Below are 230,686 nucleotides of genomic sequence, written 5' to 3' on the forward strand. Positions count from 1 at the left end.
CAGGCCGCGCAACTGCAGTTGCAGCAGCAGCTGATCTCCGCGGGCGTGCAACTGGGCACCACGGCCATCAACGCGGGCGTCGACATCGGCACGCACATCATCGACAAGATCGCCGAAGTCGGCATCCACAGCATCGACACCGTGGCGGCGGCCGCGGACAAGGCGATCCCGGAACTGATCAACCCGGGTTCCACCACCAACTCCGGCACGAACGGCGACGACTCGAAGAACTCCTCGAAGCTGTTCGACTTCGGCGGATCGCAGGACCACAAGTCCTCGACCGGCCCCGGTTCGGTGGCCCCGCCGGGCAATTCTGCGCCCGCCGGGAGGGCGGACGTGCCGAAGCCGGAGAGCAGGCCCGCGCCCGCGGTGGGGCCGCCCTTCGCCGACTCGACGCCGCCCGCGCCCGCGGGCCGCCCGGAACATCCCGGTCATCCCGGCACGACCGGCGGCATGGTACTGCCGCCCGCCCCGCCGCCGGGTGGCAACGACCACGAGCACAAGCCGCGCGACGGACAGCTCGGCGTGACCATCCCGTCCGCTGTGACAGCGGTCGTACCGGTGCTGGGCGAATTCGACGATGACACCCCCTGACCGGGAGCATCCCAGTCAGGCCGCCGGTCAAGGTAATCCGTTCGACACGGGTCTGCCGATGCTGCGCATTCCCGCGAGCAAGCCCTCGAAGCGCCGCCGTTCGGCCGGTCGCCGCAAGCAGATTCGCCGCCGCGAGCCGCAGCACGAGGCCGCCGAACCCCCGCGAACCCCGCAGCGGCCGAGTCCACGGCCGCGTCTCGGCGAGTGGGAGCAGTGGCTCGATCCGGCGCCTCCGGCCGCGCGCCCGCCGCAACCGGCGGCCGCGCAGCAACGCCGCACGCCCGCCGAGCCCGAGCCGGCCAAGGCCGAGGACAGCCCCGTCAAGGCGCCCGGCATCGTCAATCGGTCCGGAGTCCATCCCGGCACCCCGGTGCGCCATCCGCGTCGCACGGATCAACAGCGCGGCAACCGCACACTGACCGCCCTGATCGTGCTCGCCATCGTGGTCGCCACCGTCTCGATCGGCGTGGCCATGATCTACGGTTCCGAGGCCGATTCGCGCAAAACGGCGGCGACGTCGCAGTCGCGTGCGGCCGGACCCGCGCCGGCCACCTCGGTATCCACCTCCCGGCTCAAGCCACCGTGGGCGATCGCGACGCCGGGGTGCGAGCAAAAACGCACCGCCGACGTCGTTTCCGGTACCGATCCCGGCGGCACGGGCAACGGTCCCGACGCCATCTTCGCTTTCGAGTACGCCTATTACGCCGAACGGTCCGGGTACCGGGCCCGCGCGGTTGTCGCCCCCGACGCGGCGGTGGCCTCCGCCGATCAGATCCAGCGCGGTATCAACCAGGTGCCCGTCGGCACTCGTTACTGCGTGCATATCTCCCGGGCGGGGGACGGTCCCGACGGTCAAGCACGGTGGGAAGTCCGGTTGACCCAGCAGTTTCCCGACGAGGAGCCGTACACTTTCACGCAGTTCATCACGACCCGGACCGGAACGGATCAAACGCTGATCACCGGGATCATGGCGGGCTGACCCGCGCTGCTCCGCGCGATGTCGAGCCGAAACGCTCCCGTAGCGCCCCATACCGCCGCCCGCGCGGAATCTATTTGCGAACACCTCTATTCACAGAGTGCGCGGTGCTCTAGATTCCTCTGTGAGAGTGCGTATTTCGCACGACCGCAGAGCGAAAGGTCCGACCGTTGCGTCGTCCGTTCCGGATAGCCCTCGCCATCGTCGCCGTGACCGCGGGCCTCACCGTGCCCTTCCTGTCCGCGCACCCGGCACAGGCGGCGCCGACGGTGCGCTGGGAGACCCGGGTCAGCGACCGGATCCTCGACATCGGAGCCTCCTCGCCCAACCTCGAGGGTCCGGACTGGTCGGTCAAGGTGGTCCGGCTGCTGCTCCCGCCGGGGTGGTCCAAGGACTCCGCCCGCACCTGGCCGACCGTGTGGGTGCTGCACGGCGGCTTCGACGACCACAAGTCCTGGACCGACAAGGGCAACCTCGAGGCGCTCACAGCGGGCAAAGAGGCGATCTTCGTGCTGCCCGAGACCAGCTGGTGCAGCGCGTATTCCAATTGGTACAACGAGGGGCGCGGCGGTCCCCCAGCCTGGGAGAGTTACCTCTTGGACGACGTGCGCACCCTGCTGGAAACCAGCTATCGAGCCAATACGACGCGTGCCATCGCGGGCAACTCCATGGGCGGTCTCGGCGCCATGAAATTCGCCGCCGCACACCAGGGTTGGTTCAACTCCGCGGCTTCCTTCAGCGGCAACGTCGATCCACTGCACGATTCCGGCGCTCCCGGCGAGCCCGACAAGCCCGGCCGAGGCTGCGGCGCCGAGTGGCAACGGGTCTGGGGCGATTACATCGTCAACCGCGATGTCTGGGTCGCCAACAACCCCTACAGCCAGGCCGACGACCTCACCGGCATCCCACTGTTCGTCTCCTACGGCAAGGCCGACCCCGTGGAATCCGCCGCCTACGAACAGAATTTCCGCTTCGTGGACCGGCTGCAACAACTCGGAGCGCGGGTCGACGAACGCTACGTTCCCGCCCAAGGCCACAACTGGGATGCCTGGAAGATCCAGATGCAAAACGCTTTGCCGATGCTGCTGTCCTCGGTGGGAGCCGCGTAACCCACCGGCCGTCCAGGCCCTGCCGCGCCGTCGGTCCGCCGATCCGTCGTCGAGCGATGTCGTCCGCCGCGGCCGCAGTGGTCGTCGGAACGACGTGCGCCTGTTGCCTCAGTGTGGGGTCAGTTTGACGACCGGGATCACCCGTTCGGTCTTCTCCTGGTACTCGGCGAAGCCGGGCATGATCTCGACCATGGCGGCGTAGAGGCGATCGCGTTCCGGGCCTTCGGTGACGGGAGTCGCCGTGGCCAGGAGGGTTTCGGTGCCGATTTCGAGGGTGACCTCGGGGTTGGCGCGCACGTTGTGAAACCAGTCGGGATTGGTGGGAGCTCCCGCCTTGGACGCGATGACCACGAGGTCGTCGCCGTCGCGGATGAAGGCCAGAGGATTGGTGCGCGGAAGACCGGATTTGGCGCCGATGCTGGTGAGCAGCAGCAGTTCGCGACCGGCGAAGGGGCCGCCGACCTTGCCCTCGTTGGCGCGGAATTCCTCGATGATCTTGGTGTTCCAGTCGCCTGCCATGGCCTGTTCTCCTGGAGGGTCGGGTGCGCCGGGTCGTGGGCGAGCCTACCCAAGTCATCGCAGAGGCCGCTCGCCCGCCGCCGGGCTACGGTGGGTATCGCCGTTCGTCTACCGATCACCTCTGCTGGAGGCGCCTTGCGCACCATCGCTCGCGTACTGCTCGTCCTGACGGCCCTCGTCTGCGCCGCGGTGTCGCTACCGCCCGCGGCCCTCGGTGCGCCGGAAACCGTGCAGCTCGACGACCTCACCACGAGGAAACTCGACGAATTGCTGTCGCTGCGCGCTCAGGCGCCCGCCTCGGCGACCCGGGCGGAGCTGATCGAGTTGCTGTCGCGTCCGTTCCTCGGCACGCCGTACGGCGCGAACATGCTCGTCGGGTCGGCGACCGAGCCCGAACAGCTGGTCATCGACTTCCGCAGGGTGGATTGCTTCACCTACCTCGACTATGTCGAGGCGCTCAGCAGATCCACCGACCGAACCCAGTTCACGACGAACCTGATCGAAACACGCTATGCCGGTGGACGAGTCGATTTCCGGCAGCGCAAACACTTCTTCAGCGATTGGGCGCACACCGCCAAGGTCGCTGCCACCGACGTCACGGCGACATTGAGCGCCGGGGCGGTCACCGTCGCCAAGCAGCTCAACGCGAAAGCCGGCGGCGGCAGTTACCTTCCCGGGTTGCCCGTGGTCGATCGCGCGATCACCTACATCCCCAGCGCTGCCGTCGACCAGGATGTCGTGAGCAGGCTGCGCACCGGCGACTACGTAGGCGCCTACACCGACCAGCCCGGCCTGGACGTCACCCACGTCGGCATCTTCGTGACGACCCCCGCGGGGCTGGTCTTCCGCAACGCGTCCTCGCTGGCGGCCGACAACAAGGTGGTGGACAAGCCTTTCGCCGAGTATGTCCGGTCCACTCCGGGCATCGTCGTACTCCGGGCGCGGTAAGCGCGGGCTCGGTTGTCGAGCCCTCGTTGCGAGTCAGGAAACGGGCGCGGGCTGCCGGACCGCCGATTTCGGCGTCGCGGCGAGTGTCTTGTCCAGGTCCGTGCGCAGGGTGGTGGCCGAGTCGAGCAAGTAGTTCTGCCGCACCTTCCACGGATGACGGTCGCCTTGTCGAGGGAAGTCGCCGATGGAGCGCTGGATGTAGCCGGAGGCCAGATCCAGCAGCGGGTGCTCCCCGAGGTCGCCTCGCGGCGCGGGCACCACGGCGGCGTAGCCCTTGCGATCCATGTGATTGAGCACCTTGCAGACCAGCCGGGAGGTGAGATCGGCGCGCAGCGTCCAGGACGCGTTGGTGTACCCGATGCACACGGCGAAGTTGGGGACGCCGGTGAGCATGGCCCCTTGCCAGACGAACTGCTCGGACAGATCGACCCGCGCACCGTCGACGCTGGGAGCGATACCGCCGAACGCGAGCAGTTGCAGCCCGGTCGCGGTGATCACGACGTCCGCCTCCAGCACTCGGCCGGACTTCAGCCGGATTCCCTCCGGCACGAAGCTGTCGATGTGATCGGTGACGACCTCGGCCTTGCCTTTCTTCATCGCCTTGAAGAAGTCCGCGTCCGGGACGGCGCACAGACGCTGGTCCCAGGGGTTGTAGGTGGGCGTGAAGTGCTCGGCGACGGCCTTGTCGTCCTTCAGGATGCGCGTGGTGAGGCCGGTGAGCAGCTTGCGCGCCGCTTCCGGACGACGCCTGCAGTACTGGTAGAAGCCGATGCCGAACAGGATGTTCTTGGTGCGGATCACGCGATGCGCCAGCCCCGGCGGAAGCAGCTCGCGGACTCTGTCGGCGATTTTGTCCCGGCCCGGCACGGGGCTGATCCAGGTCGGCGACCGCTGCAGCATCGTCACCAGCTGCGCCTGCTCCGCCATGGCCGGAACCAGCGTGACCGCGGTCGCGCCGCTGCCGATCACGACGACGCGCTTGCCGCGGTAGTCGAGGTCCTCGGGCCAGAACTGCGGGTGCACCACGCGGCCGGTGAACGAGGCTACGCCGGGAAACTCAGGCGCGTACGGCTGGTCGTAGTTGTAGTACCCGGCGCAGGCGTAGAGGAAGCCGCAGGTCAGCGTGCGCTTCTCGGCGACGCCCGACTCGTCGCGGTGCTCGAGGGTCAACGTCCAGCGCGCGGCGCCGCTGTCCCAGTCGGCGGCGATCACCTTGGTGCGATAGCGGATGTGCCGGTCGATGCCGTGTTCGGCGGCGGTCTCGGTGATGTAGCGCAGGATCGAGGGACCGTCCGCGATCGACTTGGCGGCGCGCCACGGCTTGAACGGATAGCCGAGGGTGAACATGTCGGAGTCCGAACGAATGCCGGGGTAGCGGAACAGGTCCCAGGTGCCGCCCAGCGTGTCGCGGGCCTCGAGGACGGCGTAGGTCTTGCCGCGGCACTCGGTCTGCAGCCGGTAGGCCGCGCCGATGCCGGACAGTCCGGCGCCGACGATGACGACATCGAGGTGTTCCGGTGCTACGGCGGTCTCGCTCATCCCTCCAGTGTGCGAGCCGAGCGGACCGCATTCTTGACTTCGCGCGACAACTATTTGATTCTGGACGACATGTCGGTGATCCGGTCGGCGGGCTTACGCGGTTTCCGCGCGACCGTGGCCGAACTAGGCGGCGACGCCGAGGCAATGGCCATCGCGTGCGGCCTGCCGGTGGCCGCCCTGGACGCCGACGACTTACTGGTGCCCGACGAGCGGGTCGCGGCCGTGCTGGAACTGGCAGCGCACCGGCTGCGCTGCCCCGACCTGGGCTTGCGGATATCCCACCGGCAGGATTTGGACATGCTCGGTCCGCTCGCGCTGGCCATCCGGAATTCGCCGTCGCTGGCCGACGTGCTCGAATGCTCGGCGCGGTATCTGTTCCTGCACGCGCGGTCGCTCAGTTTGACGCTGGAGCCCGACCCCTATGGGGACCGCGGCGTGATCGCGCTGCGCTACGGCGTGCGGCCGGGACTACCGACACCGGTCCAAGGCACCGATCTGGGGCTGGCCTTCGTGCATCGCACCATCCAGCGCTTGGTGGACGACCGCTACGGACTGCGCTCGGTCGAGCTGCCCTACCGGCCGGAGGCCCCGGTCGCCGATTACGAGGAGTTCTTCGGCGCCCCGGTTCGCGTGGGGCGGCCGTTCGCGGCGCTGCGGGTGCCGAGCAGTCTGGCCAGCCGCCCGCTGACCGGTGGTGACGAGAACCTGCACCGGCTGGCCATGGCGTTCCTCGCCGAGCAGTCCGGCGACGCGGACGCGGCGATCGGCCCGCAGGTGCGCGCCGCCGTCCGGCAACTGCTCGGCACGGCCGCACCCGAGATAGGCGCGGTGGCAAGGCTGCTGACCGTGCACCCGCGCACCCTGCAACGACGTCTCGCCGCCGAGCGCACATCGTTCGCCGAGATCCTCGACGAGGTCCGCAGGGACGCGGCGCGCCGGTATCTGACCACGACGGATATGCCGATGAGTCAGGTCGCCTCGCTGATCGGGCTGTCCGAGCAGGCGACGTTCACCCGGTGCGCCCGAAGATGGTGGGGCACAACGCCTACCACACTGCGACGCACCGGTGCGCAGACAACGGCGCACTCGCACAACACGTTCGGGTGACAGCTCGACAACGGTCCGGTGTCCGATTCGCCCGTTTCGGTAACGGTTGCCTCCGAAAGCTCTGCGCCCATTCCCTCTTCGACGCCGTGTCTTTACCGTCGATGACGGGGTAGGTGTGCAACGGAAGGGGGACTCCATGAACACCGATGCCTGGCTCTCCCGGGTCACGGACACATTGACCAGCCTTCCCGGCTTCACCTCGCAGCAGCGGACTTTCCTCGCCGACGCGCTGGCGGAGCCGGGGCGCTACCTGCTCGTCCACCGGGATCCGGCCCGCACGCCCGCCGGCCGCGCCCATGCGCTGCTGGTCTGCGGCAACGGACTTTTCGCGTTGCGCTTCGCCGAGAGCGTGCCGGGGGAGCTCGACGAGCTGCGCCGCGACGTCGAGGCTCGTTTCGGCAGAGTGCAGTTCGGGCGCGAGAAGGTCGTCGCCCACGATACGCAGATCGTCCTGCTCGTGCCCGCCGGGTTCGGCCCGCGCGTGGACGGCCGGTTCGCCGTCGCCGAGCCGGGCGAGCTCGATCGAGTGGTCCGTGCACGGCACCGGCAGTTGAAGCACAAACGGGTGCGGGCCATCGCGAACACCGTCGCCCACCAATCGGCCCGCGACTACGATCTGCTGGAGATCGAGGAGGCGACGCAAGACCCACCGGATCTCGCCCTGCTCGAACGGGCGCAAGTGCTCGCCCCCCAGCGTGACGCGGCACTGGGCATGCCGTTCCAGCATTGGATGACCTTCCTGGATCCCGAACAAGAATCGCTGGTCTCGCGCACGTACACCGGTCCCGCCCGGCTGGCCGGTCCGGCGGGCACCGGCAAGACCGTCGTGGCCCTGCACCGCATGGCCAGGCAGGCGAAACGATCAACCGGGCGTCAGTTGTACACCACGTTCGTCAAGACGCTCGCCCACTGCCAGGAAACCTACTTCCGGCGCCTGGCACCGGGAACCGAGGGAAGCGTCCAGTTCGCCGGATTGCATTCCTGGGCCCTGGATTTCCTGGGGCAGCGGATCGCGGCACCGAAACTCGATCCGCGCGGAGCCGACGAAGTATTCGGCCGGGTCTGGGAGCAAGCGCGATCCGACTTCGAGGACATCGAGCCGCACGAGAGCTATTGGCGGGAGGAGATCGACCGCGTCATCAAGGGGCGCGAGATCAACGATCTCGACGTCTACCAGCGCACGGAGCGGCACGGACGCCACGGCGTTCGCCTCGGCGACGACCGACGTGCCGACGTGTGGCACAAGCTGTACGTCCCGTACGTGAACGAGATGCGTGAGCGGGGCATCTCCGACTACAGCGACGTGATCGCCGTCGCGCTGGCCGAGATCCGTAACGAACCGCTGGCCGAACCCTATGACGCTGTCGTCGTCGACGAGGTGCAGGACATGACGCCGGCCGGGCTGCGGCTGGCCCACGCCATCGCCGGGGGCAACGGGTCCAGTCCGCTGCTGCTGCTCGGCGACGGCCAGCAGCAGGTGTACGCCGGAGGCTGGCGCATGGCCGACGCGGGCATCGACCTGCGCGGCCGCGGCGAGATCCTGCGGGTGAACTACCGCAATCGCCGCCGCGTCTGGGAGAACGCCGCCGGGATCGACGCGGTGAACGCACTCGGCGATTTCGACGAGGCGGCCGGTGTGCTGTTGCGCGACGCCGACGTCACCCTGCCCGACGGTGTGGTGCACATCTGGCGTGGGCCGGATCAGTACCTGGAGTCCGCGCTCGTGAGCGGCATCCTCGGATGCGGGAAACCGCTGTCGGACATCGCCGTACTCACCCGCACGCGCCAGGAGTCCAGCCGGCTCGCCGGGGCACTGGACGCCGTCGGCATCGCCACGCTGCCCCTGGAGGACTACGACGGGACACTGTGCGCTGCGGTCAAAGTCGGGACGATACATCGCGCTAAGGGGCTCGACTTCGCAGCGGTCTTCCATCCGACCTGGTCCAGCGGCGCGCAACCGCGCACCGGCGCGAGCCGCGAACGAGCCGAACTCGCCGAGCGGCAGAAACTCGTCGCGGTCACCAGGGCGCGCGACTACGCGTGGATCGGCATCCGAGACGATCGTTCGGGGGCCGACCGGGCATAGCGGAACCCGCGGTCGTCAGGCCTTCCGACGCCCCGCGTCGTGCACGGAGTCGGCGGCCCGGCGCGTACCGATTCACCCGAGGACAGGGGCGAAGCCGAAGGCGGTGACCAAGCCGGGGTCGCCGAAGGCGGTGATCCGGATGATGGAGTCCTTCGTCGTGGTCAGCACCGCGATGCCGAAAGCTCGGTAGACGCAGTCGGTTTCCCGGCGATAGGCCACTGCGGCGAGTTGCCCGTTGGCCGTCGCCGGGAACATCAACCACTCGCCGGGAGCGCCGAGGACCTGCTCGGCCAGGTAGGCGACACACGTGCGCTTGCCCTCGAACCAGGTGCCCGAAGGCGGCATTTCGAGCACGGCGTCGCGGTGTAGCAGGCGTTCGATGGCCGCGGGGTCGGCGCGACGGAAGGCGATCATGTACTCCTCGAGCAACGCGCGTTGAGCGGGCTCGCTCGGCGGCACCGCCTGCTCCGCGGCCGCCGAGACCTCCGTGAGCCGTGCCCGGGCGCGCTGCAAGGTGCTCTTCACCGCCGCGATGCTGGTGTCCAGCGAGTCGGCGACGTCGGCCGCGGGCAGGCCGAGGACGTCGCGCAGCAGCAGCACCGCGCGCTGCCTGCCGTTCAGATGTTGCAGGCAGGCGATGAGCGCCAAGCGCAGGCTGTCGCGAGCCACCGCGACACCGGCCGGGTCCGCCGACTCCCGCGTCACCAGGGCATCCGGCAGGGGCTGCAACCATCGGACGTCCGCAGGAGCGAGGACCGGCGGCGCGGTCGGGTCCGTGCCGGGGGCCCCGAGGCCGGACGGCAGCACCCGCCGCCCGTGGTGCCGCAGCGCGGTCAGGCATGCGTTCGTGGCGATCCGGTACAGCCAGGTCCGCACCGAGGAGCGGCCCTCGAAGGTGTCGTAGGAGCGCCAGGCGCGCAGATAGGTCTCCTGCACCAGGTCTTCGGCGTCGTGGATCGAGCCGAGCATGCGGTAGCAGTAGGCGAGCAATTCCCGGCGATACGGCTGGGTGCGGCGGCTGAATTCGGCGCCGGGCAGCGCACTGGTCGAGGTCATCCGCAGGTCCTTTCCCGGTCCACGGAACGTGAGCCGTCGCAGATATGACCGAGCGGGACGCCAAAAAGAATCGCTCGCCCCCCGATTCCTTCGCGTCGCTGGGGTGGTCGGCATTACGGGGATCACCGCGATTCCCGCACCGACCGAGGAGACTTCCGATGCAACTCGACGACACCGTGCGCACCCTGATCGACCGCCCACACGCCGCCGTCCTGGCCACCGCGAACGCGGACGGCCGTCCGCAGTCCTCGGTGATCTTCGTCGACTACGACGGCGACACCCTGCTGTTCAGCACGATCGAAGGACGGCTGAAAACCCGCAACATGAGGCGCGATCCGCGGGTGAGCCTGCTGGTGCTCAGCCGCGCCGACGGCCGGTACGCGGAGGTGCGCGGCCGGGTCGAGATCACCGACGACCCGGACAAGACCCTGCTGACCGCGATGTACGCCAAGTACATGGGTGGCGCGACTCCCCCACCGGAACCCGAGGCGCAGCGGCTGATCGTGCGCATCGTGCCCGAGCGTCTCTACCTCTTCCCGCCCGCTTGAATCGCCACTGGGAAGGCTCGATTCGGCCGCTAGACTCTCCGGGATCGACTGGGAAGGGGGCCGCATGGACGCGGTTATCAAGGAGGTCGCCGAGGAGGGCAAGCGGCTGATCGACCGGGCTTGGCTCGGCGAACTCAGCCGCGACCAAGCGGTGCACATGTTCGTCCAGGTCGGTGACGGTATGGTGCGGTACGAGACGGCGCTGACCATCATCGACGACGGCGTACAACGGCTGGCCGCCAACGCCAGGCGGCTGCGGATCCTGCGCTGGTGCGCGCTGCTGGAGCTTCCCGTGTTCGGCGGGTTCGCAGTTCTGGCGGTGCTGCTCGGGGATTACACCACTGCCGGGCTTTCGGTGCTGTTCCTGATGATTCTGCAGATCATCCACCGCACGATGCTTCCGCATCCACTGGCGGTTCCCCGCCAACCCCACACCTAACCGGGCGTCCCGGAGGCCCTGCGGCGGTTGCCGTCCGCGCGTCGCGGCGGTGATTAGTGTGCGTTGCATGGATCGCACGAACAGCGCCTCCGGCGCCCATCCGCACGAACCGCACGGCAACGGCTTCGCCGCCAAGCTCAACTGGCTGCGGGCGGGTGTGCTCGGCGCGAACGACGGCATCGTGTCGACGGCGGGATTGGTCGTTGGCGTCGCCGCGGCGACGACGGAGACGGCGGCGTTGTTCACCGCGGGCATCGCGGGTCTCTCGGCGGGCGCGATCTCGATGGCGGTGGGCGAATACGTGTCGGTCAGCACCCAGCGTGACTCCGAACGGGCACTACTGGCGAAAGAACGCAGGGAGCTCAGCGAAGAGCCGGACTACGAGCTGGCCGAACTCGAGGGGATCTATCAGGCCAAGGGGCTGACGCCCGAAACGGCGCGCAAGGTAGCCGAAGAACTCACCGCGCACGACGCCTTCACCGCACACGCGGAGGCCGAACTCGGCCTGAACCCCGCCGAGCTGACCAACCCGTGGCAGGCGGCGTTCTCCTCGGCGGTGGCCTTCACCCTCGGGGCGCTGCTGCCATTGCTGGCCATCCTGCTGCCGCCGGTCACCGCGCGCATTCCGGTGACCTTCGCGGCCGTGCTCGCGGCGCTCGCGCTCACCGGGTCGGTCAGCGCCCGGCTGGGTGGAAGCCCGCGTGGCCGGGCCGTGGTCCGGGTCGTGCTCGGCGGTGCGCTGGCCATGGCCGTCACTTACGGAATAGGGCAGGCCGCCGACGTCGCCGGAATCTGAGCCGGAAGCCGTGATTCCGGACGCATCCGTCCCCGGAGCACGCCGGTGCCGGGCGGAGGCCATCGGCCTCCGCCCGGCACCGGGTCGATCGGTCGGGCGGTCAGCGCTTGAACGCGTTGCGCAGTTTGTCCGCGGCGCGCTTGACGTTGCCGCGGGTCTGCTCACCCCGCCCCTCGGCCTCCAACCGGGAATTTCCCGTCGCTCTGCCGAGGAATTTCTTCACGTTGCCCCGAGTCGCTTGTACCTGATGCGCGAGGCGATCTTCGAACTTCATGACGAATTCCTCTAGTAGTACCAGCGGCGGCCACCCACCGGACGGCCGACCGAGCCGGCCACCAGCAGGACGAGCCCGATGATCAGGACGATGATGCCCGCCGTGGTCAACAGTGAAATACCGAGCAGCCAGCCCAGGACCAGGAGGATGAGGCCGAGGATAATCATTGTCGTATTCCTTTTCTCTTGACTATTTCGCGGTCACAGGTTTCGAAGTCGACACCGTCGCGCCGCGATCGGTTCGGGCAGCGCCCGAACGCGGTGTGCGCAGCCACTGGCGCCAGGCCGGCTCGTTGGCAGTCCGGTCGGCCGGAGCAGGGGTGCCCGCCGCCAGATCACGCCGCACCGCCGCCATCTCGCGACGTGACTGCTTGAGTTCCCGACGCGCGGCCGCGCTGCGGCGGCTCACCCGCCAGGCGCCGGAGAGGACCAGTGCCAGTCCGAGCATGCCGACCGCGCCTAGCACGACGCCGTAACCGAACAGCGCTCCGGTGGAACCGTGGAAGTGGTAGTCGAATACCGCGAAATCGCTCGTCAGTTGCTGAGCGGGGCCGGTGTTGCCCACCACGGCGGCAACTCCGAGAATCACGGCCGCGATCAAGGCGACGAGCCCGATGATGATGATCATGGCAATCCTTGTTGCGTCGAGTCGTTTGACAACTCCGCTATTCCCGGCGTACGGGCGGTCAAACGCGACGAAAAGGAAAGTTTGAGCGGGCCGAATCGGTCAATGCGAAATGCATGACCTACACAGTTACTCTGCACAACGTTACGCGTGAGTCCGCGTCGGCGATCGAATCCGCGCTGCGCGGCGTCAACGGCATCGATTCCGTCGACATCGACGTCCCGTCGGAGCGCGCGCTCGTGAACTCGACCGACCTCACCTACGGCGAAGTCCTCGACGCGATCCGCCGGACCGGAGCCTCCGCCTCCTGATCGGATCGTTCCGCCGCCCGGCTACCTGACCGATCTGCGCGGGCACCGGCGGGACCGCCTCCGTCCCGTGGCGGGCAGTCCGCCCGGCATCCAGCGACCTCACTCGCCGAAGGGCTGGCAGTGCCGCTACCCGTAGAGGTTCCGGGGAGAAGTGGCTCGGTCTCGGCCTCCGGTCATGGAACGGCTTCCGAGCTGGTCGGATTCGACGCCGACACCGTCGCGGCACGCGCTCGCGGCACCCTGGCCACCAGGTCGGCAGTCATCGCCGACACCAGTGCGCACGCACGGAGCACCGATACGGCGCTCGGCCGCTGAACGGCCGCGCATGTCGGCCCCGGCCCGCCCGCCGATGGTTCTCGGCCGCACGCTGGGATCGGGGTCGAGCAGAATCGCTGCGTGAGCGACCTTCCGGCGCTTCGATTCCCGGTATCGAGAACCACTCGCCCTGTCGTGTACACCGATGAAATGGGGCGAGCGACGATGATCGCCCCACCTGCTGCCGCTCCAAGCGCCAGGCTTTCATGGTCCCCCGAGCCTTCGGGGCGACCGCATCGGCAACCGCGGGCGGAGCACGACGAGTATGATCTACGCCACATAGCCTGTCAACTACAGGAGACATGCTGATCATGGGGGAGGTTCACGCTACGCACCCGTTCACGCGGGCTCTCAACAAGCTCATCAACGGAATGCACCCGCCCGTGGGCAAAGACGGACGCGCGCAGCAGATCACCCACCGAGCGCTGGCCGCGGACATCCACCGCGCCACCGGAGCGCGCCTGTCCGCCAACTACCTCTGGAAGCTGCGTACCGGGCAGGCGGTGAACCCGTCCTACGAGACGCTGGAGGTGTTCCGCGGCTACTTCGGGCTCGACAGCCTGGATCCGTTCACCGATCCGCAGCTGGCGGCGGCGCGGGGCAGCGAGCTGGCATTGATCAACGCGCTCAGGGGAAATGCCGAGCAAGAGGTGCTCGAGCTGGTGCTGCGCGACGGTTTACGACAGGGCACGGTCCGCGCGGATTCGGTACTGGCGATGCTGGATGTCCTGCGGCGCATCGAGAACGAACAGAGCCAGTGAGCGATGGCGATCGCGGCCGGGCGCACACTCTGACACGAGTTCGGCCACCTGCTCGCCGAACCGCAGGCCGCGGCACGGGAGCGAGACGACTGCTAGCCACTGTTTCGTGACGCGTGCCGCGTTCGCGGGGACACAGGTGGTCCCGTGACCTCGCGAGATCAGTACGGACGGCTCGGCATCCGCACCCGCCGGATCGGCACCACCGTCCACCAGGTGACGCAGCGCCACACCCATTCCAGTGGGCCGTACTCGAACAGCCGCAGCCACAGGGCACTCAGCGCCGCCTGCACCACGATGATCGCGACCGCCGACCCCAGAACCGTCGCGTAGTCGTCGGAGCCGGACAACCCCAGACGCGGTGCGGCGAGCAGGATCACAGCGGTTGCGCCGACGTAATTGCTCAAAGCCATGCGCCCCAGCGGCCGCAACACCTCCGCCAGCACCTGACCCGGCTCGATGCGCAGCAACAGCAGCAGCCCGGTGGAATAGGCCAGCGCGCCCAATAGGCCCGCCACCGCGATGGCCGGGGTGGACCACAATTCGAGATACGGCGTGCGGTACTCCCACCTGCCCGCCAGTATCGCGGCGGGCAAGGCGAGGGCGAAGACCACAGCGATCTGCAGCCCCCGCTCGTCCAGAGTGTCCACAATCCCGGCGCGAGCGGTGGCGAGGCCGAGCAGGAACAACCCGGGCGCCAGGGCCAGCCCACCGCCCAGTGCCAGCGCTACGCCGAAGGTGCCGGCCAGGCCCGCCACCAGCACCACCCAGTTCGGCAGCGCCGACGCGGGCAACAGGACCACCAGCCCGGCCAGCGCGTACGGCAGCAGCGCCTCCCCCGGCTGGAAGTACTGATGGACCAGGCCGATGACCCCGAGCGCGAGCAGGCGCCGGATCAGGACCAATCGCGGGCGCTCGCCGCACTCCGCCGCCTTGTCCAAGAGCAAGGCGAAGCCGATCCCGAACAAGAACGCCAACATCGGGAAGAACCGCCCCTCGAACACCACCGACAGCACATGCCGGATCGGATGCATCACCCCCGACCCATCCGTCGCCGCCATCCCGGTGATCCGCCAGATGTTCACCACCAGGATTCCGCACAGGGCGAAACCACGGACCGCGTCCAATTCCTCGATGCGTAGCGGATCCGCGTCGTTGTGCATGAACTTCACGGTATCGAGCAGCCGCCCCGGAACCGGGTTCTCGCGGCCGAGATGTCGCACACATTGATTAACGCACTAACTGTTCATGCGATAACTTGAATGCGGACCAAGGAGGCTCGATGGAGAGCGAGATCGACGATCCCCTGCGTTTGGATCGGCAGGTTTGCTTCGCGCTGGCGGTGGCGAACCGCGCGGTGCTGGCCGTCTACCGGCCGCTGCTGGAGCCGCTCGGCCTCACCCACCCGCAATATCTGGTGATGCTCGCGCTGTGGGGCGAGGCGCCGATGTCGGTCAAAGCGATCGCCGAGGCCGTCCAGCTGGACTCACCCACCCTGTCGCCGCTGCTCAAACGCCTCGAAGCCGCCGGGCTGATCAGCCGCGAACGAGACAACCGCGACGAGCGCAACCTGGTGGTGAATCTGACCCCGGCCGGGGCCGAACTGCGCGCGCGAGCCGAGCGCATCCCGCCCGCCGTCGTGCGCCGCCTCGGCGTCACCCTGGCCGACCTCGAGGAGTTGCGCGAAGCCCTCACCCGGGTGAACGAGGCGGCCCGCCGGTCGGTGCTCACCGAGCCCGACGCCCTGTCCCCTCACCGAGGAGCCCAGGCATGACCCGAGAGCGGCGACGGCCCGGTCCGATCCAGTGGATCGGCTATGCCCTCGGACGACGTCTGCCCGATTCGATGCGCGAATGGGTACGCGACGACTTGACCGGCAGATTCGCCGCCGCCAGGCACGTTCTGCGCGGGATGGTGCCCTTCACACCGCTGTTCGCGGCATTCCTGCTGTTCCCCGGCGAACTGTGGCTGCGCGGCGCCATGGTCCTGCTCGCGCTGCTGCTGGCCCTGTTCTACACCGTCGCTTTCATGCCGATGAACCGCGCGCACCGGCTCGCGAAGCACGGGTTGCCCGCCGATCTGGAGAATGCGCGGCGAGCCCAGCGCCGAGCCCGGGAGCGCGCGAGGTACGCGGCCCAGCACCCGCGCTGACTGTCGCGCTCCGCAGCGGGTCCGGTGATGGTGGTTTCCACCTAGGGGCTGGCGGCGAGACCCACGAACGCCGCGAACACCGCCAGATGGACGCCGCCTTGCAGCAGTGTCGCCCGCCCCGGAACCACCGTCAGCCCGCCCACCACGACGGTGAGGGCCAGCAGAACCATCTGGGTCGAGCCGAGACCCAGTACCAGAGGGCCCTCCAGCCAGATGCTCGCCACGGCGATCGCCGGGATGGTCAGGCCGATGCTGGCCATGGCCGAACCCAGCGCCAGATTGAGACCGATCTGCACCTGATCGCGGCGCGCTGCCCGTACCGCGGCCAGCGTCTCTGGCAGCAGCACCAGCAGCGCGATCACCACCCCGACCGCCGATTGCGGTAGACCCGCCGATTCGACGGCCGTCTCGACGGCGGGCGAGACCACCTTCGCCAGACCCACCACGCAGATCAAGGCGATCAGCAGCAGAGCGAGAGCGGCCACCGCTGCGCGCACGCTGGGGGACTCGGCGTGCTCGTCACTCTCGGTGACCACGCCGTCCGCCTCGACCGGCAGGAAGTCGTCCGGATGACGCACGGTCTGCACCATCACGAACAACCCGTACAGCGCGAGCGAGGCCACCGCGGCGAAGGCCAGCTGCGCGGGCGAGAACTCCGGACCGGGCTTGCTCGTGGTGAAGGTCGGCAGCACCAGGCTGAGCGTGGCCAGCGTCGCCACGGTGGCCAGCGCCGCTCCGGTGCCTTCGGCGTTGAACACGGCCACTCGCCGCCGCAGGGCTCCCACGAGCAGGCAAAGACCGAAGATGCCGTTGCAGGTGATCATCACCGCGGCGAAGACCGTGTCGCGAGCCAGAGTGGCGGTCTTGTCGCCGCCCTGGCTCATCAGTGTGAGGATGAGCGCGACCTCGATCACTGTCACCGCGACCGCGAGTACCAGGGAGCCGAACGGTTCACCGACCCGGAGCGCGACCACCTCCGCGTGGTGCACCGCGGCGAGCACCGCCCCGATCAACGCCAGCACCACGATCGTCACCGTCACACCGGGCAGACTTCGGCCCCACGTCGCCGCGAGGGCGAGGACTGCGAGGAGTGGTACGAGTACGGTCCAGCGGGCAAGCAACACACGGATCATGCCCACCATCGTCCCAGCAAATTATCCGCATCCTGGTCGGGTGATCAATCTCCGCCACCCGGCCGCGGGCTCAATCGTCCAGATCGATGCGCAAGCTGAGCAGATCGGTGCCGACCAACCGGACGGCCGCGCTGTTGGCGCGCGGCAACGCGACCAGGCGGGCACGCGGATCGTCGTCCGGCAACAGGTGCGCGGTGCCCGTGTGCCAGCGGCCGTGCAGCCGCAGCCGGACCCGATTGTCGGCCTTGATGTTCCGGACGTACTGCGACCGCTCGCCGAACTCCGAGACCAGCCAGAATTCCCGCCCGACCTTTCGTCCGCCGATCGGGGTGATCCGCGGCTGCCCGCTGATCCGGCCGGTGGTTTCCAACAGGGTCTGTCCGGGCAGTGTGCGGAGGATCGGGTTGCCGACCCGGCGCTGCAACGCCGTCACCACCCGATGCTGCATATCGCGCAAGTTCGGCATGCCGCGACGGTAACACCGGCGGCACTGGTGGGTGGGCTTCGCGGCCTGGGCGATTCGGGCGTCGAGCAGGGCACCGGCACGCGCATGTACAGGCGCCGAACACCGGACGCGACGCCCGCGGTATCACGCGGTATCGGCCGTCCGAGCGACCGCGCCGGGCTCGGGAGACCTGCTCGAGCAGATAGGCGAGTTGCCATACACACCAACATCTCTGTGATCTTCGACACTGATATGCAGCGCGGCAATATCTCTCGAGGCTCCGCCTGACTATGCGGCGACCAGCACGATTCCGAGAGCCGGGCCCGAGCGGAGACGTCGCATTCGCGCGTCGGCCCGACCGGTGTGAGGGCGCGAAACCACGGGCGGAACTGCGTTTTACGCGCAGCGGCCGCAAAGACTCGATCCTCCGCGCGGCGTAGTCGATCGCCGCGGGCGCCGAGTCGATGTCGTTATAGAAGAACATCCGGCAAGGAATCGACCCCGTGCCCGTCGATAGGTGAGAATTTGGCGGTGCGCACCCAGTTCACTGCCGAGCTCATCGCGTTGACGAATGATCTGACGCTGATGTGCACGCTCGCCCACGACGCCGTCGAGCGTGTCACCGACGCGCTCGTCGACGCCGACCTCACCGCGACCTACGAGGTCTTCGCACTCGACGAGCAGTTGCAGAAGATGTACGGCGCGTGCGAGGCGCGCACCGTGGTGCTGCTGGCGTTACAGGCGCCGGTGGCGCGCGACCTACGGCACGTGGTAACCGCGATCCAGATCGCCGGTGAACTGTCCCGCATCGGCTGGCTCGTCAGCCGGGTCGCCGACAAGGTGTACCAGAGTCATCCCGGACACGTGGCGCGGCAACCCATCCTGGACATCCTGGCCGCGATGGGCAAGCTGGCGGCCGAGCGCACCGCGTTGGCGGGGCAGGCGGTCGCGGGTCACCAAGCGCTGTCCGAGCAGACGCCCCCCGGACGCCCGATGGAAACCCTGCACGAGCGACTCGATTCCGCGCTGCGCGACCAAGCGTCCCAGCCATCCACCGAAGTGGCGATGGATATCGCGTTGCTGGGGCACCACTTGGAGCGCTGTGTCGACCACACGGCACGCATCGATCGGCTCATCCGCTTCCTCGACACCGGAATCCCCCCGACCGCCCAGCCCGCCGACGAGGAATGAGCCGCAGCCGAACGCGGGTCAGGCCCCGTCGAGCAAGGGGAAGCGTCCGGAACCGAGCAGCCCCGCGATCGCGTCCATCTTCGCCTGCGGTGCGGCGTAATCCGGATGGGCACGCAGCACCGAAGCGGCGTCGTGCAACCGGATCATCTGCTGTTCTGCCTCGGCCGCGGTGCGGCCACCCACGCTGACCGGATGGCGCGCGTACACCGGTGTACGCCGGTCGACGCGCCCGAGAGCGAGTGCTCGGTCCACTCGGCGCGAACAGCGGCAGAACGCCGCCGGGTCGACCAGGCCGCAGGTCGCGTTCAGGAAGTTCCCTAGTCGTTTCTTCGCTCGCTGCAATCGCTTTCGATAGGCGGCGGGGGTGATGCCGAGGATCCAGGCGGCTTCGGTCGAGCTCAGTTCGAACACGTCGCCGAGCACGAAGGCGATCCGTTCGTCGCGGGCCAGGCATTGCAGCATGCCCTGACTACAGGTGAGCCGCACCTCGGCGGTCAGAAGCACCGCTTCCGGTCCGCGATAGTCCGCCTCGGACAATCCGTCCGCCAGCCCGTCCCGGTAGGCGTCCAGGCTCAGTTGCGCGGCCTCCTGCGGGGTCTGCCGCCGCAGATTCAGCAGATAGTTGACGCCGATGCGGTAGGCCCAGGTGAGCAGCCGAGCCTCGGCGCGCCAGGTGTGCAGATGGTCGAGGACGCGCACCATGATGTCCTGCGTCGCGTCCTCGGCCTCCGCGGGCCGCCAGACCATGCGCAGGGCCAGCCGGTAGAGCGGGTCCTGTAGCAGGCGCACCACCTGGGTGACGGCGTCCCGGTCGCCCGCGACCGCGCGGGCGACCATGGCCTTCTCCTCCGCCGCGACCCGGTCGTGCTCAGTGCTCATCCGGCCATCATTCGGCCCGCGTCACGGTCGGCGCAAGCGCCGCCGGGTCACACCGCGGGCGCGGTCACGACCGGGCAGCCGCTGCGATCAGGGCGTGCCGGTCGAGCCACCGCGCGACCGCCCGGCCGATCTCCTCCGGCCGGTCCTCCGGCGCGTGGTGGCCCGCCGGGCCGATCGGCGCGACCTCGGCGCTCGCGAAGGCGTTCGCGGCCCAGTCGATCACTTCCGCCGATCCCAGCCCTACGCCGTTCTCCAGCGCCATCAACAGTTTGGGCACGTCCGGTGTCGCGGCGGCCCACACGCCGTAGTTCCGGACCAGTGCCACCACGTCGGCGGGTTCTCCGTCCAGGGGGAACTCCCGCGGCCATACCAGCAGCGGCTTGCGCGATGCCGGAGTCGGATACGGCGCCCGGTACACGTCGTGGTCCTCGGCCGCCAGGTCGGCGACGCCCTTCGGCAGGTTGAACTCGATGAAAGTGTTCTCCTCCAATATCATTCGCTCTCCTTCGGCGGAGCGGAACTTCCGGAACAGTTCGGCGCCGAGCGAAGGCAACTCCTCCCAGCGCATCGGCCGCAGGAACGTCTCGATCAGCGCGATGCCGCGCACGCGATCCGGATGCCGAGCGGCCCAGTCCATGCCGAGCGCGCCGCCCCAGTCGTGCCCGACCAGCACCACCTGGTCCAAGCCGAGCGCGTCGAACCAGCCGTCCAGATAGGCGGCGTGATCGGTGAATCGGTAGCCGCTGTCCGGCTTACCCGACTCCCCCATCCCGATCAGGTCCGGCGCCAGTGCTCTGGTCCGGTCCGCGACATGCGGAATCACATTGCGCCATAGATAGGACGAGGTCGGATTGCCGTGCAGGAACACCACGGGGGTCTCCCCCACGCCGGTGTCGCGGTAGCTGAGGAACGAGTCGAGTACGTCGACGGTGGGCATGATGCGGTCCTTTCGGGTGGCGGAATTGCTCGCCTGCATCCGTTTCGACACGCGATCTCCGCTGCCTGTGACCGGTCCCCCCGTGAGCATGGTCACATCTTTCGGTCCCGACCGCGCCGTCATCCCACGGAAACATCCGTACTCATGCAGTAGTTGCATGGCCGAAACTGAAGATCGGCTGAGAAATTTTCCGGACCTTGGGAACGAACTTGCCAATCTACACCGCACATATCTACTGTTCTGATACGTAGAACCAAGCGTGATCGAGACTCGTGCCGACGTCCACGGAGAGGTATCTCCCCTGGTCACCGGGACCGGATCCCGATCACCCCTGATCATCACGAGTGAGTCCGGAGCAGGCGCGGCTCGACACCTCGGGACCTCCCCCTCATCAGCCCCGTGGTGTCGTCCCAGTGCGGTTTTCGGAGTGGACAACCATCCGCACAACCGCGCGGCTCCCCAGGCCTCCTCGTGATAAACCGCCCCCGAATCGGCGCCGGCACGGCGATTCGGGGGCGGCCCCACTCTTCTGCCCACCAGCCCTGGCCTGCCGCCGCTATCCCACAGCTGTGCCGAATCTCATACGCGCCGTTCGGTTGTGCGAACCCCGGCACTGGATACGTTGACGCCGGTTACAGTTTCACTGGGGTTCGGCGTTAGGGAGTGCGATGAAGTCCACAGCGCAGCGGTTGGCTCTGATCGGCGTAACGGTCGCGGCTTCCGCCGGACTGCTCTCCTGCTCTTCCATTCGGCCCAGCGAATCGACGGCGGTGGAATGTGGTCCCGGCGGCCGGGCCTGCGCCGACGCGCCCGCCCCGATCCCCGGTCGCGACGCCCTCGCCCTCTTGAACTCCCTGCGCGTCGCCGAGCGCGCGCCCAGAACCGGCTACAGCCGCGACGAATTCGGGCCGCCCTGGTCGGACAATGTGTCGGTGCCCGGGGGCAACAACGGCTGCGACACCCGCAACGACATTCTCCAGCGCGACCTCACCGACGAGACCTTCAAATCGGGCAAGTGCATCGTCTCCACCGGTACGCTCGCCGACCCCTATACCGGTAAGACCATCAACTTCAAGCGCGGCACAAGGTCTTCCGACGACGTGCAGATCGATCACGTCGTCGCGCTCTCGGACGCCTGGCAGAAAGGCGCACAACAACTTTCCGCCGAGCGCCGCCGTGACCTGGCCAACGATCCGCTGAACCTGCAAGCCGTCGACGGGCCCACCAACCAGTCCAAGAGCGACTCCGACGCGGCCGAGTGGCTGCCACCGGTCAAGGGTTACCACTGCGCGTATCTGACGAGGCAAATCCAGGTGAAGGCGGCCTACCAGCTCTGGGTCACCCCGGCGGAGAAAGACGCCATGGTGCGAGTTCTGACCGCCTGCCCCTGAGCCGCACGGAACTCGAACGCCACCTTCCGAACGGATCATGCCGTACGCGCCCGACCGCACGGATTTGCGACGTCACGGCTCCGAACGGTAAGTGACGGCGTTCGTCACGCGACGCCGATGTACTGGTGGTCCCATCGGATCCGGCCGTCGTCGTCGAGCGCGATGACGTCGTAACCACCGCCGACGACGGCGCCGTCGGCATGGGTCACCATGTGCCAGGTGAGCCCGATCAGGTTCACCGACAGCAGCACCGCGGGCTCCTTCGACGCGAACAGGTGCTCGCCGGAGGCGACGAACTCGTCGTACGCGCGGTCGACGCGCTTGGCGAGCGCCTCGTGACCCCGGATCTCCACGGTCGGGATCGGGAAGGACAGCGCGGCCAGCGCCTCACGCATCGCCTCCGGTGGGTCCACCAGTACTTGCGCCCCGTCTTCGGACCACAGCCGCCGGATCCGCTCGCGCCTGGCCGCGGCGTCGGGCTCGTTCCACAACGCGACGTACTGTTCGGCGAAACGCGCGAGTTCCTGCTCATCGAGTTCATTGCTCATGCGGCAGAGTTTCGTCCTCGTCCGAAGCGTGTGCGATTCCCCGCAGGGTATGGCGAGCGACAGCGCAGCGCCCGATACTGCTGCTATGACGACGGCGACCGAGTCCACCGGGTTCGCCCGGCAGCTCGAGCATTGGCGGACGCTGCGCCGGGTCAGCCAGCTCGACCTCGCGATCCGCGCCGACACCACGCAGCGGCATCTGAGCTTCCTGGAGCAGGGCCGCTCACGTCCGGGACGCACCATGGTGGTGCGACTGGCCGAATCACTGGAGTTGTCGCTGCGTGAGCGCAACGGACTACTGCTGGCCGCGGGATTCGCGCCGATCTTTCCCGAAACGGAACTCGACACCCGGGAATTGGCGCCGGTGCTGGAGGCGTTGCGCGCCATCCTGGACGGCCATCAGCCCTACCCGGCGCTGGTCGTACAGCCCTACGGCATCCTGGTCGCCGCCAACGCCGCCTTCGACGTGCTCACCGAGGGGGCCGCCCCCTGGTTGCTGGAGCCGCCGGTCAACGTGCTCCGGCTCGCGCTGCACCCGGACGGCTTGGCCGCCCGCGTGCTCAACCTGCCGGAATGGGGGAAACATATCACCGAGGCGCTGCGCAACCGGATGGCACGCAGCCCCGATCCAGCCTTGGACGAACTCGTCGAAGAGCTGGAAACCTATCTACCGCAGGCCGATCCCGGTCCGGACCACCTCGGTTTCGCGGTGCCGTTGCGCCTGCGCTGCGCTGAAGGCGAATTGCGTTTGATCACCACACTCACTTCGTTCGCGACCGCCGTCGACGTCACGCTCGCGGAGTTGCAGCTCGAGGCGTTCCTGCCCGGTGACGAGCAGACCGCGCGCATCCTGCGCGACCGCGCGGCACGGCGCTGAGCCGGATGGCGCTCACCAGCCCCGCGCCGCCGCGAGCAGCCGGCGATAGACCAGCTCGACGTGCGAGCGGGCGGCGGGACCGGGACGACGCACCAGGAACGCCGTGTTGATCGGCGGGTCGTCCGGTTCCAGCAGCGTGACAAGCGCTCCGGAATCCAGTTCGGCGGCACAGAGATAGCGCGGCAGCACGCTGATCCCCGCGCCCGCCGCGACCGCCGAAGCCACCGCGCGTAGGTCGGAGACGACGACCGCGGCCTCGGCGGCGAGCCGGACACCGAAGACGTGCCGCCAGTACCGCCGCAGGATCGGCAGGTCTGGGGCGTAGCTGACCAGTGGGATACCGGACAGTGCGGCCGGGCCCTTGGCCCGCGACAGCTCGCCGTCGACTCGCGCGGCGATCGGCGGCGCGGCGACGAGCACGAATTCCTCGTCGCACAGTGGTTCGGCGACCACTGTCCGGCCTCGAGGGCGGACGGTCGACACCACCAGGTCGAAGTGTCCCGCGCGCAGGCCGCCGAGCAGATCGTCGGACAGCCCGGCGGCGACCGCCAGCCGCACGCCCCGATCGACCAGCGGCGCGAGCGCCGGGAGCGCGTGGACCGCGAGGAACTCGGCGGGCCCGGCCAGCCGCACGGCGGGCTGGGGCGTGGGCTCGGCACGGTGGTCCGGGCCCGCTACGGTGTCCAGCGCGTCCAGGGGCGCGGCGACGCGCGCCGCCAACTCGGTCGCCGCCGCGGTCGGCGACACGCCGCGCGGCAGTCGCTCGAACAGTCGCGCGCCGAGCCGCTTCTCCAACGCCTGCAATTGCCCGGTTACCGTCGGCTGGGACAGCCCGACCAGCCGCGCTCCCGCGGTGATCGATCCGGCCCGGTGTACGGCCAAGAACGTGCGCAGTTGGTTCAGATCGACATTCCCATCGGAATCCCTATCGCTCACAGCGAAATTCTATTCTTCCGCTGACGCGAGTCGCGCAGGAACGGGCCGTCCAGCCGATCGGCCGGACCGGCGGGCGTTCTCGGTGCTCCTAGGCCGCCGCGAGCTCGCTGTCGGCCGGCGCGTCCCAATCGATGCGGTAGCGCTGCTCGGGTCCCATGGTCTTCTCCGGTTTCATCACGGTCTTGGCCATGAGCGGCATGAGCAGCCGCATTACTCTGCGCGCCACCGGCCCCGGCGTCTTGCTGTGATTGATCTTCGCGGCGCGAGCGGCGATACCCTCCACACGGTCGCGCCGCAAGCGCTCGTAGACGGCGAACGCCTCCGGGGCGGGCAGATCACGCAGGCAGCGGGCCAGCTGCACGGCGCTCTCGATCGCCAGCGACGCGCCTTGGCCGGAACTGTTGGACGGGGCGTGCACCGCGTCGCCCACCAGTACCATCCGTCCGCGATACCAGTGCGGCACCGGCGGCATGATGTGCAGCGCGCCGGTCACTTCCAGCTCTTCCTCGGTGGTACGGCGGGCCAACTCGCCGCCAGGGGTGTCATCGCGGTAGGTCTCGCGCAGGATCTCCAACCAGTGTGCGTTCGGGATCGCCCGCGCCGCGGTGAGCGACAGATACTCCTTGTGCGGCAGGTTCGCTCCCCACGCGACACGGCCGTCGCCGACCGGCCAGTACAGGTAGTACGCCCGCTTGCCGAACGCGAAAGTCATCGTGTCGGGCGCGAGGTCGGCGGCGCACTCGGTGATCGCACCGAAACCCAGCATGCCGGTGTAGGCGGGGCCCGGCGCGTCCGGGTCGATCAACGTGCGCACCGTCGAGCGGATGCCGTCCGCGCCGATCAGCACGTCGGCGGTGGCCGTGCTGCCGTCGGCGAACCGGGCGACGATGCCCGTCTCCCGCTCACCTACATCGACCAGGCGCTTGTCGTACTCGAACGGCACCCCCGCGGCGACCGCGTGCCGGTGCAGCGTTTGGTGCAATTCGCTGCGATCGACCAGTTGGAGGGGAGGCACATCGGCGAGGCCGGGCAATGCGAGCACCTTGTCTCCAACCGCCATGTTCATCTTCGACACCGGTTGCGCGATCGCACGGACGGGGTCGCCCGCTCCGATGATGTCGAGGGCGGCGATGCCGTTGGGCGCGAGGGCGAGCCCGCTGCCTATGCCATAGGAAGGGCCGGGATAAGCCTCGTAGACGCGAGCTTCGATGCCCGCTTTGCGCAGGGCGGTCGCGACCACGGGGCCGGCGATTCCGCCACCGATCACCAGGGCGGTACGTGTTTCGGACATGGGTGTCTCCAGGATTCGTGCGATACGGGGTTTCGGTTCCCGAACCGACGCGCGTCACCCACCCGGTTATCCTGTGGTTGCCAGCCTTGTAGCCGGGTGCGCGTTCGCGGGCGCGGTTCGAGACTGTTTCGATCGGGCCCGGCGGCGGTGTTGCCGCACCTCGCCGGGCCCGATTTCCGGCATTAGTTCTCGGCCATCCCCCTCTCCACCAGTTCGGTGACCTCGGATGGCGGCATGCCGCGGTCGTGCCACGCGCGCCACTGCTCCAGCCCCGGGAAGGTGCCCCCGGTCAGCTCGTCGCGCAGCGAACGCGTCCATGCCGCCTCGGCTTCCAGCATCGTGAGCGCGAACTCGGACTCGACGATGAACAGGCGAGGCAGCGTGCCCGCCAAGCCGTCGAGTTCACCGCGCAGGCGCTCGATCGTCCGTTTCAGCGCTTCGAGGCGCGTGCCGAGCAGGTCGACCACTTCGGCGGGCGGGAGCACCGCGAGAATGGACAGGCCCGCGACGAACCGATGATGTTCCTGCTCGGGAGTCGACAGCAGTTCCCTGGTCCAATCGGCCATCTCGGCGCGGCCCGCGTCGGTGATCCGGTAGATCACCCGCTCCGGCCGCGCACCGGCCCGTTCGCTGCCGACCACTTCGAGGAAACCGACCTTGGCCATGTTCTGCACGACCGTGTAGAGCGAGCCCCACTTGATCGCCATGTCCTGGTCCTTGCCCCGCTCGCGCAAGGTCTGCGCGATCTCGTAGCGGTGCATCGGACGCTCGATGATCACCGACAGCACCGCGAGCGCCAGCAGGTTGTCCACCTTGCGTTTCTTCATAGCGGCGCCTCCCTACTCGTTCACGAATATACGTGTGCGAGTATTCGGGCGCAAGCGCTCAGGCGGGCACCGTTTCCTGCTCGCGCGTGTGGTCTTCCAGCAATTTCGTGGCGATGTTCGTCAGCGCCTGGTCCAGCAGGGCGCGGTCGGCGGGATCGGCTTCGTTCCAATCGTCGAGCCTGCTGTCGAGCCAGCGCCGCCAAGCGGCCTTGATCCGATCGATCTCGGCCGCGCCGGAGTCGGTGAGCCGCAACCGTTCGCCCTCGCGCGTCAGATACCCCTCCGCGCCGACCTGGTCGTAGATCGGTTCGATCACCTCGTCGGGCAACCGGTGCGCCCGCGCTATCTCGGCCAGCGTCGCCGCACCGATCACCCGGTCGCGCAGATACACCTGTCCCAGCGCCCATGCCTCCCCACGCGTCAGGTCGCTGTCGGCCTCGGCGAGGATGCGCGGGCCGATCGGGTGCTCGGCTCCCGCCCCGCGCATGGTGCCCGCGATAGCCCGTTCCAGTTGCACCAACCGATCCGGTGAGTCGGGCACCGAGAACCCTTCGCCCACATCGCCCGCGCCCGCTCGCGCGCTGTCGCGCAGCGGCACTTCGGGCAGCAGCCACGCGATCACGAATCCGGCCAGCGCGACCGGTACGACCCAGAAGAACACGTGAGCGATGGAGTCCGCGTACGCGTCGATGAGGGGAGCCGACTGCTCGGCGGGCAGTGCGCGCAACGCCTGCGGGTCCGCCGCGACCTCCGGCGGCACCACACGCGAGCGAGTCAGGGCATCGGCGAGCGCGGGACCGATCTCGTTGCTGTACAGGGTGCCGAAAACGGCTGTGCCGAAGGCGCTCCCGAGCGTGCGGAAGAAGGTGACCCCGGAGGTGGCGGTGCCCAGCTGGGCGTAGGGCACGGTGTTCTGCACGACGATGGTGAGCACCTGCATGGCCAGGCCGATGCCGAGACCCAGGATCAGCATGTACAGCGACTCCAGCCAAGTGCTGGTGGTCCGGCCCATGGTCGACATCAGGTACAGCCCGAGTGCCATGACCAGCGTGCCCGCGATCGGGAAGTACCGGTAGCGTCCGGTCTTGCCGACCACCTGTCCGGACAGGATCGACGTGGCGAACAGGCCTGCCACCAGCGGCAGGGTGCGCACGCCGGACATGGTGGCCGAAACCCCGTCCACGTATTGCAGATAGGCGGGTAGGTAGGTCAGCGAGCCGAGCATCGCGAAGCCGACGATGAAGCTGAGGATCGAGCACACCGTGAATACCCGGCTGCGGAACAACCCCATCGGCAGCATCGGTTCGGCGGCTCGCGACTCCACCGCCACGAACCCGGCCAGCAGGATCACCGCCCCGGCGAACAGGCCGATGATTGTCGGCGAACCCCACGCGTATTGCTCCCCACCCCATTCCAATCCGAGGATCAAGCAGGAGACGCCCAGCGCCACCAGACCGATGCCCGCGTAGTCGATGATCGGCCTGGCCGCGGCCCGCACCCGGGGGATGGTGCGCGCCGCCAACGCGATCATGACAACGGCGACCGGCACGTTGATGTAGAAGCACCAGCGCCAACTGGCGTGGTCGGTGAACAGGCCGCCCAGCGTCGGACCGATCACCGTGGTCACGCCGAACACCGCCCCGAGTGCGCCCTGGTACTTGCCACGCTGCCGCAGCGGAATGATGTCGGCGATCAGCGCCATCGAGGTGACCATCAGTCCACCGGCGCCGAAGCCCTGGATGCCGCGGGCGGCGACCAGCAACAGCATGCCGTTCGCCAAGCCCGCGATCATCGACCCGACGATGAAGATCACCGCGCTGACCTGGAATACCAGCTTGCGGCCGAACAGATCGCCGAGCTTGCCCGCCAGCGCCGTCGCCACCGCCTCGGCGAGCAGATACGACGTGACCACCCAGGCCATGTGCCCCGCACCGCCGAGATCGGCCACGATGGTGGGCAGCGCGGTGGACACGATGGTCTGGTCCAGCGCCGCCATCAGCATGCCGAGCACGATCGTGCCGAAGACGATGTTGGTCTTGGCCCTGCCCATCGGGGCAACCGGGTCCGCGGCCACAGCTACCGAACCAGCCATCAGCCCAGTATGGGACTCTGCCGCTTGGATGGATATCCAGCGACACAACAGCGAATCAGCCGAGAAGGCCCTCCAGCGCCTCGAGCCGCGCAGGCTGCCGCAGTTTCGCCAGGCCCTTGGCCTCGATTTGCCGAGCACGTTCGCGAGACACGCCGTAGGTCTTGCCGACCTCTTCGAGTGTCTTCGGTTCCGCGCCGGCCAGGCCGTAGCGCGACGCGAGCACTTCGGCCTCCCGTGCCGTCAACGTGCCGAGCGCCCGGTCGAGCTGGGCGCGCAGCGCCGACGCGGCCACCGAATCGGAGGGGTCCGGCGCGGTGTCGGCGATGAGCTCACCGAACTCGGTGGCATCGTCGCCGATCGGGGTGTGCAGCGACAGCGGTTCGCGGGCGAGGTCGAGCAGCTCGCGCACCTTCCCCGCCGGCAGTTCCAGCTCCGCGGCGAGCTCCGCGACCGTCCCCGCGCGCCCCAGCCGCTGAGCCAGCGCCCGCTGCGTGCGGTTCAGCCGGTTGAGCACCTCGACGACGTGCACCGGTATCCGGATCGTGCGACTCTGATCGGCCAGTGCTCGACCGATCGACTGCTTGATCCACCAGGTCGCGTACGTGGAGAACTTCAGCCCGCGCCGGTGGTCGAACTTCTCCACCGCGCGCATCATGCCGAGCGTGCCTTCCTGCACCAAGTCCAGCAGCGACATGCCCGTGGGCGTCGGATACCGCTTGGCGATCGAGACGACCAAGCGCAAGTTGGCCTCGACCATGTGCGCTCTGGCGCGTTCGCCGTCCGCGATCCGGCGACGCAATCGGCCGCGCTCCAGCGCATCGACCTCGGTACCGGCCGCCAAGCGCGCAGCGGCTTGCTCGCCGGCCTCGATCCGCTCGCCGAGCTCGAACTCCTGCGCGGCGGTGAGCAGTGGGGTGCGGCCGATGAGCCGCAGGTAATCCTTGATCGGGTCGGCGCTGACGGCGCCGGGGAAGCGGGTAGGGCGGGTGCACAGTTCGGTCACGGAACGTCCTTCCTGGTGAAGCGGACCGTTCGGCGGCGCGGCGAACACGCCGCCGAACGGGGTTGAGGGGAGGTCAGCCGCGCCCCGGGATGCGCAGCGGGCGTTGCGGCTTGGCGCGATAACCCGTGGTGGACCGAATCGGCTCGGTGTCCCGTCGCCCTCGGCGCACTGCGCTCGGGTAGGGCCGAACGGGCGGGGTGACGCGGGCCGCGGCCACGTCGCGGGCAGCACCGCTCATGTCGTCCCCTTCGGTGCGGAGCAGGCGAATCGCGGTTTCGAGGACGGAATGCGCGGTGGTCTTGTCGGCCATGGTGGCTGATCCCTTTCGGTCGAGGGTGGAGCTGATGCGGGTCGGGGTCGCTTCGACAAGTCCGTGGTTCATGGTGCTGCCGCTCCTTCGTTCCGATGACGAACACAAACTTAGAATGAGCATAAAAATATGTCAAGAGCATTTTTATGTCGGGTTCAGCTATGGTGATGACATGAGCACAGCCGACCTCGGGCTCCGGGCCAAGAAAAAGCAGCAGACCAGGGAGAACATCTCCCATCACGCGACCGCGCTGTTCCTGGAACACGGCTTCGACAAGGTGACGATCGCCGACGTCGCCGCCGCCGCGCAGGTCGCGAAGATGACGGTCACCAACTACTTCCCTCGCAAGGAAGATCTCGCACTGGACCTGCACGAGGTGTTCGTCGACCAGCTCGCCCGCGTCGTGCGCGAGCGCGCGTCCGGCGAGTCGGCGCTCGCCGCGCTACGGCGGGACTACCTGGCCGCCGTGGCCCGGCAAGATCCGGTGGTGGGCTTCTCCGGGCCCGAATTCGCCCGCATGATCACCGACAGCCCCGCGCTGACGGCCCGGCTGCGCGAGTTCCACGACGAGCGTGAACAGGCGCTGGCCACCACCCTCGCGGCGGAAACGAGCGCCGCGGCCACCGACATCACACCTCGCGTCGCGGCCGCGCTGCTCGGCGGCGTGCATCGCGTCCTGTTCGATGAGACCCTGCGCCGCACGCTCGACGGCGAATCCGGCGACCGCATCGCCACCGCCCTCACCGAATACATCGGCAGCGCGTTCGACACGCTGGAGCAAGCGATCGGCGACTACGCCGTCCGCGATTAGCTCTCCCGCGGCCGCTCGATCAACGCCATGGCGATCGGGACGAGCAGATCGACGAGCTCGGCCGCCGTCGGACGCGGATCGGCGAGTACCCACTCGTGCGCCAAGCCGTTGATCGCGCCGATCAAAGCGCTCGCACCCCACCCCGGCGCGCCGCGCACCCTCGAGCCCGGCGCCACGACCGGCACCACATGAGACTCCAGCACCGACGCCCAGCCGTGGCGGCGTTCGCGACGGTGGCGCTCCATCCCGTCGCTCACCCCGACCACTTCGATGAAGGCGACCTTCGCGCGATAGGGATCGGAACCGATCGATTCGAGGTAGGCCGTCACCACGGCGGTCATCGCGGCGGGCAGGTCGAACCGCGGGTCGAGTTCACCGATCCGGGCGAGCACGGCGGCGGCGGCCTCGTCCTGGATCCGGTCGTACGCGGCGACCAGAACGTCTTCCCTGGTCTGGAACTCCTCGTAGAACTGCCGCTTGGACAGGCCCGCGGCCGCGCAGACGTCGGCCAGCGAGCAGTTCGCGTAGCCGCGTTCGGCGAAGATCCGGGTGGCCGCGTCGAGGAACCGCAGGCGCCGCTCGGCCTTCCGCTCCGCGACAGCACGCCCGCCGTACTGTCTACCCGCTGTCGCCGTCACATCTCTCACCGTAGCGAAATCCCGGCGACCACGGACTATTCCCATAGGCGGAGACCGAGCGACTTCGTTCTTGCGGTCTCCACCAGGACCCCGCATACTTATGGCAAATCTGAGACCGACAGGGATCACATATGCGGCTCAGAGCACGATGCGAAGCTCGTGTCGCGGCTGCGTTCCGGGGCGTGAACTCTCGCGTCTGAGACGATCGATGCCGAATGCCGTCGAAACCTTCCCCCGAAACTTACTCCAAAGTAAGGTTGGCCCATGGCGTGGAAACCAAGTGAGATCCCGGATCAGACGGGACGCACCTTTGTCATCACCGGCGCGAACGGCGGCCTGGGCGCCGTCGCCACGAAAGTCCTGGCGTCCAAGGGCGCGACCGTGATCATGGCCTGCCGCAACCCGGTCAAGGCGAAAGAGGTCGCCGGGGCCATCGACGGCGACGTCCGGGTGGCCGAACTGGACCTGGCCGACCTGGCCTCGGTGCGCAAGTTCGCCGACGACAGCGACGAGATCGACGTCCTGATCAACAACGCGGGCCTGATGAACCTCCCGTTCTCGCGGACCAAGGACGGTTTCGAAACCCAATGGGGCGTCAACCACCTCGGACACTTCGCGCTCACCGGACTGCTGCTGGACCGGATGACCGATCGGGTGGTCACGCTCTCCAGCATCGCGCACAAGCAGACCCCGAAGCTGCGGATCGACGACCTCGACTACCAGAACCGCCGCTACCAGCGCAATCTCGCCTACGCCCAGTCCAAGCTGTGCAATCTGATGTTCGCGCGGGAACTACAGCGCCGACTGGCCGAATCCGGCTCGCGCAAGCGCTCCTACGGTGTGCACCCCGGCGTCTCGGCCACCGACCTCTTCGCCCACACCGAGACCCCGCTCGACTACATCTCCAAACCGTTCATCCGGCTGATCGGACACTCACCCGCCAAGGCAGCGCACTCGACGCTGTTCGCCGCGACCATGCCCGATGCCGACCCCGAGGTCTACTGGGGGCCCACCTGGCTGTTCGGAACCCAAGGGCCGGTCAAGGCCGCGCCGTCCACCCGCCTGTCGCAGAACAGGGAGCTCTGGCAGCGACTGTGGGCCGAGTCCGAACGCAAGACCGGCGTCGTCTACTCGTTCTGAGCCGGACGCCGCTCGGGCGCGGTCCGGACTCGACCCCGTCCGGCGCGGCATCCAGGCCGACGGAGGCTGCCGTGCCCGTCAACCGTGTGCCCGTCAACCGTGTGCCCGGCCCGCTGTGCACGCCCGAACTCCTGAGCGTGAGCGCCGCGCGTGGCGCGCTCGACGGCACCGGCTGAAGACCTGCTCCGACGCAGTCCGCTCGCGCGTCGCGATGATCGTGGCCACAGCGCGCGCGAGACGACGTACCTGGTTCTACGGCCCGCGTAGTAGAACGGGTACCGTAGAAGCCGTGTCCGCCTCACCCCGCCGCTCGGCACACAACCGCCCGGCCCTGATCGCGTTGGTGATCGTGGCCGCGCTGGGCTGCCTGGCGCTGGCCTGGTGGCAGTGGGAACGGTACGAGTCCTCCAGCGGCACCGGCCAGAATCTCGGATACGCGCTGCAGTGGCCGCTGTTCGCGGGATTCGCCGTCTTCGCCTACTTCCGGTTCGTCCGGCTCGAGCGTGAAGCGAACGAAACGGAGGACGAGACCCCCCGGCGCACTCCCACCGCAGCCGGGCGCGCCGCGAAACCGATCGCTCCCACAGAACTGCCCGCGGGTCTGCTGCCCGAGCGCCCCAAGGCCGTTCGGGACGAGGACCCGGTGCTCGCCGAGTACAACCGGTACCTCGCCGAACTGCACGCCAACGACATCGATGAGCAGGTCCGTTCGGCAGGCCTGCCCACCCGCGAGAGGAGCGCCGGTTGACCACCAGCGAGAATTCCACCGAGACCAGCCAGACCACCGAGACCCCGGCCGCTGCCGGGAACGCCGCCAAAATCGGTCCGGCGCTCCTGCGCTACCGGGCGCTGGCCTGGATCACCGGACTCTGGCTGCTGCTGCTCACCGGCGAGATGATCGCCAAGTACGGCTTCGACGTGCAGACCCCCAGCTGGATCGCCGTCGTGCACGGCTGGGTGTATTTCGTCTACCTGCTGTTCACCGCCGACCTCGCGGTCAAGGTCCGCTGGCCGGTCCTGCGCACCGTCGGCACTCTGCTCGCGGGCACCATCCCCCTGCTGTCGTTCTTCGTCGAGCACGTCAACGCCAAGCAGGTCAAGCAGGACTTCGGCGTCTGACCCCAGGCCCGCGCTCAGCCGTCGGCCAGCGCAGCCAGCGCGGGCGTCAACTGGGCCAGCGCCCGGCCGCGATGCGACATCGCGTCCTTCTGCGCGGGCGTCAACTGGGCCGCGGTGACATCGCCGCCCTCCGGGACGAACAGTGGGTCGTAGCCGAAACCGCCGTCGCCCACCGGCTTCCGCCCGATCACGCCGGGCCATTCGCCGCGCACCACGGTCTCCACGCCGCCGGGCACCACCAGCGCGCAGGTCGACACGAACCGCCCGCCGCGGCGCTCGTCCGGCACATCGGCCAGTTGTGCCAGCAGCAGCGCGTTGTTGGTCGCGTCGTCGCCGTGCTTGCCGGACCAGCGCGCCGACAGCACGCCGGGCATCCCGTTCAACGCGTCCACCTCGAGACCGGAGTCGTCGGCGACACAGGCCAACCCGGTGGCCGCGGCGCCGTCGCGCGCTTTGGCCAGCGCGTTCTCCTCGAACGTCGCGCCGGTTTCGGGTGCTTCGTCGTACGGGGGAACGTCGTTCAACCCGACGATCTCGATACCGGTGATACCCGCCGAATCGAGAATGCGGCGCAGCTCCTTCAATTTCTTGGCGTTGCGGCTGGCCACCAGCAGACGGCGGGTCATCACTTCTTCTTCGCCTCGGCCGGCTCCGGAAGCACACCGGGATACGGCAGCGCCAGCGCCTCTTTCTGCACGACGAACAGCTGCTCACAGCCCGCGAGCGCGGAATCGAGCAGCTTGTCCAGCGTGGAGCGCGGGAAGGTGGCGCCCTCGCCGGTGCCCTGGATCTCCACCAATGTCCCGGTGTCGGTCGCGACCACGTTCATGTCGACCTCGGCGCGCGAATCCTCCTCGTAGGGCAGGTCCAAGCGCACCCGGCCGTCGACCACGCCCACACTCACCGCGGCGATCGCGCACGAGATCGGCTGCGGGTCGGCCAGCGCGCCTGCCGCGCCGAGATAGGTCACGGCATCCGCCAGCGCCACGTAGGCGCCGGTGATGGCGGCCGTCCTGGTACCACCATCGGCTTGGAGCACATCGCAGTCGATCGCGATGGTGTTCTCACCGATCGCGGCCAGGTCGATGCAGGCGCGCAGCGAACGGCCGACCAGCCGGCTGATCTCCTGGGTCCGTCCGCCGACTCTGCCCTTCACCGATTCACGCCCGCTGCGGGTGTGCGTCGCGGCGGGCAACATCGCGTATTCGGCGGTGAGCCAGCCCAACCCGGAGTCACGCCGCCACGGCGGCACACCCTCGGTGACGCTCGCGGTGCACATCACCCGCGTCTGACCGAACTCCACCAGCACCGAACCGGCTGGATGCGTGGTGAATCCCCGGGTGATCCGGACCTCGCGGAGCTCATCGTCCGCCCTGCCATCGGCTCGTCTCGACACGGGGCACAGCCTACTGTGTCTGATCGGCCGCGCCTTCGCGCGGCGTGTTCGCGGCCCCCCTTGTGGCTCGCGGGCCGCGAACGGCGAATGCTCGGTCTCGCTTCGCTCGGGTGCCACACAAGGGTTCGACGTCTCGAGTCTCGAGTGCGGTGGCGGTTCGCGCCGGTGGTGGCGGATCCGGATGCGATCAGAGATCGAAGGTCTCGCCCGGGGCCACAGCATGTACCGGACCCGCGAACTGGGCTTTGGCCTCGGCGATCACGTCCTCGCGGGAAGTCCACGGGGGGATGTGAGTGAGCAGCAGTTCCTTCACCCCCGCCTCGGCGGCGATCTGGCCTGCCTCGGTACCCGAAAGGTGAATGCCCGGTGGCCTGTTCGCCGGGTCATGCGTCCAGGACGCCTCCGCCATCAGGACGTCGGCGCCCTGCGCGAGCTCGTGGACCTGGGAGCACAACGCGGTATCACCGGTGTAGACGAAGGTGCGTCCGGCGGCGGTGACGATCCGCAGCCCGTAGGACTCCGGCGGATGGTACATGCGGCGTGCGGTCACCGTGTGCCCGGGCCCGAACGAGATCGGCTCGCCTTCGGCCCAGGGCCGCATGTCGATCACGTCGGACCAGTCGTCGCATTCGCCGCCGACCTCGGCGGAGGCGTTGCCGATACGCAACGACGTGTCCGACGGGCCGCGCACGACCGCCTTGCCCTCGGGCGGAGTCGGATGGTAGCGACGCCACACCAGCAAACCGGGCAGGTCCAGACAGTGGTCCGCGTGCAGATGGGTCAGGAAGATGTCGACTTCACCAGGGTCGGCGTGGCGTTGCAACGCGCCGAGCACTCCCGGACCGAAATCGATGACCGTCGGCCGCATGTCCGGGCCGGTCAGCAGATAACCCGACGCAGGAGAGTCCGGGCCGGACACACTGCCCGAGCACCCGAGGACGGTAAGGCGCATTCCCCCATGCTGCCACGCGGAATTCTCACTCAAGAAAGGATCCCCCACATTCTCCCGCGGGCCGCGCGTCACCGCGGCGAAGCGCCGAATCCGGCTCGGTCCCCGCGGCGGTTTCGTCGTGCATCTCCAGAGAGTACCCAGGCGGCCAGCAATCCACTCAACGCGCCGAATAGATGCCCCTGCCAAGAGATTCGGTCCTGTCCCGGCAGCACCCCCCACAGCAGCGATCCGTACAGGGCCAGCACCACGAGGCCGAGCGCGATCTGGCCCACGTTCCTGGCGAACCAGCCACGGGAGATCAGGAAGGTCAACCAGCCGAATACCAGCGAGGACGCACCGAGATGCACGCTGCCGGCCGCTCCGGTGAGCCAGACGCCGAGCCCGGCCAGCAGCCAGATGATCGCGGTCGCGGCCAGCCCCCGGCCGATCCCCGCCAGCAGCACGAGGAAACCGAGCACCAGCACTGGAAGCGTATTGCCGATCAGGTGCCCCCAGCCGCCGTGCAGCAACGGCGCGAACAGGATGCCGGACAGGCCGTCGGCGCGGCGCGGCTCGATGCCTGCGTAGTCGAGCCGTCCGCCGACCACGGAGTCGACCCCTTCGAGCCCGTAGAGCGCCGCGACGAAGCAGGCGATCAGCATCCCCGCGCGCAGCCAGAACTGTTTGACCGCGGCGAAACCCGCGGTGTTGGGCGGCGTGGACGGCCCCGGCGCGCTGACGGGCTTGCCCAGGCGCGCACGGATCGCAGCGATCCGATCAGGGTCGAACGACGACCCGGTTCCCGCGCCGGTCATGGCCACCTCCTCGCCGTTGCGGGGGCGTGGCCCCGCCTCATCGAGGGTACCGGCGCGGCCGGGAATCAGGCCCAGAGCTGGCCGTCGAGCCGCTCTTCCGCCTCTTCGAGGGTGCCGTCGTAGGCCCCGGTGGACAGGTACTTCCATCCGCCGTCGGCGACCACGAACGCGATGTCGGCGCGGGTGCCCGCCTTCACCGCCTTACGGGCGACGCCGAGCGCGGCGTGCAGGATGGCTCCGGTGGAGATCCCGGCGAAGATGCCTTCTTCGAGCACCAGTTCGCGGGTGCGTTTCACCGCGTCGTACGGACCCACCGAGAAACGGGTGGTCAGCACGCTCTCGTCGTACAACTCGGGGATGAATCCCTCATCGATGTTGCGCAGGCCGTAGACCAGTTCGCCGTAGCGCGGCTCGGCGGCGACGATCTCGATGCCGGGCACCTTCTCGCGCAGGAAACGGCCCGTACCCATCAGCGTGCCCGTGGTGCCGAGGCCCGCGACGAAATGCGTGATCTCGGGCAGGTCGGCCAGGATCTCCGGACCGGTCGTCTCGTAGTGCGCCGCCGCGTTCGCCGGATTGCCGTACTGGTAGAGCATCACCCAGTCCGGGTTCTGCGCCGCGATCTGCTTGGCCAGCGCGACGGCCTGATTGGAGCCGCCCGCCGCGGGCGAATCGATGATCCGCGCCCCGAACATGGTGAGCAGCTGCCGACGCTCCACCGAGGTGTTCTCCGGCATCACGCAGATCAGCTGGTACCCCTTCAGCTTCGCGGCCATGGCCAGCGAAATGCCGGTGTTCCCGCTGGTCGGCTCCAGGATGGTGCAGCCGGGTCGCAGCAACCCGTCGGCCTCGGCCTGTTCGATCATCCGCAGGGCGGGCCGATCCTTGATCGAGCCGGTCGGGTTGCGATCCTCCAGCTTGGCCCACAGCCGCACGTGACTGTCACCGTCCCACTGGGGCGACAAGGTGCGCAGACCGACCAGCGGGGTGTTGCCGAGGGTCGCGATCAGCGATTCGTAACGCGCCACGGGACGGGTCAGCCTCCGGCCACGGCGGGCAGGATCGTGACGCTGGCGTCCTGCGGCACCTCGGCCTCGAGCCCGCCAGCGAAACGCACGTCCTCGTCGTCGACGTAGATGTTGACGTAACGGTTCAGCTTGCCGTCCTTCAGCAGGCGCTCGGCGAGCCCGGGGTGGTTGGCTTCCAGATCATCGATCAGCGCCGACAGCGTGGCGCCCTCGGCCTGCACACGCTTCTCACCTCCGGTGAGGCCGCGCATGATGGTCGGGATGGACACGGTTACCGGCATGGGTACTCCTCGGTTTCGCGAACAGGCATCGGTCTAGTTCTCGTAGGCGTCGACGATCCGCACCGGCTCTTCGGTGACCTCGCCGTCGACGATCCGGTAGCTGCGCAGTTCGTGCTGCTCCGGATCCCGGGTGGAGATCAGCACGTAGTGCGCGAACGGCTCGGAGGCGTAGGACACGTCGGTCCGGCTCGGATAGGCCTCGGTGGCGGTGTGCGAGTGGTAGATCACCACCGGCGTCTCGTCGGCATCGTCCATTTCACGCCACACCTTCAACTGCTCACCCGAGTCGAAGCGGTAGAAAGTGGGCGAACGTTCGGCGTTGACCATGGCGATGAAGCGCTCCGGACGATCCGAGCCCTCCGGCCCCGCGATGACACCGCAGGCCTCATCCGGGTGATCGGCGCGCGCGTGCGCCACCATCGCCTTCACGAGGTCGGCCCTGATCACCAGCACGAGTCGCACACCTTTCCACAACGCCGACCCATCGCAGTCGACAACGAGCCAGAATATTCGGCTATTCCCACGACGACACCGCCCGGTCCCCCGGAGCCGGCCCGGAGATCGAGTGGCGGCGACTCGCACACGAGGCACAGCAGGGCCGGAAGTCAAACACCGAAGAGGTCGTGATAGGCCGGGATGCCCGCTACCGCGCGCGCCGAGCGGATCGCATCGACGATGGCGCGCTCGACGCAGACGGCGGCGGCCGTGCAGATCGCGTCCAAGACGAGCAGATCGGCGGGGAAAGCGGGCGGCAGCGGCAGGTCCGCGCCCTCCTCCGCCGTCCCGGTGGCGAGCGCGAAGAGCGTGTCCCCGTCCAGCGGCGAGTGCGCGGGGCGGATCGCACGGGCCAAGCCGTCGTGCGCGGTGGCCGCGACCCGCCGGCATCCCGTCGGATCGAGCGGGGCGTCGGTGGCCACGACGCCGATCGTGGTGTTGAGCACGGTGCCTTTCACCGGCAGCTCGTTCGCCGCCGCCAACTGCGCTTCGGTCGGCGGCCGTAGACCGAAGAATTCGGGTCCGTCGGTGCCGCACCCCCACGGCAAGCCGGTGCGCGGATCGAACACCGAGCCGACGGGATTCGCCACGATCAGGGCGGCGACGGTGATTCCCGCGGCGGCGCCTTCGCCGAGCACGATGCTCGCGGTGCCCACCCCGCCTTTGATCGATCCGGCGCGTGCGCCGACGCCCGCGCCCACCGAACCGCGGGCGAAGTCGACGCCCGCCGCCTCCGCCGCTCGATAGCCGAACTCGGCGGTGGGACGGATGTCCCACGCGCCGACGGGCAGATCGAAGATCACCGCGCCGGGGACGATGGGCACCACCCGGGTCGCGTCGGCCGGGTCCATGACGATGCCCGCGCCGTTCTCCTCCAGCCAGCGCATCACGCCGTCGGCCGCGGCGAGACCGAAAGCGCTGCCGCCGGTGAGCAGGATCGCGTCGATCTGGCGGACGGTGTTCGCCGGATCGAGCAGGTCGGTCTCGCGGGTACCCGGTCCGCCGCCGCGCACGTCGACGGCCGCCACCGCACCGCCCGGCACGCGCACGACCGTGCATCCCGTCGCCGCCCCGGAGCCGAGTGTGGCACCCGGGTCGAGGACGTGGTGATGACCGACCAGCACTCCGGGCACGTCGGTGAGTGAATTACCTTGCCCCGGGGTGGCATTCGCCATCTCTACTCCTCACGACGCGGAACCGCGGGTCGGCTCGCGCCGATCTTCGCATCGCGGCCGGTCAGGGAGCCAGCGCCTGCAGCAGTGAGTCCTGCATCCAGGTCAGCCAGTGGTACACGTCCAGGTGCGGTGCGCGCGGGTCGTCGGGGGCGAGCTGGTCGGGCGTGTCGGCGTCGATGTCGAGCACCGTGCCCAGCGCCAGCCGCACGTCGGTGAGCGCGGTCAGCCACGCGTCGGCCTGCTCGGGCGTGAGGACGATCTTGCCGCCCGCGCTCGGCACGGTGTCCAGCACGACCGAACCCGCCGCCAGCTTGGCGTCGATGATGTCGGGCTCGTGCAGGCCGCGCAGCGCGCTGTTGAGGTCGGCGCGCTCGGCATCCGGCGAGCCGGGCTCGCTGCGGTGGAAGTCCGGAAGGAGTCTGCGCAGCCTCGGGTCGTCCGGGGGCACGGTGTTGCCGGATCGCAAGCCGGTGAGGGCGGCCAAGTCGTCGTCGGGTGCGGACTCGGCGCGCTCGGTGAGCAGCCCGGAAACCGCGCCCACCAGCGACCGAAGCACATCGGCCTCACGTGCGTCCATTTCGGATCGCAGTTTGAGACCGCTCAGCGAGTTCTTCCTGCTCCACTTGCGCACGGCGTCAGGGTAGTCGTCCTGGTCAGTCGTCCCGCTGCATGGTGGCCCACAGGCCAGCGGCATGCAGCCGTTGGACATCGTGTTCCATCTTGTCCCGGGAACCGGACGACACCACCGCCTTGCCTTCGTTGTGGACCTTCAGCATCAGTTCGGTCGCCTTCGCTTTGCTGTAGCCGAACAGCTTCTGGAAGATGTAGGTGACGTAGTGCATGAGGTTGACCGGATCGTCCCAGACCACGGTCACCCAAGGGCGGTCCTCCGCCTCCAGGATCTCGGTGTATTCGACCGCTTCGGGTGTCGCCTGTGCCGCCGACAATGTCGCGTTCGCGGCGTCCATAACGACGTCACCCCGGACGATGTTGCACAAGGCCATAGGGTCAAGGGTACGACTCGACTCCCGATAAACAACACCCACGCAGCCCCGATTCGCGATTCCCCGGTTCACCGGACCGATGCCGGCCGCCGTGGACGAGCCGTCCTGTCTACAGTGACTGCGTGAACCTGCGTGACGGCGTCTCCAGCACGGCGCTGCTGACCGACCAGTACGAACTGACCATGCTCGCCGCGGCGCTGGCCGACGGTTCGGCGCATCGGCAATGCACGTTCGAGGTGTTTGCTAGACGTTTGCCAAATGGTCGTCGTTACGGTGTCGTGGGGGGTACCGGAAGGCTGCTCGACGCGCTGCGGCAGTTCCGGTTCGGCGAGGCGGAACTCGCCGTGGCCGCCTCGTTCTCGGATCGGCGCACGCTCGATTGGCTGCGCGACTACCGATTCACCGGCGATATCGACGGCTACGCCGAAGGCGAGCTGTACTTTCCCGGCTCCCCCATCCTCTCGGTGCGGGGCAGCTTCGCCGAATGCGTCGTCCTGGAGACGCTGATCCTGTCGATCCTCAACCACGACAGCGCGATCGCGGCCGCCGCCGCACGCATGGTCAGCGCCGCGAGTGGGCGGCGGATGATCGAGATGGGTTCCCGGCGCACCCACGAGCTGGCCGCCCCCGACTGCGCCCGCGCCGCGTATCTGGCCGGTTTCGACGCCACCTCGAATCTGGAGGCGGTGCGCCGCTACGGGATCCCGGGCGCGGGTACCAGCGCACACGCGTTCGTCCTGCTGCACAGCGGCCCCGACGGTGCGCACGAAGCCGAAGCGTTCCGCAGCCAGGTGCAGACGCTCGGGGTCGGGACAACACTGCTGGTGGACACCTTCGACATCGCCGCGGGCGTCGCGACCGCCATCGAGGTGGCGGGCACCGAGCTGGGCGGGGTGCGGATCGACTCCGGTGATCTCGGCGTCCTGGCCAGGCAGGTGCGCGACCAGCTCGACGCGCTCGGCGCCATCAAGACCCGCATCGTGGTCTCCGGCGATCTCGACGAGTACGCCATCGCCGCATTGCGCGCCGAGCCGGTCGACGTCTACGGCGTCGGCACCGCACTGGTCACCGGCTCGGGGGCGCCCACGGCGGGCATGGTCTACAAGCTGGTCGAGGTCGACGGGGTGCCGGTCGCCAAACGCAGCAGCCACAAGCAGTCCCGCGGCGGCACCAAGAAGGTGATCCGCTTGGCCCGGGAGACCGGCACCATCGTCGAGGAGATCGTCTATCCGGCGGCCGGGCCGGTGCCGCCCGCCAACGGTTTCCAAGCCCGTGAGCCGCTGGTCCCGCTGCTGCGCCGCGGTGAGCAGGTCGAGGACTTGCCGACCCTCGCCGAGAGCCGCGACCTGGTCGCGCGCGGACTGATCAGCCTGCCTTGGGAGGGTCTCAAGCTGTCGGCAGGTGAGCCGGCCGTGGTGACCACGTTCGTCTGAGGGTGGGGCCTACGCTCATCGACCCGGCAGACCAGCAGCAGTCCGGCGGCGAAAAGCAGCGCGAGAAGGCGGCGAACTCGGCCGGGAAGCGAAGGGGGCACTCGGTAATCACCGTGGGCGGTGTCCGCGTTTACATCGCGGGCGACTGATTTCCCGCGAGTCGGTGAACCGAGTGTCCGACCGGGCGGCAGAATCTGGGGCAGTCATCCAGCCACACCGCGGGAGGTCGCCATGACCCGGGCACTGATCATCGTCGACGTCCAGAACGATTTCTGCGAGGGCGGTTCACTCGCGGTCACCGGCGGCGCCGCCGTGGCGGCCCGGATCAGCGAGCACCTCGTGGCGACGAACTACGGCGCGATCGTCGCGACTCGCGACTATCACATCGATCCCGGTGCGCACTTCTCCGACGAGCCCGACTACATCGACAGCTGGCCGCCACACTGCCGGGTCGGCACGCCGGGCGCCGATTTCCACCCCGCGCTGTCCACCGGACCCATTCAGGCGATCTTCTCCAAGGGGACGTACTCGGCGGCCTACTCCGGGTTCGAGGGCACGACCGACGAGGGAGCCGCGCTGGCCGACTGGCTGCGTGACCGCGGCGTCGACGCCGTCGACGTCGTCGGCATCGCGACCGACCACTGCGTGCGCGCTACCGCGCTGGACGCGCGCATCGAGGGTTTCGACACCCGCGTCCTGCTCGACCTCACCGCCGGTGTCGCGCCCGACACCATCACCGCCGCGCTGGACCGTATGCGCGGAGCGGGCGTCGATCTCGAGGGCAGCATCAGCCGGTAGACCGTCCGGTCTCGGCGACCGTCCTGCCTTGTCGGCGGTGCCGAGTAGGCTGCTCGCGTGCCCGAACTGCCGCCCGTTTCCGACCTTTTGGCCACCGCCGTGCAGGCGCTCGGCGGCAAGGAGCGCGCCGGGCAGGTGACGATGGCCGCGGCGGTGGACCACGCGATCGACACCAAGGAGCACCTCGCGGTGCAGGCCGGGACGGGTACCGGCAAGTCGCTGGCCTATCTGGTGCCCAGCCTGCGTCACGCGGTGCGCACCGGCCGTACGGTCGTGGTCTCCACGGCGACGATCGCGCTGCAGCGTCAGCTGGTCGACCGTGACCTCCCCCGGCTGGCCGAGGCGCTGAGCGCACCGCTGGGGCGCACCCCGAAGTTCGCGATCCTCAAGGGACGCAACAACTATCTGTGCTTGAACAAGATCAACAGCGCCGTTCCGGACGAGCCCGCCGAAGCGGAGCTGTTCGACGCGTTCGCGATCTCCCGCCTCGGGCGCGAAGTGCAACGGCTCAACGACTGGGCCTCCGACACCGAGACCGGCGACCGCGACGAACTCGCCCCCGGGGTGAGCGACCGCGCCTGGCGGCAGGTCAGCGTGTCGTCGCGGGAATGCCTCGGCAAGTCGCGCTGCTCCTTCGGCCAGGACTGCTTCGCCGAGCGCGCCAGGACCGAGTCCGCGCAGGCCGATGTGGTGGTGACCAACCACGCGCTGCTGGCCATCGACGCCATCAGCGGCATCCAGGTGCTGCCCGAACACGACGTGGTGGTCATCGACGAGGCGCACGAGCTGGTCGACCGGGTCACCGGCGTGGCCACCGCCGAACTGGCTTCCGCCGCGATCAGCGCGGCCGCACGGCGCTGCGCCAAGCTGGTCGACGAGCAGGAGCTGGACCGTCTGGAGGGCGCCGCCGAGGCATGGCACGAGGTGCTGGAGGAACTGCCCGCCGCCCGGTGGGACAGACTGCCCGACGGCGTCGCCCCGGTGCTGGCTCTGATCCGCGACGCCGCGTGGAACGCGCGCACCGCGCTGGCGCCACCGGGCAGCACCACCGCGCAGGGCGACCCGGAGAACGCCGCCGCCCGCACCATGGCGTTGGCCGCGATCGATGAGGTGCACGACAGCGCGGTCCGCGCGCTGACGGCCTTCGACGAGCCCGACCCGGCCGCCCGGCGCGACGTCATCTGGCTGGCCGCCGACGAGATCCGCGGTGTCGTGCGCCGATCGCTGCGGATGGCGCCGCTGTCGGTGGGTGGCCTGCTGCGCAGCAGGCTTTTCGGCACCGCCACCGTCGTGCTGACCTCCGCGACGTTGCAGATCGGCGGCTCGTTCGACGGCCTCGCGGTCACCTGGGGCCTGCCCGCGCAGTCGGGCAGTCGCACCGATGCGGCCACCGCGAACGGCGCGGAGGCGCCGTCGGACGCCGACACCGTGCGCTGGAGTTCGCTCGACGTCGGATCACCGTTCGACCACGCCAAGTCCGGCATCCTCTACGTCGCCAAACACCTGCCCCCGCCGGGCCGGGACGGGCTCGCACCGGCCTATCTGGACGAGATCGAACGGCTCATCACGGCGGCGGGTGGGCGCACCCTCGGTTTGTTCTCCTCCATGCGCGCGGCCCGCGCGGCCACCGACGCCCTGCGCGACCGGTTGCGAACGCCCGTGCTGTGCCAGGGTGACGACGCGACGGGCGCGCTGGTCCGCAAGTTCGCCGACGACCCGGAGACTTCCCTGTTCGGCACCTTGTCGCTGTGGCAGGGCGTCGACGTGCCAGGCCCGTCGCTGAGCCTGGTGATTCTCGATCGCATCCCGTTTCCGCGCCCGGACGATCCGCTGCTGGCCGCCAGGCAACGCGCGGTGGAGATGCGGGGCGGAAACGGGTTCATGACCGTCGCCGCCAATCACGCGGCTCTCCTGCTCGCGCAGGGTACCGGGCGCCTGCTGCGCAGCGTCGACGATCGCGGCGTGGTCGCCATCCTCGATTCCCGCCTGGCCACCGCACGCTACGGCGGGTACCTGCGCGCGTCGCTGCCGCCGTACTGGGAGACCGCGGACCCGGAGGTCGTGGTGAAGGCGTTGCACCGACTGGCCGCAGCGGCCACGGTGTGATACCGAACACACCGCTCGGCATCTAATTCCATTCGGAAGTAGATTGTTGGTCGGTACTTCGGTGACCCCCAATTCCCACACCGAATGTATCGGCTCGTCCCCGCGCCAAGCCCTGCACGCGGCGCGGGGACCTCACCGAATTCATCTCCGCACAGCGGCTGCTCAGCCGCGCACGGCCACCGCGTCGACCTCGAACAGCATGCCCGGCAGCGCGAGCGCCGCCACCCCGGTCAGCGTCTGCGCGGGCGGGCGGTCACCCCAGATCTCCGCGATCTTCTTGCCCAGCACCGCCAACTTGTCGAGGTCGTGGTCGACGATGTGCGTCCGCAACTGCGCGACATCGCCGAAGTCCACTCCCGCCGAGCGCAGCGCGATGCCCAGGTTGGCGAACGCATTGTCCACCTGCACGGCGAATTCCGTGCTCGTGGTGTGCCCTTGCCCGTCCGAGTCGTACTGCCCGGCGATGAACACCAGTTCTCCACGCGCCACCGCCACGTGGCTGTAGCCGAACCCGGTCGGATCGTGCAGTGCACCGGGATTGCTGATTTCGACGGCCATGGTTTCCTTACCTTTCTTCTTGGGTGGTCGATCCCGTAGCCAGCGGGTTTCGAACTACCCAGGAGCGGCGGGTTTGGCTTGCATGGTTGTGCCGAGGTTCATGGCCGAAGGAGATTGGCCGCCCGCCGTTCCGCGACGACTCGACCGCTGATTGAGAGACGCGATCCGATCGCTGTGTAAGGACGAGACGGCGTGGTCGTCGGCTACCTGATTCTTCGGTGTGAAACTGATGGAGGTGGTTGTGCCCCAACAACTTTGGGCTGGCATAGACGCCGGTAAAGCGGCGCATCACTGCACGGTGATCGATACCGACGGCAAACGGGTGCTGTCGCGGCGGGTCGACAACGACGAGGCCGAACTGACCGGCCTGATCGATGACGTGCTCGCCGTGGCCGACAGTGCGGAGATGGTCTGGGCGATCGATCTCAACACCGGCGGCGCCGCCCTGCTGATCACGGTGCTGCTGGGCCGTGGTCAGCGGCTGCTCTACATTCCCGGCCGTACTGTCCACCACGCCGCGGCCGGATACCGTGGCGACGGCAAATCCGACGCCAAGGACGCCGCGATCATCGCCGATCAGGCCCGCATGCGCCGCGACCTGCAACCCTTGCGTGCCGGTGACGACATCGCCATCGAGTTGCGCATCCTCACCGCGGCACGCACCGACCTGGTCTGCGACCGCACCCGGGCGATCAACCGACTGCGCGCGAGCCTGCTCGAGTACTTCCCCGCTTTGGAACGTGCCTTCGACTACAGCAAGTCCCGGGCGGCGCTGATTCTGCTCACCGGCCACAACACCCCCGACGGGCTGCGCGCGCTCGGCGCGACCGCGCTCGAAGCTTGGTTGCGAGAACGCAAAGCCCGCAACGCTTCTGCCGTCGCAGCCACGGCCATGACGGCCGCCGAAGCCCAGCACACGATCGTACCCGGCCAGCAGATCGGCGCGGCCATGGTCGCGCGACTGGCGAAGGAGGTGATGCGGCTCGACAACGAGATCAGTGGCACCGAAGCATTGATCGAGCAGCGATTTCGCCGCCATCCTCACGCCGGGATCATCGTGAGCATGCCCGGATTCGGGCCGCTGCTGGGCGCGGAATTCCTCGCCGCCACCGGCGGCGACCTGACCGTGTTCGACCGCGCCGACCGGCTGGCCGGCGTCGCCGGACTGGCGCCGGTACCCAAGGATTCCGGCCGCGTCAGCGGCAACCTCACACGTCCCCGCCGCTACGACCGCCGCCTGCTGCGTGCCAGCTACCTCGCCGCCCTGATCGCCGCCCGCTTCGACCCGGCCTCCAAGGCCTACTACCAGCGCAAAAGAGCCGAAGGCAAACGACACACCCAAGCCGTGCTCGCGCTGGCCCGCCGCCGCCTCAACGTCCTGTGGGCCATGCTCCGCGACCACAAGCCCTACCAAGCAGCCCCCGCCACCTGACAACATCACCAATCCCCGAAATCACTATCTGGGCTTGACAACTTCATTGAGAATCTCCTTGCTCGATCGTCACGCGCTGCAACACCACGACGACGATCCGGAATGCCACACTGTGACATGACGATGCCCACAAACGACCGCGGCGCGGCGGCCGAGGCCACCGCGCCGCGAATCCGGCTGTGTCGCAGAGTCAGAGCACCCACTTCAGGATCAGCGTGAGCACGCCCGCCACGACCGCCACGATCAGCGCACCGACACCCCACACGAAGCCGTGACGCCCCCACGGCCGCCCGGCGTCCAACGAGAACTTGCCGGGTCCGGTGAAGGGAAGCGCCGCGCCGACCACCGCGAACAGCAGGCCCATCTCCCAACCGCCCAACAGTCCACCGGACCAGGTGACGTTGATCGCGTTGATCATCGTGCCCACCACGATCGCCCCGGCCAGCGGCGTCAGCAGACCGAGCAGCAGCAGCAGGCCACCGCCGAGTTCGGTCAGGCCGGCCAGCGTCCCGAACAGCTTGCCCGGGTTGTAGCCCATCTGCTCGAAGCTGTCCGCGTTGGCCTGTAGGCCCGGTCCGCCCCACCAGCCGAACAGTTTCTGCGCGCCGTGTGCCGCGAGCAAGCCGCCGAAGACGACCCGCAGGATCAGCAGGCCGATGTCGGTGGCGATTCCGTCCAGTTCGGTAGAGGCGCCGTTTCGGTCGAGTACGGATTTGATGGTCATGCTGGTCCTCATCCCTGCGCTGTCGTCTTCGGTATGTTCGTTACCTCGGCGAATAACCGGACTACGGTCCGATTCTCGCATGAAGAGCTCAACTGTCCAACCCCTCGGTCCTATTCCACGACCGGCAGGCAAGGAAGGTTCAGCGCGAAGGCGAGCGGGAAGTTACTCCGCGAGGAAGAAGAAGTAGCCGAGGAACACCAGCATCAGCGCCCACATCGCCGGGTGTACGTCCTTGATCCGGCCCTTGGCCGCCATGACGATCGGATACAGCAGCATGCCCATGGCCAGGCCGTTGGCAATGGAGTAAGTCAGCGGCATCATCACGATGGTGACGAACGCGGGCACCGAGTACTCCAGGCGGTTCCAGTCGATCTGCCCGAGCGAGCGGGCCATCAGGATGCCGACCACGATGAGCGCGGCGGCGGTCACCTCGCCGGAGCCCGCGACCACCGCGAAGATCGGATAGCAGAACATCGCGAGCAGGAACCAGCCCGCCGTGGTGACGGCGGTCAGGCCGGTCCGGCCGCCCGCCGAGACGCCCGCGGTCGATTCCACGTAGGCGGTGGTGGTCGAGGTGCCGATGACGGCGCCCGCCATGGTGCCCACCGAGTCCGCCGCCAGCGCGCTCGACGCGCGCGGCAGCTTGCCGTCCTCGTCCAGCAGACCGGCTTGGTTCGCGACGCCGATCAGGGTTCCCGAGGCGTCGAAGAAGTCGACGAACAGCATGGTCAGCACCACCACAGCCATCTGGCCGGTGAAGGCGTCGGGCAGATGGATGATCGCCTGGCCGAAGGTGTGCTCGAGGCCCTTCGGCGCGGCGAACACCCCCTTGGGCAGGTCGACCAAACCGCTGACGATGCCCACGATCGTGGTCAGCACGATGCCGTAGAGCACCGCTCCGTGCCAGCCCCGCACGAGGAACACCACGGTCACCAGCAACCCGAACAGCGCGAGCAACGTGGTGCCCTCGGTGAAGTCGCCCAGCGCGACCAGCGTCGCCTCGCTGTTCACCACGATCCCGGCGTTCTTCAGGCCGAGAAAGGCCACGAACAGTCCGATGCCCGCGCCGACCGCGAGCTTCAACTGCATCGGGATCGCGTCGAGGATGCGTTCCCGGATCTTCGTCACGGCCAGGACGAAGAAGATGACGCCCGACAGCAACGTGCCCGAGAGCGCGACCTGCCATGGAATGCCCATGCCGAGCACCACGGTGTAGGCGAAGAACGCGTTGAGTCCCATACCCGGCGCGAGCGCGATCGGATACCGTGCCCACAGCCCCATGACCAACGTGCCGAACACCGCGGCGACGGCGGTGGCGGTGAACACCGCCTGCATCGGGATGCCCTTGTCACCCAGCGCGCCCTGGTCGCCGAGTATCGCGGGGTTCACCGCGAGGACGTACGACATGGCGAGGAACGTGATCGTTCCCGCCATGAGTTCCCGCCGGACGGTCGAGCCGGTCGACCGGACCCCGAAGTACCCGTCGAGGCGTCCTCGGGTCCGGTTCAGAACGTCGGTGACCATGGGTGACTCCAGTCGGGAAAACAATGCTCGGGCTGCCAGGCACGGTAGCCGACGATTCACCGGCCGGGGCAACTCGCGGCGGCCCCACCGTGACCAGCGCCACCCGGCTAGGCGTTGGGGGCGGAGACCAGGCCCAGCTCGGCGTCGGAGGCCAGCAGGTCGTTGTGCGGCAGCACGCGCACCGTGTAGCCGACCGCTCCGGACAGCGGCACGGGGGTGTCGACGGTGAACAGCTCGGCCCCGCCGTCCGACCCGCTGTGCGTCATCGGGACCGCCGTGGCGTCGGAGAGGTCGTCGGACGCCGACACCCGGCCGAGCACCGCCTGCACCACCACGTCCGACACGCTCAATCCGCCGAGCTCGACCCGCGCGGTGAGCGACAGCCGCGCCCCGATGACCGGCGTATCCGGCAGACCCGCGCTGTCCACCTGGATCACCTTGACCGAGGGCCACGCCGACTCGACCCGGTGACGGTACTCGGCGATGGCGCGCGCCACCGCGAACTCGTCGGCCGTCGCCCGCTGATACGCCGCGGCGGCGGGAGCGTAGTACTCCACCGCGTAGTCGCGGACCATGCGGGAAGCCAGCACCTTCGGCCCCAAGGTCTGGAGGGTGTGGCGGACCATCTCGACCCAGCGCACCGGCATCCCGGACGCGTCGCGTTCGTAGAAGCGGGGCGCCACCGTGCGCTCGAACAGGTCGTAGAGCGCGGTGGCCTCCAGGTCGTCGCGGCGATGCTCGTCCCGGACGCCCTCTGCGGTCGGGATGGCCCACCCGTTCTCGCCGTCGTACATCTCGTCCCACCAGCCGTCCCGGATGGAGAGATTGAGCCCGCCGTTCAGCGCGGATTTCATGCCGGAGGTGCCGCACGCCTCCAACGGTCGCAGCGGGTTGTTCAGCCAGACATCGCAGCCCCAGTACAGGTAGCGGGCCATCGACATGTCGTAGTCGGGCAGGAAGACGATCCGGTGCCGCACCTCGGGATCGTCGGCGAAGCGGACCACCTGCTGGATGAGCGCCTTGCCTCCGTCGTCGGCGGGGTGGCTCTTGCCCGCGACGACCAACTGCATCGGCCGGCGCGGGTCCAGCAGCAGGGCGCGCAGCCGCTGCGGGTCGCGCAGCATGAGGGTGAGGCGCTTGTAGGTCGGCACCCGGCGCGCGAAACCGACGGTCAGCACATTCGGATCGAAAACGCCGTTCACCCAGCCGAGTTCGGCCTCCGCGGCGCCGCGCTGCAACCATGACGCGCGCACCCTGCGGCGCACCTCGTCGACGAGAATGCCGCGCAGGGTGTTGCGCGTCGACCACAGCTCGGTGAGGTCGATCTCACGCAGTCGTTCCCAGCCGCGCCCCTCCTCGACCAGTTCCGCGCCGATGTGCTCGCGCGCCTTGTCCACCCATTCCCGCGCGGCCCAGGTCGTGGCGTGCACACCGTTGGTGACCGAACCGATCGGCACCTCCGCCGGGTCGAAGCCCGGCCACAACGAGGCGAACATGGACCGGCTCACCTCGCCGTGCAGGCGCGAGACGCCGTTGGCGCGCTGCGCCAGGCGCAGCCCCATGTGCGCCATGTTGAATACAGCGGGATCGGCTTCTCGTCCGAGCGCCACGATCCGGTCCACGGGAAGGCCTGGCAGCAGGGCGGATTCGGATTCGCCGTGCGCACCGCCGAAGTAACGGCGCACCATCGGCATCGGGAAACGGTCGATGCCCGCCGGGACCGGTGTGTGTGTGGTGAACACCGTGCCCGCCCGCACAGCGGCGAGCGCGGAATCGAAATCCCGCCCCGCCGCGACGAATTCGCGGATGCGCTCGACACCGAGGAAGCCCGCGTGCCCTTCGTTCATGTGGAACACGTCGGGATCGGGCAGGCCGGCCGACGCCGTATACGCGCGCACCGCGCGCACGCCGCCGATGCCCGCCAGGATCTCCTGGCGGATGCGATGTTCCTGGTCGCCGCCGTAGAGCCGGTCGGTGACCGCGCGCAGCTCCGGGTCGTTCTCGGCGATATCCGAGTCCAGCAGCAACAGCGGAACCCGGCCGACCTGCGCGATCCACACCCGCGCGCGCAGCACCCTGCGGTCGGGCATCGCCACGTGGATGAGCACCGGCGACCCGTCCGAGGTGAGCGCCCGCAGCGGCAAGCCCTGCGGGTCCAGCGCCGGGTAGTGCTCGGCCTGCCAGCCGTCCGCCGTCAGGGACTGCCGGAAGTAGCCCGAGCGGTAGAGCAGGCCCACGCCGATCAGCGGCAGACCCAGGTCGGAAGCGGCCTTGAGGTGGTCGCCGGCCAGGATGCCCAGACCACCCGAATAGTTCGGCAACACCTCGGTGACGCCGAACTCCATCGAGAAGTAGGCGATGCCCCGCACGCCCTCCTCACCTGCCCGGCGCTGGAACCAGCCCGGCGCCGCGAGGTATTCCCGCAGATCCGCCGCCGCGGCGTCGACGCGGGCGACATAGGCGGGGTCGGCGGCCAGCTCGTCCAGCCGCGCCGCGGGTACCTCGCCGAGCATCCGGACCGGATCGTGGCCCATCTCCTGCCACCGCCGCGGATCGAGCGCGGCGAACAGGTCCTGTGTCGGCGGGTGCCACGACCAGCGCAGATTCGTGGCGAGCTCGCCCAGGGCCGCCAGGCGCTCGGGCAGATGGGCACGGACGGTGAAACGACGCAATGCCTTCATTGGGTAGAAACTACACGGAGCCCACCGCTCGCGCCGTGCGCGCCTACGAGCCGGAACAACCTTCCGACCTGCGTCTTTCGTGACGTGGCTCGGTGGCGCGCACCCTGCGCGCGCACTCGCGTAACGCTCTCTACCGTCACAGAACGAACACATCACGCGCACCGAGCCCCCTGGCCCGCTACCCGATCGAGACCCCCGTTTCCTTGTGAACTCCCGAACGCGGGGCAAACCCACAAGCTGTGCGGACCAACCGGCCGCACCAACCGAATCAGTACGGGAGTGATCGAGATGTGGATGAAAGCACACCCAAATCGCGCCCGCGATCGGCGCTGGTCGCGCGCCGGATCGGCGATGACGGGGTTCGTAGCTTGCACGGCGGCTCTCGTTCTCGTCGCACCCGCCGCCGGGGCCGCGGTCACAACGGCGACGGCAACGGCCCAAGGAATGAGTCTCGGGTTCGGAAACTACGGAACCAACTGCCAATACCGGGTGACGGCCACGGTGGACAACGTTCCTTCGTCCGACGCCGTCCAGTTCGTCGACAGCGCGGGCGGAAGCTTCACGCCGAATCCCGCACCGGTGGTCGGCAACCAGGCCACCACCACGTGGGTACCTGACGCGACCGGGCCGCACACCATCTCGGCTACACAGGGCGCCGCCGGTCCCGCTTGGACTTCACCGGTGATGAACGTGGACAACGGGATCAACCTCGGCGTCGGGTGCGTGGTTCTGCCGTAAGCGCCGCGCTCTTCGCACATCCGGAGTGTCAGGTGAGCGCCCGGGCGGCCACTGCCATGGATTCCTGGTCGTGGCCTCCCGGGCACCTCTCGGCCCCCTCGCGGACCGGGAAATCCGTAGCCGGAGCCACGTAGAGGTGACAGCATCGGCGGATGCCGCACTGGGTCGATGTTCTGCCGCAATTCCTGCTCGCCTGCCTGCTCCTCGCCGCGCTACCCGGGCCTGCGACCGCGCTGTTCCTGCAGCGCGCCGTGCGTGACGGCCGCACCGCGGGTTTGGCGGCGGTAGCCGGAAACGAGATCGGCGTGCTCGGCTGGACCTTGGCGGGTGGAGCGGGGCTGTCGGTCCTGCTCGTCGCGAACCGGGCCATGAACACGGCGGTGCACATCGTCGGGGCGCTGGTGCTGATCTGGCTCGGCGTGCAGGCCTGGCGGGGCGCACGGGGTGGCGACGAGTTCGGCAGTGCGATGACGAAGATGCTTCCGGCGGGCCGCTCGCCCGCCGCCGCCTTCCGCGCCTCGCTGCTCTCGATCGCGGCCAACCCCAAGGCGGCCGTCTTCGGGTTGACGATCCTTCCCCAGTTCCTTCCGTCCAGCGGGCCGGTGCTGCCGACCGTGGTGATCCTGGCGCTGATCCAGTTGGTGATCGACACCGCGTGGTGCGTCGGCGTGGTGCTGGCCGCCGACCACGCGGGTGCGTGGCTGCGCCGCAGCGGCATCCGGCAGCGGGTGGAACGGGCGCTCGGCGCGGTGCTGGTCGCGCTGGGCCTCGGCCTCGCCGCCGACGCACGCTGACCGATCAGCCCAGCTCAGCCGCCGCCGCGCCGAGCCGGGACGGCGGAGGAAAACTCCGCCGATCCGGTCCGGACGGCCGGCTACCGGTAGGTTGGTCCCGTGACCGGCCGCATCGCTATCGATGACACTGCACCGTCCATCCCCGGCGGCCGGCCCGCCAAAGCGGTGGTCGGCGAGGTTTTTCCCGTGCGCACCGTGGTGTGGCGGGAGGGGCACGAGGCCGTCGCCGCCACACTTGTCGTCCGCGCCCCGGGTGTGTCGCGACCGACCCGCATCCGCATGACGCCGGATTACGAGCCCGACGTCTTCAACGCGACGTTCACCCCGAACGCGCCGGGAGCGTGGACCTACCGGATCGAAGGCTGGAGCGACCCGATCGCGACCTGGCGCTCGGCGATCGAGGCGAAGCTGGCCGTCGGGCAGAGCGCCGCCGATCTGGCCAACGACCTGGAGCTGGGCGCCCGCCTGTTCGAGCGCGCGGCCCAAGCCGTACCGAAAAAACAGTTCGAGCGCCTGCGCGCGGTCGCGGCGGCGCTGCGCGGCGACGAGCAACTGCCCGCACGGGTGGCCCCGGCCTTCGCCGAGGAGGTCGCCGAGATCCTGCGGGCCGCGCCGTTGCGTGACCTGGTCACCCGCGGCCCGCAGCACACCGTCCAGGTCGAGCGGCAACGCGCCCTCTACGGCTCCTGGTACGAGTTCTTCCCCCGCTCGACCGGCGGTCGCGACGCGACCGGCAAGCCGGTGCACGGCACCTTCGCCACCGCGGCCGAGGAACTGCCGCGCATCGCCGCCATGGGCTTCGACGTGGTCTACCTGCCACCCATCCACCCGATCGGCGAGGTCAACCGCAAAGGCCGCAACAACGCGCTCACCGCGGAGCCGGGCGACGTCGGCTCCCCGTGGGCGATCGGCTCGAAGCACGGCGGGCACGATGCCGTGCACCCGGAGTTGGGCACCGAAGCCGATTTCGCCGAGTTCGTCGCGCAGGCGCGGCGACTCGGCCTGGAGGTGGCGCTCGACCTCGCCTTGCAATGCGCGCCCGATCATCCGTGGGTGTCGGCGCATCCCGAGTGGTTCACCACCCTGCCCGACGGCACCATCGCCTATGCGGAGAACCCGCCGAAGAAGTACCAGGACATCTACCCGGTCAACTTCGACAACGATCCCGACGGTCTCTACGCCGAAGTGCTGCGCGTGGTCCGGCACTGGATCGGGCTGGGCGTCTACATCTTCCGTGTCGACAACCCGCACACCAAGCCCGCCGACTTCTGGGAGTGGCTGATCGCGAACGTGCGGCGCACCGACCCGGACGTCATCTTCCTGTCCGAGGCGTTCACCCGCCCGGCGCGGCTCTACGGGCTCGCCCGGCGCGGATTCAGCCAGTCCTATACGTATTTCACCTGGCGAGTGGCCAAGTGGGAACTCACCGAGTTCGGCAACGAACTGGCCGCGAAGGCCGACGAGGCCCGCCCGAATCTGTTCGTCAACACCCCGGACATCCTGCACGAGAGTCTTCAGCACGGCGGACCGGGAATGTTCGCCATCCGCGCCGTCCTGGCCGCGACCCTCGCGCCGACCTGGGGCGTCTACTCCGGTTTCGAGCTGTTCGAGCACCAGGCGGTGCGACCGGACAGCGAGGAGTACCTCGATTCGGAGAAGTACGAGCTGCGCCCGCGTCCGTTCGCCGAGGCGCTCGCGCGCGGAGAGTCGCTGGAGCCGTGGCTGACCCGGCTCAACGAGATCCGCCGGGCGCACCCGGCGTTGCAACAGTTGCGCTGCCTGCATTTCCATCACGTGGACAACGACGCGTTGCTCGCCTACTCCAAGATCGACCCCGCCAGTGGTGACGCGGTGCTGGTCGTGGTGAATCTCAACCCGTTCGGCGCCGAGTGGGGCATGCTCTCGCTCGACCTGCCCGCGATCGGCCGCGAATGGCACGACCATCCTGTGGTGTACGACGAGGTCAGCGGCGAGGAATACCACTGGGCCCAAACCAACTACGTGCGATTGGACCCCGCACACGCCGTCGCGCACATCATCACCTTGCCCCCGGTGTCACAGCAGGCGCGCACCGAGCTGGCCTACCGCAGGACGCTGCGATGAAACGACGCGACCTCATGCTGCTCGCGGCAGGCACCCACCCCGACCCGCACACCGTGCTCGGCGCGCATCCCCATCCCGACGGCACGGCCGTCCGGGTCCTGCGCCCGCACGCGGAAACCGTGTCGGTGCGGGTCGGCGGCGTCGACCATGCGCTCGAGCCCCTGGGGCACGGCGTCTTCGCCGCGGCGCTGCCGTATCCGGAGATCATGGACTACCGCGTCGTGACGGCCTATCCCGGCGGCCAGACGATCATCGGTGCCGACGGTTACCGCTTCCTGCCCACGCTCGGCGAACTCGATCTGCACCTCATCGGCGAAGGCCGTCACGAGCGCCTGTGGGAGGTGCTCGGCGCCCACCCCCGCCGCTACGCCACCCTCGACGGTGACGTGACGGGCACGTCGTTCGCGGTGTGGGCGCCCAACGCGCGCGGCGTCACCGTGATAGGCGATTTCGACGGTTGGAGCGGCAATACCGCGCCGATGCGCGCGCTGGGGTCGTCCGGGATCTGGGAAGTCTTCGTGCCGGGTGTCGTGCCGGGTACCAAGTACAAATACCGCGTGCACGGCGCCGACGGGCGAACCGTCGATCACGCCGACCCGTTGGCTTTCGCCACCGAGAAACCCCCGGCGACGGCGTCGGTGGTCACCGAGAGCCATCACGTGTGGAATGACCGCGCATGGCTGGACACGCGCGCGGCCACCGACCCGACCCGCGCACCTATGAGCGTCTACGAGGTGCATCTCGGTTCGTGGCGGCCCGGCCTCGGGTACCGCGAAATGGCCGAGCAGCTCACCGAGTACGTGCAGGCGGCCGGATACACCCACATCGAGCTGCTCCCCGTCGCCGAGCATCCGTTCGGCGGCTCGTGGGGGTACCAGGTCACCTCCTATTACGCGCCGACAGCTCGATTCGGTTCCCCGGACGATTTCCGCGCCTTCGTCGACCACATGCACGCGGCGGGCATCGGCGTCCTGCTGGACTGGGTGCCCGCGCACTTCCCGCGCGACGAGTGGGCGCTGGCCCGATTCGACGGCACCCCGCTCTACGAACACCCAGACCCCCGCCGCGGCGAGCAACTCGACTGGGGCACCTACGTGTTCGACTTCGGCAGGCACGAGGTGCGCAACTTCCTCGTCGCCAACGCCCGCTACTGGATCGAGGAATTCCATATCGACGGCCTGCGCGTCGACGCGGTCGCCTCCATGCTCTACCTGGACTATTCCCGCACCGAAGGTTCGTGGGAACCCAACGTGCACGGCGGCCGGGAAAACCTGGAGGCCGTCGACTTCCTGCAGGAGCTCAACGAGACCCTGCACCGGCACCACCCCGACGTCGTGACGATCGCCGAGGAGTCGACCACCTGGCCCGGCGTCACCCGCGGCACCGACGTCGGCGGTCTCGGCTTCACCATGAAGTGGAACATGGGCTGGATGCACGACACCCTGGGGTTCCTGGGCCGCGACCCCGTGCACCGCTCCTGGCACCACAACGAGATCACCTTCTCGCTGGTGTATGCCTGGAGCGAGAATTACGTGCTGCCGATCAGCCACGACGAGGTCGTGCACGGTAAAGGAACGCTCTGGACCAGGATGCCGGGCGACGATTTCGCCAGAGCCGCCGGCGTACGGGCGCTGCTGGCCTACATGTGGGCCCATCCCGGTAAGCAACTGCTGTTCATGGGCCAGGATTTCGGCCAGTACCGGGAGTGGTCGCACGATCGCGGCCTGGACTGGCACGAACGGGACAATCCGCTGCACCAGGGCATCAGCACGCTGGTGCGCGACCTGAACGCGGTCTACCGCGCCCATCCCGCCCTGTGGAGCCAGGACACCACCCCGGGCGGCCACGCCTGGATCGAGGCGAACGACCACACGAACAACGTGCTGGCGTTCCTGCGCTACGGCTCCGACGGCTCCGTGGTGGCCTGCGTCTACAACTTCTCCGGGGCGACGCACGACGCGTACCGAGTCGGCCTGCCGCACGCCGGCCGCTGGCTCGAGATCCTCAACACCGACGCCGTGGACTACGGCGGCTCCGGCCTCGGCAATCTGGGCGAGCTGACGGCGACCGACGAGCCGTGGCACGATCGTCCCGCCTCGGCCACGGTGACCCTGGCCCCGCACGGCGCGGTCTGGCTGCGTCCCGCCTAGCGAACCCGGCCGCTCGAGGCGACCCGACCGCATGGCCCGGGGCGGGCGTCACGCCCCGGTTCGCGGCCGCGCCACGCGGTGCGATCAGTACAGCGCGGCGGCGAGCTTGCGGCGCGCGGCCACGACGAACGGCTCGGCTTGGTCGAACAACTCGAACAGTTCCAGCAAACGGGTGCGCGCTTTGGTGCGCTCGTCACCGGAGGTCCGCTTGACGACGTCGATCAGCCGGTCGAACGCCGCTTCGGGCCGCTGCTGGAACAGTTCGAGGTCGGCGGCATCGATCGCGGCGTCGACATTCGACGGGTCGGCGTCGGCGGTCGCGATGGCCGACTCCGGAAGGTCCTGGGCCCGAGCCAGGAAGCGGAGCTGCCGCAGCGCGCCCTTGGCCTCCTCATTCGTCGGCTCGGCGTCGATGATCGCTTGGTAGGCGGCCTCGGCTCCGGCCAGATCGCCCTGCTCCAGCGCCGCCTCGGCCGCCGCGAAACGCGGGTCCTCGGCAGGCTGCTGCGGCTGCCCGCCGCCCTCGAGCTTGCCCGCCACCGCGTCTACCACCGCGTTCAGCCACTGCCGCACCTGCGGCTCCGGCTGGGCGCCCTCGAAATCGGCCAGCGGCTGCCCGGCCGCGATCGCGATGACCGTCGGGATACCCTGCACCCGCAGCGCCTGCGCGATACGCATATTGGCCTCGGCTTCCACCGTGGCCAGGTCCCAGGCGCCGCCGTCGGCGGCCACCAGACGCTCCAGCGTCCGGACCAATTCGATACTGCCCGGGCTGCGCTGCGAGTACAGCACCACCACCACGGGCACCTGCATCGAACGACGCAGCACCTTGGTCTCGAACTCGGCCTCCGACACCGCATGATCGCCACCGGCCGCACCGCCGGCACTCCCGGCGGGCTGCTTCAGACTGGACAGATCGACCGCCCCGGACATGGCGGCGGCGACAGCGGGCGAAGGACGGCGTGCGGCTGGTCGATTCACGACTTCCAGTTTGTCACGACGTAGCGGATGCGGGCGCCCCGGACTCGGCCGAATCGGCGTTGCTCAGCTCACCCAGCTGCCCCGTGCGCACCGCCCAGATCTCGAACAGCACCGTGCAGAACGGCGGCAGGCTGGACAGCAGCGCGAGACCGGTGGTCTTGGCGTTCCAGCCCAGCTCGCGCGCCGCCACGATCGCGCTGATCACGAACAGCACGAACACGATGCCGTGCGTCATGCCGAACACCTTGACCGGCCACATCACCGGTTCGGGAATCCGCTTGAACACCATGCCGATGATCAGCAGAACCCACGAGATCGCCTCGAGCACCGCGATGAAACGAAACCGCTTGGCCACCGTGCTCAGGTCGAAGACATTGCCCATGCGCCCCATTGTGCCGGATGCACTACAACCTGTCGTAGTGAGCTGTGTCTAATTGCCGCGCCTGCGGCGCGGCGTGCTCGCGCCCCCGTGGTGGCTCGCCGCGAACGGAGCGATGCTCGGTCTCGCTTCGCTCGAACCGGGTGTTGCGCCGAAGTGGTCACGCGAGCTACAACGCCACAGACCGAGAGCACGCGAGATCACCGTCGCGGCCGAACGCCGGTGGCACGGCGGCCACGCCGACGTCGTCGCGTGTTCGTCCGGGCAGGCGCAGGGGGCGTCGGGAACGACCGATGGCCGCCCACTCGAGACGGCCATCGGTCGGTGTTCGGTGCGGGTGTCGCCCGCCTACGGTCAGACTCGGACGATCAGCGCGTCGCCCTGGCCGCCGCCACCGCAGAGCGCGGCAGCGCCCACGCCGCCGCCGCGGCGCTTCAGTTCCAGGGCCAGGTGCAGCAGGATGCGCGCACCGGACATGCCCAGCGGGTGGCCGATGGCGATGGCGCCGCCGTTGACATTCACCTTTTCCGGGTCGATGCCCAACTTGCGGGTGGACGCGACGCCGACCGCGGCGAACGCCTCGTTGATCTCCACCAGGTCCAAGTCGGCGGGCGAGATACCCTCGCGCGCGCAGGCTTTGGCGATCGCGTTGGCGGGCTGGTCCTGCAGTGTGGAGTCCGGACCGGCGACCACACCGGCGGCGCCGATCTCGGCGATCCAGCTCAGACCCAGCGCCTGCGCCTTCGCCTTGCTCATCACCACGACCGCGGCGGCGCCGTCGGAGATCTGCGAGGCGGTGCCCGCGGTGATCGTGCCGTCCTTGCGGAACGCGGGCCGCAGCTTGGCCAGCGACTCCGCCGTGGTGTCGGCGCGAATCCCCTCATCGGTGCTCACCAGCACCGGATCGCCCTTGCGCTGCGGCACCGCGACCGGGACCACTTCGTCGTCGAAGACGCCGTTCTTCCACGCCGCCGCCGCACGCTGGTGCGAAGCCGCCGCGAACGCGTCCTGGTCCTCCCGGCTGACCCGGTCGGTCTCGTTGCGCTGCTCGGTGAGCGCGCCCATCGGCTGATCGGTGAAGATGTCGTGCAGACCGTCGTAGGCCATGTGATCACGCAAGGTCACATCGCCGTACTTGAAGCCTTCCCTGCTCTTCTCGAGCAGGTGCGGCGCCTGGCTCATGGATTCCTGACCGCCCGCGACGACGACCTCGTACTCGCCCGCCCGGATCAGCTGGTCGGCGAGGGCGATCGCGTTGATGCCGGACAGGCAGACCTTGTTCAGCGTCAACGCGGGCACGTCCATCGGGATACCCGCGGCGACCGCCGCCTGACGGGCCGGGATCTGCCCCGCGCCCGCGGTGAGCACCTGGCCCATGATCACGTACTCGACCTGGTCGGGCGCGACACCACCCTTCTCCAGCGCCGCCTTGATGGCGAACCCGCCCAGATCGGAGCCGCTGAAGTCCTTCAGACCTCCGAGCAGCCTGCCGACCGGAATTCGCGCACCGGAAACGATCACGGAAGTGGTCACGACGAGCCTCGCATTCGTAGATCGGACCTGCCCGCGCCGACGCCGAGGGCAGCCAGGGGCAGCGCGAGAGCAGGTGTTCTACTCAACGGTAGCGGGTGCGGCCCGCGCACCCCGTGCCAGGTCGCGCTACTTTCGAATGGTGAGCAATGTTATCGAACAGTCACCTTTCATCCCCGCGGACTACGTGACCGCGGTCGACCATGTCGGCATCGCGGTGCCGGACCTGGACGCGGCGGTGGCCTGGTACGCCGAGAACCTGGGCATGGTCGAGACCCACCGCGAGGTCAACGAGGCCCAAGGCGTGCACGAGGCGATGCTGTCGCTGCCCGGCGCACCGGATCGCGCCACAGCCCTGCAGTTGCTGGCCCCGCTCGACGCGGAGTCGACCATCGCGAAGTTCATCGACCGCAGCGGTCCCGGCTTGCAGCAACTGGCCTACCGGGTGACCGACATCGAGGCCGTCTCCGCGTACCTGCGCGCCAAGGGTCTGCGTTTGCTGTACGAGGCTCCACGGCATGGAACGGCGGATTCCCGCATCAATTTCATCCACCCGAAGGATGCTGGAGGTGTGCTGATCGAGTTGGTCGAACCGAGCGCTCATGTTACGCACTAGTATCGACGTCAAGTCGGGAAAACTCGTTGGAATGACATTCGCAGTCGAGTCACCATCGGCTGTCTTCAGGCTGTAGTTTGTGTGCCATGTCGTCACCCGAGTCCGATCGCAATCGCTTCGTTGCACTGCCCTTCACCGTTGTGCGCAAGGGTTATGCGCAAGACGAGGTGCGTAATTACTTCGACCGCTTCGACGCGGAACTGAGAGTCACCGCCACCGACCGCGATGCCGCTGCGGCACAAGCACGTAACCTCGCCAGTCAGCTGGAAGACGCGCGCGACGAGATCGACGAACTCCGTAAGGAGGTCGACCGACTCTCGGTGCCGCCGACCACCGCGGAAGGCATGTCCGACCGCATTTCCCGCATGCTCCGGCTCGCCTCCGACGAGGCGTCCGAGGTCCGTGCCCTGGCTCAGGCCGAGGCAGCGGAGATGGTGTCGATCGCCGAGCAGCAGGCCACCGAGATGCGTGGCAAGTACGAGTCGCTGCTCGCGGAGACCAAGGAGAAGCGCGAGGCGCTCGAGATCGAATTCGAGCAGACCCTCGCGAACGCACGCACCGAGTCCGCCAAGATCATCGAGGCCGCCCAGGCCGAGGCCGACCGCATCGCGAAGGAAGCCGACGCGAAGCGCAAGGCCACCCAGCAGGACTTCGAGGCCACCATGGCCGAGCGTCGCACCAAGCTCACCCGCGCCATGGAAGAGCTGGAAGCCACCAGCCGCGCCGAAGCCGCCCAGCGGATCAAGGACGCGACCGACGAGGCCAACCGCCTCATCACCTCCGCCACCCAGACCTCCGAGCGCAAGATCGCGCACGCGAAGGAACTGGCCGAGGAGATGCGCGTGCTGCGCGGCCGCGTGCTCGCCCAACTGCTCGGTATCCGCGGTCAGCTCGACTCGGTGCCCGCGATGCTCGCCGCGGTCAACCGGGAAAGCGAATTGCTCGACGGGGTTCCCGATCAGCGCAAGTCGATCGGCGGCAACACCAAGTCCGTCGCCGGTTCGCGCCAGAAGGCGATCCCCGAGGTCGCCACCGATGACGAGGACATCGACTCGGACGAGCGCGAGAGCGCCGACATCAGCAACTGACGTCGGGCCCCACGGCGACTGCGAGCAATACCTGAACCGATTCACCGAAGGCCGCCCCATCAGGGCGGCCTTCCTTAATTCTGGCCCTGAAGACGCCTACTGCGTAGAAGGTCCAACGTAGACGTCCGGCCCCTAGAGGCCTTGCAGGGGCATCCAACTGCGCCCGATGACGCGACCGCGTAGGTCAGGACCACCGACGCGTGATTCTGCGGGTGTGGCGGCCGTTCCAGCATCCGCTGTGCCAGTGCCTGCGGTCGTCCTCTCCTCCGTAAGCGGGCCAGGCGACGATGTGGGGAATCCCGGGCGGGATCTCGTGGTCACAGCCGGGGCAGCGGTAGGTCTTGACCGCGCGGCTGCCCGGGATGGCGCGAACCACATACGTCTCGTCACCATGCGGTCCGGAATCGGTCCGTCCGAAGACGTCCGTGAGCGGGTAGCCACCCGCTCGTGAGCGATCAGCGGGCCGACCCGTACGCGGCTTACGGCGGGGCATTCGACAAGCCTATTACTCGCCCCTGCGCGGCACGCACGGCCCCGATGGTCAGAACAAGCGGAATTCGTTGCTCTCCGTGCCACGCAGGGCGTCGTAATCCAGTGTCAGGCAGCGGATGCCGCGATCCTCGGCGAGCGTACGAGCCTGCGGCTTGATCTGCTGGGCGGCGAACACCCCCGCGACCGGGGCCAGCAGCGGATCCCGGTTCAGCAACTCGAGGTAGCGCGTGAGCTGTTCGACGCCGTCGATCTCGCCGCGCCGCTTGATCTCCACCGCCACCGTCGCTCCCGTGGCGTCCCGGCACAGCAGGTCCACGGGCCCGATCGCGGTCATGTACTCGCGGCGGATGAGTGTGTAGCCCGCGCCGAGCGTGTGCACGTGCTCGGCGAGCAGCTCTTGCAGATGGGCCTCCACTCCGTCTTTCACCAGCCCCGGGTCGACGCCCAACTCGTGAGAGGAGTCGTGCTCGATATCCTCGATGGTGATGCGGAGTTCTTCGCCGGCCTTGTTGGTGACGACCCACAGCGCCTTCGCTCCGTCGGGGAGCTGCGAGTCGCCGTTGCGTTCCTCCAACCAGCACGGCGGGCTCATCCAGTTCAGCGGCTTGTACGAGCCGCCGTCGGAGTGCACGAGCACCGAGCCGTCCGCTTTCATCAGCAGTAGCCTGCGGGCCATCGGGAGATGGGCGGTGAGTCGCCCCACGTAGTCGACCTGACAGCGAGCAATCACTAGGCGCACCCAAGCACTGTAGGCGAGCGCCGCACGACGGATGCGATCAGCCCATCAATTGCGTTTCTTACCTAGAAACGACGAAAGGCCCTCAACAGTGTTGAGGGCCTTTCGTGAAGGATGTTCCGGCGGTGTCCTACTCTCCCACACCCTGTCGAGTGCAGTACCATCGGCGCTGGCAGGCTTAGCTTCCGGGTTCGGAATGGGACCGGGCGTTTCCCTACCGCTATGGCCGCCGTAACTCTATGAAACTATCCACACACCCCCGCGCGCTCCCACCCACCAACCCCACCCCGGTAAAGAAGGGGGGTTCATGGGAAAAAGCCGGGGTATCTGTGTGTTGTTTCAGATACCGCACAGTGGACGCGTAGCAACCTTTGTCAGTAAGTCCTCGGCCGATTAGTACCGGTCACCTCCACACGTTACCATGCTTCCAGTTCCGGCCTATCAACCCCATGGTCTATAGGGGGCCTTAACCACTCGAAGGTGGTGAGAAACCTCATCTTGGAACAGGCTTCCCGCTTAGATGCTTTCAGCGGTTATCCCTTCCGAACGTAGCCAACCAGCAGTGCCCTTGGCAGGACAACTGGCACACCAGAGGTTCGTCCGTCCCGGTCCTCTCGTACTAGGGACAGCCTTCCTCAAGTTTCTGACGCGCGCGGCGGATAGAGACCGAACTGTCTCACGACGTTCTAAACCCAGCTCGCGTGCCGCTTTAATGGGCGAACAGCCCAACCCTTGGGACCTACTCCAGCCCCAGGATGCGACGAGCCGACATCGAGGTGCCAAACCATCCCGTCGATATGGACTCTTGGGGAAGATCAGCCTGTTATCCCCGGGGTACCTTTTATCCGTTGAGCGACACCGCTTCCACATGCCGGTGCCGGATCACTAGTCCCGACTTTCGTCCCTGCTCGACCCGTCAGTCTCACAGTCAAGCTCCCTTGTGCACTTGCACTCGACACCTGATTGCCAACCAGGCTGAGGGAACCTTTGGGCGCCTCCGTTACATTTTGGGAGGCAACCGCCCCAGTTAAACTACCCACCAGGCACTGTCCCTGAACCCGATCAGGGTCCGAGGTTAGAAGTCCAATACGACCAGAGTGGTATTTCAACGACGACTCCACGAACACTGGCGTGCCCGCTTCACAGTCTCCCACCTATCCTACACAAACCGTACCGAACACCAATACCAAGCTATAGTGAAGGTCCCGGGGTCTTTTCGTCCTGCCGCGCGTAACGAGCATCTTTACTCGTAATGCAATTTCGCCGAGTCTGTGGTTGAGACAGCAGAGAAGTCGTTACGCCATTCGTGCAGGTCGGAACTTACCCGACAAGGAATTTCGCTACCTTAGGATGGTTATAGTTACCACCGCCGTTTACCGGGGCTTAAATTCTCAGCTTCGCGTCCGAAAACGCTAACCGGTCCTCTTAACCTTCCGGCACCGGGCAGGCGTCAGTCCGTATACATCGTCTTACGACTTCGCACGGACCTGTGTTTTTAGTAAACAGTCGCTTCTCTCTGGTCTCTGCGACCACACCCAGCTCGGAGAGCAAATCTCGTCACCAGACGTGGTCCCCCTTCTCCCGAAGTTACGGGGGCATTTTGCCGAGTTCCTTAACCACAGTTCTCTCGATCGCCTCGGTATTCTCTACCTGACCACCTGTGTCGGTTTGGGGTACGGGCCGTGTACCAACTCACTAGAGGCTTTTCTCGGCAGCATAGGATCACTGAATTCGCCTCAATCGGCTACGCATCACCTCTCAGGCACATGAATGGCGGATTTGCCTACCACTCGCCCTACAGGCTTACACCAGGTACTCCATCACCTGGCCCAGCTACCTTCCTGCGTCACCCCATCGCTTGACTACTACACCCAGGGTCTCGTGCATCCCCTTCCGGCTTCCCGAAGGAAGTCCATCCAGTTCAGGACGATTAGCACAGATGACTCGCCATTGGGCGCGGATACACGGGTACGGGAATATCAACCCGTTGTCCATCGACTACGCCTGTCGGCCTCGCCTTAGGTCCCGACTCACCCTGGGCGGATTAACCTGGCCCAGGAACCCTTGGTCATTCGGCGGACGAGTTTCTCACTCGTCTTTCGCTACTCATGCCTGCATTCTCACTCGCACAGCCTCCACAACTAGTTCACACTGCTGCTTCCACGGCTGCACGACGCTCCCCTACCCATCCCAGCTCCTGGCTCGAAAGCAAGATAATACTGGAATGCCGCGGCTTCGGCGGTGTACTTGAGCCCCGCTACATTGTCGGCGCAGGATCACTTGACCAGTGAGCTATTACGCACTCTTTCAAGGGTGGCTGCTTCTAAGCCAACCTCCTGGTTGTCTTCGCGACCCCACATCCTTTTCCACTTAGTACACGCTTAGGGGCCTTAGCCGGCGATCTGGGCTGTTTCCCTCTCGACTACGAAGCTTATCCCCCGCAGTCTCACTGCCACGCTCTCACACACCGGCATTCGGAGTTTGGCTGACTTCGGTAAGCTTGTAGGCCCCCTAGGCCATCCAGTAGCTCTACCTCCGGCGTGAAACACGTGACGCTGCACCTAAATGCATTTCGGGGAGAACCAGCTATCACGGAGTTTGATTGGCCTTTCACCCCTACCCACAGCTCATCCCCTCAGTTTTCAACCTAAGTGGGTTCGGGCCTCCACGACGTCTTACCGTCGCTTCACCCTGGCCATGGGTAGATCACTCCGCTTCGGGTCCATGATGTGCGACTCAACCGCCCTATTCGGACTCGCTTTCGCTACGGCTACCCCACACGGGTTAACCTCGCCACACACCGATGACTCGCAGGCTCATTCTTCAAAAGGCACGCCATCACCCCACCCCGAAGGGAAGGCTCTGACGGATTGTAAGCGTCCGGTTTCAGGTACTATTTCACTCCCCTCCCGGGGTACTTTTCACCTTTCCCTCACGGTACTAGTCCGCTATCGGTCACCAGGGAGTATTCAGGCTTACCGGGTGGTCCCGGCAGATTCACAGCAGATTTCACGGGCCCGCTGCTACTCGGGCACCCACTACAACAGAGCACGCATTTTCGCCTACGGGACTCTCACCCTCTACGACAGGCCGTTCCAGACCACTTCGACTAACACGCACTTTTCTGACTGTTGCCCACCACGGCAGTGATAGGAAAATGGGCCCCACTACCCCGTCCAGACAACCCCTGCCGGGTATCACATCTGAACGGTTTAGCCTCATCCGCTTTCGCTCGCCACTACTCACGGAATCACAATTGTTTTCTCTTCCTGTGGGTACTGAGATGTTTCACTTCCCCACGTTCCCTCCACACCGCCTATATATTCAGCGGCAGGTGACACGACATCACTCGTGCCGGGTTTCCCCATTCGGAAATCCTCGGATCTCAGCTCGGTTGACAGCTCCCCGAGGCTTATCGCAGCCTCCTACGTCCTTCATCGGCTCCTGGTGCCAAGGCATCCACCGAACGCTCTTCAACACTTACAAAACAAAGATGCTCGCGTCCACTGTGCAGTTCTCAAACAACACACCCACTCGAACCCGAACCCGACACCAGCCGAAGCAACAAAGCCCCGCGGTATGAACCGGAGATCCGAACGGATCGTATTTTTTGCCTGGAAAGAACGTCTGTTCTTTCAGGACCCAACAGTGTGTCGACTACATCCGACCCTCATCATCACAAAGACTCCGAGAACGATCGGCCCATGTCAGCGTTCCACCCATGAGCTCCGCAGTCCCACATTCGGGGACATAAGCGGCTCTGCCAGAAGCGATCCCGACTCCACGGGACACTCACTGGAGATGCTCCTTAGAAAGGAGGTGATCCAGCCGCACCTTCCGGTACGGCTACCTTGTTACGACTTCGTCCCAATCGCCGATCCCACCTTCGACGGCTCCCTCCCACAAGGGGTTAGGCCACCGGCTTCGGGTGTTACCGACTTTCATGACGTGACGGGCGGTGTGTACAAGGCCCGGGAACGTATTCACCGCAGCGTTGCTGATCTGCGATTACTAGCGACTCCAACTTCACGGGGTCGAGTTGCAGACCCCGATCCGAACTGAGACCGGCTTTAAGGGATTCGCTCCACCTCACGGTATCGCAGCCCTCTGTACCGGCCATTGTAGCATGTGTGAAGCCCTGGACATAAGGGGCATGATGACTTGACGTCGTCCCCACCTTCCTCCGAGTTGACCCCGGCAGTCTCCTGCGAGTCCCCGGCATAATCCGCTGGCAACACAGGACAAGGGTTGCGCTCGTTGCGGGACTTAACCCAACATCTCACGACACGAGCTGACGACAGCCATGCACCACCTGTACACCGACCACAAGGGGGCCTACATCTCTGCAGGTTTCCGGTGTATGTCAAACCCAGGTAAGGTTCTTCGCGTTGCATCGAATTAATCCACATGCTCCGCCGCTTGTGCGGGCCCCCGTCAATTCCTTTGAGTTTTAGCCTTGCGGCCGTACTCCCCAGGCGGGGCGCTTAATGCGTTAGCTACGGCACGGATCCCGTGGAAGGAAACCCACACCTAGCGCCCACCGTTTACGGCGTGGACTACCAGGGTATCTAATCCTGTTCGCTACCCACGCTTTCGCTTCTCAGCGTCAGTTACTGCCCAGAGACCCGCCTTCGCCACCGGTGTTCCTCCTGATATCTGCGCATTTCACCGCTACACCAGGAATTCCAGTCTCCCCTGCAGTACTCAAGTCTGCCCGTATCGCCTGCAAGCTCACAGTTGAGCTGTGAGTTTTCACAGACGACGCGACAAACCGCCTACAAGCTCTTTACGCCCAGTAATTCCGGACAACGCTCGCACCCTACGTATTACCGCGGCTGCTGGCACGTAGTTGGCCGGTGCTTCTTCTACAGGTACCGTCACTTACGCTTCGTCCCTGTCGAAAGAGGTTTACAACCCGAAGGCCGTCATCCCTCACGCGGCGTCGCTGCATCAGGCTTTCGCCCATTGTGCAATATTCCCCACTGCTGCCTCCCGTAGGAGTCTGGGCCGTGTCTCAGTCCCAGTGTGGCCGGTCGCCCTCTCAGGCCGGCTACCCGTCGTCGCCTTGGTAGGCCATTACCCCACCAACAAGCTGATAGGCCGCGGGCCCATCTCGCACCGATAAATCTTTCCACCCCCAGCCATGCGACCAGAAGTCATATCCGGTATTAGACCCAGTTTCCCAGGCTTATCCCGAAGTGCGAGGCAGATCACCCACGTGTTACTCACCCGTTCGCCGCTCGTGTACCCCGAAGGGCCTTACCGCTCGACTTGCATGTGTTAAGCACGCCGCCAGCGTTCGTCCTGAGCCAGGATCAAACTCTCCGTTGAAGACTCACAACCACACCCCCGAAAGGGTGCAATCAGATCAAAAACTAGAGTCCGAAAACCTAGCAAAACAATCGCCAGCAAAAAGCTGACAAAAAATGCCCGACCCTCCACACGGGGAGTGTAAGAGCCGGAACCAAAAAATATTTGGCACTGACATTCATCGACACACTATTGAGTTCTCAAAGAACACACGCACACACCATCGCCCGGTCTGAACCGATTGATCGGTGAAGCAACTTTTCCAGCTTAGCTCAGCCGTGAACCCAGTCGCAAACCGGGGTCGCGTTCAAGCCAGTGTGATCGCCAGGCGCTCCTCGTACTACCTCGTTTCCCTGGCCTCTCGCTCAGCGTTTCCGCTCAGCTCCTGGGCCCCGGGTCGGTGTCCGTGTCGCTCTGACTTGGAATAAGTTACGTGTCTGCGTGAACGATGTCAAATCGCCTGGTCAGTACGCGTTTTCGTGAAACCGTTGCGTAACGTGCCGGCGACGAAGATCGAATCGGCGCTCAATCCCCGGCGCCGACCCGCACTACGTCGCCGCCCAACGCCTGCAGCTGCTCGACGAAGTTCGGATACCCGCGATCGATGTGGAAGACGTCGTGCACTTCGGTGGTCCCGTCGGCGACCAGTCCCGCGAGGACCAAACCCGCGCCGGCCCGAATATCCGACGACCACACCGGAGCGCTCGACAACCGCGGAATCCCGCGCACCACCGCATGGTGCCCGTCGGTACGCGCGTCGGCGCCGAGCCGGATCATTTCTTCCACGAAGCGGAAGCGGGCCTCGAAGATGTTCTCGGTGATCATCGAGGTTCCGTCCGCGATGGACGCGAGCCCGATGGCCATCGGCTGCAAGTCGGTCGGGAAACCGGGGAACGGCAGCGTCGAGAAGTTCACCGCACGCGGACGCTCGGCCTGGATCACGCGGAAGCCGTCCTGCTCGAACGAGATGCGCGCCCCCGCGGACCGCAGCTTGTCCAGTACCAGCGACAGATGCTTGGGGTTCACGCCGGTGACGCGGATGTCCCCGAGGGTCATCGCGGCGGCGATCCCCCACGTCGCGGCCACGATGCGGTCCCCGATGACGCGATGGGTGGTCGGCGACAGGCGCTCGACCCCCTCGATGGTGAGCACCGAGGTGCCGGCGCCGCTGATTCGCGCGCCCATCCGGACGAGCATGTTGCACAGGTCGACGATGTCGGGTTCGCGCGCGGCGTTGTCGATCACCGTCTCCCCTTCGGCGAGCACCGCGGCCATGAGGATGTTCTCGGTCGCGCCGACCGAAGGGAAGTCGAGGCGGATCCGGGCGCCTTGCAGTTCGTCCGCCTTGGCCACCACGCAACCGTGCTCGATCTCGCTGGTCGCGCCGAGCAAGCGCAGACCGGCCTGGTGCATGTCGAGCGGACGGGAGCCGATCGCGTCACCGCCGGGCAGCGCGACGACGGCGCGCTTGCACCGCGCCATCAACGGACCCAGTACACACACCGACGCGCGGAACTGGGTCACCGCGGGGAAGTCCGCGTGATACTTCGGTTCGGCAGGCGTCGTGATGGTGACCACCCCGCCGTCGATGGACACGTCGCAGCCGAGACCGCGCAGCACATCACCCATCAGTGGCACGTCGAGGATGTCCGGGCAGTTCGTGATCGTGGTCGTGCCCTCGGCCAGCAACGCAGCGGCCATCAGTTTGAGGACGCTGTTCTTGGCGCCCCCCACCGTGACCTCACCGACGAGTCTGTTTCCGCCGGTAACCAAAAACCGTTCCATGCCGCCTCTCCGCGTATTCGGCGCACTGTTGGTGCAAGGATAGTTGGGGCGGCGCACTACGGTGCCGCCTCTCCACGACTCCCCTCGCCTCCGAACGTTTTCGCTGTTCGAGCGAGTGCCGCGGGATGGGCGTTCTGCGGCCGACGGGGTGGAGGCCCCGTTGCCTTGCTGGCCATACCCGGTGATCGCTCGGCTAGTCGCCTCCGGTGCTACGCGATCAGTCGCTCGGCCGTTCTCCGCCGGGTTTCCACAGGATATCGCCGCCGGGATTGGCCACCCGACTCAGGATGAACAGCAGGTCGGACAGGCGATTGAGGTACTTGGCCGGCAGGATGTTCGTGTCCTCCGGATGGGCCTCGATCGCGGCCCACGCCGAGCGCTCCGCACGCCGGGCGACCGTACGGGCGGTGTGCAGCAGGGCCGCGAGCGGAGTACCGCCGGGCAGGATGAACGAATTCAGCGCGGGCAGTTCGGCGTTGAACTCGTCGCACCATGCTTCGAGCCGGTCGATGTAGGGCTGTGTGACTCGCAACGGCGGGTACTTCGGCTCCGCGACCACGGGGGTGGAGAGGTCTGCCCCGGCATCGAACAGGTCGTTCTGTACCCGGCGCAGCACCGCGAGCATTGTTCCTTCCGCTCCGCCGAGGGCGATCGCCACACCGATGGCGGCGTTGGTCTCATCGCAGTCGGCGTAGGCGACCAACCGGGGGTCGGTCTTCGCGACCCGGGAGAAGTCGCTCAATCCCGTGGTCCCGTCATCGCCGGTCCGGGTGTAGATCCGCGTCAGATGCACGCTCACAGCACCACCCTAACGGGCGCGGCGGGAAGCAGTCCGCCAAGCGGCCGAGCGCGGGTGTTACAGGCCCGGCATCCGCCGGGTGCGGTCGGACGGGCGGGACTCCACCCAGGAGAGGAAGGCGGTCAGGGAGTCGCGATCCAGCGCCAGCTCGAAATCGCCCGCGCGGTCCGCTACCGCGATCACAGCGATGTCGTCGGTCATGATGTCGAATTCGTCGCCGCGCGGGCCGCGGCGGTCACCGATCTCGATACCCTGACGCCCGATGGTGGAATCCGGGCCGAGTTTCAGGCTGGTGAGTTTGAAGAAGACGAGACGATCCTCGTCGTAACGGATCAGTCCGTGCCGCCACCCTTGCCCCCCACGAGCGGGGAGGACGCGCAGAATCGCGGCGGTTCCGCCGCGGCGCAACATGATCAGGCGGTAAGTCGAGGCGAGCGCGAGGAACACGAGCGTGAGCACCAGAATGATCAGCAGAACCATCCCGGTGTGCAATGCCGTTCGTCCCTTCGCTCGCGCCACCATGTCTTCGACACGGCATTCGATTGGCGGTGATCACAGGCTCTTCGTTGGTACGCAGGCTTCCGCCTCCGACCCTGATGCTCACACCGCGTGCGGTCATTCAACCACGGCCGCGAGTTTACAAATGGCCCGGCCGTGTCCGACTCGCCTGAAAGACGCTGTCGGCGGTGAAGGAACCCTTCACCGCCGACAGCGATTGCTCTCGATGACAGGTTGTTCGCTTACGCGTTCGCGTTCTGTTCGACCGCGCGCACCCGGGCCTGAGCGGCCTTCTGCTGCTCGTCGCTGGCCTCCGAGTCGGCCAGTACCCGGCGGGCCGCCTCGAGGTCCACCTCGTCGGCGAATTCCGCCGACTCGGCGAGTACCCGAACCGAGTTCGCGGTCACCGAGAAGAAGCCCCCGTGGACCGCGGCGACGATGCGCCGACCGTCGGTGTCCACGATCGTCACGGTGCCGCCCTCGACCAGCTGGCCGAGCAACGGCTCGTGCCCGGCCATGATGCCGATCTGGCCCTCGGTGGTCTGCGCGCTGACGAACGACGCCTGGCCGGACCAGAGCAGTCGCTCGACCGCGACGAGATCCACTGACATTTCCGCCATCGGTGACTACTTTCCGAGGATCTTCTTCGCGGCCTTCTCGACATCGTCGAGACCACCGCAGCTGTTGAAGGCCTGCTCCGGGTAGCTGTCGAACTCGCCCTTGCAGACCCGATCGAAGTCATCGATGGTCTGCTCCAGCGGCACGACCGAACCCGGCTGACCGGTGAACTTCTCGGCCACGATGAAGTTCTGGCCGAGGAACTTCTCCAGACGACGGGCACGACCGACGAGGACCTTGTCCTCTTCCGACAGCTCGTCCATACCGAGGATGGCGATGATGTCCTGCAGTTCCTTGTACTTCTGCAGGATCCGCTTGACCTCGTTGGCCACCCGGAAGTGCCGGTCGCCGACGATCGAGGCCTCCAGGATGCGGGAGGTCGAGGTCAGCGGGTCGACGGCCGGGTAGATGCCCTTCTGCGAGATCGGGCGGGAGAGCTCGGTCGTCGCGTCCAGGTGGGCGAAGGTGGTCGCCGGCGCCGGGTCGGTGTAGTCGTCGGCGGGCACGTAGATGGCCTGCAGCGAGGTGATGGACCGACCACGGGTCGAGGTGATGCGCTCTTGCAGCTCACCCATCTCGTCGGCCAGCGTGGGCTGGTAACCGACGGCGGAGGGCATGCGGCCGAGCAGGGTCGACACCTCGGAACCGGCCTGGGTGAACCGGAAGATGTTGTCGATGAACAGCAGCACGTCCTGGTGCTGCACGTCGCGGAAGTACTCGGCCATGGTGAGGGCCGAGAGAGCGACGCGCATACGGGTGCCCGGCGGCTCGTCCATCTGACCGAAGACGAGGGCGGTGTCCTGGAGGACGCCCATCTCCTCCATCTCCAGGTGCAGGTCGGTGCCCTCACGGGTGCGCTCGCCGACGCCGGCGAACACGGAGGTACCGGAGAACTCCCGTGCGATACGGGTGATCATCTCCTGGATCAGAACGGTCTTGCCGACACCGGCGCCACCGAACAGACCGATCTTGCCGCCCTTCACGTACGGGGTGAGCAGGTCGATGACCTTGATGCCCGTCTCGAGCAGCTCGGTCTTGCCCTCGAGCTGGTCGAACGACGGCGGCTTGCGGTGGATGCCCCACTGCTCGCCGTCGCGGCCGAGGCCGGGGGTGTCCAGGCAGTCGCCCAGCGCGTTGAAGACGTGGCCCTTGACCACGTCACCGACCGGCACCGAGATCGGCTTGCCGGTGTCGGTGACGGTGGCGCCGCGGACCAGACCGTCGGTCGGCTGCATCGAGATGGTGCGCACGATGCCGTCGCCGAGGTGCTGGGCGACCTCGAGGGTCAGGGTCTTGGCCACCGAGGTCAGGGCGATCTCGGCGTGCAGAGCGTTGAACAGCTCGGGAATGGCTCCGCGCGGGAACTCCACGTCCACGACGGGGCCGATGACCCGGACGACGCGGCCTGCGGCGCCGCCGGTCCGGCTCGTGTTGTCTTGAGTGACAGCTGCGGTCATTGGTGTTGGTTCTCTCCGTGTCGATGTGCGGCCTTCGGGGGCCTTACTACGTGCCCGTCGCTCAGGCCGCGTATGGCGCTCAGTCGCGGTCCGAGCTCGACGCCAGCGCGTTCACGCCGCCGACGATTTCGCTGATTTCCTGCGTGATCTGGGCCTGACGCACCGAGTTCGCCTCGCGCTGTAGCACGCTCGCGAGTTCGTTGGCGTTGTCGGTGGCGGCCTTCATTGCGGTGCGCCGAGCCGCGGACTCGGATGCCGCTGCCTCGAGCAACGACGCGTAGATACGCGTATTGACGTACTTCGGCAGCAGCGCCGCCAGCAGCACATCGGCGTCGGGCTCGAATTCGTACTGGGCGTGGACGTCGGCGGTCGGCGAATCCGACACCATGTCCTCACCCAGGTCGAAGTTCTCGTCGACGTAGCTCACCTGGATGGGCGCCAGCCGGCGCACCTCCGGGGTCTGCGTCAGCATCGACACGAAGCGCGTGTAAACGACGTGCAGCTCATCGACACCTGCGATGTCACCCGTCCCGTTCGGAGCGGGAACCGCCCCGTCGGAGCCGGCCATGAAGGCGTCCACCAAGTGGTTGCAGGCGGCCGAGGCATCGGTGTACTTCGGCTGCTGCGAGAACCCGGTCCACGCCGACACGTACGGGCGGTCGCGGAAGGCGTAGTACGTCAGGCCTTTGTTGCCCATGACGTAGAGCACCGGCTCCTTGCCTTCGTCGCGCAGGGTGGTCATCAGCTCTTCGGCGCGCTTGAGCACGTTCGAGTTGTAGCCACCGCACATGCCGCTGTCGCTGGTGATGACCAGCACGGCGGCCCGACGCGGGTTGGGGCGCTCGGTCAGCAGCGGGTGCGAGAGGTTCTTCGACGCGCTCGCCAGCTCGCTGAGGACCTTGGTGATCTCCTCCGCGTACGGCTTCGCCGCCGCGACCCTGGCTTGCGCCTTGGAGATTCGCGAGGTCGCGATCAGCTCTTGGGCCTTGGTGATCTTCTTGATCGAATTCACACCACGAATGCGGGAGCGCAATTCACGCAAACTTGCCATCAGCGGTTCACACTCCCTTCATTCCCTGCGTTGGATTGGCGGCATTCGCGGGGCACCAGGTGGTCGCGTACGCGTCCTCCTTCGTGCCCCTCGCTCCTGCCGCGGATCGAATAGCGCATTGCGAGCTCGCGTTACTTCTCGACGTGCTTGCGGGTGACCGACAGCGACTCGACCTCTTCGTGGTCGAGCTGGCCCGCGTCGGCCTCGTTCACCACGGGAGTGCCGTCGGAGGTGAGGAAGGTCCCAAGGAACTTCTTGGTGGCCGCCTCGATCTGCTCGGCAGCCTCGCCGTCGAGCACCTTGCCGCCCTCGATCGCCTTGAACGCGTCGGCGGCGCTGCGGTGCAGCTCCTCGAGCAGTTCGGCGTTGAAGCGGCGGATGTCGCCGACCGGGATCGCGTCGTAGTGGCCACGGTCGACCAGGTAGATCGAGATGATCTGGTCCTCCACCGGCACCGGCGAGTACTGGTCCTGCTTGAGCAGCTCGACCCAGCGGGCGCCGCGCTCGAGCTGAGCCAGCGAGGCCGCGTCGAGGTCGGAGGCGAACGCGGAGAACGCCTCCAGCTCGCGGTACTGCGCCAGCTCCAGGCGCAGCGAGCCCGCCACCTTCTTCATGCCCTTGGTCTGGGCGGCGCCACCGACGCGGGAGACCGAGGTACCGACGTTGATCGCCGGGCGGACGCCCTTGTTGAACAGGTCGGACTCGAGGAAGACCTGACCGTCGGTGATGGAGATGACGTTGGTGGGGATGAAGGCCGAGATGTCGTTGGCCTTGGTCTCGATGATCGGCAGACCGGTCATCGATCCCGCACCCAGCTCGTCGGACAGCTTCGCGCAACGCTCCAGCAGCCGGGAGTGCAGGTAGAAGACGTCACCCGGGTAGGCCTCGCGGCCCGGCGGGCGACGCAGCAGCAGCGAGATGGCGCGGTAGGCCTCGGCCTGCTTGGTCAGGTCGTCGAACACGATGAGCACGTGCTTGCCCTGGTACATCCAGTGCTGGCCGATGGCCGAACCGGTGTAGGGGGCCAGCCACTTGAAGCCGGCGGAGTCGGAGGCCGGGGCGGCGACGATGGTGGTGTACTCCAGCGCGCCGTGCTGCTCCAGCGCGGCCTTCACGCCCGCGATGGTGGAGCCCTTCTGGCCGATGGCGACGTAGATGCAGCGCACCTGCTTCTTGGGGTCGCCGGACTCCCAGTTGGCCTTCTGGTTCAGGATCGCGTCGATGCAGACCGCGGTCTTACCGGTCTTGCGGTCGCCGATGATCAGCTGACGCTGGCCGCGGCCGATGGCGGTCAGCGCGTCGATCGCGGTGATGCCGGTGGCCAGCGGCTCCTCGACCGGCTGGCGCTCCAGCACGGTCGCGGCCTGCAGCTCGAGCACGCGTTGTTCCTCGGACTCGATCTCGCCGAGACCGTCGATCGGCTGGCCGAGCGGGTTCACCACGCGACCGAGGAAGTTGTCGCCGACCGGAACCGAGAGCACGTCACCGGTCCGGCGGACCTCCTGGCCCTCCTCGATCTCGGCGAACTCGCCGAGGATGACCGCACCGATCTCACGGTCCTCGAGGTTCAGCGCGACGCCGAGCACGCCGCCCGGGAACTCGAGCAGCTCGTTGGCCATCGCCGAAGGCAGGCCGCTGACGTGCGCGATGCCGTCACTGGTGTCGGTGACCACACCGACTTCTTCGATGGAGGTCTCGGGGGTGTAGCTCTGGGTGTAGCTCTCGATCGCGCTACGGATCTCGTCGGAGGAGATCGTCAGCTCCGCCATGTTCTTCCTGCTCTCGCTGTCTGGGTCTGGAATGTCGGGGGTGGTGGAAGCGCGCTAGGCGAGTGCCCGGCGCAGCTTCTCCAGTCGGCCGATGGCGCTGCCGTCGATCACGTCGTCACCGACGCGCACCACGACTCCGCTCAGCAAACTCGGGTCGACCTCGATGTGCACCGTGGTCGCCTTGCCGTAGATGCGCCGCAGGGAGGCGGCCAGCCGGTCACGCTGCTGTTCGGTGAGCCCGATGGCGGCGCGCACATGCGCGACGATCTGATCGCGGCGAGCCGCCGCGAGGTCGGCCAGTTCGTCGAAGGCGGCGCCGATACTCGTCCGCTGCCTGGTCACCACCTGCTCCGCCAGGGTCAGGGTGATGGCCTCCGTCTTGCCCGCGAGCAGCCCGTTGAGCAGCTCGCGCTTGGCCGAAGCCTGCTGCGACCGATCCGACAGCGCCTGATCCAACGCCGAGTTGTCGCTGATGATCCGGCCGAGCCGGAACAGCTCGTCCTCGACCGCTTCGAGCCGGCCACGCTGGGCCGCCGACTCCAGCAACGCCTCCTGGCCGAGCAGCACCAGAGTGGCCACCAGGTCGGAGGTGCGCGACCAGTTCTGGGCCACGGCGGTGGTCAGCACTGCCAGCGTGGCAGCGCTGACCTTGCCGCTGAAGACCCGCTCGCAGAGTTCCGCGCGCGCGGAACCCGGCACCGACACGTCCGCGAGCGCCACACGCAGCGAACGCTGGTCGTCCAGCACGGCGACAACGGCGAACAGTTCCGACCCCGTCGTGGCCGCGGCACTGTCGCTTCCGGTCAGAGCGGCCCGAAGCGCCTCCCGAGACCGGGCACTGGCCTCGCGGCTCGCTGCGTACATGCTTCTCACTTTCGCGTCGTTACCTTCCGACCCCGATGCCTGCGTCCGTCTGGTCGAGCTCATCGAGGAACCGGTCGATCGAGGAGGCCTGCTTGGCCTCGTCCGAAACCGACTGTCCGATGATCTTCTCGGCCAGATCGACGGCCGTGCGGCCGACTTCCGAGCGCAGCTCGGTCAGGATCTGCTGGCGCTGGGCTTCCAGCTGGGTGTGGCCCGCCGCGATGATGCGGTCGGCTTCGGCCTGGGCCTCCGAGCGCATCTGCGCGAGGATCTCCTGGCCCTGGGTGCGCGCGTCCTCACGGATGCGAGCGGCCTCGAGCCGGGCGTCGGCCAGTTGCTGCTGGTACTGCTGCAGGGTGAGCTGAGCTTCTTCCTGCGCGGCTTCGGCGCGAGCGATGCCGCCTTCGATCTTCTCGGAACGCTCGTCGAGTGTCTTCATCAGGCGCGGAACCACGTACTTGTAGAACAGGATTCCGATGATGACGACGCAGACGATCGACCAGACGATGTCGTACGTTTCGGGGACGAGAGGATTCACTTCCTCTCCCTCCGCCGCGGCGAGCAAAACTGACTCGTACATCGGAATCAGAAAATGAAGCCGGCGACGAGACCGATGAGGGCCAGGGCTTCGGTGAACGCGATACCGAGGAACATGTTGGTACGGATGGTGCCCTGCAGCTCAGGCTGGCGCGCGATGCCCTCGATGGCCTTGCCGACGACGATGCCGACGCCGACGCCGGGGCCGATGGCGGCGAGACCGTAGCCGACGGCGCCCAGGCCCTTGAAGGTGCTCTCGTTCGTCGCGGCTTCCTGGGCCAGGTAAGCGAGGCTCATGAGTCTTCCATTCCCTTTCTGTTGCTCACCCGCCGGTCGGCGTGGTGCAGCAGGTTTCCGGTATTAGTGTCGGTCAGGTCAGTGATCGGCCGCGTGCTGTGCGAGTCCGATGTATACGGCGGTCAGCAGCGCAAACACGTAAGCCTGCAGGAAGATGACCAACAGTTCGAAGAGCGTGAATCCGAGTCCCGCGATCAGCGAGAACGGCGAGAACACCTTCATCCACGCGGCGGCGTCGAACAGGAAGAACCAGGTCGCGCTGAAGAACAGCACCAGCATGATGTGGCCGGCCAGCATGTTCGCCATGAGTCGGACGGTCAGCGTGAACGGACGCAGGATGAAGGTCGAGACGAACTCGATCGGAATCAGCAGCACGTGCAGCGCGGGGGGAACATTCGGAACGACGATGCTGCTGCGCATGTAGGTCAGGAAGCCGTACTTCTTGATACCGACGTAGTTGAACGCCAGGTACGCGACGACGGCCAGCACCAGCGGCATGCCGATTCGGGCGTTCGACGAGATGTTCAACCCCGGGACGACGCCGGAGAAGTTCAGGAAGAGGACCGTGAAGAAGATCGTCGCGATCAGCGGGAAGTACTTGCGCCCGGTTTCCTTGCCGAGGACCTCTTCGCAGATCTGCTCCTTGACGAAGACCAAACCGATTTCGGCGACATTCTGCAGGCCGCGCGGCACGATCCTCGGCGAGCGGAAGGCCAGCAGCATCACGCCGACCAGAACGAACGACATCAGAATGCGGATCAGCATCAATCGATCGAGTTCGAACGGTGTTCCCTCGAACAGCACAGCTGGAGGGAAGAAGTCGGTAAGCGACGGCGCGTGGAACTCGGCCGCCAGAGTGGTGACGCTCAGCGTTCTCTCCCGTGTTCGGGCCGCGGGTACGGTCATTCCCGCGGTTCGATCGGACATTGACGATCAATTTGGTCGACTCAGGTCGGCTCGAAGTTCGTCAGCAGCTGGGCGGTGGTTTCATTTCCACCAGGCGTCTGTACGTGTGTCGGCGACATTCGTCGACATGCAGAACCGGAACAACCCCTGGGAGCCCGGCACGGCAGTAAGCATAGCGGCCCAGGCGGTGGATCTCGGCGGTGACCCCTCATCGATCCTCGACTTGGTCGCTTGCTTACCAACACTTTACCAAGTCATCTACGACAGCGTGTAGGGGGTGGGTGTTTTCGTTACTCCCGAGTATCTGGAGCGCTCTGGGCGTCGGTCGTCGTCACGTACGGAACCTTCTGCCGCACAACCCCGTACGTCTCCGCGCCGAGCACGATGACCAGGGCTCCGACGACCGTGAGGAACAGGACGACCCGGTCGTAGAAGTCGAACCGCTGCAGGATCGCGACGACGATCAACGCCACCAGCACCTTGCCCGCCCAGCTGACCAGCATGATCAGTCCGGCCGTGCTGGGCGGCAGTTTCGCGCCGAACAGCACGACGGCCGCGGTGGTGAGGATGAAGCCGCCGCCGATCGCGGCGCCCAGCAGCGCACCCCACACTCCGGGAATGCCCGCGACGGCCGCGCCGAGCGCGACGGCCAGGACCACCAGCACCCCCAGGCCGATCAGTCCGTAGCGCAGCGCGGACCGCAGCGGCGCATCGGGGCCGGGGACGGGTTCGGGTGTGAAGCTCACAGCCGCCGACTTTACCCGGACGCCGATCCGTCCCCCGCCGGGTCCCCACGCCGCAGCCCCGGAATCGCGGTGATCACCAACGCGAAAACCAACCCGCCCGCCATCAGCAACACCACGAGCGTGCGATCCATCAGCGAGGTGCCGACCGCGCCGAACGCGAGCACACCGACCCACAAATAGATCAACAGCACGACGCGGCGGTGGGAATGGCCGATCTGCAGCAAGCGATGATGCAAGTGCATCTTGTCCGGCGTCGAGAAACTCACGCCCGCCCGGACCCGGCGCACGATAGCGAGCAACAAATCGAGCACCGGAATGAACATCACCGCACCGACCAGCAACAACGGGGAAAGCAGACCGACGATGTCGCGCGGGCCGTAACCCTGCAGGGGGATTCGGCCCGAAGCGCCGGTCGAGACCGCGGCGAGCATCAATCCGATCAGCATCGAGCCGGAGTCACCCATGAATATGCGGGCGGGCTGGAAATTGTGCGGCAGGAATCCCAGGCATCCGCCCGCCAGCGCGGCGGCCAGCAGCGCGGGCGGGTAGGTGTCGACCGAGCCGCCCTGCTCGTTCATCAGGCCCAGGCAGAACACGAAGACCGCCAGCGCCGCGATCAGGCCGAGGCCCGCCGCCAGACCGTCCAGCCCATCGACGAAGTTCATGGCGTTGACCAGCGTGACAGTGACCGCGACGGTGACCAGGCCGCCCTGCAATCCGTCCAGCACGACCGTGGTGTTGCTGAACGGGTTGTAGACGACGTACCAGCCCAACCCCATGACCGCCATCACGCCCGCCGCCGTGACCTGCCCCGCGAACTTCGTCAGCGCGTCGAGGCCCCAGCGGTCGTCGACGATGCCGACCAGCACGATGACGGTGCTCGCCACCAGCACGGCGATCGGGATGTTGGGTTTGTAGTCGAACCCACTGCGCAGCGCGGGTAGCTGGTGGGCGAACAGCACCGCGGCGACCACACCGATGTACATGCCGACGCCACCCATGCGCGGAATCGGCTTGACGTGCACATCGCGGTCACGCGGCACGGCGACCGCGCCGAAGCCGATCGCCAGCACCCGCACTCCGCCGGTGGCCAGGAACGTCACCACCGCCGAGATCAGCAGGACGACGAGCAGCTCCCGCAGGGGGACGACAGCGCTCGAACCCATCATCCGAGCTGCTGCGCGGCGCCGCTGAGCGCTTCCGGCGACATCCCGAGCACCTCGGCGATGTCGGCGACGGACACCGCGCCCACGCGCAGGACCCGCGGCTGATCGGCGGTCAGATCGACGATCGTGGAGGCGACCGCGTGCTCGGCGGGCCCTCCGTCCAGGTAGACACCGACCAGCTCGCCGAGCTGGTCGCGCGCCTCGGCCGCGGTCGTCGCCGGCGGCCGGCCGGACACGTTCGCGCTGGACACCGCCAGCGGGCCCACCTCACGCAACAGTTCGAGAGCGACCGGGTGCAGCGGCATACGCAGCATCACCGTCCCACGCGTGTCACCGAGATCCCACGCGAGCGAAGGAGCTTGCTGCACAACCAGACTGAGACCGCCGGGCCAGAACGCCCGGATCAGCTCGCGCGCCTGGGGACGCACCGAGAACACCAGTCCGTCGATCGTGTGCCAGGAGCCGACCAGCACCGGCACCGGCATGTCCCGGCCGCGGCGCTTGGCCGCGAGCAGCGAGCTCACCGCCGTGGAATCGAACGCGTCGGCGGCCAGGCCGTACAGAGTGTCGGTGGGCAGCACGACCAGCCGTCCGGATTTCAGGGCGCTGGTGGCCGCGGACAGTCCGGCGGCGCGCGAGTCGGGATCCGCGCAGTCGTAGACGGTACTCACGCCGACCATCCTGGCATCTGTGCCGCCTCTCCGGGTATTCAGGCCGTACTAGTGGGGTGACGCGGGATACACGTTCAGTGCGGAGCAGCCCGCGGGTCAGGTGTGGATGGCGGCTACGAAGCGGGGTTTGCCTGCCAGGTCGGGGTGCTCGACGACGTCGGTGAAGACGCCGGTGGCGGTGAGGAGAGCGGCTACGCCGGAGCCGTTGGTGTCGTCGTGCTCGATGGCGGTGGCACCGCCCGGCCGCAGCAGTCTGGTGATGTTCGGGATCATCCCGCGGATGACGTTCAGCCCGTCGGGGCCACCGAACAGGGCGACGGACGGATCGTGCTCGGCCACCTCGGGGTCGAGGGGCGCGCCCTCCGGGATGTAGGGCGGATTGGACACCACGATGTCGACCCGGCCGTCCAGGTCGGTGAGCAGTCCCGGATCGGTGGCGTCGTCGGCGTAGAGCGTGATCGGGGTGTCGCCCGCGGCGATGCGGTCGTCGGCGTTGCGCCTGGCCCACACCAGTGCGGCGGGATCGAGTTCGACGGCGCGCACGTCCGCGTCGGGGCGCGCGTGCGCGACGGCCAGCGCGAGCGCTCCCGATCCGGTGCACAGGTCGACGACGATCGGCGCGTGATCGTGCGGCAGCGCCTCCAGTTGCGCCAGCGCCCACGCGTACAGCAATTCGGTCTCGGGACGCGGCACGAAGACACCGGGGCCGACCGCGAGGTCCAGCGCACCCATCACGGCGGTGCCGGTCAAGTGCTGCAACGGGATTCGCCGCGCCCGGCGGGCCACCAACGCACGGAACTCGTCCAGCTTGTCCGGCGGCACGAGCGGGGTCAGCGCCAGCCTGGTCCGTTCCACGCCCAACACGTGCGCCGCCAAGTGCTCGGCGTCGGCCTGCGGACTGTGCACCCCGGCGGTCCGTAACGTCTCGACGGCATCGTTGATGGCGGGGCGCAACGCGACTCGGGTGGTAGACATGGCACCGACTCTGCCGGAAAGACGATCATTCCGCCGCCATACGCGCTTCGCGATCCGCCTTTCCCAGAGCATCCAGCAGCGCGTCGAGGTCGCCGTCGAGCACGGAGTCGAGGTTGTGCGCCTTGAAACCGATCCGGTGATCGGTGATCCGGTTCTCCGGGAAGTTGTAGGTGCGGATCCGCTCGGAGCGGTCCACGGTGCGGATCTGGCTGGCCCGGCCCGCCGCCGCCTCCTGGTCGGCCTGTTCTTCCGCCAGCGCCTGCAACCGCGCCGCGAGCACCTGCATGGCGCGCGCCTTGTTCTGCAGCTGGGAACGCTCGTTCTGGCAGGTGACGACGATGCCGGAGGGCAGATGGGTGATGCGCACCGCGGAGTCGGTGGTGTTGACGCCCTGTCCGCCCTTACCGGAGGAGCGGTAGACGTCGATGCGCAGGTCCGACTCGTCGATCTGCACCTCTTCGATCTCGTCGGGCTCCGGATAGATCAGCACGCCCGCGGCCGAGGTGTGGATGCGGCCCTGCGATTCGGTGACCGGGACGCGCTGCACCCGGTGCACGCCGCCTTCGAACTTGAAGCGCGACCAGACACCGTCGCGGGCGGCGTCGCGGCTCTTGATCGACAGCGTCGCCTCTTTGTAACCGCCCAGGTCGGACAGGTTGACGTCGAGAATCTCGACCTTCCAGCCGTGCCGCTCGGCATATCGCACGTACATGCGGGCCAGGTCGGCGGCGAACAGCGCGGACTCCTCACCGCCTTCGCCGGATTTCACCTCGAGCACGACGTCGTCCCCGTCGTGCGGGTCGCGCGGGGCCAGGAGGTCGGCCAGGGCCTGTTCCAGTTCCTCCACCTGCCGTTCCAGATCCGGGATCTCCGCGGCGAACGCCGAGTCGTCGGCGGCGAGTTCCCGGGCGGCGGACAGGTCGTCACGCGCCGTCTCGAGTTTGCGGTAGGTTGCCATGACCGGCGCCAGCTCGGCGAACCTTTTGCCGACCCGGCGCGCGGCGCCCGCATCGTTGTGCAGCGACGGATCGGCCAGCTGCGTCTCCAGGCCCGCGTACTCGGCCAGAATGTCGTCGATGGCGGACGGTTGCGTCACAGTGCTTCCTTCTCCTGGTACCAGTCCATACAAAACACCGACGCCCGGCCTGCGCAGCAGGACCGGGCGTCGGCGAGGAAGCTACTTGGCGTCGGCCTTCTTGCCGGCACGCTTGCCGTAGCGGGCCTCGAAGCGGGCCACGCGACCACCGGTGTCGAGGATCTTCTGCTTGCCGGTGTAGAACGGGTGGCACTGCGAGCAGACCTCGACGGTGATGTGTCCCGACTCCTTGGTGCTGCGAGTCTGGAAGGTGTTGCCGCAACCACAGACGACCGTGGTGTCGACATACGTCGGGTGAATTCCTGCCTTCATGGGTGTCCTCTCGAGTTTGGTCGCCGGGTCGCCCACGCGAATTCGCGCGGAGCGTGAACCGGAACCGACTAGGCGGGAGCTCTGCTCACCTGAGCAGACGCAACGACCGTTCAGTATGCCAGAACTGCCGTTACGCTCCCAAAACGCCCCCGGCGAGTGGTTTGTTCCCGCCCTGCGTACTCCCCCGCCGTTCGCGCCCCTGGAAGTCCTGGCACGCGAATCCCCACCGACTCCGGGACCCTGAAGTCGGGTAGTCCGCTACTCAGGAATGCGAACAGATTCGTTCATAGAGTTGCGTACCTGGTGCACATCGGCGTGCCGAGACAGGAAGGAGACCCCGTGAACATCCGAATCGCGTCCGCGATTTTCGTTCTACTGACTCTCGCGGTCGCCGTCGGTTTGTACGCACTTCCCGATCCGCACTATCCGGCACCGGAGAATGCCGTACACAGTCAGACTTCGGATTCCACCGCGCCCGACCCCGGCGACGAGCCCTGCGCACTGATCCTCGGTCTCCTGATCAGTGGCGCGGCCACGATCGGAATCGCTTTCTTCGCCCCGGCAACGCCGAGAGGGTCCCGCTTGTGCGGGACCCTCTCGGCCGTTGTCATGGCGACAACTGATTTGGTAACTCGTCGGGCACGCCCAGAACCCGCCGAGATGCTTTTGGTCGGCCCCGCACGCGAACTCCGCGGCACCCGACCACTACGGCCTGAATACTCGAAGGGGCGGACGAGCCCGAGCCTATTCGTCGAGCGCGCCCGGCGCGGTCTTGCTCACCGACATCAAGAATTCGAGGTTGGTCTTCGACTTCTTCAGACGGTCGATCAGCAGATCGATCGCCTGGTGGGAGTCCAGGCCGGACAGTACGCGGCGCAGCTTGTGCAGTACCGCCGCCTCGTCGGGGCTGAGCAGTAGCTCGTCCTTGCGGGTACCGGACGGGTTGACGTCCACCGCGGGGAACACGCGCCGCTCCGCGATCTTGCGGTCCAGCTTGAGCTCGGCATTGCCGGTGCCCTTGAACTCCTCGAAGATCACCGTGTCACCGGTCGAACCGGTCTCCACCATCGCGGTGGCGATGATCGTCAGCGAGCCGCCGTTCTCGATGTTGCGCGCCGCGCCGAGGAACCGCTTGGGCGGGTACAGCGCGGTGGAATCGACACCACCCGAGAGAATCCGGCCCGAGGCGGGCGAGGAGTTGTTGTACGCGCGCCCGAGCCGGGTGATCGAGTCGAGCAGCACGACGACGTCCTTACCCATCTCCACCAGGCGCTTGGCGCGCTCGATGGCGAGTTCGGCGACCGAGGTGTGGTCCGACGGCGGACGGTCGAAGGTCGAGGAGATGACCTCGCCCCGGACCGAACGCTGCATGTCGGTGACCTCTTCGGGACGCTCGTCGACCAGCACCACCATGAGGTAGACCTCGGGGTTGTTGGTCGCGATCGCGTTCGCGATGTCCTGCAGGATCGTGGTCTTACCGGCCTTCGGCGGCGACACGATCAGGGCGCGCTGGCCCTTGCCGATCGGCATGATCAGGTCGATCACGCGGGTGGTCAGCTTGTTCGGCTGGGTCTCCAGCCGCAGGCGCTGATTCGGGTACAGCGGGGTGAGCTTGCCGAACTCCGGCCTGCGCTTGGCCGCTTCGACTTCGCCGCCGTTGACCGTGTCCAGCCGCACCAGCGGGTCGAACTTCTGGCGCTGGTTGGCCTGTTCGCCGTCGCGCGGAGCGCGCACCGCGCCGGTGATCGCGTCACCGCGGCGCAGGCCGTTCTTGCGGACCAGGTTCATCGACACGTAGACGTCGTTCGGCCCGGCCAGGTAACCCGACGTGCGGACGAAGGCGTAGTTGTCCAGCACGTCGAGGATGCCCGCGACCGGCTGCAGAACGTCGTCCTCGCGGATCTCGAGCTCGCGGGCCTCGCCGCCGCCACTCTCGCGGTCACGCCCACGACGACGCTCACGGAAGCGACGTCCGCGCCGTCCGCGACCGCCCTCTTCGTCGTCGCCGCCACGGCCGCCCGCGCTGCCGTTCTGGCTCTGGCCGCGCTCGCCCTGGCCACGCTCGTCCTGGCCACGCTCGCTCTGACGCTCACCTTGGCCACGGTCACTCTGACGGTCGCCCTGGCCACGGTCACTCTGACGGTCGCCCTGGCCACGCCCGCTCTGACGTTCGCCCTGGCCACGCTCGCGGCGACGCTCGCCGCCCTGTTCGGCGTCCTGCTTCGGCTCGTCGGCACGCGTTTCGGCGGGCGCGGTGTCGGCGGCGGATCGCGCCTGGTCACGGCCACGCCGCTGCCTGCCGCGGCCACGCTGGCCGCTCTCCCTGCCGGACTCCTCGGAGGTCTCGGTCGCCGTGGACGACGCCGACGCGGCCGCGTTCGCGGCGGCGGGCGCGGAATCGGCGGGGGCCGTCTTCGCCGGGGCGGGAGCCTCGGTGGGCGCAGCCGAAGCCGCGGGCGTCACGTCGAGGGTCGCCTGCTCGGCCTTGGCCGGCGCCGGCGCAGCGGGAGCGGCGGTCTTGGCGGGGGCATCGGCCTTGGCTGTTGCCGCGGACTTGGCCTCGCTCTTGGCGGGCTTTTCCGCCTTCGCTGCTTTTCCGGCCTGATTTTCCTTGATGGCGGCGATCAAATCGCCCTTGCGCATTCCGGAGGTGCCTCGGATACCGAGCTCCCCCGCAAGCGCGCGCAACTGCGGCAACAACATTCCAGTCAGCCCCGATCGTGCGACGTCGGTGTGTTCGCTCATCTTCGAAATCTGTCCGGATTCACTTTCGCGGTCGCCCGTCGGGTTCGATTCCACGCCGGGTGTCGCGAGCAGGTCCGTATCTGTCACGGAAATCCTTTCCTTCCCTCGATTGCCGTGTGCTGTGTCGAGGGTTCGTCCCGCAGCCCGGGCATTCTGCCGGACTGGGATGCGTCCGTCCGGGCGCTGTGTGCCGTATCACCTGCCCCGCCGGCCCGGCGGCTTCTCCACCATTGGTGAAAGGTGGGGGAGAGATCATTCCAGTTGCGCAGCTACGCAGCACCCCCATGGCCTGGAGGCTCGAGCCTGGAGCCTGCTGGAGCGATTGCCCTGATGAAGCACCGGCGTCTGATGCGCACGATGTACGGACTTGCCCAGGATAGCTGTCCATTGCGAATCTCGGCAAGACAGACTCGCCGTCAGTCGACCAGGACGCCCTCGGCGATTCCCGGCTCCACCACGCGCAGGCCGTCGGCCGCCGCCAGTTCGCGAAGTTCCGCTGGAAATTCGCTGGTCGCCAGAGCCAGGATGGTGGGGCCCGCGCCGGAGACCGTGGCCGCGATCCCCGCCGCGCGCAGGCGGGTGATCCAAGCGGTGGTCAACGGCAGCGCGGGAGCACGCTGAGCCTGGTGCAGGCGGTCGGCGGTGGCCGGCATCAGCAGGTCGGGTCGCTGGGTGAGTGCTACCACCGCCAGCGCGGCGCGGCTGACGTTGAACGCGGCATCGCCGTGCGCCACGATCTCGGGCAGCAGGCCGCGGGTGTGTGCGGTGGACGAGCGCTCCTCGGGGATCAGTACGACCGGGCGCAGCGCGGGATGGGCCTCGAGCCGCACCGCGCGGTAGGCGCGGCCGTGGTACTCCGTCACCGGAGCCTCGTCGGCGTTGCGTTCGCTCTCGGTCCAGGAGACCACGATTCCGCCGAGCACGCTGGCCGCCGCGTTGTCCGGGTGACCCTCGAATTCCGCGGCCAGCTGGACCATTCGGTCGGCCGACGTGGCCAGCGCCGGGTCCAGCTTGCCCGCCAGGGCACAGCCCGCGGCGAGTCCGCCGACGACCGCGGAGGCCGACGAGCCGAGCCCGCGCGAATGCGGAATCACGTTGCGGCACACCACATCGAGGCCATCGGCCCACACCCCCGCCGACTCGAGGCCGCGCTCGATCGCGCGGACCACGAGATGCGAAGGGCCCCAAGGTACATCGTCGGCGCCCTCGCCCTCGACCCGGATGGTGAGCCCGGAATCCGTAGTGCGCACCTGGATCTCGTCGTAGATACCCAATGCCATGCCGAGCGAGTCGAACCCTGGGCCGAGGTTCGCGGTGGACGCCGGTACCCGCGCGGTCACGGTGAGACCTGCGGGCAGGGTCGCGGTCATGAGCTGGCTGTCGCGGGAATCCAACTCAGGCCAGCTCTAGTTCGGCGGCGACCGCGACCGGGTCGACCGAGATCGGCTGCACCTGAGGCATGCCCGACAGCGCGGTGTCGGGGTCCTTCAGACCGTTGCCGGTCACCGTGCACACCACGGTGAGTCCGGAATCCAGCCAGCCCTCCTTGCGGGCGGCCAGCACACCGGCCACGCTGGCCGCCGACGCGGGCTCGACGAACACCCCTTCGGTGGCCGCGACCAGGCGGTAGGCGTCGAGGATCTCCTCGTCGGTGGCGGCGCGGAACGCTCCACCGGACTGCTCCTTGGCCTCGACCGCGCTGTTCCAGGAGGCAGGCGCGCCGATCCGGATCGCGGTGGCGATGGTCTCGGGATCCTTCACCGGGGCGCCGTTGACCAGCGGGGCCGCCCCCGCGGCCTGCACCCCGAGCATGCGGGGCAGACCGCCGGTGATGCCGTCGGCGTGGTACTCCCGGTAGCCGCGCCAGTACGCGGTGATGTTGCCCGCGTTCCCGACCGGAAGCGCGTGCACGTCGGGAGCCTTGCCGAGCACGTCACAGATCTCGAAGGCCGCGGTCTTCTGGCCCTCGATACGCGCCGGGTTGACCGAGTTCACCAGGCCGATGCTGGGGAAGTCGGCGGTCACCTTGCGAGCGAGCTCCAGGCAGTCGTCGAAGTTGCCCTGCACCTGGATGATCTTCGCGCCGAGCATGACGGCCTGGGCCAGCTTGCCCATCGCGATCTTGCCCTGGGGGATCAGCACGGCGCAGCTCATGCCGGCGCGCGTGGCGTACGCCGCGGCGGATGCCGAGGTGTTGCCGGTGGACGCGCACAGCACCGCTTGCTGGCCGCGGTACTTGGCGTCGGTCATCGCCACCGTCATTCCGCGGTCCTTGAACGAGCCGGTCGGGTTCAGGCCCTCGACCTTCAGGTACACCTCGCACCCGGTCACCTCGGACAGGTGCGGCGCGGGCACCAGCGGCGTACCGCCCTCATACAGCGTGACCGGCTCCCAGTCGGCCGCGCCCGCGATCCGGTCGCGGTAGGCCGCGATCAGGCCCGGCCAGCGGGAGTGCACTCCTGCCTGGGGCGCGACGCCAGTGGTAGGCCCACCCGTCTCCCGGCCGCCGCCCCTTATGGCGTCGCTGCGCGACACTGTGGTCATTCTTCGGTGCCTTCCAATCTCAGAACGCTGGTCACGGATGTGACGGATGCCATTTCCGCCAGGGCGGCCACGGTGTCCGCGAGCGCCGACTCCACGGCGTGGTGGGTCACCACGACCAGGCGCGCACCCGAGCCGTGCCCTTCTTGACGGACGGTCGAGATGCTCACCCCATGTGCGGCGAATTCGCCCGCCACCGCGGCCAGGACCCCAGGACGGTCTTCGACCTGGAGGTTCACGTGATAGCGGGTGGGCGTGTCGCCGATCGGCGCGATCGGTAGCTCAGCATAAACCGATTCGCCAGGAGCGCGACCCCCGAAGAACTTGTTCCGTGCCGCCATCACCAGATCGCCGAGCACGGCCGACGCGGTCGGGGCCCCGCCCGCTCCCTGTCCGTAGAACATCAACCGCCCGGCGTTCTCCGCCTCGACGACGACCGCGTTGAACGCGCCGGTCACCGCGGCAAGGGGGTGCTTGCGGGGAATGAGCGCCGGGTAGACGCGTACCGAGACGCGCTCCTTGCCGCCGTCTTCCGGCCCCGGCTCGCCGGGGCCCGCGTCCACACGCTCGCAGATCGCCAGCAGCTTCACCGTGCAGTCCAGCGCCGAGGCGGTCTCGAAATCCTCAGCGGAGATCCGCGAGATGCCCTCGCGGTACACGTCGGCGGCGGTGACCCGGGTGTGGAACGCCAGCGAGGCGAGTATCGCGGCCTTCGCCGCGGCGTCGTAACCCTCCACGTCGGCGGTCGGATCGGCCTCCGCGTAGCCGAGCCGGGTCGCTTCGGCCAGCGTCTCCGAGTAGTCGGCGCCGGTCTCGTCCATCCCGGAGAGGATGAAGTTGGTGGTTCCGTTGACGATGCCGACGATCCGGTTCACCCGGTCGCCCGCGAGCGACTGGATCAGCGGCCGCACCACGGGGATGGCGCCCGCGACCGCGGCTTCGAAGTACAGGTCGGCGCGGCTGCGTTCGGCGGCCGCGGCGAGTTCGCCGGTGTAGTCGGCCAGCAGCGCCTTGTTCGCGGTCACCACGGATTTGCCCGCGTTCAGCGCGGCCAGGATCAACCGCCGCGGCGGGTCGATGCCGCCGATCACCTCGACCACCAGGTCGACGTCGTCGCGGGCGACGAGTGCGTCGGCGTCGGTGGTCAGCAGGTCCGCGGGGATGCCGCGGTCGGCGGCGAGATCGCGCACGGCCACGCCGCGTAGCACCACCGGGGCGCCGACGCGAGACCGCAGGTCCTCGACGTGCTCACGCAGGATGCGCACGACCTCGGTGCCGACATTGCCCATGCCCAGGACCGCGACCCCGATCGGGCGATCGGGCCCCCAGACGCCGTTCTTCGCGTTCGCCGTCGTCACGCTTCCACCTCCAAGCTGAGCAGGTCCGCCACCGTCTCCCGGCGCAGGATCAGGCGCGACTGTCCGTCCCGCACCGCGACGACCGCGGGGCGGGTCAACTGGTTGTACCGGCTGGACATCGAGTAGCAGTACGCGCCGGTGGCGGCGACGGCGACCAGGTCGCCGGGGCCGACGTCGGCGGGCATCCAGGTGTCGCGAATGACGATATCGCCGCTCTCGCAATGCTTTCCGACGACGCGCGCGACCACCGGCCCGGCCTGCGACGACCGCGAGACCAGGCGGCAATCGTAGTCGGCCTGATACAGCGCGGGCCGGATGTTGTCACTCATACCGCCGTCGACGCTCACGTAGCGGCGGCGCAGACCGCCGTCCAGCGAGACGTCCTTGATGGTGCCCACTTCGTAGAGCGTCACCGTGCCGGGACCGGCGATGGCGCGTCCGGGCTCCACCGCGATCACCGGCGTGGGCAGGCCCGCGCGTTCGGCTTCGGCGGCGACCAGTTCGCGCAGGTTCGCGGCGAAGCGGTCCAGCGGCGGCGGGTCGTCCGACGGCAGATACGAAATCCCCAGTCCGCCCCCGAGGTCCAGCGTCGCGATCTGCGCGGTGCGCTCGACGCCGAACTTGTCGACGGCCTCGCGCAGCAGGCCGAGCATGCGCCGCGCGGCGATCTCGAAGCCGTCGATCTCGAAGATCTGCGAGCCGATGTGGCTGTGCAGGCCGACCAAGCGCAGATTGTCGGCATCGAAGACGCGCGCGAGCGCCTCCATCGCGTCGCCGCCCGCGATCGAGAAGCCGAACTTCTGATCCTCGTGCGCGGTCGAGATGTACTCGTGGGTATGGGCTTCCACACCGACGGTAACCCGGACCAGTACGTCCTGCACCACGCCCGCGCGGCCCGCGACGGCTTCCAGGCGGTCGATCTCGATCAGCGAGTCGACCACGACGTGACCGACCCCCGCGGACACCGCGGCTTCCAGTTCCAAGACCGATTTATTGTTGCCGTGCAAGGCGATTCGCTCCGCGGGGAAGCCCGCGTGCAGTGCGACGGCGAGTTCGCCGCCGGAGCACACGTCCAGCGAGAGACCCTCGTCCCGGATCCAGCGGGCGACCTCGCCGCACAGGAATGCCTTGGAGGCGTAGTGGACTCGCGCGTTCGACCCGAAGGCGCGCACCATATCGCGGCAACGGGAACGGAAGTCGTCCTCGTCGACCACGAACAGCGGGGTGCCGAACTGCGCGGCCAGCTCGTGCACCGGCACGCCCGCCAAGCGGACGACGCCGTCTTCGTCACGGACGCAGTTGCGCGGCCAGACGTTCGCGGGCAGGTCGATCATCTGCTTCGGATCGCTCGGACGCTCCGGCAGGTTCGGCGCGTGCGGGATCTCGGCATGCCGGGGACCGGCCGGGTGCGCGCTCATTTCCGCCTCTCGCTGACACTCGGCTCCGGCGCTGTCGCGCAGGCGGTAGCGATGGTTCGCTCGCTCACTGATGCTTCCTTCCTCGCTCTGGTCGACAGGCCGTCACATGCGCTCCGGCGCGCTGACGCCGAGCAGGCCCAAGCCGTTGGCCAAGACCTGGCGCGTAGCGGTGACCAAAGCGAGCCGGGCGGCGTTCGTCGGTGAGACGGGGTCGTCACCCAGCGGCAGGACGCGCAGGTTCTTGTTGGTCTGGAAACGGTGGTACGCGCCGGCCAGCTCCTCGAGGTAGCGGGCCACCCGGTGCGGTTCACGCAGGCTCGCCGCACTGGCCACCACGCGCGGGTACTCGCCGAGGGTGCGGATCAGCTCGCCCTCTTCCTCCGCCGAGAGCAGCGCGAGGTCAGGGGTGACGGAGGCGTAGTCGAACTCGGCGGCGTTGCGCGCGATGGAGGCGGTGCGCGCGTGTGCGTACTGCACGTAGTAGACCGGGTTCTCGTTGCTCTGGCTGGCCCACAGGTTCAGGTCGATGTCGATGCTCGAGTTCACCGACGAACGCACCAGCGAGTACCGGGCCGCGTCCACACCGATCGCCTCGACCAGGTCGTCGAGCGTCACCACGGTGCCCGCCCGCTTGCTCATCTTCACCGCGACGCCGTCGCGCAGCAGATTCACCATCTGCCCGATCAGCACCTCGACGGTCGCCGGGTCGTCGCCGAACGCGGCCGCGGCGGCCTTCAGTCTGCCGATGTAGCCGTGGTGGTCGGCGCCGAGCATGTAGATGCACAGGTCGAAGCCGCGTGAGCGCTTGTCCTGGAAGTAGGCGATGTCACCTGCGATGTAGGCGGCCTTGCCGTCGCTCTTGATGACCACCCGGTCCTGATCGTCACCGTATTCCGAGCTGGCGATCCACCAGGCCCCGTCCTTCTCGTACAGGTCGCCGGAGTTCTTCAGCCGCTCCACGGCCTTCTCGACCGCGCCGGAGGCGAACAGCGAGCTCTCGTTGAAGTAGACGTCGAAGTCGGTGCCGAACTCGTGCAGCGATTCCCTGATGTGCGCGAACATCAACTCGACGCCCTCGGCGCGGAACAGCTCCAGGCGCTCGGCCTCCGGCTTGCTCAGCACGTCGGGGTGGGCGGCGACGATCTTGTCGGCGATCTCGGCGATGTAGGCGCCCGCGTAACCGTTCTCCGGAGTCGGCGCGCCGGTGGCGGCCGCGACCAGCGAGGCGGCGAACCGATCGATCTGCGCGCCGTGGTCGTTGAAGTAGTACTCGCGCACCACGTCGGCGCCCTGCGCGGCCAGGATCCGGCCCAGCGCGTCACCGACCGAGGCCCAGCGGGTGCCGCCCAGATGTACCGGGCCGGTCGGGTTGGCGGAGACGAACTCCAGGTTGATCCGGGTGCCCTTCAGCGCCTCGGCGGTGCCGTACGCGGCACCCGCGGCGAGCACCCGCTCGATGATCGCACCCTGCGCGGAAGCCGCGAGGCGGATGTTGAGAAAGCCGGGTCCGGCGACCTCGGCGGCGGCGACGCCGTCCGCGTCGGACAGTGCGTCGGCCAGCCAGGTGGCCAGGTCACGCGGCTTGGTTCCGGCGCGCTTGGCCACCTGCATCGCGACATTCGTGGCATAGTCGCCGTGTTCCGGATTACGGGGACGCTCCACAGTGACCTCGTCGGGCAGGACCGCAGGGTCCAGTCCACGTTCGACGAGCACCTTCGCCGCGGCGGAGCGAAGGAGATCTGCAAGGTCAGCTGGAGTCACGAGTCTCTATCCTATGGTCTTGGCGGGTGTACACCACGGGGTGGGCACTGCGCAGCCAGCGGATCCATCCACGTCGAAAGAGCACACTGAGCGATGCCTAGCAGTCCCAGCGCCAAATCGGCCAAGGCCGCCAAGGCCGCGGCGAAGTTGTCGGGTCCCCGCAAGCGGGGCAGACAAGGACAGCTTCCGAAGAAGACGCGCCACATCCCCTGGCCGGCCATCGGCGCGGCCGTAGTAATCATCGCATTGATCGGCGCACTGGCTTACAACCTGGTCCCCAAGTACCGGGAAAAGGCCGACCTGGACAAGTACACGCCCAGCGCGCAGAAGAAGGACCCGTCCGAGGGGATCGCGGGCGTGGTGAAGAAGGAATACCCCGCCGGGCTGCACATCGGCGCGAACCAGCGCGTGGCCTACGACCAGGCGCCGCCCTTCGGCGGCCCACACGACCAGTCGTGGGCGACCTGCACCGGCGTGGTCTACAGCAAGCCGATCCGGGTGGAGAACGCGGTGCACTCGCTCGAGCACGGCGCGGTGTGGATCACCTACAACCCGGACAAGGTGAACGCCGACGGCATCGAGAAGCTGAAGTCGAAGGTCGAGGGCAAGCCGTACACGATGATGTCGCCCTACCCCGGTCAAGACACCGCGGTGTCGCTGCAGTCCTGGGGCCACCAGTTGAAACTCGACAGCGCGGACGACAAGCGCGTCGGCCAGTTCATCACCGCGCTGCGGCTGAACAACTACACCTACCCCGAAGTGGGTGCGGACTGCTCGACCATCGTCTTCGACACCGACAACCCGCCGCCGTTCGATCCGACGCCGCCCGGGCCGGACGCGGTGCCGATGGACGGCAGAGGTCTGCAGCCGGATCCGTCCGAGGTCGGCGGTCTGCCTGGTGTGCCCGGTGTGCCCGGTCTCCCCGGTGTGCCCGGCGCTCCGGCGCCGACGCAGCCGGCGCCCGGCCAGCCCGCACCCGGCGCGGGGCAGTAGTGTCCGACGATCGCGAAGCGCCCGTGTCCGGCAAGCGCGAAACGCCTGCCGGGTCCGATGTCGGTGCGGCTCCTGCCGGGTCCGAGAACCACGAAGCCGCAGCCGACCCCGGGGACGGCGAAGTTTCTGTCAGACCAGACGGCCCCGAATCAGCCGAGTCCGACGACCCCGAAGCCGCAGCCGAGTCCGACGGAGCCGAAGCGACAGCCAGGCCCGACAACCTTGCAGCCACGAGATCCGGCGCCCCGGCAGCACTTGGATCCAGCAATCGCGAAGCCTCGGCCACGCCCGACGACCGCGACATGGCGGCCGACTCCGGCCTGGGCGGCCAGTTCCGCCGTCAGCGCACCGCACTGCTGATCCTGGGCATCATCGGCGCCATCCTGATCGGCTTCGCGATCGGTGTGCTGGCGCGGATTCCGCTGGACGGTGCCACGGAGCCGGATCCGGGCCCGGTCGACGTCGGATTCAGCCAGGACATGTCGGCGCATCACGCCCAAGCCGTCGAAATGGCGGGCGTGGTGCTGGTGCGATCGACCGACACCGACGTCCGCCGCCTCGCCTACGACATCCTGACCACCCAGCAGAGCCAGATCGGGCGCATGCAGGGCTGGTTGCAGCTGTGGAACGAGCCCGCGCAGGGTGTGGACGGTTTCATGGGCTGGATGACCGAGCCGATGGGCGGACACGACCACACCGGGACGAACGAGCCTCACCACTCCGGCCCGATGGCCGCCATGCCGGGCATGGCGACCCCCGCCGAACTCGCCGCGCTGCGCCAGGCCACCAGCCCCACCCTCGACACCATGTTCCTGCAGCTCATGCTGCGCCACCACGAGGGCGGACTGCCGATGATGGACTACGCCGCCCAGCACGCCGCCACCACGGCGGTGCGCACGCTCGCGGAAACCATGGCCACAACCCAACGCGGTGAATCCGAGCTGATGACCACCATGCTCAGAACCCGCGGCGCCGCCCCCCTTCGCTGACACGAAAACCCCGCCGCCGTCCGCGCTTTTTGGCGGACGGCGGCCGATACGATAGGCTGACCCAGCCCGATCGGACCGCCTTCCCGGCCCCGACCGAGTCCTATCCCGCCCTCGTAGCTCAGGGGATAGAGCGTCTGCCTCCGGAGCAGAAGGCCGCAGGTTCGAATCCTGCCGAGGGCACGCAGAAGAACGGCCCCTGACCAGCTAGCCTCTGGCCAGGGGCCGTTCTCGTCAACCAGTTCAGCCGCGTCGATGACACGAGATGACACAGCCTCACCCAAGTCTTCGTCACCTCCCGCAGCGCTTCGTCCTGAGACCGTGTCTTACGTGGTTGTGATTCGTATGCGTGGTGGCGGAATCGGCTGTGCTGCACGATGACTGGTCGTGGTCGACGAGTTGTCCAGGGGTCTGGTGCCTGGCGGCGGGTGGATGTTCAGCGGGTGGGGATGAGCAGGTGATGGTTGTAGCCGGTGACCAGCGTGCCCCAGGGAGCGATCGAGAGTTGTGCGGAGATGGAGGGCGGTGGGTCCGGCCGCGTGACGAGCGTGGCTGTGACCGGAACATCGATCAGCGGTCGGTCTCCCGCGGGCGTGGGAGCGGGCCCGGCCAGCACGGTGGGTTGACCGCTGGCGAGGTCGTAGGCGACGATCCAGTTCCGATCCGCGGCACCGACGGTGACGAGTAGCGCGTTGCCACTGATCCAGGCCGGGCCGGACGGCGGAATTGTCCCGGAGATCCGCGGCGGCGCCGGCAGCGGCGCCGTCCACAGCTCGTGCCCGTCAGGCCCGGTCAGATGGGCGGTGTTGCCGGTGACCGTCAAAAGATAGCCGCGCGTCAGCGGATACCCGCCCGGGGCGTCGGCTCCGGTGTTGTCGCCGAGTTTCTGGGCGCCGAGCGGTCGGCCGGTGCGTGCATCCAGAATGTCGAGGTTGCGGGTTCGAGAGCTGGACCCGGCATCCCTTCGCAGGACCGTAGCGACGGGGTCGGTGGGATCGTCGGGGACGTTCGGGAGAGTCAGATGTTCGTGGGGAACCGATGTGCGGGTCCACAGCACCCGTCCCGATTCGGGGTCCAACGCGCCGACGATTCTCGGCTCATAGATCGCGGCGGTCTTCGATGTCGCGCAGCTGAACTGCACCGCGCCGGCTCGCACGGTCCACACGAGTTTTCCGTAGATGACCAGGCCGGGTGTGCAACCGAGGTCTTCGGCTTGGACCGTCCACATCGGGGCCCCGGTGCGGGGGTTGTTGCGCGTCAATCGTTCCGGACTGGGCTGGTTCGGGTCGGAATATTCCGACCAGCCCTGCTGCTGGTCCGGCACCTTTCCGATGTCGCGGCTCCATAGTTCCTGCCCGGTGTCGGCGGCATAGGCGTGCACCCGGCTCTCAGCGCAGGAGTCGTTGTCGCAGTATGGGTTGGTCCACCGGACCACAAGGACGCGGCTCGCGTCGGCGGTGCTCACAACGGGCTGCAGCGCTGGACGGCGGACGTACCAGCGAGTCGCTCCGGTACGCGGATCCATAACGGTCAACTGGCCGACGTGCGTGGTGTACAGACCGTAGGCGGTCACGCCGATGCTGTCGGGACCGCCGACATGGTGGGCGAGGGTGATCCGGGTGAGATCCAGCACCGGGGCCGCCGATGTGGGCTCGGGCAGCGCGGCCGCGGTGACCGTGGAGCCGACCACTCCGGCGGGTTTCGCGCTGACGACAGCGACCACCACGCACACCAGTGCCGCCGCCACCGCGAACGCTCCCGTGCCGACCGCATGAGCAACGCCGGACCGCTCGTCGTCCTTCACGTCTGCGCGAATGGCCTCCGACAGCGTGATGACGGTCGTCAGCGCCGCGACGCCGAGCAGCACTCCGGCGACCAGCCACAGCATCAGCAATCCGTATCGGGGCGAGGATGGCAACTCCTCGAACGGGATATAACCGCTGCTGTCCAGCACGCCCCACACAACCAGCAGCACTGTGATCGCCGCCGCCCACACCACGACACCGACGATCACCGCGGCCGCCGAATTCTGCCAGCCCCGTCGGCGCGAGCTTTCCACCACACGCCACAGCCGCCAACCGCCGATCGCCGCCGCGATCGCGATGATCAGGAATAGCGTTGCGGTGCTGCGAAACCGGGTGCCGTCCCACACGTGCCGGAAGTGCACGACTCCCTGGATCCTGGTGGGGACATCCATGACCTCGACCTTGGCGACGAGCCACCCCAAGGCTGCCAGCAACAACAAGCCGTCGCGTGCTCGCGCTGCTAACCATAGAGTCCTGGACTGCATCTCACTCCCCGTTGATTCTGCGTCCTGTCGTCATGCCAAGACCCCACCGACCTCAGCAGCCGGGAGGGTCGAGACACCCGGCAGCATCGCACATGCCACCCCACCATGCACCAGCTCCGTTCGACGGTCCACTCGCGGTGAGGGCTCAATACTGGGAAGCCGTAGCCCGACGACGACAAATGGCGAGTGGCACACCTCGAGCGGGCTACCTCACGCTTGCCTCAGCCATGTACCACTCGCCTACGTATCCGGTTCGAATTCCTTGCAATTGCCGCTGATCGAACCCCTACTGCGAACATCGGACACCCGGCATCCGCCAGCGCATACGATATCCACCGCGTGGCACACTGCGTCCCGACACCGGCGCGGCCGGTACCGCAGCGGGCATACGCCTACTTCCTGAGCACGGGAGCGTGAACAGTTTTGGCTGATGTCGGGGCTCGGCGTGGGACGGTACGGCGATGGGCCGCGGCGGGGGTTCTCGTCACCCTCGTCGCGGTACTCGGGATCGTGTTGCTGCCGAGGATCACCGGGGATCGGCCACCGTTCGATCCGGGCTCGGTTCCGGGGACTCAAGTCGTCTGGGTGACGGCGGCGGCGGGCGCGGACCGTGGGACGTTGGAACTGTGGCAGCGAGATCGATTTCGGCGCTGGGGGCGCACCTTGGCGGTACCGGCCTGGGTCGGGGCGGCCGGGATCTCGCGGGAGGCCAGAGAAGGCGCCGCGTACACGCCGGAAGGAACTTTCGCGTTGACCGAAGGTTTCGGCCGGTTGCCCGGCGTGGGCGCGAAGCTTCCCTATCTGTCGGTGGACGCGTCCAATACCTGGTGGTGGGTCTCCGACACGGAAAGCCCGCTCTACAACCAGAAATTCCAGTGCGCCGAAGGCGACTGCCCGTTCGAGACCACCCGCAGCGAGAATCTCGGGCGAACCGATCCGCAGTACAACTACGCGCTGGTCATCGACTACAACCGGTTCCCCGTGGTGCCGAATCAAGGCTCGGCCTTCTTCGTCCACGTCGACGTCGGCAGGCCGACCGCGGGCTGTGTCGCGGTGAGCGACGAGGTCATGCGAACGTTGCTGGCCACCCTCGAGCCGTCGAGGAAACCGGTCATCGGCATGTACGCGAGCTGAATCCACCTGAGCCGACCCGCTTCCCGGCATGGGGAACAGGGACGGGCAGCCGTACCCTGCATGGTCGACACTGGCTCGGGTGGGAGTGCCGCAGTCTCGGTTCACGGTGCCCGCGAGCGCCGAAGTGATTGTTGCTGTTCGCGTGTGACCGACAGTCGGCTTCGAACACGGTGGTTTCGCTCGCTCGACGTTCGAGAGGGTAAGTGGGTCCGCGTCGCCGTATAACCGAAGAAGTCACCGAGCAGCTCACAGAGCTCATCGCACGGACGGCGACCGCCGCTTCGCTTCCTGAGAGAGGCGTGGCCGGTCACCTCCGTACGGGGACTATCGAGAAGCTGCAAGCCGACCGCGAGTATGCCGATGCCATACAGCGTTCGACGCCTCCGGCTGCGGCGCCGGGCGCTTCGAATGCCGGACCGGACTCTTCGGGCAGCGGTACGAATACTCCGCGCGGCCCTCATCCCGATACCGGCTTGGGCCCGGAGGTCGATGAACTGATAGCGGGTTCCCCCTCGATACTCGTCCCGAAGCTCCACGACATCCAGCGAAAGGGATGGCAGATACGTCACGGCCCGCCCGGAAAGAAGGGAAGTTATACGGATAGAACCAATAGAGTCATCACGATAAATCACGACTACAAGGGCAAGGCCGAGACGACAACCGCGGTCCTCGCTCACGAACTGGGGCATGCCCATGGGCCACAGCCACGAACGGTGCCCTATGACGACCAGACCTCACCCGTCCAGTGGGTAGACAGTAACAAGCACTTACGCCTACGAGATGAAGGTCGTGCCCAGTTCACTGCCGTCGGCGGGTTGCGAGAAATATCGCAGACTTACCCCAATCGTCCTCGCATAGCCGTGCCGGGACGGCGAGGTGGACTGTACGAATATGTGTACGATATGCACCTCAACGGCGTCTCCGAGGACGAGGCCATCGACCTCATGGCTCTGGGTTTCGATGGGGAGATCATGAGTACAACCAGGGAAGAATACGGAACCTTCTGGAGGCGACATTTCGAAGAAGAATTCATCGAACAGTACTTGAATTCCCGATTCAAAATGATGCTGGATAACGGATTCCTGAGCCCACGGCAGGCACTGACGGAACAAGAGGCGTTGTGGCACGCGACCCGCAGATCATAAGGAGGAACGTCATCGACGACGACATGTTCTCGATCAGCCGGATTCGTTTACTCGTCGAAAGGGTGGCCTCTTCCGATATCACTCCGGAGACGGTCTCGGAGATATTCGCGGTATCGCTACGCGAAGTCGACAGCGCAAATACCCACGTTCGCGAATTCGAAGGACACCCCGACGCCGGACCGTTCTGCACCGTGTCGCTCCGCATCAGCGGTGCGTCCGCGGTTGATATCGCCGCACTCTTGACTCTCGTTCCTCGGGGAGAGGTTCGACTCACCCAAGCCGACTTGGCCGGTTCCTTCACATTCTCGCGGGAAGGTGTGGAGATCAATCCACATATACCCCCTGAGGGTACGATTTCGTTTCGAGAAATACTTGATGACAGGAGGGTGGTGATCCTCCAGCTCACCTACCGGACACGACTGCTTCGTACGATCGCCATTCACGAGAAAGTCTCGATAAAGCCGGGCGGCGGGTGAGGACTGCGCGGGCCACCCGAAAGAAGGACTCCCGGAAATGGGAGCCCTTTCGGTCGAATGGCGGGATATTCGCGTCTCGGCGCCTACGGCAGGGGTTCGGTGGGCTTGTCGGTGGCAGACAGGACGCCTGCGTCGGCGAGATACGTGAAGACGGGGGCGGTGAGGCCCGGCGGGAGGAAGTAGAAGTGGGTTTTGGTCACGGTGCCGTTCTCGGTGGCATCGCACAGCGCGTGCAGGGCAGTCGGGTCGACGGTGAGCGCGGTCAGTTTGCCCGCCTCGTAGTCCATCTCCACCCACTTCGCGTGGATGGCGGCGCTCATGACGCTGCCGGTGAAGCTCTCCCGGTCGGAGGCGGCGCTGAGGCTCAGCTCCAAGCCGTCGTCCAGGTCGGTCGGCGTGTGCTGCCAGCGGCCGAATTCCCACCAGCGCACGAAGCTGACCGGGCCTTGCACGCCGCCGGGCAGCTTCGCGGTCGGTTCCACCGAGCGCACCCATGCGGGGGCCGCGGCCAGCGGATCGTACGAGGTCCCGGTGACCTCGTTGTCCTCGTCCCTCCCGAATAGCAGCGCGCGCTCGCCGGGATATCTGACCAGCGAGTACCAATTGCCCTCGCCGTCGTCGCTGATCAGCCGGCCGCCCTCCACTGCGGCCGTCTGCCCGATCTCCTGTCCGCCCGCGACCCCATCGGTGTGCGTGGCGAAGGTGATCACGTCCAAGACGGTCACACGTGCCCACAGCACCTCGGGATGCGGCAACTGAAATCCCATGCCGGGCAACGTATCACCGGCCCCTTACTGCGACAACTGGATCGGCGACCGGCCGGACGACCCATTCCGGCCGGGGATTCCGTTCCGGCAAACCGGGGCGAGTAGGGCACTCACAGCGGTCTCACGAAAACAGGCGCGACAGGCAAATCCATGGCAATGAACCCGGCCCCGTTCACATCGCATTCTCGCGCAGCCGATCAGGTGGAATCCGGTCCGGATTGTCCGGTGCGACGCGGGCGCAGCGCGTAGGCCGGGACCAACTGGTCGCGCACGTGCAGATCCGGACGGCCGTCGGCGAACTGGATGCTGTAGGTCACCCGGCCGATCCAGTCCCCGTCGACGGTGGGCAGCCAGTGCGTCAGGGTTCCGGGGCGCTCGCCGCGCATGATGACACCGGCGCCGTTCACGTGCCGCGGGATCCCCGGGTCACGGACCAGGATCGCGTCCAGCCGCACCCAGACCGGCCGCGGCGGGTAGGTCAGGGTCCGGTAGTAGTGGCCGGTCCTGCTCGGGTAGACCAGCTCCGGTTCCGTGCCTTCGGTTCGCGGCGTTTCATCGCTAGTCGAACCCATGTTCGAATATTAGCCAGAGGTGTGCGGCGAGCACCAGGCAACCCGGGTCTCGAATCGGGCATATGACCAAGGCCACCTGAGCCTGTCGCCCGCGCTCGCGGCGATCTAATATGAATGTTCTAGAATGATCATATTAGAAGGAGTCGGAAATGTCGGCGAAGTTCGAAGTTGTCAAGGGTTTCTACGCCGCGACACAGACCGGTGACGGACCGGCGATCCTTGCCCTGCTGCATCCGGAGTTCGAAGCGCGAACCGCCCCAGGCATGCCGTGCGGGGCGGGCGGAGCCTTCCACGGGCCGCTCGCGACGATGACGCGGGTCTGGGGCGCGGTCGACCGGGATTTCGACACCGCGCCGTACGACGAGACGTGGCAGGAGACAACGGACGGCACCGTCGTGGTGACGGGTCACTATCGCGGCACGGCCCGCGCCACCGGCCGCGAGTACGAGGCCGAGTTCGTGCACCTGTGGCAGGTCGACGACGAAGGCCGCATCACGCGACTGCACCAGTACACCGACACCGCACGCTGGCACGCCGCGTTGAACGCCTGACCACGGGACCCGGCCGTCTGCCACCAGGTCGCGGCGACCTTGCGAACGGTCCGGCCGGTTTGGTTTCCGGTCGCCCGGGCACGCCTTTGCCGTAACGATCCTGGCACCGGGGGTAGACCGGAGGACGACATGGCGTATCCGCCGGGCGGGCAACCGCCGGACGATCGACCGCACTACCCGCAACAGCCGTCGCCTGGGTACGGACCACCCGGACCGGGGGTGCCTCCACCCGGCCCGGGTCAGCCGCCACCGGGCTACCCGCCCTGGGGTTATCCCCCGCCACCGCCGAAGAAGAGCAACACCGGATTGATCGCAGGCTTGGTGGTGATAGTCGTGCTGGTGATCACGGGCGCGGTGATCGCGGGTGTGTTGTTGACCTCGCAGGGCAAAGGTCCGCTCGCCTCGAACGAGAAACGGGTCGAGCTGGCGATCCGCGACTTCTACGAGACCCTGGACTCGCGTGGCTTCCGAGCGGCGGCCGAGCTGGCGTGTACGCACGAACGCGCCGCGTTCGAGGCGATGACCGAGAGCGAGAAGATGGAGATCGACAGCACCTCGGTTTCGGTGTCCATCGATAGGATCGAGGACATCGTCGTCTCCGGGGACACCGCGACCGCGAAGGTAACCGGCAAGCTCACCGTCGCGGTGCCCGGCGAGCAGCCCGATACCGAAACCAGCACGACCGAGCACCTGAAGAAGGAAGACGGCAAGTGGAAGGTCTGCTCCGCGGAGGGCACGCGCTGATCGAATGCACGCACGCATGACTTGCTGCGGACCCAACCGCAGAACCGTTCTCGGGGCACTGGGCCTCGCCGCACTGCTCCCCTTCGCCGGTCGCACGAAAAATGCTCGGGCACAGTCGAATTCAGCGATCGCCACGGATCTGGAAGTGGTGACGATCACCGACACCTCGGTGATCCTCACGTGGACCACGCTCGCGCCCGGCGCGGACGGCCGGCTGATCCCCGTCGATGCCGACACCCACGTGCGGATCGGTCCCGCCGACTCACCGCGCACCCCGGCGCCGGTCTTCGCCGACGATCGCCGCACACCGTTCCACCATGCCGAGATCGACGGGCTCGAACCGGGCCGCACCTACCGTTTCGAAGCCTGGTCGGCGGGCCTGCGCGCCGCGCCCGCGCTTTCGCTCACCACGGCCGACCCCGCCGCGCCGGAAGCGCGCGGCGAGTTCACCACACTGGTGCCCCCACCCGGCCGCAGGCTGCGCACCCTGGCACTGGCCAACGACGTGCACTACGGCGAGCAGGTCAGCGGGCTGCTCGTCGGCGAGCTGCCGCCCGGCTTCCGCCAGGGCCCCGGGCTCGCTCCCTATCCCGAGGTGATGCTGGCCGCGGTACTGGAGGATCTACGCCGCCCGGACCGCGGAGCCGAACGACTGCTGCTCGCGGGCGACCTGACCGCCGAAGCCTCCGAGCACGACACCCGCTCCGTGCGGGCCCGCCTCGACGCGTGGGGAGCGCTCGGGCGGGACTACCTGGCCGTGCGCGGCAACCACGACCGGCCGCACGTCGGCGCCGAATACGCCGGTTGCACGCCCGCGCCCACCGACCACCGCGACTGCTGGGCCGACGTCTTCTCCGCACGGCAGCAACTGGTCGAACACGAGGTCGGTGGACTGCGGATACTCGGACTGGACACCAGCATGCTCGACGGGGCGGGCGGGTCCATCGAACGGCCCCAGTTCGATCGCCTCGCCGAACGCCTGCGCGCCGACCCGGACCGGCCGACGCTGCTGTTCGGCCATCACCCGGTCACCGCCGAGTCCGGACTGACCAACCTCGCCGGGCCGGGATTCGTGCTCGATCGACGCGACAGCGACGAGTTGCAGGCGCTCTACGCCCGGTGCCCGGGCGTCTTCCTGCACCACAGCGGCCACACCCACCGCAACCGCCGCACCAGGCCGGACGCGCCGTGCGCGGTGGAGTTCCTCGAAGTCGCCGCGGTCAAGGAGTATCCGGGCGGCTACAGCCTGCTGCGCCTCTACGAAGGCGGCTACATGGTCAATTTCTACAAGACGCGCACCGAGGAAGCGCGGCGCTGGAGCGCGCTCACCCGCGGTGAGTACTTCGGGCTGCTCCCGGATTACACGCTCGGCACCTGCGCCGACCGCAATCACGTTGTGCTGCGCGATTTCTCGGGACTGGCGTAGCGGGCGGGAGACTTCGCCACATCCGGGAACGTTTGCGCACGTAAGACGCGGTATCTTCGTTAGGCAAGCCTCAGCATGCACGAGGGACGCGGTCGGAAGGACGAGAATGAAGTCGGTCAGATGGAAGACGATTGCCGCCGCATCGGCCCTCATGCTGACAGCCCTCGGCCTCACGGCTTGCTCCGATTCCTCCGGCGACGCGAACGAGATCACCGTCTACAACGCGCAGCACGAATCGCTCACCAAGGAGTGGGCCGACGCGTTCACCAAGGAAACCGGCATCAAGGTGACCTTGCGCCAGGGCGGCGACACGGCACTGGGCAATCAACTGGTGGCCGAGGGCGCGGCGTCCCCCGCCGACGTCTTCCTCACCGAGAACTCGCCCGCCATGGCGCTGGTGGAGAACGCGGGCCTGTTCGCCGACGTGGACGCGAAGACCCTGGACCAGGTGCCCGCGCAGTTCCGCCCGTCCACCGGCAAATGGACCGGCGTGGCAGCGCGCTCAACGGTTTTCGTCTACAACAAGAACAAGGTCCAGCCCGGACAGCTGCCTGCCTCGCTGCTCGATCTGGCACAACCGCAGTGGAAGGGCCGCTGGGGCGCGGGCGTGTCCGGCGCCGACTTCCAGGCGATCGTGGCCGCTCTGCTCGCGCAGAAGGGTGAGGACGTCACTCGTGCCTGGCTGAAGGGCATGAAGGAGAACGCGACACCCTTCCCGAACAATGTCGCCACCATGAAGGCGGTCAACTCCGGCGGCCCGGACGGCGGCGTCATCTACCACTACTACTGGTACCGCGACCAGGCGAAGACGAAGGAGAGCAGCGCCGATACCGCCTTGCACTACTTCAAGAACCAGGACCCCGGGGCGTTCGTCAGCGTCTCCGGCGGCGGCGTGCTGAAGGCGAGCAAGAAGCAGGAGGCGGCGCAGAGGTTCCTGGCGTTCATCGTGGGCAAGGCCGGGCAAGAGGTGCTGCGCGACGGCACGTCGATGGAATACCCCGTCGCCGGCGGCGTGGCCGCGAACCCGGCTCTGCCGCCGCTGGCCGAGTTGCAGGCTCCCGCGATCGATCCGTCGAAGCTCGATTCGAAGAAGGTCTCGGCGCTGATGACCGAAGCGGGTCTGCTGTAACCGTGACACTCCGGACCGTTGTCGCCGCGCCCCGGATCGGCAGGCCAGGGCCGGTGGTCACGGGGATCGCGCTGTTGCTGGTGGCGGCGACGTTCGTGCCGCTGGGATACATCGTTTCGACGGTCTGGTCCACCGGCCTCGATCAGGCGGCCGAGCTGGTGTTCCGGCCGAGAGTCGGTGAGTTGCTGGGCAATACGGCGGCCCTGGTGGTGTGCACTGTACCGGTCTGTGTGGCGCTCGGGGTCGGGCTGGCCTGGGTGGTCGAGCGCACCGACGTTCCGGGGAAGTCGTGGTGGGGGCCGGTTTTCGCGGCGCCGCTCGCGGTGCCCGCCTTCGTCAACAGCTACGCCTGGGTCAGCGTCTTCCCGACCATGCACGGCCTGTGGGCCGGCGTGGTGATCTCCACGATGTCCTACTTCCCGCTGGCCTACCTGCCCGCGGCCGCCACGCTGCGCCGCTTGGACCCGGCGGTGGAGGAGTCGGCGCGAGCGCTGGGCTCGGGGCCGGTCGCGGTGTTCGCGCGGGTCGTGCTGCCGCAGTTGCGCTTGGCCGTCCTCGGTGGCGGGTTGCTCATCGCGCTGCATCTGCTCGCCGAGTACGGCGCCTTCGTGATGATCCGGTTCGACACGTTCACCACGGCCATCTTCGAGCAGTACCAGTCCAGCTTCGCCGGTCCGGCGGGCAGCATGCTCGCCGGTGTGCTCGTGCTGTGCTGCCTGGCACTACTCGGGGCCGAGGCCGGGCTGCGCGGCCGGGCCCGCTACGCCCGGATCGGCGGCGGTGCGCCGCGCGCCGCCCCCCGGATCCGATTGGGGCTCGGCACGTTGCCGGTGCTGGTCGCGCTCGTCGCCGTGACGGCGGGCGCCCTCGGCGTGCCGCTGTGGACCATCGGGCGCTGGTTGCGCATCGGCGGAGCGGCGGTGTGGGATCTCACCGACATCGGCGACGCGCTCGGGCAGACGGTCGGCCTCGCGGCCGTCGCCGCGCTGCTCACCACCCTGTGCGCGTTCCCGGTCGCGTGGATCGCGGTGCGTTCCACCTCGACGTTCGCCCGGCTGGTCGAGGGCGCCAACTACATCACCAGTTCGTTGCCCGGCATCGTGATCGCACTGGCCATGGTGACCGTGACCATCCGATGGACGCCCGCGCTCTATCAGACGGTGGGCATGGTGATCGCCGCCTATCTGCTGTTGTTCCTTCCCCGCGCGCTGGTCGGTGTGCGCGCCGGGCTCGCCCAGGTGCCGGTCGGTCTGGAGGAGGCTTCCCGGTCGCTGGGTAAGTCGGGCCCGGCGACGTTCTTCCTCGTCACGCTGCGGCTGACCGCGCCCGCCGCGGCCGCCGCCGCCGCGCTGGTGTTCGTCGCCGTGGCGACCGAACTCACCGCGACGCTGCTGCTGGCGCCCAACGGCACTCGCACGCTGGCGATGCGGTTCTGGGGCCTGTCCGGTGAATTGGACTACGCGGCCGCCGCACCGTACGCCCTGATCATGATCGTCACCGCCGTGCCGGTCACGTACCTGCTGTTCACCAACTCGCGGAAGGCGGCCGGGATATGAGTCGCGTCGCCGTCACCGATGTGTCGAAGACGTTCGGCCACACCCGGGTTCTCGACGGGATCACCCTCGACGTGCCGGACCACACGGCGACCGCCGTGGTCGGGGCGTCCGGGTGCGGCAAGACCACTCTGCTGCGGGTGATCGCCGGATTCGAGTCGCCGGACGCGGGTTCGGTGTCGATCGGAGCGCAGACCGTCGTCGGCGAGCGCGTCGCGGTGCCGCCGCAGCGCCGCAACGTCGGCTACGTCGCCCAGGACGGGGCGCTGTTCCCGCACCTGACCGTCGGCCAGAACATCGCCTACGGACTGCCCGGCCCGCGCCGCCGCAGCCGCGGGCGGGTGCACGAACTGCTGGAGATGGTGTCGCTCGACGCGTCCTACGCCGACCGGCGGCCGCATCAGCTCTCCGGCGGCCAGCAGCAGCGCGTCGCCCTGGCCCGCGCGCTGGCGCGCAAGCCGTCGGTGATGCTGCTGGACGAGCCGTTCAGCGCGCTCGACGCGGGCCTGCGCGCGACGACCAGGCAGGCCGTGGCCGAGACGCTGCGCGAAGCGGGCATGACCAGCATCCTGGTGACCCACGACCAGGAGGAGGCGCTGAGTTTCGCCGAGCAGGTCGCGGTGATGCGCGAGGGACGCTTCACCCAGGTGGGAAAGCCCCAGGAGGTCTACGCCACGCCGAAGGACCTGTTCACCGCCCGATTCCTCGGCGACTGCGTACTACTGGAAGCGGTGGTCGAAGCCGGCGTGGCCAAGTGCGCGCTGGGGCGGATCCCGGTGCAGCGCGATGCCCCGACCGGGACGGTGACCATCATGATGCGGCCGGAACAGATCGTGGCCCAGCCTGTTTCGGAAGGACAGCCGGACAGCGGCCGGGTCCGCGCCGTCGAGTTCCGCGGCGCCGACGTGATCCTGTCGATCGATCTGGACGGCGCCGCCACCCCGGTCCACGTGCGCCGGGCCAGCGTCGACGCCCCGGCCGTCGGCCGGCGCGTGCGCCTGGAAGTGCTCGGCTCGGCAGTGGCGTACGCCGAGCCGGCAAAGAAAGACTGATCGAAGACACCGTCGGCACAGATGCATCCCTGGCGGCATCACGTCCGCTCCAATCAGACCACGCGCCGGCCGGACCAGTACGCCTCGAAGTGTTCGGCTCGGCGGTGACGTGTACCGAGCCGAACACCGAGGACATCCGGAGCGAGCGGCGGGAATTGAACCCGCGTAAACGGCTTTGCAGACCGTTGCCTGAACCACTCAGCCACGCCCGCCTCGCTCTAGATAGTGCCCGCGGCGGTTCGCCCTGCCCAGCGTTACGCTCACCGTGATCCGAAGCCTGGTCGGATGTCCCCGTCCGCGTGCGGCGACATGGAATGATCGGGACATGTCTCGGCCACGCCCGCTTCCGAACGACCCGATCGAGGAGGCCCACCGTCAGTGGGTCGGCCACGGCTGGGGCGATGTCGCCGACGGCATGGCCGCGGTGACGTCGCTGGTGCGGGCGCAGCAGATCGTGATGGCGCGGGTGGACGAGGCGCTCAAACCCACCGGATTGACCTTCTCCCGCTACGAACTGCTCAGGCTGCTCAGTTTCAGCAAGACCGGGGCGTTGCCGATGGCGAAGGCCAGCGCGCGGTTGCAGGTGCACCCCACCAGCGTGACCAACACCGTGGATCGGCTGGAGGCGGCGCAGCTCGTCGAGCGCGTACCGCATCCCAGCGACCGGCGCGCCACCCTGATCGAGATCACCGACGCCGGGCGGGAATTGGTGGCGAAGGCGACCGAGGAACTCAACGCGAAAGTCTTCGCGCGGCCCGGGCTCGCGCCGGAACGGCTGCATACTCTCCTGCAATTGCTCGCCGAATTCCGACACGCAGCGGGCGACTTCGACACGGCGGAGGGAACAGCGCGCTGGTCGGCAACGGCCCCAGAGTGATTCGACGTACCGGTCGGTCGCATACTCGATCGAGCGGAGCATGCGGTGACCTCCGGGCACACCACCGGCGAATTGCCTGGCATGCCGTCTTGGCAGCGGAGGGGAAAGGGTCCACCATGTAAACCATGGTGCTGGTCTTGGGGGTATCGGCGGGCGCTGGCGGCGCCCACGCGATGCTGACACACTCCGATCAGCCACACCTACCCCCGATCGATCGCTGCGAAGTGCCGCGACGAGCCGGCGGTGGTGTCGAGGAACCGGTCTTCCAGGCGATCCGCCGGATGAACGGCGCCGCCGACCGGCGCGACGAGCTGATCTCGGGAACGGCGGTGACCTGCCGCTGTCCGCTGCACGCCGACGCCATCCGCGCCGGCGTGGGCGGACGCGGCGTGACCATCGTCGACGAACCGCTCGCCCAGCTGCGCTATCTGCGCTTCACCGGCCGGCTTCCGGACAGCGGCTCGGTGATCCTCTACGACCTCGGCAGCTCGGGGCTGACCATCACCCATGCCGATTGCCGCACCGACACGATCCTGTCCAGCAAGCGCAGCACAGTACTCGGTGGCGACGGCTACGACGCGTTGTTGCGATGGCGGCTGGCCCGCGACGGCGTACTGGCCGACACGCAGGCCATTCGGCGGCACCGGGAAGAACTGAGCGAGGCCAGGGTGGTCACCGCGATCGACAACGACACCGGAGAACGGGCCGTCGTCACCCGAAGCGACCTGGCCGAGCTGTGCGCGGCGGGCATCCACCACTCCGCGTCGTTCGTGCGCCAGATCATCGACGAGACCGGCGTGCGACCGGAGGCTCTCGTGCTGCTCGGCGGCTGCACCCGAAACCCCGATATTCGCGCCGAACTCACCGAACTGATCGACCTGCCGGTCATCTACGACCCCGAACCCGACTTCGTCTCCGCGCGCGGCGCCTTGCTGCTGGCCGCCGAACGACGGGGCGGCGACGTCCGGATGGCGCGGATGCGAGCCGGAGCCACGCTGGTCCCGGTCACCGTCGACCGGCGCAAGCTCTTCGCGGCGGCCGCGGTCACCGTCGCGCTCGGAGCCACCATCGCAGGCCTGCTCGCCACGGAGAAGGACGCACCCCCGCCGGAAGGAGACAGGGTGTCCACGCCCGCGCAGATCGTCGCGCCCACACCGGGGCCCTTCGGCTGACCCGCGACGGGTGCGCCCGGCCGAACGGATCGGCCGGGCGGTACCGACGTCAGCGGTTGGTGAACTTCGCGGGACGCTTCTCGACGAAGGCGCTCATGCCTTCCTTCTGGTCCTCGATCGCAAACAGCGAGTGGAAGACCCGGCGTTCGAATCGCAGGCCCTCGGCGAGGGTCGTCTCGAACGAGCGGTTCACCGCCTCCTTGGCGATCATCGCGACCGGCAGCGACATCGACGCGATGGTCTCGGCGGCCTCCAGGGCGGTGTCGAGCAGTTGCGCGGCGGGCACGATGCGCGAGACCAGCCCCGCCCGCTCGGCCTCCTCGGCATCCATGTTGCGGCCGGTGAGCACCAGGTCCATGGCCTTGGCCTTGCCGATCGCGCGGGTCAGGCGCTGCGAGCCGCCGATGCCGGGGATGACGCCCAGTTTGATTTCCGGCTGCCCGAACTTCGCGGTGTCGGCCGCGATCAGGATGTCGCAGATCATGGCCAGCTCACAGCCGCCACCCAGCGCGTAGCCCGCGACGGCGGCGATGGTGGGCTTGCGGAACTGCGCCAGCCGATCCCAGCGGGCGAAGAAGTCGTCCATGAACATGTCCATGTACGACTTGGGCTGCATCTCCTTGATGTCGGCGCCCGCCGCGAAAGCCCGCTCCGAGCCGGTGATCACGATGGCCCCGATCTCGTCGTCGTGCTCGAGCTCGTCGAGCGCGGCGATGACGTCATCGAGGACCTGTGCGTTCAGTGCGTTCAGCGCCTTCGGGCGGTTCAGCGTGATCCAGCCGACCCGGCCCTTGCGTTCCAGCAGAATCGTCTCGAACTCACGCCCGCCCGTCGCCCGGCCGTCGCCCCCCACGGAATCGCTCTGCGATGCGTTCATCCCTCATGCACCCTCTTGGTCGGAACGGTTACGGATATCGGTGACGATAGCCGAGAAGTCCCGTCCGGCATCCGTCTGGTTGAAGCGGTCGTAGATCGCGGCGGCGAGCAGACCGAGCTGCCCGTCGACGTTGTTCTCACGCAGTGCGTTCGCGGCCAGACCCAGGTCTTTCGACATCAGCGCCGTTGCGAAACCGGGCTGGTAGTCGTTGTTGGCGGGACTGGCCGGTACCGGGCCGGGTACCGGGCAATAGCTGGTCAGCGCCCAGCTCTGGCCGGAGGCGGTGGAGACCACGTCGAAGAACGACTGATGACTCAGCCCCAGCTTCTCACCCAGCACCAGCGACTCCGACAGCGCGATCATCGAGATGCCGAGCAGCATGTTGTTGCAGATCTTCGCCGCCTGCCCGACACCGGAGCCGCCGCAGTGCACGACCTTGCCGCCCATCACCTCGAGCACTCCGAGCGCGTCGGCGAAGTCCTCGGCGGCGCCGCCGACCATGAAGGTCAGCGTGCCCGCCGCCGCGCCCGCCACGCCGCCGGAAACCGGGGCGTCCAGCGCACGGTGGCCCGCGGCGGTGGCGCGTTCGGCCGCGGCCTTGGCATCGGCCACGTCGATGGTGGAGCAGTCGACGAACAGCGTGCCCGGCGCGGCGACCGGGAGCAGCTCGGCGTACACGTCGAGGACGAGTTTGCCGTTGGGCAGCATGGTGATCACGGTGTCGGCGGCGGCGGCCTCGGTGGCCGAGCCGACCACGATCGCGCCGTCCCGCTCGGCCTGCTCCCGCGCCGCGGGCACCGGGTCGAAGGCGAGCACCTCGTAGCCCGCCCGCACCAGGTTGGCCGCCATCGGCCCGCCCATGTGGCCGAGGCCGAGGAAACCGATTCGCTTGCTCATCACGACACCTCCCGGGTCACCAGACCCAGCTCTCGATCGCCCAACTCGGCGAAGTATGCGTCCACCTGCGCGTCCGTGACCGCCTCCAGGGTCGCGGGCGACCACCGCGGGTCGCGGTCCTTGTCGATGACCTGGGCGCGGATGCCCTCGACCAGATCGTGCGAGGCCAGCGCCGCGATGGACACCCGGTACTCCTCGTTCAGCACCGCCTCCAGGCTCGGCGCGGTGCGCGCCGATCGTAGCGAGCGCAACGTGACCTTCAACGCGACCGGCGATTTCGCCAGGATCTCGGCGGCCGCCGCCTGTGCCCGCGCGGCTTCGTGCGCCTGGAGCCGAGCCACGATCTCCTCGACGGAGTCGGCGCGATAGCAGGCGTCGATCCAGCCCTGCCCGGCCACCAACTCCGATTCCGGTGCGTCCGTGGCGAACTTGGCGATCGCGATGTCGGCGCTCTCCGAGCGCAGCGTCTCCAGCAGCGCGGGCAGATCATCGGAGGCGACGAAGTAGTCCGCGAAGCCCGCCGCGATGGCGTCCCCCGCGTTCATGCGCGCGGTGGTCAGCGCCACGTGCGTGCCGATCTCACCCGGGGTGCGGGCGAGCAGGTAGGTGCCGCCGACGTCCGGGACGAAGCCGATGCCGACCTCGGGCATGCCGATCTTCGACCGCTCGGTGACGATGCGGTGGCTGCCGTGCCCGGAAAGCCCGACGCCGCCGCCCATCACGATGCCGTCCATGATCACCACGTAGGGCTTCGGGTAGCGGCCGATCAGGGCGTTGAGGACGTACTCGTCGCGCCAGAACCGTCCGGTCGCCGAATCCGCGGTGGTGGCACCGCTTTTCGCGTCGGCGTGAATGGCGACGATGTCGCCGCCCGCGCACAGGCCGCGCTCACCCGCGCCGGTGACGACCACGGTGCGCACCGCGTCGTCGTCGGCCCACGTGCGCAGCGCGTCGGTGATGGCAAGGGCCATCGAATGATTCAGCGCGTTGATGGCCTTGGGCCGGTTCAGCGTGATCAGGCCGAGCCCGTCGCGCTGTTCGAGCAAAATCTCTGGTTCGCTCATGCTGTGTCCTTTCTCGCACGAGCGGGGCCCTGCGTGGTCACGCTGCGCTGCCGCCTCCAGGCCTGACCGCTCATGCCGTAACTTCCGGCGGCACGAGCGGGGCCCTGCGTGGTCACGCTGCGCTGCCGCCTCCGGGCCTGACCGCTCATGCCGTAACTTCCGGCGGCACGAGCGGGGCCCTGCGTGGTCACGCTGCGCTGCCGCCTCCGGGCCTGACCGCTCATGCCGCTCCTACCAGTGCGCGGGCGACAACTACCCGCATGATTTCGTTGGTGCCCTCGAGGATCTGGTGCACGCGCAGATCCCGGACGATCTTCTCCAAGCCGTACTCCGACAGGTAGCCGTAGCCGCCGTGCAGTTGCAGGGCCTTGTTGGCCACCTCGAAACCCGCGTCGGTGGCGAAGCGCTTCGCCATCGCGCACAGCTCCACCTTGTCCGGCGCGTCGGCGTCCAGCGCCGACGCGGCGCGCCACAGCAGCGTGCGGGCGGCCTCCAATTCCGTTCGCATATCGGCGAGTTCGAATTGCAGCGCCTGATTGCGCAGCAGCGGTTTGCCGAACGCGTTGCGCTCGGCGAGGTAGGGCACCGTCTTGTCCAGCGCCGCCTGCGCGCCGCCGACCGAGCACGCGGCGATGTTGAGCCTGCCGCCGTTGAGGCCGTTCATCGCGATGCGGAAACCGTCGCCCTCCGCGCCGAGCCGGTTGGCCGCCGGGATGCACGCGTCGGAGAAGATCACCTGACGGGTCGGTTGCGCGTTCCAGCCCATCTTCTTCTCGTTGGCCCCCACGGAGACGCCGGGCGTGTCGGCGGGCACGATGAACGCCGAGATCCCGCGCGCCCCCGCGTCACCGGTCCGCGCCATGACGACGTAGACATCGGTGGCGCCGGCTCCGGAGATGAACTGCTTGACGCCGTTGAAGACGTAGTCGTCGCCGTCGCGGACGGCCCTGGTGCTCAATGCCGCCGCGTCGGAGCCGACACCCGGCTCGGTCAGCGCGTAGCTGGACAGCAGTTCCATCGCGGTCAGCCGCGGCAGCCAGCGGTTGCGCTGGTCGTCGTCGCCGTAGCGGTCGATCATCCACGTCGCCATGTTGTGGATGGAGATGTAGGCGGCGATGGCCGGGCAGCCGGTGGCCAGTTGCTCGAAGATGCGCACGGCGTCGAGCCTGCGCAGCCCCGAACCGCCCACGTCCTCGCGCACGTAGATGCCGCCGAGGCCGAGCGGGCCCGCCTTGCGCAGCACGTCCACGGGGAAATGCTTCTGCTCGTCCCATTCCAGCGCGTTCGGGGCGAGGAATTCGTCGGCGAAGCCGCGCGCGGTGTCGCGGATCGCCTTCTCGTCATCGTCGAGTGTGAACATCGCTCAGTCCATCGTCGGGATGACGAAGGCGTTGCTCTCCTTCAGGCCGGAAGGCCAGCGCTGCGTCACCGTCTTGGTCTTGGTGTAGAAGCGGATGGAATCCGGGCCGTGCTGGTTCAGGTCGCCGAAGCCGGAACGCTTCCAGCCGCCGAAGGTGTAGTAGGCGATCGGCACCGGGATCGGCACGTTGATGCCGACCATGCCGACCTGCACGCGCGCGGCGAAGTCGCGGGCGGTGTCGCCGTCGCGGGTGAAGATCGCGACGCCGTTGCCGTACTCGTGCTCGTTGGCCAGCCGCAAACCCTCTTCGTAGTCCTTGGCGCGCACCACGCTGAGCACCGGGCCGAAGATCTCCTCGCGATAGATCCGCATCTGCGGCGTCACCTTGTCGAACAGCGTCGCGCCGACGAAGTAGCCGTCCTCTGCGCCTTCCACGACCAGGCCGCGGCCGTCCACCACCAGCTCGGCCCCCTCATCGATGCCGATCTGGACGTAGTTGTTCACCCGGTTCACGCCGTCCTGGCCGACCAGCGGCCCGTAGTCGGCGCCGGGGTCGTCGGAACGGCCGACGTTGAGCTTGTGCACCCGCTCGGTCAGCTTCGCCACCAGGCGGTCGGCGGTCTCCTCGCCGACCGGGACGGCCACCGAGATCGCCATGCAGCGCTCGCCCGCCGAACCGTAGCCCGCGCCGATCAGCTGGTCGGCGACGTCGTCGAGGTCGGCGTCCGGCATGACGATCGCGTGGTTCTTCGCGCCGCCGAAGCACTGGGCGCGCTTGCCGTTGGCGGTCGCGGTCTCGTAGATGTACTGCGCGATGGGCGTCGAACCGACGAAGCCGACGGCCTTGACGCGCGGATCGTGCAGCAGTGTGTCGACGGCTTCCTTGTCGCCGTTGACCACGTTGAACACACCGGCGGGCAGACCCGCCTCGAGGAACAGCTCGGCCAGCCGCAGCGGCACCGAGGGGTCGCGCTCGGAGGGCTTGAGCACGAACGCGTTGCCGGTGGCCAGCGCGGGACCGGCCTTCCACAGCGGGATCATGGCCGGAAAGTTGAACGGGGTGATGCCCGCGACCACGCCGAGCGGCTGGCGCATCGAGTACACGTCGATGCCGGTGCCCGCGCCCTCGGTGTACTCGCCCTTGAGCAGGTGCGGGATGCCGGTGGCGAATTCGATGACCTCCAGGCCGCGCTGGATGTCACCCTTCGCGTCGGGGATGGTCTTGCCGTGCTCGGAGGACAGCAGGGCGGCCAGCGAATCCATCTCGTACTGCACCAGGGTCAGGAACTTCATCAGTACGCGCGCCCGCTTCTGCGGGTTGAACGCGGCCCACACCGGCTGCGCCGCCTCGGCGTTCGCGATCACCGCCTCGACCTCGGATTTGCTCGCCAGCGGCACCCGCGCCTGCACCTGACCGAGGTTGGGATCGAAGACGTCGCCGAAGTTGCCGGACTTGCCCGGCACATGCTGTCCGCCGATGAAATGGGTGAGTTCGCGAACCATGCCAGTCCTGTTCTCGTAGCCGATCGGGACACCGCTGAAGCGGTATGAGGTCATCCTATAGTTGGATGTCCAAGTATTCGTACAGCCGCGAGCGTGATGTGATTCATCCCACGCCTCCACGGCCGGCCTGGTCCGACACGCCGAGCCATTCCCCCGCCCATTCGGCGGCCGCGCGCGGCAATCCATGTCGCTCGCGGGCTATGCCTTCGATAGCGGAACAGCCGGATCGTCGCCCTGTGCCCGCCGCGGTCGTGCGAGGCGGAACGCGCCCGAAGCGAGCGTGATCGCGCCGATCGCGACGACCACCGCCGCCGCGCCGAGCGAGTCGTCGGTCCAATCCGAGACCGCCTGACCTGCCGCCAGCGCGATGGCCGCACCGCCCCCGAGAACCAGCACCGCCGTCCGCTGGGTCGCGTACAGCGCGAAGCAGACCAGCGCCACCAGCGCTGTCGTCCAGTAGGCCGAGGTCCGGCCATCGATCTCGAGACTCTGCGCGGCGGCGACCGAAGTGACGATCGCGACCAGGTATCCGACCCGGATGTCGACCACGGCGCCCATCCGCGTCAACGCGAACCACGCGGCACCGAGCAACAACACCGCCGCGCTGCCCCAGATGTCATCGAGACCGATCAGCTCGGTCAGGACCCCCGCGACGGCCGCGGGCACGAAGCAGGCGCAAACGAGCAGTCCCACGACCGAGGGCAGCGCGAGGTAACCGAGTACCGCGATCACCGCTCCCGCCGCGCACGCGAAAACCCAGGCGGCGTCGGATTGTCCACCCTCGAGCGCCGTGCCGACAGACCCGGCGAGCGCGACGGCGCCCAGCGCGAAGAGCACGGCCGCCAGCCTGGCGCGCGCACTGTTCGCGCTCGCGCGGCTGGACGACAACCCCGTGAGCAGAACGCCTCCCAGGAGCAGGCCCGCCGCCACGACGGCGAGCACGCCCACCCGGACCGGCCGCCCGAGATCATCCCAGGACGAGGCCGCCACCAGGAAGATCCCTCCGAACAACAGGCCGGCGCCGACGTAGGCCGCGATCTCGGCGAGCACCTTTCCGCGCGCGGCCGCCGCCGCCTGCTCGGCGGCGAGCGCCGCGACCACGGCATCGGCCTGGTCCCGAGTCAGCACGCCCTCGGCGACCAGCCGCCCTACCGCGGTCCTCGTCCTGTCGTCGCTCGCCATGCGCCCAGTATGTCCGAGTCGGCCGCCCGGACAACACAATCGCCCTCGGCGCGCATGGGCGAACCCGCACGCCGGTCGGATGTTCGAGCTACCGCCGGGCGATACGACGCAGGCGCGCGCACGTCGCACGACCGGCAACCGAAGTGCCACGGCCGTCCGCGCCGCTGGCGATGTGATCACAGTCACCGTACGATTAGTTTGACGTCCTAGTATCGGGCGACAATGGAATCCCCGGAGGAATCCCGTGGCCGACAGCAGCGCGCTCTACGCACCCACTCATCCCGTTCGCTTCGTCACCTCGGCGGCCCTGTTCGACGGGCACGACGCGGCGATCAACATCATGCGCCGCATCCTGCAGAGCCAGGGCGCCGAAGTGATCCACCTGGGCCACAACCGCTCGGTCACCGAGGTCGTCGACGCCGTGCTCACCGAGGACGTCCAGGGTGTCGCGGTCAGCTCCTATCAGGGCGGCCACATCGAGTACTTCGAATACCTGGCGGACGCCTTACGGAAGGCCGGAGCCGGGCACGTGCGGATCTTCGGCGGCGGCGGTGGCGTGATCGTCGCGGAGGAGATCGCGCGACTGGCCGGATCCGGCGTGACCATCTTCTCCCCCGAGGACGGACAGCGACTCGGCCTGCCGGGCATGATCAACCAACTGATCCGCGCCTGCGATATCGACCTCGCGGCCGAGCCGCCGGTGGCGGACGCGGTGCTCGCCGGCGAGCGCGCCGCCTTGGCTCGCGCCATCACCTGCCTGCAAGCGAACACCCTGCCGGAGACCGCCCGGCAGAAGCTGGCCGACGCCGCGGCGGCGCGGACCGTGCCGGTGCTCGGCATCACCGGTACGGGCGGGTCCGGAAAGTCGTCGCTCACCGACGAATTGGTCCGCAGGCTGCGTTCCGACCAGCAGGACAAGCCGCGGGTCGCGATCCTCGCGGTGGACCCGACCCGCCGCCGCGGGGGCGGCGCGCTGCTCGGTGACCGCATCCGGATGAACGTCCTCGACGGCGACCACGTCTTCTTCCGCTCGCTGGCCACCCGCGGTGGACGGGAGCTGCCCGACAACATCGACCTCATCCTGACCGCCTGCAAGGCCGCCGGATACGACCTGGTGATCCTGGAGACACCCGGCATCGGCCAGGGCGACGCCGCGGTGACCGACCACGTCGACGTGTCGATGTACGTGATGACGCCCGAGTTCGGCGCCGCCTCCCAGCTGGAGAAGATCGACATGCTGGACTACGCGGACGTCGTGGCGATCAACAAGTTCGAGCGCCGCGGCGCCGCGGACGCGCTGCGCGACGTGGCCCGGCAGCTGATCCGCAACCGGGAGGAGTTCCACGCCGCCCCGGAGGACATGCCGGTCTTCGGCACCAGCGCGGCGACGTTCAACGACGACGGGGTGACGGCGCTCTACCAGCACCTGACCGGGTTGCTCGCCGACCACGGCCTGCGACTGGAGCCCGGCGCGCTGCCCCGTGTGGATACCCGCACGTCCACGCGCTTCGCCCAGCTCATCCCGCCCGCGCGGGTGCGCTACCTGGCCGAGATCGCCGAGACGGTGCGCGGCTACCACGCCGAGACCGCCGCCCAAGTCGTCGCCGCGGGGCGGCTGCAACGCCTGGAGCAAGTGGCAGCCGAGCTACCCGGCGACACCGCCGTCGCCGAACTGGCCGACCGCGCCCGCGCCGACCTGACCCCCGCGAACGCCGCGCTGCTGGCCGAGTGGCCCGCGCTCGCCGAGTCCTATCGCGGCGACGAGCAGGTAGTACGGGTGCGCGACCGGGAGATCCACACTCCGCTGCGCCGGGAGACGCTGTCCGGCAACTCGATTCCGCGCGTCGCCCTGCCCCGTTACACCGATCACCGTGAACTGCTTCGCTTCCTGCGCGCCGAGAACCTACCCGGGCGATTCCCGTTCACGGCGGGCGTGTTCGCGTTCAAACGCGACAACGAGGACCCGGCGCGGATGTTCGCTGGCGAAGGCGATCCGTTCCGCACCAACCGCCGGTTCAAGGTGCTCAGCGAGCATTCCGACGCGAAAAGGCTGTCCACCGCGTTCGATTCGGTGACGCTCTACGGGCACGATCCGGCCGAGCGTCCCGACATCTACGGAAAGGTCGGCACGTCCGGGGTGTCGATCGCCTCGCTCGACGACATGAAGGTGCTCTACGACGGTTTCGATCTCGCCGCGCCCACCACGTCGGTGTCGATGACCATCAACGGCCCCGCGCCGACCATCCTGGCCTACTTCCTCAACACCGCCATCGATCAGGCGCTGGACCGCTTCACGGCGGAGCAGGGGCGGCCGCCCACCGACGCCGAGGCATCCGAGTTGCGCGCCCGGACGCTGGCCACGGTGCGCGGCACGGTGCAGGCCGACATCCTCAAGGAGGATCAGGGCCAGAACACCTGCATCTTCTCCACCGAATTCAGTCTGCGCATGATGGCCGACATCCAGGAATGGTTCGTGCGCAACGGCGTCCGCAATTTCTACTCGGTGTCGATCTCCGGCTACCACATCGCCGAGGCGGGCGCGAACCCGATCAGCCAGCTGGCCTTCACCCTGGCCAATGGATTCACCTACGTGGAGGCGTATCTCGCGCGCGGCATGCACATCGACGACTTCGCGCCGAACCTGTCGTTCTTCTTCTCCAACGGAATGGACCCGGAGTACTCGGTGATCGGCCGGGTGGCCCGCCGTATCTGGGCGGTCGCCATGCGCGACCGCTACGGCGCCAACGAACGGTCGCAGAAGCTGAAGTACCACATCCAGACCTCCGGCCGGTCGCTGCACGCCCAAGAGATGAACTTCAACGACATCCGCACCACGCTGCAAGCTCTGATCGCGATCTACGACAACTGCAACAGCCTGCACACCAACGCCTACGACGAAGCGGTCACCACCCCGACCGAGGATTCGGTGCGCCGCGCGCTGGCCATCCAGCTCATCATCAACCGGGAGTGGGGGGTGGCGATGAACGAGAATCCGCTCCAGGGCAGCTTCCTGGTCGACGAGCTCACCGATCTGGTCGAAGAGGCCGTGCTGGCCGAGTTCGACCGGATCAGCGAACGCGGCGGCGTGCTCGGCGCGATGGAGACCGGCTACCAGCGCGGCAAGATCCAGGACGAATCGATGCGCTACGAGCAGCGCAAACACGACGGTTCGCTGCCGATCATCGGGGTGAACACCTTCCGCAACTCCCACGACGAGCCCCAGCGGGTGCTGGAGCTGGCGCGTGGCACCGAAGCGGAGAAACAGTCCCAATTGCGGCGGGTCCGCGAGTTCCAGCAGCGCAACCGCGATGCCGCCCATGCCGCCCTGGCCCGGCTCGAAGCGGTCGCCCGCACCGACGACAACATCTTCGAGGTCCTGATGGACGCCGCCCGCGTGTGCACGCTGCAGCAGATCACCGACACGTTCTTCACCGTCGGCGGTCAGTACCGCCGCAATGTGTGAGCGGTCGCTCGCGTATCTTCGAGCACCCGATACGGCGTCGCCCGGTGGCCCGGCTCGCGCTCGCGGGCAGGGGCCCGCGACCGAGGATTGGGCCGAACTCGCCGAGCGATCCCCCTCCGGGTGTTTTCGAGCCCACCGCGCGCGGGGCATGTGACAATCGCCGAGCAAACCTTCGGCGCGGTTGGGACGGCAGACATGGATCTCTCGGGCATTCGGATCATCGACGCACACATCCACCAGTGGGATCCGTTCACCACACCGCGAGATTTCAGCGTCCTGGCGAAGATGTTCCGCCTGCTGCCGGTGCCGGTGGACGCGGCGAAGCGCCTCGCACCGCGGCGGGACCGGCAGTTCGTCGGTGATCCGGCCGCCTACCTGCGGCCCTACTTGCCGTTCGACTACCGCGCCGACGCGGGGAACGCACCGGTCGAGGTGGTCGCGCACATCGAGGTCGAATGGTCACAGCCGGGCCCGCTCGGGAAGGCCGGGGAGACCGCGTGGGTGGCAGGCCTGCCGCTGGAGACGGCGCCACGACTCGGGGCGATCCTCGCAGGCGGCGACCCGGCCGACCCGGGGTTCGCCGAGTTGCTCGACGCGCACGCGGCCGCGTCGCCGCTGCTGCGCGGCATCCGCACCATGGTCGCCCACCATCCCGATCCCGGCGTGCGGTCGTTCACCGACGCGCCCGGCAAACTGACCACCAAGGAGTTCCTCGACGGATTCGCGCGCCTGGCCGAGCGCGGCCTGTCCTTCGAAGCGTGGGTGTACTCGCACGCCATTCCCGACGTCACCGCGCTGGCCGAACGCTATCCCGAGGTGCCGATCGTGCTGGACCACCTGGGCACGCCCGCGGGGATCTTCGGCGGCGTCGGCAAACACACCGGCACCAATCCCGGACTGCGCAGGCAGCTGTTGGTGCGGTGGCGCGACGATCTCGCCGCACTCGCCGCGCGCCCGAACGTGGTCGCGAAGGTGAGCGGGCTGATGATGCCGATCCTCGGCCACCCGATTCCACCGCGGGGCACCTCGACGCCCGTGCCGCAGCTGCTCGACCGGATCGGCCCACTGGTCGAGCACGCCTTGGAAGTCTTCGGCGCGGACCGACTCATCTGGGGTTCGAATTTCCCCGTGGACAAGCCGGTCACCAGCATCGCGAACAGTATCGAGGCGATCGCGACGGCTGTCACCGGCCACGGCGGCGGGCGCGCGGAACTCGAGCAGGTCTTCCGCACCACCGCGCAGCGGGTGTACCGGATCGCGGACTGAGACGGTCCCACTTCGGGGCCGGGCGATCATGTCGGTGCCCGTGGCTAGGATCTGCCGCGTGAAAGCGACCGGCACCTTCTCCGTGAGTTCCTTCGTCCCGGCCGAAGTGGCCCCCGATTCGACGATCACCACCGCGCTACCGGTGGGCGTCGCCATCATCGCCAAGCAGTTCCACGGCGGGATCGAGGGCCGCTCGTCGACGGTCTTCACCTCCGCGTTCGACCAGGCCACCGGCGTGGGCAGCTACGTGGCCATGGAGTCGTTCGATGGCGCCCTCGGCGGCGTCTCGGGCGCCTTCAACTTCCTGCATGTCGCGAGCACCACCGGCTCCGACCGGACCAACGAGTTCTGCGCAATCGTCCCCAGCAGCGGCACCGGCGGCCTCGCGGGGATCACGGGCACCGGCGGGCTCAGCGTGGACGCCGACGGCACCCACCGCATCTGGTTCGACTACGAACTCGGCTGAGCCGCGCGAGCCAGTCGCGCGGTGAGCGTGCCGCGAGCGGTCGCCAGTGACGGCCCGTACCAGGTGAGAGCGCGACCCTCCACCAACGCGACCGGAATCCCCGCGAACGCGTCCGGCCCGTCGGATTCGGTGAAGACGTACGGCTCGTCGGGAAGCACTGCCAACTCGACACCCGCGGTCAACTCTTCCTCGCTGACGCGCGGATAGCGATCGGGGCGATCGGCGTGCACCAGCCGCAGGCCCAGGCGATGGGCGATGTCGCCGGTGAACGTGTCCCGCCCGACCACCATCCACGGGTTGCGCCAGATCGGGATCACGGCGGCACGAGGCGGCGCCGGGGGAGGTGGCGTCCAGGCGGTTTCGGCCTCGGCCAGCCACGCCGGGACCTCGACACCCAGCGCTTCCACGCAGAGCCGGGCGAGCGAGGCGATGGCGTCGTCGACCGTCTCTATTTCGGTGACCCACACCGGGATCCCCGCCGCGCGCAGGCGTTCGACATCGATGCGGCGGTTCTCCTCTTTGTTGCACAGCACCAAGTCGGGAGCGAGTTCGACGATGCGCCGCACGTCAGGGTTCTTCGTGCCGCGAACCCGCTCGACCGCCAAATCGGCCGGGTGCGTGCACCATCGCGTGGCGGCAACCAGGACCTCGGGACAGGTGAGTGCCACCGCCTCGGTCAGTGACGGAACGAGCGACACCACCCGGCGCGGCGGTGTGCGCACGTCCACGGGAGTTGCGAGGTCGTCGCGAGGCAATCCGGCCCACGGACTATTCCCTGCCACGCTGTCAGCCTATAACAGAACATCCGCGCTGCTCGGTGCCCTTTTCGAGCACGAAGAGGGGCTGTGTGGCAGTCGGCGGTTCACCGCCGAGTTCGGCGCAAGGGCAGTGCCAAGGCGCTCCTGGGGCAGTTCCGTGCCGGGTTGCGCGGCAGGAGAATTGATATCGGCACCCGGCGTCGGGAAGTCTCCGGTCCCTTCGCTCCGCCGGAATCGATCCCGCCCCGACAGACCGGCGGTAACCGACAGCCTCGATGCTGGGTGCCAACCAACGTCAGCGGTCGAACAGCCGATAGACAGCGGTGAGTTCACGCAGACCGGTCGCGGCGACCGTCTCGTCGGCCGAGGTCATCCGCAAGGCTTTGCGCAGCAGCACGGGATCCAGATCCTCCGGCGCCGGGCGGAATTCGACGGCGGGCAGGTCGGGCAGAGCAGCGTGCTCGCCGTACGGGTCGTCGGAAACGGGTGATCGCGGCTCGCGCTCGATGCCGCCGATGAGTGTGTCCAGGTCGAGTCCCCGCAGGGTGAGGATCTCCCGCGGGCGTTCGTCGAGTCGCTCGGCCAGCAGGTAGCAGACCGCGGCCACGTGCTTGCACGGCCAGCCCGGGTCGGGGCAGGTGCAGGAGAAATCCAGGTCCGCCGCCGTGCTCGGCAGCAGCAGCGGCCCCAACCCCGTCGGCAACGCGCCCGAGGCGATCTCGGCGAGCATGCCCGGAGCCGAACGAATGGTCTCGATGAGCAACTCGAGTTCGTCCTCGCGCAGCGGGCGCACAGTGAACACCGCTGTGAACGGGCGCGGTTGACTGCCTTGAACTTCCGCGGTCACCGCGCCCGGCTCGATCCGGTAGTTCACGACCTGGCCGGACCTGGCGTAATTGCGGCCGCGCGCCAGCCGGCCCGGCTCCGCCATCCGCTCGACCGCTTCCACCAGCGCCTTACCCCACCAGGTGCGACCGAAGCCGCCGCGCAGGCTGCGTGCTGTGACTCCGCCGCGCACCGGCAGCTTCTTTCCGTACTCGGAGTAGTCGACGAAACTCATTCACCCACCGCCGCCGCGCCGAGGGTGAACAGGTCGCGCAGTTCGTCGGTGCTCAGTTCGGTGATCCAATTCTCCCCCGCACCGACGGCCAGATCGGCGAGTTGCCGCTTTCCGTTGATCATCTCGTCGATCCGCTCCTCGATCGTGTCCACACAGACCAGCTTGCGTACCTGCACGTTGCGTCGCTGACCGATACGGAAGGCGCGGTCGGTGGCCTGGTTCTCCACCGCGGGATTCCACCAGCGGTCCAAGTGGATCACGTGGTTGGCGGCGGTGAGATTGATTCCGGTGCCACCCGCTTTGAGCGACAACAACATCAGCGGCGGTCCGTCCGGCGCCTGGAATCCGGCGACCATCGCGTCGCGCTTCTTCTTCGGCACGCCACCGTGCAGAAACGGGATCTGCGCTCCGAACCGCTCCGCCAGATAGGGCGCGACCAGCTCCCCGAACTCCCGGAATTGCGTGAACAGCAGAGCCTTCTCGCCGTCGGCCAGCACCGCGTCCACTACGTCTTCGACGAGGGCGAGCTTGCCGGAGCGGTGCGCCCCGCGGTGCAGCACACCCGACCCGTCGCCCAGGAAATGCGCCGGATGGTTGCACACCTGCTTGAGCCGGGTGAGCGCACCGAGCACGGCGCCTTTGCGCGCCATCCCTTCGGCGTCCTTGATCTTGGCCAGCATGTCGTCCACCACCGCCTGATAGAGCGCGGCCTGCTCGACGGTGAGATTGGCCCGCACCGTCATCTCGAGTTTGTCCGGCAGGTCGCTGATCACCGTGGGGTCGGTCTTCACGCGCCGCAGCACGAACGGCTGGGTGAGCCAGCGCAGGCGGCTGATCGCGTTCTGGTCGCGTTCTCGTTCGATGGGCACCGCGAAGCGGGCGCGGAACGACTGTGGACTGCCGAGCACCTTCGGCATCGCGAAATCCATGATCGAGCGCAGTTCTTCCAACCGGTTCTCCACCGGAGTGCCGGTGAGCGCCAACCGATGCCGCGCCCGCAGCGACCGCGCCGCCCGCGCCTGCCGCGTTCCGGCGTTCTTGATGTGCTGCGCTTCGTCCAAGACGACGCGGTTCCACTGCTGCTTGCCGAGTTCCTCGGCGTCGCGGACGAGCAGCGCGTAGGTGGTGATCACCAGATCCGCGGCGGCGACCGTCTCGTCGAGTTCGGCGCCGGTCCGCCGTCCCGCGCCGTGGTGCACCCACACCCGCAGGTCGGGGGCGAAGCGTTCCGCCTCGCGCTGCCAGTTGCCGACCACCGACATCGGGCACACGAGCAAGGTGGGGCCCGGCTCAGCAGCATCGGGCGTAACGGTCGGCGACGAGTTCTCGCGCTCGTGTACCAGCAACGCGAGCACCTGAACGGTTTTGCCGAGTCCCATGTCGTCGGCCAGGATTCCACCGCACCCCATCCGGCTCATTGTGACCAGCCAGGACAGGCCGCGTTCCTGGTACGGGCGCAGCTCGGCCTTCAGGCCGACGGGCGGGGCGACCGCCGCCGGCTCATGCGTGCGGTCGAGCAGGTCGGCCGCCCACCCCGAGGCCGTGACGTCGGTGATCGGCACCTGCGGCACGCGCGAGACCGCGATCTCGCCGAGCATGTCCGCGAAGGTGACCGGGGAGTCGTCGGCATGCGCGGCGACATACCGGGCCGCCGCGGCCAGCGCCTTGTGATCGGCCTGCACCCACTGACCGCGCAGCTGGACCAGATCGGATTTGCCGCGCACCAGGCGTTGCATCTCGGCCGCGGTCAACACCATGTCGCCGAGCGCGAGCTCCCACCGGTAGGAGACCAGGCCACGCAGACCGACCGTGCTCTCCGCCGCGGGCACCGCACTGTCCACGCGCAGCCGCATACTCGGTTCGGCGACGCTCCACGCGCGCGGCAGCAGCAACTGGACTCCGGCGGCGTGCAGGGCGTGCGCGCCGTGCGCCACCAGGTCCAGCACCACCTCGGTGGGCAACAGCAGATCCAGGCTGCGCGGATCGCTCGGCAGGTCGCGCAGCCTCGGATACGCGCGCTGCGCCGCGCCGAGCTTGTCCACGGCGATCCGTATCAGATTCGGATCTTCCTGCAAGACAACCGTTTTCGGTGCCTCACCGGTGACCCGCAGGCAGACCTCCAGTCGCCACAGCGCCACCCCATCGTCGGCCACGCCGATCTCGCCGTCCGGTTCCAGCAGGCGCAGCACCAGCTCCGGCTCGTCACCGGTCAGACTGGCCCGCCAGCGCTCCAGCACCTCCGCGACCTGGTAGCTGCCGTTGTCCAGCGCGGTGTCGCCCACCAGCGCGGCCAGCAACAGATGCGACGCGCCCGGCGGGTCGGCCAGCGCCCGCGCGATCGGATCGGTGAGTTCGGTGACCATATCGTCGAGCAGCGCGCCCGGACGCCCGGCCACCCGCAGGGCCTGCGGCATGGCGACCGCCAGTTCGGCCAGCCACGCACGTTGCCGCTCCCCGCCGACCAGCCGCCAGCGCACCCACCACTGCCCGTCCTCCCTGCGCAGCTCCGGCACGACCCGCCCGGCGCGCACCCAGCGTTCGATGCCATGGGCGACGTGCGCGAGGAAACGCAGATCGCCCGACACCAGCTCGGCGGGAAGCCGCTGCCGAAGGGCCTCGGCCGCCGCCACGGGGGCCAGGGCGTGCGCACGCACCCGCTCGGTAGCGGTGACGCCGCCCGCGACGACCAAGACTTCGGCCCGGTGCCGGAATTTCGACGCCCGCAGCACGCGGCCCAGCGGATCGGGAAGCTCGGCGGACGCGGCAGCGACCGGCGAGTCGTGCCAGAGCAGCAACCCGGATCCCGGCGACCACAGTCCGTGCAGCATCAACCCATCCAAGCAGGCGGCCCCGACACGCCCGCGCACCCCGTGGTCGGCAGGATCGTCGAGCAGTTCGATCGGGGTGGCCGGAACGCGCCGAACGTGACCACCGCACCGAGCCGTCACACCGCGCCGACGTCCGGGTTTCCACGCCGAGAACACCCGACCGGCGCGCCTTCGGCCCGGTCGAACCGACTCCGCTGCCGTGGCACGAGCACCGGATGTCACCCGAGGCGGCACGAGCGGGACTCGCCGCCTGCCGTCAGCCGGGACGGTGCAGGTCCTTCGGGATGTCGTACCGATGATCCATGCGAAACCCCCAGTTCAGGAGCAGTATGGACGGTACCGACAGTGTGCTGGACCACGCGAATTCGAGGTGGACCACGTGTACCGGGAAGACATCGCAATGTCGCGGCCGGACGAATGGACGTGTCACTACCGATCGGCGCCGGTTCGGCACATACTGGGTTATTCGCAGGTCATCGCAGAGAAACCGCAGCTTGGTGTCGAGGAAGCGGAGGAAGCAGCATGACGATCCTGCTCCAGGTTCTCGAGCAGAGCTTCACACCGACGACCGCGTGGGAACGGCGCAAGTGGACCTTCGTGCACGCCGACAAGATCGTCGGCATGCGGCTCGACGGGCAGTGCGGCGTATGGCTGGACCTGTCGCGGCCCGGGGAATCCCAGTGCCTGGCCCGCACCACCCACCCGAGCGAGGCGATCACGTTCCTGCTCACCACGTTCGCCAAGATCGCCGAATGCGAGGAGCAGGGCGGCTCGTGGCTGATCGGGCACGACGGCACGCATATCGAGTCGATCGCGGCCACTCGGTTCCCGCCCCGGGCGAGCGAGGTCACCGACGACGATCTCCTGGCCCGCGCCTGGCTGTAGGTCCCCCGCTGGTCAGCTACCTGTCGCGACCGGTCGTTTCGGATCGTTCGACCATTGCGACCACGACCCGGGATACAAGGCCGCCTCCACTCCCACGATGGCGAGGGCCGCGACCTGGTGCGCCGCTGTCACGCCGGAACCGCAGTACACGGCCACCGGCCCGGACCCGAAACCGGCGAAACGATCGCGCAATTGCTCCACTGCGCGGAAGCGGCCCTTGGCATCGAGATTGTCGGCGGTCGGCGCGCTGAGTGCGCCGGGTATGTGGCCGGCGCGGGGGTCGATCGGCTCCACGTCACCGCGGAAACGCTCCGCGGCCCGGGCATCCAGGAGTACGCCCTTCCAGCGAGCCGCCGCGTCGGCATCGATCACCGGCAGATGGCCGGGGCTCAGGTCGACGTCGCCGGGCTCGGGATCGGGTTCGGCGCCGGTCGCGACGGGTTCGCCCGCCTCGATCCAGCCGGGCAGCCCGCCGTCGAGAATGCGCACGTCCGCGACACCCGCCCAGCGCAGCAGCCACCAGGCTCGGGCGGCGGCCATGCCACCGGTGGCGTCGTAGACGACCACGGGATCGCCGTTGCGCAGACCCCAACTGCGCGCGCACTTCTCCAACTGCGCGAGGTCCGGCAAGGGATGCCTGCCGCGCGCGGGTGAGGGCGGCGCGGCCAGTTCGATCTCCAGGTCGACGAACACCGCACCCGGGATGTGGCCTGCGAGATAGTGCTGCGGCCCGTCCGGGTCGCCCAGCGCCCATCGGACATCCAGTAGGTGAAGCCGCTTGTCCGCCAAGGCGTCCCGAAGCTCTCCCGGTGAGATCAGTACCGCGCTCAACTCAGCTCCTCGTCCCGAATCGCGTCCTCGCGCACCGACTCCCCTACCCTACGCATCCGGATGTGCCGATGTCGCCATACTCTCGTGTCCCATGTCACCCGCCGGTCCAAGTCAGGCCAGTTTCCGGGCACTGGCAGGCGACACGCCCGCGTGACCAGGGGCAATATCCGACCGGTGTCGAATGTTTCCACCGACCCCACCCCCGTGACGCGGGAACCCGAACGGTCGAAGACCGGGCTACTGCCCCCGCTGGGCGCGGGCGCGGTGACGGCGCTCGTCGGTTTCACCAGCTCGTTCGCGGTGGTGCTGAGCGGATTGACCGCGGTGGGAGCGAGTCCCGCCCAAGCCGCGTCGGGCCTGCTCGCGCTGTGCCTCACGCAGGCGGTCGGCATGATGGCGCTGAGTTACCGCTACCGGATGCCGATCACGCTGGCCTGGTCCACGCCCGGCGCGGCGCTGCTGGCCGGGACCGGCGCGGTGGCGGGCGGCTGGCCCGCCGCGATCGGGGCGTTCGTGGTCGCGGGGGCGCTGATCGTGGTCACCGGACTGTGGCAGCGGCTGGGCACGCTGGTCGCCGCGATCCCGGTGGAGATAGCACAGGCCATGCTGGCCGGTGTGCTACTGCCGTTGTGCCTGGCTCCGGTCCGGGCCGTGCAGACCAGTCCGGCGGTGGTGGTGCCGGTGATCCTGGTCTGGCTCGTGCTGCAACGGTATGCCCAGCGCTGGGCCGTGATCGCCGCGTTCGCGACCGCGGCGCTCGGCGCCGCGATCAGCATCATGGCGCAGCACCGGCACCTCGACGTGGCCGCGATGGCCCCGCGGCTGGAACTGACGCTGCCGCACTGGAGCTGGCAAGCGCTGATCGGCGTCGCGATCCCGCTCTACGTCGTGACCATGGCGTCGCAGAACATCCCGGGGACCGCGGTACTGGCCTCGTTCGACTACCGGGTGCCCTGGCGCGCGGCGATGACCGTCACCGGTCTCGGCACCGTCGCCGGGGCGCCCGCGGGCGGGCACGCGATCAACCTCGCCGCCATCAGCGCCGCGCTCTCGGCAGCCCCCGCCGCGCATCCGGACCCGAAGCGGCGCTGGATCGCGGCGTTCACCACGGGCGTGATGTATCTGGCCCTAGCGCTGGGTTCGGCCGCCCTGGTGACGTTGATCGCGACCGCTCCGGCGGGAACGCTGGAAACCGTCGCCGGCCTGGCCCTGCTGGCGACCCTGGCGGCGGCGCTCGGCGCGGCACTGCGCTCCGAGCACCGCGAGGCAGGCGTCGTGACCTTCGTGATCGCCGCCTCCGGGGTCGGGTTCGCCGGCATCGGCGCCGCTTTCTGGGCGCTGCTCGCCGGGCTCGTGGTGCGCAAAGTGCTGCCTCGGTCGCAATGAGCCCGGCCGAGGAAGTGCGTCCACGGCTCACCGGGTCGAGCGAAGGCTCGGCAGCCGCCTACGCCTGCAGGGCGGCCTGGAAGCGGCGCATTCCGTCGAGCCAGCGATCGTAGTCGGAGCCCTTGTGGCGGTACATCTTCAGCACCTCGGGGTGCGGAAGGATCAAGAAGCGCTCGTCGGCCACCCCGGTCAGCACGACCTCGGCGACCTCCTCCGGGGACAGCACCGCACCCGCGCTGGTGACGGCCTTCACCGCGAGTTCCGCCTCGGCGGCGTGCTCCGGCGGAACCAGGCCGCCCTGCAGCAACCGCGTGTCCACGCCCATCGGGCACACGCAGCTCACCCGGACCCCACGGTCGCCGTAGGTGACCGACAGCCATTCCGCGAACCCGACGGCCGCGTGCTTGGACACCGCGTAGGGCGCCGAACCGAGCTGGGTGAGCAGCCCCGCCGCCGACGCCGTGCCGACGAAGTAGCCGCCGCCGCGCGCCAGCCATCCGGGCACCAGCATCCGCGCGGCGCGGACGTGCGCCATCACGTTGACCTCGAGCGCGGCTGCCCACTGCTGGTCGGTGCTGTCCAGGCCCGCGCCGCCGCCGATGCCCGCGTTGGCGAAATACAGGTCCACCGGCCCGAATTCGGCCTCGGCGCGGTCGATCGACTCGCGGATGACCGCCTCGTCGGCCACATCACCACCCACCGCGACCGCACCCGGCCCCAGAGACTCCGCCACCCTGGCCGCACTCGCACCGTCCAGATCGGCCAGCACCACGCGCGCCCCTGCCGCGACGAGCCGGGCGGCCAACGCCGCCCCGATCCCCGCGCCCGCCCCCGTCACAATGGCCACTTTGCCCGAAATCTCCATTCCCGCACCCTAGCGGGACATCGCGCTGTCCCGGAGCCACCGCGGCCGCCGCGAGCCGCGTCGGGGAATCGGTCGCGCGGTGTAACCGGGCGGCCCGGAAGTTCGAGCCGACGCGCACAACCCCCGCTATCCCACTCGTCTACTTGGCGAACGGCGACGACTCGAACCTCAGCACAGTCGAGGTCAGGGGCGTTCACCCCGAGTTCGCCAGGCGATCGAGCAGCGGTGCGGTGCGCGGACCGACCAGCTCGCGCATCACCAGCGCCATGTTGGTGCGCTCGACGCCGGGGATCTTGAGGATCTGCCCGGCGATGCGATACAGGTCGTCGGCGTCGCGCGCGACCACTCGCACCGTCAGATCGGTGAGTCCGGTCATGCCGCACACCTCGGTCACCTCGGGCACCTCGGCGAGTTCGTCGACCACCGAATCCAGCCGGTGCTGGTCGACGACGACCGCCACGAACGCGGCGAGCGGATAACCGAGCGCGCGCGGCTCGACTCGACGCTCGAAGCTGCCGAGCACGCCACCGGCCTCCCAGCGGGACAACCGGGCCTGCACGGTATTGCGGGACAGGCCGAGCCGCGCGGCCAGCTCGACACCCGTCGCCCTGGGATTGGCGACCAGCTCCAGGAGCAGCCTGGCGTCGGTGGCATCCAGGCTCACGGCGACGTTTTCTCTGGTCATACCACGCAGTATGACATCAGCCCGCGAGTCGCAATTGAGCATTCTGCCCATCCATCGGCCGACCGCTTGCGCAGTTCGCATTGAGGTGGATGCTGTGAAGTAGGGCACATTCCGGTGTGTCGCTACGGCCTGGTGAGGAGGCGATCGTCCATGCCCGGCAAGTCCGAGTATCCGGTTCAGTTGGTGCAGCCGGATGGTCGCCGTGTCCTCGATCCAGCGCATGCCGCGCTGGTCACCGACATCGGGCCGCAGCAGCTGCGGGCGTTGTACGCGGACATGGTGGTCACCCGGCGGATCGACGTCGAGGCCACCGCGCTGCAGCGGCAAGGCCAGCTCGGCCTGTGGGCGCCCCTGCTCGGACAGGAGGCCGCCCAGGTCGGCTCGGCGCACGCGTTGCGTCCCGACGACTACGTGTTCTGCAGCTACCGCGAAACGGCGGTCGCCTACTGCCGCGGGGTGCCGCCCACCGATCTCACCCGGCTCTGGCGCGGAGCCGCCCACCATTGCTGGGACCCGCGTCCGGTGAACATGACCAACCCGAACATCGTCGTCGGTTCCCAGGGCCTGCACGCGACCGGTTACGCGTTCGCCGCGCACTTGGACGGCGCCGAGATCGCCACCATCGCCTATTTCGGCGACGGCGCCAGCAGTCAGGGCGATCTGGCCGAGGCGCTCGGATTCGCCGCGAGCTGGAGCGCGCCCGTGGTGTTCTTCTGCCAGAACAACCATTGGGCGATCAGCGAACCGGTGCGGGTCCAGAGCGCGACACCGATCGCCCACCGCGCGTACGGATACGGCATGCCGGGCACGCAGGTCGACGGCAACGATGTGCTCGCCGTGCTCGCCGTGACCAGACAGGCGGTGGCCAGGGCGCGCTCCGGCGGCGGCCCGTCGTTCATCGAAGCGCTCACCTACCGGATGGGTCCGCACACCACCGCGGACGATCCCACCCGCTACCGCTCGGCCGCCGAGACCGAGCAGTGGGCGCGGCGCGATCCGATCGACCGTGTCCGCAGGCTGCTCGAGCACGAAGGGCACTGGGACGACGCGTTCGCCGCCCAGGTCGCCGAGCGTTCGGACGCGGTCGCCCGAGCGGTGCGCGGCGCGACCATCGGCATGCCCGATCCGGCGCCGAGCGAGCTGTTCGACCACGTCTACACCGCTCCGCACCCGCTGATCACCGAACAGCGGAGGGCATACGCGCAATACCTGGCCGGTGATCCCGGCGGGCACCGCGCACCAGCAGAAGGAGTCCCGCGATGATCACCACCTTCGCCGCCGCGCTCAACACCGGCTTACGCCGCGCGCTGGAGGACGATCCGAAGGTCTTGCTGATGGGCGAGGACATCGGCCGCCTCGGCGGCGTATTCCGGGTGACCGACACGTTGCAGAAGGACTTCGGCGACAACCGCGTCATCGATACGCCGCTGGCCGAATCCGGCATCATCGGAACGGCTTTCGGCATGGCGCTCCGGGGCTACCGGCCGGTGTGCGAGATCCAGTTCGACGGCTTCGTCTATCCCGCCTTCGATCAGATCGTCTCGCACGTCGCCAAGATCAACTATCGCACCCAGGGAAAGGTCAACGCGCCGTTGACCATTCGCATCCCGTTCGGCGGCGGCATCGGTTCGGTCGAGCACCACTCCGAATCACCCGAAGTCTATTTCGCGCACACCGCTGGGCTGCGCGTCGTGACACCGAGCAACCCCTCGGACGCGTACTCGATGATCCGCCGGGCGATCGCGTTGAACGACCCGGTGATCTTCTTCGAGCCCAAGCGCAGGTACTGGGACAAAGCCGACGTCGACTTCGTCGCGCTCGACCGCGACGGCGGCATGGCACTGGACCGCGCGCGCGTGTGCACCACGGGTTCGGACGCGACCGTCGTCGCCTACGGCGGCACCGTGGCGACCGCGCTGTCGGCCGCGCGGATCGCCGCGCGGGAGGGACGCGCACTCGAGGTGATCGACCTGCGCAGCCTGTCTCCGATCGATTTCGACACCATCGAGGAGTCGGTCGCGAAGACCGGACGGCTGGTCGTCACGCACGAGGCGCCGGTATTCGCCGGGCTCGGCGCCGAGATCGCCGCGCGAATCACCGAGCGCTGCTTCTACCACTTGGAGGCGCCGGTGCTGCGCGTCGGCGGATTCGACATCCCCTACCCCCCGGCTAAGCTCGAGAAGCACCACCTGCCCGACCCCGACCGCATTCTCGACGCGGTCGACCGTTCCCTCGCCGCGTGAGGCGGGCTCGCCGTAGTGAGAGGTGCTCCCGTGGAAAACTCGGCCCGTCAAGACTTTTCGGCGTCCGTGTTGGAATTCCGGTTGCCGGACCTCGGGGAGGGCCTCGCCGACGCCGAACTGGTGGCGTGGGAGGTGGCCGTCGGCGACACGGTCGAGTTGAATCAGGCCATCGCCGAAGTGGAGACCGCCAAAGCGGTCGTGTCGTTGCCGTCGCCGTTCGCGGGCCGGGTGGTGGAATTGCTCGCGCGGCCGGGCGACACCGTCGCGGTGGGGGCGCCGCTCATCCGCGTGGAGCAGGCGGCCCGGCCGGAAGAGACCACGAGGGAAACGGGCCGTGCGTCGGTCTTGGTGGGTTATGGCCCCGAAGAAGAGGCCACATCCCGGCGGCGGCCTCCCTCGGAACAACACCGCGTCTCGCCGCCCGCCGAGGCGGATACCGAACTGCGGGAACCGGAACGGCCGGGCAAAGCGCTCGGCGAAACCCGCCCGGCGGCTACACCCGCCGCACGAAAACTCGCTCGTGAACTCGGCATTGACCTGTGGTTCATCGCGGGCTCAGGTCCGGGTGGCGCGGTTACCCTCGATGACGTGCGCGGCGCGGTGCCCGTCTCCCAGCCGCGTCCGGTCGGACCGGCCGACGCGCCCGCCGGGACGGCCCTCCCGTCAGCGCGCGAGGAACGCACTCCGATCAGTGGCATCCGCAAGCGCACCGCGGCGGCGATGACGAACAGCGCGCGCACCATCCCGCAGGCCGGGGCTTTCGTCACCGTCGACTGCACCGCCTCGATGGAACTCCTCGACCACCTGCGCAGCACCAAACCGTTCGCGGGCCTGACCCTGACGCCGCTGCCGCTGGTCGCCAAGGCCACGCTCGCCGCGCTGGCCGACCATCCCGGCATGAACGTCTTCTGGGACGAAGCCTCCGGAGAAATCGTCACCAAGCACTACGTGAACCTGGGGATCGCGGTGGCCACCGAGCGTGGGCTGCTGGTACCGAACATCAAAGAAGCGCAGACCTCGAGCCTGCGCGACCTGACCCGCGAGATCGGCTGGCTGGCCGAGACCGCCCGCGCGGGCCGCGCGACGCCCGCCGACCTGCGCGGCGGCACCTTCACCATCACCAACGTCGGCGTCTTCGGCGTGGACGCCGGAGTCCCGCTGGTCAATCCGGGCGAGTCCGCCATCCTGTGTCTCGGCTCGATCAGCAAGCGGCCGTGGGTCGTCCGGGACGAGATCGCCGTCCGGTGGGTGACAACCCTCGGCGTCAGCTTCGACCATCGCGTGATCGACGGCGAGCTCGCGGCCCGATTCCTCACCACCACCGCGGGATTCCTGGAAGACCCGCTCACCCTGCTCAGCCGCGTGTGATGCCGTCCGCCCTCGGCGCTCAGTCCGTGACGAGCGCCGCCGCCGCGGTGCGGATGACCTCCGGGATCTCGACCGGCTTGCGGGTCTCGGCGTCCACGTAGACGTGCACGAAGACGCCGGTGGCGGACAGTTCCAGCGCGCCGTCGGCCCCCCGGAAGATGGCCAGGTCGTAGGTGATGCTGGAGCGGCCGAGCCGGGAGATGCGCAAGCCGACCTGCAACTGGTCGGGGAAACTGATCGAGCCGAGGTACTGGCAGGAGGTCTGCGCCACCACTCCGAGCGCGGGCAACTCGCGGATGTCGGTTCCGGTGGCGTGCATCAACCACGCGTTGACCGCGGTGTCGAAGTACGAGTAGTAGGTCACGTTGTTCACGTGCCCGTAGTGGTCGTTGTCGGCCCACCGGGTCGGCACCGGCCAGAGCACCGGATACTGCTGCGTCACCCGGCCGACGATAGCTCAGTGGGAATGCGGCTGTATCCATCGAGCCGCGTGCGGGGCCCTACGTGGCTACGCGAGCTCCCTCCTCCGGGCCTGACCGCACGCGGCTGTATCCATCGAGCCGCGTGCGGGGCCCTACGTGGCTACGCGAGCTCCCTCCTCCGGGCCTGACCGCACGCGGCTGTATCCATCGCGCCGCGTGCGGGGCCCTACGTGGCTACGCGAGCTCCCTCCTCCGGGCCTGACCGCACGCGGCTGTGCCGGTGGTCGCGCGGGGAGACGCCGAAGTGCCGCTTGAACGCGGTGCTCAGCGCGAAGGCACTGCCGTACCCGACCTGACGGGCGATGGCCTCGACCGTGGCGTCGGACTCCTGCAGCAGGTCGGCGGCCAGTGCAAGCCGCCATTCGGTGAGGAAGGCCATCGGCGGCTCACCCACCAGGTCGGTGAACCGGCGCGCCAGCGCGGCCCGCGACACCCCCACCGCCTCGGCCAAGCCCGCGACCGTCCACCCGTGCGCCGGATTGTGCTGGAGCAGGCGCAGGGCTCTGCCGACCAGCGGGTCACCGTAGGCGTGGTACCAGGCGGGCGCGTCGTTGCGGGCGAACCAGGCGCGCAGCGCGGCGATCAGCACCAGATCCAGCAGGCGATCCAGCACGGCGCTCTGGGCGGGCTCGTCCTTGGTCACCTCGTCGACCAGGATGTCGAGCACCCGGCTGTCGAAGTCGTCGCGCTGCAACACCAGCGCGGGTGGGAGCGCGCGCAGCAGGCGCTGGCTGGCCGCGCCCGCGGACTCATAGGTGCCGGTGACCATCAGGGTCGCTCCGTGCGGATCGGTCCCCCACTGCCGGACACCCAAACTGAGTGTTTCGCAAAGAATTTCGCCGTCCGGCGTCTTCGTCACCTGGCCGGGATGGATGACGATCTGCGGTTCGGTGGCCGGGTCGTCGGCCACCGTGTACGGCGCGGGCCCGCGAAAGATCGCGACATCGCCCGCGCCCAACTGCCGCGGCGCGCCCTGATCGGTGACGATCCACCCGCCGCCGCGGATCATCGACAGCACGGTCAGCGGCGCCTCGTCCTCGATGCGCAGCGACCACGGCGGATTCAGCAGCGAGCACATCAGGAACGCGCCGCGAGCGCGAGGGCCTTCGAGCAGACTGGCGAGCGCATCCACGCCTCCAGAGTAGACGATCACGCATGATCATGAGCCGCTGAACCATGTTCCGTCTCAGCTGCGGCGGATGTACTTGGATCCATGACAAACACCACCGCTGACCACCACCTCATCCTCGTGACCGGCGGCACCGGCAAGACCGGCAGCCGTGTCCTCACCCGGCTGCGCGCGGCCGGGCATCCGGTCCGCGTCGGCTCGCGAGCCGCGGACATCCCGTTCGACTGGGCCGACCGCGGCACCTGGCCCGCCGCGCTGACCGGCGTGCGCGCCGTCTACGTCGCGTTCCAGCCGGACCTCGCGGTCCCCGGCGCGCCCGAGGTGATCCGCGCGTTCGCCGGGGCCGCCGCGCAAGCAGGCGTGCGCAAGCTGGTGCTGCTGTCCGGGCGGGGCGAGCCGGAGGCCGTGCAGTGCGAGCAGGCCGTGCGGGACTCGGGCCTGCACTGGACGATCATGCGCAGCAGTTTCTTCGCGCAGAACTTCAGTGAGGGCGCGTTCACCGATTACATCCTGGCCGGGGAACTCGCACTGCCCAATGGCAGCGTGCCCGAGCCGTTCGTGCACGCCGACGACATCGCCGACGTAGCCGTCGCCGCGCTCACCTCGGACCGGCACGACGGCGAGATCTACGAACTGACCGGGCCGCGGGCGATCACCTTCGGCGAGGCGGTCGCGGAGATCGCGGCGGCCACCGGAAGGCCGATCGCCTTCGTGCCCGTCTCCCGAACGGATTTCGTCGCCGGACTGACCGAAACCGGAGTTCCCGCCGACGTGGTGAGCCTGCTCGACTACTTGTTCGGCACCGTGCTCGACGGGCGCAACGCCGAGCCGGGCGAGGGCGTACGCCGTGCGCTCGGCCGCAGTCCGAAGGATTTCGCCGACTACGTCACGCAGACGGCGGCCACCGGAATCTGGAATGTCCCGGCCGCATGAGGCGTTGAGAAGATAAGCGGGCTCGCTCGCGGACGCGACGCGCAATGCCGAGCGTCACGCACGGTCGCACGACCAGGTCGACGACGCCCTGGACCGGTTCCGCGGGCGAGGCCGGCCGAAACGGACCATTTATCGGTACCGTCGAAGTGGTGTTGAGCCCGACGGTCGATCGTCCGATCCGCGTCGCGCGCGCCGCGGTGTTCACCGTTTTCGCGTTGAACGGCTTCCTACTCGCCATGTGGGTGGTGCACATCCCGGTCGTCATCGACCGCACCGGGATCTCGAAATCGACACTGGGGATGTTCATCCTGCTGATGTCCGGTGCGGGCATCGTCGGGATGCGGCTGGCGGGTCCGCTCGCCGATCGGTTCGGCAGCAGGACACTGGTCGGCGCTGCCGCGTGCATCGGGTCGGTGGCGGTGATCGGGCCCGGCCTGGCCACCGGCCCGTTCACTTTGGCGCTCGCTCTGATGTTCTTCGGCTTCGGCAACGGAGCGCTGGACGTGTCGATGAATACCCAAGCGGTACTGGTCGAGCGGGCCTACCGGCGTCCGATCATGGCCGCCTTCCACGCGCTGTTCTCCGGCGGTGGCTTGCTCGGTTCACTGCTCGGAGCCGCCGCGCTCCGGGCGGGCTGGGATGTGCGGGCGACCCTGACGCTCGCGGCGCTCGCCTGTGTCGCGCTGACGCTCGCGCTGGTGCCGCGGCTGCTGCGGGAAGTCTCCCCCTCCGCGCACACGGCCACCCACGGTGTCGCCTCCGTGCACGCGACCGAGCTCGACGCCACGCCGCTCGGCCACGACGCGATGACGCCCCGGCACGAGGCCGCCGGGTCCGGGCACGACGTCACGCCGACCGCGTACGACGGGACGGCGACGGCACAGCCGCTGAACCGACCTCGCGATGACAAGGTGGCACGCGGGCAGGTGAACGCCCGCGATCACGCCCGAAAAGTTCTCGCTCTGGCAGCGATCGCCTTCGCACTGCTCCTGGCCGAGGGCGTGGCCGCGGACTGGAGCGCGTTGCAGATGCGCGAGCATCTGGGCGCCGACGCGGCGACCGCCGCGCTGGCCTTCGGCGCCTTCTCCACCACGATGACGATCGGGCGTTTCGGCATCGACCGGGTCAGCCACATCTTCGGCCGGGTCGCGGTGGTGCGCTACGGCTCGCTGATCGCCGCCCTCGGCTTCGCGGTGATCATCGTCTCGCCCTGGATTCCGCTGACGCTGCTGGGCTGGGCAATGACCGGGATCGGACTGGCCGGTGGCGTACCGCAGATCTTCACCGCGGCAGGCAATCTGGGCTCCGGCACGGCCGCGACCGACATGTCCCGGGTGTTCAGCGTCGGCTACGTCGGATTGCTCGCCGGTCCCACGGTCATCGGCTGGCTCACCGCCGTGGTGTCGCTGACCACGGCCATGGTCGTACCGATGGTCGCCATACTGCTCTGCTGCTGGTTCGCGAGCGTCGTCGCCGAGCCCGGTAGGCAGGCGGACTGACCGCCTCGGTGCCTCGCGGCTCGACCATCGGCACTCACTCGATGGCCGAGCCCCGACTTCCTCGACTATCCACGAACCGCTACTTGGGCGGCGCCAGGCACAGGGTTATCGGCTCGGGCTTGGGATAGACGATCGTGTCGTTCTCGGTCGCCTTCGCTCCGCACGCGGATTTGTCCGCGGTGCCGCGCACGATCCGGCCGATCTTGAAGTCCGCCGCCGAACCACACGCGACCTTCGTGCTGGCGCCGAGGAAGCCGCCGTCGATGCAGTCGCCCTCCTTGACGTTCAGCCGCAGGCACAGCGTGTAATCGTTGCTGCCGGTCTGGTAGTAGCTGGCGTAATCCTTGGTCGGGCAGTCCGCGTTCGAGCCGTCGAGCCGTTGCGCCACGACGTAGTTGGCTTCCGGATCGGAGCATTCCTTGGTGGCGAACTCGGCTTTGATCGTGGTGCCCGACAACTTCGCGCACTGACCGATCTCGATCTTCTCCCCGTCCGAGCGGAACACGGTGCGGGCCCCCACGACCAGCAAGCCGAGCACCACGACGACACCGAGTACGGCCAGGATCTTGCCGACGCCACCGCCGCCCCTGTTCTGCCGCGGTGGTGGCCCCGGCGGCGGGAACCCGCCACCCGGGTAGCCCGGCTGCTGCGGGAAGCCACCCTGCGGCGGATAGCCCGGCTGGCCAGGGTATCCGGGCTGGGGGTAGCCCTGAGGCTGCCCCGGGTAACCCTGTTGCCCCGGAAAGCCTTGCGGAGCGGGACCGGGCGGCTGCTGTGGGTGGCCGGGCGGGCCTGGATTCGGATAGTTCGGTGGTGTGGTCATGGATCCCCTCCCCGGGTCTCGCGTGGTTCCGTGCGCACAGCGCGACGGGCGAACCCATGGAATCTAGCCGATCGGTATGAACACCGCCGTGCGAGATACCGCGTGGTTCTTTTCACTCACTCGTAATGACGCGCGCTGCAAAGGTTCCGCTCAGCCGAGCCCTTCCGGCCGGTTCACAGATACAGGCCCGGACCAACCGTGTTCTCGGTGACGGAGTCGATGCGGGCCTCGCCGTCGCGCACCGCGACGAGTTCGGCCAACGTCGCTCCGTCCGGATACGCGCCGGCCTCGGAGCGCTGCTCCCGGTCCAGCCAGGCCGTCGCCTCCGTGCCCGACAGCCGCCCGATCTCGATTCGCGCCAGGCACCGGCCCGGCCGCGTCACCGCTGGGTGCAGGCGGGACAGGTCCTCGTTGGTGGTGATGGCGACGAGCACGTCCCTGCCCTGGCCGAGCATGCCGTCGGTCAGGTTCAGCAGCCGCGAGAGTCCCTGCCCCGCAGCCTCCTTCGCCTCACCGCGGATCAGCTCGTCGCAGTCCTCCAGAACCAGCATCCGCCAGCGGGGCGCGCCTTCGTCGGGGTTGTCGACACCCGCGGCCACCTCCATCAGATAGCCCGGCTTGCCGAACATCACCTCGGGGTCGAGCACACAGTCGAACTGGCACCACGCGCCCCAGGCCCGTGCCAGTGCGCGCAGTGCGGTGGTCTTCCCGGTGCCGGGAGGCCCGTGCAGCAGTACCAGCCGGCCGCGCACGTCGTCGGCGGTGATCGCCATCAGGCGATCCATCGTGGCGGCCACCTCGCCGGCGTAATTGCCGCGGATCGAGGACCACTCGGGCGCGGAGATGGAACGCGAACGCCGTTGCGGGCCATGGGTGTGCATGTGCCAGAAGCCCATCTCCACGGTGTCGCCCGTCTCCGGCGGCGCTGCCGCGTCGCGCACGGCCTCGGCGAGCAACTCGTCCGCGAGCGCGTCGGTGACGGCGGTGACCTCGACCATCGCCGAACCACCCGACCAGCGCACCGACCGCAGCGACCAGCCGTGCCCGACCACGAGCGTGGCCCCGCTGTCGTTGTCGCGCACCGTGCGCACCACGCGGCCGCGTGCGGGACGCAGCGGCGCGTCCGGCCGCACCCGCTCCAGATGCGCCGTGCGCGCGCACGGCTGATCGCCGCGCAGGAACGGATTGAGCGCGAGGGCATCGATCGCGTCGCGAATCGAGTAGGTGGAATCGACCGTGACGGTCCACGGCAGCCGCTCGGCGGGATCGACCGAGGGCTCCCCGGGACCGATCAACCGAAGGGGCTCATGACGTGCGGACACTCCGAGAATGATCCGGGGCGGCCGACCGCGCTGTCCATCGAATTACGAAAGCGCCCCTCCACCGGAAGTGGAGAGGCGCTTCGCGCGAAACCTCTGGCCTACAACGCCTTCAGTTCCTCGGTGACCGCTCCGACGGACTTCTTGGCGTCGCCGAACAGCATGGAGGTGTGGTCGGCGTAGAACAGCGGGTTGTCGATGCCCGCGAAGCCGGAGTTCATCGAGCGCTTGAGCACGATCACCGACTTGGCCTGGTCGACGTTGAGCACGGGCATGCCGTAGATCGGGCTGGAGGCGTCCTCGCGGGCGGCGGGGTTGGTGACGTCGTTGGCGCCGATCACCAGGGCGACATCGGTGCGATTGAATTCGCCGTTGATGTCGTCCATTTCCTTGAGCGCGTCGTAGGAGACCTCGGCCTCGGCCAAAAGCACGTTCATGTGGCCGGGCATCCGACCGGCGACCGGATGGATGGCGTATTTGACCTCCACGCCCTTTGCCTCCAGCAACGACGCCATCTCCTTGACCGCGTGCTGCGCCTGGGCGACGGCCATGCCGTAGCCCGGGACGACGATCACCTGGTTGGCGTACGCCATCTGGATCGCGGCGTCCGCGGCGGAGGTGGCCTTGGCCTGCTTCTGCTCACCACCGGAGGCGCCCGGCGCGGTCCCGCCGCCACCGAAACCGCCCGCGACGATGGCCGGGATGGACCGGTTCATCGCCTTGGCCATCAGGTTGGTCAGGATGGTGCCGGACGCGCCGACGATCATGCCCGCGACGATCATGGCGGTGTTGTTCAACGCCAGACCCGCGGCCGCGGCCGACAAACCGGTCAGGGCGTTGAGCAGCGAGATGACCACCGGCATGTCCGCCCCGCCGATCGGCAGCACGACCATCAATCCGAGCACACCGGCGGCGAGCAGCAACAGCACCATCCACCACCACGGCGCGCCACCATCGGCGGCGCCGATGCCGATCACCACGGCGGCGACCACGGCGACGACGAGCAGCAGCAGGTTGAGCGGCTGCTGCAGCTTGCCGACCCCGATCGGTTTGCCGGGCAGGATCTCCTGCAGCTTGCCGAAGGCGATCAGCGAGCCCCAGAACGACACCGAACCGATGATCGCGGCGAACAACGATCCGACGATGATGTGCACGGTCGGTTCCTCACCGTGCTTGAACGCGGAGAAGCCGGTGGTGTCGAGGAATTCCGCCCACGCGATCAACGCGACCGTGCCGCCGCCGACGCCGTTGAACGCGGCCACCAGCTGCGGCATCGCGGTCATCTTGGTGTAGCGCGCGGGCGGCACGCCGAGCACGACACCGAGCACGAGCCCGGCGACGATCAGGATCCAGTTGCCGGTGTCGCGGACCGCGATCAGCGTCGCGACCACCGCGAGGCCCATACCGATCGCGGCGATCCAGTTGCCGCGCACCGCGGTCTTCGGTCCGGTCAGGCCCATCAGGCCGTAGATGAACAGCGAGAACGCGATGATGTAGAGGATGTTGACGAGGTTGTCCATGGCTTACTTCCCCGCCTTCGCAGAACTTTCGGCGGCGACCGGCTTCTTGCCCTTGAACATGCCGAGCATGCGGTCGGTGACCACGAAACCACCGACCACGTTCAAGGTTCCGAAGACCAGCGCCACGAACAGGATGATCTGGATGCCGATCGACGGGTCGTCCATCTTGCCGAGGGTGACCAGCGCACCCAGCACGACGATGCCGTGGATGGCGTTGGTGCCCGACATCAGCGGCGTGTGCAGCGTGTTCGGGACTTTGGAGATCACGGCGAAACCGACGAACCCCGACAGCACGAGGATCGCGATATTCGCCAGCAGTTCGGTATACATCAGTTCTCCACCTTCGCCTCGGTCGTCTCCGCCACCTCAGCCGTATTCGTTCCCTCGGTCGACTCCGCGACCTCAGCGACAGTCGACTCCGCCACCGCAGCGGCCGCGGTCGACTCCACCGTCTCGGTCGCGGCGGCCGATTCGGTCGCATCACGAGTGACGCAGGAATCAGCGAGCACCTGATCGCTGAAATCCGGTGCGAGCTCGCCGTCGACCAGCATCAGTTCCAGCAGCGCCGCGATGTTCTTGGAGTACAACTCGCTCGCGTGCTCGGGCATGGTGGCGGGCAGGTTCAACGGCGAGGCGATGGTCACCTCGTGCTTCACCACGGTCCGGCCGGGTTCGGTCAGCTCACAGTTACCGCCGGTCTCACCGGCCAGGTCCACGATCACGCTGCCCGGTTTCATTCCCGCGACCGCTTCGGCGGTCACCAACCTGGGCGCGGGACGCCCCGGCACCAACGCGGTCGTGATCACCACGTCGAAGCCCTTGATCGCGTCCTCCAGAGCCTGCTGCTGAGCGGCCTTCTCCTCGTCGGTGAGCTCACGGGCGTACCCGCCCTCACCCGCGGCATCGATACCCAGGTCCAGCCACTGCGCACCCACCGACCGCACCTGATCGGCCACCTCCGGCCGCACGTCGTAACCGGTGGTCCGCCCGCCCAGACGCTTCGCGGTCGCGAGAGCCTGCAGGCCGGCGACGCCCACACCGAGCACCAGCACCGTCGCGGGCTTCACCGTGCCCGCCGCGGTGGTCAGCATCGGGAAGAACCGCGTCGACTCCGACGCGGCCAGCAACACCGCCTTGTAACCGGCGACGTTCGCCTGCGAGGACAACGCGTCCATCACCTGCGCACGGGAGATCCGCGGAATCGCCTCCACGGCGAACGCCCGCACCCCCGCCGACTTCAACGCGGCGATCTGATTGTCGGCGTTGCGCGGCGCGAGGAATCCGATCAGCGTCTGCCCCGACGACAGCTTCGCGACCTCGGCGTCACTGGGCGGGGCCACCTTCACCACCACGTCCGCCGACCACGGATCACCGATCGACGCGCCCACCTCCACGTAGGCTTCGTCGGGGATCAGCGCACCCTGCCCGGCCCCGGACTCGATGACGACCTCCACGCCCTGCTTCAACAGCGACGGAATGATCTTCGGCACCAGAGCGACACGTCGCTCGCCCGCGTTGGATTCGCGGACGACACCGACACGCGCGCCGCGCGGCGATGGATCGCCTACGCTCTGCGTTGTCTCCACTTGTCAGACTTCCTTCTCTTACTGAGCTTCAGGCAACGGGTAGACGTCCGGACGATGTTACCGCTGAGTAAGTTCGTCCAAATCCTCGCCACTGTACCTGGCCCGCGGTGAGCCTAGCTGAGATGCCCGTCACACACGCCGGACGAATCGCGCCGGTACGCCGGATGTCCCGGTCGCCTCGGAGCGCGCCGCCCGCCGCCGAGCAACGAGTTGCTCGTTTTCCTTCTCGATGTGTGATCGTTGTCGCCGCCGGTGAACACAGCAAGACCGTACGAAGAAGTTCGTTACCAACCTCGAGGTTCGATACCTGGTCTCGGCCTCGCCGGGACGGGCGCGGTGACCCGCGTCATGCCGATCGCCCGTCCGGGCTGTTCCGGTCGGCTCGTACGCCGTATGGTCCAGCGTGTGAACGACTGCGTCTTCTGCCGCATCGTGGCGGGCGAGGCACCGGCGGCGAAAGTGTACGAGGACGACACGCTGTGCGCGTTCCTCGACATCCGGCCGGTCGCCCGCGGGCACACGCTGGTCATACCGAAACGGCACGCCGCCGAACTGGAGGACCTCGACGCCGAACTCGGCGCGCAGATCTTCCGGGCCGGGCATCGGCTCGCACTGGCCATCCGGCGCAGCAGCCTCGCCGCCGATGGGGCCAATCTGGTGCTCAACGACGGCACCGCCGCCTTCCAGACCGTCCCGCACGTCCACCTGCACGTGATCCCCCGCCGGCATGGCGACACGCTGAAGTTCGCCAAGGGGTTTCTGCTGCGTCGCCCGCACGACCCCGTCGCCACCGCCGCGGCCATCCGGGGCGGCATCGCGGCATTGGACAACGAGGGCGAAGGCCCGGAAAAGGAAACCGACGGATGACCGAGACGCTGGACCGCACCGTGCTGATCGACCTGTTGTCCCGGCAATGGGGCGCGATCGACGCGCTGGTCGCTCCGCTGGACGAGGACCGTTGGCGTACTCCGTCGTCGCTGCCCGGCTGGACGGTGTTCGACCTCGTCGCCCACGTCATCGGCACCGAGTCGTGGCTGCTGGGTGATCGCCCGCCCGCGCACGACCCGACCAGGGCCAAGACCGACGTGCGCACCCTCCCCTACGTGCGCAACGAGACCGCGGTGCTCAACGAGATCTGGGTGGACCGGCTGCGCCCACTGCCCGGCGCCCGGCTGCTCGAGCTCTATCGCGACGTCGTGGACCGCAGGCGTGCGGCGCTCGCCGCGCTGGGCGATGCCGAGTGGCAGAAGGAAACGGTGTCGCCGATCGGGCAGATCACCTATGGCCGCTTCATGCGAGTGCGGTTGTTCGATTGTTGGATGCACGAACTCGACATCGCCGACGCGCTCGGGGTCACGGTCGAGGAGGGCGGCCCACGCGGCGAACTGGCATTCCTCGAGTTCGCGCGCAGCATCCCGCGCGTGGTGGTCAAGAAAGGCGGTGCGCCCGACGGCGCCCGGATCACCTTCGCGCTGAGCGGTCCGCTGGCCAGGACGTTGCACATCCAGGTGGCGGGCCGGGCGAGCTACGTGGACGCCTTCGACGGACCGGCTACGGTCGAGATCGGGCTGGACTCGCGGCTTTTCGTGCGTCTCGGTGGCGGCCGGACGACCGCCGAGGAGCACTGGGACGAGATCACCATCGACGGTGACGCCGAACTGGGGCAGCGCGTCATCCGCCACCTGGCCTTCACCATCTGACGCGATGCGACTCTTCCTCTCCAGCTACCGATTCGGGGCGCACTACGACCGGCTCGTCGCACTCGCGGGCCCGCCGGGCCGGGTCGCGGTGATACCGAATGCCTGCGACGCCTGGCCGGAGGCGTGGGCGGGCGCGGTGACCAGCGACGTGACGCCACTGCGCCAGCTCGGCTACACGCCGGAGGTGCTCGACCTGCGCGAGTACGCCGGGCGGGAAGCCGAGCTGGAGCGGAAGCTGGCCGAGTTCCCGCTGGTGTGGGTGCGCGGCGGCAACACGTTCGTTCTGCGCGCCCAGTTCGCCCGCAGCGGAGCGGACCGAGCTCTTCCCCGGCTGCTCGCCGCCGACGCGCTGGTCTACGCCGGTTACAGCGCCGGGGCCTGCGTACTGACCCCGGACCTGCACGGCCTGGAGTCGGTGGACGACCCCGGCGAGGTCGCCCCGGCGTGCGGAGTGCAACCGCGGTGGGATGGCCTCGGATTGGTCGACCGCCGGATCGTGCCGCACATCGATTCGGCCACCGACCCCGAGGGTGACTGCACTCGGCTCGCCGCCCGTTACCGCGCCGAAGGCGTCGCGCACTGGGCGCTCACCGACGAGGACGCGATCGTCGTCGACGGCGCGCGCACCGAAGTGCTGATCAATCCAGCGAGGTCATGAACGGAGGGGTGGCACCCAGCGCTTCGACTCACGTCGCGTCAGGTGCGAGCGCCGGTTCCGGCTCGGCGGCCCGGCGGAAGACCACCCAGCGCATCGCGCTGTACATGTAGACGGCTTCGCACGCGCCCGCCAGCAACCGGGACAGGTGGTACTGCAGGCCCAGCGCGGTCAGTCCGCTGCCGACGCCGAGGATGAACGCGAGGTAGTTGACCACGACCACCACCACATACACCGCAGCCTGCCTGCCCACCGGCGCGTGCGAATGGAAGTTGAACGTGCGGTTGAGCACGAAGCCGAGCCCGAACGCGCACACGTAGGCCACGGTCACCGACAGCCACACCGGCAGATCGAACCACCCGTGCAAGATCGTCAGCAGGGCCAGGTCGACACCGAAGGTGCCGCTGTTGATCAGCCCGAAACCCAGGAAGGTGGGCGGCACAAGACGATTCAGCCCGAACGGGAGCCGGTCCACGACGGCCTCGCACCAGTGGGTGAACCGGTCGGCGATCGTGTCGGCGGTCTCGGACAGCTCATGCACGCGACCAGGGTGACAGCGGCAGGTGTCCGTCAGATGAGCGGACGGCGACCGGCCGGTGGCTCAGCCGGTCTCCCTCGGTCGCACACGCGCAGCAGTCGGCCGGTCGGCGGAAATCGGGCGCGGGGCGCTAGCGTGAAGGTTGTGGACCTGGATGACCTGATCGCGGCTCTCCCCGACGGCACGGTGCTCACCGACGCCGACCTGCTGGCGGGCTACCGGCAGGACTGGGCGCGCGATCCCGACGCGGGAACCGCCCTGGCCGTGGTACGCGCCACCAGCACCGACGACGTGGCCGCGACGCTGCGGTGGGCCACCGCGCAGCGCGTCCCGGTGATCCCGCGCGGGGCCGGATCCGGTCTCTCCGGCGGTGCGACGGCCGTCGACGGAGCGATCGTGCTGACCACCGAACGGATGCGCGCGATCACCGTCGACCCGGTGACGCGCACCGCCGTGGTGCAACCCGGCCTGCTCAACGCCGAGGTCAAGCGCGCGGTCGCGGAGTACGGCCTGTGGTACCCGCCCGACCCGTCGTCGTTCGAGATCTGCTCGATCGGCGGCAACGCCGCGACCAACGCGGGCGGGCTCTGCTGTGTCAAATACGGCGTAACCACCGATTACGTGCTCGGCATGCAGGTCGTGCTCGCCGACGGCACCGCCGTGCGGCTCGGCGGTCCCCGATTGAAGGACTCGGCCGGCCTGTCGCTGACCAAGCTGTTCGTCGGCAGCGAGGGCACACTGGGCGTGATCACCGAGCTGACCTTGCGGCTGCTGCCCGCGCAACCGCCGCAGAGCACGGTCGTCGCCAGCTTCGACACGCTCACCGCGGCCACCGAGGCGATCCTGACCATCACCGGCGAACTGCGGCCGTCGATGCTCGAGTTCATGGACTCGGTGTCGATCAACGCCGTGGAGGACGAGTTGCGGATGGGATTGGACCGGCAGGCGGCCGCGCTGCTGGTCGCGCGCTCCGACGCACCAGGCGAATTCGCCCGGCGCGAAGCCGAGATCATGGCCGCGGCCTGTGAGAAGGCGGGCGCGACAGAGGTTTTCCACACCGAGGATCCCGACGAAGGAGAGGCGTTCACGGCTGCCCGGCGTCTGGCGATTCCCGCCGTCGAAAAGCTCGGACCGCTATTGCTGGAGGACGTCGGCGTGCCCCTGCCCCGGCTCGGTGATCTGGTGAGCGGCGTCGCCGAGATCGCCGAGCGCAACGCGGTGACGGTGTCGGTGATCGCCCACGCGGGCGACGGCAACACCCACCCGCTGATCGTGCACGACCCGTCGGATGCCGACCTCACCGCGCGGGCGCACCGCGCCTTCGGCGAGATCATGGATCTGGCCATCGCCCTCGGCGGCACCATCACCGGCGAGCACGGCGTCGGACGTTTGAAGAAAGCATGGCTGCCCGAGCAGCTCGGCCCCGACGTGATGGCTCTGACCCGGCGCATCAAAGACGCGCTCGACCCGGACGGCATCCTCAACCCCGGCGCGATCCTGTAGCCGCCACGCCGGAACATTCCCCACCGCCAAGGAGTTCTACCCGATCATGACGACCAGGCTCGAGCACAACGTCGCCGACACCCGTTTCGAGATCTACATCGACGACACCCTCGCCGGGTACGCCGACTACGCCGAACGCGCGGACCTGAAGGTCCGCGACTTCCACCACACCATGACCTTCCCCGAATTCCGGGGCCGAGGAGTAGCCGCCCAAGTCGTCGAATACGCCCTCGACGACTCCCGCAACGCGGGCTTCTCGGTCATCCCCACTTGCTGGTATGTGGAGAAGTACATCGCCGAACACCGGGAGTACGCGGACCTGGTCTCCTGAGCGACGCGCCGCGAGTTGGCCGCTCACCGAGAGGTCCACTCGCGGTCGCGACAGCCATGGGCCGCCCGCGGACGCCCCATGTAGCGGGGCAAAAGCGAGGTGCCGGATGGGTTCAGGGACGATCGTCGGCAATACCAGTGGTGAAGGCGTCCCACTCGCCGGGTGCGAACACCAGCGCCGGGCCGGTCGGGTTCTTGGAATCCCGCACGCCGACCTGCCCTCCCTCGAGGAAGGCGACCTCGACACATGCTTTGTCGCCCCCACTACGGCTGCTCTTGAACCACTTCGCATCGGAGAGATCGGTATTCACGGTGCATACTCCCTTGCCATCTGCCGGAGCAGGCTCTTGCTACGTTCCGGATCCAGCGCCGCGCGCTCGAACTGCCGGTAGGCATCGACATACCGGTTCACAGCGCTGAACTTCTCCAGGTACAAATCGCCCGTGAAGCTCTCGACGTAGACAACTGTAGGCTCCTTCGGCTGCCGCCTGCCGTCGCCCCCGGACTTCAAGATCACGAACGGCCCGACGGCCACGCCCATAGGGAATCCGGCGGAGAAAGGAAGCACACGGATCGTGACATTGGGCAGACCCATGAGATTCACCAGATGACGAAGTTGGGCGGACATGATGCGATCGTCGCCCACAATTCCCCGTAGCACGGACTCTCGAAGGATGGCGTTCACGGTCACGGGTTTCGTTTTGCGGGTGATCAGCGCTTGACGCTTGCGCCGGAGGTGGACCCGACGCTCATGTTCCAGCGGCGTGTCGTTCGGATAGACGGCGCGGATCAGCCCACTCGCGTACGCGGGGGTCTGAAAAATCCCAGGAACAAGTTCGGGCTCGTACCAAGTCAAAGCCCGCGCAGTGGCTTCCAGATCCACGAACACATCGAAGTTCTCGGGGATCAGATCGCCGAACTCATGCCACCACGACTTCACACTGGCCTGCTTCGCGAGCCCGACGAGTGCGGTCGTGTACTCCTCGGTGAAGTCGTAGATCTTGCACAGCGCCTCGATATCGACGGTGCGGATACGCTCGGTCTTGCCGACCTCCATGCGCTGAACCGTGCTGACGCTCCACTGCATCCGTTCCCCCACATCGGCCAACGTCAATCCCGCCGCTTCGCGTCCGTTCCGCAGGTGCCTGCCGAGCTGACGACGAGGGAGGGTCGAGCCACCACTTTCGGCCATGCCGGATTCCTGTCCACTCGGGCGGCCCGGGCTTCTCATCTCCGGGCCAATTCTCATTGCAGGATGAAAAACATGCTGGTGGAGCTGATGAGATCTCATCTTCACGTAGTTCATCGAGCACGTCCAGTGATTCGCTGAAGTTGCGCCCGGGAGGGCACGCGGAAACGCGTCCCCCACAACGTTGTTCGCTCCCACCCGTCCCGGTATCGATCAGGGCTGGTCGCGGACCGGGCGCACCTGAACCCCTCCGACGAAGCAGAGGTCTCGATGCGCCACATAGCGTTTGGGAACACACCGTTGTCTCGCTGCCACTACTACCGCCAGGTGTGCGGCCTCCCCGCGACCGTCGACCCTCCCCAGATCGGGCGCATCGTCGTCCGCACCGGGATGGTCTGGGCGATCACCATGCCCGCCGTGCTGGGACAGCACGTGAAGGTGTGGATGCAGAACCACGGCCAAGAGCTGGGGCCGATCCTGTCGCATCCACGGTCGAAACGGTGGACGTACATCATCCGGCCGGATCTGCCGGACGACGTACCACTGTTCGCCGAGATGTTCCGCTTGAACGTGTCCATCATCCGCTACGGCGGGCTGATCGCGATGCCGAGCCCCGCAGATCGAGGAACCAAGTTCCGCGCGTGGATAACGTGGCCCGACACGACTTTTCGGCCCTCCGGTCGTCTCGTCGTCACGGCGATCCGTAGCTGCGTGGCCGAAAAGGCCGCGCGCCGTCGGCGATGGGCGGCATATGCCTGACCGTGCGCCATCCCCCCTCCCCTCCGAGCCGGACGTCCACCTGTCGGTGTTCTGGCACGGAGCCCGCCTCGACTTCGTCGCCTGCGTCACGGCCGCATGCCTCTTCGTCCAGGAATGGCGCGCACACCACTGGCACGACGCCGTGCAGGTATCCACAGACGACACCGACGGCTACCCGCGATTGCCGTGCGAACGCCTGTACTTGGAACCTTGATATCGACCTGCCCGGCTCAACGGTGGTCCGCAGCGACAGGCCCGCCCTAGGGGCGAAGCGAATTAAACCTACCGGCAGTAACATTCGCCGGTCTCGGCCGAAGATCGAACTGAAACAGGAGGAGCTTTCATGAAGAAGACGATTGTCGCCGCCGCACGGGTCGCGGCCGCTGGTGTTTCGGGTCTCGCCTTCGTCGCGATCGTCGGTTCCGGCACCGCCCAAGCCGCGCCGCAGGATTGCGCCGTCCAGCGGGATCTTTCCGGCGCGTCGGCGACTTGCCAACCCGACGGAGGAAGTAACTACGTCCTGCATGTCGATTGCGTCGGCCTCTACGCCAGCGGCCCGTTTCCGCTCTACGGCATCGGGCCCTACCAGGCACTCAGCTATCCCTTCACGCCGAACGGCCAGCGCATCACCACGGGCTGCACGGGAATGGGTCCCGGTGTGTTCGCAGTAGCCACCAACGCTTACGTCGAGATCTACCGCGGCTAGGCGTAGCCGCCAGCCGTCCTGGCATGCTCTCCATAAAACCGTTCGGGCGGCCCGCGGTCTGTGCGGGCGACCGGTAGAGCTGTCCGCCGATTTACCCACCCCTTTCCTGTACAGGATCCTGTACAGTGAAGGCATGAAGCCGATGACTTATACCGAGGCGCGAGCCAACTTCGCATCGGTTCTCGACAGCGCCACCGAAGACCTGGAAGAGGTGGTGATCACTCGGGCGGGCCACGAACCTGCCGTCGTTGTCGCGCTCAGCGAGTATCAAGCGCTACAAGAGACCGCGTATCTGCTCGGCAGTCCGGCTAATGCGCGGCACCTCGAACGGTCCATAGCCGAACATCGCGGCGGCGGCGCAACGCCTCGCGAGCTAGTAGACGTTGACGAGGGGTCCGAAGGCAACGTAACGCCCGGCAAGGCGAGCGCGTGAAACTGACGTTTACAGATCCCGCCTGGGACGACTACCAGTGGTGGCTGGCCAACGACAAGAAGATCTTGCGCCGGATCAACACACTGATTGCGGACATCAAGCGCAACGGCTACGAAGGGATCGGGAAGCCGGAAGCTTTGAAACATCATTTGGCCGGTTATTGGTCGCGACGAATCACGACTGAACATCGGATCGTGTACGCCATCGAGGATGACTCAGTCGTGATCATCGCATGCCGCTACCACTACGAGTGATCGAAGCAGCCGGGACCGCTGATCGGTGTCGTTGAGCTGAGAGCGAGCGCGGACTCTATCGACAGAATGTTCGGGCGGCCCGCGCTCCTCCACGGCCTGGAGACGGCCGCAGAGCGTGCGCAGGCACGCCCGAACCTCCGGTGATCCAGGAAAAGCTCACTTGAGCAGGGCACGACTCATCACCAGGCGCTGGATCTGGTTGGTGCCCTCGTAGATCTGGGTGATCTTGGCGTCGCGCATCATGCGCTCCACCGGGAAGTCGGTGGTGTAGCCCGCGCCGCCGAACAGTTGGACGGCGTTGGTGGTGACTTCCATGGCGACGTCGGAGGCGAAGCACTTGGCGGCGGCGGAGATGAAGCCGAGGTTCTGCTCGCCGCGCTCGGCGCGGGCGGCCGAGGTGTACACCATGAGGCGGGCGGCCTCGATCTTCATCGCCATGTCGGCGAGCATGAACTGGGTGTTCTGGAAGTCGGCGATCGACTTGCCGAACTGCTTGCGGTCCTTGGTGTAGGCGATGGCCGCGTCCAGCGCGCCCTGGGCGAGGCCGACGGCCTGCGCGCCGATGGTGGGGCGGGTGTGGTCGAGGGTCTGCAGCGCGGTCTTGAAACCGGTGCCCGGCTCGCCGACGATGCGGTCACCCGGCACCCGGCAGTTCTCGAAGTACAGCTCGGCGGTGGGCGAGCCCTTGATGCCGAGCTTGTGCTCCAGCGGGCCGACCACGAAACCTTCGTCGTCCTTGTGCACCAGGAAGGCGGAGATGCCGTTGGCGCCCTTCTCCGCGTCGGTCACCGCCATCACGGTGTACCAGGATGACTTGCCGCCGTTGGTGATCCAGCACTTGGAGCCGTTGATGATCCAGTCGTCACCCTCTTGCTTGGCGCGGGTGCGCATGCTCGCCGCGTCGGAGCCCGCTTCGCGTTCCGACAGCGCGTAGGAGGCCATCTCGCCGTTGACGATGTCGGCCAGCACCTTCTGCTTCAGCTCCTCGGAGCCGTTCAGGATCAGGCCCATCGTGCCGAGCTTGTTGACGGCGGGAATCAGCGAGGACGAGCCGCACACGCGGGCGACCTCTTCGATGACGATGCAGGTGGCCACCGAGTCCGCGCCCTGGCCGCCGTAGGCCTCGGGCACGTGCACGGCGTTGAAGCCGGAGGCGTTCAGCGCGGCCAGCGCCTCCTCCGGGAAGCGGGAGTTGCCGTCGACGTCCTTGGCGTGCGGGGCGATCTCCTTCTCCGCCAGAGCGCGGATCGCGGCGCGCAGCTCATCGTGGAAGTCCTCGAGCTTGAACAGGTCGAAATCGGGGTTTCCCGCCATCGGGTTCACTCCTGGTCGTCGGTGGTGATCGCTGATTCCCGCCGAGTGGAGTCAGCGCATCGGCACTCAGTGCCACATCATGGTCGAGTATACGCGCAAGAACGCTGACCACGTGCAGATATTACGTGGCACTCAGTGTCAGATCGGTCGCAATCCGATCCGCCTCAGAGAGTACCGAGCTTCCGGACCAGCAGGTCCGCGATCTGCCTGGGTGGGACATCGCGCGGGAAGACTGCGACGACCAGATCCTCGGCATTCGCGGCACGCCCGGCACCGCGCGGGATCGCGGCCAGCTCCACCCGCAGGTCGGCGGCGCCCGCGTCCGACTCGCCCCGCACCATCCGGCGCAACAGATAGTTGTGCGTCGCCGTGACGGCCGCGGTGAACTGCACTCGCGCCAGATCCGGGGCCTCCGGCAGCCGCTCCCGCAAGAAGTCGGTGAACAACCGTTCGTAGCGGAACACCGTGACGATCTCCCGCTCACGCAGCGCGGGCACCCGGCGCACCACCTGATACCGCCGCGCCGCGATCTCCCGCCACTGCGTGAACCGCTCGAATACCAGCACCACCGCCGCGCACACCGCCTCCCAGGGGTCCTCGCGCGACGCGGATAGGAATTCCGCCGCCTGCGCGAGCTGCGACTCGTGATCGGCGAAGATCACGTCCTCCTTCGACCGGAACTGCCGGAAGAACGTCCGCCGCGAGATCCCCGCCGCCTCCGCGATCTCGTCCACCGTCGTCGCCTCGTACCCCTTCTCGGCGAACAACCGCAGCGCCTGATCCACCACCGTCAGCCGAAAATGCGCGGTGTCGTCGTCTCCCCGCATCCGAGCGATATCCCCTGTAGTCACGCACCAACCGTAGCCAGCGGCCGAAGGTAGGAATCCTCCTGCCGGTCACCTCAGTGGCGGGAAGTCGCCGACGCTCCGGGCATCGGATGCCACCGCCGGCCGGCTTGCCGCTCGATGCGGGTCAGCTGGCGAGGGTGGCGTGCTGCGGGCCGGTGGGTGCGTCGCGCACCGCGCCGTTGGCGGCACGACGCGCGCGCGACCCGCCGACCAGGCAGAGTGCGACACCGAGCGCGAGCCAGGCCAGCAGGACGATGACGGCTTGGGTGGCGCCGCGTCCGTCGAAGAAGGCGGTGGAGCGCAGCAACCTGCCGCCCGCGCCGGGCGGCAGCAGCTGGCCGAACGCGCCGGACCAGCCGGGCAGCATCTCCGGCGCGGTCGCGGCACCCGACAGGGGGTTGCCGATGAGCATCATGACCACGGCGCCGATTCCGATTCCGACGTATCCCGACAGGGATTCCAGCCCGAGGACGACCAAGGAGGTGGCCGCGATGCTGAGGGCGACCGCGCCGGAGTTGGCGAGGTAGGAGCCGCTCAGCGAGCCGAACCAGAACTGCAGGATCGCTGCCACGGCCAGGCCGCCGGTGACCGCGAAGGCGAGTGCCCCGGTGACCCGGCGGACGGCGCCACGAACGAGCCTGGTCAGCAGCACGGCGGCCAGCAGACCGCCCATGACAAGGGGCAGGGCGCCTGCGGCCAAGCCCGCGCCGCGTGGGTCGTCGGCGGGCAGGGCGGCGAGATCGCGGACTGCGGGCGGTGTGCCGGTGCTGCCCGCCTGGCCGAGACCGGTCGCCATGGTCTGCAAGGTCTGGGCGACCGCGGTGCTGGCTGCGGAGGCGAGGAGGACCTGCGGGGCGCCGGAACTCAGGTCGATCGCCCCGTAGACCTGCCGGTCACGGATGAGTTGTTCGGCGGCCGCGGTGTCGGCGACTTCGGTGAACTCGAAGCCGTGCGGGAGACGGTGATCGAGGGCGGCGCGAACCTGCCCGACCACCGTGGCCGGCCCCGCGACGGCGATCGGCACATCGTGTACCGAGGATCGTACCGATGGCCAGGCGAAAGCGATCAGCAGCAGGCTGACGATCGCTGTCAGCAGGGCTACAGCTGCGGCCACTGTCGTCCATCGGGACGGAAGCGGGTCGGTGGCGAGCGGTGCCCGCGTGGTCATGTCTTCTCCTCGAACAGTGGGCCGTGGCTGGTGTTCATCGCAGGGTGAGCGGGGTCTCGGATTCGATGTGGGTCAGTTTCTGCGGGTTGCGCACGTAGTAGAGGCCGGTGATGCGGGCGTCCTCGACGCGCATCGCGATGACGCCGTCGAGCGCTCCCTCGACGTGCAGCGCCAACGCGGGACTGCCGTTGATCGAGGTCGGCTCGACGGTGAGCGTGACCTTGTTCTTGGTGAGGCCGCCGACGATGAAGCGCGCGACCTTGTCGGCGCCGATGACCGGCCGTGGCGTGGCCTGTTTGATGCCACCTCCGTCACTGATCGCCACGACGTCGGGGGCGAGTACGTCGAGCAGGCCTTGCAGGTCCCGAGTTTCCAACGCCCGGCGGAAAGCCTCGGCAGCCGCCTCGGCCTGGCGCGCGGTGACCGAGCGACGTGGTCGGCGGGCTTCGACGTGGCGGCGGGCGCGGTGAGCGATCTGGTGCACGGCCGCCGGGGTTTTGTCGACCGCCGCGGCGATCTCGTCGTAATCGATCCCGAATGCCTCACGCAGCACGAACACCGCGCGCTCGGTCGGGCTCAATGTCTCGAGGACGAGCATCAGAGCCATCGACACGCTTTCGGAGAGCTCGACATCGACGGCCACGTCCGGAGTGGTGAGCAGCGGCTCCGGCAGCCAGGAGCCGACGTACGACTCTCTGCGGCGCTTCATCGACCGCAGCCGGTTGAGCGCTTGGCGAGTGGTGATGCGAACCAGGTAGGCGCGTGGGTCGTCGACGTTCGTCGCGTCGACCGCGATCCAGCGCAGCCAGGCTTCCTGCATGACGTCTTCGGCGTCGGCCGCTGACCCGAGCATCTCGTACGCGACGGTGAACAGCAGCCTGCGGTGGGCGACGAACGTCTCGGTCGCTTCGATGGTGGCGTGGTCGCCGCTGTCGCGACCCGCTGCCGTGTCACCGGCCCGCCGATGCCCACGGGGTTCACTTGTTGTGTCCATGGGGTCCTCCCCAGTCGGCCATTGTCAGGTCCGGCTCCCGGTAGTCCGGTGGCGCCCAGGGCGGCAGCGTCCGTAATTCAGGCGCTGCCGCACCCGTGCAGCCGAGATCACCGGCCCGACCACGATGGCGGTGTCCTACGCGACCCGTGCCGCCGCGTCGTCGCGCTGAGCCTGCAGCAGCGCCGGCCTGTGCTTGCCGTCCTTGGGCCAGGAGTGCGAGCCGGGTTTGTGCGCTTCCTCCACCAAATGTTTGACGCTGGCGGCGCAGGAGAATTCCTTGAGCTTCTTGCCCACGGGTCCGGTGAAGTAGAGCCGGATCGCGGTGTCGTCCTTGTGGGCGAGCTGGAAGATCCCGGCGCGGCGGCCGAAGCTGATGCACATGGCGGGAAACGACAGATCGACCGGCTCCGGCTGCTCACCGGCGATCCGGTGCAGCACCGTGTCGGCGGCGTGGGCGCCCAGGCATCCCGCGGCGTAGGCGCTCATCCGGAACGGCAGATCCGACGGCGCCGCCGAATCGCCCGCCGCGACGATGCGCTCGTCATCGACGCTGGTCAGCGTCTCATCGGTGAGCAGCCGCCCGGCGGTGTCGGTGCTCAGCCCGCTGCGGGCGGCCAGATCAGGCACGCCGAAGCCAGCCGTCCATATGGTGACCTGACTGTTCAGCGTGCGGCCACCGCTGAGTCGTACGGACTCCGGGGTCACCTCCGTGACCGACGCGTCGGGGCCTTCCAGCACGCTGACGCCCAGCTTGGCGAGGTACTTGTGGGCGGTGCGCCGGGCCTTCGGATGCAGGTACGGACCGAGCACCCCGCCACAGACCAACGTGACCCCGCGGCCCTGCTCCGCCAGCTCCGCGGCGGTCTCGATACCGGTCGGACCACCCCCTACGACCGTCACCGCCGCCGTGATCGGCGTGTCGAACAGCACCGACCGCAACCGCTGAGCCGCCTCCAAGGTGGCGATCGGGTAGGCGAACTGCGCCGCGCCGGGCACCCGCGGGCCCGCGCTGCCGCTGCCCACCGCGTAGATCAGGTAGTCGTAGCCGAGCTCGCCACCCTCGGCCAGCGTCACCCTCCGCCCGGCCGCGTCGATCCCGGTCACGTTGTCCACGACCAGCCGGATGCCCTCGGCCAGCACTTCTCGAAAGTCGACGACCGCGTCGTGGGTTCCGCCCACCAACTGGTGCAGCCGCAACCGCGGAACGAACGCCTGGCGCGGATTGACCACCGTCACCGCCACGTCCGAACGCTGGGTCAAGCGGTTGGCCGCCATCACACCGGCATATCCCCCGCCGACCACGACCACTTCGGTCTTCTCGCTCATGGTGTCTCCTTCGCTCCGACAGGCTCGAGCACAAGACACCGCGGGGACGAACATCCTGACACGATGTGATGTAGATCACCATTCGATCCGTCCGGCCGGACCGCTCGAACCGGGCGAGCGGTTCGCGCGCGAACTCGGCACGAGCGACCGGACGGCGGCGAACGGTGTCGCCTACGCGGACGACCACGTTGACGGAGCCCCGCCCAAGCGGGTCTCCCGCATCCTGGACCGCTCAGCCCAGCAGCTTGGTGCGCAGGGCGTCGTCCTTTTCCAGGACCATCTGTTCGAGCCCGGCCTGGAACTGTTCCATGCGGGTGCGCAGGGCGGGGTCGTGGGCGGCGAGGATGCGGGCGGCGAGCAGGCCCGCGTTGCGGGCGCCGCCGATGGAGACGGTGGCGACGGGCACGCCCGCGGGCATCTGGACGATGGACAGCAGCGAGTCCATGCCGTCGAGGTACTTGAGCGGGACCGGCACGCCGATCACCGGGAGCGGGGTGGCGGAGGCGACCATGCCGGGGAGGTGGGCGGCGCCGCCCGCACCGGCGATGATGACCTTCAACCCGCGGCCGGCGGCATCACGCGCGTAGTCGAGCATGCGCTGCGGGGTGCGATGCGCCGAGACGACGCCCACTTCGAAGCGAATCCCGAACTCCGCCAGCGCTTCCGCGGCGGCCTCCATGGTCGGCCAGTCCGAGTCGCTGCCCATGATCAGGCCGACCGCCGGGGTCATGGCCACTGCTTCACTCATGCGGATCCCATCCGTCGGTCCAAACCGCGTGCGACATCCAGTGCGCCGCCCGCTCCGCCTTCTCCCGGACCTCGGCCACGTCGTCGCCGAGGATGTTGATGTGCCCGATCTTGCGGTCGGGGCGCTCGCCCTTGCCGTACAGGTGCACTTTCGCCTCGGGGAGCCTGGCGAACAGGTGGTGCAGCCGCTCGTCCATCGACATCGCGGGAGCCTGCGGCGCGCCGAGGATGTTCGCCATCACGGTCACCGGGGCCAGCGGCGAGGTGTCGCCGAGCGGGTAATCGAGCACGGCCCGCAGATGCTGCTCGAACTGCCCGGTGCGAGCGCCGTCCATCCCCCAGTGCCCGGAGTTGTGCGGGCGCATCGCCAGCTCGTTCACCAGCAACTTCCCGTCCGTGGTCTCGAACAGCTCCACCGCCATGACGCCGACGACGCCGAGTTCACCGGCGAGGTTCAACGCCATGGTCTCCGCCGCGGCGGCCGTATCCTCCGGCAGGCCGGGGGCCGGCGCGATGACGACCGCGCACTGGCCCTTGCGCTGCACGGTCTCCACCACCGGCCAGGTCGCCGCCTGCCCGAACGGCGAGCGGGCCACCATCGCCGACAGCTCGCGTGCCAGGTCGATCTTCGCCTCGGCGAGCAACTGGACGCCGTGCGCCAGCTGATCGGTGACGATCTGTTCGGCCGCGCCGGCGGATTCCGGCATCCAGACGCCGCGGCCGTCGTAACCACCGCGCACCGCCTTCAGCACGATCCGCCAGCCGTGCTCGTCACCGAACCGCACGGCGTCGTCCACCGAGGTCACCGGCGTGAACGCGGGCACGGGCAGCCCGAGTCCGCTCAGTTTGGTGCGCATGGCCAGCTTGTCCTGCGCGTAGACCAGCGCCTGTGGGGGCGGCTGCACGTTGACACCCTCGGCGACCAGCGCCTCCAAGTGCTCGGTCGGCACGTGCTCGTGGTCGAAGGTCAGCGCGTGCGAGCCGACCGCCGCCTTGCGCAGGGCGGTCAGGTCGGTGTGGCTGCCGAGCACCACCTCCGGGCTCACCTGTGCGGCCGGGTCCTCGGGGTTCTCCGCGAGCACGCGCAGCCGCTGACCCAGCGCGATCGCCGCCTGGTGGGTCATGCGCGCCAACTGGCCGCCACCGATCATGGTGACGGTGGGCATTGCCGATGGATCGAAGGAACGTGCGCTCACGTCGGACAATATTGTCATGTCCGGCGCAAATGATGGGTACCGGTACACTCCGGTCTTGTGTCATTCGTCGACGACGTGGTCAGCGTCCTCCCCAAGCCGCTGCAAGATATCGCGTACCGGCATCGGGAACTGATCAAGTTCGCGATCGTCGGCGCCACCACGTTCGTGATCGACAGCGGCATCTTCTACGCGCTGAAGTGGACGGTGCTCGCGGAGAAACCGGTGACGGCCAAGATCATCTCCGGCGTCATCGCCGTGATCGCGTCCTACATCCTGAATCGGGAATGGTCGTTCAAGCACCGCGGCGGGCGGGAACGTCATCACGAAGCGCTGCTGTTCTTCGGCGTCAGCGGCGTCGGCGTCGTCCTGGCCTTCACGCCGTTGTGGATCTCCAGCTACATCTTCGACCTACGCCAGCCCAACGTGAGCTTCACGGTCGAGAACATCGCCGACTTCATCAGCGCGTTCATCATCGGCAATCTGCTGCAGATGGCGTTCCGTTTCTGGGCGATGCGCCGCTGGGTCTTCCCGGACGAAATGCGCGAATTGGAAGCGGAATTCGTGGACTTGGTGGAAGAGGAACTCGGCCGCAGCTGAGTCACCGCGGTTCGGGCACCGCCGCGTTCGGCGAACGCCCCTTCGAGGACCCGAGGAACACCGCGAACAGCGCGGGCCTGCGCCGCTGCAATTCCAGCCGCCCGCCGTCCGCCTCGACCAGCGCCCGCGCCAGAGCGAGCCCCACGCCGGTGGAACCGCCCGCGGAGAAGCCTCGATCGAAGATGTGCGGCGCGAGTTCGTCACGCACTCCCTGCCCCTCGTCGGCGACCTCGACGCACACCAGCGGCTCCCGGTCGGCGCCCGGCCGCACCTCGCGCACCGACACCGTGCAGGTGCCGCCGCCGTGCATGAGCGCGTTGTCCACCAGCACCGCGACCGCCTCGCGCAGCCGCGAACCCGTGAGCGGCGCGCGCAGCGACTCGTCGCCGGTCAGCGTCAGGGTGCGGCCCGCCTCGGTGAACGGGTGGGTCCACTCGGCGACCACGCCGCGCAACTCGTCCATCACCGGTACCGGATCGCGATCGGCCGCATCCTCGTCGCGGGACGCGCGCACCAGGTCGTCGATCGCGTCGGTGAGCCGGTCGACCTGGGCCATCGCCTCCTCGGCTTCGTGCACCACCTCCGGATCGGCATGCGCCGACAGCTCGTCGAGGCGCAACCGCACGGCGGTCAACCTGCTGCGCAACTGATGGGAGACGTCCGCCACCAGTGCGTGTTCGCGCTGCAGCCGTCCGGCGATCTCCACGGTCGCGGAGTCGAGCACGTCGGAGACCCGATCCAGTTCCGCGATGCCGTGCCTGCGCGAATCGGGCCGGAAATCGCCCATCGCCAGCCGCGCCGCCCGCGCCGCGACATCGCGCAGCGGATCGGCCACCCGCCGGGCGGTGACCACCGCGACCGAGACCGCCGCGCCGAGCGACGCGAGCACCGCCAGCGCGACCACCGCGACCGCTTGGCGCTGCATGGCGTGCATCGGCGCCGAGGGCACCTCCAGGCGCAGCGAACCGGACGTGCCCATCGACAGCGATTCGACGAGCGGATCGTGCACCTGCGCCACCCCGATGTCGCGGCGGAGGGCGTTGTCCTTCTGCGAGGGATAGACGATGGTGAGCCTGCCGTTCTCGGGCACCAGCGGCGCCACCGACCGGATGTCCAGCTCGCCGAGCACCATGCCGTCGCGCTCCTGCGCGATGATCTCCGCGGCGATCCGGTCCAGCCGGTTCTGGAGGTCGTTGCGGGTGATGTCCTCCACCCACAACCACGCCGTGTAGATGAGCGGCACGCCGAGCACCACCGTGGTGAGGGTCAGCACGGTGAGCATGGAACGCAGGATCCGGCGGCGCACGTCAGTCCGTGTTCAGCCGGAAGCCGACGCCGCGGACGGTGACGATGCGCCGTTCGGCCATGGGCCCCTCGTCGCCGATCTTGCGGCGCAGCCAGGACATGTGCATGTCCAAGGTCTTGGAACCGCGCAATTCCGCGTCGCCCCACACTTCGCGCAGGATGGTCTCGCGCGGCACCACTTGGCCCGCCCGGTCGATCAGCACCTTGAGCAGCTCGTATTCCTTGTTGGCCAAACCGATTTCGATGCCGTTGACCAGCACCCGCCGCGCGGCGGGCTCCAGGCGGATGCCGCCGACCTCCACCGTGTCGTCACCGATTCCGCTGCGCCGCAACAGCGCTCGCACCCGGGCGAGCAGCTCGGCCAGGCGGAACGGTTTGCCGACGTAGTCGTCGGCGCCGGCGTCCAGCCCCACGACGAAATCCACCTCGTCGGTGCGAGCGGTGAGCATCAAGACCGCCAGATCCGCTCCGCGGGCACGCACTTGACGGCATACCTCCAGCCCGTCCATGCCGGGCAGGCCGAGGTCGAGGATGAGCAGGTCATGACCGCCTTCCAGCGCCCGCTGCAACACGGCCGGGCCGAAACTCTCGACGGTCACCGAGTAGCCCTCGCGCCCGAGCGCGCGCGACAGCGGGGCGGCGATGGCCTCGTCGTCCTCGGCCAGCAGTACAGCGGTCATACGCCCAGGTTACGGGCTCAGCGGTAGCTGCGATGGTCGTCCCAGCGCTCGTCGCGCCCGTCGCGATGGCGTTCCACCTCGAAAACCTGGTGGTACAGCAGGGCGTGCACCTGCTGTACCGACGGGATGTCGTCGTACTCCAACGGCTCCGAGGAGGACGACTCGATGATCAACGTTCCGGTGCCGAGCAACCGATCGAACAGCCCGTGCCGGAACTGCACACTGGAGATCCGGCTCATCGGGATGTCGATGCCGCTGTGGGTGATCACGCCCTGGCGCACGAGCACACGCCGGTCGGTGACGATGAAATGCGTCGACTGCCAGGTGACAATCGGTGCGACACAGCGCCATAGGAGAATCCCCAGGTAGACCACGAGCACCGTGACGAGCAGCGCCGACAGTGTCGTGCCCTCGGCCTTGCGTGAGACGAGTCCCCCTGCGAAACCGGCGAGCGCCGTGGCGGCGATGAGCGTCACGATCGGCCAGAAGAGCATCTTCCAATGCGGATGGCGATGGAGCAGCAAGTGTTCCTCCGGCGCCAGCACATCCTCCGGATAACCCATGTCAGGAACACTACCGCCTGAAGATGCCCGAACGGCTGACACCGCAGCGCGTCATGCTGCACAATCGGCAGCCTGCGTGTGACTATTCCGCGCAGGTGCTTCTCCGCTCGATCTGGCTCTGTCCCGCCCGAAGTGCACAGCACGACGCCCGGCTCAGCATCATCGCCGATTCCGACTGTGGAGGAACGCGTGACCGAAGACCTGACCCCGCTGCAAATACTGGCCGAGCTCGAGCCGGTCGCCGAAGAGAATCTCGATCGGCACCTGTCCATGGCGAAGGACTGGAATCCGCACGATTACATTCCGTGGAGCCAGGGCCGCAATTTCGCCGCCCTCGGCGGCGCGGACTGGGAGCCGGATCAATCGAGACTCAGCGAGGTCGCCCGGGTCGCCATGATCACCAACCTGCTCACCGAGGACAACCTGCCCTCCTACCACCGGGAGATCGCGCAGAACTTCTCCGAGGACGGCCCGTGGGGCGTTTGGGTGGACCGCTGGACCGCCGAGGAGAACCGCCACGGCATCGCCATGCGGGACTACCTGGTGGTCACCCGCGGCGTCGATCCGGTCGCCCTGGAAGAGGCCCGGATGATCCACATGAGCACCGGTGTCCAGTCGCCGGACGGGTGGGGCGGATTCCTCGCGAGCATCGCCTACGTCACCTTCCAGGAACTGGCCACCCGCGTCTCGCACCGCAATACGGGCAAGGCGTGCAACGACGCGGTTGCCGATCGAATGCTCCAGCGCATCGCGGCCGACGAGAACCTGCACATGATCTTCTATCGCTCGGTGTGCGGTGCGGCACTGGACCTCGTGCCCGACCAGGCGATGCCCGCGATCACCAGGATTGTGACGAACTTCGTGATGCCCGGCGCCGGGATGCCCAATTTCCGCCGCTACGGCGTGCTCATGGCCAAACACGGCATCTACGACCTGCGCCAGCACTTGGAGGAGGTGCTCCAGCCGGTGTTCAAGCAGTGGAACGTCTTCGACCGCTCCGATTTCGGGCCGCGCGGCGAGCAGGCGCGCGACGAACTGGGCGAGTACGTCGAGAAGCTGGGCAAGGACGTGGTCAAGTTCGAGGAGCAGCGCGACCGTGCTCTGGCCCGTGATGCCGCGCGCGGCGTCACCCAGCACGCCTGAGCGCCACTACGCGCGATCCGATCGACAACGGGCGATCCGGAGGAGGCGCGGTCGTGCCGCGCCGCCGAGCGAACCGGGTCAGTACTGGGCGCGCAGGTGCGTCACGTCGCCCGCGGACACCGCTTGGTCGCCGATGAGCAGGCGGCCGTAGTCGTCGACGCCTTCGGCGACGCCGGTCAGCGTCCGTCCCCCGGGCAGCTCGGCGCGCACTTCGGTGCCGATCGTCGCGCACCGTTCCCGGTAGGCGGCGGCCAGCTCGTCGGTCGCCCAGTCCGCGTCGCGCCACGAGGTGAAGCGGCGGGCGAACTCCGTCAGCACCGATCGCACGAGCACCGTGCGATCGGTCTCGCGCGCGCCCGCGATGGTCAATGAAGTGGCGTGCGGCACCGGCAGTTCTTCTTCGGTGAGACTCACGTTGAGCCCGAGCCCGATCACGACGGCGGGCGCGCCACCCGCGTTCGACGCGACCTCGGCCAGGATGCCCGCCACCTTGCGGCCCTCGATCAGCACATCGTTGGGCCACTTCAACTCCGCGGCCACACTCGCCGTCGTCCGCAGCGCGTCCACCACGGCGACGCCGGTCAGCAGCGCCAGCCAGGCGAGCGAGGCCGGACCGATCCCGGGCAACCGCACCAGCAGCGACATCGCCAGCTGCGCCCGGGGCGGGCTGACCCAGGTGCGCGCGTGCCTGCCGCGCCCTTGCACCTGGGTCTCGGCCAGGAGAACCACGTGGTCGGCGCCCGGATCGGCCGCCCGGGCGATCAGGTCCGCGTTCGTGGACCCGGTCGACTCCACCACGTCGATCCGGGAGAAGAACGACAGCTCGGGCGACTCGGCGGCACCGCGCCGCAATTGCTCTGCATCCAAGGGTGGCCTCTGCACACCGGCAGGCTACTCGCCGCCGGAGCGCTAACCGGCCAGGTCGTATTCGAATACGATCGGGTCGGACGACGCCATGCCCGCACGGTCGCCGCCCTCCCCCTCGGCTTCGGCAGTCTCGGCCCAGTACTCGGGCTCGCCGTACTTCGGCGCCGTCTCGGCGGTCCGCGTCCACGCCGCCGCGGCGGCGTACTCGGGGGCCGCCGCGGCGGCGTACTCGGGGGCCGCCGCGGCGGCGTACTCGGGGGCCGCCGCGGCGGCGTACTCGGCGAAGGCCCTACCCCATTCCCACATGACGGGCTCCTCCCCTGAGCTCGAAAATCCGTCGCCTCGAGGCTATCCGGAACCCGCCCGTGAACGATACTTGTTTTCCGCCCCGTCAACCCGGCTACCGACCAGGAAGTTTGCGTCGGAAATATGATCTAGCTGCGGTTTTCTACTCATGGGTAGCCCGGACTTGGTTAGAAGGAAATGGCTGGTACTGGTTACACTCCGATGCCATGACGAGTGTCCAGCAGCAGCCCGCATCAGGTCCGGCGGGCGACCCCGATATCCACACCACCGCCGGGAAGCTGGCTGACCTGCGGAATCGGCTGGAAGAGGCCAAGCACCCGATGGGTGAGGCCGCGGTCGACAAGGTGCACGCGAAGGGCAAGATGACCGCCCGCGAGCGCATCCTCGCCCTGCTGGACGAAGGCTCCTTCGTGGAACTCGACGCCCTGGCCCGCCATCGCAGCGTGAACTTCGGGCTGGAGAACAACCGCCCGCTCGGCGACGGCGTGGTGACCGGGTACGGCACCATCGACGGCCGCGACGTCTGCATCTTCAGCCAGGACGTCACGGTGTTCGGTGGCAGTCTCGGCGAGGTCTACGGCGAGAAGATCGTCAAGGTGATGGACCTGGCTCTGAAGACCGGCCGCCCGTTGATCGGCATCAACGAGGGCGCGGGCGCGCGCATCCAGGAGGGCGTGGTCTCCCTCGGCCTCTACGGCGAGATCTTCCACCGCAACATCCAGGCCTCGGGCGTGATCCCGCAGATCTCGCTGATCATGGGCCCGGCCGCCGGTGGGCACGTGTACTCCCCCGCACTGACCGACTTCGTCGTGATGGTCGACGGCACCAGCCAGATGTTCGTCACCGGCCCGGACGTCATCAAGACGGTCACCGGCGAGGACGTCACCATGGAGGACCTGGGCGGCGCGCACACGCACATGACCAAGTCCGGCGTCGCGCACTACGTCGCCTCCGGCGAGCAGGACGCGCTGGACTACGTCAAGGATCTGCTGTCCTACCTGCCGAGCAACAACCGCGCCGAGGCGCCGCGGTTCCCTGCCACCGACCCGATTCCGGGCGCGATCGAGGACTCGCTCACCGAGGAGGATCTCGAGCTGGACTCGATCATCCCGGACTCGCCGAACCAGCCCTACGACATGCACGAGGTCATTCGTCGCCTGCTCGACGACGACGAGTTCCTGGAGGTGCAGGCCGAGCGCGCGATGAACGTCATCGTCGGCTTCGGCCGGATCGACGGCCGCAGCGTCGGCATCGTGGCCAACCAGCCCACCCAGTTCGCGGGCTGCCTGGACATCGACGCCTCGGAGAAGGCCGCGCGCTTCGTGCGCACCTGCGACGCGTTCAACGTCCCGATCATCACCCTGGTCGACGTGCCCGGGTTCCTGCCCGGCACCGGGCAGGAGTACAACGGCATCATCCGGCGCGGCGCGAAGCTGCTCTACGCCTACGGTGAGGCCACTGTGGGCAAAATCACGATCATCACCCGCAAGGCCTACGGCGGCGCCTACGACGTCATGGGTTCCAAGCACATGGGCGCCGATGTGAACCTCGCGTGGCCGACTGCTCAGATCGCGGTCATGGGCGCTTCGGGCGCTGTCGGATTCGTCTACCGCAAGCAGCTGCAGCAGGCCGCCAAAGACGGCCAAGACGTCGATGCGCTGCGGCTCGAGCTCCAGAACGAGTACGAGGACACGCTCGTGAACCCGTACGTCGCCGCCGAGCGCGGCTACGTGGACGCGGTGATCCCGCCGTCGCACACCCGCGGCCAGATCGTGTCCGCGCTGCGACTGCTCGAACGCAAGATGGTGACCCTTCCGCCGAAGAAACACGGCAACATCCCGCTGTGATCGAGCGATACGCTCGATAGGCCGCGCACAAAGGGTGGCGTCGGACTCGGTAGCACTTACCCTGGCGTGTACCGCCTTGTTGCAAAGACGCAACGAGTGAATCCGAGGATGATCGCTTCATCCATAGCTTGTCGGAAAACGGGAACAGCCTGATCAGTTCACCTGATTCGAGGCGAAGAGAGGACCTGGCACTGTGACGACCGTGGCAGAAGAAGATGTGTTGAGCGCCGTCGAACTGGATCTCACAGTCGACCCGATCACGGACGAGGTAGGTGCGCCCACCTCGAACGCGGCCGCGCTACCCGCCGAGGCCACCGCTGAACCGTTCTTCCGCGTCGTGAAGGGCTCGCCCACCGACGAGGAACTCGCCGCGCTGGTGTGCGTGCTGTCCGCGGCCGCGAACGGCACCGCGCAGACCGGCCCCGCGGGCCCGCCCGACATGTGGGGCCGTCCCACGCTGATGCATCGCGGCGCGTCGCCGTTCTCCCCGTACGCATTCCCGCAGCTGTCCCACCTGCGCGGGTGACGCGGCTGATCCTGGCTTCCGCGTCCCCGGCCCGCCGGGAGGTGCTCCGTTCGGCGGGCATCGACCCGATCGTCCGGGTCTCCGCCGTGGACGAGGACGCGGTCGCCGCCGCCCTCCCCGAGGGCACGCCACCCCAGGTGGTCGTGGTGGAACTCGCGCGTGCCAAAGCGGCCGCCGTGGTCGCCGAGATCCCGGAGTTCGCCGCCGATTGCGTTGTGGTCGCCTGCGATTCCATGCTGCTCGTCGACGGCGAGTTGCAGGGCAAGCCGCACACACCGGAGGTCGCCCGCGCTCGGTGGGGTGACATGGCCGGGCGCAGCGCTGATCTCGTCACCGGTCACTGCGTGGTGCGGATGCGCGACGGGCAGATCACCGCCGAGGCGGTCGACTGCAGCAGCACCACCGTGCATTTCGCCAAGCCGGAGCCGGACGAACTGGACGCCTACATCGCGACCGGAGAGCCGCTCCAGGTGGCTGGCGCGTTCACCCTCGACGGGCTCGGCGGCTGGTTCGTCGACCGCATCGATGGTGACCCGTCCAGCGTCATCGGCATCGGGCTACCACTGCTGCGCCGACTGCTTGGCGATGTTGGGATCAGCGTTACGCAACTGTGGGGCCACACGGCCTGAGGGCGGCGCGGACACGGACTCGGCGTCACCGCCCGCGGGCACCGTCCTTTCGTCGAGCCTGGCCGTCCCGGCGGTCGCCTCGCGCTGCGCGGCGATGAGTTCCAGTCGGGCCACGCACAGTTCCGGCTCGACGAAAGGATGCATCCGCACGTCGATCGCGCCGCGCGCGCCGCCCCGGTCGAGCACCTCTTCGAGCAGACCCAGGTGCACACCGCACACCACCTCGGAGTGCGTCCGCGCGAGCTCGCGCAGCGGACACGCCGTCAACCGGATCAGCACCTTCCCCTCGGCCTCCGGGGACGGATCGCGCTCGGGCGCGAAACCCAGTTCCGACATCAACGTCATCGTGAGGTCTTTGGCGTCCTCCAGCGACTCGACCCGGTGGTCACCGACGTCGAGTCTGGTGCCCCAGGCACGGCCCGCCGCGATCGCGGCCTCGGATCTGCGCCGCGGATCAGGGCCGAGCTGATCGGCGAGCACCTGCGCCAGATCCTGGTAGCCGACCGATCGCTGCACCGCGCTGTACCCGATGCGCGGACGTCCGCGACCGCGCGGCGGCTGCTGGAACTGCCGGACGAGGGATTCCCTGGTGAGCACGTCGAGATGGAAACGAACCGTCGTGACGTGCTGTCCGGTGATTCTGGCCAGTTCCTGGGCGTCGAGAGGCTCGCTGGCGCCACGTAGGATCGCGAGCAGTCGCCGCCGCGGCCAAGAATCGGACATAGCTCACCCCTCCTCCCGGGAGACTTTATCGGATGTAGGTGCCCTTTATTCGGCCCTCATCCGATTTGTGATCTGAAACGACAGTCACTAACGCCTCACACCTACCATCGCTGTGAGACCTCGAACCGCTGCCACCGCCGTCCACCCATGCGTGAAGGAACCGACACCGTGCCCGTCGCCCCGGACCCTCATCCCTCGCTCGGTCTCTACGCACATCCTCACCGACTAGTAACCACGGAGTGGCTGTCGGCAAACATAGGCGCGCGGGGACTCAAGATCATCGAGGCCAACGAGGACACGCTGCTCTACGACATCGGGCACGTTCCGGGCGCCACCAAACTGGATTGGCGAAGCGATCTGAACGATCCGGTCACGCGCGACTATATCGACGGAACCCGCTTCACCGAACTCATGCGCGCCAAAGGGATAGAACGTGACGACACGGTCGTGATCTACGGGGACCGGAGCAACGCGCAGGCGGCGCACGCGGCGTGGGTGTTCACCCTGTTCGGGCACGAGGACGTGCGGCTGCTCGACGGCGGGCGCGCGGCGTGGATCTCCGAGGGGCGCGACACGACTTTCGAACCGGACTATCCGGTGCGCAGCGCCTACCCGGCCGTACGCCGCGACGACGGCACCTTCCGGGCCTTCCGGGAGGACGTGCTCGCCCACCTCGGCAAACCGGTGATCGACGTGCGCTCGCCCGAGGAGTACTCCGGCGCGCGCACCATGGAGCCGGCCGATCCCGAGGACGCGGCGCTGCGCGGCGGCCACATTCCCAGCGCGTCGAACGTCCCGTGGAACGAGGCGCTCACCGCCGACGGACGCTTCCGTGCGCGGGACGAACTCGACGCGGTCTATAGCGCGTTGACCGGCGCGGAGGCCGTGATGGTCTACAGTCGAGTCGGCGTGCGATCCAGTCACAGCTGGTTCGTCCTGACCTATTTGCTCGGGCGCCATGGCGTGCGCAACTACGACGGTTCCTGGACCGAGTGGGGCAACTCGGTGCGGATGCCCATCGCCAAGGGGTACGACCCCGGCGAGGTGCCAGCGCGCGGTGGTACCCGGCGCACCCGGAGCAGGTAGTCGGGGTGCGGTCCCAAACACAGATCGCGTACGTTGTGATCTGCGACCTACTGTTGAGTAGGTCTAGCCGAGTTCGGCGTCTGTTGGCAGACTGCCTACACTCGCCCGAGACGTAAGTTTGTCGATTACGGGAGCGGAGCCCACGCAGCGACCATCCCCGGCGAAGCGACCAGAAGAATGCACACAGGAGGCTCAGTGCCCAGCCATGCCAGCGCGCGGATCACGAAGGTACTCGTAGCTAACCGAGGCGAGATCGCCGTGCGCGTTATCCGGGCGGCCAAGGACGCCGGTATCGGCAGCGTCGCGGTCTACGCCGAGCCGGACGCCGACGCTCCGTTCGTCAAGCTCGCCGACGAGGCCTTCGCCCTGGGTGGGCAGACCTCGGCCGAGTCGTACCTGGTGTTCGACAAGATCCTCGACGCCGCGGCCAAGTCCGGCGCCGACGCCATCCACCCCGGCTACGGCTTCCTGTCCGAGAACGCCGACTTCGCCCAGGCCGTCATCGACGCCGGGCTGATCTGGATCGGCCCCTCCCCCCAGTCCATCCGCGACCTCGGTGACAAGGTCACCGCGCGGCACATCGCCGAGCGCGCGAAAGCGCCGATGGCCGCGGGCACCAAGGACCCGGTCAAGGACGCGAACGAGGTCGTCGAGTTCGCGAAGACCTACGGCGTGCCGGTGGCCATCAAGGCGGCCTTCGGCGGCGGCGGACGCGGCATGAAGGTCGCGCACTCCATCGAGGAGATCCCGGAGCTGTACGACTCGGCCGTGCGTGAGGCGACCGCGGCGTTCGGTCGTGGCGAGTGCTTCGTCGAGCAGTACCTGGACAAGGCCCGCCACGTCGAGGCGCAGGTCATCGCCGACAAGCACGGCAACGTCATCGTCGCGGGCACCCGCGACTGCTCGCTGCAGCGGCGCTTCCAGAAGCTCGTCGAGGAGGCCCCCGCGCCGTTCCTGTCCGACGAGGTCCGCGCGAAGATTCACGCCTCCGCCAAGGCCATCTGCAAGGAAGCCGGCTACTACGGCGCGGGCACCGTCGAGTACCTGGTACAGGGCGAAACGGTCTCCTTCCTCGAGGTGAACACCCGTCTGCAGGTGGAGCACCCGGTCACCGAGGAGACCGCGGGCATCGACCTGGTGCGCCAGCAGTTCCGCATCGCCAACGGCGAGAAGCTGGAAATCACCGAGGACCCGACGCCGCGCGGTCACTCCTTCGAGTTTCGCATCAACGGCGAGGACGCCGGCCGCGGCTTCCTGCCCGCCCCCGGCCCGGTCACCGTGTACAAGGAGCCCACCGGCCCCGGCGTGCGCGTGGACTCCGGCGTGGTGGCCGGCAGCGTGATCGGCGGACAGTTCGACTCGATGCTGGCCAAGCTCATCGTCACCGGCGAGAACCGCACCCAGGCGCTGGAGCGGGCGCGGCGCGCACTGGCCGAGTACGAGGTCGACGGCCTGGCCACGGTCATCCCGTTCCACCGGGCGATCGTCGAGGACCCGGCGTTCATCGGTGACGGCGAGAAGTTCGACGTCTACACCAAGTGGATCGAGAACGAGTGGGTCAACACCGTCGAGCCGTTCGCGGGCGCGGGCGCCCCGGACGACGAGGACGAGGACCTGCCGCGGCAGAAGGTCGTCGTCGAGGTCGGTGGACGCCGGGTCGAGGTGTCGCTGCCCGGTAACTTCACCGTCGGGGCCGGTGCGGCCGGCGCGGCGGGCAACGGCGCGGGTGTGATCCGCAAGAAGCCCAAGCCGCGCAAGCGTGGCGGCGCGGGCGGCGGCGCGGCCTCCGGTGACGCGGTCACCGCTCCCATGCAGGGTACCGTCGTCAAGGTCGCCGTCGAAGAGGGCCAGACGGTCGAGGCGGGCGATCTGATCGTGGTACTCGAGGCCATGAAGATGGAGAACCCGGTCAACGCCCACAAAGCCGGCGTCGTCACCGGCCTGTCTGTCGAGGCGGGCGCGGCGATCACCCAGGGAACGGTTCTCGCGGAGATCAAGTAGCACCTGGCGGTAAAGCGTCGCGGAGCGGGCACAGGACGACGAGGTCCGTGCCCGCTCTCGCTGTTCACGCGGCGGTCCCTCCGTCGTCATGCGAGCTGCCTCCGCCGGACCGGATCCGCACACCAGGGTGTCGTATCGTGATCCGGTGACCAGCTCGACAAGCGTCTCCCCCGTCGCGGAGGTGATCCGCGCGCGCCGCGCCACCGGCGGCCGCGCCGACGGTCACCGCCTGGCGCTGGTGGTGGAGGGCGGCGGCAGCCGTGGGGTGTACTCCAGCGGCATGGTGTCCGCACTGGAGGAACTCGGCCTCGCAGGGGTGTTCGACGCGGTCTACGGCACGTCGGCGGGCGCGATCAACGGCGCCTGGCTGCTGTGCGGGCGCGCGATCCCCGGCATGCGTTCGTGGACCGATCCGACGATCATGCGCCGGGCCATCGACCCGGCCCGTCTCCTGCGCGGACGTCCCGCGTTCGATCTGCGGTATCTCGTGCACCAGGTGTACGACGGCATCGAACCGATGGATTTCGACGCGATCCTGGCCAACTCCACGACGTTCCATCCGATCGCCACCGACATCCGGACCGGGCAGGCGGTCGACCTGCATCCGCACATCACCGACAAGCGCACGCTCATGCGCGCGCTGCGGGCGTCGGCGGGCCTGCCCCTTCTGGCCGGGCCGCCGGTCGTTCTGGGGGCCTCGGCCTACTTCGACGGCGGTCTCTCCGAGACGGTGCCGATCCGCACCGCGGTCCAGGCGGGCGCAACGCACGCCTTGGTCCTGCGTACCCGGCGGGTGGACGAGCGGCGCCCGCCCGCTTCGCGGCTGCATCAGATCGTCGGCGGCGGCTATCTGCGCGCCGTGGCCCCGGGCGCGTACCGGGCCTGGATCGAGCGCCCCGGCCAGCAGGACATCGAGGACCGGGCGCTCGCCGCACTGGGCGAGTCCGTCCTCCAGATCCACCCGCCGCCCGGCTCTCCCGACATCGACAGCGCCGCCCGCGACACCACCCTGCTGGCCGCGGCTCTCCAGATCGGCCGTCGAGCCGTCCTAGACGCGCTCTCCGCGGTCCTCCCGGCCGTCTGACCTGACTTTCCGTTCGGCGACTCAGCCCAGGTGGACCCGGACGCCGTTCGACAGGACGAAGTCGTGGAGTTCGAGGTGGTCGGGCGTGGCGGACGGGGGCAGGTCGAAAACGAGTTTCGTGGTGGCGGACTGGCCCGGACGCAGCTCGAAAGAGTAGCCGAGGCGCTGCTGGGTGTTCTGCCACATGGTTGCGGTGGCGTTGTGGTCGAAGGGCGTGTTCTGCTCGTCCACGAGGCGCTGGCCCAGGGGCAGGAACCACTTCGTCTCGTCGGAGATATTGCGAACGTCCAGCGTGACGATCAGGAACGAGCCCGCGGCCGTTTGCAGTCCGATTCGGGAAACGCCCGTGTCGACCTTCGTCACGACGAACTCGAATTTGCCGTCGCGCACGGCACTGCCCACCGGCGCTACGGCTGCCGCGTCGGGCAGGGGCTCGTCCCGGCCCGGTCCCGGATGCTCCACCGCTACTGCCGAGGGCGGCGACGTGGGCGCGGGTGAGCCGGAGTCGCCGGTCCTGGTACCCGCCGCGATCAAGGCGACGCAGCCGGCCGCGAACGCGAACGGCGCGAGGAACACGACGATCAGCGCGCTGATCATCTTCGACAGGAGACTTCGGCGGCGTCGCGGCCGCCGACGCGGGACCGGGCTGCGGGGACGCCGTTGCGCGATCGAGGAATACCCCGGAGGTTGGACCGCTGGAAAGACCTTTCGCGCCGGCGCGCCGTTCTGCCGAGACGGCGGCGCTAGGGGTGACGGGACGCGTGCCCGCAGTGCGAGCAACCGCCCCTGCCGACCCTGCTGTCCGCGCCAAGCGGTTCCAGCGGCGTACACCCCGTTCTGATACCAGCGCCGGACGGCTGGATACGGCTGCCGCACAAGGGGATAACCGCTGGCCGCGCGCACCTGCTGCTGAGGGGCAGGTCCGTGCACTGACGAAGCCGGATTCGGAACGCGCTGTCCGGGAACAGGGTTTGGTAGGGCCGCGGCCTGGGGCCAGTCGAGCCTCGTCGCCACGAGCGTCGGGGTCGGACCTGGCTCCGGCATCACTTCGGTCGGGGCGGGCGTCGGCTTCGGCTTCGAATCCGAGGGTTCCTGGGGAGCGACGGGCCGAGGACCCGACTGCTGCGAGTAATCGCTCCGCGCAGCCGGATTCGCCGGACCACGGTCCTCGGAACGATGCGCGTTTGCCCATGGGGCCTCAGGCTCTGCGGACGCCCCGGCGGTCAGTGGCTTCGTGGACGGTCGGCCCGATCCTGAGGGCGGCGGCACGGCTCGGGGCTCCGCGACGCCGATCGCGAGGCGGGCGGCCGCGGCGAATTCCCCTGCTGTGGGGAATCTTTCACTCGGCTCCTTGGCCAGACCGCGGGCGATGACGGCGTCGAGCGCGGCGGGCACCCCGGCGCGCACCGCACCGGCCCGTGGGGCAGGCGCCATCAAATGGGCGTGCATCTGCTGCGCGGGATCGGTGTCGCCGTAGAGCCGGGAGCCGGTGAGGCATTCGTAGAGCACGCAGGCCAGCGAGTAGACGTCGGCGCGCCCGTCCACCGCCCCGGTGAACCGTTCCGGGGCCATGTACGCGAGGGTGCCGATCGCCATGCCGGTGGTGGTCACGGCCGTCCGGCCGAGCCCGTGCACGATGCCGAAGTCGATCAGATAGGTGAAGCCGCTCGGGTGGACGACGATGTTCGACGGTTTGACATCGCGGTGTACCAGCCCGGCCCGGTGCGCGACGTCCAGCGCGGCGGCGACGTGTCCGATGATGCCGACCGCCACGGCCGGCGGCATGGGGCCCTCGGCCACCAGCTTGCCCGCCAAGTCGGAGCCCTCGACGAACTGCATGTCGATGTAGAGGCGGCCGTCGATCTCGCCGAAGCGGTGGATGCGCGGCACGTGTGGGTCGCGCAACCGCGCCACCGCTTCGGCTTCGCGCTCGAAGCGCTTGCGGTATCCCTCCGCGGCCGCGAGTTCGGCGGGCAGGAGTTTCAACGCCACCCGGCGCGCCGCCACCGTGTCGTACGCCAGCCACACTTGACCCATGCCGCCCTTGCCGAGCAAGCGCTCCAGCCGGTAACCCCCGAATCGCACCTCCCCCATCGCGAACCTCCAGTCACCGTTGACGTCCGGTCGACCCGGCCTCCACCTGCGGCGGGAACTCCGGGAAACACCAGATCACCGCGCGAATGCCGAAGAACGTGGCCTCTTTCGGAGCGTAACCGCACCCCGCGTCGCGCACCACTGTGTGCTCGACGACAGTCCGTCAAGCCCGCCTACTTGCCGGGTTTGGGCTTGTTTTTGTCCCTGCCGTTGCCCTGGTCCGCATTGCCGGGCTTGTCCCGGTCACGCTTGTCGCCACCCGAGCTGTGCTGCTCGGGAGCGTTCTCGACGTTCCCCACGGCGACACCGCCGGGAGCCGGAAGCCAACTGGCACGGCCCGTCGCCAGCGGAGTACAGGTCAGCAGGAGGCCGTCCACGGTGACACTGTCCACGTCCGCCACCGGATCACACGGCTGCCCGGCGCCGGGCAGGACCAAGGTGGGCGCCGAGATCGGCACCGGCGCCCGCGTGGCCGGGACGTGCGACGGCAATGTCGATTGTGTCGCGTGGTCCTGTTCGGAAGGCGGAGCCGAAGCGGTTGCCGAGCCCGCGTCGGCCATTTCCGGCCGTCCGAGCCACAGCGCCCCGGCCACCGCCACGACGAGCGTCCCGAAAGCCGCCAGAGCCAGACGCGGTCCGATGGACGTGCGCGCCTCGGACGAGACGTCGGTCCTGGCCGTCGCACGCGGCGGCGGCAGCACGAAGGTCGGCGACGAAGGCGCGAGTTCGACCGTGGTCGCGTCTCGACCTGTCACGGCCGCGTACCCGGCCGAGGCCAATTCCCCCGCGCTGGAGAACCGCCGGCTCGGGTCCTTCGCCATTCCGCGTGCGATCACCGCGTCCAGCTCCGGCGGCACGGCGGGGTTGAGCGTGGAGGCGAGCGGTGGTGTCTGCATGAGGTGGGCGCGCAACAGCCGCGGTGGGTCGCCGTCGTCGAACGGTCGTCGTCCGGTGACGCACTCGTAGAGCACGCAGGCCAGCGAATACTGGTCGGACCGGGGCACCGCCGCCCCCTCGAACCGCTCCGGCGCCATGTAGGCAAGGGTGCCTACCACATTGCCGGTGGCGGTGATCGCGGGCTGGTCGCTGCGGTGCGCGGTGCCGAAGTCGATCAGGTAGACCGCGTCGTCGGGGGTCACCATGATGTTGGATGGCTTCACGTCGCGGTGCACCAGGCCCGCACGATGCGCCGCGTCGAGCGCGGTGGCGGTCTGCGCCACGATCTCGATCGCACGCTCGGGTTCCAGTCGCCCCTCGCGCCGCAGCAGCGCGGCCACGTCACAGCCTTCGATGAACTCCATATCGATGTAGAGGCGACCGTCGAGTTCGCCGAAGGAATGGATCGGCACCAGGTGCGGCCCGCGCACCTGGGCCGCGAGCCGAGCCTCCCTGGTGAATCGCTGTCGGAATCTCGTATCCGCCGCATACGCGGGGGCCAAAACCTTCAATGCGACGGCACGGTCGGCGGTGGTGTCGTGCGCGAGCCAGACCTCGCCCATGCCGCCGCTACCTAGCAACCGATCGAGGCGGTAGTGGCCGAACCACAGCTCGCCCATGTCGACAGAACCTCCCGCTAGCCTCTTCCTCATGACCGAACTACCCGAAATCCGCATCGGCACCCCGAATGGCGCGAAATTCGCGCCGCGGCCATCCGATCATGTCGCAGCGAGGCCGCCGCGCGTCGCGGAATTCGACCGAGCGGTCACGGGGGCGCCGGTCTCATCGGGTGGCGGGCGCGGCGCAACGGGCGGATGCTGATGGAGCCGGTCGAGATCAACGCGGGTGCCTGGTATCTGCGCGCCCTGCGTGCCGACGACCGGATCGATGACCGTCCCGCTCTGGCCGCGGGCGGGATCACCGAGCCGGACTACGTCGCCCGGCGCAGTGCCGGCTGGGCGGAGGAGACGTGTTTCTCCTGGGCGGTGTGCGAACCGACGACGGCCGAGCTGGTGGCCGAGATCGCGGTGACGCCGATGGGCGACGGCACCGCGAACGTGACCGGATGGGCTCGCCCCGCCTACGAAACCGCCCTGGACGCGGGACTGGCTTCCGTCCGCCGTTTCGTCGAAGGCGGTTTGGGGCTGCGGCCGGTCGTCGCTTGACCACGGACCGGCGTGTCCGGCGCGCTCTACTCGCGCGAAAGGCGCACCGAAAGACGGACGAGGTCAGCGCATGACACCGGTGTGCCCGGTGGAATAGCGTCCTGGTTGCGGCCAGATGGTGAGCCCGTGCGGCCCCTTGCCGACGGGAATGCGCGCCAGCAGCGTCCAATTGACGATGTCGATGGCGTACACCTCGCCGTGGTGGCGGCCGGACGCCCAGAAAACACGCCCGTCCGCGGAGATATTGCCCATGTCGGGACTGCCGCCCGCGGGCACGAACCACTTGTACACCAGCCCGTTCGCCGCGAAATCCCACACCGAGATGCTGCCTTCGTGCCGGTTGGTGATGAGCATCCGCGTGGAGTCGCGGGTGACGTAGAGCCCGTGGGTTCCCTTACCGGTCGGCACGAACCCGGTGTTCTCGAAGGTGTGCGCGTCGAAGAGGTAGATGCCGTCGGCGGCCATGTCGGCGACGAAGAAGGTGTGCCCGTCCGGAGAGAGCTTCACATCCTGCGGCTTGCCCGAGGGTCCGCCCGGCAGGTCGATCACCTTGACGATCCTGCGCTCGGCCACGTCGAAAGCCAGCATCCGGCCGATGAATTCGCACGACGCGAGGGCGAAACGGCCGTCGGCGGTGAAGTCCATGTGGTCGACGCCCGCGCAGTCGGGGACCGCCAAAGCGTGCATCTTCTGCCAGGTCCGCGGGTCGTAGAAGTCCAGCGACTTGTCCGCCTCGGCGACGACGAGCGCGTACCGGCCGTCCGGGGTGTAGTACATGTTGTACGGATCGCGCACGGGGAAGGGTTCGCCCGGCCTCCCCGTCCGCGGATCGATCGGCAGCAGGCTGCCGCCGCCCAACGGCAGGTCGTTGGTGACGTAGAGCGTCTGCATGTCGTAGGAGGGGACGACATGCTGCGGCTCCGAACCGCCCGCGGGGAAGGTGTCGATCACCTGGAAGGTGTCCGGATCGATCACCGAGACCGTGTTCGACTGGCTGTTGGGCACGTAGACCAAGGGGCGATGGTCGGCCACGGCGGGGCTGAGTTCGCGGTTGGCCGCGTACACGTCGTTCGGTGAGAGCGGGGGCGGCATCCCGGGCAGCAGATCGGTCATGTGCGGTGGGAACGCGACGGTGGTGGGTGCGGCCACGGTGGTCGTGGCCGCCCGGCCTTCCTCGGTGCCCACCGTGCCCGCGTCACTGGCGGCGCAGCCCGCCACCGCCGAGAGCACGACGAGAGGGATCACGAGGTGGGGCGCGCAGCATCGATACGTGCGCTGCCGGTTCACGCGCCGCACCTGCTCGCAGAGTGGTGAAGACGATCGGCCATGGCTGGGAAGCCTAGGAGGTGGATCCGGGATTTCGGCGTACCCCGCGCCGGGGATACCGGAATGCCCGGATCATCCCGTTCGCGACTATTCGATGCTGGTCAGCACCCGATCCAGCGCGTCGACGGCCTCGTCCAGCTCGGGGCCGGTGACCGTGAGCGGGGGACGGAACCGTATGCCCCGCTCGCCGGTGCCGAGGATCAGCACGCGCTCGCGCTCGCGCAGCGCGGTGAGCACCTCGTCGCGCAGCCGGGACGACGACAACGTGATCGCGCACATCAGTCCGCGCCCACGCGGCTCGCTGACATCGGCGTGCCGGGCGGCGAGCGCGCCCAGCCGTTCGAGCAGGTGCGCACCCAGCGGCCGGGACCGCTCGATCAGCTGGTCCCGCTCGAGCACCTCCAGGATGCGCCGGCTGCGCACCATGTCGCCCAGGTTGCCACCCCAGGTCGAGTTGAGCCGGGAGCTGACGGCGAACACGTTGTCGGGTACCTCGTCCACGCGCCCACCCGCCATGACGCCGCAGACCTGGGTGCGCTTACCGAAAGCGACGACGTCCGGCTCCAGGCCGAGTTGCTGGTAGGCCCAGGCGGTTCCGGTCATGCCGACTCCGGTCTGCACCTCGTCCAGCACGAAAAGCGCATCGTTGTCCTGACACAGCCGCTGCATCGCTTGCAGGAACTGGGGGCGCAGATGCCGGTCGCCGCCCTCGCCCTGAATCGGCTCGGCGATGAAACACGCTATGTCGTGCGGGTTTTCCTCGAACGCGCGCCGCGCCTGGGTGAGCGCGCACGCCTCCGCCTCCTCGACGTCGAAGGCGTCGGTGAGATAGGGCGACTTGATGCGGGGCCAGTCGAACTTGGGGAAACGCGCGGTCTTCACCGGATCGGTGTTGGTGAGCGACATGGTGTAGCCGGTGCGGCCGTGGAACGCGCCGGTCAGATGCAGCACCTTGGTGCCGAGTTCCGGTGCGCGGCCGTGGGATTCGTTGTGCCTGCTCTTCCAGTCGAACGCGACCTTGAGGGCGTTCTCCACCGCGAGGCCGCCGCCGTCGATGAAGAACAGGTGCGGTAGCCGCGGATCACCGAGCACCCGCACGAACGTCTCGACGAAGCGGGCCATCTCCACGGTGTAGATATCGGAGTTGCTCGGCTTGTTCAATGCCGCGGCGGTGAGCTCGGCACGGAACTGCGCGTCGTCGGCGAGGGCGGGATGGTTCATGCCCAGCGCGTTGGAGGCGAAGAAACCGAACATGTCGAGGTAGGGGCTGCCGTCGCGTTCGTCGACGAGGCGGCAGCCGCGGGAACGGTTGAGGTCGAGTACCAAGTCGAAGCCGTCGGCCAGGATGCTCACCGACAAGATCTCATGGACCCGGGCGGCGGGGGTGACCGCCGGGCGGGTGCGTTCCAGTTCGATGGTCACGCCCCGAGGGTACGTAAAAATTTACGGAACCTCTACAGCGAAACGGATTAATTCCGCGAAATCGCTACCTGTCATAGAATGTCTGCAAGATGATGGTGCTCCGGGTACGCACGTTGGCGGTGGCTCTGATCTCTTGGAGCAACTGTTCGAGGTGCCGCGGGGACGCCACCCGCACCAGCAGGACGTAGCTCTCCTCGCCTGCCACCGAGTGGCACGCCTCGATGCCGGGGATGTGCTGCAGCACAGCGGGCGCGTCATCGGGTTGCGACGGGTCGAGAGGAGTGATCGCGACGAATGCCGACAGCAGTTGACCGAGCGCTTCGGGATCGACATGCGCGGTGTACCCGCGGATCACACCGCGCGCCTCTAGTCGGCGGACCCGTGACTGCACCGCGGACACCGACAGACTCGCCTTTTCGGCCAGGTTCGACAGGGTGGCCCGTCCATCGGCCATCAGTTCACGAATCAGCAGGCGATCGATGTCATCGAGTACGGGTCTTGCCGGTGTATCCGCCATCAGCGAAGGCTAACTCAGGCAGCGCGGCTCGTGTCCGAAACCTCCCCTCCATCCTCCCGCCATGTGGGACATACACGCCGCGACGCGGCCGAAAGGTACGGCGGAACAACAGATGACCGATGTACTCGATGACCGGACCACCCGACAGCTGGCCGCCCGCGCGGAGGCGGTGCTGCGCGAATTGGGCGCGCGACCACCGGAGCCCGGTGACCTGCCCGCACGAACTCCCATCACCGGAGGGCAGTTGACGACCCTGCGGTCCAGCTCGCTCGAGGAAGTGGATGACGCGATCGGACGGGCCGCCACCGCCTTCCGGGCCTGGCGCAGCGTTCCCGCGCCCGTCCGGGCCGGGGTCGTGCGCAGGCTCGGGCAGCTGCTCACCGCCCACAAGCGCGACTTGGCCGAGCTGGTGACGCTGGAGGCGGGCAAGATCCCCGCCGAGGCGGCGGGTGAAGTGCAGGAGATGATCGACATCTGCGAATTCGCCGTCGGCCTGTCCCGGCAGTTGTACGGCCACACCATGCCCTCGGAACGTCCGGGCCACCGGTTGATGGAGACCTGGCATCCGCTCGGCGTGGTCGGGGTGATCTCGGCGTTCAACTTCCCGGTCGCGGTCTGGGCGTGGAACACCGCGATCGCGCTGGTTTGCGGCGACACCGTGGTGTGGAAGCCGTCGGAGACGACCCCGCTGACGGCGCTGGCCTGTCACGCGCTGCTGCGGCGCGCGGCCGAGGAGGTGGGCGCGGATCCCGAAGTGCATCAGGTGATCCAGGGCGCACGCGACGTGGGCTCCCGGCTGGTCGACGACGAACGGGTGGCGCTGGTGAGCGCGACCGGCTCGGTGCGGATGGGCCGGCTGGTGGCGCCACGGGTGGCCGAGCGGCTCGGACGCTGCCTGCTGGAGCTGGGCGGCAACAACGGCGCGATCGTCACCGCGTCGGCCGACCTGGACCTCGCGGCGCGGGCCATCGTGTTCGCCGCGGCGGGCACAGCCGGGCAGCGGTGCACCACGCTGCGGCGGTTGATCGTGCACCGTGACGTGGCCGGATCGCTGGTGGACCGGTTGGAGCGGGCCTACCGGCAACTGTCGGTCGGCAATCCGCTCGACGACGGGGTGCTGGTCGGGCCGCTGATCGATGGGAAGGCCTACACCGGGATGCGTGCCGCGCTGGACAAGGCGGTGACCGACGGCGGCGAACTGGTCTGCGGCGGCGAACGCGTCGAGGGGTTCGGCGACGACGCCTACTACGTGCGCCCCGCCATCGTGCGCATGCCCGCCCAGACCGCGGTGGTCCGGGAGGAGACGTTCGCGCCGATCCTCTACGTTCTCGCCTACGACGACTTCGATCGCGCGATCGCGCTGCACAACGAAGTGCCACAAGGCCTTTCGTCCGCGATCTTCACCACCGACCAGCGCGAGGCCGAACGCTTCCTCGCCGCCGACGGATCCGATTGCGGAATCGCAAACGTCAACATCGGCACCTCCGGCGCCGAGATCGGCGGCGCCTTCGGCGGTGAGAAGCAGACCGGCGGCGGACGCGAATCCGGCTCGGACTCCTGGAAGGCCTATATGCGCCGAGCCACCAACACGGTCAACTATTCCACCGAACTTCCCCTCGCCCAGGGCATCGAGTTCGGCTGAACCACCCCCGCGCACCCCGCTCCACCAGCACGATTCGGTTATTCGCTCCACCCTGTGTAGTGTTGTCCTTACGACGCGGGGTGGAGCAGCTCGGTAGCTCGCTGGGCTCATAACCCAGAGGCCGCAGGTTCAAATCCTGTCCCCGCTACTGGAAGCCCGGGTCAGACGGTTCACACCGACTGGCCCGGGTTATTTCTTTGCCGGGCTCGTCATCGCGGATGATCCGCTCGGCTGCCGCCCGCGAAACCGACGCCTGCTCCGATGCCGGGCAGCGGCTTCGGCGCGGTCGATCGAATCGCGCCCTCCGTCCGGTTGCCCTCCCTCGTGCACCTTCCCCGGTACGGTAGCCAGAAGATGGCTGAGTTCTTCCCGTTGCGGCCCGTGACGCCCGTGGTTCGCCACGAACGCGAAGGAGATAGCTGTGCGACGCAGAGCGATGCTCGAGGGATGTGCCGCGGCGGTGGCCGTGTCGATGTTCGCCGCCGCCTGCGGCGGGCCGGACGGCAGCGCGAAGGCCGAGTTGGCCTTCGATCCCGACGCGTTCACGGAACAGACGAAGACCGTCGCCACCTTCGAGCGCGACAAGGAAGTCGCCTATCGCTTCTACGAGAGCGTTGTCTATGTCGCGAAACCGGTTGACAAGGCGTATCAGAGCTTGAACATCAGCGTGCCCGTCGAGATCGACGGAACGGCCGTCGACGCGAGCGCGGCTCCCATCCTTTTCAGCAACTCCGTCGGCGGCTACCTGTCGTCCTCCGTGACGGGCGACGAGCCGGGCGACGGCGGCGAGCGGACCAGGAACCAAGACCTCGCGCTGGCCGCCGGCTACGTCGTCGTCGAGTCCGGCGCTCGCGGGCGGGACCTCGTCGGTCCCGACGGCACGTACTACGGCGTCGCGCCCGCCGCCATCGTGGATCTGAAGGCCGCGGTCCGATACCTGCGCCACAACTCCGGCCGCGTGCCGGGAAACACCGATCGGATCGTGGCCACCGGAGTCAGCGCGGGAGGTGCGCTGGCCGCCCTGCTCGGGGCTTCCGCGGACAGCGGTATGTACCACCGGTACCTCGCCGATCTCGGCGCGGCGGAAGCCAGCGACGCCGTCTTCGCCGCCGCGCCCTACTGCCCCATCACCGATCTCGAACACGCCGATATGGCCTACGAATGGAATTGGGGCGCCAATCCCCTGCGCTCCGGGGAACTCGACGCGACCGCGTCGCGAGACCTGAGTGCGGCGTTCACCGGCTACCAAGCGTCGCTCGGGCTCCAGGGCAAAGACGGATTCGGACCCATCACGGCCGACAACTACGGCCGCTACCTCGTGCGGACCTACCTCGAACCGGCGGCAACCGCGTACCTGACCGCACTGCCCGACGCCGACCGCTCCAGCTACCTGGCGGCCAACCCTTGGATCACGTGGGCGGGCGATCGGGCGGAGTTCCCTTGGCCGGACTTCCTCGCGCACGTGGGAGAGCGGAAGAAGGGCGTGCCCGCGTTCGACGCTTTCGACCTGTCCTCCGGAGAGAACAACGAGTTCGGGGTGGGAACCACCAAGGCCAGGCATTTCACCCTGTACAGCCTGCGGCGCGCCACCGGCGACCCCGGCGCGCAGCTGGACGGCGACCTGCCCGAGAAGATCACAATGATGAATCCCATGCCCTTCATCGGACAGAAGAACCCGGCGCGGGCCGAGCATTGGTGGATCCGGGTCGGCACCAAGGACACCGACACGTCGCTGACCATCGTGGGCAATCTCGCCGCGAGCCTCGAGAATCTGGGCGACGACGTCGACGCCGCGATGTACTGGGACGCCGGGCACGGCAGCAACGAGGACGCGGCGGATTTCATCCGGTGGATCGGCAGGGTGACCAATTACACCGCGAGCCGCTAGCAGCGCGGCGGCTCGATACCGAGTTCCCGCAACCGCTCGGCGTAGACCGCGACGTTGGCGAGCTTGACGTCCTCGTAGCCGCGCACCACGTCGGCGAGGGACGCCGCACGCACCGCGCGGTCGTAGCCGGCCAGCTCCAGCGTGTCGGCGAGGTCGGTCACCATCGCGGTGTAGTGCGCGAGCAGTTCGCGTTCCACCCGGCGCACGTGCGCGTAACCGAACGGGTCGAACTTGGTGCCGCGCAACCGCTTGCCCTTGGCCAGCAGACGGAGGGCGAAGTGACTGCCCGGCCGCATCCCGATCTTCTTCTCCCGGCCCATCGCGCGCAGGATCGGCGGGTGCAGCCGGTAGGTGAGGTTCGCCCCGTCGGGCACCTGTGCGGCGACCTCGGCCAGGAACGCCGGATCGGTGAGTCGTCGGGCCACCTCGTACTCGTCTTTGTAGGCCGTGAACTTGTACAGCCCGCGCGCCACCTGTTCGCTGAACGCGGTGCTGTCGGTGACCCGCCGCTCCGCGTCCCAAATGCGTTGCATCGTGCGCACGTAGTCGCGGGCCACCGCCACGCTCTGGAAACCGATCAGCTCGGTCGCCCGCAGCGCCACCAGCCGCCGCGTCTCGCCGGTGGCGGTCAGCCCGTCGAACAGGTCCGCGGGCGCCGCGGGTGAGGCGGGTCCGGCCACGCGACGAGCGGTCGCGGCGGCGAACTCCTCCGGCCGCGCGATCGCGACCCGTCCCCAGCGGAAGGCCGCGAGGTTGGCGTCCACGGCCACGCCGTTGATCTCGATCGCCTCCTCGATCGCGGTGCGCGGCAGCCGCAGTCCTCCGCTCTGGTAAGCGGCTCCGACCAGCAGGAAGTTCGCGGCGGCGGTGTTGCCGAAGAGGGCTTGCGCGGCGGCGAGCGCGTCGAAGGACCGCACCGACCGCGACACTTTCGCCAACCGCTCCAGCAGCATCGCCTCGTCGGGATGGCCGACCGACTTGTCGTAGACCATGTCCCCGGTCGGAGTCCTGCTGGTGGAGGCCACCGACACGGTCGTCGCGGCGGACCCGTAAGCCAGGTTCTTGGTGTCGGTGGCGGTCAGCAGGTCGAAAGCCACGAGACAGTCGGCCGAGGCCGGGGCCAGCCGGTTGGCCGGCTCCAGCGCGTCCACGGCGAACCGCAGGTGCGAGACCACGGGACCTGCCTTCTGGCTCATGCCGATCTGGTCCAGGCTCGCCACCTCGTACCCGGCCCGCATCGCGGCGGTGGCCAGTACCTGGTTCACGGTGACGATGCCGGTGCCTCCGATGCCAGCGAGGAAGACGTTCTGCGTGGTCGTCGGCGGTTCGTGCGCCAGGTCCGGCAGCCGCGGAGGCTGCTCGCGGCGAACTTCCTCGCGCCGCTCGCGCTCGGCAGGGTCGGGCAGCTCGACCGTGACGAACGACGGGCAGTCGCCGTCCAGGCAGCTGTAGTCGGTGTTGCACGAGGTCTGATCGATCCTGGTCTTGCGGCCGAACTCGGTGTCCACCGGCTGCACCGACAGGCAATTGCTCCGGACGCCGCAATCACCGCAGCCCTCGCACACCGCCTCGTTGATGACCACCCGGGTGCGGCGCACCGGCAGGGTGCCGCGCTTGCGCTGCCGCCGCGCGTCGGCCGCACAGTGCTGGTCGTAGATCAGCACCGTGACGCCGGGCACCTCGCGCAGGGCGCGCTGCGCTTCATCGAGACGGTCCCGATGCCACAGCAGGGTGCCAGGAGCGAGATCGCGTTTGCGGTAACGCTCGGGCTCGTCGGCGCAGACGATGATGCGCCGGACACCCTCGATCGAGAGCTTGTGGGTGAGCATCGGCACCGTGAGGGCGCCTTCGGCGTGCTGCGCGCCGGTCATCGCGACGACGTCGTTGTGCAGCAGCTTGAAGGTGATGTTCACCCCGGCGGCCACGCACGCCTGCACGGCGAGCTGACCGGAGTGGAAATACGTGCCGTCGCCGATGTTCTGGAACAGGTGCGGCACATCGGTGAACGGGGCCTGACCGATCCATTGCGAGCCCTCGCCGCCCATCTGGGTCAATCCGGTGACCTTGCTGTCCGTGCGCCCGGACATGGTCACCAAGGTGTGGCAGCCGATCCCGCCGCCCGCCAGCGACCCTTCCGGCACTGCGGTGGATCGATTGTGCGGACAACCGCTGCAGAAGTAGGCCGTGCGCTTGGCGGGCAGCACCGACAGCGACAGCGGTTGCGGCAGCGGGCGTTTCATCTCGACGTGCCCGTCGAGCACGCGGCGCAGCGGTGCGGCGATGCGCCCGGAGGTGAGTTCGCCATCGGTGCCGAACAGCGGGCGGCCCGCGCCGTCGCGCTTGCCGACGATCTCGGGGGCGGCCGGGACGCCGTACAGAATGTCTCGAATCTGGGTCTCGATGAAGGCCGTCTTGTCCTCGACGACGATCAGCCGGGTGAGGCCGGTGGCGAACTCGCGGACGCGTTCGGGCGCGACCGGATACGGCATCCCGATGCGCAGCAGCCGGATGCCCGCCTCCCGGAGCGCGTCGTCGTCCGCGCCGAGGTCGATCAGCGCTTGGCGGACCGCGTCGAAGGTGGTGCCCGTGGCGGCGATCCCGATCGTGGCGCGGGCCGGGTCGACCTCGATCACGTCCAGCCCGTTGCGGGTGCTGTAGGCCCGCACCAGTTCCCAACGGGGACCGTAGAGATCCGCCTCGGCGAGCAGGCTGTCGGCGGGCGCGCCCATCGGACGCTGCCGGTAGCGGAAAGGCCGGCCGTCCCAGTCGATCTCGGGCACGACGATGTCGATGTCTCCGACCGAGCCGTCGACCGTCCAGGCGCCGTCGGCTACGTCGGCGACGATCTTCAGTGCCACGAGGCAGCCCGAGGCGCGGGACAGGGCGACCCCGTGCAGGCCCATGGTGATGATCTCGCGCGCGTTGCGCGGGAACAGCACGGGAATGTTCATCGCCGCCAGCGAGCGCTCGCTCACCGCGGGCACAGTGGAGGACTTCGCCGCCGGATCGTCGCCGACCAGCAACAGGACGCCGCCGCGCGGATTCGCGCCGTACATGTTGGCGTGGCGAAGGGCATCGGTCGCGCGGTCCAGGCCTGGGCCTTTGCCGTACCAGACACCGACGACGCCGTCGTGTGTCGCGGTGCCCGCGGGCAGATCCGCCTGACTCCCCCAGACGGAGGTCGCGGCCAGTTCCTCGTTCAGCCCCGGAACGAAAGCGATGTCGTGCTCAGCGAGGACATCCGGCATTCCGGACAGCATCTTGTCGACGCCGCCGAGCGGACTGCCCTGGTACCCGGAGACGAACGTGCCGACCCGCCGGCCCGCTCGGAGATCACGGACGTGCTGCTCGACCAATTGTCGCGCGATGGCCTGGACGCCGGTGAGCACCACGGTGTCCGAGCCGACGCGGTAACGGTCGGCGAGGTCGTAGGAAGCTGCGATCAGGTCGCGGTCAGCGAGCTCGGTCATACAGATCCACCCGTCCACACGGCGCCGATCCGGCGCCTACCTCGTTGAGCACTTGTTGCCGATATCGTGTCCTCGATAATCTGAACGCACAACCTTGGGCAATTTGATTGAGCAATGTGCCCAATTATTGACAGCAGGAATGGGCACAACCTAAGCACAGTGCGAGGTCCGTGTGACGGTGCACACAAAAGCACGCTTACGTCACGGACGCGGCGATGCGAGCCCGTGCCACACCGCCGCACTTCCGCCGCACCTCCAGCCACCTGTGTGAAGGTGGGTAGATGGCAATGCTCAGGAGGAGCACGGCGCTCGTCGCCGCCCTCGCGTTCGGAGCGCTGACCGCGTGCGGGCAGCAGGCGGCCCCGTCCGCGCCCGAGCAGGCCGCGGGAGCGGCGGCCGGGACGCGCGCCGAACCGGGCCCCCGCGGATACGCGGGCGGAACGATGATCGTCATCCCGCATGCCCCGGACCTGGAACCCAGTTCGGCGATGCCCTTCTCCGAGTACGACATCGAAGACGGTACGGACAAGCTCGCGATCCACATCCCGGGCCCGGTCGGCTGCCCGAGCATCGGCTTCACCGCGCGCGTGGAGGAATCGGCCGACCGGGTGAGCGTGCGGCTGATCCGCGGCCTGCATCGCGGGATGCCGCCGTGCCAGGGCGCGAACCCGGAGCAGAAGCGCGAGTACGGCGTGGTGGTCGTCGACTTGGAACGTCCGCTGGGCGATCGGACCGTGCTCAGCTTCGCCTGATCCGCGCGAGGCGACGGCGGCTCGGTGGACGGCCTGCAGGCCACCTCCCATAGTGATCTGGTTGAATGGCAAACCATCGGCATTGTGACTTGTCCGGTTCGCCTGATCCGGTGCGGCACCGCGATCGATGGGGCGCTATCTTCGCAGCGGATGGTGCCGCCTTCGCGGCTACCGGCGGTCCCGGAGTCGAAGGAGGTGCGCCAGTCGCCGCGATCGGCTCGAGGGTCGCCGCAGCGGCGGTTCCTTCTGCTCTGTACCGCAGTGAACGTGGTTCGCTGCGGCTCTCCGTGTAGTGCCGGTCCGTCCGAAACACCGACGCCGCGGCGCGGTGGGACGGTGACGGCTGACTTTCGAAGGAAACCCGTGTCCAGAGTTCCATTCCGGATTGCGATCTTGCTGGTGAGCATCGTCTCGCTCGGCCTGCTGGGCCTGCCAGCTACGGCCCAGCCGCTTTATCCCACCCCCGATCCCGACCTGTTCTTCAACGCGCCGTCCCACCTGGCGGACCTCGCGCCCGGCGACGTCGTGCGTACGCGCAGGATCGACACCGGCCCGTATGTGGGAACCGAGGGCTGGCAAGTCGCCTTCCGCTCCACCAACTCCCAGGGCAAGCCCGTCATGGGCGTCACGACGGTGCTGCTGCCGATCGGGGTGAAGAATCCGCCGCTGGTCTCCTACCAGGCGCTGATCAATTCCCTCGGCACCCAATGCAATCCCTCGCGGTCGCTGTTCAACGGCGAGTTGCAGGACGCGGTCGGCGCGATGCTGCCCATCGGACGCGGATGGGCCATCTCGCTGCCCGACTATCTGGGTCCCACCTCCGCGTACGGCGCCGCGCGACTGGGCGGCATGATGACCCTCGACAGTGTGCGGGCCGTCCGCAAGGTCGCCGAACTCGGTCTGTCCGACTCCCCCGCCGCCATCGCGGGCTACTCCGGCGGCGGCATGGCCACCGCGTGGGCCGCCGCGCTGCAACCCACCTACGCGCCGGAACTGAAGCTCGCCGCCGCCGTGGCGGGCGGCATCCCCGCCGACCTCGAGGAGATGGCGCTCGCGCTCGGCTTCGACCCGCATCCCGGATTCGGCTTGGCCTTCGCCGCCGCCATGGGACTGGAGCGGGAGTACCCGGACCGGCTGCCGATCTCCGACCAGCTCAACGAGAACGGTTTGTGGTTCCGGGAATTCACCCACGACGCGTGCCGGCGGTTCCTGCTCTTCCACGGCGCCTTCCGCAGCGCGGAGCAGATGGCGGCGTCCAGAAGCCTGATGGACAGCCCCGAGGCGCGAGCGGTTCTGCGGGAGAACAGCTTGCGGCACTTCGAGGGCGTGCCGACCGTGCCGACCTTCCTCTGGCAAGGCCGCTTCGATACGCTCACCTTCTACGGGCCCGTCGCCGAGGTCGCCGACCGGTATTGCAGGGCGGGCGCGCCGGTGGACTTCCACACCGTCGACATCTCCGAGCACATGACCGCGGCGGTCGCCGGATTCGCCGACGCGTGGAACTACGTGGAGGCCAGGTTCCGCGGCGAACCCGCACCGACCGACTGCTGAATCATTCGCACAGCGGCTCGGGAGATATTCTCCCGGGCCGCTTCACCCCACGGTGCCACCGCAGCCGATGTCCAGGCCGCGCCGCCGCGGCCCAGGCTCCCCGACTGCCACCGGTTCGGTCGATCGGTGTGCGAGCAGGACCGCGCGTCAGGCCGTGAAGTGCAACGTCCATTCGCCGCGATAGTGCAGGCGGGTCACGCTGCCGGGCGGAACATCGATGCGCCAGAACGATTTGGGCGGGGCGTCCAGCGTCACCAGCAGCGCGGCCCGGACGACAGCCGGGTGGGTCACCGCGATCGTGGACACCGATTGCGCGGCTATCTCGGCCATCCAGAGCCTGGTCCGTTCGATCACGTCCACCACGGACTCGCCACCGTGCCCGCGGAAAGTGGGGTCGGTCAGCCAGGCGTACAGCTGGTCCTGGGGCACCGACATCAGTTCGCCGCCACGCCAGGCGCCCGCGTCCAGGTCGCGCAGCCGGTTGTCCTCCTCGCCGGGCAATCCCAGCAGCGCGGCGGTCTCCACCGTCCGGCGCTCCGGCCCGGTGAGCACCCGCGGGGCGGTGAGCGGACCGCATCCGACGACCGCCCGCCTGCCCGCTTCGGTGAGCGATTCGTCCACCGGGAAACGTGCTTTTCGCATCGCCTCGGTCATCCCATGGCTGACCAGGTCGAGTCTGAGCACTTTTTGCACCTGTGGAAGCGTACGGCCCGGCATGGTCGGACGTTGTTCGATTGCTCGTGCTTCGCCCGCGAGGCGGTACGAGCGTGCTTGTCGGTGGGCCGGTGCACACTGAATTCATGCCCCAGTTCTCCCGCGCCACCCAGGAGTGGTTCGACGGCGCGTTCCCCGCGCCGACGTCCGCGCAGCTGGGGGCGTGGCAGGCGATCGCGGCGGGCGAGCACACGCTGGTCGTCGCGCCCACCGGATCCGGCAAGACGCTCTCGGCGTTCCTGTGGGCGATAGACCAGCTGGCCACCCGGGAGCAGCGGCCCGAGCGGGCAGGCACCTCCGTGCTGTACGTGTCCCCGCTGAAGGCCCTCGCCGTGGACGTGGAACGCAATCTGCGAGCGCCGCTGGTCGGCGTCACGCAGACCGCCGAGCGCCTGGGCCTGCGGCCGCCGGAGATCACCGTCGGGGTCCGTTCCGGCGACACCAGCTCCTCCGATCGGCGGTCCATGCTGCGCACCCCGCCGGACATCTTGATCACCACGCCGGAGTCGCTGTTCCTCATGCTCACCTCGTCGGCCCGGGACACGCTGTGCGAGGTGAACACGGTGATCGTGGACGAGGTGCACGCGATCGCCGGTTCCAAGCGCGGTTCGCACCTGGCGTTGTCACTGGCCCGGCTCGACTTGCTGACCGAGCGGCCCGCGCAGCGCATCGGGCTGTCGGCGACCGTGCGGCCACCGGAGGAAGTCGGACGGTTCCTGGTGGGCAACGCGCCGATCACGGTGGTCGCTCCGCCCGCGCCGAAGACGTTCGACCTGTCGGTTCGGGTGCCGGTGGCGGACATGACCGAACCGGGCGACTCCGACCAGCCGGGATCCATCTGGCCGCACGTGGACGAGGCGATCGTCGAGCTCGTGCTCGAGCACCGGTCCTCGATCGTGTTCGCGAATTCCCGCAGGCTGGCCGAGCGCCTCACCGCCCGGCTGAACGAGGCCTACGCGGCGCGGCTCGGCGAGCCGGTGGAGACCGAGCACAAGCCGCCCGCGCAGCTCGGCGCGTCCACCGAGGTGATCCACGGCGCCGGGTCCCTGCTGGCGCGAGCCCACCACGGCTCGGTCAGCAAGGAGCAGCGGGCGCTGATCGAAGACGATCTCAAGAGCGGGCGGCTGCGCTGCGTCGTCGCTACGAGCAGCTTGGAACTCGGCATCGACATGGGCGCGGTCGACTTGGTGGTCCAGGTGGAAGCGCCGCCCTCGGTAGCGAGTGGATTGCAGCGGATCGGACGGGCCGGGCATCAGGTCGGCGAGATCTCGCGCGGGGTGATCTTCCCGAAGCACCGCACCGATGTCATCCACTGCGCGGTGGCGTCGCAGCGGATGACATCGGGGCAGATCGAGGCGATCCAGATCCCGGCACACCCGCTGGACATCCTCGCCCAGCAGACCGTCGCCGCGTGTGCGCTGGATTCGCTGGATGTCGACGCGTGGTTCGAGGTTGTGCGGGGCACCGGAAGTTACGCATCGCTGCCGCGCTCGGCCTATGAGTCGGTGCTGGATCTGCTTTCCGGGCGCTATCCCTCCGACGAGTTCGCCGAGTTGCGTCCCCGCCTGGTCTGGGATCGCGACGCCGGGACGCTCACCGGACGTCCCGGCGCGCAACGCCTGGCCGTGACCTCGGGCGGCGCGATTCCCGATCGCGGCATGTTCGCGGTGTACATGGTGGGTGAGAAAGCCTCCCGGGTCGGCGAACTCGATGAGGAGATGGTCTACGAGTCCCGGGTCGGCGACGTGTTCGCGCTCGGGGCGACGAGCTGGCGGATCGAGGAGATCACCTTCGACCGGGTGCTGGTGACGCCCGCGTTCGGGCAGCCGGGCCGGTTGCCGTTCTGGCACGGCGACGGCCTCGGGCGGCCTGCCGAACTAGGCGCGGCGCTCGGCGAGTTCGTGCGCACGGTCGCCCAGGAGCGTGCCGTCGAACCGGACGTTCCGAAGAGAAAGACTTCGCGGCGCGGCGGCGTTTCATCATCGAGCCCGGCGAAATCGTCGCGGGCGACGGCGCGGCCGGAGCACGACGGCGGCGGCCCGGACATGCCGCGTGCGGCGCGGGGCGAACTGAGCGCGTCCGCCGCCGATCCGATGCCGGAGGGCGTCGCGCGGATCATCGGCTCGGCGGGCCTCGACGACAACGCGACCGCGAACCTGCTCACGCTGCTGGACGAACAGCGCACCGCGACCGGGCACCTGCCCACCGACCGCACCCTGGTGGTGGAGCGGTTCCGCGACGAACTCGGCGACTGGCGGCTGGTGTTGCACTCGCCTTACGGCCTTCCGGTGCACGCCCCCTGGGCGCTGGCCATCGGGGCCCGGTTGCGCGAACGCTACGGCGTGGACGCCGCGCCGAACGCCTCCGACGACGGCATCGTCGTGCGACTGCCCGACACCACCGACGATCCGCCCGGCGCCGAACTGTTCGTCTTCGAGTCCGACGAGATCGACGAGATCGTCACCGAACAGGTCGGCGGCTCGGCGCTGTTCGCCTCCCGGTTCCGCGAATGCGCCGCGCGCGCACTGCTGCTGCCGCGTCGCGACCCGGGCAAGCGAGCCCCGCTGTGGCAGCAGCGACAGCGTTCGGCCCAGCTGCTGGACGTGGCGCGCAAATTCCCCGAGTTCCCGATCCTGTTGGAGACGGTGCGCGAATGCCTGCGGGACGTCTACGACCTGCCGTCCCTGCGCGATCTGCTCGGCCGGGTGGGGCGGCGTCAGGTGCGGCTGGTCGAGGTGGAGACGGCGACGCCGTCACCGTTCGCGAACGCCCTGCTGTTCGACTACATCGGGCAGTTCATGTACGACGGCGACAGCCCGCTGGCCGAGCGCCGCGCCGCCGCGCTCTCGCTCGACTCCGGGCTGCTGGCCGAACTGCTCGGCCGGGTCGAGCTGCGCGAACTGCTCGACGCCGCGGTCATCGAGCAGACCGAACGGGAACTGCAACGCCTCACCCCCGAGCGGCACGCACCCGACGCCGAGGGCTTGGCTGATCTGCTGCGGCTGCTCGGGCCGCTCACCGCCGCCGAAGCCGCCGAACGCTGTGACGAGGACCCCACCGCTTGGTTCGGCAGCCTCGTGGCCGCACGGCGGGCGCTGGAGGTCTCCTTCGCGGGACGCGCCTGGTGGGTCGCGGTGGAGGACGCGGCCCGGTTGCGGGACGCGCTGGGGGTTCCGCTGCCGATCGGCACGCCGTCGGCGTTCATCGAGCCGGTATCCGATCCGCTCGGCGATCTGGTCGGCCGCTACGCCCGTACGCACGGCCCGTTCGGCACGGATGCGGTGGCGGCGCGGTTCGGACTCGGCACCGCGGTGGCTGCCACCGCCCTGCACCGGCTCGTCAGCGAAAAGCGCGTGGTGGAAGGCGAGTTCACGCCTTCGGCCGCCGGGTCGGAATGGTGTGACGCTCAGGTGCTACGCCGGCTGCGCCGCCGCTCACTCGCCGCGGCCAGGCACGAGGTGGAGCCGGTCTCGACCGCCGCGTTCGGACGCTTCCTCCCGTCCTGGCAGCACATCGGCAGCCGCGAACTGCGCGGCGTCGAGGGCGTGGCGGCCGTCGTGGAACAGCTCGCGGGCGTGCCGATCCCGGCATCGGCCTGGGAATCGCTGGTGCTGCCCGCGCGGGTGCCCGACTACACCCCCGCCATGCTGGACGAACTCATGGCGACCGGCGAGGTGATCTGGTCCGGCCACGGCGCCATCACCGCCAAGGACGGCTGGATCGCTCTGCACTTGGCCGAGCAGGCGCCGTTCACCCTCGCGCCGCCGGACGATATCGATCTCACGGACCTACAGTCGCGCCTGCTCGCCGCCATGGGCGCGACTTTCGTACCGTGGACGCCGCTCGATCCCGCGCCGACCCGGCCGGATCGAGCACCGGTGCCGCTGGACGAGCCGGATCCGCCGCCGGGCAGTGCGGTCGACGGCGACGGCCACCGAGATCAGCAGTCGACCGGGCCGCGCAAAGGAGCGGGCGGTGCCGCCCTCCCGAACGGCGCCGAAGTGCCTGCCGTCTCGGAATACGCAGCCCACGATGGACTTTCGGTCTCCGATGCACACGCCGCGCGACTGATACCGGTGCCGCAGGGCGGCGGCGCGTACTTCTTCCGGCAGCTCTCGGACGCCACCGGCCTGCTCGACGACGCCGCGGGGGCCTCCGCACTGTGGGAATTGGCCTGGGCCGGTATGGTTTCCGGTGACACGTTCGCGCCGGTCCGGGCGCTGCTGTCCGGCACGACGCGGACCACCACGGCACACCGCACCCCCCGACGCGCGCCCCGGGGCCGGGCCTACCTGCCCCGCCCGAGCATGCCGACCCGTTCCGGTCCGCCCTCGGTCGCCGGGCGATGGTCGCTGCTGCCGGAGCGGGTCTCGGACAACACGGTGCGCGCACACGCGACCGCGGATCTGCTCCTGGAGCGGTACGGCGTGCTGACCAGGGGATCGGTGCAGAACGAGGGGGTGCCCGGCGGGTTCGCGCTGATGTACCGGGTGCTGACCGAATTCGAGGACCGCGGCCGCTGCCGTCGCGGCTATTTCGTCGACTCCCTCGGCGGCGCGCAGTTCTCCACCACCGACGTGGTCGATCGGCTGCGGTCCTTCGACGCCGAACGCGCCCGTCCCGAGTCCAGGCAGCCGACCGGCACGGTACTGGCGCTGGCCGCGTGCGATCCCGCGAACCCGTACGGCGCCGCGCTGGCTTGGCCGAAGAACGATGTCGAGGGCGGGCACCGGCCCGGGCGCAAAGCCGGAGCGCTGGTGGTGCTCGTCGACGGCGAACTGGTCCTGTATCTGGAACGAGGCGGCAAGACCCTGCTCACCTTCACGGAGGACGCCGAAGCACGCCGTGGCGCCGCCGCGGCGCTCGCCGACCTGGTCCGTCTCCGCCGGGTGGACTCGCTGGTCATCGACCGGGTCAACGGTGACACCGTGCACGGCAACACCTTCGCCGGGTTCCTGACCGAAGCGGGCTTCTCCGCCACGCCGCGCGGACTCCGCCTCCGGAGCCGCCCGTGAGCGGACACCTCGGCGCTCGGGCAAGCCGGGATTCGGCTGACCTACCGCGAAATCGGGCCTCCGAGGCCACCACCGAATCGGGACGGCCGTATGCCTGAGGGAGACACCGTCTTTCTGGCAGCGAAACGGCTACGCACCGCCCTGGCCGGAAAAGAGCTGACCCGCAGTGATTTTCGGGTGCCGCGATACGCCACGGTCGATCTTCGCGGACAAATGGTCGAGAGCGTCGGCAGCTACGGAAAACACCTGTTCATCCGGACCCCCACCGTGAGCATTCACACGCACCTGAAGATGGAGGGCAGCTGGCGCGTGTTCCACTGTGGGCAGCGCTGGACCAAACCCCGAGTCACCGCCCGGATCGTGCTGAGCACCGAGGACGTCGAAGCGGTCGGCTTCGCACTCGGCACCGTCGAGGTGGTGCGCGTGCGCGACGAGCACCACGTCGTGGACCATCTCGGGCCCGATCTGCTCGGGCCGAATTGGGATGCGGCCGAAGCAGTCCGGCGGCTGGAGCGGTATCCGGATCAACCCATCGGCGTCGCCGTGCTGGACCAGCGCAACCTGGCGGGAATCGGCAACGTCTTCCGCAGCGAGGTCTGCTTCCTGCGCCGCGTCCATCCCGCGACCCGGGTCGGGGATGTGCCGGACCTGCTGGCACTGGTCAACGAAGCGCACCGCATCCTGACCGAATCGGTGGAGAAACCCCCGCGACGGCCTTTGGTCTACGGCCGCACATACCGCTCGTGCCCGCGCTGCGGCACACCGCTGGCCGCCGACCTACTCGGTGACACCGCACCGGATTACGACCGCGTGGTTCAGCGGGAGCGCGGCATCTTCTTCTGTCCTCGGTGTCAGCCGGTCCCGGCCGAGTGATCGCGTCGCACGAACACCGATATCTCGAACCGCCGACGCCCGGTGAAGTGCCGCGTACCCAACCTTGCTCGCGCGCCGCACGATTCGCTGCGGCACTGCGATGCGATATCAGCGTCGCCGCTCTTGACGATCTCCTCACCCGCACTTAACTTACAAGTTGTCAGTTATGAGGGAGGGCACCATGAGCGACCCACGGCGCTACGTCGTGATCGGAGGCGGCCTGGCCGGGCTCGCCGCGGCGGTCTGGCTGGCGGAAGCGGGCAAGCAGGTCACCCTCTTGGAGCGCAGAGGCCGACTCGGCGGCCGCACCCACGCGATGCGGGCCGAGGCGGTGGACGATCCGCCGGACAACGGCCAGCACGTGATCGCCAGTGGATACGAACACCTGTTCCGCTACCTCACCAGCGTCGGCACACGGCAATATGTCGCCTTCCCGCACGGGGGAACCCTGCGCTGGCCCGACGGCCGCAGCGTCACCATGCGCACCAAAGGAATCGCCGCGCTGCGCACGCTGACCGGCGCTCATCCCGATGCGAACCCTCTCGAGCGCGTGCACGCGGCGATCGCCACGCTCCGGCTCGGCTGGCAATGTCTGCATCAGCCCGCCGACTTGGCCGACCTCACCACCGAGCAATGGTTCGACCGAGTCGGCATGCCCGCCAAAGCGCGTGAGGCGCTGTGGGATTGGCTGGCACTCGGCATCGCGGCGGAACCGGTGCAGCGGGAATCGGCGAAGGTGTTCGCCGATGTGCTGGCCACGGGTATCCGGCTGGGCATCGAACACCGGCGAGCCGTCGACATCGGCTACCCCACCACCGATCTGGACACCTTGTACGTCACCGGAGCCCTGCGCGTCTTCGAGAAGCACGGCGTGCAGGTGCGATATCGGGCTGTAGCCCGCCGTATCCATATCTCCAACGGCGAAGTCACCGGCGTCACCCTGGTCGACGGCACCACGATCCCAGCCGACGCGGTGGTGTGCGCGGTACCCAATTCCAGCATCGGCGGACTGCTCGACGAACTGCCCGAGCACGCCGAGATCTACGCGGCCGCCGACAAGCTGGGCTACACGCCGATCGTCAGCACCAACCTCTACCTCGATCGCCCGCTGGGCACCACCGCCGAGTTCGAGGCGCTGATCGGTGGCACCGGCGTCATCGATGAGGTCTTCGACCGTCAGCGGATGACCGGGCGCAGCACCGACAAGGCCTGGCTGTACTGCCTGACCACCAGCGGCGCCTACGAGCAGATCCACAAGTCCAGCGACGAGATCGTCGCCGAGCAGATGGCGCTGCTGCGGCGCTACTACCCGGCGGCGCGAGCGGCGAACGTGGTGCAGGCGCAGGTCGTGCGCATGCCGAAGGCCACCTTCTCCCAGGTCGTCGGCACCCACGCGTTGCGACCGGACCAGCGGACCTCGGTGCCCACCTTGGTGCTCGCGGGCGACTGGACCGCCACCGACTGGTCGGCGACGATGGAGAGCGCGGTGCAGAGTGCGGCGCGGGCGGTGGATCTGCTGCTCGAGTTACCTTCTCTTCCGTGACCACGGATCGCTCCACATCCGAGCGCGGCGCCACCGATCCGGCCGATGCACGGCCCAAGCGCCGGATGTCCGCCGCCGACCGTCGAACCCAACTATTGGACGTGGCGCGCGACATCGTCGCCACCGAGGGCTTCGGCGCGGTGAGCATCGAGCGGGTGGCGCGCGCGGCGCGGGTGGCCCGTGCGCTGGTGTACCAGCAGTTCACCGACCTGTCCGGGCTGACGTCGGCGCTGCTGGATCGCGAGTCGGCCATCGCGTTCGCCGGTGTGCGCAGCGTGGACTGGGACCACGGTGACGTGGACCGAGTCGGCCGTGGCATCCTCGCCTACCTGCACGCCGCGCCGACCAGCTGGCGCATCATCCTCAGCCCGTTCGACGGCGGGCCGCCCGAGCTGCGCGAGCGGCTCGCGCTCGGCCGCGCCTACGCTCGGGCGATCGGCGCGCGCCACCTGTCCCGCTATCTCGAGGTCACCGTGGATCCGGACGGCCCGACGGAGCGAATCCTGTTGGCCGCCATGGAGGAACTGGCCCGCCTGCACCTCACCGACCCGTCCGGGTATCCGGACGAGCTGGTGCTGCGCTATCTGCGCTCACTGGTCGACTGGGCGATGCGTATGGAAGCACCCGGGGACCAGGACTGATCGGCCCCCCTCACAAGCTTCCGGGAACAGCTCAATCCTTGCGCATCCAGGCGAGCATGATCCGTGCCTGACGGAGTCGCCAGCCCGCCGGCGTCCGTACCGCGGTGCAGGCCAGTCGCAGGCCGCTCGTCTGGTGGGGCGGTCGGCCGTCGCGGTAGAAGTACACCAGCGAGTTCGCGGACGCGGCGGCCTGGTCGCCGTCGACGTTCACCAGCAGGTCGGTGGTCGTGCGCTGAGTGCGCTCCCCCTCGACCTCGGCCTGCCGCATGTAGTCGACGACCTTGTCGATGCCGCTGACCTGGATTCGCGGTGAGTGGACCGCCACATCTTCCGTGAAGATGGTGCCGGAATCCTCCCACCGCCCTCGTCCAGCAGGCGCTCGAAGCGGGTGAACAGGTCGGCGACTACATGCGGTCGGCGATCAGGGCATCCGTGGACATGGCATCCTCACCACACTCAGCCTTCGGACGGCACCGGCTCCAAAATCTGCGGGCGGGGCTCGGGAGCCTCGATCCGCAGAGCGTCGGCGGAGGCGTCGTCCGGTTTGGTCTGCGAACGGATCTCCGCGTCGACCCGCGCCTGATAGGTCTGAACCTCCCGGTCGATCTCCTCCTCGTCCCAGCCCAGGACGGGCGCGACCAGCTGGGCCACCTGCTCCGCGCAGTTGGCGCCGCGATGCGGATACTCGATCGAGATCCTGGTCCGCCGGGCCAGGATGTCGTCCAGATGCAGCGCGCCCTCGGCCGCCGCCGCGTAGACCGCCTCGACCTGCAGATAGGACGGGGCGTCCGTGATCGGTTGCAGGAGTTCGGGTTTGCCCTCGGCGAAGGCCATGACCTCGCCGATGAGCGAGCCGTAGCGATCCAGCAGGTGCTTGACCCGGTAAGGATGCACCCCGTAGGTCTCCGCCAGCTGCACCGTCTGGTTGACCAGCGCGAAGTAGCCGTCGGCGCCGAGCAGCGGCACCTTCGCCGTGATCGATGGCGAGACCCGGGCCGGAATATCCTGCGCCGCTTCGTCCACCGCGTCGTAGGCCATCACGCGATAGGTGGTGTACTTGCCGCCCGCGATGCCGATCAGGCCCGGCGCCACTCTGGCGACGGCGTGCTCACGCGACAGTTTGGAGGTCTCGTCGCTCTCCCCCGCCAGCAGCGGGCGCAAGCCCGCGTACACACCGTCGATGTCGTCGGGCGTGAGCGGCACGACCAGCACCTCGTTCACTCGCGCGAGCAGATAGTCGATGTCGGCCTTGGTCGCGGCCGGATGCGCCAAGTCGAGATTCCACTCGGTGTCGGTGGTGCCGATGATCCAGTGCGCACCCCACGGGATGACGAACAGCACCGAGGTCGCGGTGCGCAGGATGATGGCGGTATCGCTGACGATCCGATCTCGCGGCACCACGATGTGCACGCCTTTGGACGCCCGCACGTGGAACCGGCCCCGCTGATTCGACAGTGCCTGGACTTCGTCGGTCCACACACCGGTCGCGTTGATCACCACATGTCCACGGACCTCGCCGGTGCTCCCGTCCTCGGTGTCGCGAACCTTCACGCCGACCACCCGATCGGCTTCGCGCAGGAAACCCACCACCTGGGTGGACGTGCGGATCACCGCGCCGTAGTGCGCGGCCGTGCGCGCCAACATCATGGTGTGGCGTGCGTCGTCGACGACGGTGTCGTAGTAGCCGACACCGCCGATCAGCGAGTCCCGCCGCAGCCCCGGCGCCAGCCGCAAGGCGCCCGCGCGGGTCAGATGCCGTTGTCCGGGAACGGATTTGGCGCCGCCCATGGTGTCATAGAGGACCAGTCCGGCGGCCACGTACGGGCGCTCCCAGACGCGATGGGTCAGCGGATAGAGAAAGCGCAGCGGCTTGACCAGGTGTGGCGCCAGGGTGGACAGCGTGAGCTCGCGTTCCCGCAGCGCCTCGCGTACCAATCCGAACTCCAGCTGCTCCAGATAGCGCAACCCGCCGTGGAACATCTTCGACGACCGGCTGGAAGTGCCGGACCCGAGGTCGCGGGCTTCGACCAGAGCGACTTGCAAGCCCCTGGTCGCCGCGTCGAGCGCGATGCCCGCCCCGACCACGCCGCCACCGACGACGACCACATCGAAATGATCCTTGCCGAAGCGCTCCCAAGCCGTCGTGCGCTGCTCCGGGCCGAGGAACTGCGTATCCGGTTTCATCGCCATGCTCGACTCCTCCAGCCGACGCGGATGTGTCCGATCGAGCGTTCAAGTCCAGGCTAGGCGAATCGCCGCGGATCGACCGCCCGCGCCCGGCTCCGTGTCGCCCAGACCTACTCGCCGGTAACAAGACCACCCTAACCGACCGGCGAGCCACCGCCCACAGCTCGGTGAGCCAACCGACACCGCCGTGTTCACCACCGCCGCCCCGCATCCACCTCCGGGTCGTGCGATCACCTCCTTACGCGGCCATACCACCTCAACTCCCGGTTTCGAGCGAAGCGAGACCGAGCATCCGCCGTTCGCGGCCCGGCTTGCGTCCGAGTGGCCGCCGCGTAGGCGACGAAGGAGCAAGCGGCGGTCGCTCGGACGCGAGCCACCGAGGGGCCGCGAACACGCCGCGCCGCGGGCGCGGCCAAAATACACTGCACGGATGCGTCGCTATGTGGCCGCCATCGACCAGGGCACGACCTCGAGTCGGTGCATCGTCTTCGACCGGCAGGGACGCGTCGTCGGCGTCGCCCAGCGGGAGCACGAGCAGATCTTCCCTCGGCCGGGATGGGTCGAGCACGATCCGGAAACCATCTGGCGCGATACCGAATTCGTCCTCGGTGAGGTGCTGGAGCGCTGCGGTCTCAGCGCCGAGGACATCGCCGCGGTGGGCGTCACCAACCAGCGCGAAACCACGGTGGTGTGGGACCGCGAGACCGGCCGTCCGGTGCACAACGCGATCGTCTGGCAGGACACCCGCACCGACCGGCTGTGCGCCGAACTGGCCGGCGACGCGGGACCGGCCCGCTACCAGGACCGCACCGGCCTTCCGCTGTCCACCTACTTCGCGGGGCCGAAGCTGCGCTGGATCCTGGACAACGTGCCCGGCGTGCGGGAGCGCGCGGAGGCGGGTGAGTTGTGCTTCGGCACCGTCGACAGCTGGGTGCTGTGGAAGCTCACCGGCGAGCACGTCACCGACGTGACCAACGCCTCCCGCACCATGCTGCTGGACCTGCGTGCACTGCAATGGGATTCGGAAATCTGCGGGGAATTCGGCGTGCCGGAGTCGATGCTGCCGCAGGTGCGCAGTTCCTCGGAGGTCTACGCGGCGATCAGCTCCGGACCGCTGGCCGGGGTGCCGGTCGCGGGCATCCTCGGCGACCAGCAGGCCGCGACCTTCGGCCAAGCGTGCCTTTCACCCGGCGAGGCCAAGAACACTTACGGCACGGGCAATTTCATGTTGCTCAACACCGGTACCACGCCGGTGTTCAGTAAGCACGGCCTGCTCACCACCGTGTGCTACCGCCTCGGTGACGCGGACGCCGTATACGCCTTGGAGGGATCCATCGCGGTCACCGGGTCGCTGGTGCAGTGGTTTCGCGACAATCTCGGCATCATCTCCGCCGCCGACGAGATCGAACCGCTCGCCCGCAGCGTCGAGGACAACGGTGGCGCTTACATCGTGCCCGCCTTCTCCGGACTGTTCGCGCCCCGCTGGCGCCCGGACGCACGCGGCGTGATCGCGGGGCTCACCCGTTTCGTCACCAAAGCGCACCTGGCGCGAGCGGTGCTGGAATCCACCGCGTTCCAGACCCGCGAGGTGGTCGACGCGATGCGGGCGGACGCCGAGTCCCAGCGGCTCGGTTTGGAGCTGACCACGCTGAAGGTGGACGGCGGCATGGTCGGCAACGACCTGCTCATGCAGTTCCAGTCCGACATCCTCGACGTGCCCGTGGTGCGGCCGGTGGTCAACGAGACGACCGCGCTCGGTGCGGCGTACGCGGCGGGCCTCGCCGTCGGCTACTGGTCGGGCACCGACGACATCCGCGACAACTGGGCCGCCGACAAGACGTGGCGGCCTGCCATGCCGGACGCCGAGCGGGACGAGCGCTTGGCCGCGTGGAACAAAGCGGTCGAGCGCACCTACGGCTGGGTCGGCTGAGGGTTCCGCACCGCGACGGCGTGCGCGAGCCGGTCGACCGCCAGTTCCAGCGTCGGTTCGTCGGAGGTGGTGAAGCACATCCGCATCGAGTTGCGGTACCCGCCGCCCACGGCGAACGCCGCTCCCGGCACGTAGGCGACCCCTGCGGCGAGCGCACCCGGAAGCAGCAGCTCGGTGTCGGTCCCGTCGGTGAAGTCGGCCCAGACGAACATGCCGCCCGACGCGTCGCTGCACCGTACGCGGTCCCCGAAACGGCTCCGCATCGCGTGCACGAGCGTCTTCGCGCGCTCGCCGTAGACGCCCCGGACATGATCGACGTGGGCGGTGAGCCATGCCGAGTCGGCGAGCAGGTCGGTGGCGATCTGCTGGGTGAGCGCCGAACCACACAGATCCGCGCCTTGCTTCAGCAGTTCGACCGCGCGGCACACCGGATCCGGCGCCACCATCCAGCCCACCCGCAGGCTCGGCGAGAGGATCTTCGATGCGCTCGACAGCCGGATGACGTTGCGAGAGTACGACGCGACCGGCGCCGGCGCGGGGCCGTCGAACCACAGCTCACCATAGGGATCGTCCTCGATCACCCAGAAGCCGTGCTCATCGGCCAAGCGCGCGAGCTCCGCACGGCGGCGGGAGCTCATGGTCACGCCACCGGGATTGTGGAAATTGCTCACCGTGTGCACCACGGCCGGGCGCTCGCCACGGGCGAGCAACTCGGTGAGCGCGTCGGTGCGCATCCCCTCGGCGTCCAGCGGCACCGCGGCGATGCGCGCGCCCGCGGCCCGGAAGACCTGCAGTGCGCCGACGTACGCCGGGTCCTCCACCACGACCAGCGCGCCCGGATCGAGCAACACCTCGGCCAGCAGCGACAGCGCCTGCTGGGAACCGTGCGTGACGAACACCTCCGCGAGCGGCACCGGGCGACCGAGCCTGCCCGACTCCCGCTCGGCGAGGACCTCGCGCAGCGGCGCCCAACCCGGGGATTCGGTGTACTGCAGGCAGCCGTTGTGGCTCAGCGCGGCGGCCGCCGCCTCGGCCAGCCGGGCGCGCGGCATCAGTTCGGCGTCCGGCAGGCCACCGGCGAGGCTGACGATCTCGGCGCGCGCGGTCAGCTTCAAGAGGTCACGGATCGCCGAACTCCGCAGGCCGTCCAGCTTGCCTGCCAGCGGTGGGATGGTCGGCGACATGGGAAGACCTCCGGGGAACGCCGTGGTACGCGATATCCCACTGTCGCACACGCCCGACCAAAATCCGAAATATTCATCCCATGATCTGAGATCCGCCCCGGTAGCGGCCGTATCCGGCTACAGGCGATCCCGGATCGCGTAGACCACCGTCTTGCCGTCGCGGGCCACCGTGGTCACTGTCTGCCGGTATACCGTGGTGGTCCCGTCGGGCCGGTGTTCGGTCAGGTCCACGTCGAAGGTGTCGGTGGCCAGCTCCGTGATCCGCAAGCAGTGCGTGGTGCCGACCGGAACGTACTCATCGATGCCCTTCTGGATGCGGTCGGCGGTCGAGACGTTCTCCGCGTCGTCGGCGACGAACCGCCGGGCCCGCTCACCGCTGCGCTCGACGTAGAAGGAGTACTGGAATCCGAGAATGGCGCCGGGGCCGCTACTGGTGTCACCCGTGCCGTTGCCGACAGTCACCTTGCCGTCCTTGTTCGACGGGCAGCTCAACGCCGCGGTGGTGCCGCCGACACCGGGAGCGGCGCCACTGTCGCCGTTGTCACCGGATACCGCGATGATCGTCACCGTCAACGCGATCAGCACCACGACCGCCGCGACCGCGCCGAGCACTCCCCAGCGTCGCGAATGACGAGAGCTTCGCACCGGCGCCGGAGTCGTGGGGACGCGCAGCGCCAGCCGCATGGCGATCGGGTCCTCCGCCCAGGACAGACCCGAGTCCGCCGGCGGAGGCGGCTTCGGTACGCCGCCCTCGGCGGTCGGCTGATTCCACCACGAGTCCTGCTGCTCGCCGCCCTTGGGCTGCGGGCGCGCGGCGGGCGGCTCGGGCGCGGCAGCGGCGGATTCGGCAAAGACCGTGGCATCCGGCGCGCGGAACTGCGACGCGAGAGGAGGCGTCGTCTCCGGCTCGCCCGCGGGTCGCCAACCCAGTTCGGGGTGGTCGGTGGGCTGCTGCGGCACCTGCCAGCGCGGTCCGGTATCGGTGCCCATCGGCGGACCGAATTCCGCGATGGGCGGACCGAATTCCGCAACGGGTGGCCCGAACTCGGAGACCGGCGGCCCGAACTCCCCCAACGACGGACCGAATTCCGACCCGGAGGAGTCGGATTCGTTCTCCCTCGCATCACCCTCGGAGGTCACACCCAATCCTTTCCCAGGACGCACAAGTGGGGCGGCCGCGAACGACCGCCCCACCCGTCGAGATCAGCACGTATCAGTACTGGAGTGAACCACCCCACTGGGTGGTGACACCACCCACATCGACGGTTTGCGGAGCGAAATCGCCCGGCTGAAGCGGAAGCTTAACCTGTGCGGCGGCCTCCAGGGCGGCCGCGCCGCCCGGCTGCTCCCGGATCCAGTCCTCCACCGCGGCCTTGGCCACGTTCAGCTGGGTGGTGTCGAACACCGCGGTGGTGTTGTTCGAGGCCAAGCCCTCGCCGCCGGTGTAGGTGGTCAGCTTGACGGTGTTCTTGTCGACGAACTCCACCGAGACACCGGCTTCACCCGCACCGGTCGGCGTGCGGTAGCCGATGGTGCCGACGTAACCGGCCTCGTTGCTGAAGTGGTGGGTGTTGGCCACGTGACCGGGCAGCACGGTGCCGCCGTCGATGTTGGCGCCGATCTCCGCGTGCGGACCGGTCATCTCCACGACCGGCGCCGGCGGGGCGGCTTCCAGGCGCGGCGCCTGCCAGCGCGGCTGCGGCTGCACCAGCGTGGAACTCTCCGGCTCCCGCGCCTCGGCGTTGCCGCCCTGGGTGCCCGGCTGCGGGGCAGCCTGCTCCCCGGGCTGCGGCGCGGCCTGATCCGGCACGACCGCGGGCTGCGGATCGCTGGGCTGCTGCTGGCCGGGAACCGGCAGCGGCGCGACGCGGGGGGTGGTCACGCCCGGCTGGGTCGGTTGGGCCAGCCGCGGATCCTTCTTCTGATCGGGCACGGCCTGGTTCTGGTCCGGCGTGGTGACGCCGGGCTGGCTCGGCGTCGGCTTGCTCTCCGGCTTCTGCCGATCCTGCTCGGATTCCGGCTTGTCCGGTTCCGGCTGAGTGGTCTCGGGGGTGCTCGGCGACTCGTTCACGCCCGGCTGCGCCGGAGCGGGCGTCGGCGGAGTGGTCGGCTGATCGTTGGGAGCCGCCCCCGCCGGCGCAGCGAAGAGAGTGGCCACTGCAGCCGCTGTGGCCAGCGGCAACGAGGTGCTCGCCATCGCTCGCTGCGCCCGACTCGGCTTACGATGTTTCACTTTTCGCAATCCCTTCCCGGGTGCGGCCTGGTCGGCCGCATTCAGTTGTCCCCTGGGTGAGACGCCTGATCGCCGAACGGCCCGGGCCGTTCGCTCGTGCCGATTTGGAAAGGACCCATCCCCCCACACCGAACTCCGCGACCCTCCTGCGATCGCATCTCTGCCGAGAGTGAACCACATGTGCGCACGATGGGCAACGCTGCGAATGACCAAGGGTGGCAAGACTCCCCGCGTCCCCGCCCCGCCCCGAGTTCTCGGGGCGTGATGTCCTGAATCGGACACGGCACAGCGCGCGCCGAAACGGAAGTCAGTCCAGGTCGTCGTGCCGCATCAGCAATCGCGCCGCCTCGGTCACCGAACCCGTCAGCGAGGGGTACACCGAGAAGGTCTGGGCCAGGTCGTTGACCGTCAGGTTGTTCTGCACCGCAAGGGCGATCGGCAGGATCAGCTCCGAGGCGATCGGAGCGACGACGACGCCGCCGATCACCACGCCGGTCGCGGGGCGGCAGAAGATCTTGACGAAACCGCGTCGCAGCCCGGACATCTTGGCGCGGGGGTTCGTGTTCAGCGGCAGCATCACCGTGCGGGCGGGGACCTCACCGTTGTCGATCGCGTTCTGGCTGACGCCGACGGTCGCGATCTCCGGCCGGGTGAACACCGCGGAGGCAACGGTCTTCAGGCGAATCGGGCTGACGCCCTCCCCGAGCGCGTGGTACATCGCGATGCGTCCCTGCATCGCGGCCACCGAGGCCAGCGGCAGCAGGCCGGTGCAGTCGCCCGCGGCGTAGATGCCGGGCACCGACGTGCGCGAAACGCGATCCACCCGCAGGTAGCCGCCGCGGTCGAGTTCGATGCCGACCCGCTCGAGTCCGAGCCCGGCGGTGTTGGGTGTCGAGCCCACGGTCATCAGCGCGTGCGAGCCGGAAACCGTGCGTCCGTCGGACAACTTGACCACGATGCCGTCGGCGGTGCGCTCCACCGCGTCGGCGCGGGCGTGCTTGACCAGTTCGACGCCGCGTTCGGCCAGCGCGTCCTCCAGCACGAGCGCCGCGTCGGCGTCCTCCCCGGGCAGAACGCGGTCGCGGCTGGAGACCAGCTTCACCCGCACACCCATTTCGGTGTAGGCGGAGACGAACTCGGCGCCCGTCACACCGGAACCGACGACCACCAGGGTCTCCGGCAACTCCTCGAGGTCGTAGAGCTGACGCCAGTTGAGGATGCGTTCACCGTCCGGCTCGGCGCCCGGCAGCACGCGCGGGCTCGCGCCGGTGGCGATCAGCACCACCTCGGCCTCGATGGTCTGCTGCGCGCCGTCGGCCAGCTTGGCCAGCACGCGGTGCGCGGCCAGCCCGCCGGCGCGGTCGATCAGCTCGCCGTACCCGGCGAGCACGGTCACCCCCACGGTCTGCAGCTTGGAGCGGATATCGGAGGACTGCGCCAGGGCCAGCGCCTTCACGCGCCCGTTCACCTCCGCCAGCTGCACCTGCGCCTGGTTCGGGTCCAGGGTGATCCCGAGATCGCGAGCGCGGCGCAGGTCGGTGCGCACGCCGGTCGAGGCGATGAAGGTCTTGGACGGGACACAGTCCCAGAGCACACACGCGCCGCCGATGCCGTCGGAGTCGACCAGCGTCACCGACGCTCCGTGCTGTGCCGCCACCAGGGCCGCCTCATAGCCGGCCGGTCCGCCGCCGATGATCGCGATGCGGGTCATTGATACCTCCGCTCGTGCTTCGCGCCGGGATCTCCGGCACGGGTAAACGTTATCCGGCAACCTCCTCGCACTACCGAGCGCGTTACCGGTGCGCAACAGTTCCGCACCCCGCGCCGCGCCGCAGGTGCGGCAATCAAACGCGGTCTGCGAAGGTTATTGGCTACCCTTCTCTGGTGCCGATCTATGCCGCCTATGGGTCCAACATGGACTCGACGCAGATGCTCGAGCGCTGTCCGCACTCCCCCATGTCCGGGACGGGCTGGTTGGAGGGCTGGCGGCTCACCTTTGCCGGTGATGACATCGGCTGGGAAGGGCCTCTCGCGACGGTCGTGGAGGATCCCAATTCCCGGGTGTTCGTCGTGCTCTACGACGTGTCCCCCGAGGACGAACAGCGGCTGGACCGCTGGGAGGGCTCGGACTTCGGTATCCACAAGAAGATCCGACTGCGCGTCACCCGCAACGCCGACGGCGGCGAACCCACGCTGGCCTGGCTGTATGTGCTGGACGCCTACGAGGGCGGCCTGCCCTCGGCCCGCTACCTCGGCGTGATCGCCGACGCCGCCGAAAAGGCGGGAGCGCCAGAGGATTACGTCCACGCCCTACGCACCCGCAACAGCCGGAACGTCGGCCCGGGCAACTTCGGCTGACCGCGACAGTCCGCCGACGTCAGCGGCGTGGCCGACCCGAGGGTTCGGCCACGCCGCTGCACCGGCAACGCCCCGTGTGACGAACAACAGCGCCGGTGTGACGAAGAACTCAGCGCGCGCCGAGCACGAGATTGCTCAGCACCCGCACGCCGACCGCGAGGGCACGCTCATCGATGTCGAAGGTGGGCTGGTGCAGGTCCAGCTGTTCGCCCTCCCCGGACCAGACGCCCAGGCGCGCCATCGCGCCCGGCACCTCCTCGAGATACCAGGAGAAGTCCTCGCCACCGCCGGACTGCAGAGTGTCGGCCAGCGCGTCGGGGCCGAGCGCGCGGATCGCGTCCTCGAAGATGCGGGTGGAGTGCTCGTCGTTGACCACAGGAGGCACGCCGCGCCGGTAGTTCAGCTGGTAGCGCACGCCCGTCGGGGCCAGCAGGCCGTCGACGATCTGCCGCACCATCGGCTCCAGCAGCGACCAGGTGGCGTGATCTCCGGTGCGGATGGTGCCGGTGAGCATGCCGGTCTGCGGAATGGCGTTGGGCGCTTTTCCCGCGCTCACCGCACCCCACACCATCACGGTGCTGGTGCGCGGGTCGATGCGACGGCTGAGCAGGCCCGGCAGGCCGGTGATGACCGAGCCGATCGCGTAGACCAGGTCGCTGGTCAGGTGTGGACGGGAAGTGTGGCCGCCCGGCGAGTCGAGCACCAGCTCGATGGTGTCGGCGGCGGAGGTGATCGCACCGACGCGGATGCCGACCCGGCCCACTTCCAGGCGCGGGTCACAATGCAGCGCGAAGATCCGCTCCACACCCGTCATCGCGCCCGTGGCGACCACGTCGATCGCACCGCCCGGCATGACCTCCTCGGCGGGCTGGAACACCAGCCGCACCCCGACCGGCAGCTCCGGCACCTCGGCCAGCGCCAGCGCCGTGCCGAGCAGGATGGTGGTGTGCGCGTCGTGGCCGCACGCGTGCGACACGCCGGGCACCGTCGAGGCGAAGGGCAGTCCGGTGAACTCCTGCAGCGGCAGCGCGTCCATATCGGCGCGCAGGCCGATTCGCGGCCCGTCCGGCCCGATGTCACAGATCAAGCCCGTGCCGCCGGGAAGTACCTGCGGCGCCAGGCCCGCCTTGGTCAGCCACGCCGAGACGAACTCGGTGGTGCCGAACTCGGTACGGGACAATTCCGGGTTGGCGTGGATGTGCCTGCGCCATTGGACGAGATCGACCGTGTGATCGGCCAGCCACGACTCCACCGCTTCCCGCCCGGATCCCACGGTCTCCGACGCCGCGGAGCCGCCGGTGCTCTCCACGGCCACGCGGATACCCGCTGCCTGGCCCGTCGCCGGCGCCGCCGAACGGCCGGTTGTGCTCACCGAATGTCCTCCTGTCGTTGAACTAGCCGTTGCAACAACCTGTCTCTATGGATGTCATCGCGGGCGACGGCGATAGCGGTACGCGCGAGGGCGAGCGCACCGTCGAGGACCGCACGATCCGCCGAAGCGTTGACGCTGGCCGCGGCGAAGCCGGGCTGATGTGTCACCGCACCACCGGCATCGATGCCGATGACCGGGTGGATCCCCGGAATGACGTTGGTGACGTTCCCCATATCGGTGCTGCCCAGCGGCCGCTGCGCCTCGAACTCCGGAGCCAGCGGCACGCGTCCCAATCCGGCGAGTTGCTCGCGATAGACGAGCAGCAACTCCGGATCCGGGGTCAGCTCGGTATACGTCGGCGCGAGCGTCCGGATTTCGTGGGTGCAGCCGGTCGCGAGGGCGCCCGCCTCGAAACAAGCCGACGCTCGTCGCATCAGATCGTCGAGGGATGCGGAGTCGACTGCGCGTAGGTAATACAGCAGTTCCGCACGTCCGGGCACGATGTTGGGAGCTACGCCACCGTCGCCGACTATACCGTGCAGTTGCTGGCCGGGCAGGAGATGCTGCCGCAGCAACCCCAGAGCGACCTGTGCGACGGTCACCGCGTCGCCCGCGTTGCGGCCCTGCTCCGGGGCCGCGCTGGCATGCGCCTCACGCCCGTGGAAGACCACCGAGACGTCGGCCAGAGCCAGCGACCTGGCGCCGACGATGTCGAGCGGACCCGGATGCACCATCATCGCCATCGCGACGTCATCGAACACCCCATGTTCCAGCATGAGCACCTTGCCGCCGCCGCTCTCCTCGGCGGGGGTGCCGAACACCAGCACAGTCAGGTCCAGCGCGTCGGCGACCTCGGCGAGACCGAGCGCCGCCCCCACCGCGGACGCGGCGATGACGTTGTGCCCGCAGGCATGCCCGATCTCGGGCAGCGCGTCGTACTCGGCGCAGATGCCGACGGTCAGCGCCCCGCTGCCATAGCGTGCTCGGAACGCCGTCGGCAGACCGGCGACGCCGTTGTCGATCTCGAAGCCACGCTCGGCGAGCGGAGCGACGGTCTTGGCGACGCTGCGGACCTCCTCGAACGCCAGCTCGGGTTCGGCGTGGATCGCGTGTGACAGGCCGATCAGCTCGGCCGACGCCGCTCGGATCGCGGCGTCACTGCGACCGGCCGGGTCGACCTCGCACACGGCGTTGCCGTCGTGTTGCGATTCCTGGCGCCCGCTGCGCGGTGGTGGCATGCAACACAGTCTCGCACTGCTGTGTTTGTTTATGCAGCGCCTACGGCGCTGCGTGTTCGCGGCCCCCTTGTGGCTCGCGTCCGAGCGGCCGCCGCTTGCTCCTTCGTCGCCTACGCGTCGGCCACTCGGACGCGAGCCGGGCCGCGAGCGGACAATGCTCGGTCTCGCTTCGCTCGAAAGACGTGGTTGTGCCCGTGTGGTGGAGACGACACCTCGACCTGCGGACTTGGGGCCTGCTATTCGTCGGCGGTCGTCTTCGTGCGGACCGGTGCAACTCATATCCGCCCGCGCGCGACGGTGCCCCGAGAGGAGCCGAGGTATGAGCCGGCTGTCCGAGCGCGGCGCGCGCCGGGTCCAAAGGGGCGGGCTCAGCCTGCGGCGAATGCCAGGGTCTCCGAGGTCGACGGAATCAGCCCGCCACGAACACCGAGCTCCCCGAGCCGGACGGAATCAGCCCGCCGCGAACGCCAGGTTCTCGGGGGTGGTCGGCACCGCGAGACCGGCCAGGGCCTTCCCGTGCAAGGCGCGCTTGATCACCGGCAGGTTGGGCTTGCGGTTGCTCGCCAGGGCCGCCGCCCGCTCGATCGCGGTCGCGAGCAAATCGGGGGCTTCGGCCTTGCCGTCGGCGATGCCCGCGGCGATGGCCTCGTCCGCCGCGTAGCGGTGGCCGGTGGTCATCGCCTGCACACAGACCTGGTTGGTCAGCCGCTCGGTGAGCAGGGCGTTCATCCCGATGGTGAACGGCATGCCCAAGTGCACCTCGGGCAGGCAGTAGAAGCCGCGATCGGCGCGCATCATCCGGAAGTCGTGCGAGGTGGCCAGCATGGCCCCCGCGCCGAAGGCATGGCCGTTGATCGCGGCCACGGTCGGCAGCGGGAAGGCGAGCAGGCGGGTGTAGAGCGAGTGCACGCGGTCGAGGTAGCCGTGCATCTTGTCCAGGTTGCCGAACAGCCAGTCGGTGTCCAGACCGTTGCTGTAGAACTTCCCGGTCGCGGTGGTCACCAGCGCGGCAGGTCCCTGGGAGCTCTCGACCTCGTCCAGCAAGCCGTGGAATTCGTCGATCCAGTCCGGGTGGAAACGGTTCTCGCTGTCCGTCTGTCCCTCGGTGCCGAGGTACACGACGAACACTTCACCTTGGCGTTCGAGATACGGCATGCGGTGCAGCGTATCGGGCCACATCGAACACCCCTACTCGCGGGTAGAAAGTCGAATGCCGACCCGCGACGAGCAACGCCCGACCCGACCTTTGCGATGCCGGCCCATGGTCGCGCCCCTCGATGCCGCCGATCCCGATGCGGCACGACTGATCCGAAGGCGACGAGAACTCCAGCCAGTCGGCCAGGCGTCGTCCAACCGCGCTGACACCCGCCGCGACCACACCCGGCCACCGCCCACCCGACCTGGCCAACATCCAGCTACCAGCCACCGGTGGGAAGCGTGCCAGCAGGACGACCGCCCATGCGATCACACCGGCCGATGCCGCCGCCGGGGCTCGGCTGCATCACCACCGACGCGCCCACACCCGCCCAACTCCCGGTTTCGAGCGAAGCGAGACCGAGCATTGTCCGTTCGCGGCCCGGCTCGCGTCCGAGTGGCCGACGCGTAGGCGACGAAGGAGCAAGCGGCGGCCGCTCGGACGCGAGCCACCGAGGGGCCGCGAACACTCAGCGCCGCAGGCGCTGACAATCAAACAGAGCTATGGTGACGATCATGCTTGCCGAACAGGCCGCCGAGGCGATCGCCGAACGTACGGGAGTGTCACGCCACCGGGTCGCGGTGGTGCTGGGGTCGGGCTGGCAGGACGCGGCCGCGGAGATCGGGGCGCCGCGGGCGTCGGTTCCGATGCCGGAGCTGCCGGGGTTCGGGACACCGACCGCCCAGGGCCATGTCGGCATGGTCCATTCGGTTCAGGTGGACGACAACGCCGTGCTGCTGCTGATGGGCCGCCAGCATCTCTACGAGGGCTACCAGCCCGCCGATGTGGTGCATCCGGTGTCGGCGGCCGTGGCGGCGGGCGCGGAGATCGTCGTGCTGACCAACGCCGCGGGCGGTATCCGGCCCGGCCTCCGTGTGGGTGAGCCGGTGCTGATCAGCGACCATCTCAACTTGACCGGTCGCACGCCGCTGGCAGGCGCGACGTTCGTCGACCTGGTCGACGCCTGGGACCCCGAGTTGCGGGCGGTCGCCAGGGAGATCGACCCAAGCCTGACCGACGGCGTCTACGCGGGCCTGACGGGGCCGCAGTACGAGACACCCGCCGAGATCCGGATGCTGCGCACGATCGGCGCGGACCTCGTCGGCATGTCCACGGTGCTGGAAGCGATCGCCTGCCGCGCGCTGGGCGCCCGGCTGCTGGGCATCTCGCTGGTCACCAATCTGGCCGCGGGGGTGACGGGCGCGCATCTGTCCCACGCCGAGGTGCTCGCCGAAGGGCACGCCGCGGCGCCACGGCTGGGCAAACTGCTGCGCGGCGTGCTGGAACGGGTGTAGATGCTGCGGTTCGGCACGGCAGGACTGCGCGGGCCGCTGCGCGACGGCCCGGACGGCATGAACGTCACCACGGTGAGCAGGGCTACCGCCGGGATCGCGGCGTGGCTGCGCGAGCGCTGCCTCGGCGGCGGCGCGGTGGTCGTCGGCCGCGACGCCAGGCACGGTTCCGCCGAGTTCGCCGCGGCGACCGCGGAGATCTTCGCGGCGGCGGGCTTCGCGGTGACGCTGCTGCCGCGTCCGCTGCCCACCCCGGTGGTCGCGTACGCGGTGCGTGCGCTGGGGGCGGTCGCGGGCGTGCAGATCACCGCCTCGCACAATCCGGCCACCGACAACGGCTACAAGGTCTACCTCGACGGTGGATCGCAGCTTCTCGCCCCGGCCGACACCGAAATCGAGCGCTGCATCGAAGCCGTCAGCGAGCCGATCGATCGTCAGCCGGTGAACCCCGCAGACGACGACGTGGTGCGGCGCTATGTGCGCCGCGTCGCCGAATTACCCTCCCGGATCGGCGGACCGGGCGAGCGCGCCGGGATCCGGATCGCACTCACACCACTGCACGGCGTCGGCGGCGAACTCGCCGTCGAAGCGCTCGGCGCGGCGGGTTATCCCGACGTCCATGTGGTGGATGAGCAGTACGCACCGGATCCCGACTTCCCCACCGTCGCGTTCCCGAACCCCGAGGAGCCCGGTGCGAGCGATCTGCTGCTCGCGACGGCGGCCCGGGTCGGCGCCGATGTGGCGATCGCGCTGGATCCCGACGCGGACCGGTGCGCGGTGGGTGTCCCGCGCCCGGACGGTACCTGGCGGATGTTGCGCGGCGACGAGACCGGCGTACTGCTGGCCGACTGCGTGCTGCGCACCGCTCCCGCGGACTCGCTGGTGGCGACGACCATTGTGTCGTCGCGACTGCTTTCCGAGCTGGCTCCCGCTCGCGGCGGCCGCTACGCGGAAACGCTCACGGGATTCAAATGGCTGGCCCGCGCGGGCGACGGCTTGGTCTACGCCTATGAGGAGGCGATCGGCCACTGCGTCGACCCGGCGGCGGTCCGGGACAAGGACGGTATCTCCGCCGCCGTGCTGGTGGCCGATCTGGTGGCCCGGCTGAAAGCCACGGGTCGCGTCCTCGATGACGAACTCGACGACTACGCGGTCGAATTCGGCTTGCACACGGGCGACCAGGTGTCGCTGCGGCTCGCCTCGGCCGCCGATGCCGCCGCTGTGGTGCAGCGGTTGCGGGCGAACCCGCCGGAGCGGATCGCGGGCGAGCCGGTCGAGTACACCGACCAACTCCGGGTGCGGGGACGGATGCGGACCGACGCGCTGATCTTCGAGGGTGTCTCCTCCCGTGTGGTCGTGCGACCTTCCGGCACCGAGCCGAAACTCAAGTGCTACTTGGAGGTGGTCGAACCGGTCGGCTCGCACGCCGATCTTCCGGCCGCGCGAGCCGCTGCGCGCGTACGCCTTTCGGCGCTGCGCGACTTCTGCCGGGCGCTCTGACCGTCAGCGCGGTCCGAACTGCCTGTCGCCCGCGTCGCCGAGACCGGGCACGATGTAGGCGTTCTCGTTCAGTTCCGCGTCGACGACAGCGGTGACCAGCCGCACCGGCAGGCCCGAGTCCGCCAGTGTCGCAATACCTTCCGGCGCTGCGACGACGCAGACGGCGGTGATGTCGGTGGCGCCGCGCGCCGCGAGCAGTTGCAGGGTGTGACGCATAGAGCCGCCCGTGGCCAGCATCGGATCGAGCACGAAGACCGGCAGCCCGGCGAGATCGGCGGGCAGCGACTCCATATAGGGCACCGGCTGGTGGGTTTCCTCGTCGCGGGCGAGGCCGACGAATCCGATTCTGGCGTCCGGGATCAGTTCCGCGGCCGCATCGATCATGCCGAGCCCGGCGCGCAGCACCGGGACCAGCAGCGGCGGCCGGGCCAGCCGGACGCCTTCGGTGGGGGCGACCGGTGTGACGATCTGGAAACGCTCGACCTCCGCGTCGCGCAGCGCCTCGTAGATCAGGATCCCGGTCAGATCACGCAGTGCGGCACGGAAAGCCGGATTCGCGGTTCGCTCGTCCCGCATCGTGGTCAGCAGGGCGGCGACGAGTGGATGGTCCACGGTGTGGGTGCGCATGAGGGAACGATAAGGTCGGCCCGGGGTGCGCCGCCGGACGCCACGGAACTTTTTTCCGAAGCGGCGGAACCGAACCGGAACAGCGCGCGTCGAACCAAGTGGATGACGTACTCTGCCTGGGAACAACAGATGGGGGAAGCTCTGATGCGAAAGATGTCGGCGGACACCGAGGGCATCGCGGCCTACGGCGCGACCACTCACGTCATGGCCGGTGATATGGCGGCGGCGGGAGTGAGCGCTGCGGCGGCGGAACCCGCGCTGCTCGGCCCGATCATGGGGCTCATCGGCGGTGACTTCATGGCGGCCTATGCCGCGGCGCACGCCGGGCACGTCGCCGCGATCGGCCAGCTGTCGGCGGTGCTCACCAGTATGGGCGGCGCGGCCACCGGAGCGGCGGCCGTCCTCACCGAGACCGACGCCACCCACGCGAGCGCGCTGCGGAACGCGGCCGCCGAAGTGGAGTGAGCCGGTGATCGACATCAACGCGCTGGCCAAACCGATCTTCGACCTGCTCGCCAGCTTCGGCAGCGGCGTGCTGCCCTCGGGCGGCCCCACGGACGCGCTGCGCAGCACCTCGGCCGTGGTCGACCAGATTCACCAGATGGGCCGCGACAGCATCAACGGTATGAACACCGCCTGGGACGGCCGTGCCGCCGACGCGGCCACCGCCAAGGCGCTGCGCGTGCAGACCTCGGCGGCCACCATCTCCGATCGCGGCAACGAGATGGCGACGGTCGTGAACCAGGCCGCGGGCGAGGTCGAGACGGGTCAGAAAGAGCTCACCGACATCGCGCAGTCCTTCGTGAACACCGCCGCGAGCATAGGTCCGGCCCTGGCGACCCCGCAGGGGCTGACGGTGCTCGTCGGCACGGCGATCGACCATCTCGGCCAAGCGCTCAACGTCGTCGGCCGGGTGCAGAACGAATTGCAGACGCACACCGCGTCGATGAACGAGCTGACCCCGCCGCCCACGACCCCGTCCCTGTCCGGCGTGCCCGTACAGCAGGTGGTGTCCACCGCCTCCGGCGCACTCAACGGCGCGGGGCAGCTGCTGAGCACCGCGATGGCCACGCCGACGCTATCCCAAGCCATGCGTGGTCCCAGCACCACGCCGGGCACCTCGGGCACGCCCAAGCCCGACACCGGTTCCTCGGGAGCGCCCGACGACGGCAAGGGCGTGAAGATCACGCTGCCCGACGGCAGCGTCGTGGAGGCGCCCAACGAACAGGCCGCCACGGCGGTCCGGTCGGCGATCGGCGCTGTCGGCACGCCCTATGTCTGGGGCGGCAACAGCCCGGGCGCGGGATTGGACTGCAGCGGGCTCACCAAGTACGCCTACGGCGAGGCGGGCGTCGACCTGCCCCGGCTCGCGGCCGAGCAGGGCAACGGGGCCACACCGATCTCGGCCGGTGACCTGATGCCCGGCGACCTGGCGATCTGGGACGGCCACGTGGCCATGGTGATCGGCAACGGGCAGTTGGTCGAGGCGGGTGACCCGGTCCAGATCAGCTCGATTCGAACGGAGAACTCAGGCATGGACTTCTACGGTTTCTACAGGCCGACGGCATGACCCAACCCCAGGTCCCCAATGTCACGGTGGCTGCCAGCAGCAACCGGTCGGGCACCATCTCGGTGCGCGCTACCGATCAGGGCATGCCGGTGGAGATCAAGTTCGAGCGCAGCGAATACCGTTACGGCGCACAGTCGCTGGCGAACGAGATCCTGCGGCTCACCCAGCGCTCCGCCATCGCGGCGCGGGCGCGGCGGCGCGAATTGCTCGCCGAGGCGGGCATGCCCTCGGACATTCTCGACCGGCTCGGCCTGCCCACCCGCCAGCAGGCGGTGGACGAGCTCGACCGGATCGATGACGCGGACACGGGACCGACGACCTGGATGAGGCCGGTATGAGCGCGGAAATGGACGCCCTGGTCGCGTCGGCTACCCAGAAACTGGAGGCGCTGGAAGCCGCGCTGTACGGGCTGAAGCAGGTGCGCGGACGGTTCACCTCCGAGGACGGCGCGGTGAGCGTCGAGGTGAACAGCGATGGCGCGATGGTCGGCCTGACCCTCGCGGAATCGGTCACTTCGCTGCCGCCCACCGAGGTCGGACAGTTGATCGTCTGGGCCTGCAGGCAGGCCGCCGAGGACGCCGGCGCGCAGCGATCCAAGGTGGTTGCGACACTGAACGAGTCGTTCGTCCCGGCCGGGCAGCCGCCCGCGGGCACGAATGGGGGCGGGCCGGATAGTGCCTGACGCGGAAGGTCGATAGGCTTCCGCACATGGCTTCTGGAGACATCGTCCCGATCGAGCTCGGCCTGACCGACGGCGATCTCGTCACCCTGTGGGCACCGCGCTGGCGAGACGGTGACGACGAGTGGGAGGCGTTCCTCGGTCACGAGGATGCCCTCTACGGTTTCGAATCCGTGGCGGAGCTGGCCGCGTTCATCCGCACCAGCTCCGACAACGACCTCATCGACCATCCGGCGTGGAAGGTTGTCGCGGGTCTGTCCGCGGTCGAACTGGAACCGGAGGAGAACTTCACCTTCGATCTGGTCGCCGTGCCGGAGCTGGCCGCCGGTGACCCCGACGTGGACACCGTCGCCGAGTTGGAAGACACCCTCGGCATGGTGCGCAACATCGGTGAGGTGTGCGAGCTCGAGACGGTGACCAAGTTCTTCGGTTCGCATCCGGTACTCGGCGCGCTGCCCGGCGGGGTGAGCGCGTTCGTCGGCCGCGACGGAGAGGAGTTGTGGGACCAGATCGGCGCGGCCATCGCCAAGGACTGGGACGACGTGCTGGACGCCATCGACTCCGTCGTGCAGACGCCCGAGGTCGACGCCGAAGCGGTCGCGGTCGCCGAGGCCGAGCTGCTGGCCGCCGAGGAGAACGTGGTCGACGCCGACGACGCGGCCGACAGCGACGAGGAGGAATTCGAGCCCGTCGACCTCGACGAGGAAGAAGACGACGAGGAAGACGAGGACGAGGACGAATCGTTCTGGCACGAGGTCGGCATCGACCCGGTCAAGATCGTCACGTCCGAAGGCAGCGTCTTCACGCTGCGCTGTTACCTCGACGACGAGCCGATCTTCCTCGGCACCAAGGGCGCGATCACGGTCTTCCCCTCCGAGCGTGCGCTGGCCCGCTACCTCGCCGACGATCACGAGCACGACCTGGCCCGCGTGAGCACCTTCGCCGACGTGCAGACCGCGGCGGTGGACGGCTCGCTGGAGGTGGAGGTCACCGACGAGAACGTCTACGTGCTGCCCGGCTTGGCCGAGGATTTGGCGGAAGGCCCGGAGGCGGTCGACATCGAACAGCTGGACCTGGCGGTCGAGCTGTTCACCGACGCCGCCGACTACGCCGACGACGACACGGTGGAGCAGGCGCTGGCGCAATCCACCCCGCTGGGCTGGTATGTCTCCTACCTGCTGAATCCCGACCCCACCCGGTTGGCGCCCAACCCGCCGTTCACCGCCGAAGCCCAGGCCTGGCGCGAACTGGAACGCCACCTGGAGTCCCGGCTCGACAAGCAGTAACTAGCTCAGCCGGATCCACACCTGCTCGGCCTGCCCGAGCAGGCGTTCGTCGGCGCCGTAGACAGCGGTCGAGGCCCAGCATTTGCGGCCTTGCTCGCCGTGGAACTCGCCGACGACGACGCAGCGCTCGCCGACCTGCGGCACGTCGTGCACGGTGGCGGTCATCGAGCCGAGCAGTGCGGGACGTTCGAGCATGCCGGGGAGCGACCAGCCGCCGGGGCAGTCCATCGCGGCCCACAGCAGCGGCGGGCCCAGCGGCACGGTGTCGTCGGGCACCCACGGCGAGGCTACTCGAGCCTCGTCCACTCGTCCGGGTTCGATGCGCAGCCCGTCGGCCCGCCGGCTGCCGCAGACGAAGCAAGAGGCGAACATCTCGATGCTCGTATAGCCGCGCGCTGCCTCGGCCGCGTCATCGAACCGGACATGACGCGGTGCGTCCCGCATGAGCTCGCCGCTGTTCGACTCGGCGATCAGCGTGTCGCCCTCGTACAGCCGTTGGCCGCGCACGTCGAGCGGCGTCTCCAGCGGCGGCGGGCTGCGCAGGATCACGGTCACAGTCTGCTCGCCGCGCTGCTCGGCGAGCAGACCGGCCACGTAGCCACCGTTGCCGGAGTCGGGTGGTCCGTTGAACCGGCGGGGGATACGCAAGGTCGCCATGTCGGTCACGGTAGCCCGGTCGCCTATCCGATGAGCACCGCGTATCCGGGCTTGATGATGTCGTCGATGATCCGCAGCCGCTCGGGGAACGGGATGAACGCCGACTTCATGGCGTTGATGGTGAACCGTTCCAGGTCGCTCCAGCCATAGCCGAACGTCTCGACCAATTTGAGCATCTCCTGGCTCATGCTGGTGTCGCTCATCAGCCGGTTGTCGGTGTTGACCGTGACGCGGAAGCGCAGGCGGGCCAGCAGGTCGAACGGGTGCTTGTCCAGCGAGGGCACGGCGCCGGTCTGCACGTTCGACGACGGGCACAGCTCCAGCGGAATGCGCATGTCCCGGACGTAGTTGGCGACCACGCCCAGCTCTGCGTCCTCGATCGCGCCGGGCACGCTGATGTCGTCGGTGATCCGCACACCGTGGCCGAGGCGGTCGCATCCGCAGAACGCGAGCGCTTCGTGAATGGACGGCAGGCCGAAGGCCTCGCCCGCGTGGATGGTGAAGTGCGCGCTGTTGGCCCGCATGTACTCGAACGCGTCCAGGTGCCTGCTGGGCGGGAAACCGGCCTCCGCACCCGCGATGTCGAAGCCGCCGACCCCGCGATCGCGAAAGCGCACCGCCAGTTCCGCGATCTCCCGCGAGCGCGCCGCATGCCGCATCGCGGTCAGCAGACAGGTCACCACGATGGTGTGGCCCTGCTCCGCGGCGGCGGCCTCGCCCTCGCGGAATCCGGCCAGCGTGTGTTCGACCACTTCGTCCAGCGTCAGTCCGCGCTCCAGATGCTGTTCGGGAGCGAAGCGCACCTCCGCGTACACGACGCCGTCGGCGGCGAGGTCCTCGGCGCATTCGCGAGCGACCCGGTGCAAGCCCTCCGGAGTCTGCATTACGGCGACGGTGTGCGCGAAGGTCTCCAGATAGCGTTCCAGCGACCCGCTGTCCGCCGCGTCACGGAACCAGGCCGCCAGCGACGCCTCATCCGTGGCGGGTAGGTCGTCGTAGCCGCTGTGCGCGGCGAGTTCGAGCACCGTCGCGGGCCGCAGGCCACCGTCGAGGTGATCGTGCAGCAGCGCTTTCGGCGCTTGGCGGATCGAGGCGAGAGTCAGAGGCATCGGTCCAGTCATGTATCGACGGTAGCCGCAGCGCGCCGAAACGGCAGCCGACTGCGACCGTGGCAACCATCTCGTTGCCCGCCGGATGCGGGCCGGTCCACAACGGGACACCCATCGACCACACAGGCGGCGACTGCGCCCGCCGGAATTTCGCGGCTCGCCAACAGATCAGGACACGATTCGGTCGAGGATCAGCGGAGCGGGAGCGGACGCGGCACCGGTTTCGATGGTGACAGCGCCGGACAGGGCCGACGTAGCGCCGGTGAAGGCGTCGGGGGTGTCGGTGTGCATGGTCAACAGCGGTTGCCCCGTGGTCACGGTGTCGCCCGGCTTGGCGTGCATCTCGATGCCCGCGCCGGACTGCACCGGATCGCCTTGTCGTGCCCGGCCCGCGCCGAGGCGCCAGGCGGCGATGCCGACGCTCAGCGCGTCGAGCCGGGTCAGCACACCGTCGGCCTCGGCGCGCACGGTCTCGGTGTGCTTCGCGGTGGGCAGCGGCGCGTCCGGGTCGCCACCCTGGGCGCGGACCATCGCGCGCCAGTGGTCCATCGCCCGTCCGTCGGCCAGCGCGTCGGCGGGGTCGGCATCGAGCCCGGCCAGCGCGACCATCTCGCGCGCCAAGGCGATGGTCAGCTCGACGACGTCCTCGGGACCGCCGCCCGCGAGCACCTCCACCGATTCCGCGACTTCCAGGGCATTGCCCGCCGTGCGGCCGAGGGGGGTGTCCATGGCGGTGAGCAGCGCGACCGTCCGGACGCCCGCGTCGGTGCCGAGTTCGACCATGGCTGTCGCCAGGTCGCGCGCCCCGTCGAGGGTCTTCAGGAAGGCGCCGGAGCCGACCTTGACGTCGAGCAGCAGCGCGGCGGTGCCCTCCGCGATCTTCTTGCTCATGATCGAGCTCGCGATCAGCGGGATCGATTCGACCGTGCCGGTGACGTCGCGCAAGGCGTAGAGACGCCGGTCCGCGGGTGCGAGATCGGCGCCCGCCGCGCAGATCACCGCGCCGACGGCCGGGTCGGCGAGGATGTCGCGCATCCGCGGCACCGGCACGTCCGCCTGCCAGCCGGGAATGGATTCCAGCTTGTCCAGGGTTCCGCCGGTATGGCCGAGCCCGCGCCCGGACAATTGCGGCACCGCGGCGCCGCACGCGGCGACCAGCGGCGCCAGCGGCAGCGTGATCTTGTCACCCACTCCGCCGGTCGAGTGCTTGTCCACGGTGGGGCGCGGCAGGCCGGTCAGGTCCATGCGCCGCCCGGAGGCGATCATCGCGGCCGTCCACCGCGCCGTCTCGCGCCGCGTCATCCCGCGCCAGACGATCGCCATGGCCAGCGCGGACATCTGCTCGTCGGCCACCACGCCGCGGGTGAACGCGTCGACCACCCAGTCGATCTGCGCGTCGGACAGTTCTCCCCCGTCGCGCTTGGTCGTGATGATCGAAACCGCGTCCAGTGCCGTCACGGTCGCCAGTCTGGCACGGGCCGCCGCCGCACCCCGGTTCTCACTGGTGGCATGCGGCCACCGTCGAGGCCGGGAGGCGCAAGCGGCTCACATCTGCCCGGCGTCGAGGTCGTCCGGACCGAACGCATCCGGCAGCAGCGCACGCAACGGCACCGCGCCGCCCTTGTGATCGACCAGGAGCTCGGCCCCGCCGTGCTCGTAGAGCAATTGCCTGCAGCGGCCACAGGGCATCAGGATCTCGCCACGGGAATCCGTCACCGAGACGGCCACCAGACGTCCCCCTCCGCTGGAAATCAAGTGACCGATGAGCACACATTCGGCACAGAGGCCCAATCCGTAGGAGACGTTCTCGACGTTGCAGCCGACTACGACCCGGTCACCGGTGAGCCCCGCGGCGCCGACCGGGAACCGGGAGTAGGGCGCGTAAGCGCGGCCCATCGCCTCGTACGCGCTGGCACGGAGCTTGTTCCAGTCGATGTCCATGGGCGATGCCACCTCTCCGGTCGGTTCAGCGGTTCGACGGGCCGGTCGAACTTCTCGATCGGATCGTCTCAGCCGGCGTGCGTGCGGCAAGGATCGGAGTGGCCGGCCAGGACGGCACCGCCGACCGTTACGTCCGCTCTCGGCGTGTACCGAGATTTTTGCCGACATCGGCTGGTAAACCTGGTGCATGTCGGATCAGACCCGGTTCGCGCGCCTGGCACTGGACCAGGTGGCCGCCGAGCTGGACTCCACAGCCTTTCGCAACGGCTATCTCACCGCCGACCGGATGCGGTTCCTCGCGATCAAGGTCCGCGACGCGGGCGAGGCGTACGAGAAGGCCGTGCGCTCGGCCGCGTCGGGATAGATCGCCTGTCGAATGGGGCCTCGGCTCGGAGCGCGTTTCGCCGGGACGCGGGTCGAGCCTGTGCGCATCGAACTGCCGGAGGCCGCGGCGCACGGAGAGCACTTCCGCCTCGCGATTGCGAGCGGCCATCCGCCGTGATTGTCTATTACCGACGAGTAGTTTCAGCCAGGTCGACTGAGACATTCTCCACATTGCAACCGCTCACAATTCGGCCATGGCCACTGAGAGCGGCAGCGCCGAGGCCAAACCGCCAGTGCGAAGCACAGACATCCGAAATAATTCGAAATGTGCTGTCACGCAGTGGATTACAGTCGAAATCCGCCGCGGGAAACCCTTCTCGAATCGACCCGTCGACGGCCGCGCGAGGGCCACGACGGAACCCCGCACCCATCAAGAAAGGTAAGCCTAACCCGATCGGGTGTCGCGCAACGCACGGTACGCCGAATTAGTTCCGCGATTGCTGGGGGATTAGAGTCCAGAACAGATCGGTTCAGGTTCCCCGCGACGGGCCGGAGTACAGCCACCTGGGCATTCGCCCCCAACGCCGCCGGCGTCGGACCTGCAACCGGGTCCATCAACGACGTTGGAGGCACCGCACTCTATGACCACGATTGAAGCTCCGGCCCAGCCGAAGCGGAAGACGCTGTACCGAGGCGACCCCGGAATGTGGTCGTGGGCGCTGCACCGGATCACCGGTGTCACCATCTTCTTCTTCCTCTTCGTCCACGTGCTGGACACCGCTTTGGTGCGCGTGAGCCCGGATACCTACAACGAGGCGATCGAGACCTACAAGACGCCCATCGTGGCGTTGATGGAGATGGGCCTGGTCGTCGTCGTCCTGTTCCACGCGCTCAACGGCGTCCGCGTGATCCTCGTGGACTTCTGGTCCAAGGGCCCGAAGTACCAGCGCCTGATGCTCTGGATCATCCTCGCGATCTGGTTCCTGCTGTCCGTTCCGGCGGTCGGGCGCCAGTTCTTCTACTTGTTCACGGAGCACTGAAGATGAGCGCACCTGTTCTCGGTAAGTCCTACGACCGTCCGGCCAGCCTGGATCTGCCCCGCTCGCCGCGCGCGCACTCGAGCAACAACTTCGAGAAGTACGCCTGGCTGTTCATGCGCTTCTCCGGCCTGCTGCTGATCGTGCTGGTGCTCGGCCACATGACGATCATGCTGCTGCTCGACGGCGGCGTGAAGCGACTGAACTTCGCCTTCGTCGCCGGTCGCTGGTCCAGCCCGTTCTGGCAGTTCTGGGACCTGAGCATGTTGTGGCTGGCCCAGCTGCACGGCGGCAACGGTCTGCGCACCGTCATCGACGACTACTCCCGCAAGGACTCGACCCGGTTCTGGCTCAAGACCCTGCTGGCCATCTCGATGATCCTGATCATGGGCGTGGGCACCTACGTCATCTTCACCTTCGACCCCAACATCAGTTAGGAACAGGCCCCCTCGCATGAGTGAGCGCAGCGAACGAACCATCGGGACCGGGGAAGCTCGTCCTGTCCAGGAGCACCGCTACGACGTCGTCATCGTCGGCGCGGGTGGCGCGGGCATGCGCGCCGCGATCGAGGCCGGCCCGCGGGTTCGGACGGCGGTGCTGACCAAGCTGTACCCGACCCGCAGCCACACCGGCGCGGCCCAGGGCGGCATGTGCGCCGCGCTGGCCAACGTCGAAGAGGACAACTGGGAATGGCACACCTTCGACACCGTCAAGGGTGGTGACTACCTCGTCGACCAGGACGCCGCGGAGATCATGGCCAAAGAGGCCATCGACGCGGTGCTCGACCTCGAGAAGATGGGCCTGCCGTTCAACCGGACGCCCGAAGGCAAGATCGACCAGCGTCGCTTCGGCGGACACACCCGCGATCACGGCAAGGCTCCCGTCCGCCGCGCGTGCTACGCCGCCGACCGCACCGGCCACATGATCCTGCAGACGCTGTACCAGAACTGCGTCAAGCACGACGTGGAGTTCTTCAACGAGTTCTACGTGCTGGACCTGGTGCTCACCGAGACCGATCGCGGTCCGGTCGCCACCGGCGTGGTCGCCTACGAGCTGGCCACCGGCGAGATCCACGTCTTCCACGCCAAGTCGATCGTGTTCGCCACCGGCGGCTCGGGCCGGATGTACAAGACCACCTCGAACGCGCACACCTTGACCGGTGACGGCATGGCGATCGTGTTCCGCAAGGGCCTGCCGCTGGAGGACATGGAGTTCCACCAGTTCCACCCGACAGGTCTGGCCGGCCTGGGCATCCTGATCTCCGAGGCCGTCCGCGGCGAGGGCGGCATCCTGCGCAACGCCGACGGCGAGCGGTTCATGGAGCGATACGCCCCCACCATCAAGGACCTCGCGCCGCGCGACATCGTCGCCCGCTCGATGGTGCTGGAGGTGTTGGAGGGCCGCGGCGCGGGACCGAACAAGGACTACGTCTACATCGACGTCACCCACCTCGGCGAGGACGTGCTCGAGGAGAAGCTGCCCGACATCACCGAGTTCTCCCGTACCTACCTGGGTGTGGACCCGGTGAAGGAACTGGTGCCGGTGTTCCCGACCTGTCACTACGTGATGGGCGGCATCCCGACCCGCATCCGCGGCGAGGTGCTGCGCAACAACAGCGACATCGTCCCCGGCCTCTACGCCGCGGGCGAGTGCGCGTGTGTCTCGGTGCACGGCGCCAACCGTCTGGGCACCAACTCGCTGCTGGACATCAACGTGTTCGGCCGCCGCGCGGGCATCGCGGCCGCGGAGTACGCGCAGCGCAGCGAGTTCGTCGAAATGCCGGAGAACCCGGCGCAGATGGTGCAGGACTGGCTGACCCAGCTGCTGAGCGAGCACGGCGACGAGCGGGTGGCCGACATCCGCACCGAGCTGCAGCGGTCGATGGACAACAACGCCTCGGTGTTCCGCACCGAGGACACGCTCAAGCAGGCGCTCACCGACATCCACGCGCTCAAGGAGCGCTACGCGCGCATCACCGTGCAGGACAAGGGCAAGCGCTACAACAGCGACCTGCTCGAGGCCGTCGAGCTCGGCTTCCTGCTCGAGCTGGCCGAGGTCACCGTGGTGGGTGCGCTCAACCGCAAGGAATCGCGCGGCGGCCACGCTCGCGAGGACTACCCGGACCGCGACGACGTGAACTTCATGCGGCACACGATGGCCTACAAGGAGGGCTCGGATCTCCTTTCGGACATCCGCCTGGACTTCAAGCCGGTGGTGCAGACCCGTTACGAGCCGATGGAGCGTAAGTACTGATGACTGCTGTTGCCGAAGCACCCTCTTCGCAGAAGCCCGCTCCGGTCCCCGAGGGCTCGGTGATGATCACCGTCAAGGTGGCCCGGTTCAACCCGGAGGACGACAAGGGCGCGCACTGGGAGTCCTTCCAGGTGCCGGTCCTGTCGACCGACCGCTTCCTGAACGTGCTGATCTACATCAAGTCCTACCTGGACGGCACGCTCACCTTCCGCCGTTCCTGCGCGCACGGCGTCTGCGGTTCCGACGCCATGCGGATCAACGGCGTCAACCGGCTGGCCTGCAAGGTGCTGATGAAGGACATGCTGCCCAAGGGCGGCAAGTCGATCACCGTCACCGTCGAGCCGATCCGCGGCCTGCCCGTGGAGAAGGACCTCGTGGTGAACATGGAGCCGTTCTTCGACGCGTTCCGCGCGGTGAAGCCGTACCTGATCACCACGGGTAACGAGCCCACCCGCGAGCGCATCCAGAGCCAGGCCGACCGCGCCCGGTTCGACGACACCACCAAGTGCATCCTGTGCGCCTGCTGCACCACCTCCTGCCCCGTGTACTGGAGCGACGGCAGCTACTTCGGCCCGGCCGCGATCGTGAACGCCCACCGCTTCATCTTCGACAGCCGCGACGAAGCCGCCCGCGAGCGCCTCGACATCCTCAACGACGTCGAAGGCGTCTGGCGCTGCCGCACCACCTTCAACTGCACCGACGCCTGCCCCCGCGGCATCGAGGTCACCAAGGCCATCCAAGAAGTCAAGCGAGCCCTGCTCTTCACTCGCTGACCTCCCGGCACAGCCGAAAACCGAAGGCCGCCTTCATCACCCGATGAAGGCGGCCTTCGCCGTCCAGCTCAGCGAGTGGTGGACCCCCGTTTCGGTGCCATCAAGTGAATGTTGCGTTCAAGGGCCGCATTCAAGGGCTCGGAAACCCCGGGGCGCTGGCCCACTTCTCCCCTGCGATCACCACGTGGTCGAGGAAGCGAAGGCCTACGGTGTGGGCGGCCTCGGTGAGGAGGGTGGTGGTGCGGCGGTCGTCGGGGCTGGGGGTGGGGTCGCCGGAGGGGTGGTTGTGCACGATGGCGAAGGCTCGGCCGTCGTGGCGCAGGACGGTGTTCAGGATTTCGCGGACCGGGACGGCGACCTGGTCGATCGCGCCTTCGGCGACGAAGACCTTTTGGCGCAGGCGGTTCTGCGCATCGCAGACCAGGACGAGCAGGCGCTCGACGCGCGCGCCCGCGAACTGGGGACGGGCGGCGGCGGCCACGTCGGCGGAACTGGTCAGCCGAATCGACGTGTCCGGCCTGCCGCGCGCTCGAGCGCCGAGGTGGAACGCAGCGATGATCGCGGCGGCCTTGGCCACGCCGATGCCGGCCCGGCGCGACAGCTCCTCCGGACGCGCCGACGCCAGCCCGGCGAGCCCGCCGTGCTCGACCAGCAACTCCACCGCCAGGTCCAACGCGCTCGCACCGCGTCTGCCCTGCCGCAGCAGCAGCGCGAGCAACTCCGCGTCGCTCAGCGCATGCGGGCCCAGCGCCAGCAACCGTTCACGCGGCCGCTGCGCTACCGGCACGTCGACTAGAGAGACCGCCATGACTCCCACCCCTCGCCTCACGCCAACAGTGTCCGGGATTCTGCCAGCGGCCACCGACACTTCGTATGCCCGCCCGTCCGCAGCGCCACCACCCCGCTGCCCAGCGCGCCATATGCTGGCAGATGTGCGGTTCGGTCACCGAGTCGGTCGCGAACTGGGGAGTTGATGGGCGATGTGGTACCTGAAGGCGCAATGGCACCACGACTTCGACGACGAGCCGGTCGAGTTGTTCAGTGAGATCGGTGACGACGGCTTCGAGGTGCGCAAGGTCGAGGTGTTCCGCGACGGCCACAGCGACTGGGCCGACGCGGATCGCGCCACCGGCACGACCGAACTCGGGCAGATCCCCGTTCCGACGTTGGACGAGATCAATGCCGAGACCGAGTTCACCGCACTTCAGATCGACGCTCACGAGTTCGAGACCGTCTGGCTGCGGGCTCACGACGAGCAGCGGCCCGCGTCTTCCAACTAGCCGACCGTTCCGAAGGGCGTCGAGCGGAGCCGCCTAGCGGTCCGCCCCGGCGACGTCGTGTAGTCCGACGAATACTTTGGCGGCGAGCCTTTCCAGATTGTGCAGCTGGCGCTCGTGCACAACGATCCGGCGCAGGGCCTCGTTGATGGTGGCATCGCTGGTCGACGTGCCCATGATGGCGGCGGCCGCGGCGAGCAAGTTCTGGTCGAGATCGATCCGCACGGATTTCATGCGCCCTCCTTCATACTTTCGCCATCTTGCGCCATAGCGCCCGCTCATGTCCGGCAAATCACGAACTCCAGGCTTGCATCTATACCCTACGGGGGTATAGTTCCAGGCATGGAGCACAGGCACGACACTTCCAGCGAGCACGTCTCGCATCACGCGGATGCGACGCACGACATCAGCCGTCACACCGTCCACCGCGCCCCGGCTACCTGGCGGATGGCGGCGATGGCGACGCTGCACTGCCTCACCGGCTGCGCCATCGGCGAGGTCATGGGCATGGTGATCGGCACCGCGCTGGGCTGGAACAACACCTCGACGATGGCGCTGGCCATCGT

At 68.4% G+C, this 230,686-nt stretch carries 216 protein-coding genes, 3 tRNA genes, 3 rRNA genes and 1 pseudogene (2 of these 223 running past the window's edge); 97 read left to right on the plus strand and 126 right to left on the minus strand.

The genetic code is table 11. The annotated features are described in order from the left end of the window. The 3 genes from K8O92_02135 to K8O92_02145 all read left to right on the plus strand — a co-directional run. Positions 1-594 carry the end of a hypothetical protein gene (locus tag K8O92_02135; GenBank protein ID UAK32842.1) on the plus strand. The gene continues 708 nt to the left of window position 1, outside the view, so 594 of the gene's 1,302 nt are visible here — the last part of the coding sequence; its start codon lies off the left edge, out of view; it ends in the stop codon at positions 592-594. Beyond that, positions 581-1,573 (plus strand): hypothetical protein, encoded by a 993-nt coding sequence (locus K8O92_02140; GenBank protein UAK32843.1) that lies wholly within the window; start codon positions 581-583, stop codon positions 1,571-1,573. The genes K8O92_02135 and K8O92_02140 overlap by 14 nt, the downstream gene beginning before the upstream one ends. A gap of 167 nt (positions 1,574-1,740) precedes the next feature. Then, entirely contained in the window at positions 1,741-2,679 is a 939-nt protein-coding gene (locus tag K8O92_02145) for an esterase family protein (GenBank protein ID UAK32844.1), read from the plus strand. A gap of 108 nt (positions 2,680-2,787) precedes the next feature. Here K8O92_02145 and K8O92_02150 read toward each other — a convergent pair whose 3' ends face one another. After that, positions 2,788-3,198 (minus strand): nitroreductase family deazaflavin-dependent oxidoreductase, encoded by a 411-nt coding sequence (locus K8O92_02150; protein ID UAK32845.1) that lies wholly within the window; start codon positions 3,196-3,198, stop codon positions 2,788-2,790. A 135-nt stretch (positions 3,199-3,333) separates the two neighbouring features. Between K8O92_02150 and K8O92_02155 the strand changes: the two genes are divergently transcribed. Then, positions 3,334-4,146, plus strand: coding sequence for a DUF1460 domain-containing protein (locus tag K8O92_02155; GenBank protein ID UAK32846.1), 813 nt, complete (start codon positions 3,334-3,336; stop codon positions 4,144-4,146). Positions 4,147-4,179: 33 nt separating this feature from the next. On the opposite strand, the gene K8O92_02160 is transcribed toward K8O92_02155, so the two are convergent. Next, positions 4,180-5,685 carry an NAD(P)/FAD-dependent oxidoreductase gene (locus K8O92_02160; protein UAK32847.1) on the minus strand — a complete coding sequence of 502 codons (1,506 nt, stop codon included), beginning with the start codon at positions 5,683-5,685 and terminating at the stop codon, positions 4,180-4,182. A 69-nt stretch (positions 5,686-5,754) separates the two neighbouring features. Here K8O92_02160 and K8O92_02165 point away from each other — a divergent pair, with 69 nt between their 5' ends. Together K8O92_02165 and K8O92_02170 are read left to right on the plus strand one after the other, a co-directional pair. Next, entirely contained in the window at positions 5,755-6,792 is a 1,038-nt protein-coding gene (locus K8O92_02165) for an AraC family transcriptional regulator (protein ID UAK35384.1), read from the plus strand. Positions 6,793-6,928: 136 nt separating this feature from the next. Further along, entirely contained in the window at positions 6,929-8,878 is a 1,950-nt protein-coding gene (locus K8O92_02170) for a UvrD-helicase domain-containing protein (protein UAK32848.1), read from the plus strand. A gap of 72 nt (positions 8,879-8,950) precedes the next feature. Here K8O92_02170 and K8O92_02175 read toward each other — a convergent pair whose 3' ends face one another. Next, entirely contained in the window at positions 8,951-9,934 is a 984-nt protein-coding gene (locus tag K8O92_02175) for a sigma-70 family RNA polymerase sigma factor (GenBank protein UAK32849.1), read from the minus strand. 158 nt (positions 9,935-10,092) lie between these two features. Between K8O92_02175 and K8O92_02180 the strand changes: the two genes are divergently transcribed. The 3 genes from K8O92_02180 (at position 10,093) to K8O92_02190 (ending at position 11,717) form a co-directional block, all read left to right on the plus strand. After that, positions 10,093-10,482, plus strand: a complete 390-nt coding sequence (locus K8O92_02180) for a PPOX class F420-dependent oxidoreductase (protein UAK32850.1) — start codon at positions 10,093-10,095, stop codon at positions 10,480-10,482. Positions 10,483-10,546: 64 nt separating this feature from the next. Then, complete coding sequence (locus K8O92_02185; protein UAK32851.1) at positions 10,547-10,921, plus strand: hypothetical protein; 375 nt, start codon at positions 10,547-10,549, stop codon at positions 10,919-10,921. Between the two features lie 67 nt (positions 10,922-10,988). Next, on the plus strand, positions 10,989-11,717 hold the full coding sequence (locus tag K8O92_02190) for a VIT family protein (GenBank protein UAK32852.1): 729 nt from the start codon (positions 10,989-10,991) through the stop codon (positions 11,715-11,717). A gap of 100 nt (positions 11,718-11,817) precedes the next feature. On the opposite strand, the gene K8O92_02195 is transcribed toward K8O92_02190, so the two are convergent. From K8O92_02195 to K8O92_02205, 3 genes are read right to left on the minus strand one after another with little or no spacing between them, the layout of a single operon-like run. Beyond that, the gene (locus K8O92_02195; protein UAK32853.1) at positions 11,818-11,991 is read right to left on the minus strand and encodes a CsbD family protein; all 174 of its coding nucleotides are present in this window, start codon (positions 11,989-11,991) and stop codon (positions 11,818-11,820) included. A gap of 11 nt (positions 11,992-12,002) precedes the next feature. Then, positions 12,003-12,158: a DUF6131 family protein gene (locus K8O92_02200; GenBank protein ID UAK32854.1), complete on the minus strand. Its 156-nt coding sequence runs from the start codon at positions 12,156-12,158 to the stop codon at positions 12,003-12,005. Positions 12,159-12,180: 22 nt separating this feature from the next. Continuing rightward, positions 12,181-12,618 (minus strand): hypothetical protein, encoded by a 438-nt coding sequence (locus tag K8O92_02205; GenBank protein ID UAK32855.1) that lies wholly within the window; start codon positions 12,616-12,618, stop codon positions 12,181-12,183. A gap of 113 nt (positions 12,619-12,731) precedes the next feature. Here K8O92_02205 and K8O92_02210 point away from each other — a divergent pair, with 113 nt between their 5' ends. Together K8O92_02210 and K8O92_02215 are read left to right on the plus strand one after the other, a co-directional pair. Beyond that, positions 12,732-12,926 carry a hypothetical protein gene (locus K8O92_02210; GenBank protein UAK32856.1) on the plus strand — a complete coding sequence of 65 codons (195 nt, stop codon included), beginning with the start codon at positions 12,732-12,734 and terminating at the stop codon, positions 12,924-12,926. Between the two features lie 617 nt (positions 12,927-13,543). Beyond that, the gene (locus K8O92_02215) at positions 13,544-14,002 is read left to right on the plus strand and encodes a hypothetical protein (GenBank protein UAK32857.1); all 459 of its coding nucleotides are present in this window, start codon (positions 13,544-13,546) and stop codon (positions 14,000-14,002) included. 158 nt (positions 14,003-14,160) lie between these two features. On the opposite strand, the gene K8O92_02220 is transcribed toward K8O92_02215, so the two are convergent. Then, entirely contained in the window at positions 14,161-15,162 is a 1,002-nt protein-coding gene (locus K8O92_02220; GenBank protein UAK32858.1) for a DUF418 domain-containing protein, read from the minus strand. A gap of 119 nt (positions 15,163-15,281) precedes the next feature. Between K8O92_02220 and K8O92_02225 the strand changes: the two genes are divergently transcribed. Continuing rightward, on the plus strand, positions 15,282-15,773 hold the full coding sequence (locus K8O92_02225; protein UAK32859.1) for a MarR family transcriptional regulator: 492 nt from the start codon (positions 15,282-15,284) through the stop codon (positions 15,771-15,773). Further along, positions 15,770-16,150 carry a DUF5313 domain-containing protein gene (locus K8O92_02230; GenBank protein ID UAK32860.1) on the plus strand — a complete coding sequence of 127 codons (381 nt, stop codon included), beginning with the start codon at positions 15,770-15,772 and terminating at the stop codon, positions 16,148-16,150. Before K8O92_02225 ends, K8O92_02230 begins: the two co-directional genes overlap by 4 nt. Positions 16,151-16,191: 41 nt before the next feature. Here the strand turns inward: K8O92_02230 and K8O92_02235 are convergent, their stop codons facing one another. Both K8O92_02235 and K8O92_02240 read right to left on the minus strand, forming a co-directional pair. Further along, entirely contained in the window at positions 16,192-17,283 is a 1,092-nt protein-coding gene (locus K8O92_02235) for an ionic transporter y4hA (protein ID UAK32861.1), read from the minus strand. A gap of 70 nt (positions 17,284-17,353) precedes the next feature. Next, positions 17,354-17,749, minus strand: a complete 396-nt coding sequence (locus tag K8O92_02240; GenBank protein UAK32862.1) for a nitroreductase family deazaflavin-dependent oxidoreductase — start codon at positions 17,747-17,749, stop codon at positions 17,354-17,356. Between the two features lie 492 nt (positions 17,750-18,241). Between K8O92_02240 and K8O92_02245 the strand changes: the two genes are divergently transcribed. After that, complete coding sequence (locus K8O92_02245) at positions 18,242-18,919, plus strand: phosphate uptake regulator, PhoU (GenBank protein UAK35385.1); 678 nt, start codon at positions 18,242-18,244, stop codon at positions 18,917-18,919. 18 nt (positions 18,920-18,937) lie between these two features. On the opposite strand, the gene K8O92_02250 is transcribed toward K8O92_02245, so the two are convergent. Next, positions 18,938-19,798, minus strand: a complete 861-nt coding sequence (locus K8O92_02250; protein UAK32863.1) for an RNA polymerase sigma factor — start codon at positions 19,796-19,798, stop codon at positions 18,938-18,940. 64 nt (positions 19,799-19,862) lie between these two features. Further along, a complete protein-coding gene (locus K8O92_02255; protein UAK32864.1) occupies positions 19,863-20,735 on the minus strand; it encodes a haloalkane dehalogenase in 873 nt (290 codons plus the stop codon). A 668-nt stretch (positions 20,736-21,403) separates the two neighbouring features. On the opposite strand from K8O92_02255, the gene K8O92_02260 reads away from it, so the two are divergent. Continuing rightward, a complete protein-coding gene (locus K8O92_02260; protein ID UAK32865.1) occupies positions 21,404-22,126 on the plus strand; it encodes an HNH endonuclease family protein in 723 nt (240 codons plus the stop codon). Between the two features lie 104 nt (positions 22,127-22,230). Here the strand turns inward: K8O92_02260 and K8O92_02265 are convergent, their stop codons facing one another. Then, positions 22,231-22,674, minus strand: a complete 444-nt coding sequence (locus K8O92_02265; protein UAK32866.1) for a hypothetical protein — start codon at positions 22,672-22,674, stop codon at positions 22,231-22,233. An 85-nt stretch (positions 22,675-22,759) separates the two neighbouring features. Here K8O92_02265 and K8O92_02270 point away from each other — a divergent pair, with 85 nt between their 5' ends. Then, positions 22,760-23,551: a helix-turn-helix transcriptional regulator gene (locus K8O92_02270; protein ID UAK32867.1), complete on the plus strand. Its 792-nt coding sequence runs from the start codon at positions 22,760-22,762 to the stop codon at positions 23,549-23,551. Positions 23,552-23,563: 12 nt separating this feature from the next. On the opposite strand, the gene K8O92_02275 is transcribed toward K8O92_02270, so the two are convergent. The 6 genes from K8O92_02275 to K8O92_02300 form a co-directional block, all read right to left on the minus strand. After that, the gene (locus K8O92_02275; GenBank protein ID UAK32868.1) at positions 23,564-24,487 is read right to left on the minus strand and encodes a LysR family transcriptional regulator; all 924 of its coding nucleotides are present in this window, start codon (positions 24,485-24,487) and stop codon (positions 23,564-23,566) included. 88 nt (positions 24,488-24,575) lie between these two features. Next, positions 24,576-25,778, minus strand: a complete 1,203-nt coding sequence (locus tag K8O92_02280; GenBank protein ID UAK32869.1) for an FAD-dependent monooxygenase — start codon at positions 25,776-25,778, stop codon at positions 24,576-24,578. A 182-nt stretch (positions 25,779-25,960) separates the two neighbouring features. Further along, a complete protein-coding gene (locus K8O92_02285; GenBank protein ID UAK32870.1) occupies positions 25,961-26,605 on the minus strand; it encodes a PadR family transcriptional regulator in 645 nt (214 codons plus the stop codon). 58 nt (positions 26,606-26,663) lie between these two features. Continuing rightward, on the minus strand, positions 26,664-28,655 hold the full coding sequence (locus K8O92_02290; GenBank protein UAK35386.1) for an MFS transporter: 1,992 nt from the start codon (positions 28,653-28,655) through the stop codon (positions 26,664-26,666). Positions 28,656-28,752: 97 nt separating this feature from the next. Continuing rightward, positions 28,753-29,700 (minus strand): sigma-70 family RNA polymerase sigma factor, encoded by a 948-nt coding sequence (locus tag K8O92_02295; protein ID UAK32871.1) that lies wholly within the window; start codon positions 29,698-29,700, stop codon positions 28,753-28,755. A 73-nt stretch (positions 29,701-29,773) separates the two neighbouring features. After that, a complete protein-coding gene (locus K8O92_02300; protein ID UAK32872.1) occupies positions 29,774-30,082 on the minus strand; it encodes a hypothetical protein in 309 nt (102 codons plus the stop codon). Positions 30,083-30,182: 100 nt separating this feature from the next. Here K8O92_02300 and K8O92_02305 point away from each other — a divergent pair, with 100 nt between their 5' ends. After that, a complete protein-coding gene (locus K8O92_02305) occupies positions 30,183-30,821 on the plus strand; it encodes a TetR/AcrR family transcriptional regulator (GenBank protein ID UAK32873.1) in 639 nt (212 codons plus the stop codon). Here K8O92_02305 and K8O92_02310 read toward each other — a convergent pair. Beyond that, positions 30,818-31,504, minus strand: coding sequence for a TetR/AcrR family transcriptional regulator (locus K8O92_02310; GenBank protein ID UAK32874.1), 687 nt, complete (start codon positions 31,502-31,504; stop codon positions 30,818-30,820). The two genes, K8O92_02305 and K8O92_02310, sit on opposite strands and share 4 nt — an antisense overlap. Before the next feature lie 219 nt (positions 31,505-31,723). On the opposite strand from K8O92_02310, the gene K8O92_02315 reads away from it, so the two are divergent. The 3 genes from K8O92_02315 to K8O92_02325 all read left to right on the plus strand — a co-directional run bounded on the left by K8O92_02315 (position 31,724) and on the right by K8O92_02325 (position 33,718). After that, on the plus strand, positions 31,724-32,599 hold the full coding sequence (locus tag K8O92_02315; GenBank protein UAK32875.1) for an SDR family NAD(P)-dependent oxidoreductase: 876 nt from the start codon (positions 31,724-31,726) through the stop codon (positions 32,597-32,599). Positions 32,600-32,888: 289 nt separating this feature from the next. Then, entirely contained in the window at positions 32,889-33,347 is a 459-nt protein-coding gene (locus tag K8O92_02320) for a transcriptional regulator (GenBank protein ID UAK32876.1), read from the plus strand. Continuing rightward, positions 33,344-33,718, plus strand: a complete 375-nt coding sequence (locus K8O92_02325) for a DUF3817 domain-containing protein (GenBank protein UAK32877.1) — start codon at positions 33,344-33,346, stop codon at positions 33,716-33,718. Before K8O92_02320 ends, K8O92_02325 begins: the two co-directional genes overlap by 4 nt. 14 nt (positions 33,719-33,732) lie before the next feature. Here the strand turns inward: K8O92_02325 and rdgB are convergent, their stop codons facing one another. The 10 genes from rdgB to clpS form a co-directional block, all read right to left on the minus strand. Further along, positions 33,733-34,344, minus strand: a complete 612-nt coding sequence (rdgB, locus tag K8O92_02330) for an RdgB/HAM1 family non-canonical purine NTP pyrophosphatase (GenBank protein ID UAK32878.1) — start codon at positions 34,342-34,344, stop codon at positions 33,733-33,735. Next, entirely contained in the window at positions 34,344-35,114 is a 771-nt protein-coding gene (gene rph, locus K8O92_02335; protein UAK32879.1) for a ribonuclease PH, read from the minus strand. Before rph ends, rdgB begins: the two co-directional genes overlap by 1 nt. A gap of 187 nt (positions 35,115-35,301) precedes the next feature. Next, a complete protein-coding gene (locus tag K8O92_02340) occupies positions 35,302-36,066 on the minus strand; it encodes an MBL fold metallo-hydrolase (protein UAK32880.1) in 765 nt (254 codons plus the stop codon). Between the two features lie 68 nt (positions 36,067-36,134). After that, the gene (locus K8O92_02345; protein UAK32881.1) at positions 36,135-36,860 is read right to left on the minus strand and encodes a rhomboid family intramembrane serine protease; all 726 of its coding nucleotides are present in this window, start codon (positions 36,858-36,860) and stop codon (positions 36,135-36,137) included. A 65-nt stretch (positions 36,861-36,925) separates the two neighbouring features. Further along, the gene (locus K8O92_02350; GenBank protein UAK32882.1) at positions 36,926-37,888 is read right to left on the minus strand and encodes a cysteine synthase; all 963 of its coding nucleotides are present in this window, start codon (positions 37,886-37,888) and stop codon (positions 36,926-36,928) included. Between the two features lie 8 nt (positions 37,889-37,896). Further along, positions 37,897-38,169: a MoaD/ThiS family protein gene (locus K8O92_02355; GenBank protein ID UAK32883.1), complete on the minus strand. Its 273-nt coding sequence runs from the start codon at positions 38,167-38,169 to the stop codon at positions 37,897-37,899. A gap of 33 nt (positions 38,170-38,202) precedes the next feature. Beyond that, complete coding sequence (locus K8O92_02360; protein ID UAK32884.1) at positions 38,203-38,622, minus strand: M67 family metallopeptidase; 420 nt, start codon at positions 38,620-38,622, stop codon at positions 38,203-38,205. 152 nt (positions 38,623-38,774) lie between these two features. Next, positions 38,775-39,839, minus strand: a complete 1,065-nt coding sequence (locus tag K8O92_02365; GenBank protein UAK32885.1) for a P1 family peptidase — start codon at positions 39,837-39,839, stop codon at positions 38,775-38,777. Between the two features lie 61 nt (positions 39,840-39,900). Next, positions 39,901-40,470 (minus strand): DUF2017 domain-containing protein, encoded by a 570-nt coding sequence (locus K8O92_02370; GenBank protein UAK32886.1) that lies wholly within the window; start codon positions 40,468-40,470, stop codon positions 39,901-39,903. Positions 40,471-40,492: 22 nt separating this feature from the next. Continuing rightward, complete coding sequence (gene clpS, locus K8O92_02375) at positions 40,493-40,843, minus strand: ATP-dependent Clp protease adapter ClpS (GenBank protein ID UAK32887.1); 351 nt, start codon at positions 40,841-40,843, stop codon at positions 40,493-40,495. Between the two features lie 122 nt (positions 40,844-40,965). On the opposite strand from clpS, the gene K8O92_02380 reads away from it, so the two are divergent. The 3 genes from K8O92_02380 (at position 40,966) to K8O92_02390 (ending at position 45,180) form a co-directional block, all read left to right on the plus strand. Next, complete coding sequence (locus K8O92_02380) at positions 40,966-42,276, plus strand: nicotinate phosphoribosyltransferase (GenBank protein UAK32888.1); 1,311 nt, start codon at positions 40,966-40,968, stop codon at positions 42,274-42,276. A 231-nt stretch (positions 42,277-42,507) separates the two neighbouring features. Next, positions 42,508-43,074, plus strand: coding sequence for an isochorismatase family protein (locus K8O92_02385; GenBank protein ID UAK32889.1), 567 nt, complete (start codon positions 42,508-42,510; stop codon positions 43,072-43,074). Between the two features lie 57 nt (positions 43,075-43,131). Then, positions 43,132-45,180 (plus strand): ATP-dependent DNA helicase, encoded by a 2,049-nt coding sequence (locus tag K8O92_02390; GenBank protein UAK32890.1) that lies wholly within the window; start codon positions 43,132-43,134, stop codon positions 45,178-45,180. Between the two features lie 162 nt (positions 45,181-45,342). Here the strand turns inward: K8O92_02390 and K8O92_02395 are convergent, their stop codons facing one another. Then, positions 45,343-45,738 (minus strand): RidA family protein, encoded by a 396-nt coding sequence (locus K8O92_02395; protein ID UAK32891.1) that lies wholly within the window; start codon positions 45,736-45,738, stop codon positions 45,343-45,345. Positions 45,739-45,979: 241 nt separating this feature from the next. Here K8O92_02395 and K8O92_02400 point away from each other — a divergent pair, with 241 nt between their 5' ends. After that, positions 45,980-47,170: an IS110 family transposase gene (locus K8O92_02400; protein ID UAK32892.1), complete on the plus strand. Its 1,191-nt coding sequence runs from the start codon at positions 45,980-45,982 to the stop codon at positions 47,168-47,170. Between the two features lie 190 nt (positions 47,171-47,360). Here the strand turns inward: K8O92_02400 and K8O92_02405 are convergent, their stop codons facing one another. The 3 genes from K8O92_02405 to glgP all read right to left on the minus strand — a co-directional run bounded on the left by K8O92_02405 (position 47,361) and on the right by glgP (position 52,099). After that, a complete protein-coding gene (locus K8O92_02405; GenBank protein ID UAK32893.1) occupies positions 47,361-47,894 on the minus strand; it encodes a DoxX family membrane protein in 534 nt (177 codons plus the stop codon). A 162-nt stretch (positions 47,895-48,056) separates the two neighbouring features. Beyond that, positions 48,057-49,328 (minus strand): NCS2 family permease, encoded by a 1,272-nt coding sequence (locus K8O92_02410; protein ID UAK35387.1) that lies wholly within the window; start codon positions 49,326-49,328, stop codon positions 48,057-48,059. A gap of 197 nt (positions 49,329-49,525) precedes the next feature. Further along, entirely contained in the window at positions 49,526-52,099 is a 2,574-nt protein-coding gene (glgP, locus tag K8O92_02415) for an alpha-glucan family phosphorylase (protein UAK32894.1), read from the minus strand. 351 nt (positions 52,100-52,450) lie between these two features. Here glgP and K8O92_02420 point away from each other — a divergent pair, with 351 nt between their 5' ends. The 4 genes from K8O92_02420 (at position 52,451) to glgB (ending at position 57,884) form a co-directional block, all read left to right on the plus strand. Further along, positions 52,451-52,837, plus strand: a complete 387-nt coding sequence (locus K8O92_02420; GenBank protein UAK32895.1) for a hypothetical protein — start codon at positions 52,451-52,453, stop codon at positions 52,835-52,837. A 152-nt stretch (positions 52,838-52,989) separates the two neighbouring features. Further along, positions 52,990-53,631 carry a LysE family translocator gene (locus K8O92_02425; GenBank protein ID UAK32896.1) on the plus strand — a complete coding sequence of 214 codons (642 nt, stop codon included), beginning with the start codon at positions 52,990-52,992 and terminating at the stop codon, positions 53,629-53,631. A 99-nt stretch (positions 53,632-53,730) separates the two neighbouring features. Then, positions 53,731-55,734 carry an alpha-1,4-glucan--maltose-1-phosphate maltosyltransferase gene (locus K8O92_02430; GenBank protein UAK32897.1) on the plus strand — a complete coding sequence of 668 codons (2,004 nt, stop codon included), beginning with the start codon at positions 53,731-53,733 and terminating at the stop codon, positions 55,732-55,734. Then, positions 55,731-57,884 (plus strand): 1,4-alpha-glucan branching protein GlgB, encoded by a 2,154-nt coding sequence (glgB, locus tag K8O92_02435; GenBank protein UAK32898.1) that lies wholly within the window; start codon positions 55,731-55,733, stop codon positions 57,882-57,884. The genes K8O92_02430 and glgB overlap by 4 nt, the downstream gene beginning before the upstream one ends. An 84-nt stretch (positions 57,885-57,968) precedes the next feature. Here the strand turns inward: glgB and K8O92_02440 are convergent, their stop codons facing one another. The 3 genes from K8O92_02440 to K8O92_02450 all read right to left on the minus strand — a co-directional run bounded on the left by K8O92_02440 (position 57,969) and on the right by K8O92_02450 (position 60,777). Beyond that, a complete protein-coding gene (locus K8O92_02440; GenBank protein UAK35388.1) occupies positions 57,969-58,817 on the minus strand; it encodes a tetratricopeptide repeat protein in 849 nt (282 codons plus the stop codon). A gap of 61 nt (positions 58,818-58,878) precedes the next feature. Then, a complete protein-coding gene (locus tag K8O92_02445; GenBank protein ID UAK32899.1) occupies positions 58,879-59,256 on the minus strand; it encodes a DUF3817 domain-containing protein in 378 nt (125 codons plus the stop codon). Between the two features lie 342 nt (positions 59,257-59,598). Further along, on the minus strand, positions 59,599-60,777 hold the full coding sequence (locus K8O92_02450; protein ID UAK32900.1) for an acetyl-CoA C-acetyltransferase: 1,179 nt from the start codon (positions 60,775-60,777) through the stop codon (positions 59,599-59,601). Positions 60,778-60,913: 136 nt separating this feature from the next. Between K8O92_02450 and mce the strand changes: the two genes are divergently transcribed. Together mce and K8O92_02460 are read left to right on the plus strand one after the other, a co-directional pair. Next, positions 60,914-61,390 (plus strand): methylmalonyl-CoA epimerase, encoded by a 477-nt coding sequence (mce, locus tag K8O92_02455; protein ID UAK32901.1) that lies wholly within the window; start codon positions 60,914-60,916, stop codon positions 61,388-61,390. Positions 61,391-61,476: 86 nt separating this feature from the next. Continuing rightward, positions 61,477-62,478 carry a hypothetical protein gene (locus K8O92_02460; protein ID UAK32902.1) on the plus strand — a complete coding sequence of 334 codons (1,002 nt, stop codon included), beginning with the start codon at positions 61,477-61,479 and terminating at the stop codon, positions 62,476-62,478. A 184-nt stretch (positions 62,479-62,662) separates the two neighbouring features. Here the strand turns inward: K8O92_02460 and K8O92_02465 are convergent, their stop codons facing one another. From K8O92_02465 to argS, 28 genes are all read right to left on the minus strand, one after another. Beyond that, on the minus strand, positions 62,663-62,971 hold the full coding sequence (locus K8O92_02465) for an ATP/GTP-binding protein (protein UAK32903.1): 309 nt from the start codon (positions 62,969-62,971) through the stop codon (positions 62,663-62,665). A 48-nt stretch (positions 62,972-63,019) separates the two neighbouring features. Then, positions 63,020-63,709 carry an endonuclease NucS gene (gene nucS, locus K8O92_02470; protein UAK32904.1) on the minus strand — a complete coding sequence of 230 codons (690 nt, stop codon included), beginning with the start codon at positions 63,707-63,709 and terminating at the stop codon, positions 63,020-63,022. Positions 63,710-63,823: 114 nt separating this feature from the next. Continuing rightward, positions 63,824-63,940: ribosomal RNA gene (gene rrf / locus K8O92_02475) — 5S ribosomal RNA — on the minus strand. A 139-nt stretch (positions 63,941-64,079) separates the two neighbouring features. Further along, positions 64,080-67,192, minus strand: a 23S ribosomal RNA gene (locus tag K8O92_02480). Between the two features lie 326 nt (positions 67,193-67,518). Then, positions 67,519-69,037 (minus strand): 16S ribosomal RNA (locus K8O92_02485). The 16S, 23S and 5S rRNA genes sit together here, the layout of an rRNA operon. 504 nt (positions 69,038-69,541) lie before the next feature. Next, on the minus strand, positions 69,542-70,801 hold the full coding sequence (murA, locus tag K8O92_02490; GenBank protein ID UAK32905.1) for a UDP-N-acetylglucosamine 1-carboxyvinyltransferase: 1,260 nt from the start codon (positions 70,799-70,801) through the stop codon (positions 69,542-69,544). A 217-nt stretch (positions 70,802-71,018) separates the two neighbouring features. Beyond that, complete coding sequence (locus K8O92_02495; protein ID UAK32906.1) at positions 71,019-71,600, minus strand: cob(I)yrinic acid a,c-diamide adenosyltransferase; 582 nt, start codon at positions 71,598-71,600, stop codon at positions 71,019-71,021. A 57-nt stretch (positions 71,601-71,657) separates the two neighbouring features. After that, complete coding sequence (locus K8O92_02500; protein ID UAK32907.1) at positions 71,658-72,080, minus strand: DUF2550 domain-containing protein; 423 nt, start codon at positions 72,078-72,080, stop codon at positions 71,658-71,660. 260 nt (positions 72,081-72,340) lie between these two features. Further along, complete coding sequence (locus tag K8O92_02505; protein ID UAK32908.1) at positions 72,341-72,718, minus strand: F0F1 ATP synthase subunit epsilon; 378 nt, start codon at positions 72,716-72,718, stop codon at positions 72,341-72,343. Positions 72,719-72,724: 6 nt separating this feature from the next. Beyond that, positions 72,725-74,173 (minus strand): F0F1 ATP synthase subunit beta, encoded by a 1,449-nt coding sequence (gene atpD / locus K8O92_02510; protein ID UAK32909.1) that lies wholly within the window; start codon positions 74,171-74,173, stop codon positions 72,725-72,727. A 79-nt stretch (positions 74,174-74,252) separates the two neighbouring features. Then, entirely contained in the window at positions 74,253-75,224 is a 972-nt protein-coding gene (locus K8O92_02515; protein ID UAK32910.1) for a F0F1 ATP synthase subunit gamma, read from the minus strand. Between the two features lie 131 nt (positions 75,225-75,355). Further along, a complete protein-coding gene (gene atpA, locus K8O92_02520; protein ID UAK32911.1) occupies positions 75,356-76,993 on the minus strand; it encodes a F0F1 ATP synthase subunit alpha in 1,638 nt (545 codons plus the stop codon). A 54-nt stretch (positions 76,994-77,047) separates the two neighbouring features. Beyond that, positions 77,048-77,857 (minus strand): F0F1 ATP synthase subunit delta, encoded by an 810-nt coding sequence (locus K8O92_02525; GenBank protein UAK32912.1) that lies wholly within the window; start codon positions 77,855-77,857, stop codon positions 77,048-77,050. Between the two features lie 19 nt (positions 77,858-77,876). Continuing rightward, on the minus strand, positions 77,877-78,437 hold the full coding sequence (locus K8O92_02530) for a F0F1 ATP synthase subunit B (GenBank protein UAK32913.1): 561 nt from the start codon (positions 78,435-78,437) through the stop codon (positions 77,877-77,879). 5 nt (positions 78,438-78,442) lie between these two features. Next, positions 78,443-78,691, minus strand: a complete 249-nt coding sequence (locus K8O92_02535) for an ATP synthase F0 subunit C (GenBank protein UAK32914.1) — start codon at positions 78,689-78,691, stop codon at positions 78,443-78,445. A gap of 78 nt (positions 78,692-78,769) precedes the next feature. Then, positions 78,770-79,618, minus strand: coding sequence for a F0F1 ATP synthase subunit A (gene atpB / locus K8O92_02540; protein UAK32915.1), 849 nt, complete (start codon positions 79,616-79,618; stop codon positions 78,770-78,772). Positions 79,619-79,887: 269 nt separating this feature from the next. Further along, on the minus strand, positions 79,888-80,343 hold the full coding sequence (locus K8O92_02545; GenBank protein UAK32916.1) for a hypothetical protein: 456 nt from the start codon (positions 80,341-80,343) through the stop codon (positions 79,888-79,890). 11 nt (positions 80,344-80,354) lie between these two features. Further along, positions 80,355-81,512: an undecaprenyl/decaprenyl-phosphate alpha-N-acetylglucosaminyl 1-phosphate transferase gene (locus K8O92_02550; protein UAK32917.1), complete on the minus strand. Its 1,158-nt coding sequence runs from the start codon at positions 81,510-81,512 to the stop codon at positions 80,355-80,357. Continuing rightward, on the minus strand, positions 81,509-82,180 hold the full coding sequence (locus K8O92_02555; protein UAK32918.1) for a threonylcarbamoyl-AMP synthase: 672 nt from the start codon (positions 82,178-82,180) through the stop codon (positions 81,509-81,511). Before K8O92_02555 ends, K8O92_02550 begins: the two co-directional genes overlap by 4 nt. A gap of 96 nt (positions 82,181-82,276) precedes the next feature. Beyond that, entirely contained in the window at positions 82,277-83,155 is an 879-nt protein-coding gene (prmC, locus tag K8O92_02560) for a peptide chain release factor N(5)-glutamine methyltransferase (protein UAK32919.1), read from the minus strand. 25 nt (positions 83,156-83,180) lie between these two features. Next, on the minus strand, positions 83,181-84,251 hold the full coding sequence (gene prfA / locus K8O92_02565; protein UAK32920.1) for a peptide chain release factor 1: 1,071 nt from the start codon (positions 84,249-84,251) through the stop codon (positions 83,181-83,183). Positions 84,252-84,332: 81 nt separating this feature from the next. Continuing rightward, positions 84,333-84,563: a 50S ribosomal protein L31 gene (gene rpmE / locus K8O92_02570; protein ID UAK32921.1), complete on the minus strand. Its 231-nt coding sequence runs from the start codon at positions 84,561-84,563 to the stop codon at positions 84,333-84,335. A 744-nt stretch (positions 84,564-85,307) separates the two neighbouring features. Further along, on the minus strand, positions 85,308-87,395 hold the full coding sequence (rho, locus tag K8O92_02575) for a transcription termination factor Rho (GenBank protein ID UAK32922.1): 2,088 nt from the start codon (positions 87,393-87,395) through the stop codon (positions 85,308-85,310). A gap of 329 nt (positions 87,396-87,724) precedes the next feature. Continuing rightward, positions 87,725-88,678 (minus strand): homoserine kinase, encoded by a 954-nt coding sequence (thrB, locus tag K8O92_02580; GenBank protein ID UAK32923.1) that lies wholly within the window; start codon positions 88,676-88,678, stop codon positions 87,725-87,727. Positions 88,679-88,703: 25 nt separating this feature from the next. Continuing rightward, positions 88,704-89,765 (minus strand): threonine synthase, encoded by a 1,062-nt coding sequence (gene thrC, locus K8O92_02585; GenBank protein UAK35389.1) that lies wholly within the window; start codon positions 89,763-89,765, stop codon positions 88,704-88,706. 83 nt (positions 89,766-89,848) lie between these two features. Continuing rightward, entirely contained in the window at positions 89,849-91,207 is a 1,359-nt protein-coding gene (locus K8O92_02590) for a homoserine dehydrogenase (GenBank protein ID UAK32924.1), read from the minus strand. Further along, entirely contained in the window at positions 91,204-92,625 is a 1,422-nt protein-coding gene (lysA, locus tag K8O92_02595; protein UAK32925.1) for a diaminopimelate decarboxylase, read from the minus strand. The genes K8O92_02590 and lysA overlap by 4 nt, the downstream gene beginning before the upstream one ends. A gap of 102 nt (positions 92,626-92,727) precedes the next feature. Then, positions 92,728-94,386, minus strand: coding sequence for an arginine--tRNA ligase (gene argS, locus K8O92_02600; GenBank protein UAK32926.1), 1,659 nt, complete (start codon positions 94,384-94,386; stop codon positions 92,728-92,730). A 93-nt stretch (positions 94,387-94,479) separates the two neighbouring features. Here argS and K8O92_02605 point away from each other — a divergent pair, with 93 nt between their 5' ends. The 3 genes from K8O92_02605 (at position 94,480) to K8O92_02615 (ending at position 96,548) form a co-directional block, all read left to right on the plus strand. Further along, complete coding sequence (locus K8O92_02605; protein ID UAK32927.1) at positions 94,480-95,379, plus strand: DUF3105 domain-containing protein; 900 nt, start codon at positions 94,480-94,482, stop codon at positions 95,377-95,379. 302 nt (positions 95,380-95,681) lie between these two features. Then, the gene (locus tag K8O92_02610) at positions 95,682-96,368 is read left to right on the plus strand and encodes a DUF305 domain-containing protein (GenBank protein ID UAK32928.1); all 687 of its coding nucleotides are present in this window, start codon (positions 95,682-95,684) and stop codon (positions 96,366-96,368) included. 107 nt (positions 96,369-96,475) lie between these two features. Then, positions 96,476-96,548 (plus strand) — tRNA-Arg (locus K8O92_02615). 253 nt (positions 96,549-96,801) lie between these two features. Here K8O92_02615 and K8O92_02620 read toward each other — a convergent pair. Next, positions 96,802-98,655, minus strand: coding sequence for a PQQ-like beta-propeller repeat protein (locus K8O92_02620; protein UAK32929.1), 1,854 nt, complete (start codon positions 98,653-98,655; stop codon positions 96,802-96,804). A gap of 423 nt (positions 98,656-99,078) precedes the next feature. Here K8O92_02620 and K8O92_02625 point away from each other — a divergent pair, with 423 nt between their 5' ends. The 3 genes from K8O92_02625 (at position 99,079) to K8O92_02635 (ending at position 101,410) form a co-directional block, all read left to right on the plus strand. Next, positions 99,079-99,789 (plus strand): L,D-transpeptidase family protein, encoded by a 711-nt coding sequence (locus K8O92_02625; protein ID UAK32930.1) that lies wholly within the window; start codon positions 99,079-99,081, stop codon positions 99,787-99,789. Positions 99,790-100,088: 299 nt separating this feature from the next. Further along, positions 100,089-100,934: a hypothetical protein gene (locus K8O92_02630; protein UAK32931.1), complete on the plus strand. Its 846-nt coding sequence runs from the start codon at positions 100,089-100,091 to the stop codon at positions 100,932-100,934. Further along, positions 100,910-101,410, plus strand: a complete 501-nt coding sequence (locus tag K8O92_02635; GenBank protein ID UAK32932.1) for a hypothetical protein — start codon at positions 100,910-100,912, stop codon at positions 101,408-101,410. The genes K8O92_02630 and K8O92_02635 overlap by 25 nt, the downstream gene beginning before the upstream one ends. A gap of 83 nt (positions 101,411-101,493) precedes the next feature. Here the strand turns inward: K8O92_02635 and K8O92_02640 are convergent, their stop codons facing one another. Both K8O92_02640 and K8O92_02645 read right to left on the minus strand, forming a co-directional pair. Beyond that, complete coding sequence (locus tag K8O92_02640) at positions 101,494-102,177, minus strand: hypothetical protein (GenBank protein ID UAK32933.1); 684 nt, start codon at positions 102,175-102,177, stop codon at positions 101,494-101,496. Between the two features lie 197 nt (positions 102,178-102,374). After that, positions 102,375-102,749, minus strand: coding sequence for a hypothetical protein (locus tag K8O92_02645; protein UAK32934.1), 375 nt, complete (start codon positions 102,747-102,749; stop codon positions 102,375-102,377). A 149-nt stretch (positions 102,750-102,898) separates the two neighbouring features. On the opposite strand from K8O92_02645, the gene K8O92_02650 reads away from it, so the two are divergent. The 6 genes from K8O92_02650 (at position 102,899) to K8O92_02675 (ending at position 109,204) form a co-directional block, all read left to right on the plus strand. Further along, complete coding sequence (locus tag K8O92_02650) at positions 102,899-103,300, plus strand: nuclear transport factor 2 family protein (GenBank protein UAK32935.1); 402 nt, start codon at positions 102,899-102,901, stop codon at positions 103,298-103,300. Between the two features lie 129 nt (positions 103,301-103,429). Continuing rightward, complete coding sequence (locus tag K8O92_02655) at positions 103,430-104,044, plus strand: nuclear transport factor 2 family protein (protein ID UAK32936.1); 615 nt, start codon at positions 103,430-103,432, stop codon at positions 104,042-104,044. Between the two features lie 16 nt (positions 104,045-104,060). Next, entirely contained in the window at positions 104,061-105,470 is a 1,410-nt protein-coding gene (locus K8O92_02660) for a metallophosphoesterase family protein (GenBank protein UAK35390.1), read from the plus strand. A 106-nt stretch (positions 105,471-105,576) separates the two neighbouring features. Next, entirely contained in the window at positions 105,577-106,599 is a 1,023-nt protein-coding gene (locus K8O92_02665; protein ID UAK32937.1) for an iron ABC transporter substrate-binding protein, read from the plus strand. Between the two features lie 2 nt (positions 106,600-106,601). Continuing rightward, positions 106,602-108,155: an iron ABC transporter permease gene (locus K8O92_02670; GenBank protein ID UAK32938.1), complete on the plus strand. Its 1,554-nt coding sequence runs from the start codon at positions 106,602-106,604 to the stop codon at positions 108,153-108,155. Beyond that, positions 108,152-109,204: an ABC transporter ATP-binding protein gene (locus K8O92_02675; protein UAK32939.1), complete on the plus strand. Its 1,053-nt coding sequence runs from the start codon at positions 108,152-108,154 to the stop codon at positions 109,202-109,204. The genes K8O92_02670 and K8O92_02675 overlap by 4 nt, the downstream gene beginning before the upstream one ends. 140 nt (positions 109,205-109,344) lie before the next feature. On the opposite strand, the gene K8O92_02680 is transcribed toward K8O92_02675, so the two are convergent. After that, a tRNA-Cys gene (locus K8O92_02680) sits at positions 109,345-109,416 on the minus strand. A gap of 113 nt (positions 109,417-109,529) precedes the next feature. Here K8O92_02680 and K8O92_02685 point away from each other — a divergent pair. Together K8O92_02685 and K8O92_02690 are read left to right on the plus strand one after the other, a co-directional pair. Next, entirely contained in the window at positions 109,530-110,081 is a 552-nt protein-coding gene (locus K8O92_02685) for a MarR family transcriptional regulator (GenBank protein UAK32940.1), read from the plus strand. 125 nt (positions 110,082-110,206) lie between these two features. Further along, positions 110,207-111,253: an Hsp70 family protein gene (locus tag K8O92_02690; GenBank protein ID UAK32941.1), complete on the plus strand. Its 1,047-nt coding sequence runs from the start codon at positions 110,207-110,209 to the stop codon at positions 111,251-111,253. Between the two features lie 49 nt (positions 111,254-111,302). On the opposite strand, the gene K8O92_02695 is transcribed toward K8O92_02690, so the two are convergent. The 6 genes from K8O92_02695 to K8O92_02720 form a co-directional block, all read right to left on the minus strand. Then, complete coding sequence (locus K8O92_02695; protein ID UAK32942.1) at positions 111,303-112,130, minus strand: enoyl-CoA hydratase; 828 nt, start codon at positions 112,128-112,130, stop codon at positions 111,303-111,305. Positions 112,131-112,133: 3 nt separating this feature from the next. Beyond that, positions 112,134-113,027, minus strand: coding sequence for a 3-hydroxyisobutyrate dehydrogenase (gene mmsB, locus K8O92_02700; GenBank protein UAK32943.1), 894 nt, complete (start codon positions 113,025-113,027; stop codon positions 112,134-112,136). Beyond that, complete coding sequence (locus K8O92_02705; protein UAK32944.1) at positions 113,027-114,091, minus strand: enoyl-CoA hydratase/isomerase family protein; 1,065 nt, start codon at positions 114,089-114,091, stop codon at positions 113,027-113,029. Before K8O92_02705 ends, mmsB begins: the two co-directional genes overlap by 1 nt. A 220-nt stretch (positions 114,092-114,311) precedes the next feature. Then, positions 114,312-115,451, minus strand: a complete 1,140-nt coding sequence (locus K8O92_02710) for an isobutyryl-CoA dehydrogenase (protein UAK32945.1) — start codon at positions 115,449-115,451, stop codon at positions 114,312-114,314. Positions 115,452-115,454: 3 nt separating this feature from the next. After that, complete coding sequence (locus K8O92_02715; GenBank protein UAK35391.1) at positions 115,455-116,954, minus strand: CoA-acylating methylmalonate-semialdehyde dehydrogenase; 1,500 nt, start codon at positions 116,952-116,954, stop codon at positions 115,455-115,457. 198 nt (positions 116,955-117,152) lie between these two features. Beyond that, complete coding sequence (locus K8O92_02720) at positions 117,153-118,136, minus strand: DUF2157 domain-containing protein (protein ID UAK32946.1); 984 nt, start codon at positions 118,134-118,136, stop codon at positions 117,153-117,155. Positions 118,137-118,380: 244 nt separating this feature from the next. Between K8O92_02720 and K8O92_02725 the strand changes: the two genes are divergently transcribed. From K8O92_02725 to K8O92_02735, 3 genes are all read left to right on the plus strand, one after another. After that, a complete protein-coding gene (locus K8O92_02725; GenBank protein ID UAK32947.1) occupies positions 118,381-121,599 on the plus strand; it encodes a cobalamin-dependent protein in 3,219 nt (1,072 codons plus the stop codon). A 195-nt stretch (positions 121,600-121,794) separates the two neighbouring features. Continuing rightward, positions 121,795-122,865 (plus strand): amidohydrolase family protein, encoded by a 1,071-nt coding sequence (locus K8O92_02730; GenBank protein ID UAK32948.1) that lies wholly within the window; start codon positions 121,795-121,797, stop codon positions 122,863-122,865. Positions 122,866-122,893: 28 nt separating this feature from the next. Beyond that, positions 122,894-123,331, plus strand: a complete 438-nt coding sequence (locus K8O92_02735) for a DUF3224 domain-containing protein (GenBank protein ID UAK32949.1) — start codon at positions 122,894-122,896, stop codon at positions 123,329-123,331. On the opposite strand, the gene K8O92_02740 is transcribed toward K8O92_02735, so the two are convergent. From K8O92_02740 to K8O92_02750, 3 genes are all read right to left on the minus strand, one after another. After that, complete coding sequence (locus K8O92_02740) at positions 123,316-124,059, minus strand: helical backbone metal receptor (protein ID UAK35392.1); 744 nt, start codon at positions 124,057-124,059, stop codon at positions 123,316-123,318. The genes K8O92_02735 and K8O92_02740 overlap by 16 nt on opposite strands. A 325-nt stretch (positions 124,060-124,384) precedes the next feature. Further along, a complete protein-coding gene (locus K8O92_02745) occupies positions 124,385-125,149 on the minus strand; it encodes an SWIM zinc finger family protein (GenBank protein UAK32950.1) in 765 nt (254 codons plus the stop codon). Continuing rightward, positions 125,146-127,977: a DEAD/DEAH box helicase gene (locus K8O92_02750; GenBank protein UAK32951.1), complete on the minus strand. Its 2,832-nt coding sequence runs from the start codon at positions 127,975-127,977 to the stop codon at positions 125,146-125,148. The genes K8O92_02745 and K8O92_02750 overlap by 4 nt, the downstream gene beginning before the upstream one ends. Positions 127,978-128,499: 522 nt before the next feature. Here K8O92_02750 and K8O92_02755 point away from each other — a divergent pair. Next, entirely contained in the window at positions 128,500-128,862 is a 363-nt protein-coding gene (locus K8O92_02755; GenBank protein ID UAK32952.1) for a hypothetical protein, read from the plus strand. 12 nt (positions 128,863-128,874) lie between these two features. Here K8O92_02755 and K8O92_02760 read toward each other — a convergent pair whose 3' ends face one another. Next, positions 128,875-129,681, minus strand: coding sequence for a sulfurtransferase (locus K8O92_02760; protein UAK35393.1), 807 nt, complete (start codon positions 129,679-129,681; stop codon positions 128,875-128,877). Between the two features lie 186 nt (positions 129,682-129,867). Here K8O92_02760 and K8O92_02765 point away from each other — a divergent pair, with 186 nt between their 5' ends. Beyond that, entirely contained in the window at positions 129,868-131,079 is a 1,212-nt protein-coding gene (locus K8O92_02765; GenBank protein ID UAK32953.1) for a benzoate/H(+) symporter BenE family transporter, read from the plus strand. Between the two features lie 58 nt (positions 131,080-131,137). Here the strand turns inward: K8O92_02765 and K8O92_02770 are convergent, their stop codons facing one another. Both K8O92_02770 and K8O92_02775 read right to left on the minus strand, forming a co-directional pair. Then, positions 131,138-131,944 carry an SDR family oxidoreductase gene (locus tag K8O92_02770; GenBank protein UAK32954.1) on the minus strand — a complete coding sequence of 269 codons (807 nt, stop codon included), beginning with the start codon at positions 131,942-131,944 and terminating at the stop codon, positions 131,138-131,140. Between the two features lie 193 nt (positions 131,945-132,137). Then, on the minus strand, positions 132,138-132,629 hold the full coding sequence (locus K8O92_02775) for an Lrp/AsnC family transcriptional regulator (GenBank protein UAK32955.1): 492 nt from the start codon (positions 132,627-132,629) through the stop codon (positions 132,138-132,140). Between the two features lie 150 nt (positions 132,630-132,779). On the opposite strand from K8O92_02775, the gene pdhA reads away from it, so the two are divergent. The 3 genes from pdhA to K8O92_02790 are packed head-to-tail and all read left to right on the plus strand — an operon-like array spanning position 132,780 to position 136,240. Beyond that, on the plus strand, positions 132,780-133,892 hold the full coding sequence (gene pdhA, locus K8O92_02780) for a pyruvate dehydrogenase (acetyl-transferring) E1 component subunit alpha (GenBank protein ID UAK32956.1): 1,113 nt from the start codon (positions 132,780-132,782) through the stop codon (positions 133,890-133,892). Then, complete coding sequence (locus tag K8O92_02785) at positions 133,889-134,872, plus strand: alpha-ketoacid dehydrogenase subunit beta (protein UAK32957.1); 984 nt, start codon at positions 133,889-133,891, stop codon at positions 134,870-134,872. Before pdhA ends, K8O92_02785 begins: the two co-directional genes overlap by 4 nt. A gap of 30 nt (positions 134,873-134,902) precedes the next feature. Beyond that, positions 134,903-136,240 carry a 2-oxo acid dehydrogenase subunit E2 gene (locus tag K8O92_02790; GenBank protein ID UAK32958.1) on the plus strand — a complete coding sequence of 446 codons (1,338 nt, stop codon included), beginning with the start codon at positions 134,903-134,905 and terminating at the stop codon, positions 136,238-136,240. A gap of 19 nt (positions 136,241-136,259) precedes the next feature. Here the strand turns inward: K8O92_02790 and K8O92_02795 are convergent, their stop codons facing one another. Continuing rightward, entirely contained in the window at positions 136,260-136,694 is a 435-nt protein-coding gene (locus tag K8O92_02795; protein UAK35394.1) for an acyl-CoA thioesterase, read from the minus strand. A gap of 194 nt (positions 136,695-136,888) precedes the next feature. Further along, complete coding sequence (locus K8O92_02800) at positions 136,889-137,854, minus strand: AraC family transcriptional regulator (protein ID UAK32959.1); 966 nt, start codon at positions 137,852-137,854, stop codon at positions 136,889-136,891. 81 nt (positions 137,855-137,935) lie between these two features. On the opposite strand from K8O92_02800, the gene K8O92_02805 reads away from it, so the two are divergent. Together K8O92_02805 and K8O92_02810 are read left to right on the plus strand one after the other, a co-directional pair. Continuing rightward, positions 137,936-138,784 carry an NAD(P)H-binding protein gene (locus tag K8O92_02805; protein UAK32960.1) on the plus strand — a complete coding sequence of 283 codons (849 nt, stop codon included), beginning with the start codon at positions 137,936-137,938 and terminating at the stop codon, positions 138,782-138,784. 44 nt (positions 138,785-138,828) lie between these two features. Further along, the gene (locus K8O92_02810) at positions 138,829-140,283 is read left to right on the plus strand and encodes an MFS transporter (GenBank protein ID UAK32961.1); all 1,455 of its coding nucleotides are present in this window, start codon (positions 138,829-138,831) and stop codon (positions 140,281-140,283) included. Between the two features lie 79 nt (positions 140,284-140,362). On the opposite strand, the gene K8O92_02815 is transcribed toward K8O92_02810, so the two are convergent. From K8O92_02815 to K8O92_02835, 5 genes are all read right to left on the minus strand, one after another. Beyond that, positions 140,363-141,106, minus strand: a complete 744-nt coding sequence (locus K8O92_02815) for a hypothetical protein (protein UAK32962.1) — start codon at positions 141,104-141,106, stop codon at positions 140,363-140,365. Between the two features lie 173 nt (positions 141,107-141,279). After that, positions 141,280-142,401 (minus strand): DUF5925 domain-containing protein, encoded by a 1,122-nt coding sequence (locus K8O92_02820; protein UAK35395.1) that lies wholly within the window; start codon positions 142,399-142,401, stop codon positions 141,280-141,282. Positions 142,402-142,526: 125 nt separating this feature from the next. Next, positions 142,527-143,945: an NAD(P)(+) transhydrogenase (Re/Si-specific) subunit beta gene (locus tag K8O92_02825; protein ID UAK32963.1), complete on the minus strand. Its 1,419-nt coding sequence runs from the start codon at positions 143,943-143,945 to the stop codon at positions 142,527-142,529. Between the two features lie 3 nt (positions 143,946-143,948). Further along, positions 143,949-144,275, minus strand: coding sequence for an NAD(P) transhydrogenase subunit alpha (locus K8O92_02830; protein ID UAK32964.1), 327 nt, complete (start codon positions 144,273-144,275; stop codon positions 143,949-143,951). Then, positions 144,275-145,531 carry a Re/Si-specific NAD(P)(+) transhydrogenase subunit alpha gene (locus tag K8O92_02835; protein ID UAK32965.1) on the minus strand — a complete coding sequence of 419 codons (1,257 nt, stop codon included), beginning with the start codon at positions 145,529-145,531 and terminating at the stop codon, positions 144,275-144,277. The genes K8O92_02830 and K8O92_02835 overlap by 1 nt, the downstream gene beginning before the upstream one ends. A 405-nt stretch (positions 145,532-145,936) precedes the next feature. On the opposite strand from K8O92_02835, the gene K8O92_02840 reads away from it, so the two are divergent. Genes K8O92_02840 through K8O92_02850 form a run of 3 tightly spaced genes read left to right on the plus strand, consistent with a single transcriptional unit; the run spans position 145,937 to position 147,889 of the window. Further along, positions 145,937-146,398 (plus strand): HIT family protein, encoded by a 462-nt coding sequence (locus tag K8O92_02840; protein ID UAK32966.1) that lies wholly within the window; start codon positions 145,937-145,939, stop codon positions 146,396-146,398. Then, the gene (locus K8O92_02845; protein ID UAK32967.1) at positions 146,395-147,231 is read left to right on the plus strand and encodes a maleylpyruvate isomerase family mycothiol-dependent enzyme; all 837 of its coding nucleotides are present in this window, start codon (positions 146,395-146,397) and stop codon (positions 147,229-147,231) included. The genes K8O92_02840 and K8O92_02845 overlap by 4 nt, the downstream gene beginning before the upstream one ends. Before the next feature lie 4 nt (positions 147,232-147,235). Next, positions 147,236-147,889, plus strand: a complete 654-nt coding sequence (locus K8O92_02850) for a peptidase E (GenBank protein UAK32968.1) — start codon at positions 147,236-147,238, stop codon at positions 147,887-147,889. A 28-nt stretch (positions 147,890-147,917) separates the two neighbouring features. Here the strand turns inward: K8O92_02850 and K8O92_02855 are convergent, their stop codons facing one another. Continuing rightward, a complete protein-coding gene (locus K8O92_02855) occupies positions 147,918-148,427 on the minus strand; it encodes a GtrA family protein (protein ID UAK32969.1) in 510 nt (169 codons plus the stop codon). Positions 148,428-148,460: 33 nt separating this feature from the next. Here K8O92_02855 and K8O92_02860 point away from each other — a divergent pair, with 33 nt between their 5' ends. Then, positions 148,461-149,927 carry an FAD-binding protein gene (locus K8O92_02860; GenBank protein ID UAK32970.1) on the plus strand — a complete coding sequence of 489 codons (1,467 nt, stop codon included), beginning with the start codon at positions 148,461-148,463 and terminating at the stop codon, positions 149,925-149,927. Positions 149,928-149,973: 46 nt separating this feature from the next. Further along, a complete protein-coding gene (locus tag K8O92_02865) occupies positions 149,974-150,258 on the plus strand; it encodes an N-acetyltransferase (GenBank protein ID UAK32971.1) in 285 nt (94 codons plus the stop codon). A gap of 112 nt (positions 150,259-150,370) precedes the next feature. Here the strand turns inward: K8O92_02865 and K8O92_02870 are convergent, their stop codons facing one another. Beyond that, positions 150,371-150,568, minus strand: a complete 198-nt coding sequence (locus K8O92_02870) for a DUF397 domain-containing protein (GenBank protein ID UAK32972.1) — start codon at positions 150,566-150,568, stop codon at positions 150,371-150,373. Beyond that, the gene (locus K8O92_02875) at positions 150,565-151,449 is read right to left on the minus strand and encodes a helix-turn-helix domain-containing protein (protein UAK32973.1); all 885 of its coding nucleotides are present in this window, start codon (positions 151,447-151,449) and stop codon (positions 150,565-150,567) included. Before K8O92_02875 ends, K8O92_02870 begins: the two co-directional genes overlap by 4 nt. 267 nt (positions 151,450-151,716) lie before the next feature. On the opposite strand from K8O92_02875, the gene K8O92_02880 reads away from it, so the two are divergent. The 4 genes from K8O92_02880 to K8O92_02895 all read left to right on the plus strand — a co-directional run bounded on the left by K8O92_02880 (position 151,717) and on the right by K8O92_02895 (position 153,598). Beyond that, positions 151,717-152,205 carry a DNA-directed RNA polymerase subunit beta gene (locus K8O92_02880; GenBank protein ID UAK32974.1) on the plus strand — a complete coding sequence of 163 codons (489 nt, stop codon included), beginning with the start codon at positions 151,717-151,719 and terminating at the stop codon, positions 152,203-152,205. Between the two features lie 412 nt (positions 152,206-152,617). Then, positions 152,618-152,911, plus strand: coding sequence for a hypothetical protein (locus tag K8O92_02885; protein ID UAK35396.1), 294 nt, complete (start codon positions 152,618-152,620; stop codon positions 152,909-152,911). Between the two features lie 133 nt (positions 152,912-153,044). Further along, positions 153,045-153,344 carry a type II toxin-antitoxin system prevent-host-death family antitoxin gene (locus K8O92_02890; GenBank protein ID UAK32975.1) on the plus strand — a complete coding sequence of 100 codons (300 nt, stop codon included), beginning with the start codon at positions 153,045-153,047 and terminating at the stop codon, positions 153,342-153,344. Further along, a complete protein-coding gene (locus tag K8O92_02895; GenBank protein ID UAK32976.1) occupies positions 153,341-153,598 on the plus strand; it encodes a Txe/YoeB family addiction module toxin in 258 nt (85 codons plus the stop codon). The genes K8O92_02890 and K8O92_02895 overlap by 4 nt, the downstream gene beginning before the upstream one ends. Positions 153,599-153,754: 156 nt before the next feature. Here the strand turns inward: K8O92_02895 and K8O92_02900 are convergent, their stop codons facing one another. The 7 genes from K8O92_02900 to K8O92_02930 all read right to left on the minus strand — a co-directional run bounded on the left by K8O92_02900 (position 153,755) and on the right by K8O92_02930 (position 161,161). Beyond that, positions 153,755-154,912, minus strand: a complete 1,158-nt coding sequence (locus K8O92_02900; protein UAK32977.1) for an acyl-CoA dehydrogenase — start codon at positions 154,910-154,912, stop codon at positions 153,755-153,757. Positions 154,913-155,076: 164 nt separating this feature from the next. Beyond that, positions 155,077-155,739, minus strand: coding sequence for a TetR family transcriptional regulator (locus K8O92_02905; GenBank protein UAK35397.1), 663 nt, complete (start codon positions 155,737-155,739; stop codon positions 155,077-155,079). A 145-nt stretch (positions 155,740-155,884) separates the two neighbouring features. Beyond that, positions 155,885-156,874, minus strand: a complete 990-nt coding sequence (locus K8O92_02910) for a hypothetical protein (protein UAK35398.1) — start codon at positions 156,872-156,874, stop codon at positions 155,885-155,887. 88 nt (positions 156,875-156,962) lie between these two features. Further along, complete coding sequence (locus tag K8O92_02915; GenBank protein ID UAK32978.1) at positions 156,963-157,922, minus strand: RNA polymerase sigma-70 factor; 960 nt, start codon at positions 157,920-157,922, stop codon at positions 156,963-156,965. Positions 157,923-158,057: 135 nt separating this feature from the next. Then, positions 158,058-159,248: an FAD-dependent oxidoreductase gene (locus tag K8O92_02920; protein UAK32979.1), complete on the minus strand. Its 1,191-nt coding sequence runs from the start codon at positions 159,246-159,248 to the stop codon at positions 158,058-158,060. A gap of 232 nt (positions 159,249-159,480) precedes the next feature. Further along, a complete protein-coding gene (purE, locus tag K8O92_02925) occupies positions 159,481-159,996 on the minus strand; it encodes a 5-(carboxyamino)imidazole ribonucleotide mutase (GenBank protein UAK32980.1) in 516 nt (171 codons plus the stop codon). Further along, on the minus strand, positions 159,989-161,161 hold the full coding sequence (locus K8O92_02930; protein UAK35399.1) for a 5-(carboxyamino)imidazole ribonucleotide synthase: 1,173 nt from the start codon (positions 161,159-161,161) through the stop codon (positions 159,989-159,991). The genes purE and K8O92_02930 overlap by 8 nt, the downstream gene beginning before the upstream one ends. Before the next feature lie 87 nt (positions 161,162-161,248). Here K8O92_02930 and K8O92_02935 point away from each other — a divergent pair, with 87 nt between their 5' ends. Then, complete coding sequence (locus K8O92_02935) at positions 161,249-161,788, plus strand: GtrA family protein (GenBank protein ID UAK32981.1); 540 nt, start codon at positions 161,249-161,251, stop codon at positions 161,786-161,788. Position 161,789: 1 nt separating this feature from the next. On the opposite strand, the gene K8O92_02940 is transcribed toward K8O92_02935, so the two are convergent. The 3 genes from K8O92_02940 to K8O92_02950 are packed head-to-tail and all read right to left on the minus strand — an operon-like array spanning position 161,790 to position 164,336. Continuing rightward, complete coding sequence (locus tag K8O92_02940; GenBank protein ID UAK32982.1) at positions 161,790-163,094, minus strand: HAMP domain-containing histidine kinase; 1,305 nt, start codon at positions 163,092-163,094, stop codon at positions 161,790-161,792. 1 nt (position 163,095) lies between these two features. Beyond that, complete coding sequence (locus K8O92_02945; GenBank protein ID UAK32983.1) at positions 163,096-163,773, minus strand: response regulator transcription factor; 678 nt, start codon at positions 163,771-163,773, stop codon at positions 163,096-163,098. A 17-nt stretch (positions 163,774-163,790) separates the two neighbouring features. Further along, complete coding sequence (locus tag K8O92_02950; GenBank protein UAK32984.1) at positions 163,791-164,336, minus strand: PH domain-containing protein; 546 nt, start codon at positions 164,334-164,336, stop codon at positions 163,791-163,793. A gap of 189 nt (positions 164,337-164,525) precedes the next feature. Between K8O92_02950 and K8O92_02955 the strand changes: the two genes are divergently transcribed. Further along, positions 164,526-165,479, plus strand: a complete 954-nt coding sequence (locus K8O92_02955; GenBank protein UAK32985.1) for an acyl-ACP desaturase — start codon at positions 164,526-164,528, stop codon at positions 165,477-165,479. Positions 165,480-165,557: 78 nt separating this feature from the next. Here K8O92_02955 and K8O92_02960 read toward each other — a convergent pair whose 3' ends face one another. Beyond that, on the minus strand, positions 165,558-166,331 hold the full coding sequence (locus K8O92_02960; GenBank protein ID UAK35400.1) for a biotin--[acetyl-CoA-carboxylase] ligase: 774 nt from the start codon (positions 166,329-166,331) through the stop codon (positions 165,558-165,560). Positions 166,332-166,388: 57 nt separating this feature from the next. Further along, complete coding sequence (locus K8O92_02965; GenBank protein UAK32986.1) at positions 166,389-166,652, minus strand: hypothetical protein; 264 nt, start codon at positions 166,650-166,652, stop codon at positions 166,389-166,391. A gap of 206 nt (positions 166,653-166,858) precedes the next feature. On the opposite strand from K8O92_02965, the gene K8O92_02970 reads away from it, so the two are divergent. The 3 genes from K8O92_02970 (at position 166,859) to K8O92_02980 (ending at position 169,654) form a co-directional block, all read left to right on the plus strand. Further along, positions 166,859-168,499 carry an acyl-CoA carboxylase subunit beta gene (locus K8O92_02970; GenBank protein ID UAK32987.1) on the plus strand — a complete coding sequence of 547 codons (1,641 nt, stop codon included), beginning with the start codon at positions 166,859-166,861 and terminating at the stop codon, positions 168,497-168,499. A gap of 193 nt (positions 168,500-168,692) precedes the next feature. Beyond that, on the plus strand, positions 168,693-169,025 hold the full coding sequence (locus K8O92_02975; GenBank protein UAK32988.1) for an acyl-CoA carboxylase subunit epsilon: 333 nt from the start codon (positions 168,693-168,695) through the stop codon (positions 169,023-169,025). Continuing rightward, positions 169,022-169,654 (plus strand): Maf family nucleotide pyrophosphatase, encoded by a 633-nt coding sequence (locus K8O92_02980; GenBank protein UAK32989.1) that lies wholly within the window; start codon positions 169,022-169,024, stop codon positions 169,652-169,654. The genes K8O92_02975 and K8O92_02980 overlap by 4 nt, the downstream gene beginning before the upstream one ends. On the opposite strand, the gene K8O92_02985 is transcribed toward K8O92_02980, so the two are convergent. Further along, the gene (locus K8O92_02985) at positions 169,583-170,377 is read right to left on the minus strand and encodes a transcriptional regulator (protein ID UAK32990.1); all 795 of its coding nucleotides are present in this window, start codon (positions 170,375-170,377) and stop codon (positions 169,583-169,585) included. The two genes, K8O92_02980 and K8O92_02985, sit on opposite strands and share 72 nt — an antisense overlap. Before the next feature lie 168 nt (positions 170,378-170,545). Between K8O92_02985 and K8O92_02990 the strand changes: the two genes are divergently transcribed. The 3 genes from K8O92_02990 (at position 170,546) to K8O92_03000 (ending at position 174,548) form a co-directional block, all read left to right on the plus strand. Beyond that, a complete protein-coding gene (locus K8O92_02990; GenBank protein ID UAK35401.1) occupies positions 170,546-171,463 on the plus strand; it encodes a sulfurtransferase in 918 nt (305 codons plus the stop codon). A 195-nt stretch (positions 171,464-171,658) separates the two neighbouring features. After that, positions 171,659-173,464 carry an acetyl/propionyl/methylcrotonyl-CoA carboxylase subunit alpha gene (locus K8O92_02995; GenBank protein UAK32991.1) on the plus strand — a complete coding sequence of 602 codons (1,806 nt, stop codon included), beginning with the start codon at positions 171,659-171,661 and terminating at the stop codon, positions 173,462-173,464. Between the two features lie 88 nt (positions 173,465-173,552). After that, positions 173,553-174,548, plus strand: a complete 996-nt coding sequence (locus K8O92_03000; protein ID UAK32992.1) for a patatin family protein — start codon at positions 173,553-173,555, stop codon at positions 174,546-174,548. A 21-nt stretch (positions 174,549-174,569) separates the two neighbouring features. Here K8O92_03000 and K8O92_03005 read toward each other — a convergent pair whose 3' ends face one another. Beyond that, positions 174,570-176,642, minus strand: coding sequence for a protein kinase (locus K8O92_03005; protein UAK32993.1), 2,073 nt, complete (start codon positions 176,640-176,642; stop codon positions 174,570-174,572). Between the two features lie 173 nt (positions 176,643-176,815). Then, positions 176,816-178,198 (minus strand): serine/threonine protein kinase, encoded by a 1,383-nt coding sequence (locus K8O92_03010; GenBank protein ID UAK32994.1) that lies wholly within the window; start codon positions 178,196-178,198, stop codon positions 176,816-176,818. Between the two features lie 201 nt (positions 178,199-178,399). Between K8O92_03010 and K8O92_03015 the strand changes: the two genes are divergently transcribed. Beyond that, the gene (locus K8O92_03015) at positions 178,400-178,744 is read left to right on the plus strand and encodes a hypothetical protein (GenBank protein UAK32995.1); all 345 of its coding nucleotides are present in this window, start codon (positions 178,400-178,402) and stop codon (positions 178,742-178,744) included. Between the two features lie 63 nt (positions 178,745-178,807). On the opposite strand, the gene K8O92_03020 is transcribed toward K8O92_03015, so the two are convergent. The 3 genes from K8O92_03020 to K8O92_03030 form a co-directional block, all read right to left on the minus strand. Continuing rightward, the gene (locus K8O92_03020) at positions 178,808-179,974 is read right to left on the minus strand and encodes a YncE family protein (protein UAK35402.1); all 1,167 of its coding nucleotides are present in this window, start codon (positions 179,972-179,974) and stop codon (positions 178,808-178,810) included. Positions 179,975-180,157: 183 nt separating this feature from the next. Further along, positions 180,158-181,492 (minus strand): L-lysine 6-transaminase, encoded by a 1,335-nt coding sequence (lat, locus tag K8O92_03025; protein ID UAK32996.1) that lies wholly within the window; start codon positions 181,490-181,492, stop codon positions 180,158-180,160. A gap of 64 nt (positions 181,493-181,556) precedes the next feature. Then, entirely contained in the window at positions 181,557-182,009 is a 453-nt protein-coding gene (locus K8O92_03030) for an Lrp/AsnC family transcriptional regulator (protein ID UAK32997.1), read from the minus strand. Between the two features lie 112 nt (positions 182,010-182,121). Here K8O92_03030 and K8O92_03035 point away from each other — a divergent pair, with 112 nt between their 5' ends. The 3 genes from K8O92_03035 (at position 182,122) to K8O92_03045 (ending at position 185,539) form a co-directional block, all read left to right on the plus strand. Next, the gene (locus tag K8O92_03035) at positions 182,122-183,651 is read left to right on the plus strand and encodes an aldehyde dehydrogenase family protein (GenBank protein UAK32998.1); all 1,530 of its coding nucleotides are present in this window, start codon (positions 182,122-182,124) and stop codon (positions 183,649-183,651) included. 74 nt (positions 183,652-183,725) lie between these two features. Further along, positions 183,726-183,799, plus strand: a tRNA-Met gene (locus tag K8O92_03040). Positions 183,800-184,087: 288 nt separating this feature from the next. Continuing rightward, on the plus strand, positions 184,088-185,539 hold the full coding sequence (locus tag K8O92_03045; GenBank protein UAK35403.1) for a Tat pathway signal sequence domain protein: 1,452 nt from the start codon (positions 184,088-184,090) through the stop codon (positions 185,537-185,539). Here the strand turns inward: K8O92_03045 and K8O92_03050 are convergent. Continuing rightward, positions 185,536-189,009: an indolepyruvate ferredoxin oxidoreductase family protein gene (locus K8O92_03050; protein UAK32999.1), complete on the minus strand. Its 3,474-nt coding sequence runs from the start codon at positions 189,007-189,009 to the stop codon at positions 185,536-185,538. The genes K8O92_03045 and K8O92_03050 overlap by 4 nt on opposite strands. A gap of 281 nt (positions 189,010-189,290) precedes the next feature. Between K8O92_03050 and K8O92_03055 the strand changes: the two genes are divergently transcribed. Beyond that, complete coding sequence (locus K8O92_03055; protein UAK33000.1) at positions 189,291-189,761, plus strand: hypothetical protein; 471 nt, start codon at positions 189,291-189,293, stop codon at positions 189,759-189,761. Between the two features lie 393 nt (positions 189,762-190,154). After that, positions 190,155-191,312, plus strand: coding sequence for a lipase family protein (locus tag K8O92_03060; GenBank protein ID UAK35404.1), 1,158 nt, complete (start codon positions 190,155-190,157; stop codon positions 191,310-191,312). Positions 191,313-191,459: 147 nt separating this feature from the next. On the opposite strand, the gene K8O92_03065 is transcribed toward K8O92_03060, so the two are convergent. After that, the gene (locus K8O92_03065; GenBank protein UAK35405.1) at positions 191,460-191,966 is read right to left on the minus strand and encodes a histidine phosphatase family protein; all 507 of its coding nucleotides are present in this window, start codon (positions 191,964-191,966) and stop codon (positions 191,460-191,462) included. Between the two features lie 146 nt (positions 191,967-192,112). Between K8O92_03065 and K8O92_03070 the strand changes: the two genes are divergently transcribed. The 4 genes from K8O92_03070 to K8O92_03085 all read left to right on the plus strand — a co-directional run bounded on the left by K8O92_03070 (position 192,113) and on the right by K8O92_03085 (position 200,098). Beyond that, the gene (locus K8O92_03070; GenBank protein ID UAK33001.1) at positions 192,113-197,041 is read left to right on the plus strand and encodes an ATP-dependent helicase; all 4,929 of its coding nucleotides are present in this window, start codon (positions 192,113-192,115) and stop codon (positions 197,039-197,041) included. 90 nt (positions 197,042-197,131) lie between these two features. Next, complete coding sequence (locus K8O92_03075) at positions 197,132-197,914, plus strand: Fpg/Nei family DNA glycosylase (GenBank protein ID UAK33002.1); 783 nt, start codon at positions 197,132-197,134, stop codon at positions 197,912-197,914. 181 nt (positions 197,915-198,095) lie between these two features. After that, positions 198,096-199,457 (plus strand): hydroxysqualene dehydroxylase HpnE, encoded by a 1,362-nt coding sequence (gene hpnE, locus K8O92_03080; protein UAK33003.1) that lies wholly within the window; start codon positions 198,096-198,098, stop codon positions 199,455-199,457. 65 nt (positions 199,458-199,522) lie between these two features. Beyond that, positions 199,523-200,098 (plus strand): TetR family transcriptional regulator, encoded by a 576-nt coding sequence (locus K8O92_03085; GenBank protein ID UAK35406.1) that lies wholly within the window; start codon positions 199,523-199,525, stop codon positions 200,096-200,098. A 31-nt stretch (positions 200,099-200,129) separates the two neighbouring features. On the opposite strand, the pseudogene K8O92_03090 reads toward K8O92_03085, so the two are convergent. Both K8O92_03090 and K8O92_03095 read right to left on the minus strand, forming a co-directional pair. Beyond that, positions 200,130-200,538 (minus strand): annotated as a pseudogene (locus K8O92_03090) (nuclear transport factor 2 family protein). A 16-nt stretch (positions 200,539-200,554) separates the two neighbouring features. After that, positions 200,555-202,288 carry a glycerol-3-phosphate dehydrogenase/oxidase gene (locus K8O92_03095; GenBank protein UAK33004.1) on the minus strand — a complete coding sequence of 578 codons (1,734 nt, stop codon included), beginning with the start codon at positions 202,286-202,288 and terminating at the stop codon, positions 200,555-200,557. 427 nt (positions 202,289-202,715) lie between these two features. On the opposite strand from K8O92_03095, the gene glpK reads away from it, so the two are divergent. After that, the gene (glpK, locus tag K8O92_03100) at positions 202,716-204,215 is read left to right on the plus strand and encodes a glycerol kinase GlpK (protein ID UAK33005.1); all 1,500 of its coding nucleotides are present in this window, start codon (positions 202,716-202,718) and stop codon (positions 204,213-204,215) included. Here glpK and K8O92_03105 read toward each other — a convergent pair. The 4 genes from K8O92_03105 to K8O92_03120 all read right to left on the minus strand — a co-directional run bounded on the left by K8O92_03105 (position 204,197) and on the right by K8O92_03120 (position 209,343). Then, positions 204,197-205,399 (minus strand): PLP-dependent aminotransferase family protein, encoded by a 1,203-nt coding sequence (locus tag K8O92_03105; protein UAK33006.1) that lies wholly within the window; start codon positions 205,397-205,399, stop codon positions 204,197-204,199. The genes glpK and K8O92_03105 overlap by 19 nt on opposite strands. Before the next feature lie 117 nt (positions 205,400-205,516). Further along, positions 205,517-206,545, minus strand: coding sequence for a hypothetical protein (locus K8O92_03110; protein UAK33007.1), 1,029 nt, complete (start codon positions 206,543-206,545; stop codon positions 205,517-205,519). Between the two features lie 67 nt (positions 206,546-206,612). After that, entirely contained in the window at positions 206,613-207,557 is a 945-nt protein-coding gene (locus tag K8O92_03115; GenBank protein UAK35407.1) for a hypothetical protein, read from the minus strand. Positions 207,558-207,939: 382 nt separating this feature from the next. Beyond that, on the minus strand, positions 207,940-209,343 hold the full coding sequence (locus K8O92_03120) for an NAD(P)H-quinone dehydrogenase (GenBank protein UAK33008.1): 1,404 nt from the start codon (positions 209,341-209,343) through the stop codon (positions 207,940-207,942). 173 nt (positions 209,344-209,516) lie between these two features. Between K8O92_03120 and K8O92_03125 the strand changes: the two genes are divergently transcribed. After that, positions 209,517-209,990 (plus strand): gamma-glutamylcyclotransferase, encoded by a 474-nt coding sequence (locus tag K8O92_03125; GenBank protein ID UAK33009.1) that lies wholly within the window; start codon positions 209,517-209,519, stop codon positions 209,988-209,990. A gap of 109 nt (positions 209,991-210,099) precedes the next feature. Here K8O92_03125 and K8O92_03130 read toward each other — a convergent pair whose 3' ends face one another. From K8O92_03130 to K8O92_03140, 3 genes are all read right to left on the minus strand, one after another. Beyond that, positions 210,100-211,263 (minus strand): amidohydrolase, encoded by a 1,164-nt coding sequence (locus tag K8O92_03130; protein UAK35408.1) that lies wholly within the window; start codon positions 211,261-211,263, stop codon positions 210,100-210,102. Between the two features lie 95 nt (positions 211,264-211,358). Further along, positions 211,359-212,600: a M20 family metallopeptidase gene (locus K8O92_03135; GenBank protein UAK33010.1), complete on the minus strand. Its 1,242-nt coding sequence runs from the start codon at positions 212,598-212,600 to the stop codon at positions 211,359-211,361. Between the two features lie 450 nt (positions 212,601-213,050). Beyond that, the gene (locus K8O92_03140) at positions 213,051-213,755 is read right to left on the minus strand and encodes an enoyl-CoA hydratase/isomerase family protein (GenBank protein UAK33011.1); all 705 of its coding nucleotides are present in this window, start codon (positions 213,753-213,755) and stop codon (positions 213,051-213,053) included. A 555-nt stretch (positions 213,756-214,310) separates the two neighbouring features. Here K8O92_03140 and K8O92_03145 point away from each other — a divergent pair. Together K8O92_03145 and K8O92_03150 are read left to right on the plus strand one after the other, a co-directional pair. Further along, a complete protein-coding gene (locus K8O92_03145; GenBank protein ID UAK33012.1) occupies positions 214,311-215,090 on the plus strand; it encodes a purine-nucleoside phosphorylase in 780 nt (259 codons plus the stop codon). Next, positions 215,091-216,587, plus strand: a complete 1,497-nt coding sequence (locus tag K8O92_03150) for a phospho-sugar mutase (protein ID UAK33013.1) — start codon at positions 215,091-215,093, stop codon at positions 216,585-216,587. A 3-nt stretch (positions 216,588-216,590) separates the two neighbouring features. On the opposite strand, the gene upp is transcribed toward K8O92_03150, so the two are convergent. Continuing rightward, positions 216,591-217,214: a uracil phosphoribosyltransferase gene (gene upp / locus K8O92_03155; GenBank protein ID UAK33014.1), complete on the minus strand. Its 624-nt coding sequence runs from the start codon at positions 217,212-217,214 to the stop codon at positions 216,591-216,593. Positions 217,215-217,358: 144 nt separating this feature from the next. Between upp and K8O92_03160 the strand changes: the two genes are divergently transcribed. Genes K8O92_03160 through K8O92_03180 form a run of 5 tightly spaced genes read left to right on the plus strand, consistent with a single transcriptional unit; the run spans position 217,359 to position 220,749 of the window. Then, the gene (locus K8O92_03160) at positions 217,359-217,679 is read left to right on the plus strand and encodes a hypothetical protein (GenBank protein UAK33015.1); all 321 of its coding nucleotides are present in this window, start codon (positions 217,359-217,361) and stop codon (positions 217,677-217,679) included. A 4-nt stretch (positions 217,680-217,683) separates the two neighbouring features. Then, positions 217,684-218,784, plus strand: coding sequence for a C40 family peptidase (locus K8O92_03165; GenBank protein UAK33016.1), 1,101 nt, complete (start codon positions 217,684-217,686; stop codon positions 218,782-218,784). Further along, on the plus strand, positions 218,781-219,122 hold the full coding sequence (locus K8O92_03170) for a hypothetical protein (protein ID UAK33017.1): 342 nt from the start codon (positions 218,781-218,783) through the stop codon (positions 219,120-219,122). The genes K8O92_03165 and K8O92_03170 overlap by 4 nt, the downstream gene beginning before the upstream one ends. Beyond that, positions 219,119-219,466: a YbaB/EbfC family nucleoid-associated protein gene (locus K8O92_03175; GenBank protein ID UAK33018.1), complete on the plus strand. Its 348-nt coding sequence runs from the start codon at positions 219,119-219,121 to the stop codon at positions 219,464-219,466. Before K8O92_03170 ends, K8O92_03175 begins: the two co-directional genes overlap by 4 nt. Positions 219,467-219,492: 26 nt before the next feature. Next, positions 219,493-220,749, plus strand: coding sequence for a primosomal protein (locus K8O92_03180; GenBank protein ID UAK33019.1), 1,257 nt, complete (start codon positions 219,493-219,495; stop codon positions 220,747-220,749). On the opposite strand, the gene K8O92_03185 is transcribed toward K8O92_03180, so the two are convergent. The 4 genes from K8O92_03185 to K8O92_03200 all read right to left on the minus strand — a co-directional run bounded on the left by K8O92_03185 (position 220,750) and on the right by K8O92_03200 (position 224,456). After that, positions 220,750-221,406 (minus strand): hypothetical protein, encoded by a 657-nt coding sequence (locus K8O92_03185; GenBank protein UAK33020.1) that lies wholly within the window; start codon positions 221,404-221,406, stop codon positions 220,750-220,752. A 23-nt stretch (positions 221,407-221,429) separates the two neighbouring features. Further along, on the minus strand, positions 221,430-222,527 hold the full coding sequence (locus tag K8O92_03190) for an adenosine deaminase (protein ID UAK33021.1): 1,098 nt from the start codon (positions 222,525-222,527) through the stop codon (positions 221,430-221,432). A 156-nt stretch (positions 222,528-222,683) separates the two neighbouring features. Further along, complete coding sequence (locus K8O92_03195; protein UAK33022.1) at positions 222,684-223,973, minus strand: thymidine phosphorylase; 1,290 nt, start codon at positions 223,971-223,973, stop codon at positions 222,684-222,686. 87 nt (positions 223,974-224,060) lie between these two features. Then, a complete protein-coding gene (locus tag K8O92_03200) occupies positions 224,061-224,456 on the minus strand; it encodes a cytidine deaminase (GenBank protein UAK33023.1) in 396 nt (131 codons plus the stop codon). Between the two features lie 187 nt (positions 224,457-224,643). Between K8O92_03200 and K8O92_03205 the strand changes: the two genes are divergently transcribed. The 5 genes from K8O92_03205 (at position 224,644) to K8O92_03225 (ending at position 228,843) form a co-directional block, all read left to right on the plus strand. Continuing rightward, positions 224,644-224,820: a hypothetical protein gene (locus tag K8O92_03205; protein ID UAK33024.1), complete on the plus strand. Its 177-nt coding sequence runs from the start codon at positions 224,644-224,646 to the stop codon at positions 224,818-224,820. Positions 224,821-225,421: 601 nt separating this feature from the next. Continuing rightward, the gene (gene sdhC / locus K8O92_03210) at positions 225,422-225,820 is read left to right on the plus strand and encodes a succinate dehydrogenase, cytochrome b556 subunit (protein ID UAK33025.1); all 399 of its coding nucleotides are present in this window, start codon (positions 225,422-225,424) and stop codon (positions 225,818-225,820) included. Positions 225,821-225,822: 2 nt separating this feature from the next. Next, entirely contained in the window at positions 225,823-226,254 is a 432-nt protein-coding gene (locus K8O92_03215; protein UAK33026.1) for a succinate dehydrogenase hydrophobic membrane anchor subunit, read from the plus strand. A gap of 16 nt (positions 226,255-226,270) precedes the next feature. Then, positions 226,271-228,070 (plus strand): succinate dehydrogenase flavoprotein subunit, encoded by a 1,800-nt coding sequence (gene sdhA / locus K8O92_03220; GenBank protein UAK33027.1) that lies wholly within the window; start codon positions 226,271-226,273, stop codon positions 228,068-228,070. Continuing rightward, on the plus strand, positions 228,070-228,843 hold the full coding sequence (locus K8O92_03225) for a succinate dehydrogenase iron-sulfur subunit (GenBank protein UAK33028.1): 774 nt from the start codon (positions 228,070-228,072) through the stop codon (positions 228,841-228,843). Before sdhA ends, K8O92_03225 begins: the two co-directional genes overlap by 1 nt. Before the next feature lie 130 nt (positions 228,844-228,973). Here K8O92_03225 and radC read toward each other — a convergent pair whose 3' ends face one another. Further along, positions 228,974-229,651, minus strand: coding sequence for a DNA repair protein RadC (gene radC / locus K8O92_03230; protein UAK33029.1), 678 nt, complete (start codon positions 229,649-229,651; stop codon positions 228,974-228,976). A 172-nt stretch (positions 229,652-229,823) separates the two neighbouring features. On the opposite strand from radC, the gene K8O92_03235 reads away from it, so the two are divergent. Then, positions 229,824-230,123: a hypothetical protein gene (locus K8O92_03235; GenBank protein ID UAK33030.1), complete on the plus strand. Its 300-nt coding sequence runs from the start codon at positions 229,824-229,826 to the stop codon at positions 230,121-230,123. Between the two features lie 33 nt (positions 230,124-230,156). Here the strand turns inward: K8O92_03235 and K8O92_03240 are convergent, their stop codons facing one another. Next, positions 230,157-230,354, minus strand: a complete 198-nt coding sequence (locus tag K8O92_03240; GenBank protein UAK33031.1) for a type II toxin-antitoxin system VapB family antitoxin — start codon at positions 230,352-230,354, stop codon at positions 230,157-230,159. A 108-nt stretch (positions 230,355-230,462) separates the two neighbouring features. Here K8O92_03240 and K8O92_03245 point away from each other — a divergent pair, with 108 nt between their 5' ends. Further along, a protein-coding gene (locus K8O92_03245; protein UAK33032.1) for a DUF4396 domain-containing protein crosses the window boundary here: on the plus strand, positions 230,463-230,686 show its 5' end (the start). The gene runs 310 nt beyond the window's last position; 224 of the gene's 534 nt are visible here — the first part of the coding sequence; its start codon is at positions 230,463-230,465; its stop codon lies off the right edge, out of view.

The organism is Nocardia asteroides (genome assembly GCA_019930625.1).
GTDB classification, from domain to species: Bacteria; Actinomycetota; Actinomycetes; order Mycobacteriales; family Mycobacteriaceae; genus Nocardia; species Nocardia sputi.

Excerpts from the sequence above, each read along its gene's own strand:
- K8O92_02660 (UAK35390.1), top strand. The coding sequence starts at position 104,061 with ATGACTTGCTGCGGACCCAACCGCAGAACCGTTCTCGGGGCACTGGGC.
- K8O92_03120 (UAK33008.1), bottom strand. The coding sequence starts at position 209,343 with ATGACCCGCATCGCGATCATCGGCGGCGGACCGGCCGGCTATGAGGCG.
- K8O92_02405 (UAK32893.1), bottom strand. The coding sequence starts at position 47,894 with ATGACCATCAAATCCGTACTCGACCGAAACGGCGCCTCTACCGAACTG.
- K8O92_02860 (UAK32970.1), top strand. The coding sequence starts at position 148,461 with ATGAGCGGACGGCGACCGGCCGGTGGCTCAGCCGGTCTCCCTCGGTCG.
- K8O92_02420 (UAK32895.1), top strand. The coding sequence starts at position 52,451 with ATGACGGGGTTCGTAGCTTGCACGGCGGCTCTCGTTCTCGTCGCACCC.
- K8O92_02785 (UAK32957.1), top strand. The coding sequence starts at position 133,889 with ATGATCACCACCTTCGCCGCCGCGCTCAACACCGGCTTACGCCGCGCG.
- clpS (UAK32887.1), bottom strand. The coding sequence starts at position 40,843 with ATGGCCTTGTGCAACATCGTCCGGGGTGACGTCGTTATGGACGCCGCG.
- K8O92_03180 (UAK33019.1), top strand. The coding sequence starts at position 219,493 with ATGGCTTCTGGAGACATCGTCCCGATCGAGCTCGGCCTGACCGACGGC.
- K8O92_02920 (UAK32979.1), bottom strand. The coding sequence starts at position 159,248 with ATGAGCGAGAAGACCGAAGTGGTCGTGGTCGGCGGGGGATATGCCGGT.
- K8O92_02410 (UAK35387.1), bottom strand. The coding sequence starts at position 49,328 with ATGGCGGGAACGATCACGTTCCTCGCCATGTCGTACGTCCTCGCGGTG.
- K8O92_02685 (UAK32940.1), top strand. The coding sequence starts at position 109,530 with ATGTCTCGGCCACGCCCGCTTCCGAACGACCCGATCGAGGAGGCCCAC.
- K8O92_02305 (UAK32873.1), top strand. The coding sequence starts at position 30,183 with ATGAGCACAGCCGACCTCGGGCTCCGGGCCAAGAAAAAGCAGCAGACC.
- K8O92_03105 (UAK33006.1), bottom strand. The coding sequence starts at position 205,399 with ATGTCGCCGACCATCCCACCGCTGGCAGGCAAGCTGGACGGCCTGCGG.
- K8O92_02270 (UAK32867.1), top strand. The coding sequence starts at position 22,760 with ATGACGACGGCGACCGAGTCCACCGGGTTCGCCCGGCAGCTCGAGCAT.
- K8O92_02905 (UAK35397.1), bottom strand. The coding sequence starts at position 155,739 with ATGCGGGGAGACGACGACACCGCGCATTTTCGGCTGACGGTGGTGGAT.
- K8O92_02710 (UAK32945.1), bottom strand. The coding sequence starts at position 115,451 with ATGTTCACACTCGACGATGACGAGAAGGCGATCCGCGACACCGCGCGC.
- pdhA (UAK32956.1), top strand. The coding sequence starts at position 132,780 with ATGCCCGGCAAGTCCGAGTATCCGGTTCAGTTGGTGCAGCCGGATGGT.
- K8O92_02500 (UAK32907.1), bottom strand. The coding sequence starts at position 72,080 with ATGGTTCTGCTGATCATTCTGGTGCTCACGCTCGTGTTCCTCGCGCTC.
- lysA (UAK32925.1), bottom strand. The coding sequence starts at position 92,625 with ATGAGCGCGCACCCGGCCGGTCCCCGGCATGCCGAGATCCCGCACGCG.
- K8O92_02225 (UAK32859.1), top strand. The coding sequence starts at position 15,282 with ATGGAGAGCGAGATCGACGATCCCCTGCGTTTGGATCGGCAGGTTTGC.
- K8O92_02220 (UAK32858.1), bottom strand. The coding sequence starts at position 15,162 with ATGCACAACGACGCGGATCCGCTACGCATCGAGGAATTGGACGCGGTC.
- K8O92_03185 (UAK33020.1), bottom strand. The coding sequence starts at position 221,406 with ATGGCGACCTTGCGTATCCCCCGCCGGTTCAACGGACCACCCGACTCC.
- K8O92_02665 (UAK32937.1), top strand. The coding sequence starts at position 105,577 with ATGAAGTCGGTCAGATGGAAGACGATTGCCGCCGCATCGGCCCTCATG.
- K8O92_02735 (UAK32949.1), top strand. The coding sequence starts at position 122,894 with ATGTCGGTGCCCGTGGCTAGGATCTGCCGCGTGAAAGCGACCGGCACC.
- K8O92_02865 (UAK32971.1), top strand. The coding sequence starts at position 149,974 with ATGACGACCAGGCTCGAGCACAACGTCGCCGACACCCGTTTCGAGATC.
- K8O92_02900 (UAK32977.1), bottom strand. The coding sequence starts at position 154,912 with ATGGCGGGAAACCCCGATTTCGACCTGTTCAAGCTCGAGGACTTCCAC.
- K8O92_02395 (UAK32891.1), bottom strand. The coding sequence starts at position 45,738 with ATGGCCGTCGAAATCAGCAATCCCGGTGCACTGCACGATCCGACCGGG.
- K8O92_03015 (UAK32995.1), top strand. The coding sequence starts at position 178,400 with ATGGAGCCGGTCGAGATCAACGCGGGTGCCTGGTATCTGCGCGCCCTG.
- K8O92_02285 (UAK32870.1), bottom strand. The coding sequence starts at position 26,605 with ATGAAGAAACGCAAGGTGGACAACCTGCTGGCGCTCGCGGTGCTGTCG.
- K8O92_02815 (UAK32962.1), bottom strand. The coding sequence starts at position 141,106 with ATGACCACACCACCGAACTATCCGAATCCAGGCCCGCCCGGCCACCCA.
- K8O92_02175 (UAK32849.1), bottom strand. The coding sequence starts at position 9,934 with ATGACCTCGACCAGTGCGCTGCCCGGCGCCGAATTCAGCCGCCGCACC.
- K8O92_02505 (UAK32908.1), bottom strand. The coding sequence starts at position 72,718 with ATGGCGGAAATGTCAGTGGATCTCGTCGCGGTCGAGCGACTGCTCTGG.
- K8O92_03065 (UAK35405.1), bottom strand. The coding sequence starts at position 191,966 with ATGACCGAGGCGATGCGAAAAGCACGTTTCCCGGTGGACGAATCGCTC.
- K8O92_02165 (UAK35384.1), top strand. The coding sequence starts at position 5,755 with ATGTCGGTGATCCGGTCGGCGGGCTTACGCGGTTTCCGCGCGACCGTG.
- K8O92_02730 (UAK32948.1), top strand. The coding sequence starts at position 121,795 with ATGGATCTCTCGGGCATTCGGATCATCGACGCACACATCCACCAGTGG.
- K8O92_02170 (UAK32848.1), top strand. The coding sequence starts at position 6,929 with ATGAACACCGATGCCTGGCTCTCCCGGGTCACGGACACATTGACCAGC.
- K8O92_03135 (UAK33010.1), bottom strand. The coding sequence starts at position 212,600 with ATGCCACCACCGCGCAGCGGGCGCCAGGAATCGCAACACGACGGCAAC.
- K8O92_02535 (UAK32914.1), bottom strand. The coding sequence starts at position 78,691 with ATGAGCCTCGCTTACCTGGCCCAGGAAGCCGCGACGAACGAGAGCACC.
- mce (UAK32901.1), top strand. The coding sequence starts at position 60,914 with ATGGTGAGCAATGTTATCGAACAGTCACCTTTCATCCCCGCGGACTAC.
- K8O92_03205 (UAK33024.1), top strand. The coding sequence starts at position 224,644 with ATGTCGGATCAGACCCGGTTCGCGCGCCTGGCACTGGACCAGGTGGCC.
- K8O92_02640 (UAK32933.1), bottom strand. The coding sequence starts at position 102,177 with ATGGGATTTCAGTTGCCGCATCCCGAGGTGCTGTGGGCACGTGTGACC.
- K8O92_02755 (UAK32952.1), top strand. The coding sequence starts at position 128,500 with ATGACGATCCTGCTCCAGGTTCTCGAGCAGAGCTTCACACCGACGACC.
- K8O92_02745 (UAK32950.1), bottom strand. The coding sequence starts at position 125,149 with ATGAGTTTCGTCGACTACTCCGAGTACGGAAAGAAGCTGCCGGTGCGC.
- K8O92_02180 (UAK32850.1), top strand. The coding sequence starts at position 10,093 with ATGCAACTCGACGACACCGTGCGCACCCTGATCGACCGCCCACACGCC.
- K8O92_02970 (UAK32987.1), top strand. The coding sequence starts at position 166,859 with ATGACGAGTGTCCAGCAGCAGCCCGCATCAGGTCCGGCGGGCGACCCC.
- K8O92_02425 (UAK32896.1), top strand. The coding sequence starts at position 52,990 with ATGCCGCACTGGGTCGATGTTCTGCCGCAATTCCTGCTCGCCTGCCTG.
- K8O92_02930 (UAK35399.1), bottom strand. The coding sequence starts at position 161,161 with ATGCCCACCGTCACCATGATCGGTGGCGGCCAGTTGGCGCGCATGACC.
- K8O92_02385 (UAK32889.1), top strand. The coding sequence starts at position 42,508 with ATGACCCGGGCACTGATCATCGTCGACGTCCAGAACGATTTCTGCGAG.
- K8O92_02440 (UAK35388.1), bottom strand. The coding sequence starts at position 58,817 with ATGTCCGGGGCGGTCGATCTGTCCAGTCTGAAGCAGCCCGCCGGGAGT.
- sdhC (UAK33025.1), top strand. The coding sequence starts at position 225,422 with ATGACCACGATTGAAGCTCCGGCCCAGCCGAAGCGGAAGACGCTGTAC.
- K8O92_02875 (UAK32973.1), bottom strand. The coding sequence starts at position 151,449 with ATGGCCGAAAGTGGTGGCTCGACCCTCCCTCGTCGTCAGCTCGGCAGG.
- K8O92_02850 (UAK32968.1), top strand. The coding sequence starts at position 147,236 with ATGCGACTCTTCCTCTCCAGCTACCGATTCGGGGCGCACTACGACCGG.
- K8O92_02530 (UAK32913.1), bottom strand. The coding sequence starts at position 78,437 with ATGTACGAGTCAGTTTTGCTCGCCGCGGCGGAGGGAGAGGAAGTGAAT.
- hpnE (UAK33003.1), top strand. The coding sequence starts at position 198,096 with ATGAGCGACCCACGGCGCTACGTCGTGATCGGAGGCGGCCTGGCCGGG.
- K8O92_03225 (UAK33028.1), top strand. The coding sequence starts at position 228,070 with ATGACTGCTGTTGCCGAAGCACCCTCTTCGCAGAAGCCCGCTCCGGTC.
- K8O92_02880 (UAK32974.1), top strand. The coding sequence starts at position 151,717 with ATGCGCCACATAGCGTTTGGGAACACACCGTTGTCTCGCTGCCACTAC.
- K8O92_03070 (UAK33001.1), top strand. The coding sequence starts at position 192,113 with ATGCCCCAGTTCTCCCGCGCCACCCAGGAGTGGTTCGACGGCGCGTTC.
- K8O92_03190 (UAK33021.1), bottom strand. The coding sequence starts at position 222,527 with ATGACTGGACCGATGCCTCTGACTCTCGCCTCGATCCGCCAAGCGCCG.
- K8O92_02515 (UAK32910.1), bottom strand. The coding sequence starts at position 75,224 with ATGGCAAGTTTGCGTGAATTGCGCTCCCGCATTCGTGGTGTGAATTCG.
- K8O92_03085 (UAK35406.1), top strand. The coding sequence starts at position 199,523 with ATGTCCGCCGCCGACCGTCGAACCCAACTATTGGACGTGGCGCGCGAC.
- K8O92_03055 (UAK33000.1), top strand. The coding sequence starts at position 189,291 with ATGGCAATGCTCAGGAGGAGCACGGCGCTCGTCGCCGCCCTCGCGTTC.
- K8O92_02265 (UAK32866.1), bottom strand. The coding sequence starts at position 22,674 with ATGAGCAATGAACTCGATGAGCAGGAACTCGCGCGTTTCGCCGAACAG.
- K8O92_02985 (UAK32990.1), bottom strand. The coding sequence starts at position 170,377 with ATGTCCGATTCTTGGCCGCGGCGGCGACTGCTCGCGATCCTACGTGGC.
- murA (UAK32905.1), bottom strand. The coding sequence starts at position 70,801 with ATGGAACGGTTTTTGGTTACCGGCGGAAACAGACTCGTCGGTGAGGTC.
- K8O92_02210 (UAK32856.1), top strand. The coding sequence starts at position 12,732 with ATGACCTACACAGTTACTCTGCACAACGTTACGCGTGAGTCCGCGTCG.
- K8O92_03235 (UAK33030.1), top strand. The coding sequence starts at position 229,824 with ATGTGGTACCTGAAGGCGCAATGGCACCACGACTTCGACGACGAGCCG.
- K8O92_02655 (UAK32936.1), top strand. The coding sequence starts at position 103,430 with ATGGCGTATCCGCCGGGCGGGCAACCGCCGGACGATCGACCGCACTAC.
- K8O92_02605 (UAK32927.1), top strand. The coding sequence starts at position 94,480 with ATGCCTAGCAGTCCCAGCGCCAAATCGGCCAAGGCCGCCAAGGCCGCG.
- K8O92_02280 (UAK32869.1), bottom strand. The coding sequence starts at position 25,778 with ATGTCCGAAACACGTACCGCCCTGGTGATCGGTGGCGGAATCGCCGGC.
- K8O92_02715 (UAK35391.1), bottom strand. The coding sequence starts at position 116,954 with ATGGTTCGCGAACTCACCCATTTCATCGGCGGACAGCATGTGCCGGGC.
- K8O92_02185 (UAK32851.1), top strand. The coding sequence starts at position 10,547 with ATGGACGCGGTTATCAAGGAGGTCGCCGAGGAGGGCAAGCGGCTGATC.
- K8O92_02190 (UAK32852.1), top strand. The coding sequence starts at position 10,989 with ATGGATCGCACGAACAGCGCCTCCGGCGCCCATCCGCACGAACCGCAC.
- K8O92_03095 (UAK33004.1), bottom strand. The coding sequence starts at position 202,288 with ATGGCGATGAAACCGGATACGCAGTTCCTCGGCCCGGAGCAGCGCACG.
- K8O92_02200 (UAK32854.1), bottom strand. The coding sequence starts at position 12,158 with ATGATTATCCTCGGCCTCATCCTCCTGGTCCTGGGCTGGCTGCTCGGT.
- K8O92_02290 (UAK35386.1), bottom strand. The coding sequence starts at position 28,655 with ATGGGCAGGGCCAAGACCAACATCGTCTTCGGCACGATCGTGCTCGGC.
- K8O92_02315 (UAK32875.1), top strand. The coding sequence starts at position 31,724 with ATGGCGTGGAAACCAAGTGAGATCCCGGATCAGACGGGACGCACCTTT.
- K8O92_03240 (UAK33031.1), bottom strand. The coding sequence starts at position 230,354 with ATGAAATCCGTGCGGATCGATCTCGACCAGAACTTGCTCGCCGCGGCC.
- atpB (UAK32915.1), bottom strand. The coding sequence starts at position 79,618 with ATGTCCGATCGAACCGCGGGAATGACCGTACCCGCGGCCCGAACACGG.
- K8O92_02830 (UAK32964.1), bottom strand. The coding sequence starts at position 144,275 with ATGTATACCGAACTGCTGGCGAATATCGCGATCCTCGTGCTGTCGGGG.
- K8O92_02845 (UAK32967.1), top strand. The coding sequence starts at position 146,395 with ATGACCGAGACGCTGGACCGCACCGTGCTGATCGACCTGTTGTCCCGG.
- K8O92_02620 (UAK32929.1), bottom strand. The coding sequence starts at position 98,655 with ATGCAGTCCAGGACTCTATGGTTAGCAGCGCGAGCACGCGACGGCTTG.
- K8O92_03200 (UAK33023.1), bottom strand. The coding sequence starts at position 224,456 with ATGGACATCGACTGGAACAAGCTCCGTGCCAGCGCGTACGAGGCGATG.
- K8O92_02340 (UAK32880.1), bottom strand. The coding sequence starts at position 36,066 with ATGCGCCTTACCGTCCTCGGGTGCTCGGGCAGTGTGTCCGGCCCGGAC.
- K8O92_02215 (UAK32857.1), top strand. The coding sequence starts at position 13,544 with ATGCTGATCATGGGGGAGGTTCACGCTACGCACCCGTTCACGCGGGCT.
- K8O92_02690 (UAK32941.1), top strand. The coding sequence starts at position 110,207 with ATGGTGCTGGTCTTGGGGGTATCGGCGGGCGCTGGCGGCGCCCACGCG.
- sdhA (UAK33027.1), top strand. The coding sequence starts at position 226,271 with ATGAGTGAGCGCAGCGAACGAACCATCGGGACCGGGGAAGCTCGTCCT.
- K8O92_02355 (UAK32883.1), bottom strand. The coding sequence starts at position 38,169 with ATGCCGGTAACCGTGTCCATCCCGACCATCATGCGCGGCCTCACCGGA.
- K8O92_03170 (UAK33017.1), top strand. The coding sequence starts at position 218,781 with ATGACCCAACCCCAGGTCCCCAATGTCACGGTGGCTGCCAGCAGCAAC.
- rdgB (UAK32878.1), bottom strand. The coding sequence starts at position 34,344 with ATGACCCGCCGTCTGCTGGTGGCCAGCCGCAACGCCAAGAAATTGAAG.
- K8O92_03050 (UAK32999.1), bottom strand. The coding sequence starts at position 189,009 with ATGACCGAGCTCGCTGACCGCGACCTGATCGCAGCTTCCTACGACCTC.
- K8O92_03005 (UAK32993.1), bottom strand. The coding sequence starts at position 176,642 with ATGGGGGAGGTGCGATTCGGGGGTTACCGGCTGGAGCGCTTGCTCGGC.
- K8O92_02675 (UAK32939.1), top strand. The coding sequence starts at position 108,152 with ATGAGTCGCGTCGCCGTCACCGATGTGTCGAAGACGTTCGGCCACACC.
- prmC (UAK32919.1), bottom strand. The coding sequence starts at position 83,155 with ATGTCTACCACCCGAGTCGCGTTGCGCCCCGCCATCAACGATGCCGTC.
- K8O92_02445 (UAK32899.1), bottom strand. The coding sequence starts at position 59,256 with ATGGGGCGCATGGGCAATGTCTTCGACCTGAGCACGGTGGCCAAGCGG.
- K8O92_02945 (UAK32983.1), bottom strand. The coding sequence starts at position 163,773 with ATGACCGCTGTACTGCTGGCCGAGGACGACGAGGCCATCGCCGCCCCG.
- K8O92_02240 (UAK32862.1), bottom strand. The coding sequence starts at position 17,749 with ATGCCGAACTTGCGCGATATGCAGCATCGGGTGGTGACGGCGTTGCAG.
- K8O92_03175 (UAK33018.1), top strand. The coding sequence starts at position 219,119 with ATGAGCGCGGAAATGGACGCCCTGGTCGCGTCGGCTACCCAGAAACTG.
- K8O92_03030 (UAK32997.1), bottom strand. The coding sequence starts at position 182,009 with ATGGCGGATACACCGGCAAGACCCGTACTCGATGACATCGATCGCCTG.
- K8O92_03150 (UAK33013.1), top strand. The coding sequence starts at position 215,091 with ATGCTGCGGTTCGGCACGGCAGGACTGCGCGGGCCGCTGCGCGACGGC.
- K8O92_02465 (UAK32903.1), bottom strand. The coding sequence starts at position 62,971 with ATGCCCCGCCGTAAGCCGCGTACGGGTCGGCCCGCTGATCGCTCACGA.
- K8O92_02300 (UAK32872.1), bottom strand. The coding sequence starts at position 30,082 with ATGAACCACGGACTTGTCGAAGCGACCCCGACCCGCATCAGCTCCACC.
- radC (UAK33029.1), bottom strand. The coding sequence starts at position 229,651 with ATGGCGGTCTCTCTAGTCGACGTGCCGGTAGCGCAGCGGCCGCGTGAA.
- K8O92_02705 (UAK32944.1), bottom strand. The coding sequence starts at position 114,091 with ATGAGCGAACCAGAGATTTTGCTCGAACAGCGCGACGGGCTCGGCCTG.
- glgB (UAK32898.1), top strand. The coding sequence starts at position 55,731 with ATGAAACGACGCGACCTCATGCTGCTCGCGGCAGGCACCCACCCCGAC.
- K8O92_02825 (UAK32963.1), bottom strand. The coding sequence starts at position 143,945 with ATGGACAACCTCGTCAACATCCTCTACATCATCGCGTTCTCGCTGTTC.
- glgP (UAK32894.1), bottom strand. The coding sequence starts at position 52,099 with ATGAAGGCATTGCGTCGTTTCACCGTCCGTGCCCATCTGCCCGAGCGC.
- K8O92_02310 (UAK32874.1), bottom strand. The coding sequence starts at position 31,504 with ATGGGAATAGTCCGTGGTCGCCGGGATTTCGCTACGGTGAGAGATGTG.
- K8O92_02460 (UAK32902.1), top strand. The coding sequence starts at position 61,477 with ATGTCGTCACCCGAGTCCGATCGCAATCGCTTCGTTGCACTGCCCTTC.
- K8O92_03045 (UAK35403.1), top strand. The coding sequence starts at position 184,088 with ATGCTCGAGGGATGTGCCGCGGCGGTGGCCGTGTCGATGTTCGCCGCC.
- K8O92_02720 (UAK32946.1), bottom strand. The coding sequence starts at position 118,136 with ATGGCGAGCGACGACAGGACGAGGACCGCGGTAGGGCGGCTGGTCGCC.
- K8O92_02915 (UAK32978.1), bottom strand. The coding sequence starts at position 157,922 with ATGGACACAACAAGTGAACCCCGTGGGCATCGGCGGGCCGGTGACACG.
- K8O92_02810 (UAK32961.1), top strand. The coding sequence starts at position 138,829 with ATGCCGAGCGTCACGCACGGTCGCACGACCAGGTCGACGACGCCCTGG.
- K8O92_02750 (UAK32951.1), bottom strand. The coding sequence starts at position 127,977 with ATGCTGCACGGACTGTGGTCGCCGGGATCCGGGTTGCTGCTCTGGCAC.
- K8O92_03010 (UAK32994.1), bottom strand. The coding sequence starts at position 178,198 with ATGGGCGAGCTGTGGTTCGGCCACTACCGCCTCGATCGGTTGCTAGGT.
- K8O92_02260 (UAK32865.1), top strand. The coding sequence starts at position 21,404 with ATGAAGTCCACAGCGCAGCGGTTGGCTCTGATCGGCGTAACGGTCGCG.
- K8O92_02230 (UAK32860.1), top strand. The coding sequence starts at position 15,770 with ATGACCCGAGAGCGGCGACGGCCCGGTCCGATCCAGTGGATCGGCTAT.
- upp (UAK33014.1), bottom strand. The coding sequence starts at position 217,214 with ATGCGCACCCACACCGTGGACCATCCACTCGTCGCCGCCCTGCTGACC.
- K8O92_02965 (UAK32986.1), bottom strand. The coding sequence starts at position 166,652 with ATGTGGGAATGGGGTAGGGCCTTCGCCGAGTACGCCGCCGCGGCGGCC.
- K8O92_02890 (UAK32975.1), top strand. The coding sequence starts at position 153,045 with ATGAAGCCGATGACTTATACCGAGGCGCGAGCCAACTTCGCATCGGTT.
- K8O92_03145 (UAK33012.1), top strand. The coding sequence starts at position 214,311 with ATGCTTGCCGAACAGGCCGCCGAGGCGATCGCCGAACGTACGGGAGTG.
- K8O92_02610 (UAK32928.1), top strand. The coding sequence starts at position 95,682 with ATGGCGGCCGACTCCGGCCTGGGCGGCCAGTTCCGCCGTCAGCGCACC.
- thrB (UAK32923.1), bottom strand. The coding sequence starts at position 88,678 with ATGACCGCGACCCTGCCCGCAGGTCTCACCGTGACCGCGCGGGTACCG.
- K8O92_02150 (UAK32845.1), bottom strand. The coding sequence starts at position 3,198 with ATGGCAGGCGACTGGAACACCAAGATCATCGAGGAATTCCGCGCCAAC.
- K8O92_02770 (UAK32954.1), bottom strand. The coding sequence starts at position 131,944 with ATGGAGATTTCGGGCAAAGTGGCCATTGTGACGGGGGCGGGCGCGGGG.
- K8O92_02365 (UAK32885.1), bottom strand. The coding sequence starts at position 39,839 with ATGGCGAATGCCACCCCGGGGCAAGGTAATTCACTCACCGACGTGCCC.
- K8O92_02250 (UAK32863.1), bottom strand. The coding sequence starts at position 19,798 with ATGAGCACTGAGCACGACCGGGTCGCGGCGGAGGAGAAGGCCATGGTC.
- K8O92_02345 (UAK32881.1), bottom strand. The coding sequence starts at position 36,860 with ATGACCGGCGCGGGAACCGGGTCGTCGTTCGACCCTGATCGGATCGCT.
- K8O92_03035 (UAK32998.1), top strand. The coding sequence starts at position 182,122 with ATGACCGATGTACTCGATGACCGGACCACCCGACAGCTGGCCGCCCGC.
- K8O92_03160 (UAK33015.1), top strand. The coding sequence starts at position 217,359 with ATGCGAAAGATGTCGGCGGACACCGAGGGCATCGCGGCCTACGGCGCG.
- atpD (UAK32909.1), bottom strand. The coding sequence starts at position 74,173 with ATGACCGCAGCTGTCACTCAAGACAACACGAGCCGGACCGGCGGCGCC.
- K8O92_02775 (UAK32955.1), bottom strand. The coding sequence starts at position 132,629 with ATGACCAGAGAAAACGTCGCCGTGAGCCTGGATGCCACCGACGCCAGG.
- K8O92_03075 (UAK33002.1), top strand. The coding sequence starts at position 197,132 with ATGCCTGAGGGAGACACCGTCTTTCTGGCAGCGAAACGGCTACGCACC.
- K8O92_02550 (UAK32917.1), bottom strand. The coding sequence starts at position 81,512 with ATGATGGGTTCGAGCGCTGTCGTCCCCCTGCGGGAGCTGCTCGTCGTC.
- purE (UAK32980.1), bottom strand. The coding sequence starts at position 159,996 with ATGAGTGAAGCAGTGGCCATGACCCCGGCGGTCGGCCTGATCATGGGC.
- glpK (UAK33005.1), top strand. The coding sequence starts at position 202,716 with ATGCGTCGCTATGTGGCCGCCATCGACCAGGGCACGACCTCGAGTCGG.
- K8O92_03000 (UAK32992.1), top strand. The coding sequence starts at position 173,553 with ATGCGAGCTGCCTCCGCCGGACCGGATCCGCACACCAGGGTGTCGTAT.
- K8O92_02805 (UAK32960.1), top strand. The coding sequence starts at position 137,936 with ATGACAAACACCACCGCTGACCACCACCTCATCCTCGTGACCGGCGGC.
- rpmE (UAK32921.1), bottom strand. The coding sequence starts at position 84,563 with ATGAAGGCAGGAATTCACCCGACGTATGTCGACACCACGGTCGTCTGT.
- K8O92_02695 (UAK32942.1), bottom strand. The coding sequence starts at position 112,130 with ATGAACGCATCGCAGAGCGATTCCGTGGGGGGCGACGGCCGGGCGACG.
- K8O92_02525 (UAK32912.1), bottom strand. The coding sequence starts at position 77,857 with ATGTACGCAGCGAGCCGCGAGGCCAGTGCCCGGTCTCGGGAGGCGCTT.
- K8O92_02645 (UAK32934.1), bottom strand. The coding sequence starts at position 102,749 with ATGGGTTCGACTAGCGATGAAACGCCGCGAACCGAAGGCACGGAACCG.
- K8O92_03215 (UAK33026.1), top strand. The coding sequence starts at position 225,823 with ATGAGCGCACCTGTTCTCGGTAAGTCCTACGACCGTCCGGCCAGCCTG.
- K8O92_02160 (UAK32847.1), bottom strand. The coding sequence starts at position 5,685 with ATGAGCGAGACCGCCGTAGCACCGGAACACCTCGATGTCGTCATCGTC.
- K8O92_02950 (UAK32984.1), bottom strand. The coding sequence starts at position 164,336 with ATGGGTTATCCGGAGGATGTGCTGGCGCCGGAGGAACACTTGCTGCTC.
- mmsB (UAK32943.1), bottom strand. The coding sequence starts at position 113,027 with ATGAGCAAGCGAATCGGTTTCCTCGGCCTCGGCCACATGGGCGGGCCG.
- K8O92_02255 (UAK32864.1), bottom strand. The coding sequence starts at position 20,735 with ATGCCCACCGTCGACGTACTCGACTCGTTCCTCAGCTACCGCGACACC.
- K8O92_02195 (UAK32853.1), bottom strand. The coding sequence starts at position 11,991 with ATGAAGTTCGAAGATCGCCTCGCGCATCAGGTACAAGCGACTCGGGGC.
- atpA (UAK32911.1), bottom strand. The coding sequence starts at position 76,993 with ATGGCGGAGCTGACGATCTCCTCCGACGAGATCCGTAGCGCGATCGAG.
- K8O92_02205 (UAK32855.1), bottom strand. The coding sequence starts at position 12,618 with ATGATCATCATCATCGGGCTCGTCGCCTTGATCGCGGCCGTGATTCTC.
- K8O92_02140 (UAK32843.1), top strand. The coding sequence starts at position 581 with ATGACACCCCCTGACCGGGAGCATCCCAGTCAGGCCGCCGGTCAAGGT.
- K8O92_02650 (UAK32935.1), top strand. The coding sequence starts at position 102,899 with ATGTCGGCGAAGTTCGAAGTTGTCAAGGGTTTCTACGCCGCGACACAG.
- K8O92_02235 (UAK32861.1), bottom strand. The coding sequence starts at position 17,283 with ATGATCCGTGTGTTGCTTGCCCGCTGGACCGTACTCGTACCACTCCTC.
- K8O92_03140 (UAK33011.1), bottom strand. The coding sequence starts at position 213,755 with ATGCCGTATCTCGAACGCCAAGGTGAAGTGTTCGTCGTGTACCTCGGC.